This window comes from Pseudomonas sp. LBUM1664, assembly GCF_059695895.1.
The window spans coordinates 3,373,815-3,604,500 of sequence record NZ_CP166791.1 but is presented as its reverse complement, the minus strand read 5'-3'; the positions used below and the strand labels follow the sequence as shown (position 1 = coordinate 3,604,500).

The following is a 230,686-nucleotide window of genomic DNA, read 5'->3' as shown; positions in this document are numbered from 1 at the left end:
TTCACGCTTGGCTCAAGTGGACAGGGCTGGAGAAGACCCGCTGGCTGAATGACCAAAGTACCCCCGTGCTGGATCATGGCACCTATCGCCAGGCCATGAAGCAGGGACTATTTGAGCGTAAGCCGATGTTCACGCAAGTGTCACCAACGGGCGTGATCTGGGCCGATGGGCAGCACACTGAAGTGGACAGTCTGGTTTTCGCGACTGGATTTCGTCCGAACCTTGGTTTTCTGGCAGGTCTACACAGGGAGGCCAAGGCAAGCCTGGCTCAGCGCAACGGCCAGGCGGCGCACGTACCGGGGTTGTATTTTGTGGGGTTGCCGAAACAGCGCAATTTTGCTTCGGCCACCCTCAGAGGCGTTGGGCCAGATGCTGCTCACATCATCCCCAGTTTGATGCGCTTTATTGGTGATGTTTAGCAGTCGGTGTTCGCTTAATGCCGAGTAACAAGGTTGTCTGATCGGTAGGCTGCGATACAAGCCGACAGGCAGCCTTCGAAAAAAACAATTCGCTGGACGGCACTCATGCTCAAACCTGTTCTCTGTGCGTCAGCGCGCGCAGGTTGTGGATGCCCACCGGCTCCTGCTTGAGCAGCGGCACCAACGCATAACGGCGGGCGTGCACATTGGCTACGGCCGCAATCTCGCGGCGCTCGTTGGCGGCGCGTTGCAGCAGCAGTGGGGAATGGGTGGTGGCTGCGGCGATGCTGTTGTTGATGATCCAGGCCCAGGGTTCGATGCCGGCACGGCGCAGATCGTCCTGCAAACTGGCCGCCTCCAGCACCGGTGTGGTTTCAGCCAGGGTTACCAGCAGCACCTTGGTCTGCTTGGGATCCTGCAGCTGCATCATAGGCGTGGTGAAATGCACGCCTTTGTCGATCATCTGCCGGGCGATATCCCGGTGATAGGCGCCGGTGGCGTCGAGCAGCAGCAGGGTGTGACCAGTCGGTGCGGTATCCATCACCACGAACTGCTTGCCGCCTTCGCGGATGATCCGCGAGAAGGCCTGGAATACGGCGATCTCTTCGGTGCAGGGCGAGCGTAGATCCTCTTCGAGCATGGCCCGGCCCTGGGCATCGAGCTGGGCACCCTTGCTCTGCAGCACCTGCTGACGGTAGCGCTCGGTCTCGGCGTGGGGGTCGATGCGACTGACCCGCAGGTTGTCCAGTGCTTCACTCAGGGTTTCGCTCAGATGCGCCGCTGGATCCGAAGTGGTGAGGTGCACCGGCAGCCCACGTTGTGCAAGTTCGACCGCCACGGCCGCGGCCAGGGTGGTTTTACCCACACCGCCTTTGCCCATCACCATGACCAGGCCATGGCCATCGGCGGCAATTTCATCGACCATCGCTGCGAGCGTTGGCGCATCCAATGCTGGTGGCAATTCTTGGGTGGTAGCGGCGATCCGCGGCTCGTCGCTGTCGAGCAGGTGCTGCAGCGCGTCGAGTCCGACCAGGTTGAATGCCTTGAGCGCGATCTGGTCGCGGGGCAGCGCCATCAGTCCGGCAGGAAGCGCCGCTACGGCCGCCTGCTCACGGGCGAAAATCGCCGCAGCCAAATCATCCTCTGCCGCTTCGGCGGCAGGCAGCACGCCGTTGATCACCAAGTACTGTTGGCGCAAGCCAATTGCGGCCAGTTCCTCATGGGTACGCGCGGCCTCGCGCAAGGTCGATGCCTGTGCGCGGGCGACCAGTACCAGGCGGGTACGCAGCGGGTCGGCCAGGGCATCGACCGCGGCCTGGTACTGGCTGCGCTGCTTTTCCAGGCCGGCCAGCGGGCCGAGACAGGAGGCATCGCCCTTGCCGTCTTCGAGGAAGCCACTCCATGCGCCGGGCAGTTGCAGCAGGCGAATAGTGTGCCCGGTGGGCGCGGTGTCAAAGATGATGTGCTGGTAAGCCAGGGTCAGCGCCGAATCGGTCAGCAGTGCGGTGAACTCGTCGAATGCGGCGATTTCCGTGGTGCAGGCACCGGAAAGCTGTTCCTCGATGCTCTTCACTACGGCCTCGGACAACACGCCGCGCACCGGGCCAACGATGCGGTCGCGATACAGCTGAGCGGCCGCCTGCGGGTCGATTTCCAGTGCCGACAAGTTCACCACCGCAGGAATCGGAGTGATCTGATTGCCGATGCTGACGCCGAATACCTGGCCGACATTGGAGGCAGGATCGGTACTCACCAGCAGCACGGACCTGCCCTCGGCGGCGAGCCGCACGGCGGTGGCGCAGGCAATCGAGGTTTTGCCCACACCGCCCTTGCCAGTAAAGAACAGAAACCGCGGCGCTTGGTCGAGAAAATGCATGGGAGGCTCTCCTGGGCTCAGCAGCAGCAGCGGCCGCCGGAGCAGCATGTGTCCTGTGGTTTGACTTCGCCGGACTCGGCAACGCCCAGCCATCGGGCCAGTTCGAAACGACTCGGATAGCGCCCCGCCAGGGCCACTTCGCCATCGAGCAAAAGCAATGGCAGCGCCTCCTGGCCGGAGCGTTGCAGAAAGGCATTGACCGTGGCGTTCTCGGCAAACATCAGCGGCTGCTGGGCCAAATTGAAACGCTCGATCTTGGCGCCCTGGTGCCGCGCCCATTCCACGTCAGCCGCAAAGGTGACCAGCGCCTGGTCGACTTCGACGCCGCACACGCCGGTGCTGCAGCAAAGGGCGGAATCAAAGATCTCAAGGGTTTTCATTTTAACTCTCCGACGATTGTTAAAACGTTATCCAGAGCAGTACAGCACAACGCTTGCATGCTCGACTTGACTCAGGTCAGCGCTGGAAGCGGCCCCTGCTGCACCGTCAGTAGTCCCGCCAGGGTCAGCTGCGGTTTACTTTTTAGGTGTGCTCAGATAGTCCTTGAGTGCCTTTTCGTCGCCCGATTTCACTGTCATCCCATCAAACCCTGGCTTGTCGTATTGACCCGCGAAGCTGACGCTTGCAAAAAGACTGGTCCGCAGGGCAGCGGTGATCGTCAGTTTTTTTCATTTTTCTGGCTCTTGGTTGGATCGGAGCAGAGGCTATCCCTGGATGGGTGACAGATTTATTACGTAATCCATATATGCTGATTACTAAATGTTTCTGGCGCCGTCATATGCCAATCTTCCAATTTTTCCCTGTTTTATGGCGTTCTCTATCGCCATTCGACTTAATCCATTGCTTTTTCGAATAAAGAAATCGGTCGATACTTTACCTTGCATCTGAAAAATCATATATTCGAACTCCCATATATGAGCTGAAGCTGCATCATGACTAGCAAAGCCCGCGTTCTCTTCGTCTGTACCGCCAATGCTGCACGCTCACAGCTGGCGCAAGCGTTGCTCAGGCACACGGATCCGGAGCATTTCGAGGCGTTCAGTGCCGGCACTGCTCCGACAGGGGTCGACCCTCGTACCTTCGAGGCGTTGTCGCATCTTGGGATCAACACTGAAGGGTTGCGTAGCAAGTCGATCGATGAGTTTCGTGGCGAGCGCTTCGATTACGTCATCACTTTGTGTGATAAAGCTGCTTTGGAATGCCAGTCGCTCCCCGGCGCTGGCGAGGCATTGGCCTGGAGCTGTGAAGACCCGGCCTCCAGCACCAAGCCCGAAGCGTTCCGTCATGCGCTTCACGAAATTCATGACCGCATCAAGATGTTTGTCTTGGTGAAAACCAAACACTGAGAACTGAAATGGCTGACCATCTGACCCCAACCACTGTCTTCAAATGCCTGGCTGATGACAATCGTGTGCGCATGATGTTGCTCATTACCCGAGAGGGAGAGTTGTGTGTCTGCGAGCTGACCTGCGCATTGAATGAGAGTCAGCCGAAAGTCTCCAGGCACCTGGCGCAGTTGCGCACTTGCGGTTTGCTGTCGGACCGTCGGCAGGGTCAGTGGGTCTACTATCGACTGCACCCGAACCTTCCCGACTGGGTGCATCAGGTACTGACGGTGGTACTCGAAACCAACAAGCATTGGCTAAGCCCTGATGCCAAGCGCCTTGATGAAATGGGGGGGCGCCCTGAACGGGCAGCCGCTTGCTGCGAAAGCAAAATCGCATGACTTCTCCTTCGACTACTACGAGACCGTCCGATGAAAATCCTGTTTCTCTGCACCGCCAATAGCTGCCGCAGCATCCTTTGTGAGGCCATCTTCAATCACTTGGCACCGCAAGGCATGAAAGCCTACAGCGCTGGCAGTCAGCCGAAGGGAGAGGTGCATCCGCTCAGTATCAATACGCTGGAAAAAGCAGGCATTTGCACCGAAGGCCTGTTCAGCAAATCCAGTGACGCTCACGAAAATTTGGCGCCCGACTATGTGATTACGGTGTGTGATAAAGCCGCCGGCGAAGCCTGCCCGGTATTTTTCGGTCCCGCTGTAAAAGGGCACTGGGGGTTGGCCGATCCTTCGCAATACCACGGGACTCAGGAAGAGATCGAGGCGGCTTTTGAAGCCACCGTGGAGCAGATCAGAACCCGCATTGAAGCCTTCCTGGCATTACCGCTTGGCCAACTGAGTGCCGAACAGCTCAAGGCAGAGCTAGCCCTGATTGGCACGCTGTAACCACTGGAGTAATGATCATGAGTAAAAGCCGCCTTTCCTTTCTGGACCGTTACCTGACGCTGTGGATTTTTCTCGCCATGGCCTTGGGTATCGGTTTGGGTAGCCTGTTCGAAGGCTGGCCGCAGTGGCTCAACAGTCTTTCTGTGGGGGCAACCAACATCCCTATTGCTATCGGGCTGATCGTGATGATGTATCCGCCGCTGGCCAAGGTTCGTTATGAGGAACTGCCGGAAGTCTTCAAGGACAAGCGCATTCTCGTTTTGTCTTTGGTCCAGAACTGGGTCATCGGCCCGGTGTTGATGTTCGCGTTGGCGATCATCTTCCTGCGGGACCAGCCGGAATACATGACGGGCCTGATCTTGATCGGCTTGGCCCGTTGCATCGCGATGGTGCTGGTCTGGAATCAGATCGCCGGTGGCAACAATCAGTACGTCGCCGGGCTGGTGGCGTTCAACAGCATCTTCCAGATCCTGTTTTTCAGCGTGTATGCCTGGGTCTTCCTTGGGTTGTTGCCACCGCTGTTCGGGCTGGAAGGCAGTGTGATTGAGACCAGCTTTGTCAGCATCGCCGAGTCGGTGCTGATCTACCTGGGCGTTCCGTTCCTTGCAGGCTTGCTGACCCGCAAGATCCTCATCGACCGTAAAGGCGAAGCCTGGTTCCGGGAGCGCTTCATTCCGAAGATCAGCCCGCTGACGCTGGTGGCGCTGCTGTTGACCATCGTGGCCATGTTCAGCCTTAAGGGTGACGTGGTGCTGCAATTGCCGCTGGATGTGTTGCGTATCGCGATCCCACTGACAATCTACTTCGTGGTGATGTTTTTCATCAGCTTCTGGATGGGCAAATTGCTCAAGGCTGACTACCCGCGCACCACCGCACTGGCGTTCACTGCCGCGAGCAACAACTTCGAACTGGCGATTGCCGTGGCCATTGCCACCTTTGGCCTGGCTTCCCCGGTCGCTTTTGCCACGGTGATTGGCCCATTGGTGGAAGTGCCGGTACTGATTTCCCTGGTCGGTGTTGCTCTTTGGTTGAAGCGCCGCTGGTTCGATGACTCCAAGAGCGCCGTTGCGCAGGACAAAGACTATGTTTGATGAGCGCATCCCACAACTCGATGCCGAATTGATCGATCTCCCATCGACAGACAAACTCGGTATCGAAAAGACCTCCATCCATAAGCCGCGCATTCTGCTGCTGTACGGATCGACTCGTGAGCGCTCCTTCAGTCGCCTGCTGGTAGAAGAAGCTGCTCGACTGCTGGAACACCTTGGCGCCGAGGCGCGGATTTTCAATCCGTCAGGTTTACCGCTGCCGGACGACGCGCCGGCCGATCATCCTCGGGTTCAGGAACTTCGCGAGCTGATGCTGTGGTCCGAGGGGCAGGTCTGGTGCTCCCCGGAACGTCACGGTTCCATGAGCGCGGTCTTCAAGGCGCAGATCGACTGGGTACCCCTGGCAATGGGCGCGGTACGTCCAACCCAGGGCAAAACCCTCGCCGTCATGCAGGTGTGCGGTGGCTCGCAGTCGTTCAACGTGGTCAATCAGCTGCGAGTGCTGGGGCGCTGGATGCGCATGTTCACCATCCCCAACCAATCGTCCGTGCCGAAGGCCTATATTGAATTCGACGATAACGACCGGATGAAACCTTCACCGTTCTACGACCGTGTCGTTGATGTGATGGAAGAGTTGGTGAAATTCACGTTGTTGCTTCGCGACCGTCAGGACTATCTGGTTGATCGTTATTCCGAGCGCAAGGAGTCGGCGCAAGAACTTATGAAACGAGTCAATCAGCGTTCCATCTGAAGGTTCTTTCTCTTGCAACAACACCCATCATCCGAACGCCTACTGAGAACAGACACGGAGTACAACATGACGATCAAAATTGGTATCAATGGCTTTGGCCGGATCGGTCGCCTCGCTCTGCGAGCGGCCTGGAGCTGGCCGGAGTTCGAATTCGTGCAGATCAACGATCCGGCAGGCGATGCGGCGACGCATGCGCATTTGCTGAACTTCGACTCGGTGCATGGCCGTTGGAGTTACCAGGCCGACTCCGAGGGCGACAGCATTGTCATCGACGGCAAACGAGTCAAGGTAACGGCCAACAAGGCGATCGTCGACACCGATTGGTCGGGCTGCGATCTGGTGATTGAAGCCAGCGGCAAGATGAAGACTGTCGCCGCACTTCAGGCTTACCTCGACCAAGGTGTGAAGCGAGTGGTGGTCAGCGCCCCGATGAAGGAAAAAGGCGCGTTGAACGTCGTGATGGGCGTCAACCATCAGCTGTTTAAACCGGCAGAACATCCCATCGTCACGGCGGCGTCGTGCACCACCAACTGCCTGGCACCCGTGGTGAAAGTCATCCACGAAAAGCTCGGTATTCGCCACGGTTCGATCACCACCATTCACGACCTGACCAACACCCAGAGCATTCTCGATCAACCCCATAAGGATCTGCGCCGTGCGCGTGCGTCAGGCATGAGTCTGATTCCAACCAGTACTGGCTCGGCCACCGCCATCGCGGAAATTTTCCCTGAGCTGCGTGGGCGCCTGAATGGTCACGCCGTGCGCGTACCGCTGGCCAACGCTTCGCTGACGGATTGTGTCTTCGAGGTCGAGCGAGCCACCACCGTCGAAGAAGTGAACCAGTTCCTCAAGGACGCCTCCGAGAATGAGCTTAAAGACATCCTCGGTTTCGAAGAACGCCCATTGGTGTCCATCGATTACCGAACCGACCCGCGCTCATCGATCATTGACGCGTTATCGACCATGGTCATCAATGGTACCCAGGTCAAACTCTATGCCTGGTACGACAATGAATGGGGTTACGCAAACCGCACCGTCGAACTGGCCAAAATGGTTGGTCTGGCCATCTGAGGAGCGGTCATGAAAGCGTTGTCAGCCCTCGCTCCGCAAGTGCGGCAGTACCTGCTCGTGACGGGCAATTACTGGGCCTTCACCCTCACCGACGGCGCTTTGCGCATGTTGGTGGTGCTGCACTTTCACGCATTGGGCTACAGCCCGCTGCAAATTGCAGCGCTGTTTCTGTTCTACGAACTCTTTGGCGTGATCACCAACCTGGTGGGCGGCTATCTTGGCGCCCGGCTGGGTTTGAACAGGACCATGAACATCGGTTTGGGCATCCAGGTCGCGGCGCTGCTGATGCTGACGGTTCCGGTCGCTTGGCTGACCGTCCCGTGGGTGATGGGCGCCCAGGCGCTGTCCGGGATTGCCAAGGACCTGAACAAGATGAGCGCCAAGAGCTCCATCAAACTTCTGGTGCCCGATGGGCAGCAAGGCAAGCTCTACCAGTGGGTGGCGATCCTCACCGGCTCGAAAAATGCGCTCAAGGGGGTTGGCTTCTTCCTCGGTGGAGCCTTGCTGGCGCTGATCGGTTTTAAAGGTGCGTTGCTGGCCATGGCCGGTGTGCTGGCGCTGGTCTGGATCAGTAGCCTGATCCTGCTGAAAAAGGACTTGGGCAAGGCCAATGCCAAGCCCAAGTTTCGCGACATCCTGTCCAAGAGCCGGGCGATCAACATTTTGTCGGCCGCGCGGATGTTTCTGTTCGGTGCCCGCGATGTCTGGTTCGTGGTGGCCTTGCCGGTTTACCTGAGCAGCGTTTTTGGTTGGGACTTCTGGAAGGTGGGCGGCTTCCTCGCAGCCTGGGTGATTGGCTACGGCATCGTGCAGTCCTTCGCGCCCAACATCACCGGCAAAAAAAGGGGGCGCGTACCGGATGGTCGCGTGGCGTTTCTGTGGGCACTTGCCTTGGCGGGTCTGCCCGCGGCAATTGCGCTCGGGATGAACAGCGGATTGTCACAACAGGCGGTGCTGCTAGGCGGACTGATGGTCTTCGGCGCGCTGTTCGCCGTGAATTCGTCGCTGCACAGCTACCTGATCGTGTCCTATGCCAAGGAAGATGGCGTATCACTGGACGTGGGGTTTTACTACATGTCGAACGCCATGGGGCGGTTGATCGGGACGGTGCTCTCTGGCTGGGTGTATCAGGTGTACGGGCTGCAGGCGTGCTTGTGGATCTCGAGCGCATTTGTGCTGCTCGCCGCGCTTATTTCAGTGGCGTTGCCTCGTCATGCCACTCACTGACATTGGGAGCGCGATGGTTTGAGGCGTTCACCCCGATAACAAAAACAGCTTTAGCTGCCCGTTTTTTGGCGTCAAAACATAATTTCGTCGTGCGGTATTAAGCCCGCCTCGTATTAGCCGATACCCCTGTAGGTGCGGTTATTTCCGGATCGCCGAGGGTACGTCATGTTTGATAAAAAGTTAAAAAAAGAACTGACGGCTAGGACAGCCGAATTGGCAACATACAAAGGATTAGTCGGCGCTCTGGAGCGGTCGATGGCCGTGGTCGAGTTCAGTCCGGATGGCAAGGTACTGCGCGCCAACGAAAACTTCTTGAAAACCATGGGATACCGTGCCGATCAGTTGGCCGGCTTGTCTCATCGAGATTTCTGTTCCTCCGCGCTGACGGGCAGTGCTCAATACCGCGAATTCTGGAACCAGTTGCGAAGCGGAAAATTCGTTTCCGGTACTTTTCAACGACGCGGCGGGCAGGGTCAGAACGTATGGCTGGAGGCCAGTTATAACCCTGTGGCGGACGAGCGTGGTCAAGTCGTCAAAGTGGTCAAGTACGCACTCGACGTTACTGCCCGGGTCGTGAGTGAGGCAGAAACACAAGGCAAGCTGTCAGCACTTGATCGTGCAATGGCGGTGATTGAGTTCGATTTGGGCGGCAACGTCTTGACCGCCAACGACAACTTCCTAAGCGTTATGAATTACTCGCTGGCCGAACTGAAGGGCAAACACCACCGAATGTTTTGCGAGCCAAGCCTGGTCAGCAGTGCGGAGTACAGCGATTTCTGGCGTCGCCTCAACGCAGGTGAGTTTTTCAGCGGTCAATTCAAGCGTATTGGCAAGCACGGTAGGGTCGTTTGGCTGGAGGCGAGCTACAACCCCGTCTACGACGCCGAAGGCAAGTTGAGCAAGATCGTGAAATTTGCCAGTGACATCAGTGAGCGGGTAGAGAAATTCGAAGAAGATTCACGTGGCGCTTCTCGTGCATACCACATCTCCGCCGAGACCGAGAAAGTCGCAGAGCAGGGCGCACAGGTTATCCAGCAGACGGCCAAGGAAATGCGCCTGATTGCTGACAATATCGGTGTATCCGGGCGTTTGGTTGGGCAGTTGGGTGCTCGCTCGGAAGAAATCACGGCGATCGTCAATACCATTCGCGGGATCGCCGATCAGACCAATTTGCTTGCGCTTAACGCGGCAATTGAAGCGGCGCGGGCTGGCGACCAGGGGAGGGGGTTTGCGGTTGTCGCCGACGAGGTTCGGCAACTGGCTGGCCGTACAAGCCGTTCGACGTCTGAGATTGCCGAGATGATTGGCATGATCCTTTCAGAAACCCGTGACGCTGTCGCGAGTATGAATGTGACCCATGAAGGCGCGCTACGGGGCGTCACCCTGGCAGACCAGGCCGGCTTGGTTATCATGCAGGTCAGAGCCGGGACGACGGATGCACTCGAAGCGGTGAGCATGTTCGCGTCCAAGCTCGATGAGTCTGAAGTCATCCCCAAAACGGCTGTCGGCTGGGTCGGCTGATGTAAGCTCAATCCTTATGCTTGACCGGGTGCAAGGTCTGGCCGGCCCCTACTTTTTCAGGGTCGGCCGCCAGATTCTTGCGCGCCTTCAATCCCTTGTGGGAGCCGAGCCGTTACCCTTTAGGTCGATCTATTTGACCCATTCAAGCAATACGGCGCGCAGTTCAGGTGGTCGCACCGGCTTGGCCAAAACCGAGATATTCAGGCTTTGCAGTGACTGGCGTATCCGCTCGATCTCATGCCCGGTAATGACCAGCGCAGGGACTTCCCAGCCACGCTGCTCGCGTATTGACGCGATGCACTCGGAGCCCGAGACCTTTGTGCCCAGGTCGAAGTCGGCGATGATGATGTCGCAGTCACTGGAAAGCCCTTCTCCATCGCTGTGGGTTTCTACCGCGCAACCCCATTTTTCCAGCAGCGCCGAGGTTGCCATCAAGACGTTCGCGTCGTCTTCTACCAAGCACACCCGCAACCCGCTCAGGCGGCTGTAGGCGGTTGCCACCTTGGGTGCCGTGGCCCTTGGTGCCGCTTGCTCCAGGCCGCTGATTGCCACCTTGGTGCCCTGTCCGACCCTGGAGTGGATGTGAATATCGACATCGAGCATCTGGCTGATGCGCTTGACGATGGACAGTCCGAGGCCCAGCCCTTCGACATCCTTGTCACGTACGTGGCGCACCCGGTAAAACTCCTTGAACACCTCGGGTAAATGCTCGGCGGCGATGCCGCGCCCCTTGTCGTAGATCACCACGGCCAGGCCCTTGTCCTGGCGACGCACGCCGATCAACACCGGTTGGCCCGGCGCATATTTGAGCGCATTGGACACCAGGTTCTGAACCATGGTGGTCAGCAATCCAGGATTGACGTTTACCCAGTAAGGACAGGCGCGCAAGCGCAACTCGACCCCCGCCCAGCGCGCCGCCTCGGTGTTCTGCTTGACGACGTCCTGTAGCAACGCGCCCAGATGCACGGGTTCGGATTGCGGTTCAAGCTGCCCGTTATCGAGCGTGTAGATGTCCAGGATCGAACGAAACAGCTGTGAAACGATATGCAGCGAGCGGTCGATGTTATCGACCAGGCGCAACTCTTCCAGGCCCAGCTTGGCATCGCGCAGGCAGGCGGTGAACAGGCCGATGGAATGGATCGGTTGGCGCAGGTCATGACTGGCCTGGGCCAGGAAGCGTGACTTCTCCTGATTGGCCAGGATCGCCTCCTCGGAGGCAATGCGCGTGCGTTTAAGCAGGATGTGCGCATAGGCCGGCACCACAATAGTGGTCACGATCAGCATGAGGAACATGTAAGGCTGGGTCTGCCAGAACGAATTGAGACAGAAAATCAGCACTAAGGTCGACAATGCGATGACGGTCGCCAGCGCCAGGTATCGGGAGCCGAAGCGCATGCCATTGCCCAACGTGACCCAGAGCAGCGCCGCGTAGATCGGTAATGCGCCTTCGCCCCCCACGACCATGGCAAAAGCGATTCCGGTGTAGTCATGGAGCATGGCGAACAGGCGTCGCCAGAAGAAGTGCCCCGGCTTGCGCTTGATGATCAGGCGAAAGAAGACCGATACAACGATGAACGTCGAGATATAGATGATGATAGGCACGTAGGCCGCGGCCTTATCGGGGTGGAGGCTGGCCAGGATGACGATGTACACCAATGCGCAGGCGCTGACGATCAGGCGTAACGTGGCTTGGTCGAGTTCGCTGTTCTTGTCCACAGACTTTCAACCTCATCAATCCCGGGTAGGTATTGGGCGCGACGCATTGGCCAAAAACGGGTTATCCGTTAAAAAATAGCGCCTGGCGCATCCGTACTATTCAGCACTTTATCCAGGTCGATAGATTCTGTGGAGGGCATCACTACCTTGGGCATGGGAGAGTCGAACTGATGGACAGCACCCGGGGATGTGCCGTGATGGGCGGTACCTGGAAAGGGTGATTGAAGTTCTGCGTGGGCACACTACTGTGTTCCCGCCTGGCGGCTCGGCTTGCCCACGTGTCGTGGCTGAATATAACGTCAGTGGACAAGCCGAACGGGTCGGTTATCTGCGGTTTTAATAGACCCGGTAATACTTGACCACATCGTCTACGAAATAAACTATCAGCACGGTCCCCTCGGTTTTGTTCTGGGCCGTTTTTGTGCCCGTGACGCTACTGACGTCATCGGCCACGCCCTGCGCTTTCGATACTTGTGCCGAGGTGTCATACATCTTCAGGCTCGTCTCGGTCGAGACATATTTATGAGCCAGCTTCATGTACTTATCGAGGCCTTCTTCACGTTTGTCGTACGTCCAGTTCGACTCGTTGCTGGTGCTTGTCGAGTCAAGCTCTTCGCTCGTGGGCGCGCCAAACAATTGAGATACTTGGCTTTTTGTGGTCTTGCCCGGAATGATCGCTTGCTTCAGATAAGCGATCTCGTACTTTTTGGCGCCTGGGTTCAAGGAGTTCATCAAGTCGCCCGTATTGGCGCAGCCGCTGAAGAACCCAGCCAACATGCACAGGGCCAATCCATTTCTAAGTGCTTTTCCATATTTGAAGGACATAGAGACTTACCTTGAGTTTGTTTTCAGGACCGTTCCATTCTTCGACCGAACAAGCGGCGAAGCTGGCCCAGCGTTGCGTACACCATTCGATCTGTTTAACCCATCGGGTTCGCAAGCCACAGAACATCCCTACGCGCGGTTATTTGCCCGGCGTACAGTTCATTGTTGGATCAATAGTGTTGGCTGCTTGCGTCAGCCTTTTGTGGAGCGTCCATAGCGTAGGGCGCCAAGGCGGGCTGACGCTATAGTACAAGTGTGCTATGGCTTTGGTGAGGGTGGGAAAGCTGAATGTTCCTGTGATGTTGGGGCCGATATACGGTTTAGGTATTATTTTTTTCTGGCCATCCGCTACTGACTGGAAAGTTGGAAAATTGAGCCGCGGCAGCGGCACGAGTAGGAACATCCAGGGCTTTGAGCAAGCTGGAAACGTGGATGCGAACAGTGAAGGGGGAAATGCCAAGTTCTTTGGCTATTTCTTTGTTGGTTTTGCCTGCGGCGATGAGGGCAAGCACTTGTCGTTGGCGGGCTGTCAATTGGGAAAGCGCGTCTGACTCGTTCAGGATCGAATGTTCCGAGTGGTATTTAACAACCACTTCGCCTTCACGAATCGCCATGATGGCTTCGGCAATACCTGCGGGGTCGACATTCTTTCCGATGAAACCGTCAGCGCCCAGTGACATGACCTGGGAAATAATATCGATGTCATCAATCATTGAAACCACAATGATCGAGGTGCGTTTGAACTCGTTGCGTAATTGGCCTATTACTTGCAATGACTTGATGCCGGGAAAGCGCAAATCGAGAATCAGCGAATCAATCTCCACGCCAGACCGCGCGAGCACCAGCATGTCGTCAAGGTTACCCGCTTGTTCTATCGTGGCATTGGGCAGAAGTCGTTCAATGGTTCTTAGCATGCCCTCGCGAAACAACGGATGGTCATCGGCCACTATTACTCTGCACGTCATGCTCAAGATCTCCTGATCTTCAAGTCCGCGCATCGTAACCTAAACGTACTGCTGTGTTTCAGGGCTGAGACAATCTTTCATGTTGGGATAACACAATGAATATGACAGAAAAAAACAGCGAGCTCGATCAAGCGACATTGAGATTGACGGTCAGTACCTGCGCCTCACTCTATATCGTTGTGGTGGCTTGTCTTCCCTCCAGTGACTTCGCGACTTATGTACCTATCATGTGGTACATGGCCTTTTTCATCAGCGTCGCGGTTCCACTGCGTATGGCAATCAAGCGCTGGCCAGGGCACTTTTTCTGGCGTCGGCTCTTTGCTATGACGCACGACTACTCGGGTATCGCTTTCGCCATGGTCGTGGGTGGGGAGGGCGCGCTACCGGTATACGCCGCCTTGCTTTGGGTAACGTTGGGTAACGGTATGCGCTTCGGCTCGCGCTATCTGGCTGCCGCGACGCTGATCGCGCTGGCGATGCTGGTGATGATTTTCCTGCTCACGCCGTTCTGGCGTGGCCAGCCCTACATGTTCCTGATGTTGATTGTGACCACCATCGTGGTTCCTGCTTACGCGCATATCTTGTTGACGCGCACCCGCATCGCTTCGGAAGAGGCAATTGCCGCAAATCAGGAAAAATCCCGGTTCCTGGCCCAGGCCAGCCATGACTTGCGCCAGCCCATCCACTCAATCGGGCTGTTCACTGCCTGCTTGCGCGATGCCCGACTGGGTACGGAAGAGTTACGCCTGGTCGACAACATTGATCGCTCGCTGCATATCGTTTCACAGCTGTTTCGTTCGATCCTGGACATCTACACGCTCGATAACGGGCAGCTTGAACCGCAATCCGAACCCGTGCATCTGGGCGCGTTGCTACAGGACGTCGTCAAACAAAACACCGAGGCGGCGCGCTGGGCGGGGGTCGAACTGCGTCTGCGGCCTTGTCGGCACTGGGTTAATGTCAATGCCGGCCTGTTGGCCACCATGGTGCAGAATCTGGTCTCCAATACGCTCAAGTACGCTTCAGGCCAACCGGTATTGATCGGCGTGCGTCCAAGAGGAAGCGGCCTGGCCATCGTCGTGTATGACAAGGGCCGTGGCATCGCCGCCGAGCATTTACCCGAGGTGTTCAAAGAGTTTTACCGTGTGCGCCACGTACGCGACAAGGACGTTGAAGGCCTGGGGCTCGGACTGTCCATCGTCAAGCGCATCAGTCATCTGATCAGTTTGGATATCCAGTTGCACTCCAGGCTCGGCAAGGGCACTCGTGCCATGATCCAAGGGTTGGAAATGGTGGCGCCAAGGGCCGTGGTGGACAGGCCAGCGCCCACGCAAAATCGTTTGCATGGGTTACGGGTGTGTCTGGTCGAGGATGACGCCAACGTGCTGATGGCGACGTCTGCGCTATTGGAAAGATGGGGGTGCCAGGTCGAAACCCACAGCGATGGAGTGGGCGTGACCAGCGAATGCGACATCATCATTGCCGACTTCGACCTGGGTACGAAGGTCTCGGGCTCCGAATGCATTGCAGCGATTCGCGAACAGCGTGGCTGGGAAGTGCCCGCGATGATCATGACCGGTCATGAGATCGAAAGAATTCGCCACGCGCTCAATCATATGAATATTTCAATCCTGGCGAAGCCCGTGCGGCCTCCGGAGTTGCGGGCGACCTTGCTCGACCTGACCAAGAACTTCGCCAAACAGGCCTACTAATCTGTGGGTTGACGATCAATCATGCCAGCATGAGTCATCGACGACTCATCACGTAGCGAGGGAGCAAATTCGATGGTTTCGCAATGGAACGGGCAGGTAGCGTTGGTCAGCGGGGCGGGCAGTGAGCGAGGGATTGGTCTCGCGATTGCGAAACATCTGGGCAGCCAGGGCGTGAAATTGATCGTCACGGCCAGCAGCGCTCGCATCCTTGACCGAGTGGCTGAGCTGCGTGCGGCAGGATTTGAGGTAGAAGGACGTGCCGCAGACCTCACGGATGAGGGGCAAGTTCTGGCGCTTGTCGCCTGGGCTGAATCGGTATGGGGACGGATCGATATTCTCGTAAACAATGCCGGCCTGACCGCTCAGGGCCAGCCGGAACCCTCGGACGATTTGGCGGACATGAGTGTTGAAACCTGGAATCTCTCTATCGCCCGGAACCTGACCACGGCCTTTCTGCTGACGCGCGGCGTTTTGCCGGGGATGCGCAGCCGGCGTTACGGCCGTATCGTTCACGTCAGCTCCACCACGGGTACGCGAGTCGGCAATCCGGGCGAAGCCGCTTACGCAGCGGCCAAAGCGGGTATGGTGGGGATGAACAAGAGCCTGGCCCTTGAGGTCGCCCGCGATGGGATTACCGTGAATACGGTGGCGCCGGGATGGATTGCGACCGGTTCGAGCACGCCTGAAGAGCTCAATGCAGCGAAGTACGTTCCCGTTGGTCGGGCGGGCCGTGCGCAAGAGGTCGCTGCAGCCGTTACTTTCCTGGCATCACCCGAGTCGAGCTACATTACTGGGGAGTTGCTAGTGATCGATGGTGGCAATTGCCTCTTGGAGAATAAGGCGCCTGGCGGTCGTTAGAGTGCCATGGATACTCGCCAGAAAATGCTTGAGCCTGCCTGGATGTGCGAACCAAAGGTTACGAGACGCTGAGTTTTTATGAACTCGCAATGCGAATCGGGATCAAGACTCCAGCATTGTAGTTTTATGAAAAGTATCCGTAGCTACATTTAAAAGGATTTATCCGAGCTGGGATTGCCGACTCAGGAGAATAATTCTGGGTCGATGGACAGCAAGGGCGTTTCAGCCGGGCGGATTGAGGATTAAGTCATGTCAAACATTGAAGAGCTTCCCAGGGAAACCCTGGCGCCGAGCGAGTACGAAAGTTTAATTTCGATAGGAACAAGTGCGCTTGATGCCATTCCTGGTGCGGTTTACCTCTGCGATCGCGAGGGTTGGCTTGTCAGGTACAACAGTGAAGCGGCCGAGCTGTGGGGAAGAACGCCAGTACTGGGGCAGAACGGAGACCGTTTCTGCGGCTCGCATCGGATTTTTTTGACGGACGGTACGCCGCTGGCTTTTGACGACTGCCCGACGGCCTTGGCGCTCAACGCAGGCGTCGCGGCGCGCAATCAAGAAGTGATCATCCAGCGTCCGGATGGGTCACGGTTCGTGGCGCTGATGAATATCCGGGCCCTTAGAGATCGGCGGGGGGCCATTGAAGGCGCGATCAATTGTTTCCAGGACGTCTCGGCGCACCACGCCATGGCCGAGGAACTTCGGCGCAAGAGTGCCGACCTGGAAGACTTCTTCGAAAATAGCGCCGTGGGCCTTCACATTGTGAGTGGCGAGGGCGTTATCCTGCGTGCCAATAAGGCTGAGCTGTCCTTCTTGGGCTACTCGGCGCACGAATATATTGGCCGCCACATTACGGAGTTTCATGTGGATGCGCCGGTTATTGGCGACATCCTCAATAAACTGGGCAGCGGCGATTGTCTGCAAAGCTATCCGGCGCGTTTAAAGGCCAAAGACGGTTCGATCAAGCATGTCACGATCACGTCCAATGGGCGTTTTGAAGACGGTAAGCTCTTCAACACGCGCTGCTTCACGGTCGATGTGACCTGTGTCCATACGGCTGAGACAGCGCGCCAAGAGAGCGACGACAGGCTTTCGGCTACGTACGAGGCGGCCACGGTAGGTATTGCCGAGGTCGGCATCGACGGTCGTCTGCTGCGTGTGAATGACGCCATTTGCAACATGTTGGGCCGGTCCCGCGAACAGCTTCTGGCAATGAATTTTTCGGACTATACCCACCCGGACAGCGCCGAGCAGGACGCTGTGTTGTACGCGCGCCAGGTTGCCGGCGAACTGGATAAGTATGTGCTTCGCAAGCGCGCTTTCAAGCCTGATGGCGAGATTGTCTATCTGGACATGCACAGTTCGTCTGTGCGAGACCCTAGTGGCGGGTTCCGCTATGGCGTGCGAGTGATTCAGGACGTCACGCTGGCGCAGCGGATGGAGAGCCAGATTCGCGAAAGCGAGCGGCATATGCGCAATCTTCTCGAGGCGCTGCCGGCTGCGGTTTATACGACCGACGCTGAAGGCCGCATCACGTTCTTCAATCGGGCGGCTGTCGAGTTGTCGGGTCGAACGCCTCAATTAGGCGATATGTGGTGTGTGACCTGGAAGCTGTTTAACACCGACGACAGCCCGCTTCCCCACGAAGAATGCCCAATGGCGCAGGCCTTGAAGGAAAACCGGCCGATTAGAGGTGTCGAGGCTGTCGCAGAGCGGCCCGACGGTAGCCGTGTGCCGTTCACTGCCTGTCCCACACCGCTCCATGACGCCGATGGTCAGTTGGTGGGCGCGATCAATATGCTTGTAGACATCACCGAGCGAAAGCAGGCGGAGGACAGGCAGAAAACCTTGATTGACGAACTCAATCATCGGGTCAAGAACACCTTGGCCACTGTGCAATCCTTGGCCGCCCAAACGGCGCGCAATGCAGAGGACGCGAAAGACGGTTACCAACGTTTCGAATCAAGGCTTCTGGCGTTGTCTCGGGCCCACGATCTTCTGACGAGGCGGCATTGGGGGCATACCCCCCTGGACGCCCTTGCCCATGAAGTGCTGATGCCGGTATTTGGGCACGAACCTGGGCGGATCTTGATCGAGGGTGTGCCTATCGACGTCAGTACCCGAGTAGCGCTCAATCTCACGATGACCCTCAATGAACTGGCGATCAACGCGCTTAAATACGGCGCAATGTCAGTCGAGACAGGGACGCTTTCAGTGACCTGGACCGTGCAACCGCAATCGAACGGAGCGTTGCTGACCCTGGACTGGCGCGAGCAAGGTGGACCGCCGGTGTCTGAGCCGCAACGCGAAGGGCTGGGCTCTCGGCTGATGAAGCGCTGCATCGAGCGCGACCTGGGTGGCAAATTTGACCTTGGCTTCGCCCCGGAGGGCGCCTTCTGCCGCTTCGCGTTTTTTATCCGAGCGAGCGAGGCATGACCCCATTTGTTGGAATCAGGGTGCTCGTTGTCGAGGACGAAGGCGCGATTGCCATGATGATTGAGGAAATGCTGGAGGAGCTCGGATGCCAAGTGGTGGCATCAGTGGCCCAGCTCGCCGCAGCGCGTGAAATGGCCAGTGTGGTGGAGGTCGACCTGGCCATTCTGGACGTCAACCTGGCCGGCGAGCGTGTTTTCCCGGTTGCCGACATTCTGCGCGCTCGCGCCATTCCATTTCTATTCAGCACTGGGTACGGCGCCAGCGGGTTGCCGAGTGAATTTGCCCAATGCCCTGTGCTGCATAAACCGTTTTTGCAAAGCGCTTTGCAGCAAAAAATGGCGCTTGCCCTGACGCGTTGACATTCAGCTGTGGACGGCCTTCTACCTCGCTCTGGAGATTCTCGCGCCAGTGTCTCTGGGCGCGGCCATTCCATTTTATGAAACAGTGGATTGCAGTTTGTGCTTATTCCTCCTTAGTCGCTTTGGGAAGAACATAGCCCCACCTGCAATGCACTCCTCTGCAAGAGGCGTAGCGCAGCCCCCTAACCGTAGCGCACTGGCACAGACTGCAATGCCGCGAGCGCGAGGAGCAGCTGATGGACGTAGCCTCGAAACCACAACCCTCGCCCTGGCATGAAGGCGAGCTGGCGTTGCAGCGCTCCGTCGGGGCGGTGGACATGATGGCCAGCGTCGGCCAGCGGCAAATGTCACGGACGTGGATGCCGGACCAGCACCGTGAGTTCTATGCCCAACTGCCCTTTGTGGTATTGGGTGCGGTGGATCGCCAAGGAGACGTGTGGGCGACCCTGCGCACGGGGCAGCCCGGCTTCATGAGTTCGCCCGACCCGCAAACCTTGCACATCAACCTCGAGCCGCAGCCGAGCGACCCGGCTCAGGAGGGCATGGGCGAGGGGGATGCCATCGGTATGTTGGGTATCGAGCTGCACACCCGTCGACGTAACCGCATGAATGGCAATGTGCGCCGTCTGCTCGACCATGGGCTCGAGATTTCGGTTCGTCAGGCCTACGGCAATTGCCCGCGCTACATCAATCTGCGCCAGTACACCTTTGTCGAAGAGCGGGCCGCCGCGGCCCTCCAATTGGCCCCGACAGACCCGCTGATACGTCGCTTGATCACACAGGCCGATTCGTTTTATGTCGCAACCTATGTGGAGCGCGATGACGAGCGGCAGGTCGATGCATCCCACCGTGGCGGCAAGCCCGGTTTCGTGCGCATGGATGAAGACGGGACGCTGACCATTCCGGATTTTTCCGGAAACCTGTTCTTCAACACGCTGGGCAACATCCTGCTGAATCCGCGTGCAGGACTTGTGTTTATCGACTTTCAGACTGGCGACCTTCTGCAAATGAGCGGTTCGGCGCAGGTGCTGCTGGACGCCCCCGAGATTGCCGCGTTCCAAGGCGCTGAACGACTATTGCGCTTCACGCCGCAGCGCATCGTTTACCGCCAGGCAGCGGTCCCGTTGCGCTGGAAGAAGCAGAACGAGGGTGACTCGCCCAATTCATGGATGACCGGGAGTTGGGAGCAAGTCGCTGAACGCCTGCAGGCCGAAGTTCTGCGTACCCACTGGCGGCCGCTGCGGGTCACTCGCGTGGTGGATGAGAGTCACAACATTCGCTCTTTCTATCTGCAAGCGACCGATGGGGCTGGTTTACCCAGGTTTGAAGCCGGACAGCACTTGCCCGTGCGGGTTTTGCTGCAAGGACAGAAAGCGCCGGTGATTCGGACCTATAGCGTATCCAGCGCGCCGTCGGATGATTTCCTGCGCATTAGCGTCAAGCGCGAGGGTTCGGTGTCTTCGCACCTGCATGATCAGATCCAGGTGGCGGACGAAATTGAAGCGCGTGCGCCTCAAGGGCATTTCACGGTTCAGGCCACCGAGCGGCGTCCGTTGGTACTCCTGGCGGCGGGTGTTGGCATTACCCCGCTGTTATCGATGTTGCGGGAGGTGGTTTATCAGGGGCTGCGCATCAATCGCCTGCGTCCGGTCTGGCTGGTACAAAGCGCGCGTGTGGTGGCCGATCTGGCATTTCGTGAGGAAATCGACGCGCTGGTGGCTCGCGCCGGGGACAAGGTGCGGGTACTGCGCATGGTCAGCCAACCGTCCACCGAGGCGGGTGCGGGCAAAGGTTACGACACCACGGGCCGGATCGATGTGGAGCTGCTCAAGAAACTGCTTCCACTCAACGACTACGATTACTACTTGTGTGGGCCGGGCAGTTTTACCCAAGCGCTGTATGACGGCCTGCGGGGGCTGCGCATTCCTGACGAGCGCATTCATGCGGAAACCTTCGGCCCGTCCACGCTGGTCCGTGATATCGAAGTCAGCGTGCCAGCGGCGCAGCAAGTGCCTGCGGCGAGCGAGGCGGTGAAAGTCTTGTTCGCCACCTCGGCCAAGGAAGCACGCTGGGAGCCGGGCAGTGGAACCCTGCTCGAACTGGCCGAGGCGCGCGGCCTGAGTCCGGAGTTCAGCTGCCGCGGCGGCTCTTGTGGCACCTGTAAAACCCGCTTGAGCCGTGGCCAGGTGCATTACCTGAATGCGCCGGCGCAGCCGTTGGCCGAAGATGAGGTACTGATCTGTTGCGCAGTGCCCGCGCAGGGCAGTGAGCCGCTGGTGCTGGAGGTTTAAGGGGTTGGCAGATCAGGGGGCATCCAGTCAGGCCGGATGCAGCCGCTGACTATTACGCGTGCTCTCGCTGACTCGGGCACTGAGGCTTCGTTTGTGCTAAATGTTCTGATCGGTCGACGCCAGCTTGCTGGCAGCCAATTTCTCTAAACGCTACTTAAGGGAATGATCATGAGCCTCCACGGCCATTACGATCCGCAGAACATCTTTGCACTAATCATTCGCGGCGACGCGCCGTCGTACAAGATTTATGAAGACACCGATGTATTGGCCTTTCTGGATATTTTTCCTCAATCTCGCGGCCACGTCCTTGTGATTCCCAAGGCGTCCCAGGCTCGAAATATTCTTGATGTCGAGCCCGCTGTCCTTGGGGCGATGATGTCTGCCGTGCAGCGGCTCACTCGCGTCCTCGTGGATGAGTTGCAGCCGGACGGTGTGCAGGTCGCGCAGTTCAATGGTGCTGCGGCCGGGCAAACGGTCTACCACATTCATGTGCACATCATCCCTCGTTGGGAGGGCGAAGAGCCGGGCGCACATGGACGGGGGAAAACCGATCCCGAGGCGCTCAAAATTCTGCAGGCACGCTTGGTTGAGCGAGTCGGTTCAATGGACTAACACTGACAGGAGCACCCAACCTCGTGGCTAATTAAGGACAGTGGCGGTGATTGATCGAGTTTCAGCGTCAACGGCGCAAGCCGGGTTGGGCATCAGCCTGCAGACCCGGCTCATAGCCTTTGTCGTGGCCGTAACGTTCTTCATGGAGAACCTGGATGCCACGGTCATTGCCCAGGATGGCTTCGGATTTTGATGTCAGCCTGGCCGACATGAACCTCGGGATCACCGCCTACCTGCTGGGCATAGCCGTCTTGGGGCTGTTGGGTCTGGTCGATGTCTTGCGACTGCCCAGCAATGCCGGCGAGAGCGTCCTGAAAAAGAGCTGAGGGGTCAATTGGTTTCAGACATGGCCCATCACTAACGTAGCGCGCGTGCCTGTCGGGAGGCGATTTTCCAGCCTGACTTGCCCCCCCAACCGATCGGCGATGGCTTTTACGATGGCCAGTCCCAATCCGGCACCTTGATCATTTCCGCGGCTGTAAAAGCGCTCGAGGAGCCGATTGGACTCCGATTCGTCGATTCCCGGGCCTTCGTCTTCGACAGATAGCTCATAGTGATTGCTGTTTTTGGCCAGGCGCACCGTAATCAGTCCCTGAGCAGGGGAGAAGTTGGCGGCGTTGGTCACCAAGTTGTTCACGGCAATGTGGATGTCTGCCGGGTCCACCCTGACCGGTTCGATTTCGTCGCTGGCATCGAACACCAGTTCAAGCCCTTTGCTCAAAAGCCAAGGGGTCAGCTGAACCAGGCTTTCTCGGACAGTGGCGGTCAGATCGATGAGTGGCGTTATGTGCGCCCCGGTTTTCGGTTCGATACGCGCCATGGTCAGCAATTGGTTGACCAGTCGGCTGGCACGGTCAACGCCGGCGATCAGGTGTTCAAGTGATTCGCGTCGTTCATGTTCGGTGCCGGCTTCCAGCAGATTTTGCGCGTGCACCCGCAGCACGGCCAGAGGGGTACGCATTTCGTGGGCTGCGTCGGCGATGAAGCGCCGTTCGCGTTCGAGTACGTCCTGGATTTGCGCAAGCATGCGGTTGAGCGCCGCCTGCATCGGTTCCAGTTCGCTGGGCAGGGGTGTCAGTTGCAGTGGCTCCAGCGAGCCACTGTGGCGCGCGCGTAGGGTCGATGCCATATCCGCCAACGGTTTGAGCCCCCAGCCGATGGCCAGCCAGACCATTGTCGCCAGAATCAGGCTGCCCAGCACGTTCGGCCACAGGGTATGGCGCACGATGCGATCGACCAGGTCCGCCCGTACGTCATCACGCTCACCGACCCAAATGTTCAGGCCGTTTTGTTTGTCTTTGAGAACGAAGGCTCGCCAGTGACGGTTGTTCAAATCCACCACGTCACTGAAACCAGGTTGGTCCGGCGGTGCTCTGAAGGAGGGGGCGCTGGCGGTATGCACCATCACTTCGCCCTGGGTATTCCACACCTGGAAGGCGATTTTGCTTTCGTAAGGATGGCCGTCACCCCGCGGCATTGCTTCGCCCAATGCGGTGTTGAACGCCCGATACAGATCGGCGTGTTCCTTGCTCGCCAGCGGCATATGCATCACGCCCTGCAGCAGACGGGCATTCTGTGCCAGTTGTGCGTCATAAACCTCGGCGATTTCATGATTGCTGTCGTGCAGGTTGAGCACGCTGATCACTGCCAGCCCAGCGAGCATCAGGCCGATGATCAGGGTCAGTGTGCGGCGGCGAATCGAGGTCATCGACTTTCCTCCACCAGATACCCCACACCGCGAACGGTGCGGATCAGGTCGGTGGAGAACTTCTTGCGCAGGTGATGGATGTGCACCTCAAGAGTGTTGCTTTCGGCTTCTTCGTTCCAGCCGTACAGCAGTTGCATGAGCTGATCACGGGTCATGACACGACCTGGGGGCGAGAGCAATTCGTGCAGCAATTGATATTCCTTGGGCGTCAGCACCACAGGCTTACCCAGATAACTGACCTGTTGGGTGCCGGGGTTGAGGCTGATACCAGCGTGTTCGATCAGCATTTGTGCGCGTCCGGCACTGCGCCGCAGCAGGGCGCGCAAGCGGGCCTTGAGTTCGGCCAGGTCGAACGGTTTGATCAGGTAGTCGTCGGCACCGGCGTCCAGCCCCGCGATGCGGTCTTCGGTCGCATCGCGGGCAGTGAGGATCAACACCGGCAGGTTGGAGCCGCTATCGCGCAGGCGGCGCAGTACTTCGAGCCCGTCCATGCGCGGCAGACCGAGATCGAGCACGGCCAGGTCAAAGGTTTCGCTGAGCAGGGCGTGCAAGGCGCTCTTGCCGTCCTTGAGCCAGTCGACGGTATAACCTTCGCGCCCCAGGGCCTGATGAATGCCTTCGCCAAGCGCCACATCGTCCTCGATCAGTAATAAACGCACACGGGCTCCTGTCAGTTGAGTTTCTTGTTCACGTCAATCAATAGTGCCTCGATTTCCTTGCGCCTTCCGGCGTCGGCCAGCTCACGCCCGGGACGTGGCGCGGCGCTCAGGGCTTTTTGCAACGCGCCCTGGGCTTCAGCGTAGCGCTTCTGACGGTAAAGGTGATCACCCCAGAAGTACAGGCTGTCGATACCGTCGGGGTTAAGTTGCAACGCTTGCTTGAGCAGTTGTTCGGCTTTGTCGGCATCCCCGAAACCGATCGGCCAGCCGGGCACCCGGTCATACAGCGCCGCAAGGCTGGTGTAGGCCGAACCTTGCAGGGCTTTGGGGTCGAGGGTCATGGCTTTTTCCAGGTCGGTCCTGGCGTCTTTGACTTTGCTCAAGGCGCCAAGTCCGCCCTGGGCTCCGGCCCAGCTGCTGGTGACGATGCCCGACCAGATCCAGGCTTCGGCCAGGTTCGGGCGTTCACGGGTGAAGGTTGAGGCTTGCGCCGCCAATTGCTCGAAGGCTGCCTCGCGTTGTTTTTCCGGCGTTTCATATTGAATGTGCGCCCAGCTTTGCTGGATGCCGATCAGGCGTTGCTGGTCAACCGTGTCCAGCGCCCAGGCACTTTGACCCAAGGCGACTAGCAGCACGCCGGCGAGAAGTTTTTTCATGGTTTTTGGTGCTCGTTTTCAGGTTTTTGACTCAGGCGGCGGATCAGCGGCAGTTGCTTGCGCAGCCCCCGGTCCACCAGATTGGGCAACAGGCTGTTGAGGCGCACGAAGAAGCGCTCCGGCCAACCGAGGTAGAGATCGCGACGGTCACCGGCAATGGCGTGGATCACCGCGCTGGCCACGGCTTGCGGATCATCGACGTTGGCTTTGAGTGCATCGTTCAGCGCCTGGGCAGCGGGGCTATTCATCGTGGTACGAGTCGCGCGGGGGGCGACGTAGAGGACGCCGACCCGCGTGTCGGCCAGTTCCCGGCGCAGGGCTTCGGAGAAACCGCGCAGGGCAAACTTGCTGGCGCAATAGCTGGCATAACCGGGATAGCCAATGGAGCCATAGGTCGAACCGACGTTGACCACCATGGCACTGTCGGCCTGCTTGAGCAGCGGCAGCAGCAGTTTGGTCAGGCAGATTGGCGCACTGATATTCACGGCCAGCATCGCGTTGATGTCGCTGTCATCAAGGTGTTCAAGCATGGCGAAGTGGTTGACGCCGGCCGCGTTGATCAACAGGTTGATGCCGTCCAGGCCGGTGGCGGCGGCCAGAATCTTGCGCCGGTCGCTGGGGAGCGTCAGGTCGGCGGCCACCCAGTACAGATTCTGGGGATAGCGCTCAAGCAACGGCAACAGTGATTCCTGATGCCGCGCCACCGCCAACACCCGGGCCCCAGCGGCGCACAGTGCACTGGCGATGGCCTGACCGATACCACCGCTGGCGCCGGTCAATACCACACGGGCGTCACGCAGCTGCATGTTGAACCTCCGAGCCCCGCGGTAAACCACGGAACATGTCGGTATAGAGTTGGTACACCACTTTCGAGGCATGGATCACCGCTGCCTGATCCGCCGGGTCATCGAGTGTGTTCATCAGGCCGCGGTAGGTCTGCATGTGCTCGATGTCCAGCGATCCATGGGAGCTCAAGTAGCTGAAGGCGCTTTCTGGCAGCGCCAGGTGTTCGCGGATGCTGCCCGCCGCGTGGGTGGCCAGGGCGACGCTGGTGCCTTCCAGCACATTGACCATGCCGAACAGCCCCACCGGGTTGCCCCGGGCAATCAGGTCGTACAGAAAGCTGACCATCAGTTCGATTGGCAACGAGGGCTGGCCGTTACGCACGGCATCGCGGTCACCGCCGCAGGCAACGATATCGTCGAGGATCCACTGCTCGTGACCGTATTCTTCGTCGATGTACTCGCACACCGCTTTACGCAGCCATTCGAGGTGGCTTGGCAGGCGTGTGCCGCAGGCCATCATCAGCGGCACGGTGTGGCGCACGTGGTAATAAGCCTGGGCGAGAAACGCCCGGTAACTCTCCAGGCTGACCTTGCCTTCGAGGGCGTCACGGATGATCGGCAAGTTGAACAGCGCGTGGCGTTCTTCTTTGGTGGCTTCTTGCAGGGCGTCGAAAAACATCATGATGCGAATTCCTCGGAATGGTCGGATGCAGTCAGTTGCGTGTGGTACATCGCGACGATGGCGTCGCGTCGCGGGCGGCCATTGGCGGTCAGCAGGCCGTTGGCGGCGGTGAGCGGTTGCGGCAGGCGTGTCCAGAGATGCACCTGGGCATAATCGGGTAAGTTTTCGTTGGCCTCAGCCACGGCGGCGGCCAGTTCTGCGTCGGTGCAGTCCGGTCGATGGGGCCACAACAGCGCGTGATTGCGAGGCAGCGCTTCGCCGTAGACAAACGCCTGGGCGATGTGCCGACGCTGGGTCAGTTCGGCCTCGACCCATTCCGGGTTGACGTTGCGTCCGAAACTGGTGACGAACTGGTGTTTCTTGCGGCCTTTGAGGTAAAGAAAACCTTCGGAGTCAAACTCGCCGAGGTCACCGCTGGGCCACCATTGTTCGGTATAGGGGGTATCCCCGAGGTAGCCGAGCAGGGTCGAACCTTTGATCAGCACTTCGCCGTCGTCGGCCAGTCGTATCTGGATGTGGGGCAGGGGCTGGCCGACGCTGCCCGGGCGCCTGGCGTCGGGCCGATTGAGGCACACCACCGAGGCGCATTCGGACAAACCATAACCTTCGTAGACCGGTAGACCGACGCGTTGGGCGCGGTGCAGCAAGCTCTCCGAGACCCGCGCGCCTCCCACGGCGGCAAAGCGCAATTTTTGTGTGACGAAGGCTTTCTGTTCAGCAGCGCTGACCAGTATCTGCAGTAGCTGTGGCACCAGAATCAGGCTTTCGGGCGCACGGCTGGCCAAACACGCGAGCAGCCGGGGTATGTCGACCCCGCTGGCGCCAAGGATGCCCAGGGCTTTCTGGCTCGGTACGCTCAGCGTGGCGCCGGCATACAGCGCGGCATAGCAACCGAGGTTTTCCAACAGGATCGCCAGCGGCAGCAGAGCCAGGTGATGCTGCGGGTCGGCGGGTTTGCTGGCCTCATTCAGCTCCCGTGCGACTTGCAGCAGGCTTTCGGCACTCAGGCATACCCCTTTGGGGGTTCCGGTGGTGCCTGAGGTAAAGGTCAGTTTGGCGGTGCCGGCGGGCATCCGATTCGGACCGGTGAACGTGCGGCGCCAGAACTCGCCGCTTTTTTCATAGCCGGCGGCGAGCAACTCGGTTTCCAGCTCCGGCTCGGCGATGACCCGTTGCGCCTGGCTTTGCTCCAGGCAGTGGGCACGTTGGGCCGGGCTGAAGAAGGGGGGCAAGGTCACGCAGGCCAGGCCTTCGAACAATGCAGCCAGATCCCAGAGCATCGCTTCGACACCGTTGTCTAGCGCCAACGCGATGACTGACGCCTGTTCATCTCGTAGACGTTGCTGGCGGTACACCACCTCGGCGTACAGCGTGGCGTAATCAAGTTTCAGGTGATCGCCCCACAGGGCGATGCGACGGGTGTGACGCTCGGCATGGCTACGCAGGATTTGCCGGAAACGCGCCAGTTCAGGCGACATGGCTGATGCCCTCAATGGATGACGGTAAACCCAGCCGGGCAAACAGGCCGATGTTGCGCAAATGGATGAAACCAGCGCGGATGTTGCCTACGTGTACCCAGGGTTTACTCTCGTAGTAGCTTCCCCAACTGTGGCGCTCGTCACCCAGCCGCGCCGGGTCGGCGGCGCACAGGGTCACCGGTTTCAGACCGAGTCGGTGGAAGCTGTTGACCAAACCGATGTTGCCGGTGAACGCCACCCATTCCAGGCCGCCCATGGCCAATAAATAAGTGATGGCGACGATGCTCATTCGCGCGCTGCCGGTGTCGCTGGCGGCCAGATTGCCCACCTCGACAATGCCGGCGCGATCCACCGGGTGCTCAGCGGCGGCGCCGATCAAGGGTTCGATCGGCTCGTCCAGGTAGCGCTCCAGGAACAAGGGTTCGTCGCAAGCCATACGCACCCCGGCCACGGCGCACAGCTCGTTGTCGGCATTGCTCAGGCCAAACAGCTGCGGCATGAAATGACGGATGTCGGCCCCGTGGGCCTTGCGAAAGCGTTGTTGGATGAACGCTTCGAACGTCGGCCGCTGCGCGTCACCCGACAAGGCTGTCGAGAGGGTCATCGGCGGCGTGTCAGCTTGGCCGAAGTGCAGGGGCAGGGGGATGTTCCAGTTGACAACGGGCATGGGCAGAACGCCTCCCTCAATAGGTTTGGGAGGAGTATCCGAGCCATTTCTTAACGAAGTCTGAAGGTGAAAAAAGGGTAATTGACCGTCGGCCTTCAGACTGTCTTAAGACTTTATTGGCAGGTTGGCGGCGTCGATTCGCGGTAGCCGAATCGGGGCTGCCAAATGAGTTGGCAGTCGCTCAGACATTCACGAGGCGCACTATGACCCGCGAGATTGCCGTAAACCGTTATGGAAAATTATCAATTACCTTGCACTGGTTGATGCTGACACTGTTCGTCGGCGTGTATGCCTGCATCGAGATCAAAGGCCTGCTGCCCCGTGGCAGCAGTGTACGCAGCCTGTTCCTTGGCTTGCACGGGCTGTTCGGGCTGAGCATTTTTGCGCTGGTTTGGGTCCGCCTGTTGGGGCGCCTGACACCGCGCCCGCCGATCACACCCGTACCACCGACCTGGCAGACCGGCGTTTCGCACCTGATGCACCTGGCGCTGTACGGCCTGATGATCGCGACGCCAGTGCTGGCCTGGCTGATGCTGGCGGCCGGCGGTAAACCGGTGCCGTACTTCGGCTTCTTCCTGCCCGCACCCGTGGCGGTGGACCCAGACCTGGCCAAGCAGCTCAAGTACTGGCACGAACTGCTCGGCAGCAGCGGCTATTGGTTGATCGGCCTGCACGCGGCGGCTGGTTTGTACCATCATTATTGGGTGGGGGACGATACCCTTGCTCGGATGTTGCCGGGGCGAAATCGGTCTTGAATGCAGGTGGCAGTGAGCGTCCGCTAATGGCATAGCGGTAGTTCCCAGACAGTGGGTTAACCATTTAGTTGGGAAGTGGCTGCGCCAGAAACTCGGTGACCAGCGATGTAATCTGTTGATGGATCAATTCACGTGGGCGAGCGCCGTCGCTATCCCCGCAAATGATGCCATCGCCTGGCGAGTTCTCTTCGATCAACGCCGCCGCGCCGGGTTTGCACTGCGCCATAAAACTGAAATGGCTGGCATCGCTGATCTCGACGTAGCGTGTCGACGCTGGGGGCAGCCGTTTGGCCAAGTTTGCGGACTCCATCTGCGCGGGAAGCTCTTCAGACCGCGCGCCTGCCGCGATCACCAGTGTCGGGACCGGGAGCGCCGCAAGGCTCGCATCGGTCAGCCCGCGTGACAGGCCTAGGTCCAATGAAACAATGGCGGTGACGCGTTTGTCGCTCAAGTCAGCGCCCATCCGGGCCTTCGATTCCGGGGTGCCTTCGGGGTTGATCAGTTGGTAAACGGTGCAACTGGCCAACTGCGGGTGGGCGTTGCAGTCCTGGGCAAAACGGTTGGGATCGAAACGTGCACCGGCGATTTCCAGGACGGTCCAGCCGCCAAGTGAATGGCCCACTGCTGTAATTCGACGCTTTGCGACCACGCCAAATTGTTCCGGCTGGGCCATGACCGCGTCGATGGCACGGCTGAGGTCGGCGGGCCGCCGCCATAACTGCGCCGCGGCTTGAGGGCTACGGTCCTGGCTGGTAGTACCGGGGTGGTTGACCGCCGCCACGATGTAACCCTTATGGGCCAGTGCACTGGCCAGCCACGTCTGGTTTCGCCAATTTCCCCCGAAACCGTGGGAGAGCACCACCAATGGATGCTCGCCGGCAGCCGGTGGCGCGTTGCGGACGGCCAGGGCACTGACAAACACCGGGTTGTCGGCGATCAACTGCGGTGTGGAGGTGCTTGCACTGGGATACCAGACCACCATCTCCAACGGGCGGTCATTATGCGGGTCTGGCAGCGTAGAAGCCTGGAAGCCGATAGGGGTATCGTCAGCGAGTGCGCGGGTGATCAGGCAGATTAGAAGCAGTGCGCCGAGAGCTGTTTTCAATGTAGTTATCTTCCTTGATTAGATGGGCTCATCAGCTTAACTCACGGGGGCTCGCCAGGCGGAACGAATGCGTTTGGCTGCTTGCGGTTTGTTGCGATAGGTGGCTATCGGCCCAGAGTGTGTAAAAACGTTTTTCAGCGAGATTGGCGCCCAAATCAGGGTTGAAAGTCGCGCATATACGCAAAATCCAGGTCTGCCAACCAGCCGATAAACTTCAGATTTCACATAGAAGCGCAGACTTCAATTTTGACTAAGCGTTTTTACACACTCTGGACCAGAAGCGAACCTTCAGCTTTCGTCTAAAACATGTGCCAGAGCGCCTAAACCACGCATCCTGACAGTCAGATCGGAAGAATTAAACCTGCCGCCCTCACACGAATGTGGAGCGTCGCCCAACTCAGCGGTTTTTCAGCATCCTGCTAGGGCAAAGTGTTGCGCTTGGCGAAGATGCTTGCCATTTGTGCCGCGTTCTCGGTTCCCCAGGTGCACAGCGGGATGATTGCGTCAGCCAGGCTGCGACCGAGCAGGGTCAGCGTGTAGTCCACGCGCGGGGCACTTCTTTGTAGTCGGTCCGCGTCAGACATCGCTTGCCTATCGCAAGTAACTTGTGTTTTGCAAGTAATGAAACTAGCATCGTTTGCACGTTGAGCGCGACGACAGGACCGTTCGGCGCAGCCCCGGCCGGGGACATGGTCATCCTGGCAGTTCCCCGGGTTGGGGTAGACGGTGGATCAGAGATCAGATCAGCATTGGATCGTCACTCGCACGCCGCGCGCTCGCCGAATACCCAGCCGTAAAGGAGATCCCCATGTACGACACATCCAAGTTATCCGAGTTGCTCCGGTTCGCACGCGTCGATGCAGGCTCCACCGTCATCGACGTTTACCCAGGCGACGGCGACTGGACCCGTCTGCTCTCCGACACCGTGGGACCCGAAGGACGGGTCTACAGCTTTGTGCCGGCCGAAGTCGCCCACTTCAAGAACGATCCGCTCGGCAGCATGCAGACGCTCGCGAAGGAGCCGGGCCGGGAGAATGTCGAAGCCGTCTCCGCTGATCTCGTCGCGATGCCGCAGGCCACGCAACCCGCGGATGTCCTGTGGCTGCACCTGTTCTACCACGATCTCCACACCGCGCTGATGCAGGCCAGGGGCGCCACGGCCGCCGACTTCAATCGAGCCGTCTATGAGCAGCTGAAGCCTGGTGGGTCCTACGTCATCGTCGACCACGCCGCCGCCATCGGGGCGGGCACGAGCGATGCCCAGTCGCTGCATCGGATTGAGCCCGCATCCGTTCGCGAGGAGGTGGAAGCGGCCGGCTTCGTACTGGACGCGGAAAGCACCCTGCTCGCGAACAAGGACGATCCGCACTCGATCAAGGTGTTCGATCCCGCCATCAAGGGCGAGACCGATCGCTTCGCCTATCGGTTCGTGAAGCCCTGACAGGTCACGACGCCGTCTTCATGTCCGTCAGTCAAGTGGGACGAAGGAAGGTAGGTAGTAGCGTTCTGGCCTCCCCGTTGAGCTTTCGAAGGCCGGACGCACAGCTGCGAGGACGCCGAGCAAGACGCTATTCAACCGGTATGGCAGATGGCGCTGGCGACCCACGTCAGCAAAAAGCCGGGCTGGCGATCATCGCTACTTTGGTCCACATGCCGGGAATGCCGTGGAGTTCAGGTCGTGGCTTTGGGCGCATGGCCGGTTCCTCACCAAAGAAGCTCAGCATGCCTATTTCAGCTCGTGATTTCTGTCAGTGCCAGTCGACCGGGTGGCTCGGACAAGACCATTCTGGTCGCGAGGTTTCTGACCTCGTTTTTGCTTGCCGTCTGGTTCATTCCTTAATCTCGGGAAAGATGCACCCGCCATTGCGGACCAGCGCCTTCACTTCCTCGCTCACCTGCACGGGGTTTTGACTTAATCGAGCAACAAACTCCTCGCGGCGCCGCACGTACGATTTCGAATCATGCTTCGCGCTCCAGAGCACAATGCTGATCACAATAGGAATGAGGTCCAGGCCCTTCTCGGTCAAAGTGTAAAAGTCCTTGCGCCTGTCGTCGGGGCTAGGCGCCTTCGAGAGAACGCCTTGCTCCTCAAGAAAGGCAAGTCGAGAAGCAAGAACATTGGTCGCGATTCCCTCTTCCGATTTCAGGAAATCGCCATACGTCTTCTTTCCAACAAAAACGATGTCGCGAATGATCAAGAGCGACCACCGGTCGCCGAAGATCTCCACGCCGTAGTTCACCGCGCAATGGGATCGAAAGTCTTCTTTAAAAGTTGTCTTCATGGCTGGATCTTAGCATCGCTTGCATGTCGCAAGTAAAACCCTGTGGATCACTTGTTTTTTGCAAGTAAAGCGATCAGCATGGGTCGTACATTGAGTGAGTTCGCCGGATCGCACCAGCAGCCTAAGAATGATCAACCCCATACCTGCAAGGAAACTGCGCATGAGCACTATCAGCATTATCGGCTCAGGTGACATGGCCGCAGCGATCGGCGGCCTTACCGCCAAGGCCGGATACACCGTCGAGTTGATGAGTCGCGAAGCCGCCAAGGCGCGGGCGTTGGCCGAGCAGGTCGGAGCCGGCGCGACGACAGGAACGTTCGGCGCTGCGCCGGCTGGGGATATTGTCATCCTGGCGGTTCCCTACTCCGCCGTTCTCGACGTGGTGAAGCAATACGGCGAAGCACTGGCAGGCAAGCTTCTTGTTGACATCACCAACCCCGTCGCCCCCGACTTCACGAGCTTTGTGACCCCTGAGGACAGTTTCGGCGCACAGGAGATCGCCAAAGTCGCCCCTGCCGGCGCAGAAGTCGTCAAGGCGTTCAACACCCACTTCTCCCACGTCCTGGCCGACGGTCCGGTCGAGGGCCACCCGCTGGACGTGTTCATCGCCGGGGACGGCGCGCAGGCGAAGGTACGCGTCTCGGCGTTCATCAAAAGCCTCGGACTGCGCCCGATGGATACTGGGCCGCTGCTTATGGCTCGAACGCTGGAGCACGTCTGCCTGCTGTCGCTGGGCCTCATGACCCACTCGGTCAAAAACACCAATTTCGCGATCGGCGTCAGCCTTCCTGGCTGATCGCACGCGCACCAGCACGTCTCGTATCACACTGCTCAGAAGGGCCAATAACATGCTCGTTTTCGTCACTGGCGGCACCGGTCACGTCGGTTCGTACGTCATCCCCGACCTCATCGCAGCCGGCCACGAGGTCGTCGCTCTGGCAAGGTCAGACGCGTCCGCGGCAGCGGCGTATGCGCTCGGCGCCAAGGTGCGTCGTGGAGATCTTGCCGACCTCGAAGGGCTCAAGGCGGCGGCGGTCGAGTCCGACGGCGTCATCCACCTCGGATACAGGGCCGAACTGCTTCCGTCCGGCGGGATCGCCGCCTTAGTCGAATCGGAACTCGCGACCGTCCTCGCGTTCGGCGAGGCGCTGGCGGGCACGGATAAGCCACTGGTCGTTGCAGGCAGTATCGGCACGCCCATGAACGTGGGCAGAGCGGCGCCTATCGGCGCACCGGTCAGTCTGGGCCGACCGGCGACCGAGGATGATCCCGCTCTACCTAGCGGCCCGATCGATTCAGGCACTCTGTTGGCACGCAATATCGTGGAAATCGCCGTCATGGGCCTCGCCGAGCGAGGTGTTAGAGCGTCGGTCGTGCGGATTCCCACTCTCTTACACAGTGCGACCGGTCGCCTGCAGCTGATCATGCTCGCGAAAACAAAGGGTTTCGCCGGCTATCCGGGTGACGGCAAGAACCGGTGGCCCGCCGTGCATGTCCGCGATCTTGCCTCTCTGTTCCGCCTGGCGCTCGAGAAGGGGGCCGCAGGCAAAACCTGGCACGCAATCGGCGACGAGGGAATCTCGTTCCGCGAGATCGCCGAGGCTATAGCAGCTCGCCTGGGAATACCCGCCGTGAGCATCCCCGCGGACGAACTGATGCTGCCGGGCTACTTTGGGTTCCTGGCGGCAGTGGCCACGCTAGACCTCCCCGCGTCGAACGCCATCACCCGCCGGGCTCTTGGCTGGGACCCCGTTCAGCCCGGTCTGATCGAGGACCTAGACAACGGCCATTACTTTCCGCCGACTGACTTGAGCTGACGGCGGGGCGCTGGATCGCAAATGCGTCCGGCACAGTCCCCTTAGCACCTTTTCCCGCACCCCATCACCCACGAGGAGCACGCATATGCACGTTTTTGTTACCGGCGGCACCGGCCATTCCGGTCCGTACATCATCTCCGATCTTATCGCCGCCGGCCATGAGGTCACTGCCCTGGCTCGGTCCGACACGGCCGCGGCGCAGGCTGCTGCGCTCGGCGCCAAGGTACGTCGCGGCAATCTCGAGGATCTCGACGGGCTCAAGGAGGCGGCCGCAGCCTCGGACGGCGTCATTCACCTCGCGCACCGGCAGGACCTGATTCCAACCGGCGGGATCAACGCCGTTGCGGCCGCGGAGCTTGAGATCATGCTCGCCTATGGCGAAGCACTGGCCGGAAGCGGAAAGCCGTTGGTCGCGTCTGGAAGCGTCGGCTCGCCCGGGTGGGAGGGCCTGGGCCGGCCGGCCACCGAGGAGGATCCGCCCCTTCCCGGCGGCGATCCGTACAAGAATACCCTGCGGGTTCGGAACATCGTGGAAACCACGGTGATCGGTCTCGCCGAAAAGGGCATACGGTCTTCGATCGTGCGGATCCCTGAGATCATGCACAGCTCCACCGATAACGCCGGCTTCCTTGCGCTGTTGATCGGGCTGGCCAAGGAAAAGGGTGTTGTCGGCTACCCCGGAGACGGTGCCAACCGTTGGGGGGCCGTGCACGCCCGTGACCTCGCCACCGTGTTTCGCCTGGCGCTGGAGAAAGGCGCCGCGGGCAGAAGCTGGCATGCAATCGCCGACGTGGCTGTCCCGTACCGCCAGATCGCCGAAGCCATTGCCAGCCGGTTGAATCTGCCGGCCGTGTCTATTCCCGCGGACGTGCTGATGCTGCCTGGCTACTTCGGGTTCCTTGCGAATCTGGTCACGCTGGACACCCCGACATCGAACGCCATCACGCGCCGGGTTCTTGGCTGGGAACCGACCCAGCCCGGACTCTTCGCAGATCTTGATAACGGTCATTACTTCCCGGCCGACTGATGAGGTGACGGCACACCGCCGGGTCGTACTGCGCCCGGCGGGTGGCCAAGCCGCGACGGCGTAACCCGTCCAGAAAAGATGGAAAATACCTGATTTCAGAACGGAGACTGCACATGAGCACTATCAGCATCATCGGTTCGGGAGGCATGGCCACGGCGGTCGCCGGCCGTATCGCCAAGGCCGGATACACCGTCGAGGTGGTCAGCCGCGATCCCGCCAAGGCGCAGGCGCTTGCCGACAAGCTCGCATCCGGAGCGATCACAGGGACTTACGGCGCCACTCCGGCGGGCGACATCGTCATTCTCGCCGTGCCGTACACCAGTGCGGTGGCGGTACTGGCCGACTTTGGGAAAGCGCTCGACGGTAAGGTGATCATCGATATCACCAACCCGGTTGCTCTCGATCTCTCGGGCCTCGTTACCCCCCACGGCAGTTCCGGTGCGCAGGAGATCGCCAAGGGCGCCCCGGCCAGCGCGCATGTCGTCAAGGCGTTCAATACCCTCTTCGGCCAAGTACTTGCCAAGGATGAACGCCTCGACGCGTTCATCGCGGCGGACGATGCTCACGCCAAGGCGCGCGTCTCGACCTTCCTCGAGAGTCTCGGGCTGCGTCCGTTGGATGTCGGCGGCCTGCAGATGGCCCAGACGCTCGAGTGGCTCGGTCTGATGATGATCGGCCTGGCTAAAAACGGCGCCGGCACCTGGGACATCGCCATGAATGTCGATATCGGCTGAATCACCGACACCACGTCCTCACCAGCAGGCCCACAACGTGTCCGATTAGATCGGACACGATCCTAGGCAAAGGAAATGGAGAGATTTCGATGAGCACACAAGAGAATGTCCAGACTGTGAAGAATTTTTTTGCAGCCATGGGCCGCGGCGATAAGCCAGGTCTGCTGGCGTTGTCTGCCGAAGATATCGAGTGGATCATTCCGGGCGAGGACTGGCCTCTGGCCGGCACGCACCGCGGGCACCAGGGCTTGGCGGATTTGCTTCAGAAGGCTTGCGAAATGGAAACTTCATTCCCGCAGCCCCCCGAATTTGTAGCGCAGGGAGACCGGGTTCTGATGGTCGGGTTCGCCACGGGGAAAGTTAAGGCCACGAACAGGACGTTCGAGGACCATTTTGTCTTCGCCATGACTGTTCGGAATGGCAAAGTGACAAACATCCGCGAATATATCGACACGCAAGCACTGGCACGGTCCTCCGAGATGGCGTGAGCTGTTGGCGCTGATTGAAAATTGACCCAGGGCGGATTGCTGATTTTTGTCCCAGCAATTGTGGATAAGCTTAGCAGTAGTGTCCTAGTTGAAGACGCATCGGGCCCCACCGCATGCAGGCATGCGGCAGGGCATTTATGGTGCGCGGTGAGCCGGGCGAGAACATTTAAGATGTGATCGTCGCTCAGACTTCCCGACTCAAGCACCAGCTCTAGGGTATGCAACCAACCAGAATGCGCGACTGGCGCACAGCTTCATGTGGGAGACCTGGATGCGTCGAAACAGGCCACCGATCAGCAGCCCTTCTTCGCTCCAGTCAAATTGAAAGGCTTCACCGAGCGAAAACATCAGCGGTACAAAAGCGCGCAAACGCGCACTAGAATCGCAATGAATCGCCCCTGATTTTCAGTCATTTGAACGGCAGCTATTGGCCGATAGCTCCCCATCACTGCTAATACTGTAGGTAGCCTACAATCGGTTGTGAATGACCAATCCGTGGGGGAAGGGGCGACTTATTCACCCCAAGTCGCTTTCAGAACACGTTGAGTCGCCTGGGTGCAATCGCCAACCCCCCGGAGTGGCAAGCTGTAAAGATGCCCCGGACCAGGTGCGCCAAGACACCCGGCCGGAGAGCAAGGATGGCGATCGGATTAACCACGCTCCGTGACGTGGCCCGGCGCCGCAGCCAAGACTCCGGACGGCTGCCGCTATGCGGCGGTGGCGTTCGAGATGCCGAGGTATGTTTATGCCTGATGAGACGCTTCACCTGCCCTTGATTCACAGCGTGTTGGCGCGCGAAAAAGACCCCCCCGGTGCCTTGCTGCCGATCCTCCACGCCATCCAGGAAGGCTGCGGGTACATCCCCGACGCCGCCGTCCCTCACATCGCCCATGCCCTCAACCTGAGTCAGGCTGAAGTGCGCGGGGTGATCAGCTTTTACCACGATTTTCGTACCACGCCGCCCGCACGCCATACCTTGCGCCTGTGTCGGGCCGAGTCATGCCAGAGCATGGGGGCTGAACGCTTGGCTGCGCAGCTGCGTGAGCAACTGGCGCTGGACGACCACGGCACCAGCGCCGATGGGAGCATCAGCCTGCGGCCGGTCTATTGCTTGGGCGCCTGCGCCTGCTCGCCAGCCCTGGAGCTGGACGGTGAGCTGCATGCGCGGCTCACCCCCGAACGCCTGCGCCAACTGGTGAATGGCTGCATGGAGGATGGCGCATGCTGACGATCTACATTCCCCGCGATTCGGTGGCCCGTGCCGTGGGCGCGGACAAGGTGGCTGTGGCGCTGGCGCGTGAGGCCGAACGTCGGCAACTGCCGCTGGAGCTGCGCCGCACCAGTTCCCGTGGCCTCTATTGGCTGGAGCCGCTGGTGGAGCTTGAAGGCGCCGATGGCCGGCTTGGCTTCGGCCCCATCACGCCGGAAGATGTACCGAGCCTGCTTGACGCCTTGGCAGGTGATTCTGGCAGCCATCCATTGGCCCTGGGGCCGGTGGAAGAAATCCCTTATCTCAAGAGCCAGCAGCGCCTGCTGTTCGCCCGCGCCGGCATCACCCAGCCGCTGTCGCTGGACGACTATCGCGCTCAGGGCGGTTTCCTGGGCCTGGCTCGGGCCCTCCAGATGGAGGGTGCAGAAGTGGTGGCCAGCGTTCTTGATTCTGGCCTGCGGGGCCGGGGTGGCGCGGCGTTCCCGGCGGGCATCAAGTGGCGCACCGTGCGCGATGCCGTGGGTGTACAGAAATACGTGGTTTGTAACGCCGATGAGGGCGACTCCGGCACCTTCGCCGACCGCATGCTGATGGAAGGCGACCCGTTCCTGCTGATCGAAGGCATGATCATCGCCGGCATCGCGGTGGGCGCCACGATGGGCTACATCTATGTGCGCTCGGAATACCCGGACGCCATCAGCACCCTGAACGACGCCCTGCGTATCGCCCGTGAGGCCGGTTATTTGGGCGCGAACGTGGGCGGTAGCGGCCGCGCCTTTGACCTGGAGGTTCGGGTGGGGGCGGGCGCGTACATTTGCGGCGAGGAAACGGCACTGCTCGAATCCCTCGAAGGCAAGCGCGGCACGGTTCGCGCCAAACCGCCGCTGCCGGCGCTGCAAGGTCTGTTCGGATTGCCGACGCTGGTTCACAACGTGGTGACGCTGGCCTCGGTACCGGTGATTTTGGAGAAAGGGGCGCAGTTCTACCGTGACTTCGGCATGGGGCGGTCCCTGGGCACGATGCCGTTCCAACTGGCCGGCAACGTCCGTCACGGCGGCCTGGTGGAGCGCGCCTTCGGCCTGAGCCTGCGCGAACTGGTGGAAGGTTATGGCGGCGGCACCGCCAGCGGCCGGCCGCTGAAGGCCGCACAAGTGGGTGGGCCTCTGGGGGCCTGGGTGCCACCCGCGCAGTTCGATACGCCGCTGGACTACGAAGCGTTCGCGGCCATGGGCGCGATGCTCGGCCACGGTGGCGTGGTGGTTGCCGATGACAGCCTGGACATGGCCCACATGGCCCGTTTCGCCTTGCAGTTCTGCGCCGAGGAATCCTGCGGCAAATGCACGCCGTGCAGGATTGGCTCTACCCGTGGGGTGGAAGTGGTGGACCGCCTGATCGCCAGCACCGATGCCGGCGCCCGCGAGGAACAGGCCCTGCTGCTCAAGGACCTCTGCGAGACCCTGCAATACGGCTCGCTCTGTGCCCTGGGGGGAATGACTTCCTACCCCGTCGCCAGCGCCCTCAAGTATTTCCCCGCCGACTTCGGTCTGGCGACCACGGAGGCCGACCAATGATCAACATCTTTGATCCCAGCAGTGATATCGACTTCGGCACCCCGGCACGGGAAAGCGACGTGCAGGTCAGCCTGACCATCGACGGCCGCGAAATCAGCGTCGCCTCGGGCACCTCGGTGATGCGCGCCGCGGCGTTGCTCGGCACCACCATTCCCAAGCTCTGTGCCACCGACAGCCTGGAGGCGTTCGGCTCCTGCCGCATGTGCCTGGTGGAAATCGACGGCATGCGCGGCTATCCGGCCTCCTGCACCACGCCGGTGACCGAGGGCATGGTGGTGCGTACCCAGACCTCCAAACTCGCCGATTTGCGGCGCAATGTGATGGAGCTGTACATCTCCGACCACCCGCTGGATTGCCTGACCTGCGCGGCCAACGGCAATTGCGAGTTGCAGACGGTGGCGGGGCAGGTGGGCCTGCGTGAAGTGCGTTACGGCTATGAGGGCGCCAACCACCTGGCTGAAGCCAAGGACGTCTCCAACCCCTATTTTGAGTACGACCCGAGCAAGTGCATCGTCTGCAACCGTTGCGTGCGAGCCTGCGAGGAAATCCAGGGCACCTTCGCCCTGACGATCACCGGACGCGGCTTCGATTCCCGGGTGACGGCGGCCGGCGGTGATAATTTCCTCGACTCCGAGTGCGTGTCCTGCGGTGCCTGCGTGCAGGCCTGCCCGACGGCCACCCTGATCGACAAGAGCGTGGTGCAGATCGGCCAGCCGGAGCGCAGCGTCGTCACCACCTGCGCCTACTGCGGGGTGGGTTGCTCCTTGCGCGCCGAGATGAAAGGCGAGCAGCTGGTGCGCATGGTCCCGGACAAAAACGGCCAGGCCAACCACGGCCACTCCTGCGTCAAGGGGCGCTTCGCCTGGGGCTACGCGACCCACCCGGACCGCATCACCAAGCCGATGATCCGCAAGCACATCAGCGACCCGTGGCAAGAAGTCAGCTGGGAAGAAGCGGTGACCTATGCGGCCAGCGAGCTGCGCCGCATCCAGCTGAAGTACGGGCGCGACTCCATCGGCGGCATCACCTCCAGCCGCTGCACCAACGAAGAGACTTACCTGGTGCAGAAGCTGGTGCGCACAGCCTTCGGCAACAACAACGTCGACACTTGTGCCCGCGTCTGCCATTCGCCCACCGGTTACGGCCTCAAGCAGACCCTGGGCGAATCCGCCGGCACCCAGAATTTCGACTCGGTGATGAAAGCCGACGTCATCCTGGTGATGGGCGCCAACCCCACCGATGCTCACCCGGTATTTGGCTCCCAGCTCAAGCGCCGTCTGCGCCAGGGTGCACGGCTGATCGTCATCGATCCACGGCGCATCGACCTGGTGGATTCGCCCCATGCCCGCGCGGAACTGCATTTGCAGCTGCGTCCAGGCACCAACGTGGCGATGCTCAACGCGCTGGCCCATGTGATTGTCACTGAAGGACTGGTCGATCAGCGTTTCGTCGAGGAACGCTGCGAAGCGGCGGACTTCGCCCGTTGGCATGACTTCGTCAGCCTGCCGGAGAACGCCCCCGAGGTCCTGGGCCCGGTTTGCGGCGTGCCCGTCGAGCAGATCCGCGCCGCTGCACGGCTCTACGCCACCGGTGGCAACGCTGCCATCTACTACGGGCTCGGGGTTACCGAGCACAGCCAGGGCAGCACCTCGGTGATGGGCATTGCCAACCTGGCGATGGTCACCGGCAACATCGGCCGCGAGGGTGTCGGGGTGAACCCGCTGCGCGGGCAGAACAATGTCCAGGGCTCCTGCGACATGGGTTCGTTCCCCCACGAGCTGCCGGGTTACCGGCACATTTCCAATGAGGCAGTGCGCGCCCAGTTCGAGCAGGCCTGGAACGTGACCCTGCAACCGGATCCGGGTCTGCGCATTCCCAATATGTTCGAGGCGGCCCTGGACGGTACTTTCAAAGCCCTTTACTGCCAGGGTGAGGACATCGCCCAGAGCGACCCCAATACCCAGCACGTGACCGCCGCGCTGTCGGCCATGGAATGTGTGGTGGTGCAGGACATCTTTCTCAACGAGACGGCCAAGTTTGCCCATGTGTTCCTGCCGGGCAGCTCCTTCCTTGAAAAGGACGGCACCTTCACTAACGCCGAGCGCCGTATCTCGCGGGTACGCAAGGTGATGGAGCCCCTGGCCGGCAAGGCCGATTGGGAGGCCACCATCGCCCTGGCCGACGCCCTGGGCTACAAGATGCACTACAGTCACCCATCGCAAATCATGGATGAGATCGCCTGCCTGACGCCCACCTTCACCCGCGTCAGCTACGCCGAACTGGAGCGCCACGGCAGCCTGCAGTGGCCCTGCAACGATGCCGCACCGGACGGCACGCCGACCATGCACATCGACCAGTTCGTGCGCGGCAAGGGTCGCTTCATGCTCACTGGCTACGTGCCCACCGAGGAGAAGGTCAACAACCGCTACCCGCTGCTGCTGACCACCGGGCGTATCCTCAGCCAGTACAACGTCGGTGCCCAGACCCGGCGCACCGACAACGTCGCCTGGCACGAGGAGGACCGCCTGGAGATCCACCCGACCGACGCCGAGAACCGCGGTATCGCCGAGGGCGACTGGGTTGGCATCGGCAGCCGAGCCGGGCAGACGGTGCTCCGGGCGAAAGTGACCGAACGGGTCGCGCCAGGCGTGGTTTACACCACTTTCCACTTCCCTGAATCGGGCGCCAACGTGATCACCACCGACAACTCAGACTGGGCCACCAACTGCCCGGAATACAAGGTAACGGCGGTAGAGGTCGTGCGGGTCAGCCAGCCCTCGGAATGGCAGAAGCGCTATCAGGCGTTCAGTGATGAGCAGGGGCGCCTGCTGAGGGAACGTCGACATGCCGAGAAAGCCGAGGTGCGTCGATGAGCACCGAAAGCCTGATCAAAATGGCCAACCAGATTGCCCAGTTCTTCGCCAGCGAACCGGACAAAGTGCAGGCGGTGAGTAGCGTGCGCCAGCACCTGAAAAGTTTCTGGACCCCGGCCATGCGTCGCGAGTTGATGGCCTGGCAGACGAAACAGCCCAGCGCCGTCTTGCACCCTCTGGTGCTGGCGGCGCTGACGGAATCGGAAGGAGGGACCTAGCGTTCTCTGGAAGGCACGGGGATTTATCTGTGGGAGAACGCGGACCCTTGTGGCGAGGGGATTTATCCCCGCTCGGCTGTGTAGCAGTCGTAAACCGGCTAGCGCGATTCACCTGTTGCACCGCAGCGTCTGGTTGTGGGGCTGCTTCGCAACCCAGCGGGAGCAAGCTCCCTCGCCACGGTTCGGTCAGGTCTCGGATTGATGAGCCGTCCAGTGCTTCATCTCTTCAGCAATGAAGTGGTTCACCAGGTCGCTGTACATTTTTTCGATTGCATCCGGGCTCAGGCCCTCGGCCTCGGCCCACCCGCGACGTGTCGCCAGCATGGCCTTGAAACGTTCCGGAGCACGCACCGAAGTCGCCGAAGTCTTGAACTTCGAGGCGGCCAGCACGTACTGAAAACGCTTGCCCAACAGCGTGATAACGGTCTTATCAAGGGCATCGATTTCGCGTCGGATGTCCTCCATGTTTGCGCATTCCGAGGGTTGCAACTGATTGTAGACTTCCATGTAGATCACTCCGTGTGTTGAATATGATCGGCCCAACCCGGGCCGATCTGCTGATGTCAGTTAGAAACTCCAATCCTTGGCGTGAACGACTCGGCAGAAGGGGCCCGCCAGGGTTGCGTTGTGATGCGCGACGATAACATCCGCCTTCAACACGGGTGTGTCGGAGCAGGTATGACCATCGGCGATCAGCACGGCATCGAATCCCAGATCCCGAGCGGCGCGGCAAGTGCTGTCGACACAATACTGGGTCTTCATTCCGGTGATAACCACACCCTCAGCGCCACAAGCCTTCAATCGCTCGGCCAAATCTGTCATGGCAAAAGCATTGGGGCGGCTTTTTTCGAAGATCACTTCGTTGCCTTCCAGCCGCAGTTCCTGCACCAGTTGCGTCAATGGATTTCCAGATTCGATGGGCGAGCCGGGCGGACCTATGTGGCGAGCCAGAAAAATGGTTGCGCCGGCCTCCCGAGCCTTGATCAACAGGCCATTTAAAGTGTTTAGCAACGCTTCACCCGCCCAGGGTTTTTCCGGACCATGAAACGACCCAACCTGCATATCGAGAATCAACAGAGCATGCATAGTGTCTTCCTTGCGTTTGAGCCAGCGACGCAAGGGCAAAAGAAAAGGCCCTTACCATCGCTGGCGGGCCTTTGAGATTCGTGTGTTATTGACTCACAGCACCTCGCACGACCCGTCTTGGGTGGTCGTGGTTGTGGTGGTCGAGGCTATCTGGGGACTCTTCATAGGGCTGACAGTATCTGTAATCCGCCTGATTTGACAAGAGGGTAGTGGACTTGCCATATCCAACTGACGATGAAGCAAGGGCTCTAAGGGTCCAGGCTGTTTCATCGGATGCTTACGGTTTTAAGGCTGATACCTCGAGCAACAAAGACTTCACGGGCAGCCGTTATGCCGTTCAGTGCACTTGGGAATCCGGCGTATACCGTCATCTGCAAGATGACATCAATCACAGCCTCCGGTTTACAGCCTACATTCAGCGCGCCGCCAATATGAACCTTGAGCTGTGGTTGTGCATTGCCCAATGCGGTTAAAGCCGCAACGGTAGCCAGTTCACGAGTACAGTAGTCGAGCCCGGGACGCGCGAAAACATCACCGTATGCAAAGCTCAATATCCAATCGGCAAGCTCTGGCGCCATGTCCTGCAACGAGTCAACGACGGCCTGACCCGGACCTCCAGTAATCTGCGTCAGAGCCGCCTCTCCACGCTCTCGACGGTCAGTCTCCTCCAAGGGGGCCGCTACGCTTGTGACGCTTGCTCCAATCAAAGCGGCAGACAGTAAGCGGATGATACGGGGGACTTTACGGATCATGGTCGTTCACCTCCTTCTCGAGTTGCTGATAGATAAGGATCTTTTTATCCAAAACCTCCAGGGATTGGCTCAACAGGCCTATCCGCAGTTCCACGTCCTTGCGATGCAATTCAAGTAATCCTCGTCTTTGCGCCAGGGTTGAGTCTCCTTGTCGGCGCAGTTCGGCATAACGAAGCATTTGCTGGATCGGCATTCCTGTCGCTTTCAACCGGAGCAGAAATTCTGCCCAAAGCAGGTCCTTTTCTGCGAAAACCCTATGGCCATTACCCCTTCGTCCAACGGAGTCAAATAGCCCTATCCGTTCGTAGTACCTGATTGTGTGTGGGCTCAAATCAAGTCGATTAGCCACCTGTGAGATCGTCAAGTTTTTGCTCATAAGCTCACCGTAAATGTTTGAGTGCACTCTAAGTCAAGCAAATTGAAAGGGCGGATTGTGTCTGCCAGAACGAGCTGTTTCCCCAGCCATGTTGACACCCCGCGCGGCTGCGCAGCAGTCGTAAACCGGTCGGCGCGGGTTACCTGTTGCACCGCAGTGCCTGGTTTTGGGGGTTGCTTCGCAACCCAGCGGGGATAAATCCCCTCGCCACAAGGGGGTGTTTAGCCTCCGAGCCCGCGCTGTTCGATCACACCAAACACATCCGCCACATCCTGCACCAGGATCCGGGCGACGTTGGTGATGGTATTGAGGTCGCTCGTCGCTGAATCCCGCAGGCTGGAGCAGGCCATCAAGGTCAGGTAATCGAGCGTGGCGTGCAGACGTTCGCTGACGCAGGCGTGGAGCTCGGGCAGTGGGGCGTGGGTGTCGATCAGCAGGACGGGGTGGGTGGTGGCGGTTTGGGTGAGCGGGGTAAAGCGTTTATCTTGTTGGTTCAGGGGCATAGTTACTTTCCTCGTATCAAAGAAAAAGCTACTACGATTCGCTGCGAAACGAATAGGTGGCAGCTGTGCGCGGGTTCGCAGACCGAGGATACGAGCAACCCGGCAGATCCGAAGATCTCCCACACACAGCCACCATAAAATGACGTCGGACGCCAAAAAGGCGCCCATTGTTACTTTTAGACGTGTAGTTACTACCCGTATCTGTAGGACGCACACGGCCCTCTGTGGCGAGGGAGCTTGCTCCCGCTCGGTGGCGCAGCCACCGTAAAACCGGCACGTGCGGTATACCTGGCGAAACGAGGTGGCTGGTTTGGGGCCGCTTCGCTGCCCAGCGGGAGCAAGCTCCCTCGCCACGGAAGGTAAATTCCTACGAGATTTTCGGAAGGCCAGGTCACCTCCACTGAGCATCTACAGAGGGTACTCACATTCCTTGTGGCGACATAACCACTAGCGCCGCCCAGCCCGCGTACTCACATCCACCCAAACCGCCAGCACCAGAATGCTGCCTTTGACAATCATCTGCCAGTAGCTGTCGACGTCGAGCATGGACATGCCGTTGTCCAGGCTGGTGATGACCAGCGCGCCGAGGAGGGCGCCGTAAACGGTGCCAGAGCCACCGCGCATGGAGGTGCCGCCGATGAAGCAGGCGGCGATGGCGTCGAGTTCGCCCATGTTACCGGCCGAGGGTGAGCCCGCGGCCAGGCGCGCGGTGTTGACCATGCCGGCGAGGGCGCACATCACGCCCATGATGCCGAAGATCCACAGCTTCACCGCCTGCACGTTGATGCCAGACAGGCGCGTGGCTTCCATGTTGCTGCCCACGGAATAGACGCGTCGTCCGAATACGGTTTGGCTGGTCACGTAGCTGAACACGCCAAGCAGAATCAGCAGGAGCAGCACCGGAACCGGGATGCCATCGTAGCTGTTGAGGGTGTAGACGAACCCAGCCAGCACCGCGCCGATCAATGCCACGCGCAGCACGTCACGAACCAGTGAGTGGGCCGCCAGGCCATGGAGGGCCCGATTGCGGCGCTGCTTCCAGGTCAGGAACAGCGTCAAGGCGAACAGCAGCACGCCCAGGCCCGTCCCAACCGCGTGGGGCAAATAACCCTGGCCGACGTAGACCAGCTCCGGTGATACCGGGGCAATGGTGGTGCCGCCGGTGATCCCCAGCAGAATGCCGCGGAACGCCAGCATGCCTCCCAGGCCGACAATGAACGACGGAATGCGCAGGTAGGCCGTCATGTAGCCGTTGCCCAAACCAATCACCAACCCGCACAAAGCCACCAGGCTCAGGTTTGCCAACAGCGGTATGTGATAAACCACGTCGAGAATCGCCGCCAAGCCACCCAGCAAGCCAAGCAATGAGCCCACCGACAAATCGATCTCGCCGCTGATGATCACCAGCACCATGCCGCAGGCGAGAATCCCGGTGATGGACATCTGCCGCAGCAGGTTGGAGAGGTTGCGCGGGGTCAAAAACCCGCCGTCGGTTTGCCAGCTGAAGAACAACCAGATAACCGCCACGGCGATCACCAGTGCGAGCATTTTGTAGCGGGTGAAGAGTTGTTTGACCTGATTCATCTACGCGGATTTCCGATCATTATTGTTATGGTCATCGGGATGGCTGAGCGCGGCGGCGAGCACCTGTTCCTGGGTGAGTTCGTGGTTGATGAAGTCGCCGCGCAGCTGGCCTTCGCCGATCACCAACACGCGGTCGGAAACGCCCAGCACTTCGGCCAGCTCCGAGGACACCATGATGATCGACACGCCTTCAGCGGCCAGCGCCCCCATCAGCTTGTAGATCTCATACTTGGCGCCGACATCCACACCTCGGGTGGGCTCGTCGAGAATCAGCACGCGGGGTTTGGTCATGAGCATCTTCGCCAGCACGGCTTTTTGCTGATTGCCGCCGGAGAGGCTGGTGATCGGCAGGAACGGACTCGCGGTCTTGAGGTGCATGCGCGAGATTTCCTTGTCGATGCTGCCCAGTTCGGCTTCGGCATTGATGCGGGTCATTTTCGAGTAGTTGTCCAGGACGGCCAGGGTGATGTTCTGGCCCACACCCAGGTCCGGAATAATGCCTTGGCGCTTGCGGTCTTCAGGCACCATGCACAGGCCAGCGCGGATTGACTTGAGCGGCGTGCGCGTGTCGATCGGTTGGCCCTCCAGCCATACTTCACCTTCGTGGCGGCCGGGGTAGGCGCCGAACAGCGCCGACACCAGTTCCGTGCGACCGGCGCCGACCAGCCCGGCAATGCCGAGGATTTCCCCGCGCTTGAGGACGAACGAAATGTCGTCGACCCGTTTGCGCTTGGGGTTGTCGACGTCGTAGCAGGTGACGTGGCGCGCCTCGAAAATTACCTCGCCAATGTCATGGGGTTCGGTGGGGTAGAGATTGCTCATTTCCCGTCCGACCATCTGGGTGATGATCTTCGGGATGTCCATGTCCGCCATGGCGGTCGTGGCGATGTGTTTGCCATCGCGGATCACCGAAATGGTGTCGCACACGGCGGCCACTTCATCGAGCTTGTGGGAGATATAGACGCACGCAACGCCCTTGGCCTTGAGGTCGCGGATGATGTCCAGCAGCACCTCGATTTCCGAACGGGTCAGGGCCGATGAGGGCTCATCGAGAATCAGCAGGCGCGCTTGTTTGTTCAACGCCTTGGCGATTTCCACCAGTTGCTGGTAACCACCGCCGTACTGTGAAACCGGCAGCGAGACGTTCATGTTCGGCACTTTGAGTTCACGCATCAGGGCTTCGGCACGGTGGATCATCGCCGGGTAGTTCATGCGCCCGCCGGGCAGCGTCAGTTCGTGGCCCATGAAGATGTTTTCGGCCACCGACAGGTCGGGGACCAGGGTCAGTTCCTGGTGAATGATGACGATCCCGGCGGCTTCGGTTTCGCTGATCGATTGCGCCTTGAGCGGCTGACCGTCCCAGAGAATTTCGCCGTCCCAGGTGCCGTAGGGGTAGACCGCCGACAGGACTTTCATCAGCGTGGATTTACCGGCGCCGTTCTCGCCGCACAGGCCGACGCATTCACCAGCCTTGACCTTGATGTCGATACCATTCAGGGCTTTGACACCGCCGAAGGTTTTGACGATGCCGTTCATTTGCAGCAGGTAGTCGGACATGACGAGGGCTCGCGAAAAAGGGCTCACGCAAAAGCAGGTGGGGACAGCCGTGGGGCCAGGCATCCTCTGATGCCAGAGTTAAGCAAAGTCCCACAGGTCTCCCAGGGTTGCACTCAGGTCACTGTCCTTCAATCTGCGCTTTGGTATAAAACCCGTCCTTCACCAACAGGTCGATGTTGTCCTTGGTCAACGGGGTCGGGGTGAGCAGGATGGTGTCGACTTTTTTGCTGCCATTGTCGTATTGCGAGCTGAAAGTGGGCTTCTCGTTACGTGCCAGTTGCACCGAGAGCTTGGCAGCTTGCGAGGCGATCAGTTTCAGCGGCTTGTAGACGGTCATGGTCTGGGTGCCATCGATTACCCGCTTGACCGCCGCCAGGTCTGCGTCCTGACCCGAGATCGGCACCTTGCCAGCCATTTTCTGCGCGGCCAGTGCCTGGATGGCGCCGCCTGCGGTGGCGTCGTTGGAGGCGACAATGCCATCGATTTTGTTGTTGTTCCGGGTCAGGGCATTTTCAACAATGCTCAGTGCTTCAGTGGGGTTCCATTCCTTCACCCACTGTTGGCCGACAATCTTGATATCACCCCTGTCGATGGCCGGTTGCAGCACTTTCATCTGACCTTCGCGCAGGACCTTGGCGTTGTTGTCCGTGGGGGCGCCACCGAGCAAAAAGTAGTTGCCTTTGGGCGCCGCCTGCAGCACGCCGTTGGCCTGCATTTCGCCAACCTTTTCGTTATCGAAGGAAATGTAGGCATCTATATCGGCGTTCAGGATCAGCCGGTCATAGGACACCACCTTGATCCCGGCCTTCTTGGCTTCGGCGACGGCGTTGGTCAGCACGGTGGCGTTGAACGGCACGATAACGATCACATCGACGCCACGGGAGATGAGGTTTTCGATCTGCGAAATCTGCTTCTGCTCGTTGGCATCGGCCGACTGCACGAAGACTTTGGCGTCCATTTTTTCCGCTGCCGCGACGAAGTAATCACGGTCGCGTGACCAGCGTTCCAGACGCAGGTCATCGATGGAAAAGCCAATTTTCGGGTGGGCTGCGTCGGCCATGACCGGAAGCGACAGCAGGGCCAAGGCGCCGGCGAGTAACGTGCGTTTTACGTTTTTCATAGTGGTGCGTCCTTTTATTGTTGTTTGAAAGACACTTCCTGACGATGAGCATGATGCCGGTAGAACTGTAGAGAGTCGCAGGGCGCCGCGGGCGGAGATTTGTCGCGAGAATGTAACAGCCTCGCTGCGCCTGTTGTCAGGGGTAGATGAACCGGTTGACCACGTTTTCGAGCATCTCCTGACGACCGCTGACGGCCTGCGGGTTCAGTTCGTTGGCGAAGGCATGTTCGGCCAGTGACGCGAGGCTGAACTCGCCCGCCAGCACCGCCTGACCCAACGGTTGCTGCCAGCCGGCGTAGCGTTGATCCTTGAGTTGCTGGAGTTTGTCGTTCTGCACCATGGCCGCTGCACGCTCCAGGGCCAGCGCGAGAACGTCCATTGCACCAACGTGGCCATGGAACAGATCGACGTCGTCCAGGCTCTGGCGCCGGACCTTGGAATCGAAGTTGAACCCGCCACTGGTGAAACCACCAGCCTTGAGGATTTCGTAAGTGGCCAGGGTCATCTCTTCGACGCTGTTGGGGAACTGGTCGGTGTCCCAGCCGTTCTGCGGATCGCCGCGGTTGGCGTCGATGCTGCCGAAGATCCCCAACGAGACGGCCGTCGCGATCTCATGATGGAAGCTGTGCCCGGCCAGGGTCGCGTGGTTGGCCTCAATGTTGACCTTGATCTCGTTTTCCAGGCCGAACTGGTGCAGGAAGCCGAAGACCGTGGCGCTGTCGTAATCGTATTGGTGCTTGGTCGGCTCCTGTGGCTTGGGTTCGATCAGCAGGTGGCCTTTGAAACCGATCTTGTGCTTGTGCTCGACCACCATGCGCATGAAGCGGCCCAGTTGTTCGCGTTCGCGTTTCAAGTCGGTGTTGAGCAGGGTTTCGTAACCTTCACGACCGCCCCACAGCACGTAGTTGGCTCCTTTGAGACGTTGGGTGGCGTTCATGGCGCTGAACACTTGGGCGGCGGCGCAGGCGAACACTTGTGGGTCCGGGTTGCTGGCGGCGCCTGCGGCAAAGCGCGGGTTGCTGAAGCAGTTGGCGGTGCCCCACAGCAGCTTGATCCCGGTTTGTTCCTGATGGCGCTCCAGGTGGTCGATCATCTGTGCGAAATGGTTGCGGTACTCCTTCAGCGAGTTGCCTTGCGGGGCAACATCGGTGTCGTGAAAGCAGTAGTAGTCGATGCCCAGTTTGGAGAAGAACTCGAAGGCCGCTTCGGCCTTGCCGATGGCCAGCTCCATCGGGTCCCCGGCGCGCTGCCACGGGCGCTTGAAGGTGCCGGCGCCGAACACATCGGACCCCGGCCAGACGAAGCTGTGCCAGTAGCAGACAGCCATGCGCAGGTGCTCGCGCATGGGTTTGCCGAGGACGAGCTTGTCGGCATCGTAGTGGCGGAAGGCAAGGGGCGAGTCGCTGTCGGGCCCTTCGTAGCGAATCTTGTCGACACCGGGGAAGTACGGCATTTGTCATTTCCTTTTTATTCTTGGCGGTGTCTCGATACTAACGCCGGCCCTGTGGGTGCTGATTATGAAAATCACCAAGGTGGAGTACGATTTTGAGTATTGAGATTCGTCGTTTGGGCGCCTAGTCTGTGTTCACTGGCTTAGGGTAAAACCAATGAAAACCGTACCGCCCGTCCACCGCATTGCGCTGTTGTTCAATGGCAGCAAGATCTACGACCGCGGCATCATCAGCGGCATCGGCAATTACTTGAGCAGCACCCGTGCGTCCTGGGACTTGTTCCTTGAAGAGGATTTTCTCTGCCGGTTGAAAGGCATCGAGCGCTGGCAGGGCGACGGGATCATTGCCGACTTCGACGATCCGCTGATCGGTGAGGCGCTGGCCGGGATCAAGTTGCCAGTCGTGGCAGTGGGCGGTTCTTATCAGGATGAGCGCGCCTATCCCAAGGGCATTCCCTATGTTGCCACCGACAATGACGCGTTGATGAAGTTGGCGTACGAGCACCTGATCGAAGCCGGATTGACGCGTTTTGCCTGCTTCAGTCTGCCTGAGGCACAGGCCAATCGCTGGGCCCAGGAGCGGGAAAAAGCCTTTCGTCGGTTGCTGCAGCGCGATGGCTTGCACGTGGAGGTCTATCGCGGCATGGGCACCAGCGCGCCGCTCTGGGACAGCGCCGTCGAACAGCAGATTGCCTGGCTGCAAAGCCTGCCCAAACCCATTGGCATCATCGCCGTCAGCGATGCGCGCGCCCGGCAGTTGCTGCAAGCCTGCCTGACTGCCGGGATCGCCGTGCCGGAGCAGGTGGCGTTGATCGGCATCGACAACGACCCGCTGACCCGCAGCCTGACGAGGGTGCCACTGAGTTCGGTGATTCAAGGCACCGAAACCATGGGCCGGACCGCCGCGCGCCTGCTCCATCATATGTTGCACGGCATGCCGTCCACGGGCACGCATATTCTGATACCCCCCGACGCGATCAATGTGCAGGTCTCAAGCCTGCATCAACCGTTGGGCAATCCCTACGTCATGCAAGCAATGCTCTTCATCCGACAGTACGCCTGCCAGGGCATCAAGACCGCGCAGGTGGCGGCGTATGTGGGCGTGTCGCGCTCATCGTTGGAGTCGCACTTTCGCAAGGCGCGGGGCTGCAGCGTGCACGACGAGATCCTGCGCTTCAAACTGGCCGCCGCCGCCAACGGACTGGAAAATACCGATTCGGCCATTGCCGACATCGCCCAGAATTGCGGCTTCAAATCGGCGCAGTACCTGCACACGGTGTTTCGCCGTGAGTTTGGCTGTACGCCGCGGGAGTATCAGCAGGGGGCTCATGCTGCGACTCATTGAGCGGATACTCAAGGTTGGACACTGCTTGGGCGGGCATTCAATATAACGGAAATTACAGAGGGCCTGGATGGCTTCCGGCAACTGATAACTGAAGGGTTGCTTTTGGCGCTTCAAGCATTTCTTTGGCGGCCACTTATGTTATTCGCTTTCATGGAGGATTCTGACTGATGGCACGTGTGGGCTTGATTCTGACACCCGGTTTTGCGGACTGGGAATACGCTTTCATTGCAGGAACTGCATCCCCGTTCTACGGGATAGACGTTAGGTTCTTCACCTCTGCTACGGGGCAGTTCCGTTCGCAGGGTGGACTGGCTGTAACTGTGGAGAGCAGCTTGCAACAATGCCTGGACTGGAAGCAGGACGTTGTTGTCGTCATCGGTGGCATGATCTGGGAGCGTGCAGATGCACCGGATATTCGGGACTTTCTTCAGACGAGTCGTTCAAGGGGTGCGGCAATTGCCGGTATCTGCGGGGGGACGCTGGCACTTGCGAGGGCCGGGCTTCTCGACACGGTTGCTCATACCTCGAACAGCGCTGACTTCTTACAACAGAATGTCGTAGGTTATGGAGGGGCTACGCTTTATCAAAACAGTCAAGTAGCGGTGGTTGCCGACCGCATCATAACTGCTCCAGGCCCTGCACCCGTTAGCTTTACCTGCGCAGTATTTGAAGCGGCCGGGCTATCTTCAGAGACCATTTCGCAGTTCAGGTCGTTGTTGGCCGCAGAACACGGGTGACCGCTTCTTCCTACAAACACAGCCACACTTGCGTTTCAACGTCTAGGTTTGCCGAGTTTCGTTAACAAGACTAGAGACGCTCGTCCTGGCCCGAAAGGATGGCGCCAGATTTTCTGGTGTGGTCATCTGCCCGAAAAATACAGAAAACCTGGTACGCAGTGAATGCCGTAGCCAGGTGATAGGTCTGATTCGCTTCTCGACATTGCGAGGTCAGCAGAGTCACCTTAATGAAGTCGTTTCAGAGCAGGCAAAATCCAAGGTTTTCACACGCTGTCTACCATTAAATTAAAGTTGATGGAGAAAATCAGCGCGGCCGAAAAACAGATAAACACAATCCCCCCAATTCTATTGACGATCAGAAAGCCTCTGCCAAGAGACATTTTTTGTCGTGCGGAGGTGGCGATATACCCATAGGTGAAGTGAATCAAGAACACCAGTACGCAAAACGTGGAGGCCAACAATGTAAATTGAGGAACGAACGGTTGGTCTGCCTTTATGAATTGCGGAAAAAGCGCCATAAAGAAAACGATTGGCTTGGGGTTAAGCATCGAAATTAAAAAACCCTGCCTGAAACGGGCCGCCACACTGGGGGTGTTATCAGAGTGTGTTATTTCATTGAGGTTGTTTTGAAGTTTCGGCTTGGATCGCAGCATTTTCAAACCAAGGTAGATCAGGTAAGCCGCACCCAAGAGTTTCACGACGTTCATCATCCAGGGCGAGCTGGAAATGATCGCTCCCACGCTGCTTGCCGCAATAATAGAGATCCCGCCCATGCCGAGGGTCACTCCAAGGATTCCAGGTAGCGCGTTCTTCAGGCCATAGGTGAGTGAGTTTGTTAATGTTAATAGCACCCCAGGCCCCGGGCTGGCGATTGTCAAACATGATATGGCCACGTAAAAAAGATACTCTTCCATTGTCTGTCTCCACGCAAAACAAAAAGAAGGGCCTCAGCCCTTCTGATGATTCAAATTGTTTTCGAAATTTTTAACGAGCGGTACTCTTGTCCTTCAAAGAACGGGCTGTCAACAAGCAATTCGCCATGTTCCTTTGCGACTTCCAAGTGAAAGCGCGTCGGACCCGAATATTTGAAATGCTCGCGGGGTATTTCAAGGTCATGAGCACGACGATAGTCATAGGTGCTGGTGTCGCAGAAGAAGCGCATGACAAACGCTGCGCGCGAGTCTACGGGGCCTTCCTCCAGCATGATGCTTCGGTGAATCACATTCTTGTCGAAAATGAGCGCATCACCCACTTCGAAGGCGTCCTCGACGGCAAAATGATCCAGTAGCTTTTTAATCGCCGGGTCATTCAAAGGACCATCACGAAGGTGCACGAACTCATCAATGGTGGTTTCCTCGCCCCGCGCAATACGTTCCGACAGAAGCTGGAAAATCGAAGGATCGACGTGTTCATACATGAACGCACCCGATACGGCGTCTTTGGGGACATACGCCATACCGCCTCGTTGCCCTTTGGGGTCGATATTGACCAAGGGCGCCCAGATGGTGCAGCCATAGTCTTGCGCTTGGTGATAGCCGAAACTTTGCGTACCGATGTGCCAAGGGAAGCCCTTGTTTTTCATCTTTTCAAGTTCGAAGGAAAGTGCCTGGGCAAAAAACATGGTTTTACCGGTCAGCGCTTCCATGACCTGTTTGAAATGGTCATCTTGAATGACGCTGGCAATCATCGGATCACCATCATACATATCAAATGCCAAGCGGCTAAAGCCGCTCTGGTACTTATCCGTTGGCGCGGAGATGCGATCGCCAATGGTGGTTGTCAAGTAACCGGTTATATCCCTGTTGTAAAAGCCTTTCAAAAAAAGAAAGCCCTGCCTGCGGAACTTCATCACCTGATCTTCGGTTACTTGAAAATTTTCATTGATCATTTACAGCTCCATGTTTTATGAGGTGATGCGTTTTGTGGCGTGAGACATTTTCGTCTGCTGTTAAATCCGGCTGGTTTTTCATGCCCCAGGCGACGCGCACTGCCAAGTGCCCGTTGTAGAGGCGGGGTATGAAATTAGAGCGGGGATTTTATTGGCCGAATTCTAAGGTGTCTGAATGGCGGCAATTAGCATATGAGATGTCATTCCTTTTACGGGTACAGCTCCCTTAATGAGAAGGTCCTCTTCTCACTTAGGGAAGCCTAATGTGCTGAAGATATTTTGTAAACATTTTCTTGAATGTGAAATTCGCCATAGACCAGCGAAACAATCTGCACACACGCTAGGGCAAGAGTATTATGACGGCCACCGTTTTTCCGATACCAACGTTCGAGCCGGTAAAATACCGTGAATCGTTCTTCCAAGGAGATACCCATGGTATCAGGGCAATGTCTTTGCGGGGCTGTACGCTTTTCCCTAGGGGTTGAACCACGATTGTTTTATCGCTGCCATTGCACCCTATGCCGCAAGCAAACCGGGGTCGGCTATAACCTCGCCACGCTGGTCAAGGCTCGCGACTTTCGATGGGAAGAAGGGCAGGGTGCGATCACTCGTTGGTGCAAACCCAGCGGGTACAGAAATGACTTTTGCTCGCGATGTGGTTCGACCGTGCCAAATGCTCTTCGTGAGACGCCTTACTTCTGGATTCCGCTTGGACTTCTTGATGTCGAGCTGAGCATGGAGTGTGTGGGAGATTTCTGCACCGATGACGCTATGTCATGGGATGAACAGCGCTCGGAAAAAACTCATCGCGCAGCCCCAGATTCACTTGAGTTTCTTCTGCATGAACTCGGGGTCAACAATGATTGACTCGGGAGCTTGAACGGACCTCCTTATCGACCCACTAATGGATAGTGCTTGATACGACACGCATACTCGTTGCCATCGCCTTTGCATACGCCATCCAAATACCGGTAGTTGACCTGTACCGATTGTCCTTTCTTGGGCCACTGTCGGCGTGGGAGCGTGGCTTGGTAGTCAGTGGTTTCTGGCGTGAAGGTGACAGACGCTCCAACCGCTGGGCACTCTACCGTGGTCGATGCCGGGCTTACTTTCAGGACCCGGGCCTGTAGCTGCGGATACGGTTGTCTCAATACCTCAACGATACGGAGTTCCATACGGCAAGTTTGCCACGTCGCTGCTTTTGCGGGCTCGCACAGTACCAAGAGGGTCAACACAAAAAGAGCGCAGCACGTCGTATGATTTTTCATTGTTGCCCTTGCCTGGAATATTGACGTTCAAGGCATTGTCAGCCTTGGGCTCATCGAACGGTCAACCTGGCTGAGTCGCAGGCTCGTTGGCCGCTCAATCCGATACGGGGTCATGACAGCAGACACACATCTTATTGCCGTCAAGGTCTCGAAAGTATGCGCCGTAATAGTTGGCGTGGTAGTGCGGTCGTAAACCTGGCTCTCCCTCACACATTGCGCCCAGTGCCAATGCTGTTGCGTGGGCGCTTCTGACGGCATCTCGATTTGGCGCAAGTAGCGCCACCATATTCCCGTTGCCGGGTGCGCTTGCATTGCCGTCAAATGGCTTTCCTATCACGAAGATTGGGCGAGGTGAGGTATCAGAAACCCAGCCGGCCCACCCTTTGCTCGCGTCGCAAAATTTCAATGTGAGGCCTAAGCCGTCCATCAACTTTGAATAGAAAGCAAAGGCTCGATCGAAATCATCTATACCTAAAAAAACGTGAGAGATCATGGCGGCTACCACTGCAGTTGGAGGCGAATGAGTCTGGCGGGAAACGGTTGCTCGCGAAAGGGTATTGGTTCTCCCGAATGATCCAGTTACGTGGCATCGACGAATGACTTCACATGAGTAGCAAAGTCATCTTGTACCGGTTGGAACCCGCAGCGAAGGTAAAACGCGGCTCCCGCTGGGGTATCCGTGGACAGGCGTACAACACGGAACTGCTGGGCGGCATATTCCAAAAGGTGTTGCACCAGAACTTTACCGACATTCTGGCCCCGTGATGTTCGCGCGACGTACACCCTGCGCAGCCGGCCAATATCCGACCCGGCATGGGGATCATGCGTAAGACCGCCGATGGCAATCAGTTGCCCGTTGCGCAAGGCGCCAAGAAGGCATTCCCCAGGTTGATCGAATCGATTAGTCCCGTTTGTCCACTCTGCAACCAACCGCGTCAGGAACCTGAAGCCTTCTGTAACGGCCTGCGCTTCCAGTACCAGGACCTGCGGAGCAAGCGCTGATATGTGTCGTATCGTCATTTCGCCTGTTGATGTAACCACTGGATATCCCCGTGTTTTGGCACCTTGGTGACTCATCTGCGCAAAACGCTCTTGCAACCACTCTATAAAGATATGCACTTCGCAGCTAGCCACATAGAGGGTCCTTCACCCTGGCTCTGTACTGAAAACTGTGTGGTGGGCATCCGCATAAAGAAGGGGCGCCACTTGAGTGGCGCCCCTTCTTTAAAGAATGAACATGAGCCTGACGGTCACTCCATTCACTCCTGCTTCGATCCCCCACCAATCTGCCAGACATACGGCGGCTCGGTGCCATTGATTTCCCAGTCACCGATGATGCGTTCCTTATAGATCAGCGGGTTGTGCGAAGCGGCGGTGCGGGCGTTGCGCCAATGGCGATCGAGGGCTTTGCTGGTGCTGGTGGCCGAGGCGCCGAGTGCGTTGAACAGGTCGCTGGTGGCGCGCAGTATGAGGTCAGCGATGACCACCTGGGCCTGGGCGGATTCCAGTTCGGCGGCGATGTTGGCGGTGTGTTCGGTCTCGGCGTCATGGCCAAAGCGGCTTTCATAGGCGCGTTGCGAGGCGCCCGCCGCGCGCAGGGTGGTGGCTTCGGCAGCGTAGACCTGGGCCGAGGCCTTGCCGACAACCTGCTGCACCTGCACGTCCTGGTTCACCTGGCGGGCATTGCCGGTGCTGAAAATTCGCGTGCGTTTGTTCACCTGCTCCGTGATATCGCGAACCGCGGCGCGGCCGGAGCCGGTCAGCACCGCCAGCAAGACCAGTTGATAAAACGCGGTCTGGTATTTGAAGCGGGTGGCGAAGTCGATGAGGTTTTGCGCCTCGACCAGTGCATTTTCGAACACCGACGTACCGCTGCCGGTGGTGCGTTGGCCAAAGCCGTCCCAATCGTCGCTTTGCTTGACACCCGGCTGGTGCACGTTGACGGCGGCGATCACATCGCTGCCGTTGTCGTCACGCTGGGCATACAGGTCGATCCAGTCAGCGAAAATACTGCCGGTGCTGTAGTACTTGGTGCCGTTGACGACCCATTGCTCGCCTTGACGGGACACGCGGGTGCCGACTTCGCCGATTTTCACGGCGCCGACTTCGGTCCAGGCATTGCCCACCAGATCGCCCTCGACGAAGCGTTTGAACCACGTGTCCTGCGCGCTGCTGGCATGGGCATTGAGGCGATCTTCGACAAAGGCGAAGTGCCCGCGCAGAGCCTGGGGCAGGTTGGAATCGGCTTCAGCCAGTTCGATCAGCAATTGCAGCAACTGCGGTAACGAGGCCCCGGCGCCACCGTATTCGACGGGGACGCGCACGGCGCCAAAGCCTGCTTCCTTCAGCCATTTCACTGGTTCAAAGGGCAGGCTGCGGGTCTGTTCACGTTCCAGTGCGCCGGCCTGGATGCGCGCGAAAATCGGCCGAAACCGTTCGGCCAAGACCTGATAGTCGGTGCCGGTGGAAAGAATAGGTGGCAAGTGTTGTTGGTGTGCGGTCATGGCAGTGTTCCTTCTAATGACGATAGGGCGGGCAGGGGCGACGACCTGCCGGTGCAGGCTGTCATTGCACGGTCCATGCCCAACGTCGAACGCCCGTAAAACCTGGGCTTTCGGCGGGTATGTGAGCCAAAGGGCTGTCGTCCTGCGGGCAATGTGTTGCGCGACTGTGTGCTGGGCAACAGTCGCCGCGATGGGCAACGACAGCCCAGGTGTTGGCCAGGCAACAGTGGATCAACAGCTTGTTTGTCGGACGACAGTACAGAGATCTGGTTGATCAATTAACTAATTGATTTTTAATGGAATAGATAGGTGGCACGGTTGCTGCTCTAGACCTTGTGCAGACGCTGAGGTGGCGTCTACTGGCATGAGGTAAGCGATGAGCAAGCAATTTAAAGTGGTGGCGGTGTCAGGCAGCGTGCAGCAACCCTCGCGCACCCTGGTCCTGCTCAAGGCACTGGTGGAAAGGCTCGGGCAACAATTGCCGATCGAGGTGCACTTGATCGAGTTGGCCGAGGTCGGTCCGCAGTTCGCCGGAGTGTTGCGTCGCGAAGCATTGCCCGCTGCCGTGCAAGAGCACCTGCACGCCATTGAGACCGCCGACTTGCTGATCACCGCAAGCCCCGTCTACCGGGCGTCGTACACCGGCCTGTTCAAGCATCTGTTCGATTTCGTTCATCACGAAGCCCTTAAAAACGTACCGGTGCTGTTGGCTGCTACGGGGGGCTCCGATCGTCATGCGTTGATCATCGATCACCAGTTGCGGCCACTGTTCGGGTTTTTCCAGGCCCTCAGTCTGCCGGTGGGAGTCTATGCCAGCGAAACCGATTTCACCCATTACCGAATTTCCAGCGCGCAGGTGCTGGAACGCATTGAGCGCGCTGTCGAGTCGGCGCTGCTGAGCCTTGCCCCGGATACCCGGCGCAACGCCAGCGCCGCTTGATCAATCGCTTCATTTCAACGAGCTGTGGAGTACATGCAATGAGCCAGGACACGATCAAATTTGCTTACTGGGTGCCTAACGTCAGCGGAGGGCTGGTGGTCAGCAAGATCGAGCAGCGCACCGACTGGGGGATCGACTACAACCGCAAACTTGCCCAAATTGCTGAGGACGCCGGCTTCGACTACGCCTTGTCTCAAGTGCGCTTTACCGCCGGTTACGGTGCCGAATACCAGCACGAATCAGTGGCCTTCAGTCACGCCTTGCTGGCGGCCACCACGCGCCTGAAAGTCATTGCGGCGGTGTTGCCAGGGCCATGGACGCCTTCGGTACTGGCCAAGCAGATTGCAACCATCGATCACCTGACCGGCGGCCGTGTTGCCGTCAACATAGTCTCAGGGTGGTTCAAGGGCGAATTCACCGCCATTGGCGAGCCGTGGCTGGAGCACGATGAGCGCTATCGCCGTTCCGAAGAGTTCATCACCGCGCTCAAGGGCATCTGGACCACCGACAACTTTACGTTCCGCGGTGACTTCTACCGTTTCCACGACTACACCCTCAAGCCAAAACCCTTGCAGCAGCACCCGGAAATCTTCCAGGGCGGTAGCTCCCGTGCCGCCCGGGACATGGCGGCACGCGTATCCGACTGGTACTTCACCAACGGCAACACGGTTGAAGGGATCAAGGCGCAGGTCGATGACATCCAGGCGAAAGCCGCAGCGAACAACCACAAGGTCAAGGTTGGGGTAAACGCTTTCGTTATCGCTCGCGATACCGAGGAAGAGGCGCGTGCGGTCCTCGCCCAGATCATCGACCAGGCCGACCCCGAAGCCGTCAATGCCTTCGGCGATGCGGCGAAGCAGGCCGGCAAATCCAGCCCGGAAGGCGAGGGTAATTGGGCCAAGTCCAGCTTCGAAGACCTGGTGCAGTACAACGATGGTTTCAAGACCAACCTGATTGGCACTCCCCGGCAAATCGCCGAACGCATCGTGGCGCTCAAGGCCGTGGGTGTGGATCTGGTGCTCGCAGGCTTTTTGCACTTTCAGGAGGAAGTCGAGTATTTCGGCCGTAAGGTCTTGCCGCTGGTGCGTGAGTTGGAGCAACGCAAAGTGGCGGCCAGAACGGCGGCGGTCGCTTAGGCGCAGGAGGGAACATGGTCACGTCCACCGACACACCGCAGGAGGTTCCGGCCAGCTTGCCCCAATGGCTGCAGCACCAGGCGCAGTGGCATGGCACGGGCATCGCTCTGCGCCATAAACACCTGGGCGTCTGGCAAGTGCGAACCTGGCGACAGGTGGCCGACGAGGTCTACAGCCTGGCGAATGCCTTGCAGGCCCGTGGCTTTTCGGTGGGCGCGACCCTGACGATCATCAGCCGCCCCAGGCCGCAAGCGCTGCTGGCCGCCTTGGCTGCGCAGTGGCTGGGGGGCGTCGCGAGCCTGTTCGATCCACTGGACGCGTCGACCACGCAGACGCAACTGCTCGCCGAGCTGCAGCCGAATTTCGTTCTGGCCGAAGGGCAGGAGGAAATTCTTCGCTTGAGCGCTGCACGGGTGGTTCCTCGCGTACTGATTTATGTCGACAGGCGCGGCCTGTCAGATTCAATCCCGTTCGATCAGGTTCTGGACTACTCAGCATTGCTTGCCCAGCGACCGGCCCATACGCCTGCGCTGCAAGTGCGAGCGCAGCAAACGGCATTTGTCTTTTATCGCCGGGGCACGCAGGCCATCGAGCAACAAGGCATCAGCCACGCCGAGTTGTTGCAGGAAGGCCGGCGGTTGGTGCAACGGGAAGGGCTCGGGCGGCAGGAAGAAGCGCTGGCCGCGCGGGCGTTCGCGTCTGGCGGCCAAGCCCGCTACCTGCTGGCGCCTTGGCTGATTGCCGGTTTCCGGCTGAACTTTCCGGAGAACCTGGCGACCCGTGATCGCGACCGTCGTGAGCTGGGGCCGACGCTGGTGGCCGGGACCCGCGAGACGTACGAGCGTTTGCATGGCTATGTGCTGGAGCGTTTGCCAGAACCGGGCAGTTGGTCGCGCAGGCTGGTGGATTGGGCCTTGGCAACGCGTCCGGGCCTGTTGCAACGGCATCTGGGTTATTGGTTGGTTCGGCGACCTTTGCGCGACGTCCTGGGGTTTTCTCGCACCCGTGCGCCGTTGCTGGTCGGCGAGGCATTGCCGCCTCAGACCCAGGCGTTCTTCGAGGCTTTGGATATCAAGGTTCGCCATTGGGGCGATTTGGCGCAGTGGAACGCCCCGACGCTTCCCGTGAAGCGCATCACCGATGATTGGATCGAGCGTCATTCGCAACTGGCCTGAGAGGAGGCGACCCATGACACAGACGGCCGCCACGCATTTGCTGGAGCTGGACAACATTTCCTTGTCATTCAAAGGCGTCAAAGCGGTGACCGACATCAGCTTTCGTGTCGCCACCGGTGAAATCTGCGCCCTGATCGGCCCTAACGGTGCCGGCAAGAGTTCGCTGTTGAATGTCATCAGCGGCGTGTACCAGGCCCAGGAGGGTCGCATACGTTTTGACAAGCAAGAGCGGCGCAGGATGCGTGCGCACGATGTTGCGGTGCGTGGCATCGCCCGGACGTTCCAGAACATCGCTTTGTTCAAGGGCATGAGCGTGCTGGGCAATGTGCTCACGGGACGCAACCTCAAGCGCCGCAGCAGTTGGATCGAACAGGCACTGCGTATCGGTCGGGCTCGCGTCGAGGATGATAGCCAGCGCGAAGCGGCCGAGCTTGTCATCGAGTTCTTGCACTTACAGCCCTGGCGCGACGTGCTGGTCGGCAAGTTGCCCTATGGCTTGCAGAAACGGGTGGAGCTTGCCCGCGCCCTGGCGGCGGAGCCGCGGCTGTTATTGCTGGACGAACCCATGGCCGGAATGAATGCCGACGAGAAGCAGCAGATGAGCCGCTTTATCGTCGACATCAATCGTGAGCTGGGCACCACCGTGGTGTTGATCGAGCACGATATCGGCGTCGTCATGGACATCAGCGACCACGTGGTGGTGCTGGATTACGGCCGCAAGGTCGGCGACGGCTCGCCCGAAGACGTACGGCAGAACCCTGAGGTCATTTCGGCCTACCTGGGCACTCGTCACTGACACTGAATATTCGACACTTTCCCGTTGGGGAGGGCAGGCAAGTTGCGCCCGCAGAGCAGGAACAGGCATGGAATTTTTCTTTGAAGTATTGATTGGCGGGCTGTTGGCGGGGGTGATGTACGCCTTGGTGGCCATCGGTTTTGTACTGATCTACAAGGCCTCCGGTGTGTTCAATTTTGCCCAGGGCTCGATGGTGCTGTTCTCGGCGCTGACCTTCGTCAGCCTGCTGGAGCGCGGTGTGCCGTTCTGGCTGGCGTTTGTCATCAGCCTGGCGGCCATGGTGCTGATCGCCGTGGCGGTGGAGCGCGTGGTGCTGCGCCCGCTGGTCAACCGCTCGCCGATCACGCTGTTCATGGCCACCCTCGGGCTCTCCTACGTCATTGAGGGTTTTGCCCAGGCGCTATGGGGCGCGCAGGTGCACGGCTTGGAGCTTGGCATCAGTGACGAGCCGCTGGAGTTGGGCGGGATGCTGCTGTCGCAGTTCGACATTTTTGCCGCGCTGACGGCCGCTGTGTTGGTGCTGCTGTTGTCCTGGCTGTTCAACAAGACCCGGTTGGGGCTGGCGTTGCGGGCGGTGGCCGATGATCCGCTGGCGGCGTTGGCCGTGGGGATCCGGTTGCAGCGGGTCTGGGTGGTGGTGTGGGCGGTGGCGGGGGGCGTCGGGCTGGTCGCCGGCCTGCTCTGGGGCGCTCGCCTGGGCGTGCAGTTCTCACTTTCGCTGGTGGTGCTCAAGGCGTTGCCGGTGTTGATCATTGGCGGCTTCACCTCGATCAGCGGGGCGATTGTTGGTGGGTTGATCATCGGCGCATCGGAAAAGTTGGCAGAGGTTTACCTCGGGCCCTTCATCGGCAGCGGTATCGAGAACTGGTTTCCTTACGTGCTGGCGCTGCTGTTTTTGCTGGCGCGTCCGGCGGGGCTGTTTGGCGAGCGCGCAATCGAGCGGGTCTAGTGGGTTAGGGGAGAAGCGACATGTTTTATCGAGAAGCGGGCCAGTTCAACACGCACTATGCCCAGGATCGCCGTGTTTTCGCCTTGCGCCAGGATCGCCTCGGGCTTGGCGCGCTGTTGCTGGTTGCGTTCGTTGTGGTGCCTTGGCTGGGCAATGACTACTGGCTCAGCGCGATTCTGATTCCGTTTCTGGTGCTGTCTCTGGCTGGGTTGGGGCTCAACTTGCTCACCGGCTATGCCGGGCAGCTGTCTCTCGGTTCTGCGGCGTTCATGGCGGTGGGGGCTTTTGCCACCTACAACCTCGAAGTGCGTGTCGCGGCTTTGCCGCTGTTGCTCAGCATCGCGTTGGGCGGGTTGACGGCGGGGCTGGTGGCGGTGCTGTTCGGCCTGCCAAGCCTGCGCATCAAAGGCTTCTATCTGCTGGTCTCGACCCTGGCGGCACAGTTCTTTGTGACCTGGGCGTTGACCCGCTTCAGTTGGTTTTCCAATAACAGCGCCTCGGGCGTGATCAGTGCCCCGCGCCTGGAAGTATTTGCGGTGAACCTGGACGCGCCAGCCGGGCGGTATCTATTGACCCTGACGGTGGTCGTGGCGCTGTTCTGGCTGGGCAAGAACCTGGTGCGCAGCGAGTTGGGGCGCAACTGGATGGCGGTGCGCGACATGGACACGGCCGCGGCGGTCATCGGTATCCCCTTGGCGAAAACCAAGCTGCTGGCCTTCGCCATCAGCGGTTTTTTCCTCGGCGTGGCCGGTGCTCTCTGGGCCTTCGCCTACCTGGGCACGGTGGAGCCCCACGGTTTCGATCTCAATCGATCCTTTCAGATCCTGTTCATCATCATTATCGGCGGCCTCGGCAGTCTGCTGGGCAACTTTCTCGGGGCGGCTTTTATCGTTCTGTTCCCGGTGTTGCTCTCCAATCTGGTGTCTTTGCTGCCCGGTGGGCTGATTGACGCCGGCCAGGTGGAGAACCTGCAGAAGATGATATTCGGCGCCCTGATCATCCTGTTTCTGATCAAAGAACCCGAGGGCCTTGCGCGCCTCTGGCAGACATTTCGCGAGCGTGCACGGCTGTGGCCGCTGCGCTACTGAGCGATGCGCGAAGCGCGGGTTTGCAGTTCCATTCTGTTGGCTTATCACCGGTCTCATCCTAAGGAAAATCCATGTTCAAACGATCATTCGCCAGCAGCCTGGCGTTGGCTATCAGCCTCACCGCCGCGGCCTTTACCGTCCAGGCGGACAACGAACAATACTTCCCGCTGCAAAGCTATCGCGTCGGCCCCTATGCGGCCGGCGGGACCGGTTTTTTCGGTGGCTTCATCGACTACCTCAAGTACGTCAACGCCAACGGCGGCGTGAACGGCGTCAAGCTGACCTGGAGCGAGTGCGAAACCGAATACGTGGTGGAAAAAGGCGTCGAGTGCTACGAGCGTTTGAAGAACGGTTTGAACGGTGCGCCGGCGGCGGCGACCAACCCGTTGTCGGTGGGTATTGCCTACGCCACGCTGGAGCGTTCGACCGCCGACAAATTGCCGCTGATCACCATCAACCACGGGCGCACGGACTCCACCGATGGCAGCGTGTTTCCATATGTCTTCCCGTTGCAGCTGAACCCGTATTCCGAGGTGTCGGCGATCATCAATTACATCGGTCAGCGGGCTGGCGGGCTGGACAAACTCAAGGGCTTGAAGATCGTTACCCTGTATCACGGCTCGCCCTATGGCAAGGAAACCAATGAGGTCCTGCAAACCCTGGCTGACAAATACGGCTTTGCGCTGACGCTGCTGGAGGTGCCACATCCAGGCAATGAGCAGCAGTCGCAATGGCTGAATATCCGCCGGGAAAAGCCCGACTGGGTGATCTTGCGCGGTTGGGGCGTGATGAACCCGGTGGCGCTGAAAACCGCGCAGAAAGTCGGTTTTCCGGCCGACCACATCATCGGCAATATCTGGAGCAACTCCGAGGATGATGCTGCGCCGGCCGGTGCTGCGGCCAAGGGATTCATCGCCATCACCACGCACCCCTCGGGCACCGATTTTCCGGTTCTGCAGGGGATCAAGCAGCAAGTGGTCGATGCCGGTCACGGCGACCTGGCCGATCCCAAGCGTTTTGGCACCGTGTATTACAACCTCGGCGTGGTCAACGGCATCCTCAATGTCGAAGCCTTGCGCATTGCGCAGCAGAAGTTTGGCCAGAAACCCCTGACCGGCGAACAGGTGCGCTGGGGTTTCGAGAATCTCAAGCTCGATGACGCCCGGCTCAAGCAACTGGGGGCGTTGGGGCTGGTGCAGCCGTTGCAATTGTCTTGCTCGGACCATGAAGGCGGCGGTGCGGTGCGCTTCCAGCAATGGGATGGCACGAAGTGGAACCTGATCAGTGATTGGGTACAGGCCGACCGCGCCTTGTTGCGGCCGATCATCGAGGCTTCCTCGCACCAGTACGCCCGGGAAAAAGGCATTACCCCGCGTGATTGCAGCAAGGAATCCTGAGGCATCGCGGCGACCTGGATGCGTGCATCCGGTCGCCTCTTGAAGAGGTTGAATAGCATGACGACGAACGTGCCGATCCTGCAGATCGACGATATTGAAGTCCTGTACGAGCAGACCATCCTGGCGGTACGCAGCGTGTCGCTGAAGGTGGCGAAAGGGCAGGTGGTGGTGTTGCTGGGCGCCAACGGTGCGGGAAAAAGCACCACATTGAAGGCTGTCTCCAACCTGGTGCGCGCCGAGCGGGGCGAAGTGGTGCGGGGGCGGATTGTTTATCGAGGCCGGGAGGTGACCCACAGTGCTCCCCACACCCTGGCGGCGAACGGATTGGTGCAAGTGCTGGAAGGCCGGCATTGCTTTGCTCACTTGACCGTGGAGGAAAACCTGCTGACCGGCGCCCTTGCCCGTCAGGCTCCGCGGCGTCAGTTGGTGGCCGATCTGGAGTGGGTCTACGCGCATTTCCCGCGCCTGAAATTGCGGCGCAAGAGCCTGGCCGGCTACACCTCGGGTGGCGAACAGCAGATGATCGCGATCGGACGGGCCCTGATGGCCAAGCCGCAACTGGTATTGCTGGACGAACCGTCAATGGGGTTGGCACCGCAGATCGTCGAGGAAATCTTCGAAATCATCCACCAACTCAATCGGCGCGATGGCGTCAGTTTTCTGATCGCCGAGCAGAACATCAACATCGCCCTGCGCTATGCCCAGTACGGCTACGTGTTGGAAAGCGGGCGTGTGGTCAGTGAGGGCACTGCCGAGCAACTGGCGGCCCGCGGCGATCTCCAGGACTTTTACCTGGGCGCAAAGCGGCCCTCCCTTGAAGGCGAACTCAGGTTGACAGGTTGATCACCCGGCCGTCCTGCGTGTTCAGCGTCGAGCGGCGTTTGTTGACCACCAGCTCGCCGATCCTGATCAGCAGCGTGCGGGTGACGTTGCGGCTCAGGCCCAACAGGCTGGCCGTGTGGACCTGGTTGCAGTTGGCGTAGCGATACGTGGTCCGCAGCAGCGCGGCTTCGACCTTCTCATGCAGGTCGCCATGCTCTTGCTCCAGCAGTTTTTCGAAGGCCTTTTGCAATAAATCCTCGGCACTTTGAGGTGCGCACTCTTGCGCACTGTCCTGGCGCTCGATGCGAAAGTTAGACAGGTGCAGGTCCTGCACGCCAATCACCTTGTTGCGGCAAATCAGCAGCGTGTGATGAATGACGTTTTCCAGTTCGCGGATATTGCCCGGCCAGGAGTAGTCGAGCAGCTTGCGCTGCGCCTGGGCGTCCAGCGTGACCTCGCCGTGACCCAGCCTGCGGCTGTACTCGGCGATGAAGTGGCGTATCAGCGGGAGGATGTCGCCGGGGCGTTCGCGCAGGGGCTTGAGCACCAGGCTGACCACATTCAGGCGGTAATACAGATCCTCGCGAAAGTGTCCGGCGTTGATGGCTTTCTCCAGTTGTACGTTGGTCGCCGCCAGCACCCGCACATTGATCTTGATGCTCTTGCGCGAGCCCAGGCGCACCACTTCACGCTCCTGTAGCACCCTGAGCAGCTTGACCTGAATCGGCAGCGGTAAATCACCGATTTCATCCAGGAACAGCGTGCCGCCGTCGGCCTCCTCGAACCAGCCGGCCTTGGCCGTCAACGCGCCCGTGAAGGCGCCTTTTTCATGCCCGAACAACTCGGCCTCCACCAGCGTCTCGGAAAACGCCCCGCAGTTCACCGCAATGAACGGCTTGTTGCGGCGGGCGCTGAGGTTGTGCACGTGCCGGGCCACCAGTTCTTTGCCGGTACCGGTCTGGCCGATGATCAACACACTGGCGTCACTGGGCGCCACTTGTTGCAAATGGGCCAGCAGGGCCTGCGAAGTCGGGTCTTCAAAGACCTGAGCCGTGGCGCGAATCGAGGTGGCGAGGCCGGGAGAGGGGGGAAGCGTGAGGAGCTGCATGACGGTGGCCCGTTAGTGAGTTCGCAATGACTGGAAATGTCCAGGGGCGAAAAACTGGATGTGGGGGTGAATGCCAACGTTTCTTGGTGGCAACACCGTGCAAGCCATTCGGCTTAGGGCTTAATCTAAATGATCTAAAAATAACAAAACAAATAACTTTAGGTTATTAGCTTAGGGCTTTGGCTGACAATGATGAAAACGTCGTGCCCCGTCAGTCTGTAACGCGAAAAACACAAACTTGGAGCCGGCACTAACCAAAGGATATGCGGTCAGTACATGGCGCCTGTAGCGTCGATAATCGCCCCCGGTAGGGGCGCGTCAGCTACATTTATGCGATTGCGCGAATGTATTCGCGCAAAAAACTCGCGATGGATTGCGTCAGGATCGGCTATTTCTTTTGCGGGTTGACACACTATGGGTTCGTTACTCGATCCGCGTCATGATATTGATGCCGCCTTGCTCAGCTATCGCCGCGTGTTTTGGTCGCTGGCGCTGTTCAGCGGCGTGATCAATCTGTTGGTGTTGGTGCCATCGCTCTACATGATGCAGGTTTATGATCGGGTCCTGACCAGCCGCAACGAAACCACACTGTTCATGCTCACCTTGATCGCCCTGGGACTGTTCATGTTCAGTGGCCTGATCGAGTGGGTACGCGGCCAAGTGATGATTCGCATGAGCGCCGGTCTGGATGACGCCCTGGGCGAGCGCATTTTCGACGCAGCCTTCGCCCGCAGCCTGCGCGAGCACAATGCCAACCCGGCGCAGGTGCTCAGCGACTTGGCCACGCTTCGACAGTTGATCACCGGCCAGGGCCTGATTGCCTTGCTCGATGCGCCGTGGTTGCCGATTTTCCTGCTGGTGGCGTTTATCTTTCATCCCTGGTTCGGGGTGCTGACGCTGGTGCTTGCCTTGGTGCTGGTCGGCTTGGCGCTGTGGGGCGAACTGGCGACACGGGCGCGTCTGGGGGAGGCCAATCGACTGGGTGTGCAGTCGGCTATCTATGTAAACAGCACGTTACACAATGCCGAAGTCATCCAGGCCCTGGGCATGCTCGGGCCGTTGCGCCAGCGCTGGAGTCTGCTGCAACAACGCATCATTGCCGCTCAGGCCCATGCTAGCGATCGTAGCGCCCGTATCACGTCGACGACCCGTTTTGTGCGCATCTCCGGACAATCGCTGGCCCTGGGCCTGGGGGCGTTGCTGGTGCTCGAAGGCCAACTGTCGGCAGGCATGATGATTGCGATGTCGCTGCTGCTGGGCCGTGCCTTGGCGCCCGTGGAGATCGCCATCGGCTCGTGGAAGCAGTTCAACTCCGGCGGCCAGAGTTACCAGCGCCTGAGCCAGCTCCTTACCCAGCACCCGCGTGATCGCCTGCGCATGCCGTTGCCACCGCCCACCGGTGCGGTGCGCCTGGAACAGTTGTATGTCGGCCCGCCCGGTGCCTCGCAACCGATTCTGCGGGGCATCAATTTCAGCCTGGCCAAAGGTGATGTGCTCGCGGTTGTCGGTCCCAGCGCCAGTGGTAAATCGACGCTGGCCAGAGCGCTGGTCGGGGTGTGGCCGGCCATGGGTGGATCGGTGCGTCTGGACGACGCCGAGATCAGCCAATGGTCCCACGACGCCTTGGGCCCGCACCTCGGATACTTGCCGCAGGACATCGAGCTGTTCGACGGCAGCGTTGCCGACAACATCGCCCGCTTCGGCGAGCAGGACGCCGACAAGATCATCGCCGCCAGCCGTCACGCTGGCATTCACGAGATGATCCTGCGGTTCCCCAAGGGTTACGACACGCCGCTGGGCCCTGGCGGGCTTGGCTTGTCCGGTGGGCAGAAACAACGCCTCGGCCTGGCCCGTGCGCTGTATGGACGCCCGTCGCTGATCGTGCTCGACGAGCCCAACTCCAACCTCGACGAAGCCGGCGAGCTGGCGTTGGTGCAGGCCATCAGTGTTCTCAAGGCCGCCGGCAGCACCGTGGTGCTGATCACCCACCGGCCCAATGTGCTGGCGGTCGTCGATCACATCCTGGTGCTCAAGGACGGTACCCAACAAGCGTTCGGCCCACGGGACCGGGTACTCAAGGCATTGATGCCGGGGCCTAGAACGGCCGCCGTCAGAGAGGCCGGTGAAGATGCGTGATCTGAAGCCAGGTGCACACGTGTACAGCGAGCAGGGGCTGAGCGTGCGCAGTGCCAGTACGCTGCCCAGCGCCAGTACCGACGCCGTTGGTGCCGCGCGCTATGGTGTGGGTTTCCTGGTCGTGGCACTGGGCGGTTTTTTGCTCTGGGCCTGCCTGGCGCCGCTCGATCAGGGTGTCGTGGGCAGCGGCACTGTCGTGGTGGCGGGCGAGCGCAAGGCTGTGCAGTCATTGGTCGGCGGGGTAGTGGAAAAGCTGCTGGTCAGCGATGGCGATCGAGTCACCCAGGGCCAGTTGCTGGTGCAGCTCAATACGGTACAGGCGCAGTCGCAGTTGGATGTGACCCTCGGCAAGTTGCTCAATGATCGCAGCGTCGAGGCGCGGTTGATTGCCGAGCGCTTGGGCATCGCCGAAATCCGCTGGCCTGCCGAACTGCTGGAGCACGCCGACGAGCCGCGGGTCAAGGCGGCCATGGCATTGCAGAGCCAGTTGTTTTTTACCCGTCGCGCGGAGTTGGGCAGCCGCTTGCAGATCATCGATCACGAAGCCGCGGCGTTGCAGCAGCAATTGCTCGGCTACGAAGGGGTCAAGCGTAACTACGACACGCAGATGCGCTTCCAGCAACAGGAGCTCGAGGGGCTACGGGACTTGGCGCGTGAAGGCTACGTCCCGCGCAACAAACTCTTCGAGGCCGAGCGCAACGCGGCTCAACTGGCGGGGCAGATTGCCTCTGGCGTGGGTGATGTCGGCAGGACCCGCCAGGCGATCAACGAAAGCCGGCTCAAGGCCCTGCAGGCGCAACAGGAATTCCGCCGCGATGCCGAAACCCAGCTCAGCGAGGTCTCTGCCGAGGCTGCCAGCTATGCCGATCAGATCCGAGCCTTGCAGTTCGAAGTCAACAACGGTGCGATCCGTGCGCCGGTGGCCGGGCAGGTCATGGACTTGAGCATTCATACGGTCGGGGGCGTCGCGCAGGCAGGCCAAACCCTGATGCAGGTGGTGCCGCTGGATGCGCCGATGGCGATCACCGCGCGTTTCGAGCCGCTGATGGCCAATAAATTGCGGCCGGGGTTGCCGGTGCATGTGCATTTCACCGCACTGCAACGGGTGGATACGCCCACGGTCACCGGCACGGTGACGACGGTGTCGGCGGACCAGTTGATCAATGAACAGACGCACCAGCCATACTTCTCCGCCAAGGTCGAGATTCCCGCCGACACCGTTGCCTCGCTGCAGACCGCCGGCTTGCTGGTGCGCCCTGGCATGCTCGCCGATGTCACGGTGGTGACGGGCGAACGCACCTTGATGAATTACCTGATGAAACCTTTGCGCGAACGCTTGCTTGCTGCCTTTAAAGAGGAATGAGCATGACCGTCCCTTTTCGTTACCGCTATCGCTCAGGTGTGCTGCTGGGCCTGTGCACCAGTTGGGCCGCGATCAATCCCGCGTGGGCCGCTGAGGAAGGACTGAGCCTGACCGCCGCGTACGACGCCTCACGCCTCAACGACCCGACAGTGCAATCGGCTGCCCATGCTTTTGAGGCATCACGACATGAAGAGGCGATTGGTCGCGGTGGTCTCTACCCACAAGTGTCGCTGACCTCGCGTTACGGCCGCGGCGGGCGTACCGATGGCGGCGACGACAGTGGCTACGTCAACAGCAACGATTATCAGGCGAACAACGTCACCCTGGCGGCGCAACAACCCCTCTACGACAAGGGGCGCTGGGCCGCGTATCAGGAGGGCAAGGCCCGGGGACAATTGGGTAATCAGCTATTCGACGTTGCCGGCCAGACCCTGTACGACCGGGTTGCCAAAGGGTATTTCGACGTGGCCCGGGCCGAGAACGAGATCAAGTTGATCGCCCAGCAAAAGGCTGCCATCAACGGCTTGGTCACGCAGAGCAAAAGGCTTTATCAAGGCGGCCAGGGTGCGATCACCGATATCGATGAAGCCCAGGCGCGGCTTGATCTGGTCGAAGCGCAGGAGGCCGAAGCCCAGGCCCGTCGTGTGGCGGCGTTGCGGGCGTTGTCCGGTCGCGCCAGTGTGCCCATCGATGACATACAGCCGATGCGCGAGGAATTGGCCGCCGGAAGCCCGATTCCGCCAGAGCAGGATTTACCCTATTGGACGGCCATCGCCCGTGAGGCCAGCCCCGAACTGGCGGCCCGGCTGGCTGCGGTGAAAGTAGCCGAGGCGCAGGCCGACAGCCAGCGCGCCGGGCATTATCCGACGTTGTCGCTGACCACTCAGTTGACCCGCCGGGAAACCCGCCAGTACCAGGAACTCGACCCGCGCCAGGATACCTATTACGTGGGCATGCAGCTGGATATTCCGTTGTATCGCGGCGGTGCGGTACGTGCCTCGGTGGCCAAGGCCGAAGCGCAACTGGCCGGTGCCCAGTCCGACTACGATGTGCAGCGTCAACAATTGGCCGAGGATATCGAAACAGATTATCTGGGTGTCGTGGCCGGGTTTTCCAAGAGCAAGGCGATGCAGCGGGCGGTAGAGTCCAATCAGCGGGCGCTGACATCGACGGAAAAAGGCTTCCAGGGCGGCGTGCGTTCCACCGTGGATATTCTCGATGCTCAGCAGCGGGTATTCCAGGCGCGTCGAGACCTGCTCAACACCAAGCTCGACATGCTGCAAAGTTACGTGAGCCTGCACACCCACACCGGTCAGATGAACCGCTCGATCCTGGAGCAGGTGCAAAGCCTGTTTTGAACAGCCTGGGGTCGTCCATAGCCGCATTTCCTGTGGGAGCGAGCAGGCTCGCTCCCACATTTGTTCTGTGGCTGTCTTGGAATTTTCGGGTACTTCAAATTACTTGGGAGTCATTCGGATTGGGACCCACCCTCGCCACAAAGTGCTTCCATACCCCACGGGTATGCGCTCGTCAGAACGCCATTCAAGCCGTAAAGTCGCTGGCGTGCAGCTCCTTGACGCCCACCAGCTCGAATTCGAACTCGGGGGTGGCGTCGGCATTGACACTGCCGTAGAGGATGCCGTCGGCAAAGCGCAGTTGGCCGGTGGCGTTGGTGCTGTCGAAGGCATTGCTGCCGATGAACGTGAAGGCGTCGACATTGGCGGTGAGCGGGTTAGCGTCCAGCGCGGTGAAGTCCAGTTGATCACCCTCGCTGCTCTTGAAACCGCTGATCACATCGCGCAGCGCACCGACGTCCATGTCCGCCAGCGCACCGAACACATACGTGTCTGCGCCAGTGCCGCCGGTGAGGCTGTCGGTGCCTTCACCGCCAATCAGCCGATCATCCCCCGAACCGCCCACCAGCGTGTCGTTGCCGGCACCGCCGTTCAGAACGTTCGCGCCGCTGTTCCCCGACAGACTGTCGGCGTAGGCGCTTCCCGTCAGGTTCTCGATGAATTTCAAGGTGTCGAGCCCGGAACCCACAGTGTTCTGCTGCGCAGACGTCGAGAGGTTCACGGTAACCCCGGCCAAGGCACGCTCAAAGGACACCGTGTCATTGCCATCGCGCCCGTCCAGCACGTTGTTGCCGGCACCGGCGAACAGCGTGTTATCCAGCGCATTGCCCGTGCCATTGGCGGCGTCGGAAGCGTCGATGTACAGGTTCTCAACGTTGCTGCCGAGGGTATAGGCCGCCAGGCTGCTGTGTACGCTGTCGATCCCCCCAGGTACCGCATTGCTGTTGGTCTCGATCACGGTATCGGCGGAATTGTCGACATAGTAGGTGTCGTTGCCATCACCACCGCTCATGCTGTCGTTCCCGGCGGCGGCATCAAGCACGTTGTTGGCGGCATTGCCGGTGATGAAGTTGCGCCGCTCATTGCCGGTGCCGTCGATGTCCGACACGCCGGTGAGCACCAGATTCTCGAGATTGGCGCCCAGGGTCCAGCTGACCGAGGCCTGCACCGTGTCGATCTGTGAGGTCGAGGTGTTGGTCTCCACCACGCTGTCGAACGCATTATCGACCACATAGATGTCGTTGCCATCGCCACCGGTCATGGTATCGGCGCCCAGGTCGCCATCGAGCGTGTCGTTGCCCGAACTGCCTACCAGGGTGTCCCCGTCACTGGTACCGGAAATGTGCCCGCCTTCGTTCTGAGCGTTATCGTAAATGTCCTGCACGCTGTTGTTGTCATCCGGATTGCCCTGGAAGCCAAGGTCATCGGCGATGTAATCGGCCAGGCGCTGGCCGACGATCTCCGCCGATTCCTCGTGCAGGTGCCAGACATCGTCGGGGTACACCAGCGGATCGACCTCATAGCGCAAGGGCAGGTCGGTGTAGTCCACCGCCAGCTTGACGTCGTCGCGCTCGGCGGCGATGGCTTCCTGAGCCGCGCGGACATAGCCGACACCCTCGACAATGGAGGCAATCTTTTCTTCCGAATAGCCACGGGCACGCGCCGAGTCCTCCTCGTAGTGACCCGTCTCCATCATGTACACGCTGAAATTGCCAAATTGGGCGTGCAGGTAGTCAAACACCGCCAGCGTTGCAGCCTTGTAGGCGGCCGCTGCGGCTTGTTTGTCGGTGGCACGGCCGATCTCCTGGGCGGCTTCTTCACCCTGGCCCCAAATGATCCCCATGGTGACGTTATCGATGGATTTGAGTTCGGTGAGCTGGTCCTGCATTAACGCCACGGCGCGTAACAGTGCGGGCCCGGGTTGGTTGGTATCAGTCAGCCACCAGCACAGGTCGAGTTCTTCGGCGCTCATGGTCGACAGGCCGTTGACCGTGCTGCCGCCCACCGCGATGTCGATGCCATTGCCGTCGGCATCGGTGAACTGGCTGCGTACGTCATAGGTGGTGTAGCGGTCCAGGTCATTGACCAGCATCGACGTGCCGGACTGGTTGTCGTCCTCGGTCATGCGCAGCAGGCGCGCGTTGGATTGGCCGAGGGTTGGCAGGTAGAGGATGTCCTGCTGGGCGCGCTCGCCGAACACGAAGTCATCGGCGGTCAGTGTGTTGAGGTAGTTGCCGTTGAGGGCGATTTCGAAGCGATTGCCATCGGCGTCGGCTTCGCTGGATTTTATGTAGGTCTTGTCGCCGGCCGCGTTCAGGGTCACGTACAGCGTGCCATTGCTGCCATCGCCGAGGCCGGTAAAACCCAGGGCCGAAACATCGATCTTGTCGACGCCCTCAGTGAAGTCATAGATCGTGTCCGTGGCCGTTACACCGCCCGTGTCGTAGTCGCGGTAGCTGTCGAGCACGTCGGTGTAGCGGAAGGTGTCGGCACCGTCGCCACCGTACAACGAATCGCGTCCGGTGCCGCCGTCGACGATGTCCGTGCCTGCGTCGGCCTTGATCGTATCGTTGCCGTCCAGGCCGAGAATCAGGTCTTCGCCCGCCGTTCCGTTTAGGGTTTCGGCACTGCTGGTCCCGGTGATGGTGTTGGCGGGCGTATCGGCCACTGCCAGGGCGAAGCTGTCGCTGACCGACGCGCCTGAAGGATCGGTGGCCTTGAGCAGCACGTTGTAGTTGCCTGACGCGGTGCTGGTCGGGGTGCCGGTGAAGGTCAGGGTGGTGGCATTGAACGTCAGCCAGGCGGGCAGGGCGCTGCCATCGGCGAGGGTCGCGGTGTAGGTCAATACATCCTGGTTGGCGTCGGTGAAACTGTCGGAGGTCACGGTGTAGCTGAACGGCGTGCTTTCGGTGGCGTTCTGGTCGATGAGCGCGATGGCTAAGACCGGCGCAACGTTGCTGGGCGTGTTCTGGTCGGCGAACACAAAATGACTGGCCGTCAGGCTGCTGACCAGGTTGCCCGCCAGCGACACCTCGAAGCGGTTGCCGTTGGCGTCGACGGTGAGGTCCTTGAGGTAGGTGCGGTTGGTCGAGGAACTGTAGGTCACTTGCAGCGTGCCATTCAGGCCATTGCCCAAGCCCGTGTAGCCGAGCGCTGACACATCGATCTTGTCGGCGACCACGTCGAAATCGAGGATCTGGTCACTGGCGCTGGTGGAGCTGGTACGGTAGCTGTCGAGCTTTGAGGTGAAGCGGAACACATCGGCGCCCGCGCCGCCGGTGAGTTTGTCCACCCCGGTGCCGCCCACCAAAATGTCGTTGCCAGCGCCGCCATTAATCGTGTCGTTACCGGCGCCACCGAACAGTTGTTCGTTCGCCGCGGTGCCGGTCAGCGTGTCGTTGTTGGGGGTGCCATTGATCACAATGTCCGCGGGCACGTCCTGTACCGCGAGGGTAAAGGTGTCGCTGACGGTGGCGTTGCTGCCATCGGTCGCGGTGACCTGTATGGCATAGGTGCCCGACGCCGTGTCGCTTGGCGTGCCGCTGAACGCACGGGTGGCGGCGTCGAAGGTCAGCCAACTGGGCAAGGCGCTGCCATCGGTCAGTGTGGCGGTGTAGCTGAGGCTGTCGTTATCGGGGTCGGTGAAGCTGGTGGCCGGTATTACATAGCTGAATGCGGTGTTTTCGGTCGCGCTTTGGTCCAGTAGGGCCGTGGCCAGCACTGGCGCCTGGTTAGTCGTTGACGAGGTGGCGAAGACAAAATTGGCGCTGGTCAGGGTGTTGAGGTAATTGCCGTCCAGCGCCACTTCGAAGCGGTTGCCACTGGCGTCGGCAGTCAGGGATTTGATGTAGGTCTTGGTGCCGGCACTGTTGAGCACCACGTACACGGTGTCGTTCTTGCCGTCGCCCAGGCCGGTGAAGCCCATGGCTGAGAGGTCGATCTTGTCGGCGGTGACATCGAAGTCGGTGATCAGGTCGCCGAGGTTGGCGCCGCCGGTGTTGTAATTGCGGTAGCTGTCCAGGCGATTGGAGAACACAAAAGTGTCTGCGCCTGCACCGCCGGTGAGGGTGTCCATGCCGGCGCCGCCATCGAGCTTGTCGTCGCCCGCGCCACCACTGAGGCTGTCGTTGCCCTCCAGGCCAAGCAGGGTGTCGGCCGAATCGCTACCCAGCAGCGAGTCGCTGCCGCTGGTGCCGGTGACCACGCGATTGAAGATGAAGTTGCTGGCCGTCAGGGTACTGGTCAGATTGCCCGAGAGAATCAGCTCGAAGCGATTGCCGCTGGCGTCGGCGTCATAGTCCTTGATGTAGGTGCGGTCACTGCTGGCGCTGTAGCTGACCTGCAGGGTGCCGCCATGACCATTGCCCAGGCCGGTAAAGCCGAGGCCGGCGAGGTCGATCTTGTCCTGGGTGACGTCGAAATCGGTAACGGTGTCATCGAAGCTGGTGGTGGTGTTGCGGTAACTGTCGGACTGGCTGGTGAAGCGGAACGTATCGGCGCCCGAGCCCCCGGTGAGTTTGTCGATGCCAGCGCCGCCTACCAGGATGTCGTCTCCGGCACCGCCATTGATGGTGTCCTTTCCGGCCCCGCCGTAGAAAATCTCGTTGGCACTGCTGCCCAGCAAGGTGTCGTTGCCGTCGGTACCTTGCACGGTAGTCACTGGCACTGTGGCGCTGACGTAGCTGCCGTCGCCATAGATCAGCGTGGCGCCCTTGCTGGTATGACTGATGGTGTTGGCGATGATGGCGTTGCGATCGGTGCCGTCTTCATTGCGTTCGGCAACGCCGTAGGTCGACAGGTCGCTGCCGCTGATAGTGTTGCCCTGGATCGTGTTATCGCTGCCGTTGAAGTACTTGCCGGACACGCCCTGGGTGTCGTCGTAGGACTGGATGATGATTTCCGGTACGGCGCCGCCCAGGGAATTGTTGTTGAGCGTGTTGTCGACGACCTCGACGTGGTTGCTGCCGTAGATGCGTATTCCCGCGCTGGCGTTGTCGTGAATATCGACGTCGCTGACGGTCACCTCGCTGGACATCTTGATCAGCACACCTTCGGCGCCGTTGCCATACACCTCGCCACCGGTGATGGTGATGTTGCTCGGGGAAGCAATGTCCTCGCTGCCACGCTGCACCACGATGCCATTGCCGCCGTTGTCGTAGGAGACGTTATTGGTCATGGTGAAGTCGTGGGTGCTGGTGACGATGTTGAAACCGTGGCGGTCGTTGTCGTAGGCGACGTTGTTTTCGAAGGTGCTGTCGCTGAGGAAATCGGCAACGAAGCCGTCCAGGCCGTTGCCATGGGACACGCAGTTCTTGATGACCATGTTGACGGTCTGCTCGTGCGGGTCGAAGCCGTACCCGGAGCAATCCTTGATCTCGACGTTGTCGAGGGTGACGTTGGAGTCGTAGCCTTCTTCGCCGGGAATGTAGCCGTTGAACCAGCCGTCGATCTTGCCCGTGGTATTGTCGCGGTTGCCGTCGATGGTGAGGTTGCTGACACCGAAATCGTGTGTTTCCTCGCCATAGGCCGAGCGGATGACGCCCGTGATCTTGGTGTCGGAGCCATCAGCTACCTTGACGGTGGTTTCGCCCGTGCCGTCGCCGTACAGGTAGACGTTGCTTTTAAGCATCACGCAGCCGTCCGACGGTTCCTCGCCCCCCGAAACGATATAAGTGCCGGTCGGCATGTACACCTGCCCACCACCCGCAGCGGCCGCCGCATCAATCGCACTTTGTATCGCCGCGGTGTCGTCGGTGATGCCGTCTCCTTTGGCGCCAAAATCTTGTACGTTAAAAATCATGAGCTTATCTCCGTATCGGGCTGAAACCACGGTAGATGCCAATATTCCATCGGCGGCCACCGTGTTATGACCCTGCGGAGCGAAAAAGTTGTGACCGAACATCGGTGAAGTGTCAAAAAACCGAACAAACCGATCAGTGGTTGTGTGGGTTATCGGCGATGGTAACGTTATGTTGACGCTTTCTTGGGGGGTAAGCGATGACCCCCTGTGGGAGCGGGCTGGCATTGGGACCTGTGGCTTTCTTGATTGGCATCAAACCACCGGCACCGCCCACGCGGTAGCCTCGAATAAACCGTCGCCCGGTGAAGAGGGCGGCCGAGGGGGCTCATGAGTTATCCGCTGTTTTTGACGTTGCACCTGTTTGCCGCGCTGGTGTTCATCGGCACGGTGTTTTTCGAGGTGCTGTTTCTCGAGAGCATCCGCAAACAATTACCGGCCAAAGTCATGGTGCTGCTGGAACAGGGCATCAGCCGACGTGCCCGACAGCTGATGCCCTGGGTGCTGCTGGTGTTGTTCGGCGCGGGCGGTGCCATGGTCTGGCTGCGGTATTGGCCACTGCTGTCGTCGCCGCTGCAGTCATCGTTCGGTTTGCTGCTGGGGCTGAAAATTCTGCTGGCGGGCAGCGTGCTCGGGCATTTCCTCTGGGCCATGTGGCTGTTCAAAAGCGCACGCATGAACGCCCGTTACGTTCACATCATCCATACCAGTGTGTTCCTGCATATGGTGGCCATTGTGCTGCTGGCCAAGGGCATGTTCTACGTGACCTGGTAAGGGGCTGCGGCGTGGTTTCAAGGCGCTTGATACAGGTCAAGGTGGTCTGGCGGGTTACGTCAGACACTGTCGCTGCGCTGCCACTCGGAGATTGTCATGTTTGACCTGTTTCATACCCTCGGCGAGCGGCCCTCGGGACGTGCCCCTGCGGTGGCTGATTTCGATTGCCCGATCGGCACGCGAAAATTCCACGGTGGCATCGGCTCCCTCGATCTGCTCCGGGGGTTGCGCAGCAGCCGCCAGAAACGACGGCCCTTGTCTTTGGCGGTGCATCTGCCTTCGCGTTTGAGACTGGCGTCGTGTTCGCCCCTTGCCAGCGTCTGCCGGTGCGGGGAGATCGAGGGGTATCTGCAACGCCTGACGTATGAGATGGGGCTGGTCAGTTGCCACTTGGGCGCAGAGCGGCGGGTCGTGCAGTTTTGCCTGACCGGCGGCACACCGGTGATTACTCATTTGCAGTGGCTGATGAGCGACTTGCGCAAGCGCTTCGACTTTTGCGAATACGACAGCGGCGATCACAGCATCGAGGTGGACCTGCACCACACCGACTGGTCAACCATGGGGCTGATTCGTGACCAGGGGTTCACCCATGTCAGCATCGGCGTTCCAGACATCGGTACCGACAGCGATTTGTCGGTCGATTGCTATCAGAACCCGGCGCCGATTCATTCGCTGATCGATGCGGCGCGGACCTTTGGCTTTCGTTCGATCAACATTGACCTCGGCTACGGCCATGCCTGGCAGACGCCCCACAGTTTCGCCCTGAAGCTGGCCACGCTGATCGAACTGGAGCCGGACCGGTTTCACGTGTTCGACTATGCCCGTGCGCCTTATCGCTATCGTTCGAAAAATACCGGGGTGACCGGAGCCTTTTGCAGCCAGGCCGACAAGGACGCCATGCGTCGGATCTGCTGCGAGCAATTGATCGGCGCGGGTTATCACTACATCGGCCTGGGGCAGTTCGTCAGGGCCGACGATGATCTGGCGGTCGCCCAGGAGCATGGACGCCTGCACCGCAATTGCCAGGGCTTTACCCCTCACGGTTGCTGCGATCACGTGGGTTTCGGCTTGTCGGCCATCACTCAGATCGAGCATCTGTACGTGCAAAACACCGATGACCTGCTTCAGTACTGCCAGCTATTGGACGCCGGGCAGCTGCCTGTGTGCCGCGGCTGGCGCTGTGAGGCGCAGGACCAGATCAGGGCGACCGTTACCGAGCAGCTTTCCTGTGACCTGGAGCTGGACATCCCGGCCATCGAAGCGCGTTTCGGACTGGTTTTTCGCGAGTATTTCGCGTCCATCTGGCCGCTGCTGGAGGCGTTGCACGACAAGGGATTGATCGAATTGTCGAACCGTTTCATCGGCATCCTGCCGGCCGGGCTTCTGAATGTGGATGCGATCTGCAACCTGTTTGATCCAGACCAGGATGACGCCAGACCTTTTGATAAGTTGAGTCCATCATGAATGCTGCATCCGCTTTCAATCGTGCCCTGGTGGAAAAATACGACCGCCCGGGGCCGCGCTACACCTCGTACCCCACGGCCCCGCAGTTTCACCAGGCGTTTGCCATGGATGAATACCGCCAGGCTGCCCAGCGCAGTAACCAGGCCCCGGTGCCCAAGCCGTTGTCGGTGTACATTCATATCCCGTTCTGCCAAAGCCTCTGCTATTACTGCGCATGCAATAAAATCATCACGCGCAAGACCCATCGCGCCGCTGAATACCTGACGTACCTCAAGCGCGAAATCGCGCTTCAGGCCGCCCTGTTCGACCGCTCGCGCAAACTGACCCAACTGCATCTTGGCGGAGGCACGCCGACCTACTTGACCCATGAGCAGTTGGCCGAATTGATGGCCTGCCTGCACGAGTCGTTCGACATGGACGACAGCGACGAGCATGAGTTTTCCATTGAGGTCGACCCCCGCACCGTCGGTGCCGAACAGGTCCAGGGTTTGCGCCAGCTGGGGTTCAATCGTCTGAGCTTCGGCGTCCAGGATTTCGATGCCCAGGTGCAGCTAGCCGTCAATCGGGTGCAAAGCGAAGCGCAGATCGCCGCGCTGGTGGCGGCCGCTCGCCTGGCACGCTTCAAGTCCGTTAGCGTCGACTTGATCTATGGCCTGCCGCTGCAAACCATCGCCAGTTTCGATGTCACCTTGAGCAAAATCATCGCCCTGCGTCCTGACCGGATTGCTGCCTACAGTTATGCGCATCTGCCGCAACGGGTACGGGCGCAACGGATGATCCGGCCTGAAGACATGCCACCGCCTGCGCGCAAGCTGGAGCTGCTCGAGCTGACCATCAATCGCCTGACCGAGGCCGGTTATGTCTACATCGGCATGGACCATTTCGCCTTGCCGGACGATGAACTGGTACGTGCCCGTGCCCAGGGCACGCTGCAGCGCAATTTCCAGGGCTATTCCACCCACGCCGACTGCGATTTGATTGGTCTGGGAGTGTCCTCGATCGGCAAGGTCGGCGACAGCTACAACCAGAACGTCAAGGAGCTTTCCCAGTACTACGCCCGCCTGGATCAAGGCCTGCTGCCGGTGCAGCGCGGCTATCGCCTGAGCGACGACGATCGGTTGCGGCGCGAGGTCATCAGCGAACTGATGTGCCATGGGCGGATCGATTTTGATCGAGTCGAAGCCGGTCACGGTATTCGTTTTACCGAGTACTTTGCCGATGCACTGACCCGACTCCAGGAACAGGTGCACGACGGACTGCTGGAGTTCCACCCCGGCGCGCTGGTGCTGTTGCCCCAGGGGCAATTAATGATGCGCAGCGTGGCCATGGCCTTCGACGCGTACTTGGGGGCGGATCAGACAGTCCAGTATTCGCGTACGGTTTGACTCGACAAGGCCGTGGCGAAGGAACGGCATGCATTCTGCTGAATGCCGCCGCGAGCCGAGCAAGCGTGACCCGCGTTTATCGCGTAGCGGCCTCGCCGCATACGTCGCCGATCATCTCGACGATCACGACGCGGTTGACTTCATGGGCCCCGTAGCGGCCGCGGACAGCGCAGGGCGCTTGTGATCCGGTGGCGCTGTCTTCTCCGCCGTCGCGACCAAACTCCGCCTGGTCGAGAAGCGTCTCGAAAGAAAGATCGAGGTTTGCCGTCGGAATGGAGACCTTGAGGGCGCGAGGATAGTTGTTGCCGCTGCCCGCGCTCTTCCAGATACGCTCATAGGTTACGTCAGCCACGTGGTTGGCCTGCACGCCCTGTTCGTCGATGATTGTCGCGAAAGCATAGCGCTTGCCTTCCGGATCCGTGATGTCCCAAAGCGAGATCGCCGATTTGGCGTCCGGATCGAGGGTCATACCCAGCCAGAGCCAGGCCAAGGACGAAATCGTTCCGCCGGTGGCGGTCTGCGCAGTTTCCGCCGTAGAGTGGGCCGACCATTGGCGGTCGAACCACGCGGTCGCGCCGGAGATTTCGAAGACCTCATCCTTCAGGCGGATCGTACCCGAAATGTCCATATTGGGCCACGAATACTGATAGGTGTTGCCGAGAATGGGGAGAAGGCCGATCGTGCCGTTGTAAAGGGTCTGCGCGCGCGGACGCATAACCACATCGACGGCGCCGTCTGCAGTCTCGAGCCGCAAAGTGAGACTCGTCGAATCTCCCTCCAGCGTTCCGAACGACGACGTTACACGGCAGCGATCCGCAGCGGCGCCGATTTCGTCCTTGGCCGGTTCTTCGACGGCGTGCGGCAGCCAAATGCCGAGGGTGGCGTCCATCAGCAGGAATTCGGCGGTGACAAGCTCCCCGCCTGATCGCGCAAGGACCATCTGATGCCATTCGAAGCCAATTTCACGCTCGCCAGCGCGGAAATTGCAGATGACATACCAGGAATCTCCGAAATTCCCGGGCTTCGCCGGAAGATCCCTGCTGGCATCGACCAGCAGAGGAACACCTAGGTTTTCGGCGTTGGTCTTGCGTGTCATGATATGTACCTTTTTCGAGTTCGAGCGATCAGTCGCCCATTAATCGTACTGTGGTGTACGATTAAGAGAGGCTTGCATAGAGGTGGCATGAGAGTCAAGACAGAAGCGCGTCGCAACGCGATCATCATGGTGGCCTGGGAGATTTTTCGGAACGACGGTTATGAGCGGGCGACGATGTCGGCAATCGCCGCGCGGCTAGGAGGGTCTAAGGGCACGCTGTATGGCTATTTCAGCTCAAAGGAGGAGCTATTGTTCGCTGCGGTCAATCATGTTCTTACGGCGCCTGGCGAAGCGGCGTTCGAGAAGTTGGAGTCGTCGGATCCCCTTCCAGCGCGCCTGACCGACTTTGCCAGAGACTATATCGCCCTGCGCGCGCATCGGGACATAATCGCGATGGATCGCATCCTGATCGCCGAAGCCGGCCGCTCGAACGTAGGGCAGGCAATGCGCGACCGTCTACTCCTTCCCCAGTGGCGCCGGTTCGCGAACTACCTGCGCAAAGAGGCTGAAAAGGGCTGTCTGGAATTTGAAGACGCCGATGAAGCAGCATCGGACTTCCGAGCCTTGCTCACCGCCCCGCTGATGGAGCTTTGCCTTTACGGCGATCAAACACACGATTCGATGGAATTCACCTTCATTGCGGAAAGGAGTGTGCGCACTTTTTTAAGGGCATATTCGGCACGCAAAGTTTGAGACGTGCATATCATGCCACCGCTCTGACCTCAGTTTCGCGACGCGTCCAGTGAGAGTCGATGGGACGCCCATGCCGCCACGGCCTTTACATCGACATTCAGCAATTTGCCCGACCCCGACCACCGATGAACACCACCAAGGCATCGCGGGGGATGTCGACGTCGACGTTCTTGAGGTTGTGTTCGCGGGCTCTACCGGAGAATGGAACCTGAGTCACAGCGCTGACAATTATGCGACCGGGTTCATCCGTTCTCGTGCAAAAAAAATTTACTCCGAACCAAAGAGATGAGAAAAGCTTCCCAATTTCCCATGGATACGGACCCTTTATGCCTCGATCAAAACTGTTCGCTACTCTGTTTGTCGCGCTGCTGGCCGGCGCGGCGCTGTGGTACATGTGGATGATTACCAGCGCCAAGCTGGAATGGGGTGGCGGCAGTCCTGATCAGCAGCCAGTTGGCGCCGTGAAGGATATCCGGCTGCGGGCGATGACCCAATATTGCACGGGCGTTGTCACGACCCCGCAGGGAACCTGGCTGGTAGGGCGCCTGGAGGGCGACGCCAAACAGCTGGAACCTTCTGCCGATGTGGTGGATCTGGATGCCGTGGTTTATGGCAAGCCGGTTGAGGGCAAGGATGATGAACCGCAAGAGTCTGGCGCCTTTTCCGGTTTCCTTCCTCGTGACGACAAGGAAACCTCCTTCATTTCCCGCCTGGACGCCCAGGGTCAATTTCAACTGCTCGCCCATGTCAGCGGCGCTGCCTGCCTGGTTGCCAGTCCGGACGGGGCCAGTGTGTTCCTGCTCACGGGCCTGGACCGGCCCGAAGTTCCAACCGCTGATGGCATCAGCCAGACCGTGGTCCTTCGCAGCGACGATCAAGGCAAGCGCTGGAGCTGGTTGGCCAAAGGGTGGTTTCCCCAAGCCGATCAGTTGGCCTGGAACCTGGCACCCTATTTCCATGGGGTGGATGAAGTCTGGGCCTGGGGCCGGCCGAGCGCAGCCGACGACGACAGCGGCGAAGATACTCCGGGCGCCATTTCCACCGGGGTCTTTTACTCTGCCGATCGCGGTGTGACCAGCACGCCGATTTTCGCGCCCGAGTCGTTGCTGGTGTCTGCCGAGTACCTGCACGACAAGCGCCCCGACATTACTGAATGGCGCACAAGCGCAGGTGAATACGGGGAAATCCAGACGAATGTCCTGCAACTGGATGCACAGCGTGCGTTTATCTGGGTGTCCCAACGCTTTTGGGGGAGCAACCCCGACGGCGTTAGCGACAACATCGCTTTCAACGTAACCACACGGGCCCGTCTGCAGCGTAAGGCCGGGCAGTGGCAGGTCGTGGACGTCCAGCGTGACGACAACCTGTTTGTCGGCAAGCTGGTGCAGAACGACGCCGGAAGGGTGATTGGCCTTGTCGACCAGGGCGATCGCGGGCAGGACGTCGTCGTTGAACTGGACACCGCCGCGCTGACCTGGCGCACGCTGAGCGAACTGCCCAGCGTGTTCGCCCCGTTGGCATCGGACACCCGGTTGCGCGGCGGGAATTTCTGGGTGGGGCACGACAGCCTGTTGGTCAACACCACCAGCGAACATCATCCACCGCGGTGGCTCTACTGGTGGTCGGATGCGAACATCTCCGCGGATGGGGTGTTTTACTCCAAGGATTGGGGCCACTCCTGGCAACGCCTCGCCATCGATGGTTACCTGGGCATCGTTGGTTTTCAAGCGAAGCAGGATCGGGTGATCTGGGCCAAAGGCAATTGGTACGACAACCAAGACGTGGGCGTTTATTCCTACGGTTTGCGCTGAGGACACAGACTGCCTTTGTGGCGAGGGCGCTTGCTCCCGCAGGGTTGCGCAGCAGCCCTAAACCAGCCACTGCGGTGTTTCAGGCCGGGTAAGTTTTTCCAAGTTGATTTCAATCAAGGGCCGAGGAGGGGGGCGGTCTTTACCATGATCGCCAAGATCCTGTCTTTAAGCCCTGGCATCCATGACCTCTCCCTTTGTGATGCTGCACCCATCCCGCTTCTGGCTCTATGCACTGTCCGTTCTGCTGCTTTTGTTCGCGGGTATTGCCCAGGCCAAGGACTACGGTCAGATCCAGCAACAGCGCATCCACCATGTCTTGAGTCAGACCGACTCGATCTCCGAGCCCAACGGGCCTTTCAAAGTGCGCACACTGTCCGCCGCCGGCAAGGTCCTGGGCTATGTCTTCCAAAGCCTGGACGTGGTGGACATTCCGGCCTACTCAGGCAAGCCGATCAATGTCCAAGTGATCCTCGATCCTGGCGGTGTGATCCTCGATGCCTACGTGCTTGAACACCACGAACCGATTCTGCTGATCGGCATCGCCGAAGAAAAACTCCACGCTTTCAGTGCGCGCTACAGCGGCATCAAGGTCAACCAACGGGTGGTGGTGGGGCATTCCAGCGATCCGAATGCGGTGACGGTCGATGCAATCGCCGGGGCCACCGTGACGGCGATGGTGGTCAACGAAGTGATCATGCGCGCCGCCCACGACGTCGCGGTGGCCCTGGGCCTGGTCAAAGGTGACGCCGGTTTGGCCGTGGCGCCGGCCCGTGTGCGTGAGGAGGTCTACGAGCCCGCCGACTGGAAGACCTTGACGGGCAACGGCGCGGTACGGCGCCTGCACCTGACCCGAGGCCAGGTGGATGCTTCCTTCAAGGGAACCGAAGCCGAGCAGGTCGAAGTCGCCAGCGCCGAGCAAGCAGACGATACCTTCATCGACCTGTACGTCACTCACCTCAACCCGCCAACTATCGGCCGCAATCTGCTGGGTGACGGGCCATACCGCACGCTGATGGCCGAGCTCAAGCCGGGCGAGCAGGCCATCGCCGTGATGGGCAGCGGACGCTATTCCTTCAAGGGATCGGGTTATGTGCGCGGCGGTATTTTCGATCGAGTGCTGTTGCGCCAGTTCGGCGACACCATCAGCTTCCGCGACCTGGATTTCCAGCGCCTGGATGACGTGGCCGCCGACGACATGCCGGCGTTCGATGAAATGGCGGTTTTCATCATCCGTGCCTCCCACCGTTTCGACCCCGGCTCGCCCTGGAGTCTGGAACTGCTGGTGCGTCGTCAGACCGGGCCGGTCAGCGGCACTTTCAGCAGTTTCGAGCTGGCCTATCAATTGCCCGAGCCATACCTGGAACGGCCATTGCCCACGCCCGAACAACTGGCGGCGGCCGAAGAAGCCAGCCGGCCGATGTGGTTGACCCTCTGGTACCAGAAAAGCGTCGAGATCACAGTGCTTGGGGTGGCCCTGTTGGTGCTCACGGCCATCCTGTTCCTGCAAGATGCGCTGGCCCGACGGCCGAAGCTGTTGCATTGGGTGCGCCGGGGTTACCTGGTGTTCACCGTGGTGTTTCTCGGCGGCTATGGGCTGGCGCAGTTGTCGGTGGTCAATGTGTTGACCTTCGTCCACGCGTTGTTCGAAGGTTTTCGCTGGGAACTGTTCCTTACCGATCCGCTGATTTTCATCCTGTGGGTGTTCACCGCCGCCAGCATTCTGCTCTGGGGGCGAGGGGTGTTCTGCGGCTGGCTGTGCCCGTTCGGCGCGCTGCAGGAGCTGATCAACGAACTGGCGCGCAAGTTTAAGGTGCCGCAATACGAGCTGCCGTTCGCCGTCCACGAGCGCCTGTGGGCGATCAAATACATCATCTTGCTGGTGCTGTTCGGCGTCTCGCTGGAGTCGATGTCCAGCGCCGAGCGGCTGGCCGAAATAGAACCCTTCAAGACCGCCATCACCCTCAAGTTCGACCGCCAGTGGTGGTTTGTGGCGTATGCGGCAGGCCTGCTGGTGGTCAACCTGTTCACCCGCAAAGTCTATTGCCGCTACATCTGCCCGCTGGGAGCGGCCCTGGCGATGCCGACCCGCTTGCGCCTGTTCGACTGGCTCAAGCGCCGTAAGGAATGTGGCAACCCCTGCCAGCTGTGCGCCAAGGAATGTGAGATCCAGGCGATCCATCCCGACGGCCGGATAAACGCCAACGAATGCCATTACTGCCTCGACTGCCAGATGACCTGGCACAACGAAAACAAATGCCCGCCGCTGATCAATAAACGCAAAAAGCGTGGCAAGGCGAGCGCGACAGATCCGCAACTGATTCCCGTGATGCAGGTGCCACCGGCGCCACCGGCGCCTTGAGGCACCTGAACATCCTGCCCTCGACCGTTTCATTCTTCATGGAGCACACAGCATGAGCGACAAAAAAAACGAAACTTCTGACGTGGCGCAAGAGCCCAGGGGCGTCAGCCGGCGCAGTTTTCTCGGCACCGGTGCGGTCACCGGCGCCGTGCTGGCCGGCGCCACGGCGTTGGGCGCCGGGACGTTCACCCGGGAGTCCTGGGCTGCGGCGGCCAAGGAGGCCAAATCCAAGACCCACGTCGGCCCCGGCGAGCTGGACGAATACTATGGTTTCTGGAGTGGCGGCCACCAGGGCGAGGTGAGAGTGCTGGGCGTGCCGTCCATGCGCGAGCTGATGCGTATCCCGGTGTTCAACGTCGACTCGGCCACCGGTTGGGGCCTGACCAACGAAAGCAAGCGCATCCTGGGGGACAGCGCCAAGTACCAGAACGGCGACTGCCATCACCCACACATTTCCATGACTGACGGCAAATACGACGGCAAATACCTGTTCATCAACGACAAGGCCAATTCCCGGGTCGCACGCATTCGCCTGGACATCATGAAGTGCGACAAGATTCTCACCGTGCCTAACGTACAGGCGATCCATGGCCTGCGGCTGCAAAAGGTGCCGTACACCAAGTACGTATTTGCCAACGCCGAGTTCGTGATTCCGCATCCCAACGACGGTCGCACCTTCGATCTGCAGGACAAAAACAGCTTCACGATGTTCAACGCCATCGATGCCGAGAAAATGGAAATGGCGTTTCAGGTGATTGTCGACGGCAACCTGGATAACTCCGACGCCGACTACACCGGCAAGTACGCCGCCAGCACCTGCTACAACTCCGAGAAGGCCTACGACCTGGGCGGCATGATGCGCAACGAGCGCGATTGGGTGGTGGTGTTCAACATTGCGCGTATCGAAGCGGCGATCAAGGCCGGTAAGTTCATCACCCTGGACGGCTCCAAGGTGCCGGTGGTCGACGGTCGTAAAACCGATGGCAAGGACTCCGAATTCACCCGCTACATCCCGGTGCCGAAGAACCCACACGGCCTCAATACCTCGCCGGACGGCAAATATTTCATCGCCAATGGCAAGCTGTCGCCCACCGTCTCGATGATTGCCATCGACCGCCTGGATGACCTGTTCGCCGACCGCTACAAAGACCCCCGCGAAGTGATCGTCGCCGAGCCAGAACTGGGCCTGGGACCGCTGCATACCACCTTCGACGGGCGCGGCAATGCCTACACCACCTTGTTCATCGACAGCCAGGTGGTGAAGTGGAACATGGACGAGGCCATCCGCGCCTACAAGGGCGATAAGGTCAACTACATCAAGCAGAAACTCGACGTGCAGTACCAACCCGGCCACAACCACGCGTCCCTGACTGAAACCAGTGAGGCGGACGGCAAGTGGCTGGTGGTGTTGTGCAAGTTCTCCAAAGACCGCTTCCTGCCCACCGGCCCTCTGCACCCGGAGAACGATCAACTGATCGATATTTCCGGCGAAGAAATGAAGCTGGTGCACGACGGCCCGGCCTTCGCCGAACCCCACGATTGCATCCTCGCGCGGCGGGACCAGATCAAGACCCAGAAAATCTGGAGTCGCAGCGATCCCTTTTTCGCCGGCACCGTGGAGTTGGCCAAGAAGGACGGCATCAACCTGGAAACCGACAACAAGGTCATCCGCGACGGTAACAAAGTGCGGGTGTACATGACCTCGATGGCGCCGGCCTACGGCCTGACGGAGTTCACCGTCAAGCAAGGCAACGAAGTGACGGTGACGATCACCAACATCGACCAGATCGAGGACGTCACCCATGGCTTCGTCATGACCAACCATGGCGCCAGCATGGAAATCAGCCCGCAACAGACGTCATCCATCACCTTCATCGCCGATAAGGCCGGCTTGCATTGGTACTACTGCAGCTGGTTCTGCCACGCCCTGCACATGGAAATGGTTGGGCGCATGCTGGTGGAAAAGGCCTGAGTCGGCTCATCAAGGAGACAGCTTCAATGACCGGGAACACGCAGCAACCTACGGGCCACGCTCGCCAACCGGTCATTGCGCTGGTGCTTTATTTGCTATCGGGCGGAGCGTTCGCTGCGCTGCAGCCGATCACCGATTTACCTTTGCAGGCCGAGGGCGAGCACCAGTGGCGCCTGCCTGCGGGCCAATACCGGGGCTCGTTCAGCGTCGATCAACCGATGACCCTCACGTGTGCGCCGGACGCCGTATTCCAGGGGCAGGGCGAGGGCAATGCGTTGATCATTCGCGCCCCGAACGTTCAGATCCAGGGCTGTACATTCCTGGATTGGGGCCACGACCTGACAGCCATGAACGCCGCCGTGTTCATCCAGCCTGTGGCTCAGGGCGCCGTGGTCCGCTCAAACCGGATGCAGGGCCAGGGCTTTGGTATCTGGGTCGATGGCACGCGCGACGTCAGTTTGATCGACAACCGCATTCAGGGTGACCCGAACCTGCGCTCCCAGGACCGCGGCAATGGCATCCATCTGTATGCCGTGCATGGCGCCCGGGTCATCGGCAACCACGTGCGTGAAACCCGTGACGGCATCTACATCGACACCTCCAGCGGCAATCTGCTCCAGGGCAACACCCTGGAGGACCTGCGCTATGGCGTGCATTACATGTTTGCCAACGATAACCGCCTGCTGGACAACGTCACCCGGCGTACCCGCACCGGTTATGCCCTGATGCAAAGCCGCCAACTGACGGTGATCGGCAACCGCTCCGAACAGGACCAGAACTACGGGATCCTGATGAACTACATCACCTATTCGACCCTGCGCGACAACTTCGTCACCGACGTGCGCGACGGGTCAACCGGCGACACCATGATCGCCGGCGCCGAGGGCAAGGCCCTGTTCATTTACAACTCATTGTTCAACCGCATCGAAGGCAATCATTTCGAACGCAGCGCGGTGGGCATTCACCTGACCGCCGGTTCGGAGGACAACCGCATCGCCGGCAATGCCTTCGTTCACAACCAGCGCCAGGTCAAATACGTCGCCACGCGGCTGCAGGAATGGTCGGTGGATGGGCGCGGCAATTACTGGAGCGATTACCTGGGCTGGGATCGCAACGGCGACGGGTTGGGGGATGTGGCCTATGAGCCCAATGACAACGTCGATCGCCTGCTGTGGCTGTACCCCCAGGTACGGCTGCTGATGAACAGTCCGGGTATCGAACTGCTGCGCTGGGTGCAGCGGGCGTTCCCGGTGATGAAATCCCCTGGGGTGATGGACAGCCATCCGCTGATGGAAACACCGGCCCATCCCCCGCAACGCAACCGTGCTCAGGAGGACGCGTCTTGAACGTCGTCGAGATCGAAGGCGTCAGCCAGCACTATGGCGATGCCGCTGTGTTACACGGGCTGAATCTGACCCTGGGCCAGGGCGAAGTGCTCGGCCTGTTCGGGCATAACGGTGCGGGCAAGACCACCACCATGAAGTTGATACTTGGTCTGCTGCGGGCCAGCGAAGGCCAGGTGCGTGTATTCGGCCGAGAACCCAGCGACCTGAGCGTACGCCGCATGCTCGGTTACTTGCCGGAGAACGTCATGTTTTACCCGCAGTTGAGCGGGCTGGAAACTTTGCGCCATTTCGCCCGGCTCAAAGGGGCTGAACCGGCACAGGTAGAGCGTTTGATCGAGGAAGTAGGGTTGGCGGAGGCGGCACGGCGGCGGGTGCGGACTTACTCCAAGGGCATGCGCCAACGCCTGGGCCTGGCGCAGGCGTTGCTCGGCCAGCCGCGACTGTTGCTGCTGGATGAACCGACCGTAGGCCTGGACCCCATTGCCACCCAGGATCTCTATCAACTGCTCGACCGCCTGCGTTGGCAGGGCACCAGCATCATTCTTTGCTCCCATGTGTTACCGGGCGTCGAGGCGCACATCAACCGCGCTGCGATCCTGACCCAGGGACGCCTGTTGGCCTTGGGGAGCCTGGCGCGACTGCGCGAAGACGCGGGGTTACCGACCCTGATCCGTGCCTCGGGGCTGTCCCGTGCCGGGCAATTGCAGCAACGCTGGCGCAGCGAAGGGCATGCCACCCAGGGCTGGGGCGCCGAAGGGCTGCAAGTGTCTGCGCCGGACGGCAGCAAGCTCGCTTTGTTGCGCCAGTTGCTGGCCCAGGACAACCCGACGGATGTCGAGATCAAGCCTCCGTCCCTGGAGGATCTGTACCGTCATTACATGGTCCGCGCGGCGGCCGAGGAGGTCAGCCAATGAACCCGATCTGGAACATGGCCCGCAAAGAGTTCAGCGACGGCCTACGCAACCGCTGGTTGTTGGCGATCAGTCTGTTATTCGCGGTGCTGTCCATCGGCATTGCCTGGCTCGGCGCGGCAGCGTCCGGCCAACTGGGCTTTACCTCGGTGCCGGCGACGGTGGCGAGCCTGTCCAGTCTGGCGACCTTCCTGATGCCCTTGATCGCCTTGCTGTTGGCCTATGACGCGATTGTCGGCGAGGACGAAAGCGGCACTTTGTTGCTGTTGCTGACCTATCCGTTGGGGCGCGGCCAGTTGCTGCTGGGCAAGTTTGTCGGCCATGGCCTGATCCTGACCCTGGCGACGCTGATCGGCTTCGGTTGCGCGATGCTCGCCATCGCCCTGTTGGTGGACGATGTCGAACTGAGCCTGCTGCTCTGGGCCTTTGGCCGCTTCATGCTGTCCAGCACGCTGCTGGGTTGGGTTTTTCTGGGGCTGGCTTATGTGCTGAGCAGTCTTTCGGCAGAAAAATCCACCGCCGCGGGACTGGCGTTGGGGGTGTGGTTTTTCTTCGTGCTGGTGTTCGACCTGGCGTTGCTGGCGCTGCTGGTGCTGAGCGAGGGCCGGTTCAGCCCGGATCTATTGCCCTGGCTGCTGCTGTTCAATCCTACCGATGTGTATCGGCTGATCAATCTGTCGGGGTTCGACTCCGCGTCCAGCGGCGCCGCCGTGCTGACGCTGGGCAGCGATCTGCCGGTGTCGGGGTTTTTGCTCTGGCTGTGCCTGGGGCTATGGATGGTATTGCCGTTATGGCTGGCTTATCGGTTGTTCAATCGCCGGTGCCCGTGAGTTTCTGATCTTGATAAAGGGAGCATGCAACGATGAACAGGGTGTACTTCAAGGCGAGCCGCCTTTTGGCTGGGGTGTTGATGTGCCTGGCGCTGGTGGCTTGCGACAAGGCTGAGTCGCCACCGGCTACTGAGGCGGCGCTGGCGTTCCACCCCAGTGACGAGTGCCATGTGTGCGGCATGGTGATCAACGATTTCCCCGGGCCCAAGGGCGCGGCGGTTGGTGCGGGCGGCGTCAAGAAATTCTGCTCGCCGGCGGAAATGCTCGGCTGGTGGCTGCAGCCGGAAAACCATCGGGCCGACGTGAAACTGTACGTCCACGACATGGGTCGCAGCCATTGGGATAAGCCGGACGATGCTCATTTGATCGACGCCCGGACCGCCTATTTCGTGATCGGTTCGGGCCTTAAAGGCGCCATGGGCGTCGTGCTGGCCTCGTTCTCCGATGCCCAGGCAGCAGAAAAACTCGCCAGCGATACCGGCGGCCGGGTGCTGCGCTTGGAAGACATCGACCAGAAGTTGCTGGGCCAGGCAACAGCCATGTCACCGATGAGTCATTGATTTTCAGCGGTGCCAGGTTGATTGGGTTCAACCCTTTTTGGGGCTGCTTTGCAGCCCAGCGGGGCGGTGCGACGTTTCGCTGAATCCCCTCGCCACCACAGACTGCTTCTGTGGCGAGGGAGCTTGCTCCCGCTGGGCTGCGCAGCGGCCCCAAGCAGTTTGACTGCAACGAAAATGTTGAATGTACCGACGTCATCGCGAGCAGGCTCGCTCCCACAGGGTTTTCATCTGTCTGCAGGCCCCTCTCCATCTATCAGTGGGACGTACCCTCGGCAAACTCAATCTTGTTGCCGACGTTGTACTTGCCCGAAGGCTTGTTCATGGGCAGGCGTTTGATTTCTTTGAGGGTGTTGCTGTCGTAGATGATCAACGCGCCGTCAGTAGCCCAGATGCTCAGCAGCAGGTAGCGGCCGTCACGGGTGAATTCGACGTGGGCGGCGGTTTTTCCGGGCATGGGGCGCAGGGTGTGGGCGATTTCCAGGGTCTGTTTGTCAATCAGGTGGATGGCGTCGTTGTCCGGGCCGAAGAACACGTCGGTCCAGGCGTAGCGGGAGTTGGCGTGGCTGCGCAGGAAGAAGCCCGGTCCCAGGGTGGGTATTTGCTTGATGACTTTCCAGGTGCTGAAATCGATCACCGAAACCAGCCCTTTGCTGATATTGGGCGTCGCGAACACCCAATGGCCATCGCGCTTCCAATAGGTGCCCGAGCCCAGGTGAGGCATGCCCGGCAGGGCAATGTCGGTAACAACCCGGCCATTGTCGAGGTCGATCACCTGGCCACCCTGGGCCTTGCGCGAGGTGGCGAGCAACTGGCGATAATCAGGCGAGAAGGAAAAATCATCCAGGTAATCCTGGACCTCAATCCGCCTCGGCACGAAGTCCGGGTTCGGGCCGGTGGACAGTTCCCAAACCTCCTTCACATCCTTCAACGCAACAATAAAACTGTTGCGCGGCGGGGCGGTATAGACCGCGCTGACCCGCGACGCCTGGCCATCGAGCCCCACCGTTGCAACGGTCTTGACCAGTGACAGGTCCCGGGCATCCAGCACCACAAGGCTGCCGGGCAGGTAGTTGCCCACCAGCACCCAGCGGCCGTCCTTGCTCACCGCCAGGTTGCGGGTATTGAGCCCGGCCCGCACTTCGGCGATCAGCTTGAGGTTGTGCAGGTCATACAGGCTGATCCAACCGTCCCGGGACGCCAGGTAGACAAAGCGTCCGTCGGGAGAGAACTTCGGCCCGCCATGCACCGCAAAGTGCGAGGCGAAGCGTGCCAGCACCTCAAAGCGATCCCCGTCGACGATGTCGACGTGATGATCGCCGGCTTCCACCACCACGAACAGGTTCAGCGGGTCGGCTTTGTGCTGGGGTGTGTTGGGCAGGGTCGCGACGTCCGCCAGCAAGCGATGGCTGTGGCGAATGTCGTCCTCGTTCCAGGTTGGCGCGACGGCGGGTGGGCGCTGGAGGTACTGCGCCAGACCATCGATTTGCGCAGGGTCCAGCAACGTGCCGAACGCTGCCATCTGGCTGGCCGGACGACCTTGTTCGATCACTTGTCGGATTTCGTCGGGTTTGATCCGGCTCAGGCTCTGGGGCAACAACGCAGGTCCCGCGCCGCCGATGCGATTCACCCCGTGACACTGTTGGCAGTGCTGCTGGTAGTTGCGCTCGGCCAGCTCCAGATCCGCGTCGGTCGTAACGGCGCCATGGGCCGCACCGATCCATAGCAATGGCGTCAGCCACCAGCGCGTCACAGCGCCACCTTCGAGAGGTCAGGTCGGGCTTGTGCGATGGGCTGAAGACGCGCCGGATGGTGCAGCGGCTGATGGGCAAACAACCCGACGACCTTGCCAATCACCGTCAGTGTCGGCAGGCCTTCGGAACACCCCATGGCCATGGTGGGTAATTGCTGGAGAGTGCCGCGAAGCACCTGCTGGTCAGGACGCGTGCCGTTGCTGATCAACGCCGCCGGGGTGTCGGGCGCCAGGCCCGCTTCCATCAGGCGCGCGGCAATGGTGCCCAGGTTCGACAACCCCATGTAGAACACGAGGGTCTGGCTGTCATCCGCCAGGCTTTGCCACGGCAGGTTCAAATCACCTTCGCGTTGCAGGTGGCCGGTGATGAACCGACAGGAGTTGACCAGGTCTCGATGGGTCAGCGGAATGCCGGCGTAGGCACTGCAACCGGCCGCGGCAGTGATCCCGGGCACCACCTGGCAATCGATACCGCGAGCCAATAAGTATTCAAGCTCTTCGGCACCGCGGCCGAAGATGAACGGGTCGCCGCCCTTGAGCCGGACGACCCGTTGGCCCTGGTCCGCAAGGTCGGCCAGCAACTCGTTGATCTGCGCCTGGGGCAGGCTGTGACAGCCGGCGGCCTTGCCGACGTAATGCCGGGCACACGGCAGTGGGATGAGGCTCAGCAGTTGCGGGCTGATCAAGCGGTCGTAAACCACCGCGTCGGCCTGCATCAACAGGCTCCAGGCGCGTAGCGTCAGCAGGCTCGGGTCACCGGGACCGGCGCCGACCAGGGCAACTTCACCCGGTCTGAAGGGCGATTGCAGGGCGGCGGGCAAAACGATGGGGGCAGGCATGGGACTTCCTTGGTTCGGCATCAGGTTCGCCATTGGGTTATCGGGCGCAGGGCATCGCAACGCTCGGGATAGCGTGCAAACCAATTTCTTCATCGCTGAGGTGACAGCCGGGGTCTTGGCCCCACAGGTCACCGTCGGCCCAGGCACGCGTGCGGGTATTGCCGTTGCAGATCTTTAGCCAGCGGCATTGCCCGCAGCGACCGCCCACGGTTCGCGGATGCTCGCGCAGTTTCAGCAGGAGAGCGTCGGGTCGGTCGAGCCAGAGTGTTTTGAACGGTGTCTGGCGCACGTTGCCCACCGAGTGCTGCCACCAGTAAGTGTCGGGATGGACCTCGCCGGTGTTGTCGATATTGGCAATGCCGCTGCCCGAAGCATTGCCGCCCCAGGCCCGCAGCATCTGCTCCAGTGCGGCGTAGTGCTGGGGCAGGCGCCGGGCGACCCATTGCAGCAACAGGATCGCATCGGCGTCGTTGTTGCCGCTGACGAAATCACTGTCGCAACCGCGCTCGATGTCGCTCCAGGCCCGCTCGAAGATCAACGTCATGGCCTCGCGGCTCATCTGTTGCTGGGCGTCGAGCGTGCGACTGCGTTTGCCCCGACCGCTGTAGTTGAGGTGCGACAGGTAGAATTTCTGCACGTCGTATTCAGTCATCAAGTCCAGTAACTGCGGCAGCTGAGCATGATTGTGCTGGGTGAGGGTGGTGCGCAAACCGACCCGGATCCCTTGCTCGCGGCAGAGCTGGATGGCCGCCATGGAGCTGGCGAAACTGCCTTTGAGCTGACGGAAGGCGTCGTGGGTCGCTTCCAGGCCATCGATGCTGATGCCCACGTAATCGAAGTGCGCCGCGACAATCTGCTTGATATTGGTTGAGTCGATCAGCGTGCCGTTGGTGGACAGCGCCAGGAAAAAACCTTTGCCCCGGGCATAGTCGCTGAGCTGGAACAGATCCTCGCGCAGCAACGGTTCGCCGCCGGACAGGATCAACACGCGCACACCGGCGTCATGCAGGTCGTCGATGACGTTGAGCGCCGCGGTGGTGTCCAGCTCATCGCGAAACTGGCTGTCGGCCGAGGTGGCGTAGCAATGCTTGCAGGTGAGGTTGCAACGCCGGAGCAGGTTCCAGATCACGACTGGCGGGCGGTTGCTGCCCGGTGGCGCGGTGCGTGGAGCGGGGCATTGGCCGGCCAGGGCACGCAGGTAGTGGCTGATCCTCAACATAAACGCTCCTTTGATCGACGTGAGGGCTCAGCGCGAGCTTGGTGACAGGCGCAGGCCGGTTTTTTTCAGGATGCGGCTGCTCACCAGCATGTCGTCGGCGGCACAGGCGTCGCCCAGCAGGTAGCGCAGGTGTTCGCGGTAGCTGTCGATTTCCTCGCGGCTGCGGCCATGGACCATGGCGAACAGGTTGTAGCGCCAGCCAGGCCTGCGCGGGCGGCGGTAGCAGTGGCTGACGAAGGGCTGCGCACCCAACAGGGCACCGAGGCGCGGCATGTCGGCGTCGGACACATCCCAGACTGTCATGCCGTTGTGGCGATAGCCCAGGCGATAGTGGTTGGGGACGGCGGCGATGCGGCGAATGGCGCCTTCGGCTTGCAAGCGCTTGAGCAGGTCGAGGGTCGACTCCACGCTCAGCCCCAGTTGTTCCGCAAGCCAGGCCCAGGGATCTTCGAGCAAGGGCAGGCCGGCCTGGGTCAGCTCGACCAGGCGCAGCGCCAGGGGCGTTTCCTCCAACCGTGGCAGCGCTTGCAGCGACGGCTCAGAGCGGGAAATACAGGCCGACATGGTAGGTCTCCTCTTTGGGCAGGTTCAGCGGCACCAGGCCGGTCATGTGTTCGATGCGCAGCAGGGTGTCGGTGATGGCCTCTTCGCTGGCGCAGGCGAGCACAAACCACATGTTCCAGGTGTGCTCGCGACGGTAGTTGTGGGCCACCTCGGGCATGGCCCCGAGCAGTTCGGCGATGCTGTCGAAACGCGCTTCGGGCACCGCCAGCGCCGCCAGGGTGAACGCGCCGCCCAGGCGATCGATGTCGAACATCGGGCCAAAGCGGGTGAGTACGCCGTCGTTGAGCAGCTCGTGCAGCCGATCCAGCAGTTCGGTACTGCTGCTGTCCAGTTCCTGGGCCAATACCTGCCAGGGGTGCCGCACCAACGGCAGGCCCAGTTGCAGGCGGTTGATCAGGCGTCGGTCCAGGTCATCCATCGATAGAGGCTCCGGCCGGTGGTGCGAATCGTCCGCCGCATTGCTTGAACAAATGGCTACTGAACAGCAACTGGTGGGGCAGGTCGCTCAGCAAATGCTGCTCCAGCAGCGCCTGGACCTGGGCTTCGACCCGGTCGCGCTGGCGACCGTGGATCATGCAGAACAGGTTGTATTGCCACTGGGGCAAGCGCCGTGGTCGTTGGTAGCAAAGGCTGATTCCCGGCGCTTGTCCGAGGCGGCGACCGACTTCATCGATCAATGCATCCGGCACATCCAGCACCAGCATGGCGTTGGCGGCGAAGCCCAATGCGCGATGGTTGACCACCAGGCCGACGCGGCGAAACAGGCCCTGTTCGTGCCATTGCTGCATCTGTTCGAGTACCTGTTGTTCGCTGGCATCGATCTGCTCGGCCAGGGCCTGGAAGGGGCGTGATGTCAGGGGCAAGCCGGTCTCCAGGTGACGGCGCAGGGCCAGTGACTGTTGCTCGCTCAAGGCGTTGTTCATGAGGTGGCCTCCAGGGCGAAGCCCAGGTCGATGCGGTAGGCGGTCAGCATGGGCAGGTCCAGCGGCGTGAGGCCGGTATCGTTTTCCAGCTCCTGGAGAATTTTTTCCAGGTGGGCACGGTTGGGGCCGGTCAGCACGAACCACAAGTTGTAGCGATGTTCCCGGGCGTAGTTGTGATTGACCTCCGGGTATTGGCTGACGCGTGCCGCGACCTGTTGCAAGCGGTCCTGGGGCACCGCCAGGGCGGCGAGGGTGCTGGCGCCGGCGCGGGTGTGTTCGAACACCGGGCCGATCCTCGACAAGGTACCGGCCAGTTGCAGGTGTTGCAGGCATTCGAGCACCTGGGCCTCGGTGCAACCCAAGGCCTCGGCCATGGCCCGATAGGGTTCGGCGCACAATGGCATGCCATGCTGGAATTGATCGATCAGGCGGCGGGCGAGTGGGCTCGGTGTCATGCTCAATACCCCGGTTTGTGCGCGCGGCTGCTGAAGAAAATACCGCTGGGGCTGAGGGCCGGCAGCGTGCCCAGACGTTCGAGCCGGTACGGGTTCCAGACCTGCACCTCACCGCCATCCCGGGAGGACAGCCACAGCTGGTCACCCCGTGCGGTGAACTCCATGTGGAGCACGGCAGGCCCAGGTCGCAGATCCGCGACGATGGCGTGGGTCTGGGTGTCGATGACCTGCACACGGTCGTTGTCCGGGTAAGCGAAGTTGACCCACAGCTGACGGCCGTCGGGTCGCGCCGTGACAAACACCGGCTGACCGGCCACGGCGATGGCATCGACCTGCTGCCAGTCATGCGCATCCATCACCAACACCTGGTGGTGTCCGACGGCGGGCACGAAGGCCTGTTGATCGGCCATGGCCCAGCCTTCCAGATGGGGCATTTTGTACACCGGGAGCCTGGCCTCGCCGCGCCCGTAATGCCCCAGCACCCGTTTCACCCCGCGCTCCGGGTGCCAGAGGTCGAGTTGCGCCATACCGTCCTCGCCGAACAATCCGGCCATGTAATAGCGCCCGTCCGGAGTGATCAGCGCGTCATAGGGTTGCTGGCCGATGGCGGTGAAGCGTTCGATGCGTGGCGTGAGACCCTGGCTGAAGTCGGCGGTCCAGATTTCCCCCGTGTCGAACAGGCTGAACACGAAGCGTTGGCCCGGTGCATCCACCAGTCCCACCACCCGTGAGCGTTTCTGGCCGTCAGGCAAGGGTGTGGCAGGAATGTCGGCGACTTGTTCCAAGGTCCGGGCATCGAACACCTTGACGCCGCCGGGCTCGTAGTTGGAGACGGCGATCAGTTGGCCATCCTGGCTGATCGCGCCGCCGATGCTGTTGCCACCCTGAATGATGCGACGGTCGATGCGGGCGGTTAGCAAGTCAACCTTGCTCAAGCCGCCATCACGGCCGAACACATAGGCATAGCGCTGGTCCCGGGAGAACACCACCGAGGCATGGGACAGATCGCCCAGCCCGTCGACGCGGGCGAGGGCAGTGTGGGTGTCGCTTTCGATGATTTGCACACTGCCGGTGGCGCGCTCCACGATCACACCCAGGTCGCCGCTGCCGCGCAGCGGTGTCTGAGCGCAAGACGAGAGCAACAACGCGACGGCGGTGAGGGACAGCAGAGAACGGATCATGAGGCGGGTTTTCCTTGAAGGAGCCGGTCCACCAGCCAGCGAATGTCGTCGGGGCCGAGCAGCGGTGCCCAACCGGGCATGGCGCTGCCGGGTCGTCCCAGGGTGACGGTGGCGATGAGGCTGTCGCGCGATTTTCCGGCCAGTGCTTCACGGGTCAGCGCCGGGCCCAGGCCGCCGGTCATGTAGAGGCCGTGGCAGGCGCCACAGTCCTGGTCCAGTAGGTGTTGCAGTTGCGCCTGGCGCTGGTCGTTGGGAGCGGCCAGCACACAGGCGGAGAAAGTGAAGAGCAGGGCGGTCATCAAGGTTGCAGCGCTGTGTCGTTCCATGACGTCCTCCTGAGCAAGAAGTGTGGCGAGGGCGCAAGCTCCCTCGCCACGGGTTTTGTGTTCGCCGCCTCCCTGGGCTTACTGGCTCAAGACCCACGCGGCAAGGATCTTGGCTTCTTCTTCGGTCACCGGGTTGGCCGGCATTGGCATCGGTCCCCAGTTTCCTTGCGTGCCTTCCTTGATGTGCTTGGCAAGCAGTTCTTGGGCCCCGGCAACGCCGGCGTTTTTCGCCGCCACGTCCTTGAGTGCGGGGCCTACCACCTTGGTATCAATGGAGTGGCAGGCTGCGCACGGTTTGCTCTTGAACAGCGTCGGGCCATCTTCGGCCAGCGCCGGTTGCAGGCTGGACACGGCGCTCAGGGCCAAGGCAATCAGAATAGGTTTCATGGTTTTTCCTCTTATTGATGGGGCTCAATAGATGTCGTGTTGGGTGTTGTAGACGTTGAATTTCCCGGTGGGGGTGATCAGGCGTTTGTCCTTGATCACGTTCTTGAGCTTGAGGGTCTTGTCATCGATCACCACCAACGCCGACTCGTCTTCCTGACCACTCCAGACCGAGAACCAGACTTCATCGCCGGCCTTGTTGTATTCCGGTTGCACCACGCGCATGGCGCCTTTCTTGATGCCCGCGTACTCGGCAATCGGCAGCACGGTGTAACCGGCGTCGAGCTTGTCGATGTTGAACACCGCCACTGATTGACTGAGCTTGGCGTCGGGGCTGAGGGTGGTGTCGACATACAGATGGCGGGACGCGGGGTGAGTCTTGATGAACAGCGAACCGCCCCCCTGACCCTGCAGTGAGCCGACTTGTTTCCAGGCGTATTGCGGGTGGTTGACCGGGTCGGTGCCGATCAGCGAAACCCCTGCATCACCCAGGTGGCTGGTGGCCCAGACCGGTCCGTAGAGCGGGTGGTTGAAGTTGGCGCCGCGCCCTGGATGCGGGATTTTTCCGACATCCACCAGGGCCGTGAGCTTGCGCTCCTTGGAGTCGATCACTGCGACTTTGTTGGAGTTGTTGGCGGCCGTCAGGAAGTAGCGATGGCTGCTGTCCCAACCACCGTCATGCAGGAACGGCGCGGCGTCGATGCTGGTGATGGTGAGGTTCTTGATGTCCTGGTAGTTGACCAGCATCACCTTGCCGGTTTCCTTGACGTTGACGATGAACTCCGGCCATTCGTGGGAAGCGATGATGGCCGCCACCCGCGGTTCGGGATGGTATTGCTGCGTGTCGACGGTCATGCCGCGGGTCGAGACGATCTGCTTGGGCTCCAGGGTTTCGCCGTCCATGATGGTGAACTGCGGCGGCCAGTAGGAGCCGGCGATGGTGTACTTGTCTTCGTAGCCCTTGAACTTGGAGGTTTCCACCGAGCGGGCTTCGATACCCACCTTGATTTCTGCAACCTTGGTCGGCTCTTTCGGCCACAAGTCGATCATGTCGATCTTGGCGTCCCGGCCGATCACCAGCAGGTAACGCCCCGACGCCGAGATCCGCGAAATGTGTACCGCGTAACCGGTGTCGATCAGCTTGACGATCTTCTTGCTGTCGCCGTCGATCAGGGCGATCTTGCCATCGTCGCGCAGGGTCACCGAAAACAGGTTCTGCAGGTTGAGTGAGTTGAGCTGTTTGCTCGGCCGGTCTTCGGGCTTGACCAGCACCTTCCAGGTTTTAAGGGTTTCGGCCATGCCCCATTCCGGAGGCGTGGGCGGGGTGTGTTGGATGAACTTGGCCATCACCGTGATCTGGTCTTTGGTCAGGGCATTGGAGGTGCCCCAGTTCGGCATGCCGGCGGCTGAGCCGTAAGTGATCAATGCCTCCAGGTAGGCCTGGCCGCGAGCCTGGGTAATGTCGGGTGTCAGCGGTTTACCGGTGGCGCCCTTGCGAAGTACCCCGTGGCAACCGGCGCAGCGCTGGAAGTAGATCTCCTTGGCCGCGTCGAAGTCGGCCTGGCTCAGGTCCGGTGCGCCTTCGCTCTTGACCACACGGGCGTGGTCCGGCGCAGGGGTTTGGTCGGCGAGGGCGTGGGGTGCGGCCAGCGCCGTACACAGCGCCGCGACCCTCATGGCCCACGATTTTTTGTGGCTGATCAGCATTCCATCTCTCCTCAGGCGTGCCCCGTGTGATGTGCCGTAACTGGCGTTCGGCGCACAGGTTCTTGATGCGATGCAAGGCTATGCCCAGGCCGGTGGTTGGTCGCTTGACGGCGATCAAGTTTGCCCGCCGCAGCCCTTGCCAGGTTGTCGCAGGGGCCCGTAGCGTGACCTGCAATCGCGCTCTCTGATCAGGTCCTGTCATGAACCCTATTCACACGTTGCAGCACCCGGACGAACCCTTTTATCAACCCCAGGACAACGAACAGGTGATGTTCGAGCAGGCCTGGCGTCACGGCATGCCGGTGCTGATCAAAGGCCCGACCGGCTGCGGCAAGACCCGTTTCGTCCAGCACATGGCCCACCGTCTGAAACTGCCGCTGTACACCGTCGCGTGCCACGATGACCTGAGCGCTGCCGATTTGGTGGGTCGCCACCTGATCGGTGCCCAGGGCACCTGGTGGCAGGACGGGCCATTGACCCGGGCAGTGCGCGAGGGCGGCATCTGTTACCTGGACGAGGTGGTCGAAGCGCGCCAGGACACGGCGGTGGTGCTGCACCCATTGGCCGATGATCGTCGGCAGTTGTATCTGGAGCGCACCGGCGAGGTGCTCCAGGCACCGCCGTCTTTCATGCTGGTGGTGTCGTACAACCCGGGTTACCAGAACCTGCTCAAAGGTATGAAACCCAGCACTCGCCAACGCTTTGTAGCAATGCGCTTCGGCTATCCCGCTGTTGCGGATGAAGAGCGCATCGTGGCCCGTGAGGCCGGCGTGGATATGGCCCTGGCGGCCCAGATAGTGCGGCTGGGGCAGGCGCTGCGCCGGCTTGACCAGCATGACCTGGAGGAGGTGGCCTCCACGCGGCTGCTGATTTTCGCCGCACGGATGATTGGCGCCGGCATGGACCCGCGCCAAGCGTGCCTGGCGTGCCTGGCCGAGCCGTTGAGCGATGATCCCCAGACGGTGGCTGCCTTGATGGATGTGGTTGATGTTCACTTCGGCTGAAACCGCGACCATCCCCGGCCGACGTTTGCCGGGGGACTTGGCGATGTGGTTTTTCATCCTCGCCGAGCTGTCGGTGTTTGCGCTGTTGATCCTGGCGTTCGCCGTCGCCCAGGCGTTGCAGCCGCAATTGTTCAGCGAAGGCCGGCAGCTGCTGGACCGTTCCACGGGGCTGGCGATGACCCTCAGCCTGCTGACCGCCGGGTTGTTTGCCGCGCTGGCCCAGGAGCAAGTCCGGCAAGACCGGCCTCGCCGAGGCGCGGTGTTTTTGTGGGGGGCGCTGCTGCTTGCCTGCGGCTATGTGGGGCTCAAACTCACTGAGTACGCTCATCTTCTGGCCAATGGCCTGGGCATGGAGCACAACACCTTCTTCACCCTGTACTGGATCCTCACGGCCTTCCATTTCCTGCATGTGCTGCTGGGCATGCTGATACTCGGTTGGCTGGCCGAGGGCTGCCGGCGACGTCACTACGGTTCACGGCGCAATAGCGGGCTGGAATCCGGCGTGCTGTATTGGCACATGGTGGATCTGGTCTGGGTGCTGCTGTTTCCGTTGGTCTACATCCTCGATTGAGATGAGGTGTTCATGTCGACTTCCCGTGTGTTGATCGTCTGCTGGATGGCATTGGCAGTGCTGAGCACCTGCACCGTGGCCCTGGGCCAGGCCGCTGCCACTGAGTTGATATCCATCGCCATTCTGACGGTCGCGGTCACCAAGGCCTGGCTGATCGCCGACGGCTTCATGGAACTGCGCCATGCCCCGCGCCTGTGGCGTCGTTTGATACTGAGTTGGGCGGTGGTGTTGGCGGCCCTTATCGCAACGACAATGTTCTTAGCCGGTTAACCCTGCAAAAGCCCCCCCACAAATCACCGGCGAACACCTTTGTGGCGAGGGAGCTTGCTCCCGCTGGGCTGCGTAGCGGCCCCAACAGCAACAACCTCTATCAGCCTGCCACATCGCGTCAGCAGGTTTAAGGGCCGCTTCGCGCCCCAGCGGGAGCAAGCTCCCTCGCCACGGGGCTGTGGTGTTGTTTTGGAACAACCCACCAAAACCATCGGAGATTCTTGATCGCCATCAAGCGGTTTCAGACCCCCGGCTTCCTAGAATGGTCACGCCAAGCAATGAGGAAGTGACCATGTCAGATACCTTCACCAAAGGCATGGCCAGGAATATTTACTTCGGGGGAAGCGTGTTCTTTTTCCTGATATTCCTGGCCCTGACCTACCACACGGAACAGACCTTTCCAGCGCGCAGCAACCAGGCGCAATTGACCGAATCGGTGATACGCGGCAAGGGCGTCTGGGAGCGCAACAACTGCATCGGCTGCCATACCCTGCTGGGCGAGGGCGCGTACTTTGCGCCGGAGCTGGGCAATGTGTTCAACCGGCGCGGCGGCGAGGAAGCCTTCAAGCCGTTCCTGCACGCCTGGATGAAAATGCAGCCCTTGGGCGTACCCGGCCGTCGAGCCATGCCGCAGTTCAACTTGAGCGAGCAGGAAGTCGACGACATCGCCGAGTTCCTCAAGTGGAGTTCAAAAATCAACACCAATGGCTGGCCGCCAAACAAGGAGGGCTGAGAGATGAGCATGGCTAATCCGCATCTGAAATTCGCCTCGCAGGCCGTCGCCAAACCCTACTTCGCGTTTGCCCTGATGCTGTTTCTGGGGCAAGTGCTGTTCGGTTTGATCATGGGGCTGCAATACGTGGTCGGCGACTTCCTGTTCCCGCTGATTCCCTTCAACGTGGCCCGCATGGTCCACACCAACCTGCTGATCGTCTGGCTGTTGTTCGGCTTCATGGGCGCGGCCTATTACCTGATACCGGAGGAGGCTGACCGCGAGCTGCACAGCCCGAAATTGGCCATTGTGCTGTTCTGGGTGTTCGCCGCCGCCGGGGTGCTGACGATTCTGGGTTACCTCTCGGTGCCTTATGCGACGCTGGCGAAAATCACCGGCAACGACCTGCTGCCGACCATGGGCCGGGAGTTTCTTGAGCAACCGACCATTACCAAAATGGGCATCGTGGTGGTGTGCCTGGGTTTCCTCTACAACATCGGCATGACCCTGCTCAAGGGTCGCAAGACCACCGTCAGCATGGTGATGATGACCGGGCTGATCGGCCTGGCGGTGTTCTTCCTGTTCTCCTTCTACAACCCGGAAAACCTCGCTCGCGACAAGTTCTACTGGTGGTGGGTGGTGCATCTTTGGGTCGAAGGTGTCTGGGAACTGATCATGGGTTCGATGCTCGCCTTTGTACTGATCAAGATCACCGGCGTGGACCGGGAAGTGGTAGAAAAGTGGCTCTACGTGATCATCGCCATGGCGCTGATTACCGGGATCATCGGCACCGGTCACCACTTCTTCTGGATCGGTGCGCCCGAGGTCTGGCTGTGGGTCGGCTCGATCTTCTCGGCGATGGAACCGCTGCCGTTCCTGGCGATGGTCGTGTTCGCCTTCAGCATGGTGAAAAATCGGCGCCGGCAACACCCGAACCGCGCCGCCACGTTGTGGGCCAAGGGCACTACGGTGACAGCGTTCTTCGGTGCGGGCGTCTGGGGGTTCCTGCACACCCTGGCACCGGTCAACTACTACACCCACGGTTCGCAACTGACTGCGGCCCACGGTCACCTGGCCTTCTACGGTGCCTACGCGATGATCGTGATGACGCTGATCAGCTACGCCATGCCGCGCTTGCGTGGACTGGGTGAGGCGGCGGATGAGCGTTCGCAGAAGCTGGAGATCTGGGGCTTCTGGTTGATGACCCTGTCGATGGTGATGATCACCTTGTTCCTCACGGCGGCCGGCGTCGTCCAGGTGTGGTTGCAACGCTGGGCGGTGGATGGCAGCGCCTTGCCATTCATGGCCACGGTGGATCATTTGAGCGTGCTGTTCTGGGCACGTCTGGTCAGCGGCGTCGGGTTCCTGGTGGGGTTGCTCTGCTACCTGTTCAGCTTCCGCCAGCGTGGTCGTGCGGCTTTGCGTGCGCCAGCGGCGGTGGTGCCTTCGTGAATCATCACCGCTGAACCTGTGGCAAGGGCGCTTGTTGTGGCGAGGGAGCAAGCTCCCTCGCCACAACAGCGGTGCGAGCCAGTCCCTTCACTGCAACGGGTCGATAGGAGAGTAACCATGGCATTCACCCTTGAGCTGGAAGAGTGGGTCGGCAGTGTCTGGCACCGTTTCATCACCCGGCGCGCCAGTGCGGATTTTCCCGAAGCACGGGTGGAGTTGGTCGACCGGCAACGATCCTTGCACGTGCTGTTTCGCGCCACCGGCGGTACCCGTCACCAGGGTGTGGAAGCCGTCAGCGACCGCGATCTGTTGCTGCGCCGCAACCTGTTGCAGCAGATCGCCGGCACCTGCAAACAAGTGCCCTTGGCCTGTTGCGATGACAACAACCTGCGGTTGCCGGCAAGCCTGGCGGCGTTCCCCGATGTGGGGTTGAACGAAGAGTTGTATCGCTGGCTCGCCTTGCTGGCCGCGCAGTCGGGGCCGATGAAGCACTGGGGACGGGACAACCAGCGCTGGACCCAAGCAGTGCTGCAGCGCTACCCGGCGCTGCGCCCTCGTTACCGGCGGTTGGTGGACGCGCATCTGTCCTTGCGCCCGGATCCGGCCACGCTGAACCCGGCCGAAGCCGCCCTGGAGCGTGCACTGTGCCAGGCCCTGCGCGAGCCAGGCAGTGTCGAGCATTTTCCACGCAGTGAACGGGCGGCCTGGCCGTTGCCGTTGTGGCTGTATCCGCCCCAGCACCTGGGCAACCCCCAGGCGGCCAACCTTGAAGACTCCGAGCAATACCTGGCGACGCCGCCGGGTGAGCAGAAGGGCGGTCGCAAACGCGCCGAGCGCATCGACGAAACCACCCGTGACGGTGGGTTGCTGATCGTGCGCCTGGAGAACCTGTTCAGTTGGACCGAGCATGTTGACCTGGATCGCTGGTCGGACGACAGCGAAGACCCGGACGCGGCGCGCGTCGCCGAAGACTTGGACCAATTGACCCTGTCGCGCACCCGGTTGCGCAAGGGCGGCGGCCTGAAATTGCACCTGGATCTGCCGCCGGCCGACGTCGATGACATCCCGCTGGGCGAGGGCATCCTGTTGCCGGAGTGGGACTACCGCAAGCAACGGCTCCAGGACGACTTCGTCAGCGTGCAGACCTTCACCCCTCGGGATTGCGAACCACAGCCCTTACCGTTGCGCCTGCGATCTTCGGCCCAGCGTTTGCGTCGCCAGTTCGAGCATTTGCGTAATGATCGGCAATGGCTGCGTCAGCAAACCCAGGGCTCGGAGCTGGACCTACAGGCCTGGTTGGATTTTCACGTCGAGCGCCAGCACGGCCAATGCAGCGAACGCGGCCTGTTCATGGAGCAGCGCCAGACTCGCCGCGACCTGGCCTGCCTGCTGTTGGCCGATCTGTCGATGTCCACCGACGCCCACCTCAACGACGAACACCGGGTGATCGACGTGATCCGCGACAGCCTGTTGCTGTTCGGTGAAACCTTGTCGGTGCTGGGAGACGATTTCGCGCTATACGGGTTTTCTTCCCTGCGGCGCCAGCAGGTGCGCATGCACGAACTCAAGGCGTTCGACCAGCGTTATGACGACCACACTCGGGGTCGAATCCAGGGGCTCAAACCTGGTTATTACACGCGCATGGGCGCCGCCATTCGCCAGGCCACGCAACGGCTGGAGGGCTGCAAGCGGCGGCGCAAATTGTTGTTGCTGTTGAGTGACGGCAAGCCCAATGACCTGGACCTTTATGAAGGACGCTACGGTGTGGAAGACACCCGTCAGGCGGTATTGGAAGCCCGGCGCCAGGGGCTGACGCCGTTCTGCATCACCATTGATCGCGAAGCGGGGGATTACCTGCCGTACATGTTCGGGGCCAACGGCTACACCCTGATTCGTCAGCCTGAACAACTGCCGTTGCGTCTGCCGCAGCTGTACCGGCAACTGACTCAGGACTGAGGATTCAGACGATGCTGCGGGGCAACCAGAAAAACATGACGAGGCAAAAAACCGTCAGCCCGGCACAGAACCAGGTGAAGCGCCGCAGCCGACGTTCGCCGGCCAACGCAGCCTCTGCAGGCAAGGGCATGCCGCATTGGCGACACTCGGTTTCATCGGTGGGGTTGGCTTGCTGGCAATACAGGCAGGTGGGCTGTGCGCTCATTCGAATTGCTCCAGGCGCAGGCGATCGAGAATGGCGATCTGGCGACCGTCCTGAGTGATGATTTTTTCGTCGATCAGGCGCCGGATAATCCGCGAGAAGGTTTCCGGCTGGATCGACAGGTGCCCGGCAATCAACTGCTTGGCCATCGGCAGTTCGAACTGGCTGTCCACGGTTTGCAGGCGCACCAGTTGCGTCAGCAGGTAGCGCACCACCCGGTGGGTGGCGTTTTTCAGCGACAGGGTTTCAATCTCGTTGACCCGCTGGTGCAGGCGTACGCAGAGCTTGCCGAGCAGGGCGAAGGTCAGCCGGCTGTTGCTTTGCAAAAGGCGCATGTACGTGGCGTTGGACAGGCGATACAGCTGAGTAGGGCCCACGGCTTCTGCGGACGCGACGTAATTGGGCGTGTCCATCAACATCATGGCTTCGGCGAAGGTCTGGCGCTCGCCGATCACCTCGAACACTTTCTCCTGGCCGTCTGGGGTCAACCGGTAAATCTTCACGGCCCCGGCAATCACGAAGTAAAACGCCTGCGCCGGTTCACCCTGGCGGAACAGCGGGTCGCCCTTATCGATGTTCAGCAGTTGGCTGGAGCTCATCAACTCGTCGAGCTGTTCTTCGTTCAGGGGTTCGAACAGGTGATGGCTGCGCAGAATCTGATGATGGACGCTGTGGAGCACCATGGGATGGATCCTTGTGGTGGCAGAAAAAATCGGATTCAGACGAGGCTCAGGGACAGGCCGCTGGCCAACGCGACGACGCAGGACAGCACGACAAACCAAGTCAGTGGCAGAGCGACGTGTTTCATGGAATACCCCGGGCAAATGTCTATGCCCTGCCTGAGCAAGAGGCGGGCCATGCCTCTGGGCGCTGTTTTGCGGGGCGATTGTCCGGGTCGGGTATAAATGACCATGATAAAAAAGGGTAAAAAACACCACCAAATGGTGTTTTTTACCCTATGGTTCTCAGAGGACATTACACATTGGGATGCAGCGCCCCGCAGGGGCGGGCGCCTGGCGTTGAATCCCTGTTCGGCAAGCCCCTTGCAAGTGTCTGTTCGAGACGAACGACTGCCGATGAACTGGCTTGACCTGAGACAAGGCCCGTCAGCGTTGATAGCCGATCATTCGAACCCTGATTGTTGACCCTCATCGGTGGGCCAGTCCCGTGGTGAGGTTAAGGAGTGGTGTATGCAAGTGCTTGACCGTCGCAAGGCCATGGCCATTTTGCCGTTGTGGCGCCTGGCGTTCCGGCCGTTTTTCCTGGCCGGGTGTGTGCTTGCGCTGCTGGCCATCCCGCTGTGGCTGGCGGTGTTCACCGGGCGGTTGTCCGCCTGGCAACCGGCCGGCGGCTGGTTGGCCTGGCACCGTCATGAGCTGTTGTTCGGCTTTGGCCTGGCGATCATCGCCGGCTTCTTGCTGACGGCGGTGCAGACCTGGACAGGAACCCCGGGGCTCAGTGGCAAGCGATTGGCGGCGCTGGCGTTGTTATGGCTGGGCGCACGGCTGGCCTGGTTGACCGATGCACCTTGGCCATTACTGACGTTGCTGGAGCTGGGTTTCGCCCTGGCGGTCGCCACGTTGATGGGCGTGACGTTGTGGCGCGTGCGGCAGAAGCGCAACTACCCGATTGTGTTGGTATTGCTGTTGTTGGCCGCAGCCGATGCGTTGTCCATGTACGGCCTGGTGCAGCACAACGAAGGTTTGCAGCGCCAAAGCGTGCTCACTGGCCTGTGGCTGGTGGCAGCGATGATGGGGCTGATCGGCGGGCGAGTGATTCCGTTCTTTACCCAGCGCGGGCTCGGCCGGGTAGAAGGCGTTGCCCCTTGGCCGTGGCTCGATCGACTGTTGCTGGTGGGTTCGGCGTTGGTAGCGCTGTTGTATGCCTTTGGCCCGGCGCTGTCGGCCACTGCCTGGATCGGTCTGTTGTTCGCCGCGCTGACGGTGGGGCACGGGATTCGACTGGTGCGTTGGCATGATCGGGATTTGTGGCGGGTGCCGCTGCTGTGGTCGTTGCACCTGGCCTACGGCTGGTTGGCGCTGTCCTGCCTGGGCATGGCGCTGTGGCATTTCGGTGTTCCGGTGAGTCCGAGCCTGGCGGTGCACAGCTTGACCATCGGTGCCATGGCCGGGCTGATTCTGGCGATGATCGCCCGCGTCAGCCTGGGCCATACCGGGCGCGCCCTTGAGCCGCCAGCGGGCATGACCCTGGCCTTTATTCTGTTGAACCTGGCGTGCCTGAGCCGTGTGGTACTGGTGCTGGTGTTTCCGTTGGCTGCACTGTGGCTGGCGGGGCTGTGCTGGACGCTGGCATTCGGGCTCTACGCTTGGCGTTATGGCCCGATGCTTTTGCAGGCGCGGGTGGATGGGCATCCGGGATGAGCCAACGGCGTGGAGGTGATCGATGATGTATGGGGTCTTGCTGGTCGTGCACTTGTTGGCGGCCATCGCCTTTATCGGCACGCTGTTTTTCGAGGTCTGCATCTGGCATGCCGCCCGCCGGCAACTGGCTCAAGGCGCCAGGGACGCCGCCGACCAAGCGATCGCCAAGCGCTCGCGGCACGTGCTGCATGGTGTGGTGCTGTTGTTGTACGGCGCCGGTATTAGCCTGGCCTGGCAGCACCGTGGCGCATTGAGTCAGCCATGGAACAACAGCTTTGGCCTGCTGCTGAGCCTGAAAATCCTCCTGGCGATGAGCATCATCGGGCACTATTTACTGCTGGCGTACTGGCTCAAGGGCGGCAGGCTGAGCCCGGCCCGGGCCTGTTGGCTGCGCCGCAGCATCCTGGGGCACATGCTGTTGATCGTGGTGCTGGCCAAGGCGATGTTCTATTGGCAGTTTTAAGAACACAGCAAGACCTGTGGGAAGTGAATGCAAGATGGGGGAACACCGCCAGTCCCTGTGGGAGCGAGCCTGCTCGCGATTGCGATGTAACAGCCAACGCTGTGCTGACTGATCCGACGCTATCGCGAGCAGGCTCGCTCCCACAGGGGCAGTGCAGGTTTGACTGTCAATGGGCAGGTTTTATCGCATTGACAAACAACACATTGTTTTCCAGATGGATGTGCTGCATCAGGTCGTCACGAAATTCCATGAGCCCGCGATACAGGGCGCGCCAGGTGTTGCAGGCGTCAGCGGGTGGGGTGATCTGGTCAGTCAGGGCAAGCATGGTTTCCAGGGCTTCACCGTGCTGGTTGTGTTCGTAACGCAGCACCTGGATTGGTGCCGAGGCCCGTTCGCCCAGGCCCTGTTGCAGCATCGGGAACAGTACCTGTTCTTCTTTGAGCATGTGGCCTTCGAGCTCCTGATACATGTCCTGCAAGTGATCGGCCAGGCCGTTGGGGCAACTGGCCCGCGCGCCATGCACCAGCTCGACGCGACGGGCCAGGCGGATCAGTTCCGGCAGCTGTTCGCGATGGCGGGCGTGGTAGCGGTCCAGGATGTGGGCGATCAATTGCGCCTGGGGTTCGTCGCGCCAGTCATGATCCAGTTCTCCGGCGGCTTGCAGCGTGCTGAGGGCATCGGCGATCAACAGCGGGTTCAGGCCTTTGCTCAGCGCTGCTTCGCGCAGGGTCTTTTGCCCGCCGCAACAGAAGTCGAGGCTGTAATGATGGAAGGTACGGGTGGCACCGGGAATGTCACAGGCCAGTTGGCCCAGGCTTTTTTCCAGCAGATCGAGGCTCATCATGTTTCCTTGGGTTGAATCCCGGGAGGGACAGATGACCAGGCATTGCAGTCGACGTGCCAGATGCAATTTATTGAAAATTAACCATTAAATTTTTGGCGGGGTGATTATCACCCTGGCTGCAAAGGGTCAAACGAACCCTGGAGGGTAATCACTACCATGCTGCGTGAAAGCCTGGCTGCCGACCTGATCGTCGAGCTGCCCAATGCCGTGCGATTGCAGCGCCTGGTGCAGACCCTGCGCGAATACTTCAACAGTGGCGCCGTGGGTTTGTTGCGTCTGGACGATGACAGTCTCAGGCCCGTGGCAACGGTAGGCCTGGTCCACGAGGCGCTGGGCCGGCGGTTCGTGATTGCCCAGCACCCACGCCTGGCGGCGATCATGGCTTCGCGCGAACCTACCTGGTTCGAGCCCGACAGCCGCTTGCCGGATCCCTATGACGGTTTGCTCGATAATCATGTCGGCGAGCCGCTGCCGGTGCACGACTGCATGGGCGTGAGCCTGTACGTGGAAGGACGGCTCTGGGGCGCGATCACCCTGGATGCACTGCACGCCGGCACCTTCGACAGCCGCGCTCGAGAAGAACTCAAGCGCTGTACGTTGCAGATCGAGGCCGCGGTGCGAGTGACCCGGCTCGAACAGGAAAACCGCAGCCTGCGGGCTTCGCGCAGTGACCAGACAGACCTGCGGCTGCCGGCCGAAGAAGGTGAAATCCTCGGGCGCAGTGAGGGGCTGCAGCAGTTGCTCAACGAGTTGGATGTGCTGGCCGACTCCGAACTGCCGGTGCTGTTGCTGGGGGAAACCGGGGTGGGCAAGGAGTTGTTCGCCCGGCGCCTGCATCGCCTGTCCCGGCGCGGCCACAAACCGCTGGTTCAGGTCAATTGCGCGGCGTTGCCGGAGTCCCTGGCCGAAAGCGAATTGTTCGGCCACGTCAAAGGCGCGTTTTCCGGGGCAACGACTGACCGCGCCGGGCGTTTCGATGCGGCCAACGGTGGCACGCTGTTTCTCGATGAGGTGGGTGAGTTGCCATTGAGCGTGCAGGCCAAGTTACTGCGCACCCTGCAAAACGGCGAGATCCAGCGCCTGGGAGCGGACAAACCGCTGCACGTCGATGTGCGGATCATCGCCGCCACTAACCGGCATTTGCCCGACAGTATTCGCGACGGCCTGTTTCGCGCCGACCTGTATCACCGGCTCTCGGTCTATCCCGTGCCGATCCCGCCGCTGCGTGAGCGGGGTCACGATGTGTTGATGTTGGCCGGGCATTTCCTTGAACTGAACCGCACGCGACTGGGCTTGCGCGGGTTGCGCCTGTCCCCGGCTGCCGAACAGGCGCTGCTGGCGTACACCTGGCCGGGCAATGTGCGGGAGCTGGAGCATGTGATAAGCCGCGCCGCGTTGAAGCAACTGAGCCGGGGCGCCAGTCGCAGCTTGATCATGACCTTGGAACCGCAGGTGCTGGACCTGGACGTCAATGCCAGTGCATCCACGGCCCAGGCGATGCTTGAAGCGCCTCTGGACGCGACCGATGCACCGTTCCAACCCTTGAGCGAAGCCGTCGATGGCTGCCAGCGGCAGGCCATTCTCAGGGCCCTGGAACGCTGCGGGCAAAACTGGGCCGGCGCGGCGCGGCTGTTGGACGTTGACCCGAGCAACCTGCATAAACTGGCGCGGCGGTTGGGGCTTAAGTAACCATTTATCTGTTAAACCGAGCCGTCTTCATCGCGAGCAGGCTCGCGAAGAGGCCGTCACATTCAACGCAAAAGCCTGTATTGACAACGATCAAGGCCCTCCAGCGCCATAAAACCCACACTGGACAAAATCCATAGTGGAGATCACCGTCATGCCGCTTTCCCTGGCAAAAATGCGTCGCCAGTACACCCGCGATGGGCTGGATGAAGCCCAGGCGCCAAACGACCCGCTGGTGTTGTTCGGGCTCTGGATGCAGCAGGCTCGCGACACCGAAAGCCCTCCGGTGGAAGCCAACAGCATGGCCCTGGCGACTGTGGACGCGCAGGGCCGGCCGCATTGTCGAGTGCTGTTGCTCAAGGGCTTCGGCGAGGATGGCTTCTCGTTTTTCGGCAACTACGACAGCGGCAAGGGACAGGACCTGGCGGTTAATCCCTGGGCGGCCATGACCTTTTTCTGGCCGGGCCTGGAGCGGCAAGTGCGTATTGAAGGGCCAGTCCACACGCTTGACCCAGCGCTGTCGGATGCCTATTTCCTTTCCCGCTCCGTGGCCAGTCGACTGGGGGCCTGGGCCTCGCCGCAAAGCCGTCCACTGGATGATCGGGCCGCGCTTGAGACCTTGCTGGCGCAAACCGAACAACGCTTCGCCAATCAGCCAGTGCTACGCCCTGAGCATTGGGGTGGCTACTGCCTGCGGCCTGAACGGCTGGAGTTCTGGCAGGGCCGAGCTGACCGTCTGCATGATCGTCTCGACTACCGCTTGCAAGAAGGCGTGTGGCAACGCAGCCGCCTGGCACCCTGAACACCGAGGGAGGTACCTCCATGGAGGAATAGGCCCGGCCTCGATTGCGGTTCAGGCTGGGCCATCTTTTCTGATAGGACGGCTGACCATGGCCCATCTGACGCAACGGCTCTTTCAACCGCTCAATATTGCGGTGCTCACCATCAGCGATACCCGCAGTTTCGAGACCGATACCTCCGGCCAGACCCTCGCCGATCTGCTGCAAACGGCTGGCCATGTGTTGATCGACCGAGGGCTGGTGAAGGACGATATCTACCAGATCCGCGCCCAAGTCTCGCAGTGGATCGCCGACCCCGAAGTGCAGGTGGTGCTGATGACGGGCGGCACCGGTTTCACCCCACGCGATAACACGCCCCAAGCAGTGCTGCCGTTGCTGGACAAACAGGTCGATGGTTTTGGTGAGTTGTTCCGCCAGGTGTCGCTGGCGGAAATTGGTATGTCCAGCCTGCAATCCCGGGCGCTGGCCGGCATGAGCAACGGCGTGCTGGTGTGCTGTTTGCCGGGTTCGCCGGGGGCTTGCCGGACCGGTTGGGAACAGATCCTGGTCGGGCAACTGGACAGCCGCACTGGCCCGTGCAATTTCACCCCTCATCTCAAGCCACAGGCTGGCATCGCCCCGACAGCCTGCGAGACACGCGCGTGAGCGGCCGGGTCTGCGACAGTGGTGTGCTGATGCCGGTGGACGAGGCGATCCATCATTTGCTCGAACAGGCGCCGCCACCACCGCCCGTGCAACGGATCGCCTTGGGCCAGGCTCTGGCGCGGGTGCTGGCCACTGACATCCTTTGCCCTATGAACCTGCCCGCTTGGGACAACAGCGCGATGGACGGCTACGCCCTGCGGGCCGCTGACCTGCCGACTACTGGCGGGTATCTGGCGTTGACCGGGCGGATCGCCGCGGGCGATGGCCCGGGCGAGCCGTTGCAGGAAGGACAGGTGGTGCGGATCTTCACTGGCGCGCCGTTGCCGCCGGGAGCCGACACGGTGGTACCCCAGGAAATCTGCCGGGTGGAGGATGAGCGCGTCTGGTTACCGCCAGCCCATTGTGGTAATCACGTGCGCAAGGAAGGCGAGGAGCTGCGTCGAGGGGATCGTTTGCTCAAGGCCGGCACGCGCCTGCGCGCCCCGGAGCTTGGGTTGCTGGCCGGTGCCGGAATCGCCCGGGTGGAGGTCTATCGCCCCTTGCAGGTAGGCCTGTTGAGCAGTGGCGATGAGTTACGCGAACCGGGCGAGTCACTGGCGCCGGGACAGATCTACAACAGCAATCGTCATAGCCTCGCCGCGTTGTTGCGTGGTTGGGGTGTCGAGGTGCATGACTTTGGCGTCATGCCCGATCAACTGCTGGCCAGCCGACAAACACTGAGCCTGGCCGCCGCCGAATGCGACGTGCTGTTGACCTCCGGCGGTGTGTCGGTGGGTGAAGAAGACCATCTCAAGCACGCCATCGAAGCCTTGGGCAGTATTGACCTCTGGCGCCTGGCGATCCAGCCGGGCAAACCCCTGGCCTTTGGTGATGTGGCGGGCAAGCCTTGGATCGGCCTGCCGGGCAACCCTTCGGCGGCGCTGGTAACGGCATTGATCGTCGTGCGGCCGTTCCTGTTCCGGGCCCAAGGCATGGGTGACGTGCTGCCTGTGCCGTTGCAGCTGCCGGCCGGGTTCGACTGGTTGAAGCGCAATAAGCGCCGGCAATACCTGCGGGCCAAATTGATTCCGGACGCCAACGGCCACCTGTGTGTGGAACTGCACCCTCAGCAAAGTTCGGCCATGTTGAGCGCCGCTTGCTGGGCTGACGGCTTGGCGGTGGTGGAGTGTGAGGCACAGGTGCACAAACACGACAGGGTGATGTACCTGCCGTTCGCGAACCTGATGCATTGACGGCAATTGATTGCCGTCAAGGTCGCCGCCAACGGGCTGGTTAGACTGGCGGCGCCCTTAGTTTTCTCACGAGGATGCCCCATGCAACTGGTTTGCCCGGCAGGGAATCTGCCTGCCCTCAAAGCGGCGGTGCGCCAAGGCGCCGATGCCGTCTATGTTGGCTTTCGCGATGACACCAATGCCCGGCATTTCGCCGGGCTGAACATGGACGACAAGCAATTCGATGGCGCTGTCGCGCATATCCGTCAGCATCAACGCAAGCTCTACGTGGCGGTCAACACGTACCCGCAGCCCAAGGGTTGGGAGCGCTGGCAGCGGGCGGTGGATCGCGCCGCCGACTTCGGCGTGGATGCGCTGATCGCCGCCGACCCCGGCGTGCTCAGCTATGCCAGCCAGCGGCATCCCCAACTGGCGCTGCACCTTTCGGTACAGGGCTCGGCGACCCACGCGGCGGCCCTGGCGTTTTACGCTGAGCGCTACGGCATCCGCCGCGCTGTGCTGCCGCGGGTGCTGTCCCTGGCTCAGGTGCGGCAGGTGGCGGCGGGCAGCCCGGTGCCGATCGAGGTCTTTGGTTTTGGCAGCTTGTGCATCATGGCCGAGGGCCGTTGCCACTTGTCTTCCTACATCACCGGCGAGTCGCCGAACCTGTGTGGCGTCTGCTCGCCCGCCAAGGCGGTGCGCTGGAGCGAGGATGCCCAAGGCTTGAGTGCACGCTTGAGCGAGGTGCTGATTGACCGCTACACCCCTGAAGAACCGGCCGGTTATCCAACGCTCTGCAAGGGCCGCTTCCTGGTCGGTGGCAAGCGCTTCCATGCACTGGAAGAACCCACCAGCCTCGACACCCTGGACCTGCTGCCAGAACTTGCGGCCATCGGCGTCGAAGCCGTGAAAATCGAAGGTCGCCAGCGCAGCCCGGCCTATGTCGAACAAGTGACCCGGGTCTGGCGCGCCGCGCTGGATGCACACCAGGCCGCGCCACAGCGGTTCCGCGTGCGGGAAGAATGGCGCCAGGTGTTGGCCGGTTTGTCCGAAGGCAGCCAGACCACTCTGGGTGCCTACCATCGATCATGGCAATGAGGGAGGCCAGATGAAGCTCAGCCTGGGATCGGTCCTGTTTTACTGGGACAAAGCGCAATTGGGGAATTTCTATGCCCAGATGTCGGCATTGCCGCTGGACGTGATTTACCTGGGGGAAACCGTGTGTTCGAAACGCCGGGCATTCTCACTGGATCAATGGCTGGGCCTGGGGCGCGAGTTACAAGCGTGCAGCCAGGCCCAGATAGTGTTGTCGAGCCTGACGCTGATTGAAGCGGCTTCAGAGCTTTCCACGTTGCGACGCCTGTGTGACAACGGCCAATTGCTGGTGGAAGCCAACGACATGGGCGCGGTGCAGTTCCTGGCCGAACGCAAACTGCCTTTCGTCGGCGGTCCGGCGCTGAACCTGTACAACGGCCACGCCCTGGCGCAGTTGCAGGGCAGTGGCATGATCCGCTGGGTACCGCCCGTGGAGTGCTCGGCAGCGTTGATCGCCGATGTGCTGGAGCAGGTGCGGGAAATGGGTCGCGAGGTGCCCGAGGTGGAGATCTTTGCCTACGGCCATCTGCCCTTGGCTTACTCGGCGCGCTGTTTTACCGCCCGCGCCGAAAACCGGCCCAAGGACGATTGTCAGTTCTGTTGCATCAACTACCCCGACGGTCTGGCGCTGAGCAGTCAGGAGGGCCAACAGTTGTTTACCCTCAACGGTATCCAGACGATGTCGGGCGAGGTGACGAATCTGTTGGCCGATTACACCGCGCTTACGGCCTGTGGCGCGGATTTGCTGCGCCTGAGCCCGCGTGCCCAGGGCATGGCCGAGGTGGTTGGTGCCTTCGACAGGGTTCGCCAGGGCGAGGCGCCGCCGGTGTTCGTAGAAGGTTGCAACGGTTATTGGCACGGCCATGCCGGCATGTTGAAAGTAGAGGAGGCGGGGTTGTGCTGATTCCTAGGAAATGGCTGCTCAAAGGCGCCGACCGCTTGCTGCCGCTCGTGGGCAAGGTGCCTTTTGTCGTGCAGCGGCTGGCGTTGCAGCAGGCGCTCAATCGTTGCCTGGCCGAACCGCTGCGCGATGGCGGGTTCGATGTGTTGCTCGGTCGCTGGTTGTGCCTGCGGGTGCCAGACCTGAAGTTGTGCTGGTACCTGACGCTGGCGCGCGATGGCCTGCGCATCGCCGAGCGGGCCGAAGCCCAGGTCACCATCAGTGGCAACTGGCGCGAGTTCCTGTTGCTGGCCAGCCGTCAGGAAGACCCTGACACGTTGTTTTTCCGTCGACGGTTAGTCATCGAGGGCGACACCGAACTGGGGCTGGCGCTGAAAAACCTGATCGACAGCCTCGACCCGGACGTATTGCCGCCCTGGTTGTGGCGCAATCTGGAGCGGGCGGGTAAGGGGCTGGCGGCGGGGCAATGAAAGCCTCACTGCCTAAACACAAAACCTTGTGGCGAGGGAGCTTGCTCCCGCTGGGGTCGAAGCCCCTCAAAATTCGTCACTGCGGTTCGTCAGGTTGATTTCATTTGGCTTTTTTTTGGGGCTGCTGCGCAGCCTAGCGGGAGCAAGCTCCCTCGCCACGGGGGCGTGCGAAGGTTGGACTATTGCTGGTAATCCGCCAGCTGCTCCTCGGCCAGGATGCGAATGTTGCGCCGTTCCATGGCGATCAGGCCGCCGTCCACCAACCGGTGAAGAATGCGCGAGAAGGTTTCTGGCTGGATCCCCAGCTTGGAGGCCACCAGGCGTTTGGACACTTGCAGCACCACTTGGCCGTCGCGCGGGTCGCGCTCCTGGAGCAGAAAGTTGATGACCCGCCGGCTGGCACTGGCCAGGGTTAGGTTGTCGATGTCCTTGAGGCGCTGGTGCAAGTGGACACTCATGCTCGCCAGAATCGCCAGGCAGACCTTTGGCTGGTCTTCCAGGGCGTTGCGGTAATGGGTTCCTTCAATACTCACCAGCACGCTGTCCTTGAGCGCCGAAGCGCTCACTGGGTAGCAACGGGCCTGGCTGAACAGCAGTGCTTCGGCGAAGGTCTGTCCGGGCTGGATGATTTCCACCAGGTTTTCCTGGCCCTCACCGGTGACCCGGAACAGCTTGATCTGGCCACTGATCAGCAGGAAAAACCGTTTGGCCGGGTCGCCCTGGTGCATGAGCGTGCAGTTGCAGTCCAGGCGCTTGAGGACGGCCAGGTTGCACACGTCTTCGAAGACGCGCTCCGGCAAATGGCTGAACAGGTGGTGACGACGCAACAGTAAAACGATGGAAGGGTGGGTCAGCATGGCGTACCTCCGCGTGCGGTCATGGTAGAGCCCAAGGCGCCGCCGGCCTATGCCTCGGCAGGCCTACCTCTGAAGAGGGATGGGGTCGTCAGAAAACACAAATCCTCTGTGGGAGCGGGCTTGCTCGCGAAGGCGGCGTGTCAGTCGACATCGATGCTGACTGATCGACTGCTTTCGCGAGCAAGCCCGCTCCCACAGGGTTATGTGTTGGCTGGTCTAGCCCGCCCCGCGCAAATGCTCCATCGCCCATACGGCCGCTTCGACTCGCGAGCGCAGGCCGAGTTTGTGCAGCAGGTTTTTGACGTGAACCTTGACCGTGCCTTCGGTAATGCCCAGTTTGTGCCCGATGACTTTGTTGCTGTGGCCACCGGCGATGGTCTTGAGCACCTGGCGTTCGCGCTCGGTCAGTTCCACTTCGGTCTGGCGGGGCGCCGAGCGCAGGGCCTGGGCCATGACGCGGGTCAGGCCGGGGCTGATCACCAGTGCGCCGTTGAGGGCGTCGCGGATGTACTGGATCAGCAATTCAGGCTCCATGTCCTTGAGCAAATAACCGTTGGCGTCCAGGCGCAGGGCATCGCGGATGTCGTCCTCGGCATCGGATACGGTGAACAGCAGCACCTTGCCGGTGTAGTGCATGGCGCGTAGCCGGCGCAGGGTTTCGATGCCGTTCATCTGCGGCATGTTGTTGTCCAGCAGCACCAGGTCGGGCTTGAGCGGTTCGATCAGCGTCAGGGCTTCTTCGCCGTGGCTGGCTTCGCCAACGATCTGCAAGTCGTCTTCGAGTTCAAGCATCTGGCGGATCCCACGACGCATCATCGGATGGTCGTCTACCAGCAGGAGAGTGTGGCGCAGGGGGGCGTTCATGTTGCGAGGCCTTCGGTGTGTTGGCCCAGGAATTCCGGTTGGAAATGCACCTGGATACGGGTGCCCTGGGGTGTTCGGGAGAGAATCTGGAGCTGACCACGCAGGCTGCGGGCCCGCTCGTTCATGATGTTCAGGCCATGGTGCTCGCGCTGGTCCACCTCGCCGCTGAAACCGCGGCCATCGTCTTCGATCGACAGCCGCACGGTCTCGCCTTCCTGGCGCAGTTCGAGCCAGGCGTTCTCGGCATGGGCATGGCGCAGGCAGTTGGACAGGGCCTCGCGGGTGATCTGCAGGATGTGGATCTGCTCGCTGGCCGATAGCTCGAAGGCCAGGGTGTCGATGAGCAGGTGCACCTGGAAGTCGCCACGGTTGGAGAACTCTTCAGCGGTGTCCTTGAGTTCCTCGACCAGGCCGTCGTCGTGGATCTGCAAGCGGAAGGTGGTCAGCAACTCGCGCAACTGGCGATAGGCATTGTTCAGCCCTTCACGCAGCTCGCCAGTGACGGTTTCCAGGGTCTGCACCGGTTCGCCTCGACGCATCAGGGTCTGCATGCGGCTGACTTGCAGCTTCATGTACGACAAGGCCTGGGCCAGGGAGTCATGCAGTTCCCGGGCAATGATCGTGCGCTCATCGAGCAGCAGCAGGCGATGGTCCTGTTCGCGTTGGCGCTTGAGTGACAGCGAAGTACCAATCAGGTTTGCCAGGGCCTGGATCAGTGCGGTTTCCCAGCGCTGTGCCTCGTGGCCGTCGACAAAATGTGCCTTGAGTTCGCCCAACTCGTTGCCCTGGTTACTGATGCTGAAGGTCTGCGGCCGGGCGGTGTGATGTTTCTGGCAGGTGGCGCAATCGCTGCTGGCGCACACCTCACGGCTGGCGGCGCCATGCAGGGCCAGCAGTTGCCGGGCCGGTGCCTGCAATTGTCCTTGCAGGCACAGCGTCAAGCGCAGGCCTGGCAGGCGCTGCTGAAAACGTCGAATCAACTCATCCAGACCTTCGGCATTGGCCTGTCGCGTGGCCAGGCTGCTACTGCTCTGGTACAGCAATTCCAGGGCGGCATTGGCCTGTTGCAGGTTCAGGGTCTTTTGCTGGACCTGGTTTTCCAAGGTGCGGTGAGATTGCTCGATGGTCTCGGCCATGGTGTTGAAGCTCGTCGCCAACTGGCCCAGCTCATCCTCGGACTGATGATTGACCCGCACCTGAAACTCGCCCCGGCGAAAGCGCTGGGTGGCGTCGACCAGTTCCTGCAAAGGCATGACCACGCCGTACTGCAACTCATACAGGCCGATCAACAGGATGATCATGGTGCTGAACAGAGCCACGCCCTGGATCGTCTGTTGCCAGCCTTGTTTGTGCTCGCTCTGGCGTTGCAGCAGGGTGACGAACTGGTCCAACTGCTCAACGAAGGAGCTGGCGCTGGCCTGGAAAAACACCGAGTCGCCGCGCTCGATGGCGGGACGCAAGGTTTGGTTCCAGCGTTGCACAAGGTTCTGGTAGCTCTGGTGCAGGGAAGTCGTCGGCCCATCTTCCAGCACGGCGCGCAGGGCGGGGCTGTCGAGGCGTTGTTGCAGGCTGTCGATGATCGCAGGGATGTCGTCGGTAGCACCGGCCGCCAGTTTCCAGCTCAGGTGGTAGGTCTCCATGCGCACCGAGCCTGCGGTGTTGATGGCTGCGGCGTCGCCCTGGCTGAACCAGGCGATCAACCCGGCGCTCAGGGAGCTGGCCAGGGCCAGGATGGCAATGAGGATCACCGCCAGCCCGGCGCGAGCGGGCAGGGAACTGCGCAGCCAACCCATCATCGAGGCTGGCCCTGAAAGAAAATCTGAAGCCCGAACATGGGTGCACCCTGGATCGAGGGGGGGGGTTGCAGCCGATCCCGGGCGCACTACCTCCAAAGAGTTGTCGGCCGCTCCGTTTCCGTAAAAGCTTCGGCTGACTTGTTCAAGATATTGATAAATAAAGGGTTTAATCATTATCAGGGTCTACCTCCTTGGAGGTAGACGGGCCAAGCATAGGCCAGTACCCCCACGGAGCTCGTTGACCCAGGTCAAGTTTTTGCGGGGTTCGCATCACTAGGCTGCGCTCATCGAACTGACGGAGTGCATCGTAATGCGAGCGCAAGTGCAACAAGGGCTGGTACTAGGGATGAGTACCTTGGCCTTCACCGTGTGCTTCATGGTCTGGATGATGTTTGCCGTGCTGGGCGTTCCGATCAAGGAAATGCTGGCCCTCAACGAAACCCAATTCGGCCTGCTGGCCGCCACGCCGGTGCTGACCGGTTCGCTGGTGCGTTTGCCCCTGGGGCTTCTGACCGACCGCTTTGGCGGACGGATCGTGTTCTTCCTGCTGATGCTGTCCTGCGTGTTGCCGCTGTACATGATCACCCTGGCGACTGCTTTCTGGCAGTTCCTGGTGCTGGGTCTGTTCGTCGGCCTGGCTGGCGGTTCGTTCTCGGTGGGCATTGCCTACGTTGCCAAGTGGTTCGACAAGCAGAACCAGGGTTTTGCCATGGGCGTCTTCGGCGCCGGCAATGCGGGGGCGGCGGTGACCAAGTTCCTCGCTCCGGCGTTGATCGCCTTCGGCTCCTGGCACCTGGTGCCGAAAGTGTTCAGCGCCATCCTGTTTATCACTGCGCTGCTGTTCTGGTTTCTCACCAGCGAGAAAAAGGAACACAGCGGCACTGGCGGCGCGACGTTGCGCGAGCAATTGAAGACCCTGAAAGAACCGGCCGTGTGGCGCTACTGCCAGTACTACTCGATCGTGTTCGGCGGCTACGTGGCCCTGGCCCTGTGGATGACCAAATACTACGTGCAGGAGTACGGCTTCAGCCTGCAAAGCGCAGCGCTGCTGGCGGCGTGTTTCTCCCTGCCCGGCGGCGTGCTGCGGGCCGTCGGCGGCTGGATGTCCGACCGCTGGGGCGCCCAGAGCGTGACCTGGTGGGTGTTGTGGGTCAGCTGGATCTGCCTGTTCCTGCTGTCCTACCCCCAGACTCAACTGCAAGTACAGACCGTCAACGGCATCGTCGATTTCCACATCGGCCTCAGCACCACGCTGTTCACCGTGCTGCTGTTCGTGATGGGCATCGCCTTCGCGTTCGGCAAGGCCTCGGTCTTCAAATACATCGCCAACGACTACCCGAAAAACATGGGCGCGGTGTCCGGCATCGTCGGCCTGGCTGGCGGCTTGGGCGGGTTCGTGCTGCCGATCATGTTTGGCGCCCTGGTGGACCTCACCGGCGTGCGCTCGTCCTGCTTCATGTTGATGTACGGCGTGGTCTGGGTCTCCCTCATCTGGATGTACTTCAGCGAAATGCGCAAGCGCCCGCTGCTGGGTAAACAGCCGCCCGCCACCCAATCCCCGTTTTCCAGCATTGCCCAAGGAGAAGAACATGTCCGTTCTGCAAACGCCTGAAAAGGGCCCGGTCATTCATGACTGGCGCCCGGAAGACCCCGCGTTCTGGGGCAGCAGCGGCAAACTGACCGCACGCCGCAACCTGTGGATTTCCATCCCGGCGCTGTTGTTGGCCTTCTCGGTGTGGATGGTCTGGAGCACGGTGATCGTGCGCCTGAACGCCATTGGTTTCAGTTTCACCACCGATCAACTGTTCTGGCTGGCTGCATTGCCTGGGCTGTCGGGTGCCACCTTGCGCGTCTTCTATTCGTTCATGGTGCCGATCTTTGGCGGTCGTCGCTGGACCGCCCTGAGCACCGCGTCGCTGCTGGTGCCTGCGCTGTGGATGGGCTTCGCCGTGCAGGACCCGGCCACACCCTACAACGTGTTCGTACTGATCGCGTTGCTCTGCGGTTTTGGCGGCGGCAACTTTGCCTCGAGCATGTCCAACATCAGTTTCTTCTACCCCAAGTCCCAGCAGGGCACCGCCCTGGGCCTGAACGCCGGGCTGGGTAACCTGGGTGTGTCGGTGATGCAGTTCAGCGTGCCGCTGGTGATCTCCTTCGGTGTGTTCGGCTTCATGGGCGGCCAGCCGCAGGTACTGGCCGACGGCAGCTCGTTGTGGCTGCAGAACGCCGGTTTCATCTGGGTGCCGTTCATCCTGGCCGTGACCCTGATTGCCTGGTTCGGCATGAATGACCTATCCAGTGCCCGAGCCTCGTTCAGCGAGCAGGCAGTGATCTTCAAGCGCAAGCACAACTGGCTGATGTGCTGGTTGTACCTGGCAACCTTCGGCTCGTTCATCGGCTTCTCCGCCGCCTTTCCACTGCTGATCAAAACCTCGTTCCCGGAAGTCATCGCCCTGAAATTCGCTTTCCTCGGCCCGCTGGTCGGTGCCCTGGTGCGGCCACTGGGCGGCTGGCTGGCGGACAAGCTCGGTGGCGCGAAGGTCACCTTGTGGAACTTCGTATTGATGATCGCGATGGTGTTCGGCGTCCTTCACTTCCTGCCTCAAGGCGGCCAGGGCGGCAACTTCTACGGCTTCCTGGGCATGTTCATGTTGCTGTTCATCACCACCGGCGTGGGCAACGGTTCGACCTTCCGCATGATCCCGGTGATCTTCCGCACCCTGCATGAAAAAGCCAGCCTGGGCAAAAAGCCTGAACAGCGTGAGCAAGCGCTCAAGAACGCCGGCAAGGAGTCGGCCGCGGTGCTGGGTTTCAGCTCGGCCATGGGCGCCTTCGGGGCGTTCTTCATCCCCAAATCCTTTGGCACTTCGATGGCCCTGACCGGCGGCCCGGAGATGGCCTTCTACATGTTCGTCGGCTTTTACCTGAGCTGCATCGTGGTGACTTGGTGGTGGTACGCCCGCAAAGGCGCCGCGACACCTTGCTAAGCCGAACCTAAACCTGCGTGGGCGGGGCGCAGACCCCGCGGAGCAAGCCTGAGAGGAACACACCGTGAGTCATTTATTGGATCAACTGCGGTTTTTCAACCGCAAGCAAGGCGAGTTTTCAGACGGTCATGGCGAGACCCGCAAGGAGTCCCGCGATTGGGAGAACGTCTACCGCTCCCGCTGGCAGTACGACAAGATCGTGCGTTCCACCCACGGGGTGAACTGCACCGGCTCGTGTTCATGGAAAATCTACGTCAAGAACGGCCTGATCACCTGGGAAACCCAGCAGACCGACTACCCGCGCACCCGTAACGACCTGCCCAACCACGAGCCACGCGGCTGCCCTCGGGGCGCCAGCTACAGCTGGTACATCTACAGCGCCAACCGACTCAAATACCCGAAGATCCGCAAGCCGTTGCTCAAACTGTGGCGCGAAGCCCGGCAGACCCTGCCACCGGTAGAAGCCTGGGCCAGTATCGTCGAGGACAAGGCTAAGGCTGACTCCTATAAGAGCAAGCGTGGCATGGGCGGCTTCATCCGCTCCAACTGGGAAGAAGTCAACGAGATCATTGCCGCGGCCAACGTCTACACCATCAAGGAACACGGCCCGGATCGGGTGGTAGGGTTCTCGCCGATCCCGGCGATGTCGATGGTCAGTTATGCCGCCGGCTCGCGTTACCTGTCACTGATCGGCGGCGTGTGCCTGAGCTTCTACGACTGGTACTGCGACTTGCCGCCAGCCTCGCCAATGGTCTGGGGCGAGCAAACCGACGTGCCGGAATCGGCCGACTGGTACAACTCCAACTACATCATTGCCTGGGGCTCCAACGTCCCGCAGACCCGTACCCCCGACGCGCACTTCTTCACCGAGGTGCGCTACAAGGGCACCAAGACTGTGGCGATCACCCCGGACTATTCGGAAGTCGCCAAGCTCACCGACCTGTGGCTCAACCCCAAGCAGGGCACCGACGCCGCGCTGGCCCAGGCATTCAACCATGTGATCTTCAAAGAATTTCACCTGGACAAACCCAGCGCCTACTTCACCGAATACGCCAAGCGCTACACCGATCTGCCAGTACTGGTGATGCTCAAGCCGATGCTCGGCGTGGCGCCGGGTTCCGGTTACCAGCCTGATCGCTTCCTGCGCGCCAGTGACCTGACCGACAACCTCGGCCAGGACAACAACCCGGAATGGAAAACCATCGCCCTGGACGCCAACGGCGAACTGGTTTCACCCCAAGGCTCCATCGGCTATCGCTGGGGCGAGAAGGGCAAGTGGAACATCCTCGCCCGTGAAGGCGGCGAGGGTCGTGAGATCGACCTCAAGTTGAGCCTGATCGGCGGCGACGTCGCCGAGGTGGCCTTTCCGTATTTTGCCGGCGAAGCCCAGGAGTACTTCCAGCATGTGGCCGGTGACGCGGTGCAGTACCGCCGGGTGCCGGTGCACAGTGTGGTGCTGGCTGACGGCAGCGTGGCGAAAGTGGCCACGGTGTTCGACCTGTCGGCCGCCAACCTGGCCATCGACCGTGGCCTGGGTGGCGCCAACGTCGCCAAGGACTATGACGACGCTTCGGTCCCTGGCACTCCGGCCTGGCAGGAGCAGATCACTGGTGTGAGCCGCGAGAAGGCGATTCAGATCGCCCGTGAGTTCGCCGACAACGCCGACAAGACCCGTGGACGCTCGATGATCATCGTCGGCGCGGCGATGAACCACTGGTACCACATGGACATGAACTACCGTGGGCTGATCAACATGCTCATGCTCTGCGGTTGTGTCGGTCAGACCGGCGGCGGCTGGGCCCACTACGTTGGCCAGGAAAAACTGCGTCCGCAATGCGGCTGGCTGCCCCTGGCCTTCGGCCTGGACTGGAACCGTCCGCCACGGCAGATGAACGGCACCAGCTTCTTCTACGGCCACAGCTCCCAATGGCGCCACGAGAAGATGAGCATGCACGACGTGCTCTCGCCCCTGGCGGACAAATCGCAATTCCCCGAGCACGCCCTGGACTACAACATCCGTGCCGAACGGGCCGGCTGGCTGCCGAGCGCGCCGCAACTCAACACCAACCCGCTGCACATCTGCCGCGATGCCGCCGCCGCGGGCCTGGAACCCAAGGATTACGTGGTCAAGTCGTTGCAGGACGGCTCCCTGCGCTTTGCCTGTGAACAGCCGGACAGCCCGGTGAACTTCCCGCGCAACATGTTCATCTGGCGCTCCAACCTGCTGGGCTCCTCGGGCAAGGGCCACGAGTACATGCTCAAGTACCTGTTGGGCACCAAGAACGGCGTGATGAACGAAGACATCGGTCAGGTCGGCGACTGCAAACCGACCGAGGCCGAATGGGTGGACGAGGGCGCCATCGGCAAGCTCGACCTGGTGACAACCCTGGACTTCCGCATGTCCTCGACCTGCGTGTATTCCGACATCGTCTTGCCGACCGCTACCTGGTACGAAAAAGACGACATGAACACCTCGGACATGCACCCGTTCATTCACCCATTGTCGGCTGCCATCGATCCGGCCTGGGAGTCGCGTTCGGACTGGGAAATCTACAAAGGCATCGCCAAGGCGTTTTCCGCCATGTCGGTCGGGCACCTGGGTGTCGAGAAAGACCTGGTCACCGTGCCGTTGATGCATGACAGCGTCGGCGAGCTGGCCCAACCGTTTGGCGGCACCGACTGGAAAAGCGCTGGTGTGGCGCCGCAGCCGGGCAAAAACGCGCCGAACCTGCACGTGGTGGAGCGTGACTACCCGAATATTTACAAGCAGTTCACGTCCCTGGGCCCGATGCTGGAAAAACTCGGCAACGGTGGCAAGGGCATCAACTGGAACACCGACGAGGAAGTGAAATTCCTCGGCGAACTCAACCACTCTGAAGTCGAAGCGGGCATCAGCCAGGGCCGGCCAAAGATTGACAGTGCCATCGACGCCGCCGAAGTGATTCTGTCCCTGGCCCCGGAAACCAACGGCCATGTAGCGGTCAAGGCGTGGGCGGCGCTGTCGGAATTCACCGGCATCGATCACAGCCACCTGGCCTTGTCCAAGGCCCACGAGGCCATTCGTTTCCGCGACATCCAGGCCCAGCCGCGCAAGATCATTTCCAGCCCGACCTGGTCCGGCCTGGAAGACGATCACGTGAGCTACAACGCCGGCTACACCAACGTTCATGAGTCGATCCCATGGCGCACCATCACCGGTCGCCAGCAGTTCTACCAGGATCACCCGTGGATGCAGGCGTTCGGCGAGCAGCTGATGAGTTATCGGCCGCCGGTCAACACCCGCACCATCGAGGGCGTGAAGGGCAAGCGCAGCAACGGCGAGACCGAGATCGTCCTGAACTGGATCACTCCGCATCAGAAATGGGGCATCCACAGCACCTACAGCGACAACCTGCTGATGCTCACCTTGAGCCGTGGCGGGCCGATTGTCTGGCTCTCGGAAATCGACGCCAAGCGCGCCGGCATCGAGGACAACGACTGGATCGAATGCTTCAACGTCAACGGCGCGCTGACCGCCCGGGCGGTGGTCAGCCAGCGGGTCAAGGAAGGCATGGTGATGATGTACCACGCCCAGGAACGGATCGTGAACGTGCCCGGCTCGGAAACCACCAAGACCCGCGGCGGCCACCACAACTCGGTGACCCGCGTCGTGCTCAAGCCTACCCACATGATCGGTGGCTACGCGCAGCAGGCTTACGGCTTCAACTATTACGGCACGGTCGGTTGCAACCGCGACGAGTTTGTCGTGGTGCGCAAGATGGCCAAGGTCGACTGGCTCGACGGTTCCAGCGGCGATGACCTGCCGCGTCCCCTGCCGACTGAGCTGGATTGAGGAGATTGATATGAAAATTCGTTCACAGATCGGCATGGTCCTGAACCTGGACAAGTGCATCGGTTGCCACACCTGTTCGATCACCTGCAAGAACGTCTGGACCAGCCGCGAAGGCATGGAATACGCCTGGTTCAACAACGTCGAATCCAAGCCCGGCATCGGCTACCCCAAGGAATGGGAAAACCAGGACAAGTGGAAGGGCGGCTGGGTCCGCAATGCCGACGGTTCGATCAACCCACGCATCGGCGGCAAATTCCGCGTGCTGGCCAACATCTTCGCCAACCCGGACTTGCCCGGCCTGGATGACTACTACGAGCCGTTCGACTTCGATTATCAGCACCTGCACACCGCGCCCCTGGGCGAGCACCAGCCCACCGCGCGGCCGCGTTCGCTGGTGACCGGTAAACGTATGGAGAAAATCGAGTGGGGCCCGAACTGGGAGGAAATCCTTGGTACCGAATTCGCCAAGCGGCGCAAGGACAAGAACTTCGACCAGATCCAGGCAGACATCTACGGTGAGTACGAAAACACCTTCATGATGTACCTGCCGCGCCTGTGCGAGCACTGCCTGAACCCGGCGTGCGCGGCGTCCTGCCCGAGCGGGGCGATCTACAAGCGTGAAGAAGACGGCATCGTCCTGATCGACCAGGAAAAATGCCGGGGCTGGCGCATGTGCATCAGCGGTTGCCCGTACAAGAAGATCTATTTCAACTGGAAGAGCGGCAAGTCGGAAAAATGCATCTTCTGCTACCCGCGCATCGAAGCCGGCATGCCGACGGTCTGCGCTGAAACCTGCGTTGGGCGGATCCGTTACCTCGGTGTGCTGCTGTATGACGCCGACCGCATCAGCGAAGTGGCGAGCACCGCCAATGAGCAGGACCTGTACGAGAAACAGCTGGAGATTTTCCTCGACCCGAACGACCCAGCGGTGATTCGCCAGGCCCTGGCCGATGGCGTGCCGCAGTCGGTGATCGATTCGGCGCAACGCTCGCCGGTCTACAAAATGGCCGTGGACTGGAAACTCGCGCTGCCGCTGCACCCTGAATACCGCACCTTGCCGATGGTCTGGTACGTGCCGCCGCTGTCGCCGATCCAGAACGCCGCAGCGGCCGGCACCGTGGGCATGAACGGAGTGATCCCGGACGTCGACAGCCTGCGAATTCCGCTGCGTTACCTGGCCAACATGCTCACCGCCGGCGATGAAAAGCCGGTCAAGCGCGCGCTCAAACGCCTGCTGGCGATGCGTGCCTACAAGCGCTCCGAACAGGTGGACGGCGTGCAGGACCTGCAAGTGCTGGCCGACGTCGGCCTGAGCGTGAACCAGGTGGAGGAAATGTACCGCTACCTGGCGATCGCCAACTACGAAGACCGTTTTGTCGTGCCAAGCGCCCACCGTGAAGACGCGATGAGCGATGCGTTCGCTGAACGCTCCGGCTGTGGCTTCAGCTTCGGCAGCGGCTGCAGCGGCAGTTCCGACACGAACATGTTCGGCGCCAAGAAGGCCAACCGCCGTGACGTGATCAAAACCGTCCAGTTGTGGGAGGAGTGAGCATGCGCATTCTCAAGGTGATTTCGTTGCTGCTCGACTATCCGACCGAGACCCTGGTGGCCGGTCGCGACGAGCTGGAACAGGCGATTCTCCAGGCTCGGGAAATCAGTCCCAATCAGCGCGCCGCGCTGTTCGAACTGTTGGAGCTGATCTGCGGCAAAGACCTGATGGACGGCCAGGAGCACTACGGTGCGCTGTTCGGCCGGGGGCGGGCGTTGTCGCTGCTGCTGTTCGAACATGTCCATGGCGAATCCCGCGACCGTGGCCAAGCCATGGTGGACATGATGGCCCAATACGAAGAGGCCGGCTTCGCCATCGGCGTCAAGGAGCTGCCCGATTACATCCCGCTGTACCTGGAATTTCTCTCCACCCGCGAGGACATCGAGGCTCGCGAAGGTCTGGCCGATGTGGCGCACCTGCTGGCGTTGCTGGCGGCGCGCCTGGAAGAACGTGAAAGCGCCTATGCCAGTTGCTTCAGGGCTTTGCTGCAAATCGCCGGGGCCGAACCTCAGGAGGCGGTGGCCGAACTGCGTGAGCAGGTGAAGGCCGAGCCGCGGGACGACTCCCTCGAAGCCCTGGACAAGATCTGGGAAGAGGAAGCGGTGGATTTCATGAAGGCCGAACAGCAGGACCGTTGCAGTTCACTGCCGAGCGGGCCGGGCAAGGCCCGTGACGAAAGCGCGGTGCCGTTGCACTGGGTGGATTTTCAGCATGAAGGGCGGGCCGCTGTGCCAGCCGGGGAGGTGGGCAATGTCTAAGTGGGATCTGTTGTTATTCGGGGTGTACCCCTATGTCGCCTTGGCGATTTGCCTGATCGGCAGTTGGGCACGGTTCGACCTGTCCCAGTACACCTGGAAGGCCGGTTCCAGTCAGATGCTCAGCAACCGCGGCATGCGGGTGGCGAGCAATCTGTTCCATGTCGGCGTGCTGTTCGTGCTGGCCGGGCACTTCGTCGGCCTGCTCACGCCGTCGGCGGTCTATCACCATGTGCTGAGCACCGAGAACAAGCAGTTGCTGGCGATGGTTTCCGGTGGCTTCTTCGGCGTACTGGGCCTGATCGGCCTGCTGATGCTGCTCAACCGGCGCCTGACCGATCCACGGGTGCGCGCCACTTCCAGTACCTCGGACATCCTGGTGTTGGTGGTGCTGCTGGTGCAACTGGTGCTGGGGCTGATGACCATCGTGGCGTCCACCGCGCACATGGATGGCTCAGTGATGGTGATGCTGGCCGACTGGGCCCAGAACACCGTGCTGTTGCGTCCGGTGGAAGCGGCCACGTCGATGGCACCGGTGGGGTTGGTCTACAAGCTCCACGTGTTTCTGGGCTTGACCTTGTTCGTACTGTTCCCGTTCACCCGTCTCGTCCACATCGTCAGCGCGCCGGTCTGGTACCTGGGACGTCGTTATCAAATCGTTCGGCAGAAGTTTTAAGGAGACGATCATGGCTAGTGGATGCGGATGTGGCGGCGGTAACGGAGGCAGTGGCGGTTGCGGTTCATCGGCAAAAGCGGCGCCTGTGGCTACGCCGGCTGCCGATGTCGAGCCCGCGGGTGCGGTGCAGTTCACGCCGGCCCAGACCGGGCCGGTGGCAGAGGATGAAGCCCCGGCGCAGTTGATTGCCAGCAGTGAGCAGGAGTGGCCGATCATCAGCGTCAACGGGGTGTCGATCACCCCGCAGGCGATGGCGTTGGAGCTGCAATACCACCCGGCTGACAGCCGCGAGGATGCGGTCTACCAGGCCGCCCGGGCCCTGGTGATCCGTGAATTGCTCCAGCAACGCATTGCCGAGTTGGGCCTGACGTTGCAGGTCGGCGCCGGTGAAAACGAAGAGGAAGCGGCCACACGGCTGCTCCTCGAGCGCGAGGTGCAGGTGCCGCAATGTGACGAGGCGACCTGCCTGCGTTATTACGAAAGCAATCGGGCGCGCTTTCACAGCGCACCGTTGCTGGCGGTGCGGCACATCCTGCTCGAATGCGCGCCGGACGATGCCGAGGCCCGCAGCCTGGCCCACGTCCAGGCCGAGTTGCTGTTGGAGCGGCTGGACCAGTTCCCGGGCAGCTTCGCCGAGCTTGCGCAGCAGCATTCGGCCTGTCCGTCCAAGGCACAGGGCGGGTCGCTGGGGCAGATCAGCAAGGGCCAGACCGTGCCCGAACTGGAGCGTCAATTGTTCGCCTTGCCGGCGGGCCTGGTCACCAAGCCGCTGGAAAGTCGTTATGGCTGGCACGTGATCAGCATCGACCAGCGAGTCGAAGGCCAGCCGCTGCCCTATGAGGCGGTGGCGACGGCGATTCGCACCCAGTTGCAGCAGGGTGTGTGGCAAAAAGCGCTGGTGCAATACCTGCAAACCCTGATCGGTGCGGCGGACATTCGCGGTATTCATCTTCAGGGTGCCGACTCGCCGCTGGTGCAGTGAGCACCGGGTCAATCAGGGGACATTCATGAACGCCGTGTTGCAGGACGGGTTTGGGCGCCAGATCGATTATTTGCGGATGTCGGTGACCGATCGTTGTGATTTTCGCTGTGTGTATTGCATGGCGAAAAACATGACCTTTCTGCCGCGTCAGCAAGTGTTGACCCTGGAAGAGTTACATCGACTGGCGCGGTTGTTCGTTGGCCTGGGGGTGAAGAAAATCCGCCTGACCGGTGGCGAACCACTGATTCGTCCGGGCATCGTCGGGTTGTGTCGAGATATCGCGGCATTGCCCGGCCTGCGGGAACTGGTGATGACCAGCAACGGTTCGCAGCTGGGGCGACTGGCCCGGCCGCTGGCCGAGGCGGGGGTCAAACGCATGAACATCAGCCTCGACAGCCTGGACGGGGAGCGCTTTCGGGCGATCACCCGTAACGGCGATCTGGATCAGGTACTGGCCGGCATTGAGGCGGCGACTGGGGCGGGGTTCGAGCGGATTAAGCTCAACTGCGTGGTGATGAAAGGGCGCAACTTCGATGAAGTCCCGGCGTTGGTGCAGTACGCCATCGAGCATCGCATCGACATCAGCTTCATCGAGGAGATGCCCTTGGGGGAGGTCGGGCGTTCCCGGGGTGAGTCGTTCTGTTCCAGCGATGAGGTACGGGCTGTGATCGCCAGCCATCATCGGCTGCTCGACAGCACCGAGAACAGCGGCGGCCCGGCGCGCTATGTGCGCCTGGAGCGTCATCCCGATACCCGGATCGGCTTCATTTCTCCCAACACCCACAATTTTTGCGCCAGTTGCAACCGAGTGCGCATGACCGTTGAAGGACGCTTGCTGCTGTGCCTTGGGCAAGAGGACTCCCTGGACCTGCGTGGTTTGCTGCGGCGCTATCCGTTGGACGACCAACCGGTGATCCAGGCGGTGCAACACGCCCTGCGCGGCAAACCCCTGCGCCACGACTTCAACCCCGGTGGGGAGGTGCAGATTGTGCGGTTCATGAACATGAGTGGTGGGTGAGCCCTGTGGCGAGGGAGCTTGCTCGCGATGACGGCAGCAGGGTCAACATCACTGCCTACTGAACCACCCTCGATTCTTGATATCGATCAATTGCAACCCAGTCTTTTGGTCGTACTCTCCACTGCATATTGTGTTTAAAAAATTAAAAATCCCTATATGTAGTGTCTGGAGCCAAAATGCAGAGCACGTTGATCTCAGTAGGCTGTAACCGCTTGCACAAGCGCGATGGCAGTGTGGTCGCCTTTGATGCGGACAAGATCCGTCAGGCGCTGATCGCCGCTGGCAAGGCCACTGGCGAATACGCCGAGGCCGAGGCCGAGGGGTTGTTGGAAGCGGTGCTGGCCCGACTGGAAGGCCAAACGCGGTTGAATGTCGAGCAGATCCAGGACCGTGTCGAACGGGTGCTGATGGACGCCGGTTTCTTCCTCTCCATGCGCGCCTACATCGTTTACCGCGAGCAGCATGGACGCCTGCGCCGGGATCGCCGGACGCTGGTGGAAGTCGCGACGTCGATGAATGAGTACCTGGACCGTGAAGACTGGCGTGTGCAAGCCAACGCCAACCAGGGCTACTCCCTCGGCGGGTTGATATTGAACGTATCGGGCAAAGTCACCGCCAACTATTGGCTCGACGAGGTCTACAGCCAGGCCATCGGCCAGGCGCACCGCGAAGCCGATTTGCATGTCCACGACCTCGACATGCTCGCCGGCTACTGTGCCGGCTGGTCCCTGCGCACGCTGCTGCACGAAGGCCTCAACGGTGTGCCGGGACGGGTCGAGGCCGGGCCGCCCAAGCACTTGAGCAGTGCCCTGGGGCAGATGGTGAATTTCTTGGGTACCCTGCAAAATGAATGGGCCGGGGCCCAGGCGTTCAGCTCGTTCGACACCTACCTGGCGCCTTACGTGCGCAAGGACAAACTCAGCTACGACGAGGTCCGCCAGTCGCTGCAGGAGTTCATCTATAACCTCAACGTCCCGTCACGCTGGGGCACGCAAACACCCTTTACCAACCTCACGTTTGATTGGGTCTGCCCGCAGGATCTGCGCGAACAGATCCCGGTGATCGGTGGTGAAGAGATGCCGTTCGCCTATGGCGACCTGCAAGTGGAGATGGAGCTGCTCAACCGCGCCTATATCGAGGTAATGCAGGCCGGCGATGCGAAAGGACGGGTGTTCACCTTCCCAATCCCGACCTACAACATCACCCATGACTTCCCGTGGGACAGCGAGAACGCCGACCGGCTGTTCGAAATGACCGCCCGCTACGGCTTGCCGTATTTCCAGAACTTCCTCAACTCAGACATGCAACCCAACCAGGTCCGGTCGATGTGCTGCCGCTTGCAGCTGGACGTACGTGAGTTGCTCAAGCGTGGCGGCGGGTTGTTCGGTTCGGCGGAACAGACCGGCTCCCTGGGCGTGGTGACGATCAATTGCGCACGCCTGGGCTACCTGTACAAGGGCGACACCAGCGCTTTGCTGCAACGCCTCGATGCCTTGATGGAACTGGCAAAGGAGAGCCTGGAGGTCAAGCGCAAAGTCATTCAGCACCACATGGATGCCGGTTTGTACCCGTACACCAAGCGCTACCTGGGCACCTTGCGTAATCACTTCTCCACCATCGGCGTGAACGGCCTGCACGAAATGCTGCGCAATTTCACCGACGACCAGCAAGGCCTGCACACCGAGCAAGGCCGGGCATTCGCCCTGAGGCTACTGGATCATGTGCGCGCCACGCTGCTGCGTTTCCAGGAAGAAACCGGCCACCTCTACAACCTGGAAGCCACGCCCGCCGAAGGCACCACCTACCGCTTCGCCAAGGAAGACCTCAAGCGCTATCCCGATATCCTGCAGGCCGGCAGCCCGGTTGCACCGTATTACACCAACTCTTCGCAACTGCCGGTGGGGTTCACTGACGATCCGTTCGAAGCTTTGGAACTGCAAGACGAACTGCAATGCAAATACACCGGCGGCACCGTGCTGCACTTGTACATGGCCGAGCAGATTTCCTCGACCCAGGCTTGCAAGCAATTGGTACGCAAGGCCCTGGGGCGTTTCCGGCTGCCGTACCTGACGATCACACCCACCTTTTCCATCTGTCCGGTGCACGGCTACCTGGCCGGCGAACACGAGTTCTGCCCCAAATGCGACGAGGCCTTGCTGCTGCAACAGCAGCGTGCTGGCACCGTTCACTGATCCGAACCATTGACCGCTAGGAGCTTCACCATGAATGCATCGCACACTCTCCTACAAGCCCCACAAGCCAATCTCCCGCAGGCGCAGCGTCAACGTTGCGAAGTCTGGACCCGAGTGATGGGTTATCACCGTCCGGTGGCCGCCTTCAACCCAGGCAAACAGTCCGAGCATCGTGAACGGGTGCATTTCACTGAAAGCGCGGCCGGGCGTCCATGAGTCGAGTGCTACGGGTCGGGGGCATGGTGCCCCTGACCACCCTTGATTACCCGGGCCAATTGGCTTGCGTACTGTTTTGCCAGGGGTGCGCCTGGCGTTGTCGTTACTGCCATAACCCGCAACTAATCCCGCCGCGCGGCGGCGAAGAGGTGGATTGGTGTCGGGTGTTGGCGTTTCTGCAACGCCGCCAGGATCTGCTCGATGCCGTGGTGTTCAGTGGCGGCGAGCCGACCTTGCAGGACGGCCTGGCCTCGGCCATGGAAGAAGTGCGGCAGATGGGTTTTCGCATCGGCTTGCACAGCGCCGGTATCAAGCCGGCGGCCTTCGCCAAAGTGGTCGGGCAAGCCGACTGGGTTGGTTTCGACATCAAGGCGTTGCCCGAAGATGCCTTGGACGTGACCCGGGTCGAAGGCAGCGGCGCCGCCAACTGGCGCAGCCTCGATTATCTGCTGGCCAGCGGCGTGGATTATGAATGCCGCACCACGGTGCATTGGCATCTGTTCAACCCCGAACGGCTGTTGACCTTGGCGCGGCGCCTGAACGAGCAGGGCGTCACGCGGTTTGCCGTGCAACTGGTGCGCACCGAACGGATGCTCGACCCTCATCTTTCCAGCGTCTCGGCAAACGCCTTGCAGCCTGAGCTGTGGGCCGCCCTGCGCGAACTGTTCCCCTCGTTCGTGTTACGCAGCTGACCGATTGCAGGGATGAACGACCGACAGCGGCTCGGAATAACCGGGCCACTTTTTTTAAGGTTTTCAAATGCGCTGCCAGTCGGCAGGTAGTTGAACAGGGACCATTTGATATGACCAGACTCACCACTGCCCAACGTATCGTGATCGGTTTTGCCATCGCGCCACTGGCCTTGATCGCCTTGGCGTTGTACGCCTTGAACGACCTGGCGATGTTGCGCGACCAGGCCGTACAGATCGTTAAACAGGATTGGCCGAAGATCGACCCGATCATGGTGATTGCCACGGGTGTGCGCGATAACGCCAGGAACACCCGGGACCTGTTGATCGACAGGAATAATGCCCAGGTGCAGCAATCCATCGACGCCACTCGGCAACGCATCACCCAGGCCTTCGCGACGCTGGAGCCGCTGTTCGATCAGCCCGAAGGCAAGGCCGCGTACGCGGCGTTGAAGAAGAACCGCGAGGCGTACGTGGCGGCTTTCGTTCAAGTGCAGGCGTTGATCCGCCAGGGCGCGACGGACGAAGCGATGGCGCAACTCAAACAAGGCGTGATTCCGGCAGAGCTTGAGGTGTACAGAGGCCTGGACGGGCTGATGGCGATGCAGGGCAAACTCTTTGTCGAGCGTGAACGCCTGGCCCAGGCGCGCTACAGCGACGCGCGACGCAACATGTTGGGGTTGGTGCTGGCTTGCCTGGCCCTGGTGAGTACTGTTGCCGTGCTGGTGACCCGCAGCGTGACCCGTCCGCTGGGGGGTGAGCCCGATGACGCGGCACGGGTGCTGAGTCATATCGCCCAAGGCGACCTGACGATTCGGGTGCCCGTGGGCGTCGGCGCAAACGACAGCGTGATGAGCAACATGCACGACATGCAGCAGAGCCTCAATACCATGGTCCGGCACATTGCGGCGTCGGTGGACCGGGTGGCCAGTTCCTCCGAAGAACTGAGCGCGGTGAGCAGTCAGACCAACAGTACCCTGCAGTTGCAAGGGCTGGAAATTGAACAGGCTGCGGCGGCCGTGAACCAGATGACAGCGGCGGTGGATGAGGTGGCGCGCAATGCCGTGAGCACCAGCGAAGCCTCGCGAGTCTCCGAGCAGACCGCCCAGCGCGGCCGTGAGCAGGTTCAGGAAACGGTTGCTTCCATCTGCGCATTGGCGGATGGCGTGACGGATACCTCGGGGCGAATTCAGCAGTTGGCCGGGCGAGTCCAGGACATCAGTTCGGTGCTGGACGTGATCCGCAGCATTGCCGATCAAACCAACCTGCTGGCCTTGAACGCCGCCATCGAAGCGGCCCGGGCCGGCGATGCCGGGCGTGGCTTTGCGGTGGTGGCCGACGAAGTCCGGGCGTTGGCCCATCGCACCCAGGACTCGACCCGGGAGATCGAAAACATGATCGGCAACATCCGCCAGGACAGCGGGCATGCCGTGACCGCGATGCAAAACAACAGCGAACTGGTGCAGGCCACCCTGCAAGTGGCGCAGCGTTCCGGCGATGCCCTGGATGAAATCGCCCGCTCGATCTCGCAGATCAACGAACGCAACCTGATGATCGCCAGCGCCACGGAGCAGCAGGCCCTGGTGGCCCGAGAGGTGGACCGCAACCTGATTGGCATTCGCAACCTGTCCGAGCAGGTGTTGCTGGGGGCCCGGAATACGGACACGGCCGGCCAGGACCTGGCGCAGATGGCGGGTTCGCTGCATGAGACGGTGGCGCGGTTCAAGGTGTAGCCGACGCCCTGTGGGAGCGAGCCTGCTCGCGATGCGGAGGGTCAGTTTGCAGTGATGCCGGATGTGCCGACGCCATCGCGAGCAGGCTCGCTCCCACAAGGGTTGTGTGTCAAATCCGGATGTTCACCACCCCCAGAATTGCAACCACCAGCCATATCCCACCAGGCTGCTGGCTGATACCAGGCATGCCATGCCGAGCAGTCGCTGAATGGGCGAGGCAGCTGTATGCGCCAGGCGTCTCCAACCGAGCCACAGGCTCCAAGCCATCGCCGCCACTAACAACCCGGCACGGGCCGGCTGTACCCATTCGAGCAACAACCCTTCATAGCGCAACAGCTTCACGGTGGTGGCCGACAAGCCGAGGAACAGTCCTGCACCGCCAAGGGGCGTCAGAGTGATGGCTAAGGACCGATATTGCGCAGCATCGCCTGAGAATCTCGCCGCCAGGCGCAGGAGTAGCTTCAATGAAGTGCCCAGCAGTAAGGCGCTCATGCCCAGATAGACGACGATGCAAAAGCCATCGAGCCAACTGAAGCTGTCATTGAGCTGTGGATAGTGCGTCAGCAGCCACCAGGGCGCGTTGTCCTGTAAGGGCCAGAGCAGATCGTGTGCCACCAGCCATTGGGCCAGGCCCTGCTTCAGGGCAATGAACCAGGGGCTGACGGTCCACTGAAAGGCACCCATGGCCAGGCCAATGACGCCGAACAACAGCAAGCGCACGTCCCAGGGTGAGAGCGTGGTTGCGGTTGACTGAAGGATTTCCTGATTGCTGGAGCGGGCGATCAGGCGCACCGCATCGCGCTGGCCGCTGCAGCGACCACAAGCGTGGCAGTCGGCAGCGCCACGCAGGCGACGGATGTCCAGCAGCGGTGCGCAGTTGGGGGGAGGGCGACGCGGTGCAGGGTTTTCCAACCAACGTTGTTCGTCGACCTGAAAGTGTACCGGTGCCAAACGGGCAAGAAGGGCAAAGACGCCACTGACCGGGCACAGGTAACGGCACCACACCCGCTTGCCTCGGGCGAACAGCAGGCCAACGATCACCGCTGCAACGGTCGAGCCGCCGAGAATCAGCAGCGCAGCCTGGGCATAGTCGTAGACGCTGATCAACTGGCCGTAGATCGTGGTCAGGCAGAACGCCAAGGTCGGCCAGCCGGCCCAGCGCAGGGTTCGCGGCACCCCCAGGCCCTTGCCGTATTGGCTGGCCCATTCGCTCAAGGCGCCTTCAGGGCACAGCACGCCACACCAGAGCCGACCGAACACCACGATCGAGAGCAACACGAAGGGCCACCACAGGCCCCAGAACAGAAACTGCGCCAGCAGCGTGAGGTTGTCGAACAGTCGCGTCTGACCGCTCGGCAATGGCGACAGGGCCGGCACCACCAGCAGCACCGCGTAGAACAGCACCACTGCCCATTGCACGGCACGAATGGTTGCGCCGTGGCGCCGCATGCCGTCGCCCAGGCGCTGGAGCCAGGGGTTTAGGTCGGGCATGGCAGTTTTTCCGACTTGGGTGGCCGCAGCCATCGAGCGACCACCAGCCAATAGCCAAGCCACACCAGTAGCATCATCGCGCTGGGACTGGCTCGGTATCCGGCGAAATCAGCCAGGAAACCACCCAAGCCATGGCCGTCATCCAATACCGCGCTGCTGTCCCAGAGCGCGTCGCCAATGGCGCGATACACCGGTTCGGGCCAGTCCATCGCGAGCAATTGTCCGCCGACCCGCTCGATGCCGCTGACCAGCAGCGCCGCTCCCAACAACAGCAGGATCGCTTCGCTGATGGCAAAAAAGCGCGGCCATGAGATAAATCGGCGACTGCTGTGCAGCAGGGCGATGGTCAGCAGCGACAGCACCAGGCCGGCCGCTGCACCCACGGCAAACAAGCCCAGTTGCGAGCCCTGCAGACGGGCACCGGCGCCATACAGGAAGACCACGGTTTCGCTGCCTTCGCGGCTGACCGCCAGCATCGCCAGCACCAACAGTCCCAGGCCACCCTGGCGGCTCAGGCGATGGTCGGCGTGGCGCGTCAGGTCATGCTTCAGCGTCCCGGCGTTTCGGTGCATCCAGGTGACCATCTGCACGATCAGCAGGCTCGCGATCAGTGCCAATGAAGCCTGGAACCATTCGTTGGCGGCGCCGCTCATGGCCTCGCCAGCCAGCAGAATCAGCCCGGCCAGCACAGCTGAAAGCAGCAAGCCCAGCGCAGCGCCGCCCCATACGTACCGGAGCAGTTGGCTGGCCTGTTGCTGACGGCCGACCCAGGCCTGCAGAATACCGATCACCAACAGCGCCTCGACGCTTTCGCGCCAGACAATAAACATCGATTGAGTCATGCAACGCCTCCTGCTGGCGGTTACTTGGCGAGAATGCCGCCCTCGGGCAGTTGCGGATTGAATTCGTCGAAAAACGGATAGTGCCCGGGGCGCAGCGGGTGGATCACGACAAAGGTGGTGACGCCGGGCGACAGGACTTTTTCGACCCGCAGGGGCGTGCTTTCGAATTCCGCAGGGCCCTGGCCGACATTTTTCAGTACGATCTTGAAGCGCTGCCCGGCCGGGACCTCCAGCAGCGGCGGGGTGAAATGCCCGTCGCGTATGCTCAGCTCGTAAGTTGGCAGTTGGGCATGGGCGATTGAAGGCAACATCAAGCCGGCCAGCATCAACCAAGGCAGACGCCGATGGCTGGCGGTATGCAGGCCGCAGGTTGGGCGGTTCATCCTCAGTACCCGCCTTTTTTACCAATCCCGGCGTAAACGAATTCGTAGTGCAATTCACAGCGCTCGAACCACGGCGCCACGCCGGTTTCCTTGTCGGTGTGACGCCCGAGGGAGCCATGGCCACTGGGCGGCAGGACGGTAAAGGTCAGTTGGTATTGACCAGGGCCGAGCAGCTTCACGTTGTCGCCATAGTGCGGCCCGTCATTGGCGACCATGGCATGGAAGTCACCTTTGAGTTCGGTGTCGCTGCCCTGTTTTTTCAGTTGGAACGACACGTTGAGGTACGGCACGAAGCTGCCTTCCTGGAAGCCCTGCTGGTTGTCGGCCGTGGCGCGGATATCGGCTTCCAGGTGAACGTCGGAATCGGCGGTGGCGCGCATCATGCCGGCCGGGGCCATTTCGATCGGTTGCAGATACACCGCGCCTACCTCCAGCCCTGGGCACAGTTGCGGTTCGCCGATGGGGTATTCCTTGGCCTGGGCCAAGGGTGCGAGAAACAACAGCGTGAGAGACAGAGGAGCAAGCGTGCGCATGATGACTTCCTGGATGGCTAAAAGATGGCCGAGTCTAGGAAGACTTGCTGCGAATAGTAATGATTATTGTCAATTTTCAGGGCGATTCTGCGAGCGGTGTGCAGACGTTCATAGGGTTCTTGATCAAAATCAAGAGTGCCTTGAGCCCGGCGCGGTAGGGTGCAAATACACCCATCGGTTATGCGGGGTCGTCATGGCAAAGCCCTTTCCTCTAAGTCCCAAACATCCCGAGCGTATCTGCTGGGGCTGCGACCGCTACTGCCCGGCGAACGCCTTGGCGTGCGGTAACGGTGCTGATCGAACGATGCACCCGGCCGAGATGATCGGGGAGGATTGGTACCTGCATGGCGACTGGGGATTGGAGCTGACTGACATTACCGACAAGGCTGCGCAGGATAGCGGCCGCGCTTGAATCCGTGGCGAGGGAGCTTGCTCCCTCGCCACAATGATCAAACAAATCTTAAATGCGCTGTTTACCTTGGGGCAATCAGAGCTTGGGCATCTGCCCAATCCGCCCCATCATCTCGGTCACGATTTGCAGATCCAGCAGAAACTGCTCGACAGTCTTGAATTCGTTGTCGTTGTGACCGGTGTATTTGACGTCGGGCATGGCCAGGCCGAACTGCACGCCATTGGGCAACTCATGGACCGAGGTGGCGCCGGCGGAGGTGCCGTATTTGTGTTCCATGCCCAGGTTTTCGCTGGCCACGGCCAGCAACGCCTTGACCCATTCACCCTCAGGGTTGCGGTACATCGGCTCGTCGAGCGAGTAATCGAAGGCCACTGCAACGTGGGACTTCTTGCTCCAGGCGGTGAGCTTGTCGGCAATTTCGCTCTTGAGCGTTTCTGTGGGCTTGCCCACCGGCACGCGCAGATTGACGGCGAGCTTGAAGGCCTTCTCGTCCAGGCCGACATAGGTCAGGGACGCGGTCAGCGGGCCCATGAAGGCATCGGAAAAACCAATCCCCAATTGGCTACCCAGATAATCCAGGCCCCAGTTGTCAGCAGCGTAGCGGGCGGCGTCGGTGATGTGGTTGTGCTTGAGCGCGACCTTGCCGTCGAGGCTGTTGATGAAGACCAGCATCCTCGCCACGGGGTTGACGCCTGACTCGGGCTCGGACGAGTGGGCGGAAACACCGGTAAAGGTCAACAGGACGTCTTTGCCAACGACCTTGGTGGACACCTCGAAATTGCCGCCATTGCGCTTGGCATAGTCAGTACCGGCTTTCAGGAGGCTGGCAGCCAATGCGGCGGGTTTGTCGCCCACGAAGGTGGCGACCGACGTCGACGGAATCTGGTTGGTGGCCAGGCCGCCCGTCATCGCGGTGATTTCGGCACCCTTGCCTTGTGCGTTACGCCGGGCAAAATTTGCCATGACGGTGCCATAGCCTTTCTCGGCAATCACAACGGGGTAGCCGCCATCCAGCGCCAGGTTGTAGTTGGGTGTCGGGTTGCGTTCGAAGTAATAGGGGATGGCGTCACCGGTGGTTTCCTCGGTGGTGTCGACCAGCAGCTTGAAGTTCCTGGCCAGTGGCAGCTTCTCTTCCTTGATGATTTTCATGGCATAGAGCGCCACCACGATGCCGTTCTTATCGTCCTCGGTGCCTCTGCCGTACATGCGGTCGCCCACCAGGGTGACCTTGAACGGATCGAGTTGGGTGCCGTCTTTGAGCACCCAGTTTTCCGGCGTCACGGGCACCACATCGGCATGGGCGTGAATGCCCACCACTTCCTCGCCGCTGCCTTGGAGTGAAATCTCATAGACGCGGTTATCGATATTGCGGAAGTTCAGGTTGAACGCCTCGGCCAGGCTTTTGATCTTGTCGGCGATCTTGAGGAATTCGGGGTTCTCATGCTGGGCAACGCCATCCTTGCGAAAAGTCGGGATTGCCACCAGCTCTTTCAGGGTCTCGGTGGCCGCGTTGCCGTACTTCACCCGTGCATAGATGCCCAGCAGGCGATGGATTTCATTCTGCTGTTCAGCCGAAAGGGGCTTGTTGTCCAGGAAGGTGCTGATGGCCGGGCCAAGGTCGGCGGTCTTGGCCAGGTCGCTCTTGGCCACGCCGCCCAGAAACTGCCTGAAATCGGTTACCGATGTGTCAGCGAACGTCTTGACGAGTGCCGAGCTCTGTTGCGCGGTGACGTTAGCGTTTGCCGGCATGGCGAATGACGCAAGGCTGGACAGCATCAGGGTCGTCACGGCCAGGTGTTTGAGCGAGAAGTCCATTGCTGGGGCATTCCTTTGCAGGCAGTTGGGGAGAAGTGTCTGGTTGATTAAACAATCACTTGCAACCTAACACCGCGAGAGTGGCGGGGGAGCCCTTTAGCCAATCTGTCGCACAGAAATGCAAAAACGGCGCAGAAACGAAAAACGATGTGGGAGCGGGCCCGCTCCCACAGGCCGTGACTCAATGAGGCGCGCGAGCAATCGTCTTGAGCAGGTCTTCGGGGCTGATGTGACCCACGATCGGCTCGGCCCTGCTACCCGGCAGTGGCAGGTCAAGGATGTGCCCCTTGATCTTGCCGACCACATGCATTTCGCAGGGTTTGCAGTCGAACTTCAGCGTCAGTACTTCATCACCGTGTATCAGCTGCATCGGGGCCACCTTGGTGCGCACCCCGGTGACGCCTTTGGCCTGTTTGGGACAGAGGTTGAACGAGAAGCGCAGGCAGTGCTTGGTGATCATCACCGGCACTTCACCGGTTTCCTCGTGGGCTTCGAACGCCGCGTCGATCAGTTTGACGCCGTGGCGGTGATAGAAGTCCCGGGCCTTCTGGTTGTACACATTGGCAAGGAACGACAGGTGCGACTCAGGGTACACCGGCGGCGGAGTGGTCTCGGCTTTACGGCCCCCTCGCGGGTGGGCGTGGATGCGGGCCGCGGTCAGGGCTTCGATGACTTCGCGACGCAACGCCTTGAGCTGCGAGTTGGGGATGAAGAACGCCAGGGGCGCATCCAGCTCGATATTGGTAGCGTGATATTCGGTGGTGCCCAGTTGGCCGAGCAGGTCGTGCAGTTGCTCCAAGGCCTGTTCCGGTTTGTTGGCCAGGCCGAACGGCCCGTCCAGGGTAACGCTGGCGCTGATGCCTTCCTCGCTGGTGGCGGTCAGCTCCAGGCGCTCTTCGCGCAGACGGGCGACCCAGCCCAGGCCCACCCGGCGTTCGGAAGAGGTCTTTAGCAGCGCCTGCTGCCAGTTATGGTCCAGGTTACGGCTCAACGGGTGGTTGGGACGCAGCTGGTGCAGGCCTGTCGGCATTTCGTTGGGTTCGACGCGATAACGATAACGCTTCTGGCCGTCTTCTTCGAACTCGCCCTTGGGCTCGGCGATGTTGGCCCGAAAGCCGACCACTTCACGCTTGACCAATACGTTGAGACCGTCGCCGTTGGACAACGGATCAGAGGTCACGACTTGCAGGTCGCGCTTGCCGACTTTCTCCACCACGCCCACCGGCACGCCGGTAAAGGTCGGTGAGTCGAAGGCGCCGATGTCGATCTTGCGGTCGCTGACGAAGTAATCGGTGCTGCCGCGGTGGAAGGTCTTTTCCGGGTCGGGCACGAAGAAGTGCGCGGTGCGACCGCTTGAAGCGCGGGCCAGGTCCGGACGGTCTTCGAGGACATCGTCCAGGCGCTGGCGGTAGTAGGCGGTGATGTTCTTCACATACCCCATGTCCTTGTAGCGCCCTTCGATCTTGAACGAGCGCACGCCGGCCTCGACCAGGGCGCGAATGTTGGCGCTCTGGTTGTTGTCCTTCATCGACAACAGGTGTTTTTCGTAGGCAACCACCCGACCCTGGTCGTCTTTGAGGGTGTAGGGCAGGCGACAGGCCTGGGAGCAGTCGCCACGGTTGGCGCTGCGGCCGTTCTGTGCGTGGGAAATGTTGCACTGGCCGGAAAAGGCCACGCACAGCGCGCCGTGGATGAAAAACTCGATGGCCGCATCGGTCTCATCGGCGATGGCGCGGATTTCCTGGAGATTCAACTCCCGGGCCAGCACCAGTTGCGAGAAACCGGCCTGATCGAGGAACTTCGCCCGTGCCAGGGTGCGAATGTCGGTCTGGGTGCTGGCGTGCAGCTCGATTGGCGGGATGTCCAGCTCCATCACCCCCAGGTCCTGGACGATCAACGCATCGACGCCCGCATCGTACAGTTGGTGGATCAGCTGCCGGGCCGGCTCCAGCTCGTTGTCGTGCAGGATCGTGTTGATCGTGGTGAACACCCGGGCGTGATAGCGATGGGCGAATTCCACCAGCCGGGCGATATCGCCGACCTCGTTGCAGGCGTTGTGACGTGCGCCGAAACTCGGGCCACCGATGTACACGGCGTCGGCGCCATGCAGGATGGCCTCGCGGGCGATGGTCACGTCGCGGGCGGGGCTGAGCAATTCCAGATGATGTTTGGGCAAGGACATGTTTTTTTAATCAGGCTGGTCACGGTCGAAGCGACCATTGTAGCCGTCAGGCGCCTGGCCGGCACCTGTGGACTTGGGTTTACGCGGTGTGGACCGATGCGCGGCTATCGCCAGGGGATCATTGCGGCGACGCGCCGGCGCTGCACCAACGGTTTCGCCCGGTATTTTTTGCCAGATACAAAAAGGCGTCAGCGGTCTTTATCAGCATGGCAGGGGTTATGTCCTCGGTGCTCGGCTGGCTGGTGGTGATGCCGGCGCTGATCGTGACCATTCCCAATGGATGCTCGCCGTGTTCGATGTTCAGGGCCCGGATGGATTCGAGGATCTGTTGCGCGACCTTGGCGGCACCTGCGCTGTCTGTGTTGGGCAGCAACACGGTGAACTCTTCGCCGCCGTACCTGACGGCCAGGTCACCCGGTCTTCGGATCGATTGCTGGATCGCACCTGCAATCGCGCGCAGGCAGTCGTCCCCGGCGGCGTGTCCGTATTTGTCGTTGAAGCGCTTGAAGTAATCGACGTCGAGCATGATCAACGCCAGGGAGGAACCCTGGCGCTTGGCCAAGCGAAGCTCATCGGCCAAAGCAATGTCCAGCCGCCTGCGGTTGCCCAGCCCGGTAAGGCTGTCAGTCAGCGCCATGTCGCGCATGGACTGGTGTGCGCTACGAATCTGCTTCTCCATGGTCATTCTGTAGCGCAGTTGACTCAACACGATGAGCCCGAAGCCGATGAGTATCGCGATCAGGAAAACCAGCACAACGCCGCTCTTGAGCAGGTCGCGACGCCAGGGGGCGATGATGGATTCCCGGGATAGCCCGGCTTCCACCACCAACGGATAAGTGGTCAAGGCCCGGTAACCGTAAAGGCGCTCGGTGTCGTCGACGACAGCCCTGGCCTCTGCGACGCCCTGGTTCGACGTCGGCAAATAGTTCTTGAAGATCACGCTATTGATCAGGCTCTTGCCGATCACCGAGGCGACGAAGGGCCGTCGAACCAGGATGGTGCCATTTCGCATGGCCAGGACCAGAGCGCCCTTGTCGTCGATTTTGAAATCGCCGTAGTAGTCCACGAAATAGCTGACCTTGACCGTGCCAAGCAGCACGCCAGCGAACGAGCCGTCAGGATTGTTCAGGCGACGGGAAATGGGAATGATCAGATCATGGGTGGATCGACTCCTGATCACTTCACCGATTCGTACGTTTCGATCTTCGTGGGTACGGTGATACTGGAAGTAATCGCGGTCGGCGTTGTTCACAGGTTCCGGCGTCACTTCCTTGTCCGTCACCACCCACTGCCCGTCGGAGCCATAGATAAACAGCCCGTGCAATTGCGGCATGATGGCCGACTGCTGCACCAGCAGCTTATGGATACGCGGGATGTCGATGTTCTGGAGTCCGTCACCTTCCACGCGTTCGCTGAGCACGGACGTCAGCACATCCACCTGCCGGATGGTGTCTTCGGCGTGCTGAGCCGTCGCCCGTGCCAGGTTTGTCACCGAATCGTGGGCAGACGCAAAGGCGGCGCGATAGTCACGCCATGTCCGCCAGCCTTCAACGGCCACGAATGCCACAATCACCACCAGCATGAAGCTCACGGTGAGCCGCAACGCAGCTCCGGCCCGCGTAGCATGGGGGGAAAAGGCTTCATCAGCGCTTTCAATTTTTAGCTCTGGCCGTTTGCGTCCGAGCATCAACATTTCCTTCTACAACGGGTCTGCGCACTATTGATGCGCAGCCTATCTTATTCGATATCAGCACGTTAGCTAGTCGTGAAAAGGTAGACATGAGCAGCGCTATTCATTGGCAGCTATCAAGCGATAAAGTAAGGACAAAATGCTCGTTTTTGGTGCCTGATGCCTGTCAGTCAAGTCAATAACCCTATGGAACCTGTGGCGAGAAGCCCATGAAAGTTGGCGTCATTTCCGATACTCACGGTCTGCTCCGTCCTGAAGCGCTTGCAGCGCTGCAAGGGTGTGAGCGGATCATCCACGCCGGTGACATCGGCAGCCCCGAGATCCTGGATCAGCTGGCATCCGTCGCCCCGCTGCACGTCGTGCGGGGCAATAACGACCTGGGTGCCGATTGGGCAGGGCAGCTTGTCGACTGCCTGCAGTTTGACCTCTGCGGTTGGCAGGTTTTGCTGGTGCATGACATCGCCGATGTGCAGGCCTCGCCGGACCCCGGCGTAAAGCTGGTCATCACCGGTCACTCCCACAAGCCGAACATCGAGTGGCGCGGCGAACGGCTCTACCTCAACCCGGGCAGCGCCGGCCGGAGGCGCTTCAAGCTACCGGTGACGCTGGCGTTGCTTGAGGTGAGTGCAGGCGCGATTGAACCGCGGATTGTTCAGTTATTGGAGTGACAGACGCGTCTTACCTAAGGACTGATCAGGGTAGAGAATTGAACCGCCAGTCAGAAAGTGCCATCATTTAGCCTCTATCGCTTGAACAAAATGACAGGGACGACATGAACATCGAAAATCTGAAGCGCTTTCTGAACGCAGGGACCACGTTTTCCTTCGGCGAATCAGCCACGCCCCATACGGCCAACGACTTTTGGGAATGGGCATTTTCAAACATGAACGTGCCCGTATTGCGTGGCGTGCTGATCGAATATCTGGTGGCAAAGAAGTTGATTGCACACTGCGACAGCATTGTCGGCGATACGGTGAGGGCGTTGACCACCTATACCCCCCGAGACGGGGATCTGACCCACAGCATCAAGAAACATTACCAAGTGCAACCCCACGGTGACGTGTTCGACCTGCAACTGACCTGGGGCGTAACCTTGGAAATCAAGAGCACGGCGTCACCGGATACCTGGCGGCTGAACAAGACGTGCCGGTGGAACATCATCGAAGACAAAAACCTCAAGGAAGCGATTTTCCCTGCTCAGTTTTACATCCTGGCGCAAATGGGCCCGAAGATTAACTTCAGCGACAGCGCCCTGGACCTGGGGGACGTCGTTTTCCATGTGCGTACCGGTGAAGAGCTGGACGCCCTGACGGCCAACCAACAATCGCTGGGGTTCACCAAGTTCGTCGGCGAGGAGAACAAGCGTCGCAGTTGCCGGTATGACCAACTGCCCGCCGTGTTGTTTGAGTTACAGACACAGCGCCTGGCTCGTATCCAAAAGAAACTGCGTCCGGGCTGGAAACTCGTCCCGCGTGAACAAGAGGACGATTTCCTGCCGTTGGCCGTGGAGCAGGCAGGCAACGTGGAGGCCTGGTGGTATTGGCCGGTTGAGGTAGAGGGCAAATGGACTGCTGTGCCGATGGAGCCGATCCCGTCACCCTGGCTGCCGGACGTGACACCTGACTGGCGGGATTGGGAGGCCGCAGGCTTCTCTTTTGTTCCAGAGATCGTCGCGCCGGTGGTGGAGCCTGAAGAGGTGATTGTTTAAAAGCGAACCCTTGTGGTTGCGACAAGGGCTCTGCAATCCATCTCAGGGCTTATTGGTCTTGAACCTCAGCCAGCGTCGGATAATCGGTATATCCGCGCTCGTCGCCCTGGTAAAAGGTCGATGCATCAGGGGTGTTGAGCGCCAGCCCGTGTTTGAAGCGCTCCACCAGGTCCGGGTTGGCGAGGAACGGTGTGCCGAAGGCGACAAGGTCTGCATCGCCGCGACTGATGGCGGTGGCCGCGCGTTCTGCGCTGTAGCCGCCGTTGGCGATGTATGGCCCGCCAAAGCGGCGCTTGAGCTCCAGGAAATTGACCGCGCCTTCGCCCAGCTCCACGATGTGCAGGTAAGCCAGCCCGTAGCGGCTGAGCATTCTGGCGGTGTGGTCGAAAATCGCCTGGGGGTTGCTGTCGCTCATCGAGAAGTAGCTGAAGATCGGCGACAGGCGGACGCCAACGCGGCTGGCGCCGAAGACTTCGATCACCGACTCGACCACCTCCTTGAGCAAGCGTGCGCGATTTTCGACTGAGCCGCCGTAGGCGTCGGTACGTTTGTTGGTGCCGTCACGCAGGAACTGGTCGATCAGGTAGCCATTGGCGCCATGAATTTCCACGCCGTCGAACCCGGCCCGCTTCGCGTTGGCGGCGGCCTGACGGAAGTCGGCGACCACGCCCGGAATTTCATCGAGCTCCAATGCCCGTGGCAGTTCATAGGGCTTGAGGCCTTCGGGGGTGTAGATCTCGCCGTCGGCCTTGATCGCCGAGGGCGCCACCGGCAGGGCGCCGTCCAGTTGTACCAGCGAATGGGAGAGCCGACCCACGTGCCACAACTGCAAGAATATCTGCCCGCCCTCGGCGTGAACCGCGTCGGTCACTTGTTGCCAACCGGCGATTTGTTCGCTGCTAAAGATCCCTGGCGTTCTCAGGTAACCCTTGCCCTGCGCCGAAACCTGGGAGCCTTCGCTGACAATCAGGCCGGCGCCGGCCCGCTGACGGTAGTACTCGGCCATGAGGGGCGTGGCCACGTCACCCGCCCCGGCGCGGCTGCGGGTCATCGGTGCCATGATCATGCGGTTTTTCAAGGACAGTTTGCCGACCTGAACACGGGACAGCAGAAGATCGAGACCAATGTTGCTCATGATTCACCTCTTGAGAGATCGAGAAACACGAAGGGCTCGCAGCGTTGGCCCAGGTCCCCAGGGCTCATGAGCCGGGTGATTGGCCCGTGGCTGCTGCCGTACGTGCGGTGGACGATGGCGCGCGGTGGCGCGGCGACGATGGGGGTCATGGTGTACCTCGGATTCTTGAGCGTCAGGGCTTTGATGGGAGAAGGATAAGAGCCAGCCAATGGATTGATTAGCCGATACAATCGGATTGAACTCATCCAAAAAACGAAGGAATGGCGAGGCTATGTTGGATTTGAACGACGTTGCGCTGTTTGTCCAGGTGGTGCGCAGCGGCAGTTTTGCCCAAGCGGCCAGGCGGCTGGGCATGCCATCCAATACCGTGAGCCGGCGAGTCCAGCAGTTGGAGGCGCAGCTCGGATCACGACTTCTGCAACGCTCCACCCGCAAACTCACGCTGACCCAGGTAGGGCAGGGGTTCTATGAGCGTTGCGTGAACGCGGTGGACGGTCTGATGGATGCCGGCCAGGAGCTGATGATGGGCAACGAGGAGCCCAGCGGCTTGGTGCGCATTGCGGCGATGGCGGATTTCTTCGACTTCTTTCCAATGGAGTGGGTGGCCGACTTCCTTGCCGCGCATCCGCGGGTGCAGTTCGATTTTGTGCTCAGTGATGCCCGTGTCGACTTGATTGCCGACCGCATCGATGTCGCTTTCCGCGGCGGTCCGTTGCAGGACTCAGGGTATGTCGGTCGCCAACTCCTGGCTTCCGGCGGCGATGGCATGGTTGCCAGTCCCGCCTATATCGCCGCCCGTGGCGTGCCGGCTTCGCTGCAGGATCTGGTTCACCACCATAGCGTGAGTTTCGGCCATCCCAGCGGCCTGACCCATTGGCGGTTCGTCGGCCCGGACGGCGTCGAGGAAGAAGTGCAGGTCTGCAGCCGATTCAACGCCAACACCGCCCAGGCGCTGCGCAGGGCGACCGTCGCGGGCCTGGGCATCGCCGTGCTGCCGCAGACGCTGAGCCAATTGGATCTTGAAGCCGGAAGGCTGGTGCGTGTGCTGCCGCAATATCAGCGCACCGGCTTTGGCCTGAATGTGCTTTACCCGAGCCGACGCCAGTTGCCATTGGCGGTCTCGGCGTTTATTGGGCTGGTGATGGAGAAACTTGAGCTCAAGGCGTTTCCGGCTCATTTGAAGTAGATCAGCCGTGCGATTGAGCGCCATCCGTTCCTTCCGTTTTTTTGTCTTGACTGACTTTTGCGTTTTTCATTGCGGTGGCTAGGCTCACTTGGCGTGTTCTGAAGGGCTCTGGCAACTCTGGAAGAGTTCAGCAATGGCCCGAGGTCAACCCGATCAAGACAGGGATAATCTTATGCCGGTTGTTTTGCATCAGTTCACCGTGGCCATGGGCGGCGTCATGAATCCAGGTTATCTCGAAGCGCTGGAGCTCGCCCGACAATGTGCTACCCATGCCCATACACAGGCTATACCGGGTGCCGGTATAGCCCACGGCTCCTGTTGGGCCGCATTGGCGACGGTGTCCAATCCAGGGGCTGGTTTTCCCTTGGGCCAGGCAGTAGGGGGCGGGGCCGCTTTGCCTTATGGCGTGGTGTTTGGAAATTCACGCTTTGCAATTGTCGGAGCGTTCGCTGCGGTACCCGGCGCGCCTGCGGTCGGGTTTTCCGGCCATGCGGAGCGCAACGCTCTGGTGGTGGCGGGCGGCAACGGTCTAATGCCTTATGGCTTGGTGGCACCGAACGCTGGAGATTGGGTGATGTACGTTCAGTTGCATCCCTGCCAGTACTGTTTGCCATGGTTGCAGGGGGCAGGGGGCGGCGGACTACTCAACCCTTATGCTGTGCAGATCGCCGGTGCCCAGAACCTTCACGTCTGGTATCGCTGGGCACACGATGTCCCCGGGTGTGCAGCCAAGGACGCCTGGAACCTCCTTCCTCTGGCGACCCAGCTTGCGCAGATCAACACCTGGTAAACAGGCTCTGCGGGCATGCCAATCCGTTAAGGACCAAACGATGAAACTCCCCAGGTTTCTTGGCTTGGCTGACTGGCATTAGGCCCTGCGTTTGCTTTTTACGGGCAGTTTTTTCCTTTCCAACAACGATAAAAACCCTCGTTTCGCTAATCCCCGCCTGCCAACACAATCACCTCGTCATCGCCTATCGATAGCTGCAACCGCAGAACAAAAAATCAGAGCCTGAGGCGGCGCCATGCCTGCCTGAACCAAACCCACTGCCGGAAGTGCCCAGACATGTCCGTTGAAACAGTACGCATAGATACGCTTGTTATAGGTGCCGGTCAGGCCGGCGTGGCCACGAGTGAGCATTTGAGCAGGCAAGGGGTGCCTCATCTTGTGGTGGAGCGCAACCGAATTGCCGAGGCCTGGCGCACGGCACGATGGGATTCGCTGGTTGCCAACGGCCCGGTCTGGCATGACCGCTTTCCAGGCCTGGAATTTGAGGGGCTCAAGCCTGATGCCTTTGCCTCGAAAGACCAGGTGGCCGATTATTTCGAAGCCTATGCCAAACAGTTCAACGCGCCGATCCGCACCGGTGTCGAGGTCAGGAGTGTCGAGCGCAATGTCGCTCGCCCGGGTTTCACCATTGAAACCTGCGAGGGCCTGATCGAGGCCATTCACGTGGTGGTCGCCACCGGGCCGTTCCAACGGCCGGTGATCCCGCCGATCGCGCCTGATATATCGACGGTCACCCAGATTCACTCCGCCGAGTATCGCAATCCACAGCAACTGCCCGAGGGCGCGGTGCTGGTGGTGGGCGCCGGGTCGTCGGGGGTGCAGATCGCCGATGAATTGCAGCGCGCCGGCAAGCAGGTTTACCTCTCTGTGGGGGCCCATGATCGTCCTCCCCGGGCTTATCGCAACCGCGACTTCTGCTGGTGGCTGGGGGTACTTGGCGAATGGGATGCAGAGGCCGTCCAGCCCGGCAAGGAACACGTGACTATCGCCGTAAGCGGTGCTCGAGGCGGTCACACGGTGGATTTTCGCAGGCTGGCCCATGAGGGCATCACGCTGGTCGGCCTGACGAAATCGTTCAACGGTAGCGTGGTGAACTTTGAATCGAACCTGGCCGAAAACATTGCCCGAGGCGATGAAAACTACCTGGCGCTGCTCGATGCCGCCGACGCCTACATTGCCCGTAACGGCCTGGACCTGCCAGTTGAACCCAACGCTCGCGACCTGCTGCCTGATCCGCACTGCCTGACTCATCCACTCCTGGAACTGGACTTGGTCGACGCGGGCGTGACCACCGTTATCTGGGCCACGGGCTACTCGGTGGATTACAGCTGGCTGAAGGTCGACGCGCTCAACGCTCATGGCAAGCCCCGGCATCAGCGCGGTGTTTCCAGCGAGCCGGGTTTGTATTTCGTCGGCCTGCCATGGCTGTCGCGGCGGGGCTCGGCGTTCATCTGGGGCGTCTGGCACGACGCACGGCACATCGCCGACCACATCGTGAAGCAGCGCACGTACCTGGCTTATCGGGATGCTGTCCAGCGCCAGGACCAAGACGCTCGGGCGCAAGCATCCGATAGCGATTCGCAACGTTCGAAAACCAGCCTCAGGGGGGGCCGTTGATGCCTACTCACACCCGTATCCGCATGTTCAATACCAAAGACACCTACCCGAACCAGACGTTGGACAACGACCTGTGCCAGGCCGTGCGTGCCGGCAATACCGTCTATGTGCGGGGTCAGGTCGGGACCGATTTCGATGGCCAACTGGTGGGTCTGGGCGATCCCCGCGCCCAGGCCGAGCAGGCCATGCGCAACGTCAAGCAATTGCTGGAGGAGGCCGGGAGTGACCTGAGCCATATCGTCAAGACCACCACCTACCTGATTGACCCACGCTACCGCGAGCCGGTGTATCAGGAGGTCGGCAAGTGGCTCAAGGGTGTGTTCCCGATTTCCACCGGGCTGGTGGTCAGCGCCCTTGGCCAGCCGCAGTGGCTGATGGAAATCGACGTGATCGCGGTGATCCCCGAATAAGGAGTTGACCATGACCTTTTCCATCGTCGGGCGCTGCGCCGAAACCGGCCAGTTGGGTATTGCCATCAGTTCTTCGAGCATTGCCGTAGGCGCCCGTTGCCCCTGGTTACGGGCCGGCGTTGGCGCGGTGTCGAGCCAGAACATCACGCTGCCAGCCCTTGGTCCACAGATCCTCGATGAACTGGCCGGCGGCCTGGTGGCGCAAAAAGCCATGGACTGCGCCCTGGCTCGCAATGGTTATAGCGAATACCGCCAGGTGGCGGTGGTCGACGCTCATGGACATACGGCGATTTTCAGTGGCAGCCACACCCTGGGCATCCACAACACGCTGGCCGGTGAACAGTGCGTGGCGGCTGGCAATCTGTTGGCAAACGGTGAGGTGATCAACGCCATGGTTACGGCGTTCGAACGCAGCGAGGGCTGTCTCGCGGCACGCCTGATGAGTGCGTTGCAAGCCGGCCAGGATGCGGGCGGCGAAGCCGGAGCGGTGCACTCGGCAGCGCTGTCGGTGGTGGATGACTTGACGTGGCCCGTCGTCGATTTGCGGGTGGACTGGGCCGAGGAAAACCCCATTGGCGAACTGAAAAAACTCTGGGTTGCCTATCAGCCGCAATTGCAGGATTACCTGACCCGCGCCCTGAACCCGACCCTGGCTCCCAGCTATGGCGTGCCGGGTGATGAGTGAGCTGCGTAGCCGCGCACTGCTTGCCCGGCTGGTGGGTTTTGCCACGGTCAGCCGCGAGTCGAACCTGGCGCTGATCGAGTTCGTGCGCGGTTATCTGCAAGACCTGGGTGTGGATTGCGAACTGATCTATAACCCCGAGCGGACCAAGGCCAACCTGTTGGCGAGCATCGGTCCGGCGGTGCCGGGCGGCGTTGTGTTGTCCGGTCACACCGACGTGGTGCCGGTGGATGGACAGGCCTGGTCGGTCGCACCGTTTTGCCTGAGCGAGGCGGGAGGCAAGCTGTTCGGGCGCGGCACGGCGGACATGAAAGGCTATCTGGCCTCGGTGCTGGCGGCAGTGCCGATGTTCCTGGCCAGCCCGCTTCACCGACCGGTGCACCTGGCCTTCTCTTATGACGAAGAAGTCGGCTGCCTGGGCGTGCGCAGTCTGCTGGAAGTGCTGCCCCAGCGCATTCCTCAACCGGGCCTATGTTTGATTGGCGAACCCACCGAGCTGCAACCGGTGCTGGGCCACAAGGGCAAGTTGGCGATGCGTTGTCATGTCAAAGGGGCGGCCTGCCATTCGGCCTACGCGCCTTACGGGGTAAACGCCATCGAGCAGGCAGCGCGCCTGATTGGCCGGTTGGGGGAGATCGGCGCAGACCTGGCTGGACCGTCGCGGCATGACTCGCGCTTCGACCCGGCATTCTCGACAGTGCAGGTCGGGGTGATTCAGGGCGGGACGGCGTTGAACATCGTCCCGGCCGATTGCCGTTTTGACTTCGAAGTGCGGGCTTTGCCGGATTTCGCCCCGCAGGTGGTGGCCCTGCAATTGCAAGACTACGCCGAACAGACGCTGCTGCCGGCAATGCGGGCAGTGCAGTCCGATTCCACGATCCGTTTTGAACAGCTATCCACCTACCCGGGCCTGGCGACCTCGCCGGACAGTGCTGCGGCGCGGTTGGTTGCCCGGCTCTGCGCTAGCAATGTCTTTAGCACCGTGGCTTTCGGCACCGAAGGTGGTTTGTTTCATCAGGCTGGCATCCCGACGGTGGTCTGCGGCCCCGGCAGCATGGAACAAGGGCACAAGCCCGACGAATACGTGAGCGTCGAACAGATGGCGGCTTGTGACCGTTTGATGGACCGCCTGGCGAGTTACCTGCGCGAGCCCACCGATCCATGACCGCAAGGAACCCAAGGTGAACGATTTCAATGACGGAAGAATCCTGGCGGCACACCGGCGCCGGATGACCATGGCCCCGGTGCGGGTGACCCGCCATGCCGACATCAACGAACTGGTCGACAAGACCCGTATAGCTGTAGACCGCGCCGCCCGCGCTTACGGTCGCTTTTGAGTCCCGTCGTCGGCTCGTGCGGGCGAGTCGGCATTTTCGAGGAACCGCTACATGTCCAGATCCTTGCGTTGCAATATTGCGTGTGCCCTGGCGTTGCTGAGTACCAGCGTCCTGGCCGCGCCACAGAGCTTGACCGTGATTTCATTTGGCGGTGCCACCAAGCAGGCCCAGGACAAGGCCTACTTCCAACCCTTCAACGCTAGCGGTGCGGGAAGCATCGTGGCTGGCGAATACAACGGTGAGTTATCGAAGATCAAGGCGATGGTCGCGGCCGGGCACACCAGTTGGGACGTGGTCGAGGTGGAAAGCCCCGAGCTGATGCGTGGTTGTGAGGAAGGCCTGTTTGAAAAACTCGACCTGGCGGGGCTTGGCGATCCGGCGAATTTTGTACCGGGTGCACTCACTGAATGTGGCGTGGCCACCTATGTCTGGTCGATGGTCCTGGCCTATGACCAGAGCAAACTCGCCAAGGCGCCCAAGTCCTGGGCGGACTTCTGGAACGTCGCTGAATACCCAGGCAAGCGCGGTTTGCGCAAGGGCGCCAAGTACACTCTGGAGATCGCCTTGTTGGCCGACGGGGTCAAGCCGCAAGAGTTGTACAAGGTGCTGAACACGCCGCAAGGTGTGTCCCGGGCATTCGCCAAGCTGGACCAGATCAAGCCGAATATTCAGTGGTGGGAGGCCGGTGCCCAACCGCCGCAATGGCTGGTAGCAGGTGACGTGTCAATGAGCGCCGCCTACAACGGCCGCATTGCCGCGGCGCAAAAAGAAGGCATGAAACTGAGCATCGTCTGGCCGCAAAGCCTGTATGACCCGGAGTACTGGGCAGTGGTCAAGGGCACGCCGAACAAGGCCTTGGCCGAGCAGTTCATTGCCTTCGCCAGCCAGCCACAGACGCAGAAGGTGTTCTCGGAAAACATCCCTTACGGACCGGTGCATCGCAAGACGCTGGCTTTGTTGCCGGCGGCGGTACAAGCGCAATTGCCCACCGCCGAGGCCAACCTGGCCGAAGCCCAAGCCGTGGACGCCGAGTTCTGGGTCGACCATGGCGAGGAGCTGGAACAACGCTTCAATGCCTGGGCCGCTAAATAGAGGACCGTGGTCAGGTGGGCCGGGCGATTTCGCCTGGCCCACCTGGGCTTATGTCAGCCATTGTCTGAATTGCTCTTTGCAGTAATCCACGAACAATTGCGCCGGTTTAGTGAGGTGCGCGCGCTTGAGCCAGCCCGCCACCAGCGCCGAACCTGTCACGTCCTCGGCGATGTTGACGCACACCACTTGCTGTCCATCGTAGGTGCAGGTGGAATGCGGTCGAGTCACCAGCACCGCAAAGCCGAACTCCTGGCCAACCATGCCCCGCACCATCTCGATGGACGGCGAGCTGAATACAATATTCGGCGTCAGGCCCAATTCCTCGAAGATGCTCACGAAATAGGTCCGGCTGGGCTGCACATCCAGCAGGATCATTGGTTCCAGCGCCAGGTCGCGCAGTGACACCTGGGCCTGACCGGCAAAGCGATGCCCTGCCGGCAACAACGCATAAGGCCGCTGGGGTGCTGTCAGTGCTTCGGTCTCGATGGTGCTGTCCAGGTCGTGCTCGTAGAAAATCGCCAGGTCGAAACGGCCCCCCGTCAAACCCTGCACCAATTCTTGTTGCTCGCCGTCCTGCACGCGGATTTCCACCCCTGGGAAGCGTTGGCGAAAACCGGCGATCAGGCGCGGCAGGTAGAGCGGGGCGACGGTTTCAAAGCAGCCGATGTCGATCTGCCCGCTGACCACATCGTTATCGGCCAGCGCGTTTTGCTCGAACTCCCGAGCCATGCGCAGCAGCTCCTGGGCCTTGCGATAGAAGCGAGCGCCGCCAGGGGTCAACGACACGCCCTGGGCATGATGGCGGATGAGCAACTGCACGCCGAAACTGTCTTCCAACCCTTTGACCGCCGTGGCGATCGATGGCTGAGCGATGTACAACTTGCGGGACGCTTCAGCGACACTGCCACATTCGACGGTGGTGACGAAGTATTTCAGCTGACGCAGGGAATAGGACGCCACGGCACACCTCGATCCGGATGGTTTTGCCTACCTTACCGTGCGCCGCTCGCGTTGGGGGGCGCGCCTTGATACGGATTTTGTTGGGTACTGGCGATATTCAGGCTGGCTTCGCGTGCTATCGATATGCCATATAGGTATTTAAATAATATTTTTTATAGCCTTAAAGTCGGGTCTTCGATTTCATCCATTTACTGGGAGGTTCCGATGGTTAAGGTGTTCAAGCGTTCTGCGCTCACGGTGTGGTGTGTTTCCCTGGCAGCAACGGCGTTGCTCAGTCCCACGGCACGGGCGGAGGGCAAGATCAGCATTGCCCAGCAATTCGGTATCGGTTACCTGATCCTCGACGTCGTGCGAGACCAGCAACTCATCGAGAAGCATGGCAAGGCCGAGGGCCTCGACATCGAGGTGGATTGGAACAGTATTTCCGGCGCAACGGCCATGAACGAGGCGTTGCTGACCGGCGCCTTGGACGTGGTGTCGGCCGGTGTTCCGCCGATGCTGACGATCTGGGACCGGACCCGGGGCAAGCAGAACGTCAAGGCCATCGCCTCGCTGGGGTCGATGCCCAACTATTTGCTGACCAATAACCCGAACGTGAAGAGCCTCAAGGACTTCACCGACAAGGACCGGATCGCCGTGCCGGCGGCGGGTGTCGGGTTCCAATCGCGCACGTTGCAGATTGAAACGGCCAAGGTGTTCGGGAATGATCACTTCAAAAAGTTCGACGACATCTCCGTCAGCCTCCCGCACCCGGACGCGACGGCAGCGTTGATTGCTGGCCAATCAGAGATCAATTCGCATTTCTCCAGCCCACCGTTTCAGTACCAGGCGCTGCAGAATCCCAATGTGCACAAGGTCCTCAGCTCCTATGACGTGCTGGGCGGGCCGGCGACGTTCAACGTGCTCTACACCACGGAAAAATTCCACGACGAAAATCCGAAAACCTATAAGGCTTTCTACGACGCTCTAGTGGAGGCGCAAAGCATCATCAAAGCCGATAAACCGGCCGCCGCCCAGACCTACATCCGTGTAGAGCAGTCCAAGTTGCCATTGTCGCTGGTCGAGAAAATCGTGACCGATCCCGAAATCGACTTCACCGTTGTGCCGCAACGCACCTACATCTATGCCGAAAAACTGCACGAACTGGGCGTGCTGAAGAACAAGGCCGACAGCTGGAAGGACTATTTCTTTGAGCAGGCTCATACAGGTGCCGGCAGCTGAGTACGGGCGGATTATCCGTTTTTGGCACAATTGAATAGCCTGCCTGCAAGGTGCAATGGCCGCGGCTTTGCTTCTTGCAGCAGCCTACCCGCGCCACTAAGCTGCCGACTCGCCCATCCAAACAGTGTGAACATGGCCAGCCCCAGACCTTCATTGACCCTGACCCTGCTGCAAGCCCGCGAAGCGGCCATGGCTTTTTTTCGCCCGGCGCTGAACCAGCATGACCTCACGGAACAGCAATGGCGGGTGATCCGCATCCTGCATCAGCAAGGCGAATTGGAAAGCCACCAGCTCGCGCATCAGGCTTGCATCCTGAAACCCAGCATGACCGGCGTGCTCAGCCGCCTGGAGCGTGATGGCCTGGTGCGTCGGCAGAAGTCCAGCCAGGACCAGCGTCGGGTTTTCGTGGGTCTGACCGAGCGCGGTGAGCAGTGCTTTGTGTCCATGAGCGAGGGCATGGAAAGCAACTATCGGCGGATCGAAGAACAGTTTGGCGAGGAAAAAATGCAACAACTGCTAGCGCTGCTCAATGAGCTGAAAAACATCAAGCCTTGAGCCGTGCCCGGGGACCTGTTAACCGCCCGATGTGCCCAGTGCTTCGTGCAACTGCTCCACCAACTCAGGCGTCATGTAATGCGGTCCGTCGAACAGGTAGAGCGGGTACCCATCATAGGCCGCTAGTTGTGGTGTGAGCTCGGCCGCCGTGGCTGAGCGGAAGCCGCCGCCGTATTGGGGGCGGAAGGCTTCGACGATGATCCGTACACGCGCCTTGCCAAGACGCTCACGCAAGGCGTCGGCGTAGCTGCGGGCGACTGGGGCGGTGCGGGCGTAGACGCCGACGCCATCCTGGAAAAACACGCCGATATCGTCCGGCAGCCATTGTTTGAGCCAATCGGCTGTGGCGGCAGGGCCGATGTTGGCGCCGTCATAGACGCTGATCCACAATGGGCGCGGCAGTTTGGCCAGCAAGGCGGGCAATTCCGTGGCGCGAGACCAACTGGGATCGACTTCGGCAGGGAAGTACCACCCGGTGACATGCAGTGGCGTTGGCAACTTGGCAATGCGTTCCGACACCGCAGCCAGTTGCTCGATGTTGTCCCGTGAGCGAGTTTCACTGAAATAGCCGGCCAGCCCGAGGATGACATCCTGGGCCCAAGGCGCCTTGGCGATGCGCGCCCAGTCCGGCAGCACCGGTACGCTGGTCAGCCCGGTACCGGACACGAAGGCCTGATCGTCCACTACCGTCCATTGCACCAGCAGCTCGTGCACCCCGAGTTTTTCCCAGCTACCGTTGATGCCGACGGTCTGGTTGTCCGGCTGCCAGACGATGCCGACGATGTCCGGCGCGACGTTGGTGGTCACTGTGTAGTACGTCCCTGTACCTACGACGATGGCCGCACCAAGCAACAGCGCTGCGATGGTCGTGCGATTGAAGACATTGGCGAAGCTTTTCAAACAAGCCCCTTCTTGATGCAGTGTAGCCGTGGCTCGGCCAGGCAAGCCGTTTTTTGCTCCCATGCATCAAACATCAGATCAACGTCCTCAATAGGAATAGGTCAGGCGAGCGAACACGCCTTTGGCGCGGTCTTCGCCGAACACCTTGACCCGGTACTGCAGGGAGAAGTCCACATAAGATCGTGGTGCGTTGTAGGTATCTTCGCGAAACCAATAGCGCACGTTGTTCCCCACCCCCAGCCCACCGGCTTTGCCGGACGAGTAGTCACCGTCGGTGCTGCTGTTCATCTGGGAATCGTAGTCGACTGCCGCCACGATATGGGGGAAGGTTACCCAGCGCGAACCGGTGCCACCAATGGCGTAGCTGCGGCCGACTTGCCATTCGCTGTTGAAATAATTACGTGAGTCGTTGAGGTAACGACCGACTTCGGCGTACAGCTGCGAGGTCCACCAGCTGGGTACATCGACTCGCAGGTCCGTACCGATGCTTGAGCCATAGCCCAGGCGCACCAGCCAGTCGCCATCGACATTGGACGAGCCCAGGGGGAAGGTGCGTTCAAGGGCGGCCATGATGTTCACGGAACTGAAGGGTTTGATCCGTACGCCGAGCGCGCCTTGCAAGGCGTCCAGGCCAGTGTCCGAATCGCTGTTCTTGCTCCACAGGGTGTCGGTGATGCGCCCGTAGAGTTCGACAAAACGAGCGTTGCGATACCCCAGCGGGCGCCAGGACAGCTCGGTGCTGTTTTGCAGCTGGTCGTTGCTTTCGTTGCCGCTGCTACTGGTGCCCGGAGCGGCGCTCAAGCCACTGGAACTGTTGCCGCGATAGCTGGTGCTGCTGGTCAGGCCCCAGGTGCGCGAGATGTCGCCCACGGTGCGACGGGTATCGAACAACTGTTGTGCGGACATCGGCAGCTCACCGGCTTTTTGCGCATCGATGACTCGCTTGAAATACGCTACCGATTCGTCGTCTTCATTGACCCGCATGGCGTTGTAGGCGGCGTCCAGGGCTGCCGCCGGCGCAAGTCCAGTGGTGGCGTCGGCCTTGCGGAACGCATCGTGAGCCGCCTCTTCGTCGCCGGCCTGCATCGAGAGGTAGGCGACCTGCAGATCACTGACCGATGTCAGCTCGCCGGTGTTGCGCGATTCTTGCAGACGTTCCCGAGCAGTGCGGCGCTGGCCGATGGCGGCATACAAGCCGGCTTCTTCGTAGGCCGGCAGGCTGCCCAGCGCCAGGGCGCGGGTAAAATCGTCCCGCGCACCGGCATCATCCCCGGATTGCTGGCGCAAGCGTCCACGCATGACCAGCAGCCGGGCGTCGTCGCCATGGGCTTGCAGGCCTTCGCTGGCCGCCGCGATGGCTTGTGGCAGGCGCTTCTGATCCGTCAGGGCGCTGACCAGCAGGTGCCGATAGGCCGGGTTTTGCGGTGCGCGGGCAATAGCCTGGTTCGTCAGGGCGACTGCCGTTGCTGGGTCTTTGCGGGCGAGGGCGGCATAGGCCTGGGAGGCGAGGGCGGTGCCGGCGTCGTGCGAGCTACCCGGCCAGATGGCGCAGGTCAGGCCGAAGGTGCTTTCCTGGCAGTCCAGCGCCGGTGGCGCAAACTGCGCCAATGTGTTCAAACTTTTGCTTTTTTGTCGTTGCGCGATGCGCACGGCGTCACGTCGACGGGCCACTTCATCACTGTTGTCGTTGCCCAAGGCCTGTAATTGGCCCAGCGCTTGTTGAGGCTCGCCGCGAGCCAGCGCGGCGTCGGCGGCAAATAACCGGATGTCACGGACTTCGCTTGCCGGCACGCCATCGAGGGCCAACGCACGGTTCAGATCGGCCTGGGCCGCCTGCGTCTTGCCCTGACGATCCCGGGCGTAACTGCGCAGAATCCACGGGGCGGTTTTACTGTCGTCCAACGCCAACGCGTCGGAAGCCGCCTGCTCGGCGCCGGCATAATCCTTGGCCGCGAGCAGGGCACTGATAAGCAACTGCTGGTTGGCGGTGATTTCCGGAGCCCAGGCCACGGCTTTGCGGGCCTGGCCCACGGCCAGAGCTGCGTTGCCTTGCTCCAGGGCGCGGTAGCCCTGGACCGCCAGCGGCACTGCCAGTTGGCGGCGAATGGCTTTGCGCCGCATCAACAGCGTGTTGTCGTTGGCCAAGACCCTGAGCGCATCGCTGGTGGCTTGGTCGGCTTCTTCCAGGTGTTGCTGACGCTGCAAGGCGTCAATCAGCAACAACCGATATTCCCGGCGACGGGGCGCCTGGGCGATGGCCTTGCGTGCCGATTGCGCGGCCAGGCCGAACTGTTCGCGGTCGTAGGCCTTGAACGCCTGGTTCGCGGCCACGAAGCCCGGCGCCGCAGGGGCGGCGGATGACTTAGCGGTCCGCGGCTGGTCGCGCAGTTTCTTGTCACGCTCGGCCAAGGCAATCAATGTGTTCAGGCGTGTCACGTCGGCGCGCAGGCGCAGGGCCTCGCGCGCCTTGGCGATGGCCAGGTCGTAGTCCTTGCGCTCGTAGGCGCTGTAGGCTTCGTTGGCGGCGGTGTAGGCCGGACCGGACAAAGGCAGTGGCAATGTCTCGGCAAGCGCAAATGCAGGTATCAGGCTCAGCCCCACGGCCAGAAGGGTCAAAAGGGGGCGGTTCATGCCGGAAGCTCCGTTGGATAGAGGCTGTGCTGGCGTGCCACCACCTGTTCGATAGTGGCCCGGGGCAGCACGCCGCTGTCGACCAGGTAATCGCCGATTCGGCCGTGGTGCTGCGGCTGGTAGTGCAACATGGCGCGGCTGAACTGATCGCGATCAAGCAAGCCCATTTCGATCAACAGGTCACCCAGCAGCGGTGCACTGGCGTTCGGTACGGCGTGCCCTTTGCTCGCTGGCAATTGGCGCAACAGGGCGAGAATTTCACTTTCCCTGGCGATCAGTTGCACGGGCTCGCTACCCAATTCGTCGCTGATCTGTTGCAGGCCTTCGTCGGAAAGGGGGTTGGCAACGGCGATCTGTTCACGGCCTTCGTCATTGCGACCCAACGGAATGACTCGCCAGCGCAACGCAAACTCGCCGTCCAGGGATGACGTTGAATCAGCGGTTTTTCCGGCCACGTCGAAAACCCGGGGCAAGTCATTCTGGAACGCGATGGCTTCGGCCAAGGTTTCATCGTCCAGCCAGCCGTTATTGAGCAAAATGCGCCCCAGCGGCACATTGCGCGACTTCTGTTCGTGCAGAGCGTTTTGCAGGTGGGTATCGGTAATGGCCTGCCACGACAGCAACACGCTGCCCAAGCGGCGCGGTGCGATGGCAACCAGGTCAGTGGAGGGGAAGTCGTGCATGGTCTTGTCCCAGACCAGCTTGCGATTCATCACCTTGCCCACCAGGAACATGCGCCAGGCCCTGGAGGCGGCCATGAAGTTGACGAAGTTGCCTACCAGCATGCGCGGGATGGACAGCAACCCATGCTGCCAGCCGTATAGCACGGTGGTGAAGTAATAACGGTGCAGAATTCGCCAGGTCAGGGCAATGCCGTTGGCCAGCAACAGGTATTTGATCAGGCCGTTGGTTTCAAAGGGCGTTGGAAAATTGACATTCCACAAGCCGCTGTTGCGCAGGATGATCAAGGCCAGAAATTGCACCAGGATCGCGTAGGCGATGATGCTCACGAACGCCGTCACCACGCCCTTGCGGTCGCGAAACAGCAAGTATCGGTTGGCCAGCGAACCGTTCCAGCCCATCTGCTCCCAGCCTTGCAGGCCGATGCCCAGCGTCCAGCGGGCTTTCTGCCGAAACGCCGTACGGAACGTGTCGGGGAAAAACTCGCGCACGCACAGCGGCATCGTCAGGGTCGATTCGTAGGGCTTGCGGAACCAGGATTTGCGCAACACTCGAAACTGCACTGGAAAACGCACGAAGATCGCATTCATGCCGACCTTGGCCAGTCGCGCGCCGACGTCGTAGTCTTCAGTGAGGCTGTCGGTGTTGAACGGCTGGTTTTCGGTTTCACCGGCCAGCACCCGCAGGGCACGATGGGAAAAACAGGTACCGACGCCAGCCGAGGGCACGGTGTCGGTCATGCTTTCACGCACCACCAGGTCCTTGCCGTGCCATTCGGCAAACTCGTCCATGTAGACACCAGCCACCCATTCGTACCAGTTGCGCTCCAGCGACACCACCGGCAACTGGATCATGTCCTTGCGCGGCAACAGGTAGTTGAACAGACGCAATTCCAGCGGATGCAGCACGTCTTCGCTATCGTGCAACACGACGCCGGCGAAGGTCATGCCGTGGGTTTTCTCATGTAGGAAAATCGCCTGGATCACCCAGTTCAAGCAGTCGGCCTTGCAGGTCGGCCCGGCATGGGGCACTTCCACGCGATGCAGTTGTTTATAGCGCCGACGCATCCGCTCGACTTCGTCGATGGTGCGCTGGTCGTTGATATAGGTGCCGACGAAGACCACGTAGTTCTGATAGTCGAGCGTCGAAACCATGTTCTCGATCATCGGCGCGATGACATCGTATTCCAGCCAGGCCGGCACCATGATCGCCAAGGGCTGTTCGTCCCGGGCCAACAGTTGTTCGACGGTCAGCGGCCGGTATTTGCGGTCCACGGTGAACTTGCGGTACAGGCGGCGAGACCAGTACCACATGTCAATGATCAGATCGTCCAGGCTGGAGATCAGGATCAGTACTGCGACCACGATGGTCGCGGCCTCCAGGTAGTTGTAGTAATGGGCCAGCCAATAGGGCCAATAAAGCGACGTCATCGAAGGTTACCGTTACTGGCGATTGCGACGGGCGATACGGCCAGCCAGCATCAAGAGAAGGAACAGGACAATGGCGCCTGGAATCAGCCACAGCGCCGAAGGTTTACGCCAGGCGTCCAGCCCCTTGGGTTCTTCCCGGCCGATCAACTGGCTGCCGTTGGGGTCCTGGGTATCGAGGATCGCCACGGCACCGCCGTCGCCCAGAATCGCCACGTCGCCGCGGGTCAGCACAATCGGCTTGGCCAGGCTTGGCGGCTGGCTGCCCAGGGCCCGATAGACCAGGCCGTACTGACCCGAGGTCTGCACCACTTGTAATGAGGCCAATTGGTTGAGGGTCTGCACATCCAGCATCAGCTGGTCTTTATGGTTGATGCGCAGGCGACCCTGATCATCGACCTGGACCGATTCCTTGCTGTCCTTGAGTGGCAGTTCGAAGGCCAGGAATGCTTTATCCGGGCTGATGACGGCTTTCGGATCAGCACTGACTTTCAACTGCGCGCGCAGCGGTGATACACCGGCCGCATCGGCAACCAAGATCACCCGGGTCAGGCTGTCGGCCGGATGGTCGAGGTATGCCTGAGGGACGAGGACCTGGGTGTCCACGGCGAAGCGCGCCGCCACGCCGGAAAAGTCGTCGTCCAGCGAGGTTTTTTCCAGCACGATATGGCTGGTTGGCAGGACCGACACCGGGAAGGCCTGCGGTGTTTCCAGGCAGCGGTCGCTGACCGGCTGACGTTGGAACGAGACGCGCAATACGTTCTTCGAACCCAGGGCGTAGGAGGGGATATGGGCCTGGATACGTTGTGATTCGCCATCGGTGGTCAGTTGCTGGGCACCGATCAGGAAATCATTGAAAAACAGCGAGGCCACGGGCGCAGTGTCCGAAGCACCGGGTGCCGCGGCTACATCCACCACCGCCGTGACGGGCAGGCGGCCGTCATAAGCCACGCTGCCGAGGGGGAACGAGGTGCTCCAGTCGAATCGGGACGCCACGTCGAAGGTGCCGGGGGCTGCGCCCAATCGCGACAGGGCCACGCGCCCATCGTCGCTCAACGGCGTCTGTGCTTCGCTCACGGTCAATTGGCGGCTTCGTGCCAGTTTGTTCCACGCCGAACCGAGCAACGACAACGCTTTTCCGGTGGCATCCGGGGCGATCATCAGTACCGGACGAGTACCCAGCAGTGCCAGGCGCACATTGTCGGTGCCGGCGCTCGCCAGGGCTGTATTGACGTGCTGCTCACGCCATTGGGTCAGTGCGCTGGCCGCCGTCGTGTCGACGCCCTGGACCTCGCTCTGCAAAGCGTCCAGGGATTGGTTGATGGCCTTGAGCAGTTGTGAGTCGTTGATTGCCAGGTCGGCCTGTACGTTCGGGGTCTGACCCAACATCAACAGTGCGCCGATTTCGGCTGGGTTGGCCAGCGTGTGCTGCCCCTTTCCATTGAGGCTGGCGAAGGCTGGAATGCTTAACAGCTCGGCCGGGATGCGCAGGCCGCTCAGGTCCACGCTGTCCTGCACGGCAGGGAAGGGCAGGATGCGACTGTGTTTGCCGACCCGTTCCAAGGCCACGCCCAATCGCCAGGCAGCATCGTAGCTGCCGGCAGACAACGAGCCCGGCGCGACCAGGATGCCGGGTTCGCTGGGCAGTGCCGTCCAGGCGGCGCCGACATCCCGCAGCTGGCTGGCGTCGTAGCTGTAGTTCAGGCGCGTGCCCGGCTGGATGCGAAGCACGTTGCCGATGACACGGTCGTCTTCGCACAACGGCCGCGAGACCACCGAGGACCAGGCAATGCCCAGGCGCACCAGACCGTTGTCACGCGGGGCCTTGTCGACACCCAGCGTGGCGCTGGCATCACCTTGCGCCTCGCTAAGCCCTTCGGCACGCACTGGATAGCCATCGAGCGACAGCAGCATGGTGTTGCGGCCACCTTCGCCATTGAGATAACTGGCGTCCAGTTGCAGCGTAGCGTCATTGAGGGTCACGCCGGCGGGCACCGGTAAATACAGTTCACGTCGAGCGTCGCTGGCACCGAGAAGAATCGGCGCATTGATGCCCAGCTCGCTCAAGCGGATCTCACGCTGCTGGCGGGTATCGGCATTGAGTCGCTGGATTGCCTGAGTGAGCGGGCTATCCGCAGCCAAGGCAAAGGTCGGCATGAGCGCGAGCAGGCTCAGGCCGCAGGCAAGGGCGCTGAGCGCACCCGTATGGTTGGCAACAGAAGGCTTCATTCAGGCAAATCTCGATCTGATAATGGGGTGAGTAGCAGTTACAAGGTGAAGTCGGTGAGCAACTCGCGTGGCTCGGGTGACGGTGGGTGCGCCAGCGCCTGCTGCGAATGCACGGGGTGCACGACGAAGTCGTCGACCGCGCGCCCCATCAGGACATCAACGATGCGCTGGCTGGCCTTGCCGTCGCCGTAGGGGTTGGCTGCCTGTGACGCGCGGCGCCACAAGGCGTCATCGTCGAACAGTGAATCCACACCGGCGATGATCGATTCTGGAGAGGTGCCGACCAGCCGCACCGTACCCGCCGCCACGGCTTCGGGGCGTTCGGTGACGTCGCGCATCACCAGCACCGGTTTGCCCAGGGACGGCGCTTCTTCCTGCACACCACCGGAGTCGGTGAGGATGACATGGGCGTGCTGCATCAGACGCACGAAGGCCAGGTAATCCAGAGGCTTGATCAGGTGTACGTTGGGCAGGTCACCCAGTTGTTCGGTCACCGGGCCCAGCACATTGGGATTGAGGTGCACCGGGTAGACGATCTGGATATCAGGACGCTGGGCCAGGTGACGCAAGGCCTTGCAGATGTCCAGGAAACCCTCGCCGAAGTTTTCCCGGCGGTGACCGGTCACCAGCAGCAGCTTGCGTCCGGTTTCCAGGAACGGGAACTGTTGGTCCAGTTCGTCACGCAGACGCGCATCCAGATCGATGCGCCGGGCGGTCATTTGCAGCGCGTCGATGACCGTGTTGCCGGTGACCACGCAGCGGCCTTGCAGGCGTTCGTCCAGCAGGTTGTCGCGTGATTGCTCGGTGGGGGCAAACAGCAAGTCGGCACTGAGGTCGATGCACCGACGGTTCATTTCTTCCGGCCATGGACTGTAGATGTCACCGGTGCGCAACCCGGCTTCGACGTGGCCCACGGGGATGCGCCGATGGAAGGCCGCCATCGAAGCCACCATGGCTGAGGTGGTATCGCCATGGACCAGCACCCGATCCGGCCGTATCTGTTCCAGCACCGGATCGATGGCGCCGTATAACGCGGCGGTCAGGGAGTTGAGTGTCTGGTGGGGCGTCATCACGTCGAGGGTGAAATCGGCCGTAAGATCGAATAGATCCAGCACCTGCTTGAGCATGCTTTGATGCTGGCCGGTGACACAGATCAGCGACTCAATGCCAGGTTCGGCTGCGAGAGCCTTGACCAAGGGCGCCATCTTGATGGCTTCTGGACGGGTACCGAAGATCGAAAGGATCTTGATCCGTGAATCATTACTTGCGATGACGCCCTTCCTCGCGCAGTTTTCTGCGCCACACAACAGCCCACAGCCCGCCCAAGCGCGACCACGCGATTGAACAAGCAAGCGATTTGAGTTTTAGGTTGTAACCAACTGCCAAGCAGGTGCATGACGTACACAGGAAGTGACGCAGAGGTACCTTGCAGTTCGGGTTCGGCAAATTAATAACATCAAAGATCGTTGTCGCAAAGTTTTATATGAAAAGTTTTAACAATAATTTTTTAGAGAGGTTCTTAGAGCGATGACGAACGGTCTTCCTGTAAGGTTTTTAAATGTATAACTTATTGATTATTAAGTAATTTATGCGATTTTCTTTTTTGCTTGCAGGGGTGATATGGTGAGTTGGATCCATTGTTGGTTTTTTGACACCAAATGTCGGGCAAACGTAAAACTGGGTTGTCATTCCAATGGCGCCTGCATGTTGTCGCAACATTGCAAGTCGCTTAGTTCAATGAACTCAACTAGTTGAGTGGTAAATCTTATAATGTGAAGAAAGTTCAATTAATTTAAAAATGTACGGGCTTGTATCGTAAATTTAATTGTTGGGCGCTCAACAAAGCAGTGTCGTTTCCTCTCATTAAGAAAGTTTCGACGAAGGCCAGCTTAAGACATCGCAGGTGCAGGCAAGCGCCGACCGCTTGCTTAGCCGTAATCGCATCCTTTGTGCTGTGCTCTTGTTTGGGTGATTGGCCTAGCGTCACCGACGTGGCGGCTGGATGCCGGCGCTCCAATGGCAACCGGCTGAAGGTGACGGGTGCAAGGTACGTGCGGCGCAGGAACTGAGCCGGCGGTGCCAGGGCCTGATCCGAAATCAGGCCCTGAATAGATCAAATGGGAGCGCGATTATTGGCTGTCAGCAACCGTCATTGAGCGCCCGGAACCGCCAGCCACTGCCCGATCACCTTCTGGTAAGTGCCGTTCGCCTTGCTCAGATGCAACCACTGATCGACGTACATTTTCCAGGTGGTGTCGTCCCGTGGCAGCAGGTACGCCTTCTCGCCATATTGCAGGTAGCGACTTGGGTTGACGGCGCACAGGCCGGGTTTGAGTTTCTGCTGGTAGAGCGCTTCCGACGCATCGGTAATCATCACGTCGGCTTTCTTGTCCAACAGTTCCTGGAAGATCGTCACGTTGTCGTGGAAATTGAGCTGGCCCTTGGGCAGGAAGGCGCGCACGAATGCTTCGTTGGTGCCGCCGGCAGGTTCTACCAGGCGCACCGAAGGCTGGTTTATCTGTTCGAGGGTCTGGTAGCGCTCCTGGTCTTCGCAACGTACCAGCGCGATCTTGCCATCCACATCCAGGGTGGTGCTGAAGTAGGCCTTCTTCTGACGCTCCAGCGTCACCGAGATCCCGCCCATGCCGATGTCGCATTGGCCCGCCAACATGTCCGGCATCAGGGTTTTCCAGGTGGTCTGTACCCATTGCACCTTGACGCCCAGGCTGGCGGCCAGCGAACGCGCCATCTCGATGTCGATCCCTTCGTATTCACCTGTTTCGGCTTTGTAGGTATAGGGCTTGTAGTCGCCGGTGGTGCACACCTTCAGTTCGCCTCGTTGCAGCACTTGGTCCAGATGCGAGGAGGCAGGCTCGGCCAGGGCGCTGCCGCAGAGCACCAGCAGGCCACAGAACGTCATCGTGCTTGTTATGTTTTTCATAGGGATGGGACGTCTCGCAAGGGAAGGGGAGAAGACGGGCCAGTGTAGTAAAAGTGTTCGCAAACTGTCACTGGAGACAGTGGCGAAACAGATTCGTCAGGCACCAGGGGCACAACGGGTGCGGCGCTATCCCACCGTCCTAAGCGTGTCCGTCAAACTTCGCAGGTTTCGTTCGTTCAGCTCTGTCATCATGAGTGATTGCAGACCTTGATCGGCGAGAAGCCAGTTCGGATGGACGGATCAGTCGTCAGAATTACCCTTGTGTTGATGGTCCCCGGGATCCTGCTGGTCTTCGGGGTCGCTTTCGTTTGCGCGTGGTTTATCGAGAAAAAGCGTAACTACCTGCTGCTCCTGGCCGGTGGCTGCGGCCTATTCGCGTGTGGCGCGACATCACAGATTTTCGGTTGGCCGCCTGGGACAGGCCCCAATGCCGTTGTGTCCGGTGCGCTGTATACCTCGGCGGTCCTGGCGGTGGCCGAAGGCGTTTTGCTGCGCTCGCAGAAACGACTCGGCTGGCGGTTGGACTTCGCAGTGGTGTGCCTCATTACCCTGGCACTGGCTTGGTTCTTTTATATCCAACGTAGCCTGCTTGTGCGCATCTACATCCAGAATTTCGGTTATGGCGTGATTCTGCTTGTGGCTGCGATCAAGCTGAGATCGCTGGCACGCGGTCGATACGTCGACAAGGCGCTGTTCTGGGTGTTGCTGGCCTTCGCGTTGCATTTCTTTCCGCGAACCTTGTTGACCGTCGGGCTTTCGGCTCCTGCCGATCGGGCGGCTTTCGCTGACTCAGTGTTCTGGCAGACACTCCAGTTGTCCCTGGCCGTGCTCGGCGTGGGGCTCGCCCTGGTGATTCTCGCCGCCGCCATTGCCGATGTGATTGATGATTTGCGGCGCGAGCGCGATTTTGACCCGTTGACCGGCGTCTTGAACCGGCGAGGTTTCGAGGAACAGGTGTCGATGCAGTTGATAAAGAACCGACGTGGCACGCCGTCGCTTGCCCTGTGCGATATCGACAAGTTCAAGAGCATCAACGACACCTATGGCCATGACGTGGGCGATAACGTCCTGCGCGAGGTTGGGCAGTTGCTGCGTGCCGGCGCGCGTAAACGGGACATCGTCGGCCGGCTCGGCGGGGAAGAGTTTGCCGTGTTCCTGCCCGACACTGATGCCTGGGAAGCTTATGAGTGCGCGGAACGCTTGAGAATGGCCATCGAGAACGGTGGTTCTGCCACGCTGGATGCTGTCGGGCCGATCACCGTGAGCTTTGGGGTGGGCAGTCTCGAGCCCAAGGAGACCTGGTCGGGTCTCTACAAGCGGGTAGACACCCGGCTTTACCAGGCGAAGCGAACCGGGCGCAACCGGACGGTGGCGGATGACCTGCCACATCGGCTCGATAGGCAGACCGAGGTTGAATCTTGAACCTCGAGCGGGAGCGAGCTCCCTCGCCATCGTCGGCATACTGACCACCACTATCGCGAGCAGGCTCGCTCCCACAGGTCCGATGGCGTACTCAAATGTTAGGTACACCCCAGATCCAGTGTGGGAGCGAGCCTGCTCGCGAAAGCGGTGTGTCAGTCACTGACATGCCGGATGTGCCGCCCAATCGCGAGCAAGCTCGCTGCCACATGGGGTATGCGGTGAGTGTTACTGATCGACGATCCCGAAGCTTGCCAGATAAGCGCAGAACATATCGGCCATGGCCTGCGCGTACGTTTTAATCTGCGCGGGCGAGCGAGGCGTTGCCGAAAACTGTTTGCCCACCGTACTGAGTGTCGTGGTGATCAAGTCGCCTGCCAGTGCCCGTTGCGCCGCCGATGCTGCGGGCAGCACCTCCTGTATAAAAAACTCCATAGTCTGTTCCGCAGAAGCCCTGGCCTCTTGCGCCTCGGGGGCGTCGCGGTAGAGCGGTGCGGCGTCGTTGAGTGCTACACGGATCAGCGCCTCGTCGCATTCTGATTGGATAAAAGCATGCACGAGGGTGCGCAGCCGTTCGAAGGGCGATTTGCCGTTGTCCTGCAGGATGAGGCGCAACAGGTCGCACGTCTGTCGCCATTCATCACTTTGCAACCGGAAAAGGATCGCCGCTTTGTTCGGGAAGTATTGATACACCGAACCGACGCTCACACCGGCCCTCTCGGCCACACGCGCCACCGTGAATCGTGACGCGCCTTGCGTCGCCAAAACCTGAACAGCGGCTTGCAGAACTGCCGCGACGAGTTCGGCCGAGCGCGCCTGCCTGGGCTGTTTTCTTGAGGAAATCTGTGGGCTTGGGCGATCGGACATGAAGGGACAAACCTCGAAGGGGAAATGCGAATAGAAAACGCGACGAAGTGTTCGTATTCTGAATGCGACGAATTGATCGCATTCTAGCGATCCCCCAAGCGGCATTCAACTTTCTACGGAACCTCCCATGAGCATGCTGATTTTTCACGCACTGGCCCAGCGCCGGAGCCTGCCTTGCGTTTCGGCGCAGCGCTCCGAAGCCTGGAGCGCATCACCTCATCCATTTTTCGGTACGACTTCTTCTGGTGCACTCATATGACTCACCAATACGCTCACGCTTCTTCAGCGGCCCAGGTGGGCTCTGGCGGCAATCCGGTGTTAAAGCTGCTTCCACTGACCCTGACAGTGTTCATTGGCTTCCTGACGATTGGCATGCAACTGCCCGTCTTGCCCTTGCATCTGCACGACACTTTGGGCATGGGGACGCTCGTGATAGGTCTGGTCGTTGGCGCGCAGTTCGCCGCGTCGCTGCTTTCACGTTCCTGGGCCGGTAACTTCGCGGATATGCGCGGCACCAAGCGCGCAGTCATTGCCGGTCTGCTGACGGCTGCCTGTTCCGGCCTGGTTTACCTGGCTTCCTTGGCATTCGTCGATGCGCCTGTGGTTTCAGTCTGGCTGGTGCTTTTGGGGCGAGTCATCCTGGCGATGGGCGAAAGCCTGATCGTCACGGGTGCGCTGGGGTGGGGCATTGGTTTGGTCGGGCCGCAGCATGCGGGCAAGGTCATGGCCTGGAATGGTATCGCCATGTATGGCGCCTTGGCATTTGGGGCGCCAGCTGGCGTGTTCATGAATGCGACGTGGGGATTCACGGGCATTGCCGTGACCACGATCTTCATCCCGTTGCTGGCATTGCTGGTCGTTGCAAATCTCGGGGCTATCGCCCCCACGGCGACTCGGCGCACACCTTTTTACAAAGTGCTGGGTAGCGTATGGGCCCCCGGCATGGGACTGGCGTTTTCCAGTGTCGGGTTCGGGGTCGTCACCGCCTTCATCGCACTGTTGTTCGCGAGCAGGGACTGGGGTAATTCCTCGCTGGCGTTCACTGCGTTCGGCCTGGCGTTCGTTGGTGCTCGCCTCTTGTTTGGGCATCTTCCGGACAAGCTTGGCGGTGCGCAGGTGGCCTTGGTTTGTGTGGTCATCGAGGCTGTCGGGCTGTTGCTGATCTGGGGGGCCGACACAGCTCTCGTCGTTTACTTGGGTACCGCATTGACCGGGTTCGGTTATTCGCTCGTCTTCCCAGGCTTCGGGGTGGAAGCGGTGCGGCGTGCTCCGGCGCAAACCCGCAGCCTCGCCATGGGCGCTTACGTTGCGTTTCTTGATATTTCCCTGGGCATCACCAGCCCGCTGGCCGGCGCGTTGGCGAGTGCCTGGGGCGTCGGCGCTGTTTACCTTGCCGGGGCCGTGACTGTCGCATTTTCCTTTGGGGTGGCGTTGATGCTGCTGATGAGACCGGCTAACGGGAAACAGGCGGTACAAGTTCAAGACAAATCTTGAACCGCTCGCCCTGCGCTGGCCTAACGGCCCTGAACTGGGCTGCGAACCTGTCAGTTGCCTTGGGCCTGCTCACTCATCAATTGCACGAGCAACCGCACTGGCTCGGTCAGGCTTTGCCGGCTGCGGTGTACGAGGCCGATGTCACGATGGAGGGTGTGTGAGCCCAGGTCCAGGACCCGGACCCCGGCACATCGCGGCGTACGATCAAACGGTAGGTCTCCTGCACCAGGGTCGTCCAACGCAGGTCGCTTTGAAGTGAGAAGGGCGGGCGGATGGGCTAGGCTTGTGTCTCTCACCTGAAAACAACCGGAGCCCTGATGAGCCTCTCTCCCTTTCACTTGGCAATTCCTGTGTATGACCTCGCTACCGCCCGTGCTTTCTACGGTGAGGTATTTGGGCTGCAAGAAGGTCGCTCCAGTGCGCAATGGGTCGATTTCAACTTCTTCGGTCATCAGTTGGTGATCCATGAACATCCAAAAACCGCGTCCCAGGAAAGCGTCCATAGCAACGCGGTTGACGGCCATGACGTTCCGGTTCCGCACTTTGGCGTGGTACTGGGCTGGGAAGAGTGGGAAGCACTGGCGCAGCGCCTGAAGTCTTTTGGCACTGAGTTTGTGATCGAGCCCTATGTCCGCTTCAAGGGCCAGGTGGGCGAGCAGGCGACGATGTTCTTGTTCGACCCGTGTGGCAATGCGCTGGAGTTCAAGGCGTTCAAGGATATGGGGCAGTTGTTTGCGAAATAAGGAGCTGTTCGGCTCTATGCCCTAGTGCGAAATGATCCCGTGGTCGATCGCGTATTTCACCAGCGCCGCCGGTTTGTCGATGTTGAGCTTGCGGCGGATGCTCAGGCGGTGGGTTTCGACGGTGCGCACACTGATATCCAGTTCGCGGGCCATTTCCTTATTGTTCAGCCCCTGGACCATTTTGCACAGCACCTGACTCTCGCGCGGCGTCAGATCGTTATCGGTGTTTTGGTCGGTGGCGAGCCGCTGGGCGATCTCGGCGCTGTAGAACGTACCGCCGCTGATGATCGCTTCGATGGCTGCGATGATTTCCCGTGAGGGGGCATTCTTGAGCACGTAGCCGCTGGCGCCGGAACGCACGGACTCGCTCACGTACTCATAATTGTCGTACATGCTGAGGATGAGAATCTTGAGGCTGGGGTATTGCTTGCCCAGCAGCCGGGTGAGTTCAAGTCCGTTCATGTCCTTGAGGCTGATGTCCATCAGCAGCAGGTCCGGTTGGCTGCGACCGACCATCTCGATCGCTTGCGCGCCGTTCTCGGCTTCACCTACCACGTCCAGTTGGGGCATGACGGACAGCAGGGCTCTGATGCCGTCGCGGACCAGAGAATGGTCGTCGACCAGCGCGACGCGGATCACGGGAGGCAGGTTCATCGGCAGGTGCTCTTGTTGGAGTGGGCGCGCATCAGCTTTCTGTTGCCGACAGGTTCATGGGCAGCAGGATGTCCAGTTCGCTTCGTCCCGGCACCGACGTCAGTTCCAGCCGCCCGCCGAAATGCTCGACCCGTTCACGGATATTACGCAGGCCGATGCCGGCATGGCCACGTTCGACTTGGGGAACGTTGAATCCCATCCCGTCATCCACCACCGTCAGGCGCAAGGATTGGCTGGAGCCGAACAAGGTGATGGCGACGCTTTTCGCCCCGGCGTGCCGCTCGATATTGGTCAGGGCTTCCTGGGCAATGCGGAACAGCGAGACGGGGGCTCCATTTTCCAGGCGGCAGTCGAATTCGTTGCTTCTGTAACTCACCTCCAGCCCGCTGCGCTGTTGGAACTCGGCCGCGAGCTGACCGATGGCGGCGGGCAGGCCCAGGGTGTCGAGCAGGGAGGAGCGCAGGTCATGGGAGATGCTGCGGATCTCGCCAATGGCCTCTCCCAACCTATCTGTCGCGGTTTTCAGGATGCCCAGGCCATTTTCCTGTCCATTTTCGAGCACATGACTGGCCAGTTCGAACTGGAATTTTATCGACACCAGCAGTTGGCTGATGCCGTCGTGAAGTTCGCGCGAGACCCGTGAGCGCTCTTCCTCTTGCAGGCTGACGATTCGCTGGTTCAGCCGTTGCAGCTTTTTATCGGCCAGGCGATGTTCGCTGACGTTGAGGGTCATGCCGCCGGCAAACACTAGCAGAACCGCCACCAATGCGATGGCGGCGATAGCCTGCATGGTGGTGTGGATGCCCTGGGCCACTTCATCGCGGGCTTGCTGGGTGGCGCGCTCGACGTCCTCCAGGTAAATCCCGGTACCGAGCATCCAACCCCATCGATCAAGCATCACGACATAGGCCAGTTTGTCGGTCACCTGGCCGGAGGAGGGCTTGTTCCAGGCATAACGCTGGAAGCCCTCGCCAGATTCGGCACTTTTGATCAGCGCCTGGATGACGGGCAAACCGTGTGGGTCTTTCATGTCCCAGAGGTACTGCCCCACCAGTTCCGACTGACGTGCGTGCATCAGGCTGCGGCCCTGACGGTCGTAGACGAAAAAATAGCCGTTGATGCCGAAGCTGAGCTTGCGCAGCTCCTCCAGTACCTGCTGTTGCGCGCGCGCGTCGCCCAGGCCGTCGTTATACAGCGGGGCGATCAGGCTTTGCGCCATCTCGACATAGTTTTTCAACTCGGCGCGTTTGCTGGCCAGGATGCTGTCTTCGATCAATTGCGCCTGTTGATCACCCAACTGGCGGTTGAGCGAGATCACCAAGGCGCAGATCACGGCGATCGCCAGGACCAGCGGCAAAATCCCGAGGGCGACGATTTTGTGTTTGAGCAGCATGTGTACTCCTGTCCGGGCGGTACGGGATGGAGGCGAATGGTCGGCATCATAACTCTGTGGGAGCAAGCTTTGCTCCCACAGTAGTTGTCCTGCATTGGGTTTCCATGGGCTCTCATAGAGGGATCCAGAAAGAGCCTACGTAGAACTACGTAGATAACCCGTACGTAGTACTGCGGATTTATTTGTTGACGCCATACACGGATATTGGGCCGGCTCCGAATAGCCGGGGCACACTATAAAAACAATCGCCGCAATCCACTGGATATCGGCAGGAGACACGCAATGACAACCCGTCTGGTTAAACACCTCGCCTGGTTTGCCGTGGCTGTTCTGGGAGCTTGTGCGTTGAGTGTCGTGGCCTTGCGCCGCGGCGAACCGATCAACGCCCTCTGGATCGTCGTCGCAGCCGTGGCCATCTACCTGGTCGCCTACCGCTACTACAGCCTCTTCATCGCCAACAACGTGATGCAACTCGATGCGCGCCGGGCCACCCCCGCCGTGCTCAACAACGATGGCCTGGACTATGTCCCGACCAACAAACACATTCTGTTCGGCCACCACTTCGCGGCCATTGCCGGTGCGGGGCCGCTGGTCGGGCCGGTGTTGGCGGCGCAGATGGGCTACCTGCCCGGCACGCTCTGGCTGATCGCCGGTGTGGTACTGGCCGGTGCGGTGCAGGACTTCATGGTCCTGTTCCTGTCCACCCGCCGCAACGGTCGCTCCCTGGGCGACATGGTCCGTGAAGAAATGGGCCGCATCCCCGGGACCATTGCGCTGTTCGGCTGCTTCCTGATCATGATCATCATCCTCGCGGTGCTGGCGCTGATCGTGGTCAAGGCCCTGGCCGAGAGCCCGTGGGGCATCTTCACGGTGATGGCGACCATCCCGATTGCGATGTTCATGGGCATTTACATGCGCTACATCCGCCCGGGCCGCATCGGTGAAATCTCGCTCATCGGCGTGCTGTTGCTGCTGGGCTCGATCTGGCTGGGCGGGCAGATTGCCGCCGACCCGGTCTGGGCCAAAGCCTTCAGCTTCACCGGGATCCAGATCACCTGGATGCTGATCGGCTATGGCTTTGTCGCCGCGGTGCTGCCGGTGTGGCTGATCCTGGCGCCACGGGACTACCTGTCGACCTTCCTCAAGATCGGCACCATCATCGCCCTGGCCATCGGCATCCTGGTGACCATGCCCGAGCTGAAAATGCCGGCGCTGACCCAGTTCACCGACGGTACGGGACCTGTGTGGAAGGGCGGGCTGTTCCCGTTCCTGTTCATCACCATCGCCTGCGGCGCGGTCTCGGGGTTCCATGCGCTGATCTCGTCGGGCACCACGCCCAAGCTCTTGGATAACGAAACCAACGCCCGCTACATCGGTTACGGCGGCATGCTGATGGAGTCCTTCGTGGCGATCATGGCCATGGTCGCCGCGTCGGTGATCGAGCCAGGCGTGTACTTCGCCATGAACAGCCCGGCGGCCATCGTCGGCGGTGACGTGGTGGCCGTGGCGCAGACTGTCAGCAGCTGGGGCTTTGCAATCACCCCCGAGGCGCTGCAAGCGGTGGCCAAGGACATCGGCGAAACCACCGTCCTGGCCCGTGCCGGCGGTGCGCCGACCCTGGCGGTCGGGATCGCGCAGATCCTGCACTCGGTGCTGCCGGGTGAGAACACCATGGCGTTCTGGTACCACTTCGCGATCCTCTTCGAGGCGCTGTTCATCCTCACTGCGGTGGACGCCGGCACCCGTGCCGGGCGGTTCATGCTGCAGGACTTGTTGGGCTCGTTCGTGCCGTCGCTCAAACGCACCGAATCCTGGCCGGCGAACCTGATCGCCACCGCCGGTTGTGTGGCGCTGTGGGGCTATCTGCTGTATCAGGGCGTGATCGATCCGCTGGGCGGCATCAACACCTTGTGGCCGCTGTTCGGCATCTCCAACCAGATGCTGGCCGGTATCGCCCTGATGCTCAGCACCGTGGTGCTGATCAAGATGAAGCGCCAGCGCTACATCTGGGTCACGCTGCTGCCGGCGGCCTGGCTGCTGATCTGCACCACCACGGCGGGCCTGATCAAGCTGTTCGACGCCAACCCGGCGATCGGCTTCCTGGCCCTGGCGCGCAAATACAACGATGCCCTGGCCGCCGGCCAGATCCTGGCTCCGGCCAAGAACATCGAGCAGATGCAGCACGTGGTGTTCAACGCCTACACCAACGCAACGCTGACGGTGTTGTTCCTGTTCGTGGTCTTCAGCATCCTGTTCTACGCGCTCAAGGTCGGCATCGCCGCCTGGGGCACGAAGGAACGCACGGATAAAGAAGCGCCATTCCAGGCCTTGCCGGACGCCTGAATCGAGGATTGCAACGATGTTCAATGACTTGAGTCGCCTCGGTAAATACCTCGGTCAGGCCGCGCGCCTGATGGTCGGCATGCCCGACTACGACAATTACGTCGAGCACATGCAAACCAAACACCCGGACAAACCGCTGATGGACTACGAGGCGTTCTTTCGGGAACGCCAGGAGGCCCGTTACGGCGGCAAGGGTGGGCCCAAGTGTTGTTGAAGCACCTGGGTTGAGGTAATCCCCTGTGGGAGCGAGCCTGCTCGCGAAGGCGTTGGGTCAGTGGCATTGATGTTGACTGACACACCGCCTTCGCGAGCAAGCCCGCTCCCACAGTTTTTTTTGGCGGGCCTCAGGATCTGCATACGCCACAGATCCCCTGTGGAAGCGACTCCGGAGCGCTTATTCAGAACATCGAAAACGCATAACTGGCAATCAACCGGGTTTCATCGATATCGCGCCCGTCATCGCTGCGATAGGTTGCATTGCGCACGCGAAGGGATAAGCCCTTGAGGCGCTCCTGGAAGGCGTAGCTGACGTCGATGTCCCGTTCCCATTCCTTTTCGGTGCCGACTTTTTCCAGGCCGGTGCCGCGGATGTAGGCGGTGAAAAACGTCAGCCCGGGGAGGCCCAGCGGTGCAAAGTCATAGCCGTAGCGCAGTTGCCAGCTGCGTTCGCCCGCGCTGCCGAAGTCGTGGTATTGCACATAGTTGGGCAGGTACGGGTTGTTGATATAGGGGAAACCCGTGGCGCCTTTCATCACCTGATAGGTCGCCATCACGCTGTGACCGTTGTTGAAGGTGTAGCCCAGGGCGGCGGAATAGGCGCGGTTGTCGACCTCGCCGGCCTTCGCCGCACCCACTTCGTTGCTGGCGAACGCCCGAAGATCGGTGGTCAGGCTGCCTTGCCCCAGTTTTGTGGTGTGGATCAAACCGAGGAATTGCTGGCGATACACATCCTCCAGCTCGCCGTAGTAATAGCTGCCGCTCAGGCCCGGTGTGAACTGATAACTGCCGCCGCCGTAGCGAAAGTGATCGCCGATGCCGTTTGCCGAATAGCGTCCGTCCTTGGTAGCGAGGCTGATATCGCGCCGGTCGGTGGAGTCCGGGGCGGTGGTCTTGTCGAATTGGGCGAGGTTCACCGTCAGGCGTTCAACCTCGCCGGAGCTGACCTGCAAGCCCTGAAACGTCTGAGGAAACAACCGGCTGCCATTGAATTGCAGTACCGGTACCTTGGGCAAGGCGATGCCGTAGCGCAGGTTGGTTTTCGACAACCTGACCTTGGCCGCCAATCCACCCTTGGAATATTCATCTGCCGCTTCGCCTGAGGCCCGGCGCGGCAGCAGGCCACTGCCGCTGCGATCGGGGCTCGAGTCGAGCTGGTAGCCGGCGTAGCCAATGGCGTCCAGGCCCAGCCCGACAGTGCCCTGGGTGAAGCCCGACTCGTAATTGAGCAGAAATCCCTGGGCCCACTCATCGCGCTTGGACACGCCCGTGCCATCGCGAAAATCGCCGTTGTAATAGAAATTGCGCGCTTCGATGCGCAACTTGCCGTCATCGATAAAGCCTTCAGCCTTCGAAGGCAGGCTCCAGCACAGTGTTGGCGCGAGCAGGGTGACCCACAGTGTACGGTTCATCATTTACACCTCTTTTTATTGTTTTTTGGGCGCAACCGTCCGCTGCCCGGCATTGGCCGGACAGGAACAGTGTTATCAGAAGGAGGAGGGGGTTAAGGCTTGGTGCCCAGTTGCAGGGCCAGCTTGTCGCGGTCCAGCTCTTTTTCCCAGGCAGACACCACCAGCGCCGCAACGCCGTTGCCCACCAGATTGGTCATCGCCAGGCCTGTGCCCATGAAACGGTGGATACCCAGGATCAGCACCATGCCGGCCACCGGTACGATCGGCAGCACCATGAGGGTACTGGTCAACATCACGAACGCTGCACCGGACACGCCACTGGCCCCTTTGGACGTGAGCATTGCCACGATCACCAGGGTCAGCTGTTGCGTCAGGCTCAATTCGATGTTCAGCGCCTGGGCGATGAACAGCACCGCCATGGTCAGGTAGATGTTGGTGCCGTCGAGGTTGAAGGAGTAGCCGGTGGGAATCACCAGGCCTACCACCGGTTTGGAGCAACCCAGGCGTTCCATCTTGTCCATGATCTGCGGCAGTACCACTTCTGAGGAGCTGGTCCCCAGCACCACCAGCAGTTCTTCCTTGATGTAGGCGATAAAGCGCAGGATGCTGAAACCGCACAGCCGCGCCACCGCACCCAACACCACCACCACGAACAGGATGCACAGCAGGTAGAAGCTGCCGATCAGTTTGAGCAGCGGCAACAGTGAGCCGACGCCGTAGGTGCCAACGGTAAATGCGATGGCCCCGAACGCGCCGATGGCCGAGAGCTTGGCGATGATGTGCACGATGCGAAAGAACACACCGGACAGGCCTTCGATGATGTCGTAGACCGGCTTGCCTTTCTCACCCATGGCCGACAGCGCGCAACCGAACAGCACCGACACCAGCAAGATGCACAGCACGTTGCCCTCGGCGAACGCCTGGACAAAGGTCGAGGGAATGATGTTCATCAGGAAGTCGACCATGTGCATGTGCTTGGCCTTTTCCGCGAACCCGGTCACCGCCGAGGCGTCGAGGCTGTTGACGTCAACGTTGAAGCCGCCGCCGGGGTTGAACAGATGCCCGCCGATCAGCCCGATGATCAGTGAGATCGTCGAGATGATCTCGAAGTACAGCAGTGCCTTGCCACCGACGCGCCCCACTTTCTTCAGGTCGCGCATACCGGCGATGCCGCTGACCACGGTGCAGAACACCACTGGGCCGATGATCATTTTGATCAGTTTGATAAAGGCATCGCCCAGGGGCTTGAGGTCGGCGGCGAAGGAGGGCCAGTAATGGCCGACGATCACCCCGACGATGATGCCCAACAGGACCTGGAAATACATGGCCCGGTAAAACGGTTGCTTGGCCTTGATGCCAGCGGCGGCAGACATTTTGGGCTCGGCCGGCACAGATACAGGATTCATAGGTTTACTCGCCATTTTATTGTTGGAGGTTGGCAAAGGGGGTGGCGATCAGCGCCCGTACAGTCGCAACGGATTTTCGACCAGCAGCTTCTGGCGCAGTGACGGGTCGGGGCAGAAGTCGAACATCAAGTCCACCAGGCCGCCGTCGTTGGGCATGTCCTTGCTGATGTTCGGATGTGGCCAGTCGGTGCCCCAGAGCACGCGGTCGGGGGCGGTCAGAATCAGGCGTTCGGCGAACGGGATGGCATCGTCGAACGGCTTGCGGCCCAACGAGACCCGTTCGCCGCCACAGACTTTGACCCAGGCCAGGGGATTTTCCATGAGTTGCAGCAGGGCCTTGAACGACGACTGTTGGAGACCGTCCTGGGCCTTGACCCGGCCCATGTGGTCGATGATGAACGGCACGGGGATGTGGGCCAGGCGATCGGCGTAGGTGAGAATGTCCTGGGCGTCCAGGTGCAAGACCACATGCCAGCCTAAGGGCGCCAGGCGCTCGATGGTGCGGTCGAACACGTCCAGGTCCGGTGCGCCACCCAGGTGCGCGACGAAGTTGAAACGCACCCCACGCACGCCTCCGGCGTCCAACTCGGCCAACTGCTCGTCGGTTTCGCTGCCGTCGACGATGGCGACGCCGCGATAACGGCCTTCACCCCGGGCAATCGCGTCGAGCATGGCGCGGTTGTCACTGCCGTGGCAGCTGGCCTGGACGATCACGCCCCGGCTGAGGCCCAAGTGATCATGCAGTGAGCGCAAGCCTTCGAACGGTGCATCGGGCGGGGTGTAGCTGCGGTCTTCGGCATAAGGGAAAAGGGCGGCGGGGCCGAACACATGGCAGTGGGCATCCCAGGCTCCGGCCGGCAGTGCGTGCTTGGGCGGGGTCGGGTTCGGGTCCGGGGCAAGGCAACTTTTCATCAGGTGTCCTTCGGCGTTCATTGTTATTGGAAGCGTTGCCGGATGGTGGCTTTTGCTACGCCAACGAACAACAGAGCCTGGGTTCTAGCTGCTATGCAGATTTTGCATGGCTGGGCTCAAGGTATGCAGATTTCCCTGACCATCGCCAAGGTCTGCGTTGCCAACCGGGACAACGGGCGCTGTTCGCTGGTGGCAATGAACAGGTGGGTGGGGATCGACGGTTCGACGATCTGGGCGGCTTTCAAGCCGTTGGGCAAGTGGCTGCGCGCGCTCAGGGCCGAACGGAACAGCACGCCATAGCCCATGTCCAGTTCGATCAGCTCCAGCAACGAGGGGATGCTGTCGATCTCCAGGCAGACATCCAGGGTGACGGCATGGCGCGCGGCCTGGGTTTCGATCAGGCGTCGCAGGGAATGGGGCTCGCTGGGGATGATCAGCGGGTAGTTGCCCAAGTCCGACATGGCCACGGTTTCGGGCAGGGGCGAGTTGGCGGCACCGATCAGCATCAACGGTTCGCTGTGGATGTGCGCGTAATGCAGCTGGGCGCTGTGGGCAGGGTTGAACACCAGGGCGAAGTCCAGGCGGCCCAGCAGCAGCCACTCGCGCATGGAATGGCTCAAACCTTCCTTGATGCCCAGGGCGCAGCCGGGAAAGCGTTCGCGAAAGGTGCTCACGAGGGCCACGGTATGGCGCCGGGAGATACTCGGCGGCAGGCCGATAACCACTTTGCCGGTCAGGGTGTCGCGCTGTTCGCGCAACTCTTCCCGAGCGACTTGCACCTGGCGCAGGATGCCCTTGCCATGGTCGAACAGGCGCTGACCGGAAGCCGTTAGCAACACGCCATGGCCATGACGCAGTAACAGGTGTTCCTGCAATTCGACTTCCAACTGCCGCACCTGGCGACTGACCACAGACTGGGAAATGTTCAGCACTGCCGCAGCCTTGGTGAAACTGCCGAACTCGGCGACACGCACGAAACATTCGAGTTGCTTGAGATCCATTGGGTCGCCCCGGGAGAAAAGGCCATTCTAGCGTGATGCGCAATAGTGGCGAGTGGGCTTGCTGTAGTGAGCGAATAAGCTCCCCGCCACAGGGGCATTTTCCCCGGCTGTTGGGTGATTGTGCACCTGGGCGCCATCAAAACGCCGTCATTTGACCGACGTTTTTGCCTGGAATTAAAAAAGAGGCTTCGGTCTGTTTATTTCCTTCTGTAAACTCCTCCCGCTGCGACAATCGGGCACGGCCACGTCAGGCTCGATTACGACCGTTTTGCAGTGTCCCTCACCCAGCTGAAGCCAAGACCTACAAGAAGTCAGCGCCGGAGAGACATAAAAAGTGAGGCCGATGTATTGCTCGGCCCCTGTAGGCCCATCCTCCAGTTCATCTCGACACTCGCCACGCTGGCATTACCGGCCATGGGGGTGATCTATGATTAATCAGGACTGGTGGACGGAATGGCGTTCTATCCTAGGGATACACACATGTTGAAGAAAACACACACGGCGCTGCTGGGCCTGGCGATGGCGATGGGTCTTGCGACCACGCACGCCGCCGAGGCAAAAAAAGTGGATGTCTTGCTCATTGGTGGGGGCATTATGAGCTCGACACTCGGCGTTTGGCTCAATGAGCTGGAGCCGGGTTGGACCATGGAAATGGTCGAGCGCCTGGACGGTGTTGCCGAAGAGAGCTCCAACGGCTGGAACAACGCCGGTACCGGCCACTCCGCGCTGGCCGAGCTGAACTACACGCCGGAAGACAAGAACGGCAAGGTCGACATCTCCAAGGCCATCGAGATCAACGAAGCGTTCCAGATCTCCCGTCAGTTCTGGTCCTGGCAGGTCAAGAACGGTGTGCTGAAGAACCCACGTTCGTTCATCAACTCCACGCCGCACATGAGCTTCCTGTGGGGCGACGAGAACATCGCGTTCCTGAAGAAGCGCTACGAAGCCCTTCAGGCCAGCCCGTTGTTCGCCGGCATGCAGTATTCCGAAGACCGCGAGCAGATCAGCAAGTGGGTTCCGCTGATGATGCAAGGGCGTGATCCGAGCCAGAAAGTCGCGGCCACCTGGAGTCCTCTGGGCACCGACGTGAACTTCGGCGAAATCACTCGTCAGTTCGCCGCTTACCTGCAAACCAAGCCGAACTTCTCCCTCAAGCTGTCCAGCGAAGTGGAAGAGATCACCCGCAACGAAGACGGCACCTGGCGTGTGTCGTACAAGAACCTGAAGGACGGTACCGAAACCGAGACCGATGCCAAGTTCGTGTTCATCGGCGCTGGCGGCGGTGCCTTGCACCTGCTGCAGAAGTCCGATATCCCGGAAGCCCGCGAATACGCAGGTTTCCCGGTGGGTGGCTCGTTCCTGGTCACCGAAAACCCGACCGTCGCCCAGTTGCACCTGGCGAAGGCATACGGCAAGGCTTCGGTTGGCGCACCGCCAATGTCGGTTCCGCACCTGGACACCCGCGTGCTCGATGGCAAGCGTGTCATCCTGTTTGGCCCGTTCGCAACCTTCTCCACCAAGTTCCTGAAGAACGGTTCGTACTTTGACCTGCTGACCAGCACCACGACCCACAACGTGTGGCCAATGACCAAGGTCGGGATCGAACAGTACCCACTGGTCGAGTACCTGGCCGGCCAGCTGATGCTGTCGGACGAAGATCGCTTCAACGCCCTCAAGGAATACTTCCCTGAGGCTAAGCAGGAAGACTGGCGCCTGTGGCAGGCCGGTCAGCGCGTGCAGATCATCAAGCGTGACGAAGAGAAGGGCGGCGTGCTGAAACTCGGCACCGAAGTGGTCGCTTCCCAGGACGGCAGCATCGCCGGCCTGCTGGGTGCCTCGCCAGGCGCCTCGACCGCCGCGCCCATCATGCTGACCGTGCTTGAGAAGGTCTTCAAGGACAAGGTCGCCAGCCCGGCCTGGCAGGAAAAACTGCACCAGATCGTGCCAAGCTACGGTACCAAGCTCAACGGTAGCCCTGAGCGTGTGGCTCAGGAGTGGGCTTACACCAGCGACGTCCTGCAACTGGACCCGCCGCCGGTGATCGGCAAGCCAGGCGCCACCGCGGCACCGGCCAAACCGGCCGATGCGCACGAAGGCAACCCAGCGGCTGATATGGCGCTGTAAACCGGACACTGTCTGGTGATGTACAAAAAAACGCCGCTCATTGAGCGGCGTTTTTTTTCGTGCCTTTTTCCCGCACTATTGAGGGTAAGAACAGTTTTTGGGATCAGGTGAGCTGTTATGCATTTTTCCGAGACGTTATCAGCGATTGATAACATTGAGCATTGCTTTGGCTCGACTGTGGCAGGTGGGATGCCTGCTGATACATTACGGCTGCAACAAAAACATTCTAATAAGGTGGTTGAGGTGTGTGTCGACGACGTCACGGGGTCGATCACCGGTGATGCCGTTTTTACCAAGTCTTCCCGACCTGTTTCTATCATCACCGCAGACTGCCTGCCTGTTCTGGTGAGTTCTGTCTCTGAACCCTTCGTTGCTGCGATCCATGGAGGTTGGAGAGGTTTGTCGGAGGGTATTATAAAAAATGCCTTCGATGCCTTTTCCCTTGCCGGCATCGACAAAGGTAGCCTGAGAGTGGCCCTGGGTCCTTGCATCATGGACTGCTGCTATGAGGTACCTTTTCAGATGACGGGTGACCTGGAAAATATCCACGGCAAGATGTGGCCTGTGGATCAACCTCCATGGTCTTTTCGTCGGCCCGCTCATCATGTGAGTTCTGCCGTGGCGACTCATGGAGAAGCCTGGCTCAGTCTTTCTAGGTATTGTACTTATCTCTTGATCGCTGAAGGGCTACACCCTCGGCAGATAGAAGACTGCGCGATGTGCACTTACTGTTCAAATCTCGGGTTTGGAAGTTATAGACGGCGCCAGCACCAGTCAGAACCAAAGACTTTTCAATATTCGTGGATCCGTTCGTTGCCCCTGAGCAACTGATAACGATGGCACATCCAACATTTGCGCTGAGGTTGGATAATTTGGGGCCGCTTCGCGACCCAGCGGGGATAAATCCCCTCGCCACAGGCCGGTGGTTATTGGGTACCGAACATTGCCGTCCAATAGATCCCCGCATCGCTTTTCGGGTCTACCGCATACCCGGCGCCCAGCTCACGGAACTGCGGGTTCATCAGGTTGGCGCAGTGCCCCGGGCTTGCCAGCCAGCCGTCCACCACTTTTAGGGCCGTGTCCTGCCCGGCGGCGATGTTTTCGCCGATCAACTGGCCGAGGTAGCCGGCCAGTTCCGCTCGGTCGCCCGGCATGCGGCCATCGCGGTCCTTGTGGTCGAAGAAATTGTTGTTGGCCATGGCCCGGGTGTGGGTGACAGCAGCCAGGGCCAGGGTGGCGTTCCAGGCCAGTGGCGTGGTGGCGGCGAAGGCTTCGGTGCCGCAGCGGCGTGGCTGGGCACGGGCGCTGTTGATCAGCTTGAGCAGTTTCTGGCCTTCGGCTTGCCAGTCCCCCAGGCGCGCCGACAGCAGAGGGCGCGCCAGCACGATGCGCCATTCGCGATCCAGGCGGCTGACGCCGATGTCAACGAACTGCGGGTCCAGCACCACTTGGCAAAAGCTTTCCTGTATCGCCTTCATCGCCGCTTGTGCGTCCCGTGGCCCGGACAAACTGATGGCCTGCACATTGACCATTGGATAGGCCGCCCGCGCCAGCGCCTGCTGCAGGTCACCGATGCCATTGGTCGACAGGATCAGCCGTGTGTCCATTGCCAGCGGCGGCAACTCCAGCGAGGCCTGGCCCGCGCAGCTTTGGGACTGGCTGCGGTAAAGGTTGATGGTCTCGACCAGTTGCGTCTCTTCGGTGGCCAGGGCACCGGCGGCGAACGCCAGCCCCAGCGACAGCACAGCAAGACGCATGACGGATAAAATGGCACGCATGTAAATCTCCCTTGAGCGGACGGCGCCTATGATGCGCAATTTTTGCCCCGCTGGGGCAACGGTATTCACGCTCTTTTGAATCCCTTTGAGCGGTGCCGTTTGGTACCGTTCGGATAATCCTCAAGTAGTGGGATCAATTTTCAGGCGAATAAGTCCATTTCCGTCGTTTCAAGGCAATAAAACTGCAACAGGAACGCTTTTTAGGAGCCCATCAGCTCATCCAGTTCCCTCCATCGACGTTATAAGTCTGCGCCACCACATACTCACTCTCGGCCGAGGCCAGGAAAATCGCCATGCCTGTGAGGTCGTCTGCGGTGCCCATCCGGCCATAAGGTACCTGTTGGCCGACCTGGCGCTTCTTTTCCCCCAGCGGCAGGTTTTCATGGCGGGCGAACAGCGCATCCACCCCGTCCCAGTGTTCGCCATCCACCACGCCGGGAGCGATGGCGTTGACGTTGATGCGATGCTTGATCAAATCCAGCCCGGCAGACTGAGTCAGGCTGATCACCGCCGCCTTGGTGGCGCAATAAACCGCCACCAACGCCTCGCCCCGCCGGCCGGCCTGGCTCGCCATGTTGATGATTTTGCCGCCATGACCCTGGCCAATCATCTGCCGGGCCGCAGCCTGTAGCGTAAACAGGGTGCCGGCGACGTTGATGGAAAACAGGCGCTCGTAGCTCTGACGCGTGATTTGCACGATGGGCGCCAGATCGAACAGCGCCGCGTTATTGATCAGGATATCCAGCTTACCCGCCCGGGCCACAACCGCATCGATGGCCTGGTCGATTGAAGTCTGGTCGGTCACGTCCATTTCTACCGCGTAGGCGCCTTCACCCAGTTCGGTGGCGGTTGCTTGGGCCCGCTCAAGGTCGATATCGGCAATCGCCACCGTCGCCCCTTCGTTGATGTAGGCCTGGGCAAACGTCCTGCCGATACCGCGGGCGGCCCCGGTCACCAGCGCACTTTTTCCTTCCAGTCGTTTCATGGGGTGTCCTGCCTTAAATAATAAAAAATCAGCAGAGGAGTGCACACATCCTCTGGCCACAAAAAAACGCTGCCAACGGTGACTTCTTGGGACATCGGTGAGGGCGGTGGTAAACGTCGAGCCGACCCAGTGACTGATGACAAACCGATTACAGCAGCGCCCAGGAAGCTGGACAAACGCTGGGCGGATTGTACGGTGATACTTTTTTAACACTCGCAAGCGCCGCTATAGCGGGTTAAAAAAGTATCAGTGGGTGGGCAGGCCAAGGCTGGCGAACCGGGGTACACCCAGCGTAAGGTGCTCGCCTATAACGATAAAGAGGCGCGCCATGCCTGATCACCGAACGCCTTTGTTCGAGCAGCGACCGGCTGAACTGGAAATCATCCTACCTGAGCCCGAGCACAGTTTTCGCTGGTACGAGCACGATTATCCGTACCCGATGGCGCGTTGGAACCACCACCCCGAATTTGAAATCCACCTCATTCGCCAGGGCAGCGGCAAATTGCTGGTGGGCGACTACATCGGCCCGTTCGGCCCCGGCCATGTGGCGATGATCGGTCCGCACTTGCCCCACGACTGGATGGGCGACCTGGAGCCGGAGGAGCATTTGACCGGGCGAGACGTGGTGCTGCAGTTCGACGGTGCAACCTTGCTGACCCTGCGCCAGACTCTGCCCGAACTGGGGGATTTACACACGCTGTTCGAACGGGCTCGGCGTGGTTTGGCTTTCAGCGGCGGCACCGCCGCAAAAGCTGCGAACCTGCTGGAGGCCATCGGGGCGGCCCAAGGGCTGGGCCGGCTGGCGCTGTTTCTGCAATTGCTCGACACCCTCAGCCGAGCCCCTGAAAATGAGGCGTTGTGCCTGGCGAGCCCTTGCTACGCGCCAACCCTGGATGCCCGCAGCTGCGAGCGTATTCACAAAGCGTTCGAGTATCTGCAGGCTGAACTCACCGGCGATCTGCGCCTGTCAGTGATCGCTCGGCAATTGGAGATGAGCGAGCCCGGCTTCTCACGTTTCTTCAAACGCATCACCGGGCATGGGTTTATCGACCTGATGCGCAAACTGCGGGTTCAACGAGCGTGCCGGTTGCTGTTGCACAGTGAAATGCCGGTGACCGATATCTGTTTTGAAGTGGGTTACAACAACCTGTCCAACTTCAACCGGCATTTCCGCATCGAGATGAACCAGACGCCCAGTGAATATCGTCGGGGCGCTTAACATCCTCGCTACATGGAGCATCGAGTCGCCCGGGCCAGCGAGCAGGGCCGCAGATCTCACCGCGCCATCACCGTCACCACCACGTGTAAAACAAACCCCGGTCCATAACACGGTCGTCCTTCTGAATCCTCAATCCGCCAGATAGACGCCACCGTACAAGTCTCGTGAGGTGCGGCAAACGATACGCTGATGCGCACCGGTTGCCCGGGCAGGGTCTCGGCGATGGGGATTTCCCGATGCAGGCTGTTGAGGTGCGCGTCCATGATCACCTCCAGGGATGATCCGCCAGGAGGGCGGCGGGCGATCACGTATTCGCCGTCGACGCGTACCAGTTTGCGGCCACGCCAGGGGCGCGATCCCAGGTTTTGGATCTCCCAGGTTTTTTCAAAGACCTCTCCTGGCAGCACCACGGTGTGGTCGGGGGTTGTGACATCGGCGTTGAACACCGCTACATCACTTGGGTCATTGAAGCCCGTTGACCGATTGGTACTGGTCAGTGACGAAGCGGTGGGTGGCGCTCCAGCCAGGTCAGCGAAATAGCGAAACAGCAGCAAGGGTGATACTTGAAGCACCTTGGCCAGTTTGACCAGGATGCGCACCGAAGGATCCTTGGAGTTGCCGTCGGCCAGGCCATACAGGTAGGTCCTGGAGATACCCGCTTCCTTGGCCAGGGTTGTCATGGTCTTGCCCAGTTCTCGGCTGCGTCGCACAACCAGTGATTTGAGGGTGTCCCGCGTTCTTATGCTCATAGTGGAGGTTGGTATCCATTTTAAGATAGCCATCTTCAACGTGTGCGCTAAAAAAGACAAATTGCCCGTCACAACGAGCCTGTTGCCATTAAGACTTAATGCCTGCCGGCGAAGTTATCAGGGACGGCGGAGAAAACGCATCCAACGTCGTAGTTGTTTGCATGCCTGCGCATGAAGCGGTTGTTGCGTTGCTTCCACCTACCTACGGAGATCCCCCATGAATCAGATTAAAAGCTGCTGTGAATCCATTGCTCGCTCGGGGTTTGGCACCTTGCAAATCCCGGATGCCTTGCTGCGAAGTTACAGAAAAATTCTCGATGGGTATTCATCCGTTCCTGCCGCAACCAAAGCTTCGTTCAGTTTTGCCTCGGACACGGATGGGTTTTTCCCATTTGGTGCAGAGTACTCACAGGTCGAAGACCAACCGGATATGTGCGAGCGCTTCTGTTATTGGTCGGCACACCAGGCCAAGCACCATGGACACGAGTTTCTGCGCAGTGAGTTTTTCGCGGCGATAAATGACTATGAAACACAGATTAATGAATTGGCCCAGCAATTGATGGATGGCATCTGCGATGAGTTTGGGGTGCCGCCCCTTGCGCCATTGCGTGCTGCGTCATATTTGCAACGTTGTGTATACGGCACGCAGGCTCCCCAGGTTCAACGCCAGTTTGCCCAGGACCCCCATGAGGACGGGCATATGCTGTCGTTCATCAAGCCGAACCGCGATGGGTTGGTGCTTGTCCGGGGGCGGTCTCTAGAGCCAGTGCGCTTACTGGATAACGAAATGGCTGTACTAGCCGGTTCGTTACTGACTGAGCTGTCGGACTGCTCCATCCCGGCGGCCTACCATGCCGTCCTTACTCCCCAACACCCCGTAGCTCGTTGATCTACTTCGTCAACCCGAGTACCGAGCAGAGGCTGATGGGTTTCTATCGCCGGCAGCCGATCAACCTGAACGGGGTCGCCAATGCCCGGCCTACCAGCTTCGGCAATCACCCCCTTCAACTTGCTTGAATAATAAGTGCCCAAACACGCCATGACCCTTTACTTCAACACGCTGTACCTTGAAGGCCTGTTATTGGGTATTGGTTTGTTCGCCGCACCCGGCCCCAAAGACACCCTGGTGATTCGCCAGGGTGTCAGTCGCGGTCCTGTCTGGGGGGTAGTGGCCATCTGTGTATTGGCCGATATCGTATTAATCGCCCTCGGTGTCAGCGGTTTGGGATCCCTGTTGAGCAGTCGCCCCGGTCTGGTGCCGTTGATGTTGCTGGGCGGGGCGCTGTATCTGCTGTGGTTCGGCGGGCAACGATTGCTAGCCTGTATTCGCGATCAATCCATGCCTGAGGTCTTGAATGCCGGTGGTCGCACGCGGGGGCTGTTGCTGAACGCGCTCATGCTCGGTTTTGCCAATCCATATGCCTGGCTGGATACCGTGGTGTTGATTGGCTCCATCGGTGCCGCCAAACCTCTGGACCAGCAAACTTTTTTTGCCTCGGAGGCGATGACGGCGTCTTTGCTCTGGTTTGTCGTTCTGGCCCTAGGTAGCCAGCGGTTGACGGTGTTGTTCCGCTCCAACCAGGTCTGGCGGCTGCTGGATGCCGGGGTCGCACTGTTAATGGTCTACCTGGCCTATATGTTGGTCGGGGACTTTCTGGCGTTGCAAGCTACTTAGGCACCCGCCTGAGCTTTGCCTTGATGAAAAGTCCTTTTATAACCCCCGATAGTCCGTCTCATCCCTGTCTGCGTTCTCATGAACGACAACCCGGGACGCCCTTCGGCGCACATGAAGATGCGCTTGTGGCGAGGTTTGCATGGCAGTGCATCTCAGGACATTGTTCGTAGGGGCCCATGCCCCGTCCAGCGTTTGAACGCTCGGCGAAAATTGTGAGCGTCGCTGAACCCGACCTCGTAGGCCACTTCATCGAGTGTCAGGCGTGAGTTGTTCAATAAGGACAGCGCGCGGTGCTTGCGCAGATCGTCCAGTATGGCCTGGTAGGACACGCCGTATTCCGCCAGCCGACGACGCAAGGTCCGATCGCTCATGCACAGTTGCGAGGCGACGGATGACAGGCTTATGGTCGTGCTTAGGTCACGGCGCAGGATTCGTTCAATGGACTCGATGAGCTCATTCTCGCTGGATTGGCGTTGTGTACTCATTTCAAGCAACTCCAGTACTTGCCTATTGCTCAGCGAATCATGTTTGGCGATGGCATTGCCCAAGGTGGCGCTCAACATGGCATCGCCAACCAGGCCCATTGAAACGATGGTTTCATCGGCGTTCATGTCTGCCAGGCTGCGCAGCAAACTCGCCGGCAAGTCGGCTTTGGCGTAGCGAGACGATGCGGTAGGTTATTTGCCAAGCATCAGTCGGGTCACCAGGCGCGCTAGCTGCCCGTAGGGGGCCGAGACTTTGTCGACGATGTTCAAGCGGCTCACCTTGAACACGCCTCGGGCGTGGGACAGGCGAACAAACCCTTCATACCCGTGATAGGCACCGGTCCCGCTGTCGCCTACACCACCAAAGGGCAGATCATCCTGGGTGGCGTGCAACATCGTGCCGTTGATCGTTACGCCGCCGGAACGCGTCTGCTCCAGCACCCGATCAACGAACGCGGCGTTGTGCGAAAAGCAATACAGGGCCAGCGGTTTAGGGCGAGCGTTGATAAAATCGATGGCCTGGTCGAGGTTGTCGTAGGCAATGATTGGCAGTAACGGCCCGAAAATTTCTTCGCGCATCACGTCTGCGTCGAGCGGTACATCAGTGAGGAGGGTGGGCGGAATCTTGCGTTCATCGGTCTTGCTGAGCGAGCCGTGCTGCCAGATCCTGGCGCCAGACGCACGGGCCTGGTCGATCATTTTCAACAGGCGTTCGTAGTGACGCGAAGAGATGATGGTGGTGTAGTCCGGGTTCCCTTCAATCGTCGGGTACAGCGTTTTCGCAGCGTCCACCCACTCAGCCGCGAACGTGTCGACGAGGTGACGCGGGATCATCACATAGTCAGGTGCTACACAGGTTTGACCCGCGTTGAAGAGTTTGCCGATGGCCACCAGACGTGCAACTTTCTTCAAAGGGAAATCAGCACCAATCACCACCGGCGATTTACCCCCCAGTTCAAGTGTCACCGGGGTCAGGTTGCGCGCAGCGGCAGCCATGACCTGACGCCCGATATTCGTCGAGCCGGTGAACAGGAGGTGATCGAAGGGCAGTTCACTGAAGCGACCGGCCAGGGCCGCATCGCCCGTCACTACCGTGACTTGCTCGGCAGGGAAGGTCTCTCCGATCAGTCGCTTGAGCAGTTGCGCAGTGCGCGGCGTCAGTTCCGACGGTTTGATCATGACTCTGTTGCCAGCCGCCAGGGCTTCTACAAGCGGTGCCAATGTCAGCGTCAGCGGGTAATTCCACGGTGCCAGAATGCCCACGACGCCAAGCGGTTGATACATGACTTTGGCACTTGCCGGCTTGAATGCCACGCCGACCTTGCGTGTGCTGGGGCGCATCCAGGCTTTGAGGTGAGAGCGAATATGCTTGATGCCGTTGACGATGGGCATCAGCTCGCTGAGTTTGGTTTCGGAAAATGAACGATTGCCGAAGTCTGCACAGACCGCTTCCAGGAGCAGGTCCTGATTGGCTTTGACCAGGTGCAATACGGCATTCAAGTCTGCGATGCGTTGTTTATAGGTGGGTGCGCCGTTCGTGCGAACGGCTTGCTGCTGCGCTTTAAATAGTGGCGTGAGTTCGTCGGTGTGAATGAGCGAAGGAGGCGTTATGCGTGCTGGATGATTCATGGGTTGTTGTCCCTTTGGCGCTGTGCCCTGAGGAGATGACTTGGCAGATGTGAGAATCGATACCGTCAGAAAAAATGTTTACCTTCGCCACGATAAGTGGGAACACGATTCATCACTTGCCCGTTGCGGATAAGCAGAAGTTCATTGAATCGCTCGCAGAGTTCGCCGGCCTTGGCATGACGGAACAGGACGGGGTCACCGATGTTCAACGGACGTGTCAGGGTGTGGCGCAATGGGGTTTGCACCTCGCCGGCAGCCTCGTTGTCGATCAGCCTGCAACCGGTGGGCAACCAGGGTTGGGGCAAACGGTCTTTGCCGGCTGGCCCGGAAGCGATGTAGCCGCCGCCGGAACAAACCATCACGCCCGGATCCTGGATGCGCGTGACGGTCAGGGCAAACCCGGCGGCAGGCAGCAGTTCAAAATCGCGGTAGTGGTCGAATAGCATGGGTGCATAAAGCCCGGAACCTGCGGCCAACTCGGTGACCGAGGCGTCGTCACGGGTGCTCTCGAAACTACCCGTTCCACCGCCATTCACAAATCGCAGCGTATGCCCCGCGCCCAGCAACGCTTTCACGACCTGCTGGCGTCGCCTGTTAACCTCTCGAATGGATCTTCGCTTGAGGCAACGGATGACGGCATTCTTCAAGGCTTGCCCCGGCACATTGTCCATCAGGCCGGCGATCTGCCCTTCGTATCCCATGAGCCCTTCAAGCACGACGCCCTGGCGTGCGGCAATGTGATCAGCCAACTTCAGCGCACTGGCGACATCCTTGATGGGGGAGCGGTGTACGCCAAAATAAAGACCGGGAAAATCCGACGACATGTCCAGATCGATGGACAGCGGGATGACGACGCCTTCTGCCATACCTATTTCATTAATCGCCATGACTTGCGACAGATGATCGACCATCAAGGTGATTGATCGGCCCTGGCGAAGTTGATGGGCGACGTTTCGAATGTCCCTCCCATCGACCGTGGGGTAAGCCACGACAATGTCGTCAAATCCCTGGCCAGCCAGCCAGGCGGCTTCTGCTGCGGAGTAACACAGCAAGCCCTTCATAAATGGCCCGGCAGCCATAATCGTGCGAATCATCTCCACGCAGCGCACCGACTTGGTGACCAGCCGCACAGGCAGTTGACCCGCACGCAATCCCATTCGGTGCAGGTTCATCAATAAATGGTCCAGATCAATGAAGGCGGCAGGCAAATGTTGGGCGGCCAAGACTCCACAGTAATAGTTGTAATCGCGGACGGAGTCTTTCAGGGCGGGTTTTGCGTCTGAGCTCATGAGCTTTCCGATGGGATCAACGGGTGAAGGATTGGCGCAACTTGTCTCGTACGATCAAGCGTAAAGGACGCCAACGGGCTCAAAAAGGGCAGGCAGGAACCATCAGGGGGTCTTAAGAGGACAGCATCAGACATTTGCTGCCGAATAACCCGTCCTCCCGCACCAGCAGTTTGACGGCGTCTGCAGGTGGGGAGTGGGACGAATTGAAGGTGAGGGGGGCAGGTGAGAACTGCCGGTCATCCGGCCGCATCGACGGGGCCGATCCGGTCCAGATGACTGACTATCATCGCCGCCACCATGGCGCAGACTTCCTTGGGGTCCAAGGTCTCGTCAAATAACAGCTCAACTGTCGCGTGGATCATCTCTACGGCAACTCTGGCGACGGTTGAAAGGGTGTGCGGATCAGCCAACGGAAAGGACGCCGTCATGATTTGTGCTTGGGCGCTGGCAACTCGACGGTGGGAGTCGAGCCTGACGTGTTCCAAGGCTGGGACCGCCCGTAGCGCCTTGAGAATCCACATCCCCCCCAAGGTCGCCTGTGTCACCCGATAGGTATCCAGAATCAGGTCGGCGAGTGCCTGCTCCAACTGATCTGGGGTGCCGGTCAACAGGTCTTGCGTGATCCAGTGACCGATTCTTTCGTTCTGCTTTTCTAGCAAACGCTCGCCCAGCACGCTCAGCAAGGCGTACTTGTTGGGGAAGTAGCGATACAGCGCCGGCGGGGTGAGGCCTGCGCGCTCACACACCAGGTTCGTCGACAGGCGCTCTATTCCTACGTCACAGAGGGTTTCAGCCGTCGCCGCGAGAATTCGCTCATAGGTTTCGGTGGCCCGCTGCTGCGCGGGGAGTTTTTTGCGTTCCGGTGCCTCTGCGCTGGCAGCGGCAGGAGACGGCAGGGTTTTTAGCTTAGCCATGGGTGCCCTTTACGAAAAAAAATGAAAGCAAGGATAGCAGGGTAAAAAAATAGTTGATTCGCCCCATAATGATAGTTATAACTATCGTGTAGCGATGACTATCATATCCGATAGGTCGTTTGTGTGACGGTCTTTCTAACTTTCTAAAACAAAAAATAGGGGTACGGCTATGAACGCACGGCAATTGCTCTTCCTCTCTCTGGTTTTGATGTGCTCCACCAGAAGCTTTGCAGGGACTGGCCCGCTGGACGCCAAAGGACTATGGCTCACCGCAGAAAAGGATGCGGTCATCAAGCTCGACGATTGTGCGACGAAGGTTGGCGCAATCTGTGGACAGATCGTTTGGGTAAAGGACGCCGCATCAGTCACGAGTGATTGCGGTGTCCAGATCATGCAATTGAATCGTTATGAACAGGACGCCTGGCGCGATGGGTGGGTCTACGACCCTCGCGATCATAAAAAATATAAAGGCATCGTTCGAGTCAAGGAAGGTTATCTCAACGTAAGGGCTTTCGTCGGTGCCGAGATTCTGGGCAGGACAGAGCAATTCGAACATATCGACACACTGCCTCCTACACCGGTTTGCAAATTGTAAACCTGACCTTCTTGGTGGGAGAACATCATGCGTGCAACGATTATCCATCACTCGATGGCGGCCTTGCTGCTGTCCATCGTAACCCCCTCGCTGGTTCTGGCGGACGAATTTGCCAGCTATGCAGTGGATGTCACGGCAAAGATCAGTTCCGACATTCGGACTCGCGGCGTATCCGACTCGTTGAATCGACCGGGCGCCAAAGTCACCGTTCAGATCGCTCATGAAAGCGGCTTGGTGGCGCTCGCAGAATTCACAACAGTGAGCAAAAAGCAGTTCCTGGAGGGCGACGGCGCCGGGGTACTGCTCGCGGGCGGCTATCGCTTCGGCGACCCAGATGCCTGGCACTTCGGCCTGGGGCTGGCGAGCGAAATGTTTCCCGGCGCCCAGTTCAGGGCCCCAAATAAATTCGACTCTGACACCTCCACGCTGACAGACGAGCGCACCACAAACTACAACAGCCAGTTCGCGGTGTTGGAAATGGGCTACGGCGCACTGGAAGGGCGGGTCGCCCGGGTGCTTTCAAAAACCTATCGCGGCGCCAATACCGGAGGCGTCTGCGGGACGCTGTTGCAGTACCGCGAAGACCCGACAAAAGGGCTGGAGTGTTATGCCAAGGGCGATCGCAACTCCCGCGGCAGCATGCTCTATGACCTGGACTACAAATACGAGCTGGGTATTAACACCACGTTGAAACTGCACGCCGGTTACCAACAGATCGAGAACTTCTCCGAAGCGAACTTTGCCGATTACAGCGTGGGCCTGGTGCATCGCTGGTTGGGCTTTGACTGGGGGGTTGATTGGGTGACCGCCAAGACCCGGGCTCGCGAGTTGTACCTGGCCGACGATGATGGACACACGCGGGCGACGGACGACGACAGTTGGGTCTTTTCGGTTTCCCGTCTATTCTGAGTATCTCTTTATGACCTCGCTATTCTTTTCTCAGGAGCCTGAAACGGCGACTGGGCTGGAGCAACTCGTCCTTGCGGTCGATCTCGGGACGTCTGGCTGCAAGTGCGCGCTGGTTTCTCTTGACGGAGAAATACGTGCATGGGCCTTCCACAGTGTGCCCTTGCATGTCAGTGGCTTGAGTGCCGAGCAGGAGCCGCAGGATTGGTGGAATGCTTTCATGCGCGGCGCCACTGAATTGCTCGGCAGCGATAGGGTCAGGCGCCGACAGGTGATTGCCGTGTGCTGCTCGACCCAAAGCGAGGGGACGGTCTGCGTTGATCGGGATGGGGTGGCCATTGGTCGAGCGATGCTGTGGCTGGACAAGCGCGGGGCTGCGGCAGTCAAGCGTCGTATGGGTGGGGGGCGGTTCAGTCTGTCCGGTTATGACCCTCTCAAGCTCTGGCGTTCATTGCGCTTGACCGGCGGGGTCGCGTCATTGTCCGGCATGGATTCGGCCGGACACATGGCGTATGTCCTTGACCATGAGCCGCTGCGATATGAACAAACCCACAAGTTCCTGAATGTGCTCGACTACATGAACTTGCGGTTGTCCGGTCGGTTTTGCGCCACGGGTGATTCGATACTGACGTCCTGGATCACGGATAACCGCGACCCTCATCGCATTCGTTATGACGACAGCCTGGTACGGGCCCTCGGTGTTGACGCAGGCAAACTGCCGGAGCTGGTGAGCTCGACCGAAGTCATCGGTCATCTGCTTCCCGAACTGGCCGATGCGCTGGGGCTTTCTCGAGAGACCCAAGTGGTGGCTGGTGCGGTAGACACTTCTGCCGTGGCAGTAGGGGCCGCGGTGAGTGATTACGCCTCGCACCTGTATTTGGGAACATCCTCCTGGGTGGGCGCTCATGTGCCGTTCAAGAAGTCCAGTGTCCGCCACCACATTGCGGCCGTGCCGAGCGCCGTCAACGGCCGGTACCTGGCCTTGGCCATGCAGTCGGCCGCCGGGGCAAACCTTTCGTTTCTACGAGACAAGGTGTTGTATCACCCGGACGAGTTGCTCAGCGACGAGCAACAACCGGATGTGTATGCCTTGCTGGACCGTATTGCGGCAAGGGTACCGCCAGGCGCGCGAGGGCTGATTTACACGCCCTGGCTGTGTGGCGAACGGTCCCCGGTCGGTGACCCGAGCCTGCGTGCAGGTTTGTTCAATCTGAAACTCGAGCATTCACGAGAAGACATCATTCGTGCATTCATGGAAGGCGTCGCCCTCAACACTCGATGGATGCTGGAGCCTTTCTCGCGTTTCCTCGGCCGATCGAACGAGGTCATCGTGGCCACGGGCGGTGGCGCCCAATCGGATGTGTGGTGCCAGATCATGGCCGATGTCACCGGCCATGTGATCCAGCAACCCGACAACCCCATCCAGACCAACGCCCGTGGTGCTGCGTTCATCGCCGCGGTCGCCCTTGGGAAGTTGCAGTTCCAAGACCTGCCCACCTTGCAACGGTCCCATCGGCTGTACGAGCCCTCGCGCAACACGCGAGCACTTTATGACGATCGTTTCGCCACGTTCAAGGAAGTGCGCAAGCGGCTTGCTCCGCTTTATCGCCGCTTGAACCCATCGCAGGAGACTGCCTCATGAGCAATGTTCAACAGAGAATTGTCGACTTATCGCGTCATCTGTCACGGCGCGGTTTTTTCGCCGCCACCGGTGGAAATCTGGCATTGCGCATTGACGCGCTGCATATCGCCGTCACGCCGTCGGCCACCGATTATTTCAGCATGCGCCCTGAAGACGTCTGCGTGCTGCGGCTCAAGGACCTGGTACAAATATCGGGTGAGCGTGCGCCCTCTGTCGAAAGCGGCCTGCATGCCAAGATTTTGCGCAATCGCCCGGATGTGAATTGCAGCATCCATACCCATCAACCGCTGGCCAGTGCCTGCACGCTGCTGGGTAAACCGTTGGAAGTCGGTTACCCGCAGCTATGGAAATCACTGGGCCAGCGTATCCCACTGGTGGGCTATGCCCCTTCAGGGACCCGTTGGTTGGCGAGCAAGCTGGAGCGGGCCATACGCCGCGAATACAACGCCTACCTGATGCGCAACCACGGTGTGCTTTGTTGTGGTCCGGACATCGATACGACGTTAGGTCGCCTGGAAGACCTCGAGACGCTTTGCCGCAATCATCTGGTGGACCAGATCAATGCGCATGCACGAGACCGACCTGAATCGCAAAGGGCTGTGGCGCGTTTGATCGACGCTTTGGCCGTGGCCTCATCTCACGCTGTCAGCAGCCCACAGAATCTTTCAGAGACTCAATCATGAACGAACCTCTTCATTCTTCGACCCTGTCCCAGATGAATTCGCCAGCCGTTTCAGAGTGGCCCGATGTCGACACCTTGTATCGGCGTTTCGATGAGCTGGTCAAACAACCCATCCGCCCGTTGAAACGGGAGGCGTTAAGCAAGGTCATGGGCTATTTCGATGAGCGCTGCCAAGGCTCCAAGCGTCTCTCGGAGGCGGCGAAAAAAGTCATACCGGGTGGTGTGCAGCACAACCTGGCGTTCAATCATCCGTTCCCACTCGCGATCTCCCAGGCCAAAGGCGCTTACCTGACGGATGTCGATGGCAACCGTTATATCGACTTTCTGCAGGCCGGTGGGCCGACCCTGTTGGGCTCCAATCACCCGGCCATCCGCGAACAGGTCAACCGGATTCTCGATGAATGCGGGCCAGTCACCGGTTTGCTGCATGAATATGAGGTCAAGTTGGCCGAGCTGGTCTGCGAACTCATGCCTGGGGTGGACATGGTGCGTTTACTGGGCTCCGGTACCGAGGCGGTGATGGCCGCTGTTCGCCTGGCTCGCGCGTATACCCGCAAGAAATGGGTGATCAAGATCGGTGGTGCGTACCACGGCTGGAGTGACCAGCTTGTCTACGGGATGCGCTTGCCCGGCACCGGCCGGATGGAGGCGGTGGGCATTCCGCGTGGCGTCACGGCGCATACCCAGGAGAGCCCGCCCAATAATCTGGACGCGTTGCGTCGCAGGTTGCAGATCAACCGACTGCGCGGTGGCACCGCTGCCGTGATGGTCGAACCCTTCGGGCCTGAAAGTGGAACCCGTCCAGTCCATCCAGACTTCAATCGACAGTTACGCAAACTGTGTGACGAGTTCGGCGCGCTGTTGATTTTCGATGAAGTGGTGACCGGTTTCCGTGCCGGGTTGGGCGGGGCGCAGGCGTACTTCAACGTCATGCCGGATATCACCGTGCTGGGTAAGTGCCTGACCGGCGGTTATCCGATGGCAGGTGCAATTGGCGGGCGCAGGGATGTCATGCAATTGCTTGCGGGCGGTATCGGCACCTCCGCGCGGCGTGCCTTTGTCGGCGGGACACTGTCGGCCAACCCGCTGTCGTGCGTGGCAGGTTATTACGCCTTGCTGGAGGCCCGGCGTCTGGACGCACCAGCAGTGGCCGGGCGTGCCGGCGACCGGATCCGTAAAGGCCTTGAGGAAATCATAAACCGCCGTGGCTTGCCGTATGTGGCTTACAACATGGGCTCCATCGTGCACTTGCAAACATCGGGTGTATTGCTGCTCGACACCAGCAATCCGCTGAAGCTGCTACGGGCCCGTAACGAAGCGAAAACCCGCAAGCACATGATGGAGGAAATGGGGGCTGCCTATACGGCCCATGGCCTGATCACCCTCGCGGGGAGCCGGATTTACACGAGCCTGGCCGATACCGACGAGGTCATCGACGAGGCGCTCGAGCGATTCGACGCCGTTTTCCAACTGGTGTGAGGAGCGCGTGATGCGAGACGTACTTCGACAACAATGGCTGGACTTGCGGCAACGGCTGAGCACCCAGGTCAATCTGCATTCCAGCCTGTCCTTGCGGTTACCAGGCGAGGCGGGGATGTGGCTGGGGACTCTGGATAGCGCTGAGCCGCTCAGGGTCGACTGGGCCGTAGCATCCCAGGACGACAGGCAGACCCATGTGACTATTTACCAAGCACGTCACGATGTGGGCGCGATTCTTGTAGGGGGTGGTGCGTTCGGCAATTGCCTGGCCGATTTCGGCGGTGTCATGCCGATCCTGTTTGATGAGCAGGCACGGCACATCGGGCACATGGGCCCGCCAGCCGGCAAGGAGCAGGAGCTGCCCAAAGCGCTTGAGCGCGGCGCGAATGCGGTATTTATACGCGGCGTGCCGGTGTGCCTGGGCACCACCGGCACCAGGATGGCACTTAACGCCGAACTGTTTGAAAAGTGTGCCAAGGCTTATACCCTGGCGAAGGCTTCGGGTGCGCAGCTCACCCGGTTGCCGTGGTGGGTGGCTTTCATCGCCAATGGTCGCTTGATCAAAGACGAGAAACGAGCAGCTCAGTGCTTTGCCAGCGGGCAACTGCCGCCGGAAAGTCGTGGGTACTGAAAAATTCCAAGAGGCATAAAGCTCATGCACATGACGTCTGCTGTTTCTCGTAAGCACCTTGGCGCTGCGCTGACATTGGGTTCAGTCGCCGTATTGATGGTGGGATTGCAACCTTTGTTGTTGGGTGAATTGCTGGCAGAGAACCGTCTTTCGTTGGAAGGGGTCGGGCTGGTGGCGATGGGAGAGATCGTCGCGTTGGGGCTCGGGGTGATCCTGGGCGACCTGTTGCGATCGGTGATCAACCTGCGGTTTCTCACGATAGTTGCCGCCTTGTCCGCCGCGGGGCTGGATTGGGTGACGGCAACCACCTGGGGAGATACCGAACTCATGGTGGTACGTGCCCTGGCCGGATTGGCCGAGGGGTTATTGTTGTGGGGGGCTGTCAGTCTGATTGTCCGAGGGCCGGCACCGGACCGTGTGTCAGGGGTATTCATGGTCGTCCAGACCCTGGCCCAGGGTACCATCGCTGCGATCCTCGCCTTTTGGGTTCTGCCACGGGAAAGCGTTGCCGGGGGCTTCATTTTTCTGGCGTTGGTGTCTGCATCCGCAGTGCTTTTGGTCCGTTGGCAACCCTCCCGTTTGGCTGCCCTGGCTGATATGGAACAGGCGCCTGGCTTCACTTGGGAAGTGCGGCACGGCTTGCTGCTGGCCCTTGTGTTTATGCAGCTTTCAGCTATCGGTGCGCTCTGGGCTTACCTGGAACCGTTGGGCAAGTACGCCGGCCTGGATGCGCAGAGTGCTCAGTTATTGGTCTCGGGCACGTTATTCATGCAGGTGCTGGGTGGTTGTCTCGGCATCCTGCTGGTGCGCAGGGTTTGCGATTATAAAATGCTCGGCGTTGCCGCCATTTTGTTGGGCGCCATTGCAATGGCCATGGACCTGCCAGCCGGCCAAAGCACCAAAGTGTTTTTGATGCTCTGCGGTTTTTTTGGCCTGGTTTACCTGATGCTCACGCCGTTTCAGGTACGCATTGCTCTGCAGCTTGATCCGTCAGGACGGGTGGCCGCACTGGTCCCGGGTATGCAACTGTTGGGTTGCGCCTTTGGGCCATTGGTCGCCTCGCAATGGGTGGCGGGTGACTATGTCCAGCCTGTCGTCTTTGTCAGCACCATTTTCTCGCTGGTGGCTCTTGCTCTATTGGGCTTGCTACGCCGATGGCCTGTTCCCCGGCATGTCAGTTTTGAAGGGAAGGTGGTACTGATCGTCGGCGCTTCTTCCGGGATGGGGCGTGGTCTGGCCCTGCGCTTGGCGAAGGAAGGGGCTCAAGTGGTCGCGACCGCCCGACGTCAGGAACAGCTCGACGAGCTTTCGCGTGAAATCATCGGGCTGGGTGGCAAGTGCCTGGTGCACGCCGCCGATGCGCTGGACGAGAAGGCTGCCGCCGGCCTGGTCACCGAGGTCGTGGCGCGCTATGGCCGCCTCGATGTGGTGGTGCTCAACGCCGGTGGCGCACCGGCACTGGACATGCGTCAGATGCAGGCTTCGCAAATCACCGCGTATATGCGCTCAAACTACGATGTGGCCGTCAATTACCTGTTTCCTGTCCTTGAGCAGATGAGTCTGCAGCGTCACGGATTGGTGGTTCATACCAATTCACTGGCGGGCTTTTTGGGGGTTCCTCTCCAAGGTCCGTACAGCGCTGCCAAGGGAGCACTGCGCTTGCTGATAGACACCTGCCGCATCGAGTTCGGTGACAGAGGCATCCGTTTTCTCTCGATTTATCCAGGCTTTGTGGCTACTGCCCATACCGCAAACGATGGTATGCCGGCCCCGATGGAGATATCCGAAGCGAAGGCCGTTGCGCATATGTTGTATGCCATGCGTAGCAAGCGCTGGGACTATTTGTTCCCTTGGACATGGAGGTGGCTGATCCGGCTTTCGAGGATTCTGCCCAAGTCTGTAACACTGTGGATACTGCGCCGGGAGTTGGCGGGGACGCACTGAGCTTTAACGCTGTTGCATCAGGGTTTCAGCGCATTGACCAGACGTACCATGGCCGTTTCGATTTCATAAGCGGTCAGGGACGAATAGCCCAATAACCATCCTTGTTTCTTCTCATCGCCGGCGTACAGCCGGCTAAGGCCGGGCAGCTGAACGCCCGCAGCGGCGGCTTGGCGCAGGGTCTTTTCCTCCGACCAACCATCGGCCAGCAAGCAGGGAATTTGCAGTCCGCCTTGGGGGCGTGCGGCCGTCACAATGCCGTCCAGGTGCTTGTCGATGGCATCGAGCATGACTGCACGGCGTCCGGCGTAGAGTTTGCGCATGGCTCGGACGTGGGAGTTGTAGTGGCCGTCTTCCATGAAGCGCGCGAGGGTCAGTTGAAGGACCTGTGGTGTGTGGCCATCCATGATGCTGCGCGCGTAGGTGAAGGCTTTGACCAGCTCGAAAGGCACCACCATGTAGCCCATCCGCAACCCCGGATAGAGCGTCTTGCTGAAGGTGCCGAGGTAGATCGTGCGCTGGTATTTGTCCAGTCCCTGCACGCACGCGGTCGGCAGCCCGTCGTAGTGGAACTCGCTGTCGTAGTCGTCCTCGATGATCCACTTGCCGTGCTCGGTTGCCCAGTTGATCAGCTCGAGTCGGCGTTCCAGCGCTAAGGTCGCCCCGGTGGGGTATTGATGAGAGGGCGTGACATAAACGCAATTGGCGCCGCTGCGGTCTGCCTGCAGCAGGTCCGTACGTATGCCCAGTGCATCGACGTCAATGGGCATGACCTTGGCCTCCGCCGTTTCAAAGGCTTTCTTGGCGCCGTAGTAGCCCGGGTTTTCCAGCAAGATCGGTTTGCCGGCGTCCACTAGCAACTGGGCGCACAGGAACAGGGCTTGGCGAGTACTGCTCAACACCAGGATCTGGTCGGGGGAGCATTTGGCTCCGCGTTCGAGGTTCAAGTAGGTGGCGATCGCCTTGCGCAGCGGCTCGGCACCTTGCGGGTCGCCATGCAGCAGGACGTTGCCCCGATAGTCCTTCATGACCTGGCGTTGCAGGCGCTCCCAGACATCGGTGGGGAAGGTGCGGGTTTCCGGCAGACCTGTGGCAAAAGCCTTGATCACCTGTTGATCGCAAACGCCACCACTGTCGAAAATCATCCGGCCGCGCCGGCTCAAGCCCGATCCTGGCGCGGCCTCGCTGCGCTTGGTGTCTTGCATTTTCATGCGCCGGCGCGCTGCCCCGCGCAATTGGGGACCTACCGTCTCGCAGACATAGCTGCCCGAACCTTCGCGCCGCACGATGAATCCATCACGCTGCAATTGCACATAGGCGTTCTCGACTGTGTCGCGGGCAACGCCGAGCGTCTTGGCCAGAACCCGGGTCGCCGGCAGCCTCAGGCCAGGATCAAGGGAACCTTCGAGGATCAGTGCACGCAGTGCACGTTGAATTCGTTGGTGCAGATCCAGCCGCTGAAACTCGGCATCGTTGAGCCGCATTTTCAGCGTCTCGAACTCGAAGGTTTTTGTCATGCGGTCTGCCCTGTATGGATAAATTGGCCTGAAAAGGCAGACCATTCTATCCGTAGACTCTGTCCATCGCTATTGCCTTTGTGCTCGGCGATCTATCGCTTGGTGGGCAACTTTGAGCAGGGCTGGATTAAGGTATGGCAAGGTCACACAACTTCAGCGCAGGGCCAACCGCGCTGCCGCTTGAAGTGCTTCGGCAAGCGCACGAAGAGTTTTTCGACTTCGCTGGCACCGGCATGTCGGTGATGGAAATCAGCCATCGCTCAGAGGTGTTCATGGAACTTGCCTATCAGGCCGAACAAGACCTGCGGGCGATTCTGCAGGTGCCCAGCCAGTACAAAGTGCTGTTCGTGCAGGGCGGCGCCTCGCTGCAGTTTGCCCAGGTGCCGATGAACCTGTTGGGCAACAAAGGAACTGCGGACTATCTGCATACCGGGCTCTGGTCGGGCAAGGCCATCCAGGCTGCTCAGCGCTACTGCGACGTTCGTATCGCTGCCAGCAGCAAGGCTTCTGGCTTTGATCGCATCCCCGCCGTGACGGACTGGAACCTCAACCCGAACGCCGCCTACCTGCACTACACGGAGAACGAAACGGTGCACGGCGTGCAATTCGCCGGTGCGCCATGCGTGTCGGTTCCTCTGGTCTGCGACGCCTGCTCAAGCCTGCTCTCCAAACCCATTGATGTGGCCAAACACGGCCTTATCTATGCCGCCGCGCAAAAGAACATGGGGCCGGCGGGCCTTACCATCGTGATCATTGACGCCGCGCTACTCGATGCCGCACTGGAGGTCACCCCCGACATTCTCAATTACGCGCACATCGCCAACGCGGAATCGATGCTCAATACGCCGGCAACCTTCCCCTGGTACCTCACCGGTTTGACACTCAAGTGGATTCAACGCTGCGGTGGTATCGAGAAGATCCACCAGACCAACCAGGCCAAGGCCGAGCTGCTGTATCGCACGATTGACGACAGCGACGGGTTCTATCGCAACAGTGTGCAAGCGCCGTTTCGCTCGATCAACAACGTGCCGTTCGTGCTCGCCGATACCGCGGTTGAAAAGGACTTCTTGCGCCTGGCCGATCAGTCCGGATTCAAAGGCCTCAGGGGCCATGCCTCGGTTGGTGGCGTCAGGGCCAGCATCTATAACGCGGTCACGCTGCTGGCGGTCGACGCATTGACCGATTTCATGAAGGACTTCGCTCGCGTGCATGGCTAGGCAAGGACCGCCGCAGGCCCGTCAAGTGGTCTGGTTTCATGCGCAAAAGTGTATGGGCAAAACAGGCCATTTCAGCGCTATAAATCACTTTCCAGTCGAGGCCAAGTACCTCGCTTTGCAAGGAGCAAAGTAAAGCCATGCCTTCTTCAACATCCAAGTCATCTGTTCGCCTCAGCGATCTCATTCATCCGATTGTCGCCGGTCTGATCTCGGTCATTGTCAACTATGGCGGCACCTTCATTCTGGTCTTCCAGGCAGCCAAGGTAGCTGGGCTGAGCCCTGAGTTGACAGCTTCGTGGGTGTGGTCCGTATCGATTGGCGTGGGTGTTACCGGGCTGTTCCTCAGCTGGGTTTCTCGCGAGCCGATCATCACCGCCTGGTCGACACCCGCGGCGGCATTCCTGGTCGTCGCCCTGGCCACCACGCCCTATGCCGAGGCGGTGGGCGCGTACATGATCTCGGCCGCTGCCTTCGTGCTGCTGGGCTTGTCCGGCTACTTCGAAAAAGTCATCCGACTGATCCCGCCGGGTGTGGCCGCAGGGCTGCTGGCCGGTATCCTGCTGCAGTTTGGCATCGGTGCTTTTGGCGGCATGAGCATTGACCCGATGCTGGTCGGGTTGCTGATTGTTGCCTACATCCTGCTCAAACGTTTTACCGCACGTTACGCGGTGGTGGGCATTATGGCATTGGGGCTGGCCTTCCTGCTGATTCAGGGACGTTTCGATTTGTCGGGGCTGGGGCTGCAACTCGCGGCACCAGTGTTCACCCTGCCTGAGTTCTCGCTCAATGCTTTGCTCAGTGTCGCGCTGCCGCTGTTTCTGATCACCCTGACCGGTCAGTACATGCCTGGCATGCTGGTACTGCGCAACGATGGATTCAGCACCAGTGCCAATCCGATCGTGACCCTCACCGGGTTGGGTTCCTTGCTCATGGCGCCCTTTGGTTCCCACGCGTTCAACATCGCGGCGATTACAGCAGCCATCTGCACCGGCAAGGAGGCCCATGAAGAACCCTCCAAGCGCTGGATCGCCGGCATTGCTGCGGGCGTCTTCTACATCCTCGTAGGGGTCTTCGGCGTGACCCTCGCTGGGGTGTTCATGGCCTTCCCGGCAGCCTTCATCACTACTCTGGCCGGGCTCGCCCTGCTGGGCACCATCGGCGGCAGCCTGGCCAGTGCCATGGTCGACGCCAAATCCCGCGAAGCCTCGCTGATTACCTTCCTGGCTGCTGCCGCCAACATCACTTTGTTCGGGATCGGTGGGGCGTTCTGGGGACTGCTGATTGGTCTGGTGGCGTACGCCGTACTCAACGGCCGTTTGCCGCGTCGCGAGCCGGTCTTCAATCCTGCTGCCGAGCCTGTCACCCGTAAAGGAGCTGCCAACTGATGCAAGCCCGTATTGAAGAGGTCACCGCAGTCGACACCCTGACCCTGTACGAGTGCCACGGCCGCTACCCGCAGGCCCATAGCGTCGAGGACTTTCGCCGTAATCTGGCTGCAGTGCAGCGGCGCATCGCCAGCGCCTGCCAGCGTGTCGGTCGTGATCCAGCGAGCGTGCGTCTGCTGCCGGTAAGCAAAACCTTTGACGAAGCACATCTGCGCCTGGCCTACGCCGCAGGCTGCCGGCTACTGGGCGAGAACAAGGTGCAGGAGGCGCAGCGTAAATGGGAAGCCATGGCTGACCTGGCCGACCTGCAATGGTCGGTCATCGGCCATCTGCAAACCAACAAGGCCAAGCAGGTGGCTCGTTTTGCCTCCGAATTCCAGGCACTGGACAGCCTGCGTGTGGCCGAGGCACTGGACCGTCGCCTGCAAATCGAAGGTCGGCAGCTGGATGTGTTTGTCCAGGTCAATACCTCCGGTGAGATCAGCAAGTACGGCCTGACACCCGAAGAGGTCGGCAGTTTTTTTCGTGCCTTGCCTGCGTTCTCTGCGCTGCGTGTGCGAGGCCTGATGACGCTGGCACTGTTCTCTGCCGACGTCGCCCGTGTCCGCCCTTGTTTCGTGCTGCTGCGCGAACTGCGCGAGCGCCTGCGCCAAGACGCACCGGCCGGTGTCGGGCTGGAGGAGCTGTCCATGGGCATGTCCGGTGATTTCGAAATCGCTATCGAAGAAGGGGCGACCGTGGTGCGTGTCGGTCAGGCCATCTTCGGCGCACGCGCCATGCCGGACGCCTATTACTGGCCTACGGCGGATGCCAACCCCGTGGCTGGCGCGAATCGGCTTTTGTCGTAGCAGGCACTGCAACAAGTTCATTTCCCAATCCACAGGATCCACTCATCATGTACGACTCATCCCTGACCCTCGAAGAATTCGACGCCGAACTGTGCGAGGCAATTCATAGCGAAGAACAGCGCCAGGAAGACCACGTCGAGCTGATCGCTTCCGAGAACTATGCCAGCCCATGGGTGATGGCGATTCAGAACTCGGTATTCACCAATAAGTACGCCGAAGGTTACCCGGGCAAGCGCTACTACAGCGGCTGCGAGTATGTCGATGTGGCTGAGCGCCTGGCCATCGAACGGGTCAAGGTGCTGTTCGATTGCGATTACGCCAACGTCCAGCCACATGCCGGCGCCCAGGCCAACGCCGCAGTGTTTCTGGCGCTGATCAGCCCTGGCGACACGGTGATGGGCATGAATCTGGCCCAGGGTGGTCACCTGACCCACGGCAGTCCCTCCAACTTCTCCGGCCGCCATTACACGATCGTTCCCTATGGTCTTGACCCGCAGACGGGGTTGATCAACTACGACGAGATGGAACGCATCGCTCTGGAAACTCGACCGAAGATGCTGATCGGTGGTTTTTCCGCCTACTCCCGGTACATGGACTGGGCGCGCATGCGGGTTATCGCCGACAAGATCGGGGCGATTTTTTGGGTCGACATGGCCCATGTCGCCGGCTTGGTGGCGGCTGGCGAGTATCCGAACCCATTGCCCCACGCCCACGTGGTCACCAGCACCACCCACAAGACGTTGCGCGGCCCGCGTGGCGGTTTAATCCTGTCCAAGGGGCAGGACGATACGTTTTACAAGAAGCTCGACTCGGCGGTTTTTCCGGGCGTCCAAGGCGGCCCGTTGATGCACCAGATCGCCGCCAAGGCCGTCGCCTTCAAGGAAGCGCTGGCGCCCGCGTTCAAGACCTATCAGAAGCAGATTGTGATCAACGCCCGGGCCATGGTCGCCGTGTTGCAGCAGCGCGGTTACAAAATTGTCTCCGGGGGGACTGACAACCACATGATGTTGATCGACCTGTCGGACAAGCCTTACACCGGCAAGGATGCCGACGCAGCCCTGAGTAATGCCTACATAACGGCCAACAAAAATTCGGTGCCCAATGACCCACGTTCGCCGTTCGTGACATCGGGGCTGCGAATCGGTACCCCGGCCGTGACCACTCGTGGGTTCGGCGTACCAGAATGCGAGCAACTGGCAGGTTGGCTTTGTGACGTGCTGGACGCACTGGAATCCGGCGGCAGTGAGCAAGTTGCGCAGCATGTGCGTGAGCAGGTGGTAGCGCTGTGCCGGCGCCATCCTGTCTATCGGTAAAAACACCACTTGCTTGCACAGCGCTTGAACTCAGGCTGAGACTCCCCGCTGATGCTTCTTCAGGCGATAGGCGAACTGCGCCCGGCTCAGCCCCAATGACCGTGCCGCCGCGGCCAGATTGCCGCTGCTCAGTTGCAGTGCCTCGTTGATCAGCCGTGATTCGAGGCCGTCGATGGAGAAGTCCGATTCCAACTGGCTGAGCGATTGGAGCAAGGCCGGTTTTTCCGGGCTACCGGCGGTGGCGAGAGCCATCGGCGAGAGGCCGCCGTTGTAATCCACTGAATAGGCATCCACCGGCAATTGCTCATTGCGAAACAAATGCACCAGGTCGATGGCCTGGCCTTCTTCGCTGGCAATCAGGCCGCGTTCGATGAGGTTCTGCAACTCCCGCACGTTACCCGGAAAGTCATAACGCAGCAGGACCTTCAAGGCACGCATGGTCAGGCCCATGGGCGTGCGGCCGTATTCCTGGCAAAAGCGTGTGAGAAAGGCATTGGTCAGCAGTGGAATGTCGTCGCGACGCTCACGCAGGGGCGGCAGGGCAATGGGGTAGACGTTGAGGCGGTAGAACAAGTCTTCGCGCAACTCGCCCTGGGCCACGGCTTTGCGCAGGTCGATGTTGGTGGCAGCCACCACCCGCACATCGACCTTGATGCCATGGCCGCCACCGACCCGCTCAATTTCCCGCTCCTGCAAGGCACGCAGCAATTTACTTTGCCCGGCCAGGCTCAGGCAGGTGATCTCGTCGAGAAACAGCGTGCCGCCGTGGGCCCGTTCGAAGCGGCCGGGACGCGAATGGGTGGCGCCGGTGAAGGCGCCGCGCTCAACGCCAAACAGCTCGGCTTCGATCAGATTGTCTGGTATGGCCGCGCAGTTGAGGGCGATGAACGGGCCATCACGTCGGCGACTCAATTGGTGCAACTGGCGGGCGAACAGCTCCTTGCCCACACCGGATTCGCCGCTGACCAGCACGGTAGCAGGGGTCAGCGCCACTCGTTGCAAGGCTTGGGTCGCCGCGTTGAATGCGGCGCTGGCGCCGATCAGTGGCTGCTTGCTGTCAGGCAGCAGGACGCTCCCGGCAACGGGATCGGGCCTGGCGCCGGAGCGTGCGGCGACCGTCGGCTGTGAGGCGTTGAGGTAATTCAGGTCCTGCTCGATGTCGCCCCATTGTTCGGCGGTCTTGCCGATCACCCGGCAGCGCTCGTGCCCCATGCCTCGGCATTCCACTTCGCGGAAGATCACCAGTTGCCCGAACAGGCCGCTGACGAAACCGATGGCGTAACCCAGCTCGGTCCAGCACACCGGATCCTGCCCGGTGCCGTAGGCCGCGACATGCTCGTCGGCCTCACAGGAGTGATGCCAGAGAAACTCTCCTTCATAGAACCCCGAGTCGGAATCGAACTTGAAATGCAGCGGCTCGACCTTGGTCATGCCTTCGAGGGTGTGCAAATGCGTGCCCGCGCGAAACACCACCGCGGCATTGGCCTGGGGCCAGCGCTCGCGAATCAGCCGGGCGTCCCGGGCACCGGAGGAGTAACCGGTGCGGGTGAGCATGCCACGCGCCTGCTCCAGGCCCTGGCGCTCGATGATCTCGCGGCGCAACACACCAAAGGACGAGCTGTGCAGCAGCAACATGCGTTGGTCGTTGAGCCAGATACGCCCATCGTCAGGGGAGAAAAACAGGCAGTCGGTGAGTTCGGCCGGCGTCGGCGAGCTGCTGTCGGTCAGTTCATTGCTGTCGCCCCGCGGATGGAAATGCTCGGTGGCAATCCGGTGATCCGGCAACTGACAGTGGGGATTATTCATTGTTATGCCCCTGATGGCGGGTGATCGAAATGATCATCTGGCTAGATAGTTATTAAGCATAACTTTATCAATTGAACAAGTGGCGGCGGGCCTCAGATAGGGGCGCAGGTTCGTCCTGAACCGTTGGGTCAGAGGCAGGACATTGATCCAGAGCCTTGCGCTGTTTTTTATGAGCATCGGCGCACGAAACCGGCACAACGCTTGCTCAAGCACTTGCACGGCGTTTGCGCCGGCGCCTTTGAGGCGCTGCAAACGATGACAAAAACAAAGAGCCGGGAGTTTGAAATGTCTGCGTCCAAAAGCCACCTGTTGCCTCAGGTGATCGAATCCGAATGTGTATTCAACGGTGACTGGGTGCCTGCCTCGGGCCCGCTCTTGCCTATCATTGAGCCGGCCACCGGTGAGGTGCTGATGCGCAGCGCCACAGCCGACCCTGCCGACATCGCCAAGGCCAGCCGCGACGCTGCCTTGGCGCAGCCGGCCTGGGCGGCACTCGGCCCCCGGGAACGCGCCGCCATTTTTCGCAAGGCGGCCGACGTGGCCGAGCAGTCTTTCGAGGAGCTGGCGCTGTACGTTGCCCGGGAAACCGGTGCGGCCTTGTTCAAGGGCCAGCACGAAGTGCGCGAGGCGATTGTGCTGCTGCATCAGGCCGCCGGCCTGTTGTCCCAACCCCACGGGCTCGTGTTGCCTAGCGAAGCTGGGCGCTTGTCTTATGCCCGGCGTCAGCCCCATGGCGTGGTCGGCGTGATCTCGCCATTCAACTTCCCTCTGGTGTTGTCCATGCGCTCCGTGGCGCCGGCCTTGGCAGCGGGCAACGCGGTGGTGCTCAAGCCGGATCCGCAGACTCCGGTCAGCGGTGGTTTCCTGATTGCCCGGTTGTTCGAAGCAGCGGGCCTGCCCAAGGGGTTGCTGCAGGTGTTGCCCGGCGCGGCGGATGCCGGTGAGGCGCTGTGCCGCGACCCTAACGTGCGGATGATTGCTTTCACCGGCTCCACCGGCGCCGGTCGCAAAGTCGCTGAAGTGGCCGGGCGAAATCTGAAGAAAGTCGCGCTGGAGCTGGGCGGCAAGAACTCATTGATTATTCTTGAAGACGCCGACCTGGACCTCGCCGCCAGAAACGCAGCCTGGGGCGCCTGGCTGCATCAGGGGCAGATTTGCATGGCCACCGGCTTGATTCTGGCCCATGAATCCATCGCCGAAGCCTTGACCCGTAAACTGGTGGACAAGGCCCGTGCCTTGACCGTAGGCAACGCTGCTCGGGGCGAAGCAGCGCTGGGACCGTTGATCAACCAGCGGCAGTTGCAACGTGTGCACGACATCGTCAGCGATACCTTGCGCGCCGGTGCACGACTGGAGACAGGAGCAGAGTACGATCGGCTGTTCTATCAACCGACCGTGCTCAGTGGCGTGAAACCGGGCATGCGTGCCTTCGAGGAGGAAGTCTTCGGGCCCGTTGCGACGGTCGTCAGTTTCGCCAGCGATGAAGAGGCCATCGAGCTGGCCAACCGCACCGAATACGGTTTGTCAGCGGCGATCATTTCGCCCTCGGTCGGCCGGGCCATGGCCATCGGTGAACGGCTTGAGTGCGGCATGTTGCACATCAACGACCAAACCGTCGCCGATGAGTGCGTCAACCCCTTCGGCGGACGTGGCGCCTCGGGCAATGGCGGCAGTGTCGGCGGCCCGGCGGACTGGGACGAATACACTCAGTGGCAGTGGGTGACGGTGAAAAACACCGCGCCGGTCTATCCGTTCTGACTGCGTTTTATCGATATGCCTATACAACAATAAGAGGGCTTGAACATGAACCTGCACAACAAAACCCTGGTCGTCACGGGCGTGGCCTCCGGCATCGGCGCGGAGCTGGCGCGCCTGGCGCGTTTCCAGGGGGCTCGGGTGATAGGGGTCGATCGGCATGAACCGCAACTGACCGTGGACGGCTTTTTCCAGGCGGACCTGGGGGATCCCGAAAGTATTGATGCCCTGGTGGCGCGCCTGCCGAAGCAGATCGATGGGCTGTGCAACGTGGCCGGCGTGCCAGGGACTGCGCCGGTGCAAGTCGTGGCCAAGGTCAATTACCTGGGCCTGCGGCGTCTCACCGAGTCCTTGCTGCCGCGTATCGCGCCGGGGGGCAGCATCGTCAATGTCGCCTCGATTCTTGGCGCCCAGTGGCCGGAGCGGCTGGCGCTACACAAAGCCCTGGCGGACGCCGAGAGCTACGGGGCAGGGCAGCGGTGGCTCGCGGCTCATCCAGTGGAACAAGCGACCTGTTATCAATACTTCAAGGAAGCGCTGATCGTCTGGACTTACCAGAAGTCGCAACAGTGGTTCGCCGAGCATTCGGTGCGGGTCAACTGCGTTGCGCCGGGACCGGTGTTCACGCCGATTCTCGGGGATTTTGTCAGCATGCTCGGCGAGGAAAGGGTGGCGCAGGACAGTCATCGCATGAAGCGTCCGGCACTGGCCGATGAGGTGGCGGCGGTGATTGCCTTCCTCTGCTCCGATGCCGCGCGCTGGGTCAACGGAGTCAACCTGCCGGTGGATGGCGGGCTGGCGGCGACCTACATCTAAACACCGCGGTGATGTAACCCGGCACTGTGCGTGCGGTGTCGGGCCTCCAATAAAAACAAAAATACAGGACTCACAAGATGCTCAAGCCTATCTTGCGGATGGCTGCTGCCCCGATTCTGGCCGCGCTGTCGCCCCTCGTTCATGCGTATGACCTGCCCGGCGTCAATCTGGGCCTCACCAGTTTCTACGACGGCTCTCCCGCGCCGGCTGGTCCTGGCTGGTATCTGGAGGAGTACCTCACGTACTCCAAGGCCAATCGTTTCAACGACGCCTACGGCGATAAATTGTCTTTGCCCAAGCAAACCCTGGAAGTGTTCGCGCCGACCACCCAGATCATCTACGTCGGCCAACCGCGGGCCAACGGCGCGATGCCGGGTTTTACGCTGATCAACACAGCCCTGGCTCATGTGGATGTGGACGACGGGCTGAACAACGCGGCCCTGAGCTCAAGGGAAGGTTTTGGCGACCTGACCTTGGGTGCCTTCCTGCAACTGCCGACCTTGACCCGCGCCGATGGCAGCCCTTTGCTGACCCAACGCGTCGAAGTGGATGTGTCGATGCCGGTGGGCGCCTACAACCGCAACCGCTCGATCAACCCGGGCAGCAACTTCTGGTCGTTCAACCCGTACTACGCCGCCACCTATTGGTTCACGCCCAAATGGTCGGCGAGCGGGCGCTTCATGTACCTGTGGAACGGCAAGAACGACGACCCCTCGGCCAGCTTCGGCGATGTCTCCGATACCCAGGCTGGCCAGGCCCTGCACGCGAACCTGACGGTGCAGTACGCCCTGACCGAGCGACTGAGCGCGGGGCTCAACGGCTACTGGCTCAAACAATTCACCGATACCCAAGTCGACGGGCACGATGTAAGCGGGCGCCGGGAAAAAGTCTGGGCGATTGGGCCAGGACTGGTGTATGCCTTTCGCAAGGAGGATGTGTTATCGGTCAATGCCTACTTTGAGCAGGATGCCGAGAATCGCACCGAGGGGGATAAGCTGGTGTTGAACTGGTTGCATAAGTTCTAACGCCGAACACCCTTTGTGGCGAGGGAGCTTGCGCCCTCGCCACAAAGGTTTGCGTTTAAATTCGAAAGGGGCTTAACGCACCACTTGCGCCTGACCCACCGACACTGCACGAGCCATCACGCTGATCGCTGCCACGGCTGCAATCAACAGCCCTGGCGATGTCGCCAGCAGCACGCCGGTGGTTCCCGCGCCGGCGGCCAGGATTTGTCCGGCGGCCAATGGCCCAGCCACCGAACCCAGGCGACCGATGGCGACCGCCGCGCCGACACCCGTCGCACGGACGGCCGTAGGGTAGGAGGGCGGTGCCAAGGCGTAGAGCACCAACTGCGCCGCCATGACGAACAACCCGGCGGCAAAACCGGCGATGGTCATTGGCACGATGCCGACCGACAACCCAACCCCGGCCAGGGCGCTCAGCAACCCGGCATAGACAAACAGCACCACCTTGATGCCGTTGCAGCGGTCCAGCAGCACACCGCCGATCAACGAACCGAGAGCTCCGCCAATGTTGAACAGCATCTGCACCAGACCTGCCTGGGGTTTGCTGAAACCTTGTTCCAGCAGCAACGACGGTAGCCAGTTGAGCAACATGTACATCACCGTCAGGGTGAAAAAGTAACTCAGCCAAAGTGCCAGGGTGGTACGGCCCCGACCTTCACCGAACAACGCTTGACCGCTTGAAGTGCGCGCCTCTGCGCCAACCTCTCGCGCCTGGCGAAAGGCGCTGGACTCAGGGAGCCACAGCAACATCAGCGGCACCACCAGCAACGGTGCCAGGCCTCCGATGAAAAACGTCATTTGCCAGTGCTCGCCAAACAGCATCGCGACCACGGCGGCCATCGCGCCACCCAACGGAACACCGGCGTACATCACACTGATGGCGGTGCCGCGTCGTTGCTCGCCCACGGCCTCGGCACACAGCGCGATGAGGTTGGGCAGGGCGGCGCCCAGACCCAGACCGGTCATGAAACGCACCAGCAGCAGGCTGGAAAAATGCTCGACATAGGCGGTGCTGAGGGAAAACACGCCGAACAGCAGGACGGCGGCGATGAGGATCTTCTTGCGGCCGATGCGATCAGCGATCCAGCCACCGAAAAAAGCACCTGGCAGCAGCCCGATGATCCCGGCGCTGAATACCCAACCCATCATTTTCGGGTCCAGGGCAAACGTCTGCCGCAAGCCGGCGGCCGCAGTGCCGGCTGATTGCAGGTCGAAACCTTCGATCAACGCAACGATAAAACACAAGGCGATGGTCAGCGTCGCACGACGCGCCGGACTGTTCATGGCAAATCCTCTTATTGTTTTTGTCGGAGAGCGCCGGCTGCGGCAGGAAACCGGCAGGCGCAATTAAGATTAACAAAGCTAACTAAAAAATGAATCGCGTCGATTGATTGGCTAAAACTGGTGATATCGCTAATTAAATCAATTAGTTAGTTATTGGTGACATAGAAATTGGTAAATTAGTTAATTATATTAATGTTCGATTATCGGTCATTTTGGATTGACGAAGCGCCCACACCGTTTCCATTCTCTGCTCGCAGAGCCCGTCCATCCATGGCCGGGTCCGGTTCAAAACAACAACAATAAGTGGACTTCGAACATGCCAAATCTTGCTCGGGACGCCCTTGCGGCGGTCTCTATGTCACGTCTTGCTCATCTGCTGGCCTGGTCCGGGTTGAGCCTATGTTCCACCGCGTCGTTAGCCGAGGGGTTCATTGAAGACAGCCACGGCACGCTGACCCTGCGCAACTACTACATGGACCGCGATTACAAGGACGACGGCGCCAAAACCGCGGCCCGGGAGTGGGCGCAGGGGGTGATCATGAACGTGGAGTCGGGGTTTACCCAGGGCACCGTCGGTTTTGGCCTGGACGCCCGAGGCTTGATGGGCATCAAGCTCGACTCCTCGCCAGATCGCAGTGGCACCGAATTGTTGCCGGTGTCGAGCAGCGACAGCCGTGCGGCGGATGAGTATTCGCGCCTGGCCCTGACCGGTAAGCTGCGTGTCGGCCAGACCACGGTGAAGACGGGTGACGTGTCGATCTTCCTGCCGTTTGCTTTCGCCAGCCCGTCGCGGCTGTTGCCGCAAACCTTTCGCGGTACGACACTCAGTTCCAAAGACATCGATGGGTTGACGTTGAACACCGGTTACATCGACCGCATCAACCGGCGCGATTCCACCGATTACCAGCCGATGACCATCGCCTCGCCCAACCGCCGTTTCAACAGCGCGGCAACCTCCTCTCACATGGCGTATGCGGGGGGCGACTACCAGGTCAACAAAGACCTCAGCCTGCGGGCCTACCATGCCGAAGTGGCGGACCTGTACCAGCAGAACACCCTGGCGTTGCTGCATAACCTGCCCTTGGGCGAGGGTGTGTTGACCACCGACCTGCGCAGCTTTTTCAGTGACGAGGACGGTGCTGCCAAGGCCGGCAAGGTGGATAACCGCAATGTCTCGGCGTTGTTTGGTTATCGCTTGGGCGGCCATCGGGTGAGCCTGGGCTACATGCATTCCAGCGGCGATACGGCTACGCCTTATGTGTCCGGCACCGAGTTGATGGGCATGAGCGAAATGACCATGAGCTCGGATTTTCTCAACGCACGGGAGCGTACCTGGCAAGCGATCCATGACTATGACTTTGCCGCAGTCGGCGTGCCCGGCCTGAGGAGCCGACTGCGTTATGTGCGCGGTGATCACATTGAACTGGCCGCCTTCAATGCCGACGACCGCAAGGAGCGTGAGTTCCAGATGGAACTGGGGTATGTGGTGCAGAGCGGTCCTCTGAAAAACGTCGGGCTGCTGGCGCGCAAGTCGATCTATCGCAACAACTTCCCAAGTGGCGCGGCGTTTCGCGATGAGAACCAGACCCGGTTCCTGGTGACGTACAGCGTGCCGATTTGGTGAGGCACTGACGGGCAATAAGGAGTTCTTGTGGTGAGGTCGCAAGCTCCCTCACCACAAGGGGTTCTCTATTGCTGGTAAACCTTCTTCAGTAACCGCAGCAATTGCTCACGCTCAGAACCCGAGAGCGCTGCGGTGGAGTCAAGGTCGCTCTGTGCGGCGATTTGCTGGAGCTCCTTGAGCAGGGTTTCGCCAGTCTTGCTCAGGAATATCCCATAGGAGCGCTTGTCTGGCTTGCACCGCACCCGCACGGCCAGCGCGCGGCTTTCCAGTTTGTTCAGCAGTGGCACTACTTGCGGCGGTTCGATCGTCAGGGCCTTGGCCAGGTCGGCCTGCATCAGGCCAGGGTTCTGGTCGATGATCGCCAGGGCCGAGAATTGCGCGGGCCGCAAATCGTGGATGGCGAGCCGGCCGATCAGGTTCTGGAACAGCTTCAATTGGGCGCGGCGCAGGGCGTAACCGATCAGGTCATCCAACGCAGAGTCCAGTGGCGCCTGCGCGTCGGTACCATCGGCCAGGGGCTCAGCGGGTTCGGCAAGCGTGGAAGACTTGGTCATCGAAGTGAGCATCCTCAAGGTGAGTGATTAACAACGCTATCCAGTTTGCCGAGGTTGCGGCGCGATGGCTACGCTCAATCATACATTCGTTGATCTGAGGTCACGTTCCAGGCGCCGGGAAATACAGATAAATCGATTAATAGTTAATTGACATAACTAATTTTCAGGTTTAGTTTTTGAATCATCTTCAGTCAAGAACAAGAGTGCACACGCCATGAGCAATTACGAAGGTCGCTGGAAAACGGTCAAAGTCGATATCGAGGAAGGCATCGCCTGGGTCACCCTTAATCGCCCGGAAAAACGCAACGCCATGAGCCCGACGCTCAACCGCGAGATGATCGACGTGCTGGAGACCCTCGAACAGGATCCAGCGGCCGGCGTACTGGTGCTGACCGGGGCCGGTGATGCCTGGACCGCCGGCATGGACCTCAAGGAATATTTCCGCGAGGTGGATGCCGGCCCGGAAATCCTCCAGGAAAAAATCCGCCGCGAAGCCTCGCAATGGCAGTGGAAACTGCTGCGCATGTACGCCAAACCCACCATCGCCATGGTCAACGGCTGGTGTTTCGGTGGTGGTTTCAGCCCGCTGGTGGCTTGCGACCTGGCGATCTGCGCCGACGAAGCGACCTTCGGCCTCTCGGAAATCAACTGGGGCATCCCGCCCGGCAACCTCGTCAGCAAAGCCATGGCTGACACCGTGGGTCATCGCCAGTCGCTGTACTACATCATGACCGGCAAGACCTTCGGCGGGCAGAAAGCCGCCGAAATGGGCCTGGTCAACGAAAGCGTGCCCCTGGCGCAACTGCGTGAAGTCACGGTGGAGCTGGCGCGCAACCTGCTGGAGAAAAACCCGGTGGTGCTGCGGGCAGCCAAGCATGGGTTCAAACGCTGCCGCGAGCTGACCTGGGAGCAGAACGAGGATTACCTGTACGCCAAGCTCGATCAGTCGCGCTTGCTCGACACCGAGGGCGGTCGCGAACAGGGGATGAAACAGTTCCTGGACGACAAGAGCATCAAGCCGGGTCTGCAAACCTACAAGCGCTGAGACAACCGCGCGGCGGGCGCCCATCACGCGCCTGCAGGCTGTTCGTCCAAGGCCCTCGGCGCTACTGTGAACGTGTTCCCTATAAAGACAATAAAGAGGAATCACCATGCTGGACGTGCCCCTGTTGATTGGCGGCCAGTCGTGCCCCGCCCGTGACGGTCGGACCTTCGAGCGCTGCAACCCGGTGACCGGCGAAGTGGTGTCTCGAGTGGCTGCCGCCACGCTGGAAGATGCCGACGCCGCCGTGGCCGCCGCGCAAGCCGCGTTTCCCGCCTGGGCGGCGCTGGCACCCAACGAACGACGCACTCGTCTGCTGCGTGCGGCCGAGCAGTTGCAGGCCCGCAGCGGCGAGTTCATCGCTGCAGCCGGCGAGACCGGCGCCATGGCCAACTGGTACGGCTTCAATGTGCATCTGGCGGCGAACATGCTGCGCGAAGCTGCATCCATGACCACCCAGATCAACGGCGAAATCATTCCTTCGGACGTGCCCGGCAGTTTCGCCATGGCCTTGCGTCAGCCTTGCGGCGTGGTGCTGGGTATTGCGCCGTGGAACGCCCCGGTAATCCTCGCGACCCGAGCTATCGCCATGCCCTTGGCTTGCGGCAATACGGTGGTGCTCAAGGCATCCGAAATCAGCCCGGCCGTGCACCGGCTGATCGGCCAGGTGTTGCAGGACGCCGGGCTCGGCGACGGGGTGGTCAATGTCATTTGCAATGCACCGGCGGATGCGCCGGCCATTGTCGAACGGCTGATCGCCAACCCAGCGGTGCGCCGCGTCAATTTCACCGGTTCGACCCACGTCGGGCGCATCGTTGGCGAGCTGTCGGCACGTCACCTCAAGCCAGCCTTGCTGGAGCTGGGTGGCAAGGCACCGTTGCTGGTGCTGGACGACGCTGACTTGGATGCCGCAGTCGAAGCGGCTGCCTTTGGGGCGTATTTCAACCAGGGCCAGATTTGTATGTCCACCGAGCGGCTGATCGTCGATGCCCGCGTGGCCGATGCCTTTATTTCTCGACTGACCGCCAAGATCGCCACCTTGCGTGCCGGTGATCCCGCTGCCGGTGACTCGGTGCTGGGCTCGCTGGTCGATGTCAGTGCCGGCCAGCGCATCAAGGGGATGATCGATGACGCCTTGGCCAAAGGCGCGACGCTGGTGACGGGCGGGCAACTGCAGGGCAGCATTTTGCAGCCGACTTTGCTCGATGGCGTCACCGCGGACATGCGTTTGTACCGCGAAGAGTCCTTCGGCCCGGTGGCGGTATTGCTGCGCGGTGAGGGTGATGAAGAGTTGTTGCGCCTGGCCAACGATTCCGAGTTCGGCCTGTCGGCGGCCATTTTCAGCCGCGACACCGCACGTGCGCTGGCCCTGGCGCAGCGGGTCGAGTCGGGCATCTGTCACATCAACGGCCCGACCGTGCACGACGAGGCGCAGATGCCTTTCGGCGGGGTCAAGTCCAGCGGTTACGGCAGTTTTGGCGGCAAGGCGTCGATCGAGCATTTCACTCAGTTGCGCTGGGTGACGTTGCAGAACGGACCCCGGCATTACCCGATCTGAAATCCGTTGCATCGCGGGCGGCTGAGCCTCGAAAGCCGCCGCCCCGGTGCAGGCCAGACATAACAATTACAAGGCCGCAGCCAAGCGCTGCCACGCTCCGTTCGCTTCGCGCGACCCGAGTGTGCCTTGGTGGAGGAAATGTACGTGAGTTCCGAGTTCAGATCGTCCTCCTGGCCAGGCCCCGGGCGTTATCGCCAAGTGTCGATTGGTCATCCCGCCGTTGAAGTCCGGGAAGAGCAGGGCATCCTGCACATGCGTTCCCTGGAACCCTTGGCGCCAATCCCGGCGCGTTTGCTCGATCGCCTGGTGCATTGGGCCCAGGTGCGCCCGCAACACACCTTTATCGCTGCCCGTGAGGCCGGTGGTGACTGGCGTCACGTCAGCTATGCCCAGATGCTCGAAAGCGTCCGGGCCATCGCCCAAAGCCTGCTGGGTTATGGCTTGTCGGCCGAAAAGCCTTTGGCGCTGCTGTCGGGCAACGACATCGAGCACCTGCAAATGGCCCTCGGCGCGATGTACGCCGGTATCCCGTATTGCCCGGTATCACCGGCCTATTCGTTACTGTCCCAGGATTTCGCCAAGCTACGGCACGTCTGTAATCTGTTGCAGCCAGGGTTGGTGTTTGTCAGTGAAGCCGCACCGTTTGAACGGGCGATCAACGCTGTTTTGCCAGCGGACATTCCCTTGATCACGGTGCGCGGCGAAATGGCGGGCCGCTCAAGGATCAGCTTTGCCAGCCTGCTGGCACAACCCGGCGGCGTCGAGGCCGAGCGTGCCTTTGGCGCGACCGGGCCGGACAGCATCGCCAAATTTCTCTTCACGTCAGGTTCCACCAAACTGCCCAAGGCTGTGATCACGACCCAGCGCATGCTCTGCGCCAACCAGCAGATGCTGTTACAGACCTTTCCGGTGTTCGGCGAAGCACCGCCGGTGCTGGTGGACTGGTTGCCGTGGAACCACACGTTCGGTGGCAGCCATAATGTCGGCATCGTGCTGTACAACGGTGGCACGTTCTACCTGGACGACGGCAAACCCACGGCCCAGGGCTTTGCCGAAACCTTGCGCAACCTCAAGGACATTTCGCCTACCGCCTACCTGACCGTGCCCAAGGGTTGGGAGGAACTGGTCAGCGCCCTGGAGCAGGACGGCGAGTTGCGCGAGCGCTTTTTCAAGCGCATCAGCCTGTTCTTTTTTGCCGCGGCAGGCCTGTCTCAAAGCACTTGGGACCGGCTCGACAAGGTGGCCGAGCAGCATTGCGGCGAACGCATCCGGATGATGGCCGGTCTGGGCATGACCGAGGCGGCGCCGTCCTGCACCTTCACCACCGGGCCGTTGTCCATGGCCGGTTACATTGGCCTGCCGGCACCCGGATGTGAAGTACGGCTGGTACCGGTGGATGGTAAGTTCGAAGGGCGTTTCCGCGGGCCGCACATCATGCCCGGCTACTGGCGTTCACCGCAGCAGACCGCTGAGGTGTTCGACGATGCCGGTTTCTACTGCTCGGGCGATGCGATCAAACTGGCCGACCCTGCCAACCCGCAACTGGGGTTGATGTTCGACGGGCGGATTGCCGAGGATTTCAAACTGTCCTCCGGGGTGTTCGTCAGCGTCGGGCCGCTGCGCAACCGGGCGGTGCTGGAAGGCACGCCTTACGTTCAAGACCTGGTGATCACGGCGCCGGATCGCGAGTGCCTGGGCGCGTTGGTGTTCCCACGGCTTGCTGAATGCCGACGCCTGTCGGGTCTGGCATCGGGTACCAGCGACGCCCAGGTGCTCGCCAGCCCACCGGTACGCCAGTGGTTCGCCGACTGGCTGCAACGCCTGAACCGCGAAGCCAGCGGCAACGCCAGCCGCGTGGAGTGGATCGCGCTGCTGGATGAACCGGCGTCGATCGATCGCGGCGAAATCACCGACAAAGGCTCGATCAACCAGCGGGCGGTATTGCAGTGGCGGGCGGCAAAAGTCCAGGCGTTGTATCGCGGCGAGGATGCTTCCATCCTGCGGGCGAACTAGTCGGCAAGATACAAGCACTGTGGGAGCGAGCCTGCTCGCGATAGCGTCGGGACAGTCGACATTGATGTTGGCTGATCCACCGCAATCGCGAGCAGGCTAGCTCCCACAGTTTTTTCATCTTCAGGTTCTTCTCTGGTCAGCTTGCCCCGCCGTGACACGCCGCCCCAAGCCTTCTACTATGGCGGTTCTCTTTTCTCTGGAATTCACCTGGATGAGTAAGCCCGGCCAAACGGTGTTGGTTGCGCTGCGCAGAATGATCGCCTCGGGCGAGCTGGCGGCCGGTGAGCGCCTGATGGAAATTCCGACGGCCGAATTGTTCGGCGTTTCGCGCATGCCGGTGCGCATGGCGTTCCGTACCCTGGAGCAGGAAGGGCTGCTGGTGCGCTTTGGGGGGCGGGGGTTTCAGGTGCGTTCGGTCAGTGCCGAGGAGATCGCCGGGGCCGTGGAGGTGCGGGGTGTGCTGGAAGGCCTGGCCGCACGGCAGACGGCCGAGCATGGCTTGTCCGAAGAGGGCCGCGCGATACTCGAACAGTGCCTGGTGCAAGGCGACGCACTGTTCGCCAAGGGCTATGTGACCGAGGATGATCTGGAGGTCTATCACGATCTCAACATGCGCTTTCATCAGGTGATCGTCGAAGGCAGCCATAACCCGGCGATCGCCGATGCCCTGGCCCGCAACGATCATTTGCCATTCGCCTCAGTCACCGCCCTGGCGGTGGATCGCCAGAACATGGCCGGCGAGTATCGCCGCTTCAACTACGCCCACATGCAGCACCATTCCGTGCTCGACGCGTTGCTCAATCGCCAGAGCGCCCGTGCCGAGGCGATCATGCGCGAGCATGCCAATGCGACCTTGCGTTACGCCGAGGTGTTCGGCTCGACGCTGGTCGATGAGCGGATGAAGGTGATCCTTCGTTCGGAATGAGCGCACAAATATACCTGTGGGAGCAAGCTTTGCTCCCACAGGGCTCTCCTGCGGGTTTTGGGTTGTTCGCAGGTTAGATATCCAACACCAACAACGGCGTCTTCGACCTGGAACAACAAGGCGTGAACTGGTCGTTGCAAGCCTGTTCAGCCTCGGTCAGAAACATGTCCCGATGCTCTGGCACGCCCTCCAATACGCGGGTCAGGCAAGTGCCGCACACGCCTTGCTCACAAGAGATCGGAATCTCGATGCCATGACTCTCCAGCACTTGCACCACGCTTCGGTCGGCGGGAACCTCGAACACTTGGCCGCTGCGGGCGAGCTTCACCGAGAAACGACCATCGGCGCTGGTGTCGGTGGGGGCGGCGGCGAAGTACTCGCGGTGCAGGCGGGTTTCCTGCCAGCCCTGGGCCTTGGCGGTGTCGAGAACATGCTGCATGAAACCGCCGGGGCCGCATACGTAGAGGTGCAAGTCATCGCTGGGCGCGGCCAGCACCCGAGTGGCATCCAGCACGGTTTCGGGTTCTTCATCGAAATGCAGGAATACCCTGTCGGCATAAGGTGACTGGCGCAAACGCTCGACAAAGGCTGCCCGGTCCCGGGACCTGGCGCAGTAATGCAGTTCGAACGCCGCGCCGCTCTGTGCCAGGTGCTCGGCCATGCACAGGATCGGCGTGATGCCGATGCCTCCGGCAAACAACAGGCTGCGCCGGGCCTCTGGGGCGAGGGGGAACAGGTTGCGCGGCTCACTGACGTGCAACCGCGCACCGGGCTGGATCAGTTCATGCAGGCTGCGCGAACCACCTCGCGAGGCCGAGTCCTTGAGCACGCCGATGAGGTAGCGATGCCGTTCCTCGGGGTGGTTGCACAGCGAGTACTGGCGAATCAGGCCGTCGGGCAAGTGCACATCGATATGGGCCCCGGCGGTGAACGCTGGCAAGGGTTGGCCATCGACACTCGTCAGCGCGTAGCTGCAGATGTCCAGGGCTTCGTCGCACCGTGCAACGACTTGAACTTCAATCATGGCCGTTGCTCCGCGTGTTGCGGCTGATGGGTGCTGGCAATCAAACCAGCTTGCGGATCACGCTCCCGGGCAATCCAGCGGTCCAGTACCCGACGCGACTGCACGCCGCCGGCATCGATATTGAGCTTGAGCAGGTTGCGTTGCGGATGGTCCAGCAGGTTGCGCTGCTGGCGTTCGAGCATCTCCAGGTCTTCGCTGAAAATCTTCCCCTGGCCTTCGCGAATGCTTGCGGTCAGTGCCTCATCCTGCGGCTGGAAGTGCCGCGCCATGCCCCAGAAGTACCAGATAGAGGTCTCTGTCTCTGGTGTGATGAAATCCACCACGATGCTCGACGCCTTGAACTGTGGCGCAGCGTGATAACCGCCGTTGTCGGCATGGGCCACGCCGACTTCGATCAGCACATGGCTGGGCGGGGTGAAACGGCAGATCTGCCAGCGGTCCACCAGCACGTCGTCGGCCAGGTTGTTACCACGCAGGGCCATACGCCAGAACGGTGGGGCCATGATGTTTTCCATGTGTCGGGCGGTGATCACTTCATCCCCTTCGACGGTGGTCACGGGCGGTGCTTCGTCAATTTCCTTCTGGCCGATGCTGGACGCGTGCACGTAGGTTTCGTGGGTCAGGTCCATCAGGTTGTCGATCATCAAGCGGTAGTCGCACTGGATATGGAACAGGCCGCCGCCGTACGCCCACTCGTCACTTTCCGCCCATTCCAGATGCTGGATCAGTGCCGGGTCGGCCAACGCCTGATCACCGGGCCATACCCAGACAAACCCGTAGCGCTCATGTACCGCAAAGGTCTTGTTGCAAGGAAAACCCCGGACCCGTTGTCCCGGCATCTCGACGGTCTTGCCGTCGCAGCCCATCACCAGGCCGTGATAGCCGCACACCAGGTTGCCGTTTTCGACGTAACCCAAAGAGAGCGGGGCACCACGATGAGGGCAGAAGTCCTCGACGGCCGCGACCTTGCCCTCATGCCCACGGTAAAAAACCATTTTCTCACCGCAGATCTGTCGACCCAGCGGCTTGTCGGCGATTTCATCGGGGGTGCAGGCAACGTACCAGGCATTTTTGGGGTACATGAAAGATCTCCAGGCTGGTTTTGTTTTTTATTTATGGATCCATTAAGTCTCTTATCTAATTTAGTTGTCAACGTTTTAGCCATGAAAAAAGATGAAATGCAAGTTTATGGATCCACTGGCTTGGCGAGCGATCGTTCCCACGCTCTGCGTGGAAATTCATCCCGGGACGCTCCGCGTCCCTGCAGAGCCGAATACGGAGCGTCCCTAGAGGCATTACCACGCGCGAGCGTGTGAACGATCATCGGGTC

General features: G+C 60.5%; 204 protein-coding genes and 5 pseudogenes (1 of these 209 running past the window's edge). 122 read left to right on the top strand and 87 right to left on the bottom strand.

Annotated elements, in window-relative coordinates; genetic code table 11:
• Positions 1-419 carry the end of a flavin-containing monooxygenase gene (locus tag ACA047_RS16705; protein WP_497351101.1) on the top strand. Its footprint begins 634 nt before the window's first position, so the window shows 419 of its 1,053 coding nt (coding positions 635-1,053); its start codon lies off the left edge, out of view; it ends in the stop codon at positions 417-419.
• 109 nt (positions 420-528) lie between these two features.
• Here the strand turns inward: ACA047_RS16705 and arsA are convergent, their stop codons facing one another.
• Positions 529-2,295: an arsenical pump-driving ATPase gene (gene arsA, locus ACA047_RS16700; protein WP_497351099.1), complete on the bottom strand. Its 1,767-nt coding sequence runs from the start codon at positions 2,293-2,295 to the stop codon at positions 529-531.
• Between the two features lie 17 nt (positions 2,296-2,312).
• The gene (gene arsD / locus ACA047_RS16695) at positions 2,313-2,675 is read right to left on the bottom strand and encodes an arsenite efflux transporter metallochaperone ArsD (RefSeq protein WP_497351097.1); all 363 of its coding nucleotides are present in this window, start codon (positions 2,673-2,675) and stop codon (positions 2,313-2,315) included.
• Between the two features lie 552 nt (positions 2,676-3,227).
• On the opposite strand from arsD, the gene ACA047_RS16690 reads away from it, so the two are divergent.
• The 9 genes and pseudogenes from ACA047_RS16690 (at position 3,228) to ACA047_RS16650 (ending at position 10,141) form a co-directional block, all read left to right on the top strand.
• Entirely contained in the window at positions 3,228-3,641 is a 414-nt protein-coding gene (locus tag ACA047_RS16690; RefSeq protein WP_497351095.1) for an arsenate reductase ArsC, read from the top strand.
• An 8-nt stretch (positions 3,642-3,649) separates the two neighbouring features.
• A complete protein-coding gene (locus ACA047_RS16685) occupies positions 3,650-4,021 on the top strand; it encodes a metalloregulator ArsR/SmtB family transcription factor (protein ID WP_497351093.1) in 372 nt (123 codons plus the stop codon).
• Positions 4,022-4,051: 30 nt separating this feature from the next.
• On the top strand, positions 4,052-4,522 hold the full coding sequence (locus ACA047_RS16680; RefSeq protein WP_497351091.1) for an arsenate reductase ArsC: 471 nt from the start codon (positions 4,052-4,054) through the stop codon (positions 4,520-4,522).
• A gap of 17 nt (positions 4,523-4,539) precedes the next feature.
• On the top strand, positions 4,540-5,613 hold the full coding sequence (arsB, locus tag ACA047_RS16675) for an ACR3 family arsenite efflux transporter (RefSeq protein WP_497351089.1): 1,074 nt from the start codon (positions 4,540-4,542) through the stop codon (positions 5,611-5,613).
• A complete protein-coding gene (gene arsH / locus ACA047_RS16670) occupies positions 5,606-6,322 on the top strand; it encodes an arsenical resistance protein ArsH (protein WP_497351087.1) in 717 nt (238 codons plus the stop codon). The genes arsB and arsH overlap by 8 nt, the downstream gene beginning before the upstream one ends.
• 66 nt (positions 6,323-6,388) lie before the next feature.
• Positions 6,389-7,393 (top strand): ArsJ-associated glyceraldehyde-3-phosphate dehydrogenase, encoded by a 1,005-nt coding sequence (locus ACA047_RS16665; RefSeq protein WP_497351085.1) that lies wholly within the window; start codon positions 6,389-6,391, stop codon positions 7,391-7,393.
• A gap of 9 nt (positions 7,394-7,402) precedes the next feature.
• Positions 7,403-8,620, top strand: a complete 1,218-nt coding sequence (arsJ, locus tag ACA047_RS16660; RefSeq protein WP_497351083.1) for an organoarsenical effux MFS transporter ArsJ — start codon at positions 7,403-7,405, stop codon at positions 8,618-8,620.
• Positions 8,621-8,785: 165 nt separating this feature from the next.
• Positions 8,786-9,553 (top strand): annotated as a pseudogene (locus ACA047_RS16655) (PAS domain-containing protein); the annotation flags it as partial.
• The gene (locus ACA047_RS16650; protein ID WP_497360396.1) at positions 9,527-10,141 is read left to right on the top strand and encodes a methyl-accepting chemotaxis protein; all 615 of its coding nucleotides are present in this window, start codon (positions 9,527-9,529) and stop codon (positions 10,139-10,141) included. The pseudogene ACA047_RS16655 and the gene ACA047_RS16650, both read left to right, overlap by 27 nt.
• Before the next feature lie 129 nt (positions 10,142-10,270).
• On the opposite strand, the gene ACA047_RS16645 is transcribed toward ACA047_RS16650, so the two are convergent.
• The 3 genes from ACA047_RS16645 to ACA047_RS16635 all read right to left on the bottom strand — a co-directional run bounded on the left by ACA047_RS16645 (position 10,271) and on the right by ACA047_RS16635 (position 13,647).
• Positions 10,271-11,857: an ATP-binding response regulator gene (locus ACA047_RS16645; protein WP_497351081.1), complete on the bottom strand. Its 1,587-nt coding sequence runs from the start codon at positions 11,855-11,857 to the stop codon at positions 10,271-10,273.
• A gap of 336 nt (positions 11,858-12,193) precedes the next feature.
• Entirely contained in the window at positions 12,194-12,682 is a 489-nt protein-coding gene (locus ACA047_RS16640) for a hypothetical protein (protein ID WP_497351079.1), read from the bottom strand.
• A 320-nt stretch (positions 12,683-13,002) separates the two neighbouring features.
• A complete protein-coding gene (locus ACA047_RS16635; RefSeq protein ID WP_497351077.1) occupies positions 13,003-13,647 on the bottom strand; it encodes a LuxR C-terminal-related transcriptional regulator in 645 nt (214 codons plus the stop codon).
• Between the two features lie 101 nt (positions 13,648-13,748).
• Here ACA047_RS16635 and ACA047_RS16630 point away from each other — a divergent pair, with 101 nt between their 5' ends.
• From ACA047_RS16630 to ACA047_RS16600, 7 genes and pseudogenes are all read left to right on the top strand, one after another.
• Entirely contained in the window at positions 13,749-15,359 is a 1,611-nt protein-coding gene (locus ACA047_RS16630; protein ID WP_497360394.1) for an ATP-binding response regulator, read from the top strand.
• 72 nt (positions 15,360-15,431) lie between these two features.
• Entirely contained in the window at positions 15,432-16,217 is a 786-nt protein-coding gene (locus ACA047_RS16625; RefSeq protein WP_497351075.1) for an SDR family NAD(P)-dependent oxidoreductase, read from the top strand.
• 249 nt (positions 16,218-16,466) lie between these two features.
• Complete coding sequence (locus ACA047_RS16620) at positions 16,467-18,650, top strand: PAS domain-containing sensor histidine kinase (protein ID WP_497351073.1); 2,184 nt, start codon at positions 16,467-16,469, stop codon at positions 18,648-18,650.
• A complete protein-coding gene (locus ACA047_RS16615) occupies positions 18,647-19,009 on the top strand; it encodes a response regulator (RefSeq protein WP_497351071.1) in 363 nt (120 codons plus the stop codon). Before ACA047_RS16620 ends, ACA047_RS16615 begins: the two co-directional genes overlap by 4 nt.
• A 236-nt stretch (positions 19,010-19,245) precedes the next feature.
• A complete protein-coding gene (locus ACA047_RS16610; protein ID WP_497351069.1) occupies positions 19,246-21,300 on the top strand; it encodes a 2Fe-2S iron-sulfur cluster-binding protein in 2,055 nt (684 codons plus the stop codon).
• A gap of 168 nt (positions 21,301-21,468) precedes the next feature.
• A complete protein-coding gene (locus tag ACA047_RS16605; protein WP_497351067.1) occupies positions 21,469-21,912 on the top strand; it encodes an HIT family protein in 444 nt (147 codons plus the stop codon).
• Between the two features lie 85 nt (positions 21,913-21,997).
• A pseudogene (locus ACA047_RS16600) lies at positions 21,998-22,163 on the top strand (MFS transporter); the annotation flags it as partial.
• Positions 22,164-22,252: 89 nt separating this feature from the next.
• Here the strand turns inward: ACA047_RS16600 and ACA047_RS16595 are convergent.
• The 7 genes from ACA047_RS16595 to ACA047_RS16565 are packed head-to-tail and all read right to left on the bottom strand — an operon-like array spanning position 22,253 to position 28,547.
• A complete protein-coding gene (locus ACA047_RS16595) occupies positions 22,253-23,620 on the bottom strand; it encodes a sensor histidine kinase (protein WP_497351065.1) in 1,368 nt (455 codons plus the stop codon).
• The gene (locus ACA047_RS16590; RefSeq protein ID WP_497351063.1) at positions 23,617-24,279 is read right to left on the bottom strand and encodes a response regulator; all 663 of its coding nucleotides are present in this window, start codon (positions 24,277-24,279) and stop codon (positions 23,617-23,619) included. Before ACA047_RS16590 ends, ACA047_RS16595 begins: the two co-directional genes overlap by 4 nt.
• An 11-nt stretch (positions 24,280-24,290) precedes the next feature.
• Positions 24,291-24,935 carry a tetratricopeptide repeat protein gene (locus tag ACA047_RS16585; protein ID WP_497351061.1) on the bottom strand — a complete coding sequence of 215 codons (645 nt, stop codon included), beginning with the start codon at positions 24,933-24,935 and terminating at the stop codon, positions 24,291-24,293.
• Positions 24,932-25,741: an SDR family oxidoreductase gene (locus ACA047_RS16580; RefSeq protein ID WP_497351059.1), complete on the bottom strand. Its 810-nt coding sequence runs from the start codon at positions 25,739-25,741 to the stop codon at positions 24,932-24,934. Before ACA047_RS16580 ends, ACA047_RS16585 begins: the two co-directional genes overlap by 4 nt.
• Positions 25,728-26,402 (bottom strand): iron-containing redox enzyme family protein, encoded by a 675-nt coding sequence (locus tag ACA047_RS16575; RefSeq protein WP_497351057.1) that lies wholly within the window; start codon positions 26,400-26,402, stop codon positions 25,728-25,730. Before ACA047_RS16575 ends, ACA047_RS16580 begins: the two co-directional genes overlap by 14 nt.
• Positions 26,399-27,880: an AMP-binding protein gene (locus ACA047_RS16570; RefSeq protein WP_497351055.1), complete on the bottom strand. Its 1,482-nt coding sequence runs from the start codon at positions 27,878-27,880 to the stop codon at positions 26,399-26,401. The genes ACA047_RS16575 and ACA047_RS16570 overlap by 4 nt, the downstream gene beginning before the upstream one ends.
• Positions 27,870-28,547, bottom strand: a complete 678-nt coding sequence (locus ACA047_RS16565) for a thermostable hemolysin (protein WP_497351053.1) — start codon at positions 28,545-28,547, stop codon at positions 27,870-27,872. Before ACA047_RS16565 ends, ACA047_RS16570 begins: the two co-directional genes overlap by 11 nt.
• Positions 28,548-28,750: 203 nt before the next feature.
• On the opposite strand from ACA047_RS16565, the gene ACA047_RS16560 reads away from it, so the two are divergent.
• A complete protein-coding gene (locus tag ACA047_RS16560; protein ID WP_497351051.1) occupies positions 28,751-29,302 on the top strand; it encodes a cytochrome b in 552 nt (183 codons plus the stop codon).
• A gap of 64 nt (positions 29,303-29,366) precedes the next feature.
• On the opposite strand, the gene ACA047_RS16555 is transcribed toward ACA047_RS16560, so the two are convergent.
• Both ACA047_RS16555 and ACA047_RS16550 read right to left on the bottom strand, forming a co-directional pair.
• A complete protein-coding gene (locus tag ACA047_RS16555; RefSeq protein ID WP_497351049.1) occupies positions 29,367-30,407 on the bottom strand; it encodes an alpha/beta hydrolase family protein in 1,041 nt (346 codons plus the stop codon).
• Positions 30,408-30,826: 419 nt separating this feature from the next.
• Entirely contained in the window at positions 30,827-30,952 is a 126-nt protein-coding gene (locus ACA047_RS16550) for a hypothetical protein (protein WP_497351047.1), read from the bottom strand.
• Positions 30,953-31,215: 263 nt separating this feature from the next.
• Between ACA047_RS16550 and ACA047_RS16545 the strand changes: the two genes are divergently transcribed.
• The gene (locus tag ACA047_RS16545) at positions 31,216-31,848 is read left to right on the top strand and encodes a class I SAM-dependent methyltransferase (RefSeq protein ID WP_497351045.1); all 633 of its coding nucleotides are present in this window, start codon (positions 31,216-31,218) and stop codon (positions 31,846-31,848) included.
• A 388-nt stretch (positions 31,849-32,236) separates the two neighbouring features.
• On the opposite strand, the gene ACA047_RS16540 is transcribed toward ACA047_RS16545, so the two are convergent.
• Positions 32,237-32,689 (bottom strand): winged helix-turn-helix transcriptional regulator, encoded by a 453-nt coding sequence (locus ACA047_RS16540; protein WP_497351043.1) that lies wholly within the window; start codon positions 32,687-32,689, stop codon positions 32,237-32,239.
• Between the two features lie 160 nt (positions 32,690-32,849).
• Here ACA047_RS16540 and ACA047_RS16535 point away from each other — a divergent pair, with 160 nt between their 5' ends.
• The 5 genes from ACA047_RS16535 (at position 32,850) to ACA047_RS16515 (ending at position 36,755) form a co-directional block, all read left to right on the top strand.
• Positions 32,850-33,485 (top strand): NADPH-dependent F420 reductase, encoded by a 636-nt coding sequence (locus ACA047_RS16535; RefSeq protein ID WP_497351041.1) that lies wholly within the window; start codon positions 32,850-32,852, stop codon positions 33,483-33,485.
• A gap of 52 nt (positions 33,486-33,537) precedes the next feature.
• Positions 33,538-34,506, top strand: coding sequence for an SDR family oxidoreductase (locus ACA047_RS16530; protein ID WP_497351039.1), 969 nt, complete (start codon positions 33,538-33,540; stop codon positions 34,504-34,506).
• Positions 34,507-34,591: 85 nt separating this feature from the next.
• A complete protein-coding gene (locus ACA047_RS16525; RefSeq protein WP_497351037.1) occupies positions 34,592-35,533 on the top strand; it encodes an SDR family oxidoreductase in 942 nt (313 codons plus the stop codon).
• Positions 35,534-35,646: 113 nt separating this feature from the next.
• Positions 35,647-36,267: an NADPH-dependent F420 reductase gene (locus tag ACA047_RS16520; protein WP_497351035.1), complete on the top strand. Its 621-nt coding sequence runs from the start codon at positions 35,647-35,649 to the stop codon at positions 36,265-36,267.
• An 89-nt stretch (positions 36,268-36,356) separates the two neighbouring features.
• The gene (locus ACA047_RS16515; RefSeq protein WP_497351033.1) at positions 36,357-36,755 is read left to right on the top strand and encodes a nuclear transport factor 2 family protein; all 399 of its coding nucleotides are present in this window, start codon (positions 36,357-36,359) and stop codon (positions 36,753-36,755) included.
• A gap of 204 nt (positions 36,756-36,959) precedes the next feature.
• Here the strand turns inward: ACA047_RS16515 and ACA047_RS16510 are convergent.
• Positions 36,960-37,124 (bottom strand): annotated as a pseudogene (locus ACA047_RS16510) (IS21 family transposase); the annotation flags it as partial.
• A gap of 376 nt (positions 37,125-37,500) precedes the next feature.
• Between ACA047_RS16510 and ACA047_RS16505 the strand changes: the two are divergent.
• Genes ACA047_RS16505 through ACA047_RS16490 form a run of 4 tightly spaced genes read left to right on the top strand, consistent with a single transcriptional unit; the run spans position 37,501 to position 42,627 of the window.
• Positions 37,501-37,983: a formate dehydrogenase subunit gamma gene (locus ACA047_RS16505; protein ID WP_497351031.1), complete on the top strand. Its 483-nt coding sequence runs from the start codon at positions 37,501-37,503 to the stop codon at positions 37,981-37,983.
• On the top strand, positions 37,977-39,536 hold the full coding sequence (locus tag ACA047_RS16500; RefSeq protein ID WP_497351029.1) for a formate dehydrogenase beta subunit: 1,560 nt from the start codon (positions 37,977-37,979) through the stop codon (positions 39,534-39,536). Before ACA047_RS16505 ends, ACA047_RS16500 begins: the two co-directional genes overlap by 7 nt.
• Entirely contained in the window at positions 39,533-42,409 is a 2,877-nt protein-coding gene (fdhF, locus tag ACA047_RS16495; protein ID WP_497351028.1) for a formate dehydrogenase subunit alpha, read from the top strand. The genes ACA047_RS16500 and fdhF overlap by 4 nt, the downstream gene beginning before the upstream one ends.
• Positions 42,406-42,627: a formate dehydrogenase subunit delta gene (locus ACA047_RS16490; RefSeq protein ID WP_497351026.1), complete on the top strand. Its 222-nt coding sequence runs from the start codon at positions 42,406-42,408 to the stop codon at positions 42,625-42,627. Before fdhF ends, ACA047_RS16490 begins: the two co-directional genes overlap by 4 nt.
• Positions 42,628-42,813: 186 nt before the next feature.
• Here the strand turns inward: ACA047_RS16490 and ACA047_RS16485 are convergent, their stop codons facing one another.
• From ACA047_RS16485 to xylA, 9 genes are all read right to left on the bottom strand, one after another.
• Positions 42,814-43,134, bottom strand: coding sequence for an isochorismate lyase (locus ACA047_RS16485; protein WP_497351024.1), 321 nt, complete (start codon positions 43,132-43,134; stop codon positions 42,814-42,816).
• 60 nt (positions 43,135-43,194) lie between these two features.
• On the bottom strand, positions 43,195-43,713 hold the full coding sequence (locus tag ACA047_RS16480; protein ID WP_497360392.1) for an isochorismatase family protein: 519 nt from the start codon (positions 43,711-43,713) through the stop codon (positions 43,195-43,197).
• A 266-nt stretch (positions 43,714-43,979) separates the two neighbouring features.
• Positions 43,980-44,384, bottom strand: coding sequence for a carboxymuconolactone decarboxylase family protein (locus ACA047_RS16475; protein WP_497360390.1), 405 nt, complete (start codon positions 44,382-44,384; stop codon positions 43,980-43,982).
• 70 nt (positions 44,385-44,454) lie between these two features.
• Positions 44,455-44,841: a MerR family transcriptional regulator gene (locus tag ACA047_RS16470; protein ID WP_497351022.1), complete on the bottom strand. Its 387-nt coding sequence runs from the start codon at positions 44,839-44,841 to the stop codon at positions 44,455-44,457.
• 221 nt (positions 44,842-45,062) lie between these two features.
• Positions 45,063-45,344, bottom strand: coding sequence for a fructose-bisphosphate aldolase (locus tag ACA047_RS16465; RefSeq protein ID WP_497351020.1), 282 nt, complete (start codon positions 45,342-45,344; stop codon positions 45,063-45,065).
• A gap of 447 nt (positions 45,345-45,791) precedes the next feature.
• Positions 45,792-46,928 (bottom strand): sugar ABC transporter permease, encoded by a 1,137-nt coding sequence (locus ACA047_RS16460; RefSeq protein WP_497351018.1) that lies wholly within the window; start codon positions 46,926-46,928, stop codon positions 45,792-45,794.
• Positions 46,929-48,485 carry a D-xylose ABC transporter ATP-binding protein gene (gene xylG / locus ACA047_RS16455; RefSeq protein ID WP_497351016.1) on the bottom strand — a complete coding sequence of 519 codons (1,557 nt, stop codon included), beginning with the start codon at positions 48,483-48,485 and terminating at the stop codon, positions 46,929-46,931. It abuts the gene before it with no gap.
• A 118-nt stretch (positions 48,486-48,603) separates the two neighbouring features.
• Positions 48,604-49,605 carry a D-xylose ABC transporter substrate-binding protein gene (xylF, locus tag ACA047_RS16450; protein WP_497351014.1) on the bottom strand — a complete coding sequence of 334 codons (1,002 nt, stop codon included), beginning with the start codon at positions 49,603-49,605 and terminating at the stop codon, positions 48,604-48,606.
• 136 nt (positions 49,606-49,741) lie between these two features.
• A complete protein-coding gene (gene xylA, locus ACA047_RS16445; RefSeq protein ID WP_497351012.1) occupies positions 49,742-51,058 on the bottom strand; it encodes a xylose isomerase in 1,317 nt (438 codons plus the stop codon).
• A gap of 154 nt (positions 51,059-51,212) precedes the next feature.
• On the opposite strand from xylA, the gene ACA047_RS16440 reads away from it, so the two are divergent.
• Both ACA047_RS16440 and ACA047_RS16435 read left to right on the top strand, forming a co-directional pair.
• Positions 51,213-52,400 carry a XylR family transcriptional regulator gene (locus ACA047_RS16440; RefSeq protein ID WP_497351010.1) on the top strand — a complete coding sequence of 396 codons (1,188 nt, stop codon included), beginning with the start codon at positions 51,213-51,215 and terminating at the stop codon, positions 52,398-52,400.
• A 167-nt stretch (positions 52,401-52,567) separates the two neighbouring features.
• A complete protein-coding gene (locus ACA047_RS16435) occupies positions 52,568-53,137 on the top strand; it encodes a DJ-1/PfpI family protein (protein WP_497351008.1) in 570 nt (189 codons plus the stop codon).
• A 263-nt stretch (positions 53,138-53,400) separates the two neighbouring features.
• Here ACA047_RS16435 and ACA047_RS16430 read toward each other — a convergent pair whose 3' ends face one another.
• Together ACA047_RS16430 and ACA047_RS16425 are read right to left on the bottom strand one after the other, a co-directional pair.
• On the bottom strand, positions 53,401-54,051 hold the full coding sequence (locus ACA047_RS16430) for a LysE family translocator (protein ID WP_497351006.1): 651 nt from the start codon (positions 54,049-54,051) through the stop codon (positions 53,401-53,403).
• A 50-nt stretch (positions 54,052-54,101) separates the two neighbouring features.
• Positions 54,102-55,025, bottom strand: a complete 924-nt coding sequence (locus tag ACA047_RS16425) for a phytanoyl-CoA dioxygenase family protein (RefSeq protein WP_497351004.1) — start codon at positions 55,023-55,025, stop codon at positions 54,102-54,104.
• 432 nt (positions 55,026-55,457) lie between these two features.
• On the opposite strand from ACA047_RS16425, the gene ACA047_RS16420 reads away from it, so the two are divergent.
• Positions 55,458-55,892, top strand: a complete 435-nt coding sequence (locus ACA047_RS16420; protein ID WP_497351002.1) for a GFA family protein — start codon at positions 55,458-55,460, stop codon at positions 55,890-55,892.
• Positions 55,893-56,387: 495 nt separating this feature from the next.
• On the opposite strand, the gene ACA047_RS16415 is transcribed toward ACA047_RS16420, so the two are convergent.
• The 3 genes from ACA047_RS16415 to ACA047_RS16405 all read right to left on the bottom strand — a co-directional run bounded on the left by ACA047_RS16415 (position 56,388) and on the right by ACA047_RS16405 (position 58,797).
• Complete coding sequence (locus ACA047_RS16415; protein ID WP_497351000.1) at positions 56,388-56,786, bottom strand: VOC family protein; 399 nt, start codon at positions 56,784-56,786, stop codon at positions 56,388-56,390.
• Between the two features lie 86 nt (positions 56,787-56,872).
• Positions 56,873-57,334 carry a GNAT family N-acetyltransferase gene (locus ACA047_RS16410; protein WP_497360388.1) on the bottom strand — a complete coding sequence of 154 codons (462 nt, stop codon included), beginning with the start codon at positions 57,332-57,334 and terminating at the stop codon, positions 56,873-56,875.
• Between the two features lie 218 nt (positions 57,335-57,552).
• Positions 57,553-58,797, bottom strand: coding sequence for an acyl-CoA dehydrogenase family protein (locus ACA047_RS16405; protein ID WP_497350998.1), 1,245 nt, complete (start codon positions 58,795-58,797; stop codon positions 57,553-57,555).
• A gap of 376 nt (positions 58,798-59,173) precedes the next feature.
• On the opposite strand from ACA047_RS16405, the gene msuE reads away from it, so the two are divergent.
• From msuE to ACA047_RS16365, 8 genes are all read left to right on the top strand, one after another.
• Positions 59,174-59,737: an FMN reductase gene (gene msuE, locus ACA047_RS16400; RefSeq protein WP_497350996.1), complete on the top strand. Its 564-nt coding sequence runs from the start codon at positions 59,174-59,176 to the stop codon at positions 59,735-59,737.
• A gap of 38 nt (positions 59,738-59,775) precedes the next feature.
• Positions 59,776-60,873, top strand: coding sequence for a dimethylsulfone monooxygenase SfnG (gene sfnG / locus ACA047_RS16395; RefSeq protein WP_497350994.1), 1,098 nt, complete (start codon positions 59,776-59,778; stop codon positions 60,871-60,873).
• Between the two features lie 14 nt (positions 60,874-60,887).
• Positions 60,888-62,048: an AMP-binding protein gene (locus ACA047_RS16390; RefSeq protein WP_497350992.1), complete on the top strand. Its 1,161-nt coding sequence runs from the start codon at positions 60,888-60,890 to the stop codon at positions 62,046-62,048.
• 13 nt (positions 62,049-62,061) lie between these two features.
• On the top strand, positions 62,062-62,844 hold the full coding sequence (locus tag ACA047_RS16385) for an ABC transporter ATP-binding protein (RefSeq protein ID WP_497350990.1): 783 nt from the start codon (positions 62,062-62,064) through the stop codon (positions 62,842-62,844).
• Positions 62,845-62,911: 67 nt separating this feature from the next.
• Positions 62,912-63,793, top strand: coding sequence for a branched-chain amino acid ABC transporter permease (locus tag ACA047_RS16380; RefSeq protein WP_497350988.1), 882 nt, complete (start codon positions 62,912-62,914; stop codon positions 63,791-63,793).
• Between the two features lie 20 nt (positions 63,794-63,813).
• Positions 63,814-64,881, top strand: coding sequence for a branched-chain amino acid ABC transporter permease (locus tag ACA047_RS16375; RefSeq protein WP_497350986.1), 1,068 nt, complete (start codon positions 63,814-63,816; stop codon positions 64,879-64,881).
• A 71-nt stretch (positions 64,882-64,952) separates the two neighbouring features.
• The gene (locus tag ACA047_RS16370) at positions 64,953-66,278 is read left to right on the top strand and encodes an ABC transporter substrate-binding protein (RefSeq protein WP_497350984.1); all 1,326 of its coding nucleotides are present in this window, start codon (positions 64,953-64,955) and stop codon (positions 66,276-66,278) included.
• Between the two features lie 57 nt (positions 66,279-66,335).
• A complete protein-coding gene (locus ACA047_RS16365) occupies positions 66,336-67,121 on the top strand; it encodes an ABC transporter ATP-binding protein (RefSeq protein ID WP_497350982.1) in 786 nt (261 codons plus the stop codon).
• On the opposite strand, the gene ACA047_RS16360 is transcribed toward ACA047_RS16365, so the two are convergent.
• Positions 67,105-68,208 carry a sigma-54 interaction domain-containing protein gene (locus ACA047_RS16360; protein ID WP_497350980.1) on the bottom strand — a complete coding sequence of 368 codons (1,104 nt, stop codon included), beginning with the start codon at positions 68,206-68,208 and terminating at the stop codon, positions 67,105-67,107. The two genes, ACA047_RS16365 and ACA047_RS16360, sit on opposite strands and share 17 nt — an antisense overlap.
• A gap of 414 nt (positions 68,209-68,622) precedes the next feature.
• Between ACA047_RS16360 and ACA047_RS16355 the strand changes: the two genes are divergently transcribed.
• From ACA047_RS16355 to ACA047_RS16345, 3 genes are read left to right on the top strand one after another with little or no spacing between them, the layout of a single operon-like run.
• The gene (locus ACA047_RS16355) at positions 68,623-70,344 is read left to right on the top strand and encodes a type I secretion system permease/ATPase (RefSeq protein WP_497350978.1); all 1,722 of its coding nucleotides are present in this window, start codon (positions 68,623-68,625) and stop codon (positions 70,342-70,344) included.
• Positions 70,337-71,707: an HlyD family type I secretion periplasmic adaptor subunit gene (locus ACA047_RS16350; RefSeq protein WP_497350976.1), complete on the top strand. Its 1,371-nt coding sequence runs from the start codon at positions 70,337-70,339 to the stop codon at positions 71,705-71,707. Before ACA047_RS16355 ends, ACA047_RS16350 begins: the two co-directional genes overlap by 8 nt.
• A gap of 2 nt (positions 71,708-71,709) precedes the next feature.
• Positions 71,710-73,065 (top strand): TolC family outer membrane protein, encoded by a 1,356-nt coding sequence (locus ACA047_RS16345; RefSeq protein WP_497350974.1) that lies wholly within the window; start codon positions 71,710-71,712, stop codon positions 73,063-73,065.
• 184 nt (positions 73,066-73,249) lie between these two features.
• On the opposite strand, the gene ACA047_RS16340 is transcribed toward ACA047_RS16345, so the two are convergent.
• Positions 73,250-78,862 carry a putative Ig domain-containing protein gene (locus ACA047_RS16340; protein WP_497350972.1) on the bottom strand — a complete coding sequence of 1,871 codons (5,613 nt, stop codon included), beginning with the start codon at positions 78,860-78,862 and terminating at the stop codon, positions 73,250-73,252.
• Between the two features lie 327 nt (positions 78,863-79,189).
• Here ACA047_RS16340 and ACA047_RS16335 point away from each other — a divergent pair, with 327 nt between their 5' ends.
• The 3 genes from ACA047_RS16335 (at position 79,190) to hemN (ending at position 82,482) form a co-directional block, all read left to right on the top strand.
• Positions 79,190-79,633 (top strand): CopD family copper resistance protein, encoded by a 444-nt coding sequence (locus ACA047_RS16335; protein WP_497350970.1) that lies wholly within the window; start codon positions 79,190-79,192, stop codon positions 79,631-79,633.
• A 96-nt stretch (positions 79,634-79,729) separates the two neighbouring features.
• Entirely contained in the window at positions 79,730-81,097 is a 1,368-nt protein-coding gene (locus tag ACA047_RS16330; protein WP_497350968.1) for an oxygen-independent coproporphyrinogen III oxidase, read from the top strand.
• Positions 81,094-82,482, top strand: a complete 1,389-nt coding sequence (gene hemN / locus ACA047_RS16325) for an oxygen-independent coproporphyrinogen III oxidase (protein ID WP_497350966.1) — start codon at positions 81,094-81,096, stop codon at positions 82,480-82,482. The genes ACA047_RS16330 and hemN overlap by 4 nt, the downstream gene beginning before the upstream one ends.
• A 76-nt stretch (positions 82,483-82,558) precedes the next feature.
• Here the strand turns inward: hemN and ACA047_RS16320 are convergent, their stop codons facing one another.
• Positions 82,559-83,578: a lipocalin-like domain-containing protein gene (locus ACA047_RS16320; protein ID WP_497350964.1), complete on the bottom strand. Its 1,020-nt coding sequence runs from the start codon at positions 83,576-83,578 to the stop codon at positions 82,559-82,561.
• Positions 83,579-83,665: 87 nt separating this feature from the next.
• On the opposite strand from ACA047_RS16320, the gene ACA047_RS16315 reads away from it, so the two are divergent.
• From ACA047_RS16315 to ACA047_RS16280, 8 genes are all read left to right on the top strand, one after another.
• On the top strand, positions 83,666-84,271 hold the full coding sequence (locus tag ACA047_RS16315; protein WP_497350962.1) for a TetR/AcrR family transcriptional regulator: 606 nt from the start codon (positions 83,666-83,668) through the stop codon (positions 84,269-84,271).
• Between the two features lie 326 nt (positions 84,272-84,597).
• On the top strand, positions 84,598-86,082 hold the full coding sequence (locus ACA047_RS16310; protein ID WP_497350960.1) for a hypothetical protein: 1,485 nt from the start codon (positions 84,598-84,600) through the stop codon (positions 86,080-86,082).
• Positions 86,083-86,263: 181 nt separating this feature from the next.
• Positions 86,264-88,441, top strand: coding sequence for a transcriptional regulator NosR (gene nosR / locus ACA047_RS16305; protein WP_497350958.1), 2,178 nt, complete (start codon positions 86,264-86,266; stop codon positions 88,439-88,441).
• Positions 88,442-88,493: 52 nt separating this feature from the next.
• Entirely contained in the window at positions 88,494-90,413 is a 1,920-nt protein-coding gene (nosZ, locus tag ACA047_RS16300) for a TAT-dependent nitrous-oxide reductase (RefSeq protein WP_497350956.1), read from the top strand.
• A 26-nt stretch (positions 90,414-90,439) separates the two neighbouring features.
• Positions 90,440-91,759 carry a nitrous oxide reductase family maturation protein NosD gene (locus ACA047_RS16295; protein ID WP_497350954.1) on the top strand — a complete coding sequence of 440 codons (1,320 nt, stop codon included), beginning with the start codon at positions 90,440-90,442 and terminating at the stop codon, positions 91,757-91,759.
• Positions 91,756-92,673 (top strand): ABC transporter ATP-binding protein, encoded by a 918-nt coding sequence (locus ACA047_RS16290; protein ID WP_497350952.1) that lies wholly within the window; start codon positions 91,756-91,758, stop codon positions 92,671-92,673. The genes ACA047_RS16295 and ACA047_RS16290 overlap by 4 nt, the downstream gene beginning before the upstream one ends.
• Positions 92,670-93,500: an ABC transporter permease gene (locus tag ACA047_RS16285; RefSeq protein WP_497350950.1), complete on the top strand. Its 831-nt coding sequence runs from the start codon at positions 92,670-92,672 to the stop codon at positions 93,498-93,500. Before ACA047_RS16290 ends, ACA047_RS16285 begins: the two co-directional genes overlap by 4 nt.
• Positions 93,501-93,532: 32 nt before the next feature.
• On the top strand, positions 93,533-94,060 hold the full coding sequence (locus ACA047_RS16280; RefSeq protein WP_497350948.1) for a nitrous oxide reductase accessory protein NosL: 528 nt from the start codon (positions 93,533-93,535) through the stop codon (positions 94,058-94,060).
• Between the two features lie 253 nt (positions 94,061-94,313).
• Here ACA047_RS16280 and ACA047_RS16275 read toward each other — a convergent pair whose 3' ends face one another.
• From ACA047_RS16275 to nirS, 11 genes are all read right to left on the bottom strand, one after another.
• Complete coding sequence (locus ACA047_RS16275; protein ID WP_497350946.1) at positions 94,314-95,810, bottom strand: cytochrome D1 domain-containing protein; 1,497 nt, start codon at positions 95,808-95,810, stop codon at positions 94,314-94,316.
• Positions 95,807-96,649, bottom strand: a complete 843-nt coding sequence (gene cobA, locus ACA047_RS16270; protein WP_497350944.1) for a uroporphyrinogen-III C-methyltransferase — start codon at positions 96,647-96,649, stop codon at positions 95,807-95,809. Before cobA ends, ACA047_RS16275 begins: the two co-directional genes overlap by 4 nt.
• Before the next feature lie 37 nt (positions 96,650-96,686).
• Positions 96,687-97,868, bottom strand: a complete 1,182-nt coding sequence (gene nirJ, locus ACA047_RS16265) for a heme d1 biosynthesis radical SAM protein NirJ (RefSeq protein ID WP_497350942.1) — start codon at positions 97,866-97,868, stop codon at positions 96,687-96,689.
• Between the two features lie 27 nt (positions 97,869-97,895).
• Positions 97,896-98,432 (bottom strand): siroheme decarboxylase subunit beta, encoded by a 537-nt coding sequence (ahbB, locus tag ACA047_RS16260; RefSeq protein WP_497350940.1) that lies wholly within the window; start codon positions 98,430-98,432, stop codon positions 97,896-97,898.
• The gene (locus ACA047_RS16255) at positions 98,407-98,850 is read right to left on the bottom strand and encodes an Lrp/AsnC family transcriptional regulator (protein WP_497350938.1); all 444 of its coding nucleotides are present in this window, start codon (positions 98,848-98,850) and stop codon (positions 98,407-98,409) included. The genes ahbB (ACA047_RS16260) and ACA047_RS16255 overlap by 26 nt, the downstream gene beginning before the upstream one ends.
• The gene (gene ahbB, locus ACA047_RS16250) at positions 98,843-99,355 is read right to left on the bottom strand and encodes a siroheme decarboxylase subunit beta (protein WP_497350936.1); all 513 of its coding nucleotides are present in this window, start codon (positions 99,353-99,355) and stop codon (positions 98,843-98,845) included. The genes ACA047_RS16255 and ahbB (ACA047_RS16250) overlap by 8 nt, the downstream gene beginning before the upstream one ends.
• Complete coding sequence (locus ACA047_RS16245) at positions 99,352-99,810, bottom strand: Lrp/AsnC family transcriptional regulator (protein WP_497350934.1); 459 nt, start codon at positions 99,808-99,810, stop codon at positions 99,352-99,354. Before ACA047_RS16245 ends, ahbB (ACA047_RS16250) begins: the two co-directional genes overlap by 4 nt.
• Positions 99,811-99,812: 2 nt before the next feature.
• Positions 99,813-100,991, bottom strand: a complete 1,179-nt coding sequence (locus ACA047_RS16240; RefSeq protein ID WP_497350932.1) for a cytochrome D1 domain-containing protein — start codon at positions 100,989-100,991, stop codon at positions 99,813-99,815.
• On the bottom strand, positions 100,988-101,317 hold the full coding sequence (locus ACA047_RS16235; protein WP_497350930.1) for a c-type cytochrome: 330 nt from the start codon (positions 101,315-101,317) through the stop codon (positions 100,988-100,990). The genes ACA047_RS16240 and ACA047_RS16235 overlap by 4 nt, the downstream gene beginning before the upstream one ends.
• A gap of 78 nt (positions 101,318-101,395) precedes the next feature.
• On the bottom strand, positions 101,396-101,704 hold the full coding sequence (locus tag ACA047_RS16230; RefSeq protein ID WP_497350928.1) for a c-type cytochrome: 309 nt from the start codon (positions 101,702-101,704) through the stop codon (positions 101,396-101,398).
• A gap of 24 nt (positions 101,705-101,728) precedes the next feature.
• Entirely contained in the window at positions 101,729-103,408 is a 1,680-nt protein-coding gene (nirS, locus tag ACA047_RS16225; RefSeq protein ID WP_497350926.1) for a nitrite reductase, read from the bottom strand.
• Positions 103,409-103,677: 269 nt separating this feature from the next.
• Here nirS and ACA047_RS16220 point away from each other — a divergent pair, with 269 nt between their 5' ends.
• The 6 genes from ACA047_RS16220 to ACA047_RS16195 all read left to right on the top strand — a co-directional run bounded on the left by ACA047_RS16220 (position 103,678) and on the right by ACA047_RS16195 (position 109,373).
• The gene (locus tag ACA047_RS16220; protein WP_497360386.1) at positions 103,678-104,412 is read left to right on the top strand and encodes a CbbQ/NirQ/NorQ/GpvN family protein; all 735 of its coding nucleotides are present in this window, start codon (positions 103,678-103,680) and stop codon (positions 104,410-104,412) included.
• On the top strand, positions 104,396-104,983 hold the full coding sequence (locus ACA047_RS16215) for a cytochrome c oxidase subunit 3 family protein (RefSeq protein WP_497350924.1): 588 nt from the start codon (positions 104,396-104,398) through the stop codon (positions 104,981-104,983). Before ACA047_RS16220 ends, ACA047_RS16215 begins: the two co-directional genes overlap by 17 nt.
• Before the next feature lie 12 nt (positions 104,984-104,995).
• Positions 104,996-105,253, top strand: coding sequence for a cytochrome C oxidase subunit IV family protein (locus tag ACA047_RS16210; RefSeq protein WP_497350922.1), 258 nt, complete (start codon positions 104,996-104,998; stop codon positions 105,251-105,253).
• Between the two features lie 292 nt (positions 105,254-105,545).
• Positions 105,546-105,986, top strand: a complete 441-nt coding sequence (locus ACA047_RS16205; RefSeq protein ID WP_497350920.1) for a c-type cytochrome — start codon at positions 105,546-105,548, stop codon at positions 105,984-105,986.
• A 3-nt stretch (positions 105,987-105,989) separates the two neighbouring features.
• On the top strand, positions 105,990-107,417 hold the full coding sequence (locus ACA047_RS16200) for a cbb3-type cytochrome c oxidase subunit I (protein ID WP_497350918.1): 1,428 nt from the start codon (positions 105,990-105,992) through the stop codon (positions 107,415-107,417).
• 117 nt (positions 107,418-107,534) lie between these two features.
• Entirely contained in the window at positions 107,535-109,373 is a 1,839-nt protein-coding gene (locus ACA047_RS16195) for a nitric oxide reductase activation protein NorD (RefSeq protein ID WP_497350916.1), read from the top strand.
• Positions 109,374-109,377: 4 nt separating this feature from the next.
• Here ACA047_RS16195 and ACA047_RS16190 read toward each other — a convergent pair whose 3' ends face one another.
• On the bottom strand, positions 109,378-109,578 hold the full coding sequence (locus ACA047_RS16190; RefSeq protein WP_497350914.1) for a protein DnrP: 201 nt from the start codon (positions 109,576-109,578) through the stop codon (positions 109,378-109,380).
• A complete protein-coding gene (locus ACA047_RS16185) occupies positions 109,575-110,258 on the bottom strand; it encodes a Crp/Fnr family transcriptional regulator (protein WP_497350912.1) in 684 nt (227 codons plus the stop codon). Before ACA047_RS16185 ends, ACA047_RS16190 begins: the two co-directional genes overlap by 4 nt.
• 507 nt (positions 110,259-110,765) lie before the next feature.
• On the opposite strand from ACA047_RS16185, the gene ACA047_RS16180 reads away from it, so the two are divergent.
• Together ACA047_RS16180 and ACA047_RS16175 are read left to right on the top strand one after the other, a co-directional pair.
• On the top strand, positions 110,766-111,956 hold the full coding sequence (locus tag ACA047_RS16180) for an NnrS family protein (RefSeq protein ID WP_497350910.1): 1,191 nt from the start codon (positions 110,766-110,768) through the stop codon (positions 111,954-111,956).
• A 22-nt stretch (positions 111,957-111,978) separates the two neighbouring features.
• Positions 111,979-112,419, top strand: coding sequence for a hypothetical protein (locus tag ACA047_RS16175; RefSeq protein WP_497350908.1), 441 nt, complete (start codon positions 111,979-111,981; stop codon positions 112,417-112,419).
• A gap of 166 nt (positions 112,420-112,585) precedes the next feature.
• Here ACA047_RS16175 and ytfE read toward each other — a convergent pair whose 3' ends face one another.
• Complete coding sequence (gene ytfE / locus ACA047_RS16170; RefSeq protein WP_497350906.1) at positions 112,586-113,260, bottom strand: iron-sulfur cluster repair protein YtfE; 675 nt, start codon at positions 113,258-113,260, stop codon at positions 112,586-112,588.
• A 159-nt stretch (positions 113,261-113,419) separates the two neighbouring features.
• On the opposite strand from ytfE, the gene norR reads away from it, so the two are divergent.
• From norR to ubiT, 7 genes are all read left to right on the top strand, one after another.
• On the top strand, positions 113,420-114,952 hold the full coding sequence (gene norR / locus ACA047_RS16165; protein ID WP_497350904.1) for a nitric oxide reductase transcriptional regulator NorR: 1,533 nt from the start codon (positions 113,420-113,422) through the stop codon (positions 114,950-114,952).
• Positions 114,953-115,103: 151 nt separating this feature from the next.
• Positions 115,104-115,751, top strand: coding sequence for a pyridoxamine 5'-phosphate oxidase (gene pdxH / locus ACA047_RS16160; protein ID WP_497350902.1), 648 nt, complete (start codon positions 115,104-115,106; stop codon positions 115,749-115,751).
• Between the two features lie 88 nt (positions 115,752-115,839).
• Entirely contained in the window at positions 115,840-116,394 is a 555-nt protein-coding gene (gene moaB, locus ACA047_RS16155; protein WP_497350900.1) for a molybdenum cofactor biosynthesis protein B, read from the top strand.
• Positions 116,391-117,626 carry a molybdopterin molybdotransferase MoeA gene (locus tag ACA047_RS16150; RefSeq protein WP_497350898.1) on the top strand — a complete coding sequence of 412 codons (1,236 nt, stop codon included), beginning with the start codon at positions 116,391-116,393 and terminating at the stop codon, positions 117,624-117,626. Before moaB ends, ACA047_RS16150 begins: the two co-directional genes overlap by 4 nt.
• 81 nt (positions 117,627-117,707) lie before the next feature.
• On the top strand, positions 117,708-118,703 hold the full coding sequence (gene ubiU / locus ACA047_RS16145) for a ubiquinone anaerobic biosynthesis protein UbiU (protein ID WP_497350896.1): 996 nt from the start codon (positions 117,708-117,710) through the stop codon (positions 118,701-118,703).
• 10 nt (positions 118,704-118,713) lie between these two features.
• Positions 118,714-119,604: a U32 family peptidase gene (locus ACA047_RS16140; protein WP_497350894.1), complete on the top strand. Its 891-nt coding sequence runs from the start codon at positions 118,714-118,716 to the stop codon at positions 119,602-119,604.
• Entirely contained in the window at positions 119,598-120,071 is a 474-nt protein-coding gene (ubiT, locus tag ACA047_RS16135; protein WP_497350892.1) for a ubiquinone anaerobic biosynthesis accessory factor UbiT, read from the top strand. Before ACA047_RS16140 ends, ubiT begins: the two co-directional genes overlap by 7 nt.
• Positions 120,072-120,250: 179 nt before the next feature.
• On the opposite strand, the gene ACA047_RS16130 is transcribed toward ubiT, so the two are convergent.
• The 3 genes from ACA047_RS16130 to ACA047_RS16120 form a co-directional block, all read right to left on the bottom strand.
• Positions 120,251-120,928, bottom strand: coding sequence for a Crp/Fnr family transcriptional regulator (locus ACA047_RS16130; RefSeq protein WP_497350890.1), 678 nt, complete (start codon positions 120,926-120,928; stop codon positions 120,251-120,253).
• 216 nt (positions 120,929-121,144) lie between these two features.
• A complete protein-coding gene (gene narL, locus ACA047_RS16125; RefSeq protein ID WP_497350888.1) occupies positions 121,145-121,792 on the bottom strand; it encodes a two-component system response regulator NarL in 648 nt (215 codons plus the stop codon).
• A complete protein-coding gene (locus ACA047_RS16120) occupies positions 121,789-123,588 on the bottom strand; it encodes a HAMP domain-containing protein (protein ID WP_497350886.1) in 1,800 nt (599 codons plus the stop codon). The genes narL and ACA047_RS16120 overlap by 4 nt, the downstream gene beginning before the upstream one ends.
• A gap of 310 nt (positions 123,589-123,898) precedes the next feature.
• On the opposite strand from ACA047_RS16120, the gene ACA047_RS16115 reads away from it, so the two are divergent.
• From ACA047_RS16115 to ACA047_RS16060, 12 genes are all read left to right on the top strand, one after another.
• The gene (locus ACA047_RS16115; protein WP_497350884.1) at positions 123,899-125,200 is read left to right on the top strand and encodes an MFS transporter; all 1,302 of its coding nucleotides are present in this window, start codon (positions 123,899-123,901) and stop codon (positions 125,198-125,200) included.
• A complete protein-coding gene (locus ACA047_RS16110) occupies positions 125,178-126,575 on the top strand; it encodes a NarK family nitrate/nitrite MFS transporter (RefSeq protein WP_497350882.1) in 1,398 nt (465 codons plus the stop codon). Before ACA047_RS16115 ends, ACA047_RS16110 begins: the two co-directional genes overlap by 23 nt.
• A 64-nt stretch (positions 126,576-126,639) precedes the next feature.
• The gene (locus ACA047_RS16105; protein ID WP_497350880.1) at positions 126,640-130,407 is read left to right on the top strand and encodes a nitrate reductase subunit alpha; all 3,768 of its coding nucleotides are present in this window, start codon (positions 126,640-126,642) and stop codon (positions 130,405-130,407) included.
• 10 nt (positions 130,408-130,417) lie between these two features.
• Positions 130,418-131,956: a nitrate reductase subunit beta gene (gene narH, locus ACA047_RS16100; RefSeq protein ID WP_497350878.1), complete on the top strand. Its 1,539-nt coding sequence runs from the start codon at positions 130,418-130,420 to the stop codon at positions 131,954-131,956.
• Positions 131,957-131,958: 2 nt separating this feature from the next.
• On the top strand, positions 131,959-132,714 hold the full coding sequence (gene narJ / locus ACA047_RS16095) for a nitrate reductase molybdenum cofactor assembly chaperone (RefSeq protein WP_497350876.1): 756 nt from the start codon (positions 131,959-131,961) through the stop codon (positions 132,712-132,714).
• A complete protein-coding gene (narI, locus tag ACA047_RS16090; protein ID WP_497350874.1) occupies positions 132,707-133,387 on the top strand; it encodes a respiratory nitrate reductase subunit gamma in 681 nt (226 codons plus the stop codon). Before narJ ends, narI begins: the two co-directional genes overlap by 8 nt.
• A gap of 10 nt (positions 133,388-133,397) precedes the next feature.
• On the top strand, positions 133,398-134,369 hold the full coding sequence (locus tag ACA047_RS16085; RefSeq protein ID WP_497350872.1) for a peptidylprolyl isomerase: 972 nt from the start codon (positions 133,398-133,400) through the stop codon (positions 134,367-134,369).
• A gap of 25 nt (positions 134,370-134,394) precedes the next feature.
• A complete protein-coding gene (gene moaA / locus ACA047_RS16080; RefSeq protein ID WP_497350870.1) occupies positions 134,395-135,387 on the top strand; it encodes a GTP 3',8-cyclase MoaA in 993 nt (330 codons plus the stop codon).
• Positions 135,388-135,563: 176 nt separating this feature from the next.
• Positions 135,564-137,579 carry a ribonucleoside triphosphate reductase gene (locus tag ACA047_RS16075; RefSeq protein ID WP_497350868.1) on the top strand — a complete coding sequence of 672 codons (2,016 nt, stop codon included), beginning with the start codon at positions 135,564-135,566 and terminating at the stop codon, positions 137,577-137,579.
• Between the two features lie 30 nt (positions 137,580-137,609).
• On the top strand, positions 137,610-137,795 hold the full coding sequence (nrdD, locus tag ACA047_RS16070; RefSeq protein WP_497350866.1) for an anaerobic ribonucleoside-triphosphate reductase: 186 nt from the start codon (positions 137,610-137,612) through the stop codon (positions 137,793-137,795).
• A complete protein-coding gene (locus ACA047_RS16065; protein ID WP_497350864.1) occupies positions 137,792-138,487 on the top strand; it encodes an anaerobic ribonucleoside-triphosphate reductase activating protein in 696 nt (231 codons plus the stop codon). Before nrdD ends, ACA047_RS16065 begins: the two co-directional genes overlap by 4 nt.
• A 110-nt stretch (positions 138,488-138,597) precedes the next feature.
• The gene (locus ACA047_RS16060; RefSeq protein WP_497350862.1) at positions 138,598-140,217 is read left to right on the top strand and encodes a methyl-accepting chemotaxis protein; all 1,620 of its coding nucleotides are present in this window, start codon (positions 138,598-138,600) and stop codon (positions 140,215-140,217) included.
• Between the two features lie 123 nt (positions 140,218-140,340).
• Here ACA047_RS16060 and ACA047_RS16055 read toward each other — a convergent pair whose 3' ends face one another.
• From ACA047_RS16055 to ACA047_RS16040, 4 genes are read right to left on the bottom strand one after another with little or no spacing between them, the layout of a single operon-like run.
• Positions 140,341-141,708: a 4Fe-4S binding protein gene (locus ACA047_RS16055; RefSeq protein WP_497350860.1), complete on the bottom strand. Its 1,368-nt coding sequence runs from the start codon at positions 141,706-141,708 to the stop codon at positions 140,341-140,343.
• Complete coding sequence (locus ACA047_RS16050) at positions 141,696-142,550, bottom strand: FTR1 family iron permease (protein ID WP_497350858.1); 855 nt, start codon at positions 142,548-142,550, stop codon at positions 141,696-141,698. Before ACA047_RS16050 ends, ACA047_RS16055 begins: the two co-directional genes overlap by 13 nt.
• A gap of 20 nt (positions 142,551-142,570) precedes the next feature.
• Positions 142,571-142,876, bottom strand: a complete 306-nt coding sequence (locus tag ACA047_RS16045) for a cupredoxin domain-containing protein (RefSeq protein WP_497360384.1) — start codon at positions 142,874-142,876, stop codon at positions 142,571-142,573.
• A 59-nt stretch (positions 142,877-142,935) separates the two neighbouring features.
• Positions 142,936-143,466 carry an iron transporter gene (locus ACA047_RS16040; RefSeq protein WP_497350856.1) on the bottom strand — a complete coding sequence of 177 codons (531 nt, stop codon included), beginning with the start codon at positions 143,464-143,466 and terminating at the stop codon, positions 142,936-142,938.
• Between the two features lie 193 nt (positions 143,467-143,659).
• Between ACA047_RS16040 and ACA047_RS16035 the strand changes: the two genes are divergently transcribed.
• Entirely contained in the window at positions 143,660-143,878 is a 219-nt protein-coding gene (locus ACA047_RS16035; protein ID WP_497350854.1) for a DUF3079 domain-containing protein, read from the top strand.
• Positions 143,879-143,953: 75 nt separating this feature from the next.
• Here the strand turns inward: ACA047_RS16035 and ACA047_RS16030 are convergent, their stop codons facing one another.
• From ACA047_RS16030 to ACA047_RS16020, 3 genes are all read right to left on the bottom strand, one after another.
• Positions 143,954-145,693, bottom strand: a complete 1,740-nt coding sequence (locus ACA047_RS16030) for a dipeptidase (RefSeq protein WP_497350852.1) — start codon at positions 145,691-145,693, stop codon at positions 143,954-143,956.
• A 181-nt stretch (positions 145,694-145,874) separates the two neighbouring features.
• A complete protein-coding gene (locus ACA047_RS16025) occupies positions 145,875-147,875 on the bottom strand; it encodes a peptidase U32 family protein (protein WP_497350850.1) in 2,001 nt (666 codons plus the stop codon).
• 118 nt (positions 147,876-147,993) lie between these two features.
• Positions 147,994-149,562: a sensor domain-containing diguanylate cyclase gene (locus tag ACA047_RS16020; RefSeq protein ID WP_497350848.1), complete on the bottom strand. Its 1,569-nt coding sequence runs from the start codon at positions 149,560-149,562 to the stop codon at positions 147,994-147,996.
• A gap of 212 nt (positions 149,563-149,774) precedes the next feature.
• On the opposite strand from ACA047_RS16020, the gene ACA047_RS16015 reads away from it, so the two are divergent.
• Positions 149,775-150,233 carry a metallophosphoesterase family protein gene (locus ACA047_RS16015; protein ID WP_497350846.1) on the top strand — a complete coding sequence of 153 codons (459 nt, stop codon included), beginning with the start codon at positions 149,775-149,777 and terminating at the stop codon, positions 150,231-150,233.
• Between the two features lie 104 nt (positions 150,234-150,337).
• Complete coding sequence (locus ACA047_RS16010; protein WP_497350844.1) at positions 150,338-151,273, top strand: hypothetical protein; 936 nt, start codon at positions 150,338-150,340, stop codon at positions 151,271-151,273.
• A 49-nt stretch (positions 151,274-151,322) separates the two neighbouring features.
• Here ACA047_RS16010 and ACA047_RS16005 read toward each other — a convergent pair whose 3' ends face one another.
• Both ACA047_RS16005 and ACA047_RS16000 read right to left on the bottom strand, forming a co-directional pair.
• Positions 151,323-152,408, bottom strand: coding sequence for an alkene reductase (locus ACA047_RS16005; RefSeq protein WP_497350842.1), 1,086 nt, complete (start codon positions 152,406-152,408; stop codon positions 151,323-151,325).
• 17 nt (positions 152,409-152,425) lie between these two features.
• A pseudogene (locus tag ACA047_RS16000) lies at positions 152,426-152,557 on the bottom strand (pirin family protein); the annotation flags it as partial.
• A gap of 122 nt (positions 152,558-152,679) precedes the next feature.
• Between ACA047_RS16000 and ACA047_RS15995 the strand changes: the two are divergent.
• From ACA047_RS15995 to ACA047_RS15960, 8 genes are all read left to right on the top strand, one after another.
• Positions 152,680-153,594: a LysR family transcriptional regulator gene (locus ACA047_RS15995; protein WP_497350840.1), complete on the top strand. Its 915-nt coding sequence runs from the start codon at positions 152,680-152,682 to the stop codon at positions 153,592-153,594.
• A 172-nt stretch (positions 153,595-153,766) separates the two neighbouring features.
• On the top strand, positions 153,767-154,384 hold the full coding sequence (locus ACA047_RS15990; protein ID WP_497350838.1) for a hypothetical protein: 618 nt from the start codon (positions 153,767-153,769) through the stop codon (positions 154,382-154,384).
• Between the two features lie 276 nt (positions 154,385-154,660).
• Positions 154,661-156,001 carry a flavin-containing monooxygenase gene (locus ACA047_RS15985; RefSeq protein ID WP_497350836.1) on the top strand — a complete coding sequence of 447 codons (1,341 nt, stop codon included), beginning with the start codon at positions 154,661-154,663 and terminating at the stop codon, positions 155,999-156,001.
• On the top strand, positions 156,001-156,411 hold the full coding sequence (locus ACA047_RS15980; RefSeq protein ID WP_003182257.1) for a RidA family protein: 411 nt from the start codon (positions 156,001-156,003) through the stop codon (positions 156,409-156,411). Before ACA047_RS15985 ends, ACA047_RS15980 begins: the two co-directional genes overlap by 1 nt.
• A 10-nt stretch (positions 156,412-156,421) precedes the next feature.
• Entirely contained in the window at positions 156,422-157,096 is a 675-nt protein-coding gene (locus ACA047_RS15975; RefSeq protein ID WP_497350834.1) for a DUF1028 domain-containing protein, read from the top strand.
• Positions 157,089-158,258 (top strand): acetylornithine deacetylase, encoded by a 1,170-nt coding sequence (gene argE / locus ACA047_RS15970; RefSeq protein WP_497350832.1) that lies wholly within the window; start codon positions 157,089-157,091, stop codon positions 158,256-158,258. The genes ACA047_RS15975 and argE overlap by 8 nt, the downstream gene beginning before the upstream one ends.
• A gap of 16 nt (positions 158,259-158,274) precedes the next feature.
• Positions 158,275-158,430, top strand: a complete 156-nt coding sequence (locus ACA047_RS15965; protein WP_497350830.1) for a hypothetical protein — start codon at positions 158,275-158,277, stop codon at positions 158,428-158,430.
• A 51-nt stretch (positions 158,431-158,481) separates the two neighbouring features.
• Complete coding sequence (locus ACA047_RS15960; protein ID WP_497350828.1) at positions 158,482-159,522, top strand: gamma-aminobutyric acid-binding protein; 1,041 nt, start codon at positions 158,482-158,484, stop codon at positions 159,520-159,522.
• Between the two features lie 48 nt (positions 159,523-159,570).
• Here ACA047_RS15960 and ACA047_RS15955 read toward each other — a convergent pair whose 3' ends face one another.
• Positions 159,571-160,482 (bottom strand): LysR substrate-binding domain-containing protein, encoded by a 912-nt coding sequence (locus tag ACA047_RS15955; RefSeq protein WP_497350826.1) that lies wholly within the window; start codon positions 160,480-160,482, stop codon positions 159,571-159,573.
• A 204-nt stretch (positions 160,483-160,686) separates the two neighbouring features.
• On the opposite strand from ACA047_RS15955, the gene ACA047_RS15950 reads away from it, so the two are divergent.
• Together ACA047_RS15950 and hpaR are read left to right on the top strand one after the other, a co-directional pair.
• Positions 160,687-161,703, top strand: a complete 1,017-nt coding sequence (locus tag ACA047_RS15950) for an ABC transporter substrate-binding protein (RefSeq protein ID WP_497350824.1) — start codon at positions 160,687-160,689, stop codon at positions 161,701-161,703.
• A gap of 132 nt (positions 161,704-161,835) precedes the next feature.
• A complete protein-coding gene (hpaR, locus tag ACA047_RS15945) occupies positions 161,836-162,258 on the top strand; it encodes a homoprotocatechuate degradation operon regulator HpaR (RefSeq protein WP_497350822.1) in 423 nt (140 codons plus the stop codon).
• An 18-nt stretch (positions 162,259-162,276) separates the two neighbouring features.
• On the opposite strand, the gene ACA047_RS15940 is transcribed toward hpaR, so the two are convergent.
• The 6 genes from ACA047_RS15940 to ACA047_RS15915 form a co-directional block, all read right to left on the bottom strand.
• Positions 162,277-163,158 carry an alpha-amylase family protein gene (locus ACA047_RS15940; RefSeq protein ID WP_497350820.1) on the bottom strand — a complete coding sequence of 294 codons (882 nt, stop codon included), beginning with the start codon at positions 163,156-163,158 and terminating at the stop codon, positions 162,277-162,279.
• An 87-nt stretch (positions 163,159-163,245) separates the two neighbouring features.
• Positions 163,246-165,789: a bacteriophage N4 adsorption protein A gene (locus tag ACA047_RS15935; RefSeq protein ID WP_497350818.1), complete on the bottom strand. Its 2,544-nt coding sequence runs from the start codon at positions 165,787-165,789 to the stop codon at positions 163,246-163,248.
• Positions 165,786-167,900, bottom strand: coding sequence for a glycosyl transferase family protein (locus ACA047_RS15930; protein ID WP_497350816.1), 2,115 nt, complete (start codon positions 167,898-167,900; stop codon positions 165,786-165,788). The genes ACA047_RS15935 and ACA047_RS15930 overlap by 4 nt, the downstream gene beginning before the upstream one ends.
• A gap of 12 nt (positions 167,901-167,912) precedes the next feature.
• Positions 167,913-170,126 carry a hypothetical protein gene (locus ACA047_RS15925; protein WP_497350814.1) on the bottom strand — a complete coding sequence of 738 codons (2,214 nt, stop codon included), beginning with the start codon at positions 170,124-170,126 and terminating at the stop codon, positions 167,913-167,915.
• 38 nt (positions 170,127-170,164) lie between these two features.
• Positions 170,165-171,331 (bottom strand): non-hydrolyzing UDP-N-acetylglucosamine 2-epimerase, encoded by a 1,167-nt coding sequence (wecB, locus tag ACA047_RS15920; RefSeq protein WP_497350812.1) that lies wholly within the window; start codon positions 171,329-171,331, stop codon positions 170,165-170,167.
• Between the two features lie 944 nt (positions 171,332-172,275).
• Positions 172,276-173,067 carry a transporter substrate-binding domain-containing protein gene (locus ACA047_RS15915; RefSeq protein WP_497350810.1) on the bottom strand — a complete coding sequence of 264 codons (792 nt, stop codon included), beginning with the start codon at positions 173,065-173,067 and terminating at the stop codon, positions 172,276-172,278.
• Between the two features lie 198 nt (positions 173,068-173,265).
• Here ACA047_RS15915 and ACA047_RS15910 point away from each other — a divergent pair, with 198 nt between their 5' ends.
• Positions 173,266-174,489 (top strand): GGDEF domain-containing protein, encoded by a 1,224-nt coding sequence (locus ACA047_RS15910; RefSeq protein WP_497350808.1) that lies wholly within the window; start codon positions 173,266-173,268, stop codon positions 174,487-174,489.
• Positions 174,490-174,714: 225 nt separating this feature from the next.
• Here ACA047_RS15910 and ACA047_RS15905 read toward each other — a convergent pair whose 3' ends face one another.
• Positions 174,715-175,353 carry a TetR/AcrR family transcriptional regulator gene (locus tag ACA047_RS15905; protein ID WP_497350806.1) on the bottom strand — a complete coding sequence of 213 codons (639 nt, stop codon included), beginning with the start codon at positions 175,351-175,353 and terminating at the stop codon, positions 174,715-174,717.
• Positions 175,354-175,608: 255 nt separating this feature from the next.
• On the opposite strand from ACA047_RS15905, the gene ACA047_RS15900 reads away from it, so the two are divergent.
• Complete coding sequence (locus tag ACA047_RS15900; RefSeq protein WP_497350804.1) at positions 175,609-176,847, top strand: arabinose transporter; 1,239 nt, start codon at positions 175,609-175,611, stop codon at positions 176,845-176,847.
• 50 nt (positions 176,848-176,897) lie between these two features.
• Here the strand turns inward: ACA047_RS15900 and ACA047_RS15895 are convergent.
• Positions 176,898-177,121 (bottom strand): annotated as a pseudogene (locus tag ACA047_RS15895) (hypothetical protein); the annotation flags it as partial.
• A 43-nt stretch (positions 177,122-177,164) separates the two neighbouring features.
• Between ACA047_RS15895 and ACA047_RS15890 the strand changes: the two are divergent.
• Positions 177,165-177,590 (top strand): VOC family protein, encoded by a 426-nt coding sequence (locus ACA047_RS15890; protein ID WP_497350802.1) that lies wholly within the window; start codon positions 177,165-177,167, stop codon positions 177,588-177,590.
• 21 nt (positions 177,591-177,611) lie between these two features.
• On the opposite strand, the gene ACA047_RS15885 is transcribed toward ACA047_RS15890, so the two are convergent.
• Positions 177,612-178,244 carry a response regulator gene (locus ACA047_RS15885; RefSeq protein ID WP_497350800.1) on the bottom strand — a complete coding sequence of 211 codons (633 nt, stop codon included), beginning with the start codon at positions 178,242-178,244 and terminating at the stop codon, positions 177,612-177,614.
• 31 nt (positions 178,245-178,275) lie between these two features.
• On the bottom strand, positions 178,276-179,637 hold the full coding sequence (locus ACA047_RS15880) for a cache domain-containing protein (RefSeq protein WP_497350798.1): 1,362 nt from the start codon (positions 179,635-179,637) through the stop codon (positions 178,276-178,278).
• A gap of 282 nt (positions 179,638-179,919) precedes the next feature.
• Between ACA047_RS15880 and ACA047_RS15875 the strand changes: the two genes are divergently transcribed.
• Complete coding sequence (locus tag ACA047_RS15875) at positions 179,920-181,980, top strand: carbon starvation CstA family protein (RefSeq protein ID WP_497350796.1); 2,061 nt, start codon at positions 179,920-179,922, stop codon at positions 181,978-181,980.
• Between the two features lie 16 nt (positions 181,981-181,996).
• Entirely contained in the window at positions 181,997-182,194 is a 198-nt protein-coding gene (locus ACA047_RS15870; RefSeq protein WP_003201656.1) for a YbdD/YjiX family protein, read from the top strand.
• A gap of 184 nt (positions 182,195-182,378) precedes the next feature.
• Here ACA047_RS15870 and ACA047_RS15865 read toward each other — a convergent pair whose 3' ends face one another.
• From ACA047_RS15865 to ACA047_RS15850, 4 genes are all read right to left on the bottom strand, one after another.
• Complete coding sequence (locus tag ACA047_RS15865; RefSeq protein WP_497350793.1) at positions 182,379-183,611, bottom strand: OprD family porin; 1,233 nt, start codon at positions 183,609-183,611, stop codon at positions 182,379-182,381.
• A gap of 89 nt (positions 183,612-183,700) precedes the next feature.
• Positions 183,701-184,981 (bottom strand): dicarboxylate/amino acid:cation symporter, encoded by a 1,281-nt coding sequence (locus ACA047_RS15860; protein WP_497360382.1) that lies wholly within the window; start codon positions 184,979-184,981, stop codon positions 183,701-183,703.
• An 81-nt stretch (positions 184,982-185,062) separates the two neighbouring features.
• On the bottom strand, positions 185,063-185,926 hold the full coding sequence (locus ACA047_RS15855; protein WP_497350791.1) for an amidohydrolase family protein: 864 nt from the start codon (positions 185,924-185,926) through the stop codon (positions 185,063-185,065).
• 116 nt (positions 185,927-186,042) lie between these two features.
• On the bottom strand, positions 186,043-186,927 hold the full coding sequence (locus ACA047_RS15850) for a LysR family transcriptional regulator (RefSeq protein WP_497350789.1): 885 nt from the start codon (positions 186,925-186,927) through the stop codon (positions 186,043-186,045).
• Between the two features lie 480 nt (positions 186,928-187,407).
• Here ACA047_RS15850 and mqo point away from each other — a divergent pair, with 480 nt between their 5' ends.
• Together mqo and ACA047_RS15840 are read left to right on the top strand one after the other, a co-directional pair.
• The gene (mqo, locus tag ACA047_RS15845; RefSeq protein ID WP_497350787.1) at positions 187,408-189,051 is read left to right on the top strand and encodes a malate dehydrogenase (quinone); all 1,644 of its coding nucleotides are present in this window, start codon (positions 187,408-187,410) and stop codon (positions 189,049-189,051) included.
• A gap of 117 nt (positions 189,052-189,168) precedes the next feature.
• Positions 189,169-189,882 (top strand): purine nucleoside phosphorylase YfiH/LACC1 family protein, encoded by a 714-nt coding sequence (locus ACA047_RS15840; RefSeq protein ID WP_497350785.1) that lies wholly within the window; start codon positions 189,169-189,171, stop codon positions 189,880-189,882.
• A gap of 95 nt (positions 189,883-189,977) precedes the next feature.
• Here the strand turns inward: ACA047_RS15840 and ACA047_RS15835 are convergent, their stop codons facing one another.
• Together ACA047_RS15835 and ACA047_RS15830 are read right to left on the bottom strand one after the other, a co-directional pair.
• The gene (locus ACA047_RS15835; RefSeq protein ID WP_497350783.1) at positions 189,978-190,829 is read right to left on the bottom strand and encodes a CAP domain-containing protein; all 852 of its coding nucleotides are present in this window, start codon (positions 190,827-190,829) and stop codon (positions 189,978-189,980) included.
• A gap of 211 nt (positions 190,830-191,040) precedes the next feature.
• Positions 191,041-191,814 carry an L-iditol 2-dehydrogenase gene (locus ACA047_RS15830; RefSeq protein WP_497350781.1) on the bottom strand — a complete coding sequence of 258 codons (774 nt, stop codon included), beginning with the start codon at positions 191,812-191,814 and terminating at the stop codon, positions 191,041-191,043.
• A 328-nt stretch (positions 191,815-192,142) separates the two neighbouring features.
• Here ACA047_RS15830 and ACA047_RS15825 point away from each other — a divergent pair, with 328 nt between their 5' ends.
• Complete coding sequence (locus ACA047_RS15825) at positions 192,143-193,033, top strand: AraC family transcriptional regulator (protein ID WP_497350779.1); 891 nt, start codon at positions 192,143-192,145, stop codon at positions 193,031-193,033.
• Between the two features lie 56 nt (positions 193,034-193,089).
• Here the strand turns inward: ACA047_RS15825 and ACA047_RS15820 are convergent, their stop codons facing one another.
• Entirely contained in the window at positions 193,090-193,782 is a 693-nt protein-coding gene (locus ACA047_RS15820) for an NBR1-Ig-like domain-containing protein (protein ID WP_497350777.1), read from the bottom strand.
• A gap of 217 nt (positions 193,783-193,999) precedes the next feature.
• On the opposite strand from ACA047_RS15820, the gene ACA047_RS15815 reads away from it, so the two are divergent.
• Together ACA047_RS15815 and ACA047_RS15810 are read left to right on the top strand one after the other, a co-directional pair.
• Entirely contained in the window at positions 194,000-194,671 is a 672-nt protein-coding gene (locus ACA047_RS15815; RefSeq protein ID WP_497350775.1) for a 2OG-Fe(II) oxygenase family protein, read from the top strand.
• 135 nt (positions 194,672-194,806) lie between these two features.
• Positions 194,807-195,457 carry a LysE/ArgO family amino acid transporter gene (locus ACA047_RS15810; RefSeq protein ID WP_497350773.1) on the top strand — a complete coding sequence of 217 codons (651 nt, stop codon included), beginning with the start codon at positions 194,807-194,809 and terminating at the stop codon, positions 195,455-195,457.
• Positions 195,458-195,609: 152 nt separating this feature from the next.
• On the opposite strand, the gene ACA047_RS15805 is transcribed toward ACA047_RS15810, so the two are convergent.
• The 4 genes from ACA047_RS15805 to ACA047_RS15790 form a co-directional block, all read right to left on the bottom strand.
• A complete protein-coding gene (locus tag ACA047_RS15805; RefSeq protein ID WP_497350771.1) occupies positions 195,610-196,101 on the bottom strand; it encodes a helix-turn-helix transcriptional regulator in 492 nt (163 codons plus the stop codon).
• Between the two features lie 33 nt (positions 196,102-196,134).
• Positions 196,135-197,571 carry a coniferyl aldehyde dehydrogenase gene (locus ACA047_RS15800; protein WP_497350769.1) on the bottom strand — a complete coding sequence of 479 codons (1,437 nt, stop codon included), beginning with the start codon at positions 197,569-197,571 and terminating at the stop codon, positions 196,135-196,137.
• A gap of 65 nt (positions 197,572-197,636) precedes the next feature.
• Complete coding sequence (locus tag ACA047_RS15795) at positions 197,637-198,860, bottom strand: amino acid deaminase/aldolase (protein WP_497350767.1); 1,224 nt, start codon at positions 198,858-198,860, stop codon at positions 197,637-197,639.
• Positions 198,861-199,096: 236 nt separating this feature from the next.
• Entirely contained in the window at positions 199,097-199,774 is a 678-nt protein-coding gene (locus ACA047_RS15790; protein WP_497350765.1) for a TetR/AcrR family transcriptional regulator, read from the bottom strand.
• Positions 199,775-199,943: 169 nt separating this feature from the next.
• On the opposite strand from ACA047_RS15790, the gene ACA047_RS15785 reads away from it, so the two are divergent.
• The 7 genes from ACA047_RS15785 (at position 199,944) to ACA047_RS15755 (ending at position 207,653) form a co-directional block, all read left to right on the top strand.
• Positions 199,944-200,369 (top strand): DUF2147 domain-containing protein, encoded by a 426-nt coding sequence (locus tag ACA047_RS15785; RefSeq protein ID WP_497350763.1) that lies wholly within the window; start codon positions 199,944-199,946, stop codon positions 200,367-200,369.
• Between the two features lie 27 nt (positions 200,370-200,396).
• The gene (locus ACA047_RS15780) at positions 200,397-201,278 is read left to right on the top strand and encodes a TorF family putative porin (RefSeq protein WP_497350761.1); all 882 of its coding nucleotides are present in this window, start codon (positions 200,397-200,399) and stop codon (positions 201,276-201,278) included.
• Positions 201,279-201,288: 10 nt separating this feature from the next.
• Positions 201,289-202,917 (top strand): xylulokinase, encoded by a 1,629-nt coding sequence (locus ACA047_RS15775; RefSeq protein WP_497350759.1) that lies wholly within the window; start codon positions 201,289-201,291, stop codon positions 202,915-202,917.
• Positions 202,914-203,600, top strand: coding sequence for a class II aldolase/adducin family protein (locus ACA047_RS15770; protein ID WP_497350757.1), 687 nt, complete (start codon positions 202,914-202,916; stop codon positions 203,598-203,600). Before ACA047_RS15775 ends, ACA047_RS15770 begins: the two co-directional genes overlap by 4 nt.
• A complete protein-coding gene (locus tag ACA047_RS15765) occupies positions 203,597-205,078 on the top strand; it encodes an aspartate aminotransferase family protein (RefSeq protein WP_497350755.1) in 1,482 nt (493 codons plus the stop codon). The genes ACA047_RS15770 and ACA047_RS15765 overlap by 4 nt, the downstream gene beginning before the upstream one ends.
• Positions 205,079-205,088: 10 nt before the next feature.
• Positions 205,089-205,709 (top strand): hypothetical protein, encoded by a 621-nt coding sequence (locus tag ACA047_RS15760; protein ID WP_497350753.1) that lies wholly within the window; start codon positions 205,089-205,091, stop codon positions 205,707-205,709.
• A 117-nt stretch (positions 205,710-205,826) separates the two neighbouring features.
• A complete protein-coding gene (locus ACA047_RS15755; RefSeq protein ID WP_497350751.1) occupies positions 205,827-207,653 on the top strand; it encodes an SDR family NAD(P)-dependent oxidoreductase in 1,827 nt (608 codons plus the stop codon).
• Positions 207,654-207,670: 17 nt separating this feature from the next.
• Here the strand turns inward: ACA047_RS15755 and pdxR are convergent, their stop codons facing one another.
• The gene (pdxR, locus tag ACA047_RS15750) at positions 207,671-209,167 is read right to left on the bottom strand and encodes a MocR-like pyridoxine biosynthesis transcription factor PdxR (RefSeq protein ID WP_497350749.1); all 1,497 of its coding nucleotides are present in this window, start codon (positions 209,165-209,167) and stop codon (positions 207,671-207,673) included.
• 134 nt (positions 209,168-209,301) lie between these two features.
• Here pdxR and serC point away from each other — a divergent pair, with 134 nt between their 5' ends.
• From serC to glyA, 4 genes are all read left to right on the top strand, one after another.
• Positions 209,302-210,384: a 3-phosphoserine/phosphohydroxythreonine transaminase gene (serC, locus tag ACA047_RS15745; protein ID WP_497350747.1), complete on the top strand. Its 1,083-nt coding sequence runs from the start codon at positions 209,302-209,304 to the stop codon at positions 210,382-210,384.
• Between the two features lie 137 nt (positions 210,385-210,521).
• Positions 210,522-211,769 carry a benzoate/H(+) symporter BenE family transporter gene (locus ACA047_RS15740; protein ID WP_497350745.1) on the top strand — a complete coding sequence of 416 codons (1,248 nt, stop codon included), beginning with the start codon at positions 210,522-210,524 and terminating at the stop codon, positions 211,767-211,769.
• Complete coding sequence (locus tag ACA047_RS15735) at positions 211,769-212,617, top strand: YggS family pyridoxal phosphate-dependent enzyme (RefSeq protein WP_497350743.1); 849 nt, start codon at positions 211,769-211,771, stop codon at positions 212,615-212,617. Before ACA047_RS15740 ends, ACA047_RS15735 begins: the two co-directional genes overlap by 1 nt.
• Before the next feature lie 47 nt (positions 212,618-212,664).
• The gene (gene glyA, locus ACA047_RS15730) at positions 212,665-213,930 is read left to right on the top strand and encodes a serine hydroxymethyltransferase (protein ID WP_497350741.1); all 1,266 of its coding nucleotides are present in this window, start codon (positions 212,665-212,667) and stop codon (positions 213,928-213,930) included.
• A 30-nt stretch (positions 213,931-213,960) separates the two neighbouring features.
• On the opposite strand, the gene ACA047_RS15725 is transcribed toward glyA, so the two are convergent.
• Positions 213,961-215,736, bottom strand: a complete 1,776-nt coding sequence (locus ACA047_RS15725) for a sigma 54-interacting transcriptional regulator (RefSeq protein ID WP_497350739.1) — start codon at positions 215,734-215,736, stop codon at positions 213,961-213,963.
• 285 nt (positions 215,737-216,021) lie between these two features.
• Here ACA047_RS15725 and ACA047_RS15720 point away from each other — a divergent pair, with 285 nt between their 5' ends.
• The 3 genes from ACA047_RS15720 to ACA047_RS15710 all read left to right on the top strand — a co-directional run bounded on the left by ACA047_RS15720 (position 216,022) and on the right by ACA047_RS15710 (position 219,332).
• Entirely contained in the window at positions 216,022-217,494 is a 1,473-nt protein-coding gene (locus tag ACA047_RS15720; RefSeq protein WP_497350737.1) for a benzaldehyde dehydrogenase, read from the top strand.
• A 45-nt stretch (positions 217,495-217,539) separates the two neighbouring features.
• Positions 217,540-218,307 (top strand): coniferyl-alcohol dehydrogenase, encoded by a 768-nt coding sequence (locus ACA047_RS15715; protein WP_497350735.1) that lies wholly within the window; start codon positions 217,540-217,542, stop codon positions 218,305-218,307.
• A 77-nt stretch (positions 218,308-218,384) separates the two neighbouring features.
• Positions 218,385-219,332, top strand: coding sequence for a SphA family protein (locus ACA047_RS15710; RefSeq protein ID WP_497350733.1), 948 nt, complete (start codon positions 218,385-218,387; stop codon positions 219,330-219,332).
• Positions 219,333-219,404: 72 nt separating this feature from the next.
• Here the strand turns inward: ACA047_RS15710 and mhpT are convergent, their stop codons facing one another.
• Positions 219,405-220,616 carry a 3-(3-hydroxy-phenyl)propionate transporter MhpT gene (gene mhpT / locus ACA047_RS15705; protein ID WP_497350731.1) on the bottom strand — a complete coding sequence of 404 codons (1,212 nt, stop codon included), beginning with the start codon at positions 220,614-220,616 and terminating at the stop codon, positions 219,405-219,407.
• 316 nt (positions 220,617-220,932) lie between these two features.
• On the opposite strand from mhpT, the gene ACA047_RS15700 reads away from it, so the two are divergent.
• Positions 220,933-222,240, top strand: coding sequence for an OprD family porin (locus tag ACA047_RS15700; protein ID WP_497350729.1), 1,308 nt, complete (start codon positions 220,933-220,935; stop codon positions 222,238-222,240).
• A gap of 65 nt (positions 222,241-222,305) precedes the next feature.
• On the opposite strand, the gene ACA047_RS15695 is transcribed toward ACA047_RS15700, so the two are convergent.
• Complete coding sequence (locus ACA047_RS15695; protein WP_497350727.1) at positions 222,306-222,794, bottom strand: MarR family winged helix-turn-helix transcriptional regulator; 489 nt, start codon at positions 222,792-222,794, stop codon at positions 222,306-222,308.
• A 214-nt stretch (positions 222,795-223,008) separates the two neighbouring features.
• Here ACA047_RS15695 and ACA047_RS15690 point away from each other — a divergent pair, with 214 nt between their 5' ends.
• The 4 genes from ACA047_RS15690 (at position 223,009) to ACA047_RS15675 (ending at position 228,332) form a co-directional block, all read left to right on the top strand.
• The gene (locus tag ACA047_RS15690; protein ID WP_003202420.1) at positions 223,009-223,839 is read left to right on the top strand and encodes a p-hydroxycinnamoyl CoA hydratase/lyase; all 831 of its coding nucleotides are present in this window, start codon (positions 223,009-223,011) and stop codon (positions 223,837-223,839) included.
• A 106-nt stretch (positions 223,840-223,945) separates the two neighbouring features.
• The gene (locus tag ACA047_RS15685; protein ID WP_497350724.1) at positions 223,946-225,394 is read left to right on the top strand and encodes an aldehyde dehydrogenase; all 1,449 of its coding nucleotides are present in this window, start codon (positions 223,946-223,948) and stop codon (positions 225,392-225,394) included.
• A gap of 144 nt (positions 225,395-225,538) precedes the next feature.
• Complete coding sequence (locus ACA047_RS15680) at positions 225,539-227,407, top strand: feruloyl-CoA synthase (protein WP_497350722.1); 1,869 nt, start codon at positions 225,539-225,541, stop codon at positions 227,405-227,407.
• Positions 227,408-227,618: 211 nt separating this feature from the next.
• On the top strand, positions 227,619-228,332 hold the full coding sequence (locus ACA047_RS15675) for a GntR family transcriptional regulator (RefSeq protein ID WP_497350720.1): 714 nt from the start codon (positions 227,619-227,621) through the stop codon (positions 228,330-228,332).
• 73 nt (positions 228,333-228,405) lie between these two features.
• On the opposite strand, the gene ACA047_RS15670 is transcribed toward ACA047_RS15675, so the two are convergent.
• Positions 228,406-229,356 carry a PDR/VanB family oxidoreductase gene (locus ACA047_RS15670; RefSeq protein ID WP_497350718.1) on the bottom strand — a complete coding sequence of 317 codons (951 nt, stop codon included), beginning with the start codon at positions 229,354-229,356 and terminating at the stop codon, positions 228,406-228,408.
• Positions 229,353-230,438, bottom strand: a complete 1,086-nt coding sequence (locus tag ACA047_RS15665) for a Rieske 2Fe-2S domain-containing protein (RefSeq protein ID WP_497350716.1) — start codon at positions 230,436-230,438, stop codon at positions 229,353-229,355. Before ACA047_RS15665 ends, ACA047_RS15670 begins: the two co-directional genes overlap by 4 nt.
• Between the last annotated feature and the right edge of the window lie 248 nt (positions 230,439-230,686).

Coding starts and splice junctions, on each gene's coding strand:
- ACA047_RS16605 (WP_497351067.1), top strand. CDS start 21,469: ATGAGCCTCCACGGCCATTACGATCCGCAGAACATCTTTGCACTAATC.
- pdxR (WP_497350749.1), bottom strand. CDS start 209,167: ATGACAAAAACCTTCGAGTTCGAGACGCTGAAAATGCGGCTCAACGAT.
- ACA047_RS16630 (WP_497360394.1), top strand. CDS start 13,749: ATGACAGAAAAAAACAGCGAGCTCGATCAAGCGACATTGAGATTGACG.
- ACA047_RS15770 (WP_497350757.1), top strand. CDS start 202,914: ATGAGCAATGTTCAACAGAGAATTGTCGACTTATCGCGTCATCTGTCA.
- ACA047_RS16490 (WP_497351026.1), top strand. CDS start 42,406: ATGAGCACCGAAAGCCTGATCAAAATGGCCAACCAGATTGCCCAGTTC.
- ACA047_RS16505 (WP_497351031.1), top strand. CDS start 37,501: ATGCCTGATGAGACGCTTCACCTGCCCTTGATTCACAGCGTGTTGGCG.
- ACA047_RS16130 (WP_497350890.1), bottom strand. CDS start 120,928: ATGCTGACCCACCCTTCCATCGTTTTACTGTTGCGTCGTCACCACCTG.
- ACA047_RS15690 (WP_003202420.1), top strand. CDS start 223,009: ATGAGCAATTACGAAGGTCGCTGGAAAACGGTCAAAGTCGATATCGAG.
- ACA047_RS16140 (WP_497350894.1), top strand. CDS start 118,714: ATGAAGCTCAGCCTGGGATCGGTCCTGTTTTACTGGGACAAAGCGCAA.
- ACA047_RS16010 (WP_497350844.1), top strand. CDS start 150,338: ATGAACATCGAAAATCTGAAGCGCTTTCTGAACGCAGGGACCACGTTT.
- ACA047_RS15985 (WP_497350836.1), top strand. CDS start 154,661: ATGTCCGTTGAAACAGTACGCATAGATACGCTTGTTATAGGTGCCGGT.
- ACA047_RS15995 (WP_497350840.1), top strand. CDS start 152,680: ATGTTGGATTTGAACGACGTTGCGCTGTTTGTCCAGGTGGTGCGCAGC.
- ACA047_RS15760 (WP_497350753.1), top strand. CDS start 205,089: ATGCGAGACGTACTTCGACAACAATGGCTGGACTTGCGGCAACGGCTG.
- ACA047_RS16465 (WP_497351020.1), bottom strand. CDS start 45,344: ATGCCCCTGAACCAACAAGATAAACGCTTTACCCCGCTCACCCAAACC.
- ACA047_RS16585 (WP_497351061.1), bottom strand. CDS start 24,935: ATGAAAAAACTTCTCGCCGGCGTGCTGCTAGTCGCCTTGGGTCAAAGT.
- narI (WP_497350874.1), top strand. CDS start 132,707: ATGTCTAAGTGGGATCTGTTGTTATTCGGGGTGTACCCCTATGTCGCC.
- ACA047_RS16385 (WP_497350990.1), top strand. CDS start 62,062: ATGACACAGACGGCCGCCACGCATTTGCTGGAGCTGGACAACATTTCC.
- norR (WP_497350904.1), top strand. CDS start 113,420: ATGCTGCGTGAAAGCCTGGCTGCCGACCTGATCGTCGAGCTGCCCAAT.
- arsA (WP_497351099.1), bottom strand. CDS start 2,295: ATGCATTTTCTCGACCAAGCGCCGCGGTTTCTGTTCTTTACTGGCAAG.
- ACA047_RS16680 (WP_497351091.1), top strand. CDS start 4,052: ATGAAAATCCTGTTTCTCTGCACCGCCAATAGCTGCCGCAGCATCCTT.
- arsD (WP_497351097.1), bottom strand. CDS start 2,675: ATGAAAACCCTTGAGATCTTTGATTCCGCCCTTTGCTGCAGCACCGGC.
- ACA047_RS15790 (WP_497350765.1), bottom strand. CDS start 199,774: ATGGCTAAGCTAAAAACCCTGCCGTCTCCTGCCGCTGCCAGCGCAGAG.
- ACA047_RS15865 (WP_497350793.1), bottom strand. CDS start 183,611: ATGATGAACCGTACACTGTGGGTCACCCTGCTCGCGCCAACACTGTGC.
- ACA047_RS16480 (WP_497360392.1), bottom strand. CDS start 43,713: ATGCATGCTCTGTTGATTCTCGATATGCAGGTTGGGTCGTTTCATGGT.
- ACA047_RS15725 (WP_497350739.1), bottom strand. CDS start 215,736: ATGAATAATCCCCACTGTCAGTTGCCGGATCACCGGATTGCCACCGAG.
- ACA047_RS15990 (WP_497350838.1), top strand. CDS start 153,767: ATGCCGGTTGTTTTGCATCAGTTCACCGTGGCCATGGGCGGCGTCATG.
- ACA047_RS15870 (WP_003201656.1), top strand. CDS start 181,997: ATGTTCAATGACTTGAGTCGCCTCGGTAAATACCTCGGTCAGGCCGCG.
- argE (WP_497350832.1), top strand. CDS start 157,089: ATGAGTGAGCTGCGTAGCCGCGCACTGCTTGCCCGGCTGGTGGGTTTT.
- ACA047_RS15700 (WP_497350729.1), top strand. CDS start 220,933: ATGCCAAATCTTGCTCGGGACGCCCTTGCGGCGGTCTCTATGTCACGT.
- ACA047_RS16085 (WP_497350872.1), top strand. CDS start 133,398: ATGGCTAGTGGATGCGGATGTGGCGGCGGTAACGGAGGCAGTGGCGGT.
- ACA047_RS15915 (WP_497350810.1), bottom strand. CDS start 173,067: ATGAAAAACATAACAAGCACGATGACGTTCTGTGGCCTGCTGGTGCTC.
- sfnG (WP_497350994.1), top strand. CDS start 59,776: ATGAGCCAGGACACGATCAAATTTGCTTACTGGGTGCCTAACGTCAGC.
- ACA047_RS16285 (WP_497350950.1), top strand. CDS start 92,670: ATGAACCCGATCTGGAACATGGCCCGCAAAGAGTTCAGCGACGGCCTA.
- ACA047_RS16245 (WP_497350934.1), bottom strand. CDS start 99,810: ATGACACCGAGCCCACTCGCCCGCCGCCTGATCGATCAATTCCAGCAT.
- ACA047_RS16620 (WP_497351073.1), top strand. CDS start 16,467: ATGTCAAACATTGAAGAGCTTCCCAGGGAAACCCTGGCGCCGAGCGAG.
- ACA047_RS16560 (WP_497351051.1), top strand. CDS start 28,751: ATGACCCGCGAGATTGCCGTAAACCGTTATGGAAAATTATCAATTACC.
- nosZ (WP_497350956.1), top strand. CDS start 88,494: ATGAGCGACAAAAAAAACGAAACTTCTGACGTGGCGCAAGAGCCCAGG.
- ACA047_RS15785 (WP_497350763.1), top strand. CDS start 199,944: ATGAACGCACGGCAATTGCTCTTCCTCTCTCTGGTTTTGATGTGCTCC.
- ACA047_RS16205 (WP_497350920.1), top strand. CDS start 105,546: ATGTCAGATACCTTCACCAAAGGCATGGCCAGGAATATTTACTTCGGG.
- ACA047_RS15710 (WP_497350733.1), top strand. CDS start 218,385: ATGCTCAAGCCTATCTTGCGGATGGCTGCTGCCCCGATTCTGGCCGCG.
- ACA047_RS16545 (WP_497351045.1), top strand. CDS start 31,216: ATGTACGACACATCCAAGTTATCCGAGTTGCTCCGGTTCGCACGCGTC.
- ACA047_RS16370 (WP_497350984.1), top strand. CDS start 64,953: ATGTTCAAACGATCATTCGCCAGCAGCCTGGCGTTGGCTATCAGCCTC.
- ACA047_RS15675 (WP_497350720.1), top strand. CDS start 227,619: ATGAGTAAGCCCGGCCAAACGGTGTTGGTTGCGCTGCGCAGAATGATC.
- ACA047_RS16420 (WP_497351002.1), top strand. CDS start 55,458: ATGGTATCAGGGCAATGTCTTTGCGGGGCTGTACGCTTTTCCCTAGGG.
- ACA047_RS16405 (WP_497350998.1), bottom strand. CDS start 58,797: ATGACCGCACACCAACAACACTTGCCACCTATTCTTTCCACCGGCACC.
- ACA047_RS16690 (WP_497351095.1), top strand. CDS start 3,228: ATGACTAGCAAAGCCCGCGTTCTCTTCGTCTGTACCGCCAATGCTGCA.
- ACA047_RS15890 (WP_497350802.1), top strand. CDS start 177,165: ATGAGCCTCTCTCCCTTTCACTTGGCAATTCCTGTGTATGACCTCGCT.
- ACA047_RS16565 (WP_497351053.1), bottom strand. CDS start 28,547: ATGCCCGTTGTCAACTGGAACATCCCCCTGCCCCTGCACTTCGGCCAA.
- ACA047_RS16295 (WP_497350954.1), top strand. CDS start 90,440: ATGACCGGGAACACGCAGCAACCTACGGGCCACGCTCGCCAACCGGTC.
- ACA047_RS16175 (WP_497350908.1), top strand. CDS start 111,979: ATGATGTATGGGGTCTTGCTGGTCGTGCACTTGTTGGCGGCCATCGCC.
- ACA047_RS16255 (WP_497350938.1), bottom strand. CDS start 98,850: ATGGATGACCTGGACCGACGCCTGATCAACCGCCTGCAACTGGGCCTG.
- ACA047_RS16430 (WP_497351006.1), bottom strand. CDS start 54,051: ATGGAAGAGTATCTTTTTTACGTGGCCATATCATGTTTGACAATCGCC.
- msuE (WP_497350996.1), top strand. CDS start 59,174: ATGAGCAAGCAATTTAAAGTGGTGGCGGTGTCAGGCAGCGTGCAGCAA.
- ACA047_RS16220 (WP_497360386.1), top strand. CDS start 103,678: ATGTTCGAGCAGGCCTGGCGTCACGGCATGCCGGTGCTGATCAAAGGC.
- ACA047_RS15825 (WP_497350779.1), top strand. CDS start 192,143: ATGCCTGATCACCGAACGCCTTTGTTCGAGCAGCGACCGGCTGAACTG.
- ACA047_RS15855 (WP_497350791.1), bottom strand. CDS start 185,926: ATGAAAAGTTGCCTTGCCCCGGACCCGAACCCGACCCCGCCCAAGCAC.
- nirJ (WP_497350942.1), bottom strand. CDS start 97,868: ATGTTGAGGATCAGCCACTACCTGCGTGCCCTGGCCGGCCAATGCCCC.
- ACA047_RS15905 (WP_497350806.1), bottom strand. CDS start 175,353: ATGTCCGATCGCCCAAGCCCACAGATTTCCTCAAGAAAACAGCCCAGG.
- ACA047_RS16345 (WP_497350974.1), top strand. CDS start 71,710: ATGACCGTCCCTTTTCGTTACCGCTATCGCTCAGGTGTGCTGCTGGGC.
- ACA047_RS16180 (WP_497350910.1), top strand. CDS start 110,766: ATGCAAGTGCTTGACCGTCGCAAGGCCATGGCCATTTTGCCGTTGTGG.
- arsJ (WP_497351083.1), top strand. CDS start 7,403: ATGAAAGCGTTGTCAGCCCTCGCTCCGCAAGTGCGGCAGTACCTGCTC.
- ACA047_RS16235 (WP_497350930.1), bottom strand. CDS start 101,317: ATGGAACGACACAGCGCTGCAACCTTGATGACCGCCCTGCTCTTCACT.
- arsB (WP_497351089.1), top strand. CDS start 4,540: ATGAGTAAAAGCCGCCTTTCCTTTCTGGACCGTTACCTGACGCTGTGG.
- ACA047_RS16330 (WP_497350968.1), top strand. CDS start 79,730: ATGTTTGACCTGTTTCATACCCTCGGCGAGCGGCCCTCGGGACGTGCC.
- ACA047_RS16350 (WP_497350976.1), top strand. CDS start 70,337: ATGCGTGATCTGAAGCCAGGTGCACACGTGTACAGCGAGCAGGGGCTG.
- ACA047_RS16005 (WP_497350842.1), bottom strand. CDS start 152,408: ATGAGCAACATTGGTCTCGATCTTCTGCTGTCCCGTGTTCAGGTCGGC.
- ACA047_RS16610 (WP_497351069.1), top strand. CDS start 19,246: ATGGACGTAGCCTCGAAACCACAACCCTCGCCCTGGCATGAAGGCGAG.
- ACA047_RS16040 (WP_497350856.1), bottom strand. CDS start 143,466: ATGCGCACGCTTGCTCCTCTGTCTCTCACGCTGTTGTTTCTCGCACCC.
- ACA047_RS16380 (WP_497350988.1), top strand. CDS start 62,912: ATGGAATTTTTCTTTGAAGTATTGATTGGCGGGCTGTTGGCGGGGGTG.
- ACA047_RS16575 (WP_497351057.1), bottom strand. CDS start 26,402: ATGATGTTTTTCGACGCCCTGCAAGAAGCCACCAAAGAAGAACGCCAC.
- ACA047_RS16035 (WP_497350854.1), top strand. CDS start 143,660: ATGGCAAAGCCCTTTCCTCTAAGTCCCAAACATCCCGAGCGTATCTGC.
- ACA047_RS15780 (WP_497350761.1), top strand. CDS start 200,397: ATGCGTGCAACGATTATCCATCACTCGATGGCGGCCTTGCTGCTGTCC.
- ACA047_RS16435 (WP_497351008.1), top strand. CDS start 52,568: ATGGCACGTGTGGGCTTGATTCTGACACCCGGTTTTGCGGACTGGGAA.
- ACA047_RS15820 (WP_497350777.1), bottom strand. CDS start 193,782: ATGAGCATAAGAACGCGGGACACCCTCAAATCACTGGTTGTGCGACGC.
- ACA047_RS16500 (WP_497351029.1), top strand. CDS start 37,977: ATGCTGACGATCTACATTCCCCGCGATTCGGTGGCCCGTGCCGTGGGC.
- ACA047_RS16115 (WP_497350884.1), top strand. CDS start 123,899: ATGCGAGCGCAAGTGCAACAAGGGCTGGTACTAGGGATGAGTACCTTG.
- ACA047_RS16190 (WP_497350914.1), bottom strand. CDS start 109,578: ATGAGCGCACAGCCCACCTGCCTGTATTGCCAGCAAGCCAACCCCACC.
- ACA047_RS15835 (WP_497350783.1), bottom strand. CDS start 190,829: ATGCGTGCCATTTTATCCGTCATGCGTCTTGCTGTGCTGTCGCTGGGG.
- ACA047_RS16595 (WP_497351065.1), bottom strand. CDS start 23,620: ATGACCTCGATTCGCCGCCGCACACTGACCCTGATCATCGGCCTGATG.
- ACA047_RS16060 (WP_497350862.1), top strand. CDS start 138,598: ATGACCAGACTCACCACTGCCCAACGTATCGTGATCGGTTTTGCCATC.
- ACA047_RS16310 (WP_497350960.1), top strand. CDS start 84,598: ATGCCTCGATCAAAACTGTTCGCTACTCTGTTTGTCGCGCTGCTGGCC.
- ACA047_RS16335 (WP_497350970.1), top strand. CDS start 79,190: ATGAGTTATCCGCTGTTTTTGACGTTGCACCTGTTTGCCGCGCTGGTG.
- ACA047_RS15830 (WP_497350781.1), bottom strand. CDS start 191,814: ATGAAACGACTGGAAGGAAAAAGTGCGCTGGTGACCGGGGCCGCCCGC.
- ACA047_RS16515 (WP_497351033.1), top strand. CDS start 36,357: ATGAGCACACAAGAGAATGTCCAGACTGTGAAGAATTTTTTTGCAGCC.
- ACA047_RS16065 (WP_497350864.1), top strand. CDS start 137,792: ATGAGTCGAGTGCTACGGGTCGGGGGCATGGTGCCCCTGACCACCCTT.
- ACA047_RS15795 (WP_497350767.1), bottom strand. CDS start 198,860: ATGAGCTCAGACGCAAAACCCGCCCTGAAAGACTCCGTCCGCGATTAC.
- ACA047_RS15880 (WP_497350798.1), bottom strand. CDS start 179,637: ATGCTGCTCAAACACAAAATCGTCGCCCTCGGGATTTTGCCGCTGGTC.
- ACA047_RS16535 (WP_497351041.1), top strand. CDS start 32,850: ATGAGCACTATCAGCATTATCGGCTCAGGTGACATGGCCGCAGCGATC.
- glyA (WP_497350741.1), top strand. CDS start 212,665: ATGTACGACTCATCCCTGACCCTCGAAGAATTCGACGCCGAACTGTGC.
- ACA047_RS16230 (WP_497350928.1), bottom strand. CDS start 101,704: ATGAAACCTATTCTGATTGCCTTGGCCCTGAGCGCCGTGTCCAGCCTG.
- ACA047_RS16390 (WP_497350992.1), top strand. CDS start 60,888: ATGGTCACGTCCACCGACACACCGCAGGAGGTTCCGGCCAGCTTGCCC.
- ACA047_RS16185 (WP_497350912.1), bottom strand. CDS start 110,258: ATGGTGCTCCACAGCGTCCATCATCAGATTCTGCGCAGCCATCACCTG.
- ACA047_RS16665 (WP_497351085.1), top strand. CDS start 6,389: ATGACGATCAAAATTGGTATCAATGGCTTTGGCCGGATCGGTCGCCTC.
- ACA047_RS16615 (WP_497351071.1), top strand. CDS start 18,647: ATGACCCCATTTGTTGGAATCAGGGTGCTCGTTGTCGAGGACGAAGGC.
- ACA047_RS15950 (WP_497350824.1), top strand. CDS start 160,687: ATGGTTAAGGTGTTCAAGCGTTCTGCGCTCACGGTGTGGTGTGTTTCC.
- ACA047_RS16020 (WP_497350848.1), bottom strand. CDS start 149,562: ATGCTCGGACGCAAACGGCCAGAGCTAAAAATTGAAAGCGCTGATGAA.
- narH (WP_497350878.1), top strand. CDS start 130,418: ATGAAAATTCGTTCACAGATCGGCATGGTCCTGAACCTGGACAAGTGC.
- ACA047_RS15800 (WP_497350769.1), bottom strand. CDS start 197,571: ATGAATCATCCAGCACGCATAACGCCTCCTTCGCTCATTCACACCGAC.
- narJ (WP_497350876.1), top strand. CDS start 131,959: ATGCGCATTCTCAAGGTGATTTCGTTGCTGCTCGACTATCCGACCGAG.
- ACA047_RS15775 (WP_497350759.1), top strand. CDS start 201,289: ATGACCTCGCTATTCTTTTCTCAGGAGCCTGAAACGGCGACTGGGCTG.
- xylA (WP_497351012.1), bottom strand. CDS start 51,058: ATGCCGTACTTCCCCGGTGTCGACAAGATTCGCTACGAAGGGCCCGAC.
- ACA047_RS16365 (WP_497350982.1), top strand. CDS start 66,336: ATGACGACGAACGTGCCGATCCTGCAGATCGACGATATTGAAGTCCTG.
- ACA047_RS15875 (WP_497350796.1), top strand. CDS start 179,920: ATGACAACCCGTCTGGTTAAACACCTCGCCTGGTTTGCCGTGGCTGTT.
- ubiU (WP_497350896.1), top strand. CDS start 117,708: ATGCAACTGGTTTGCCCGGCAGGGAATCTGCCTGCCCTCAAAGCGGCG.
- ACA047_RS16540 (WP_497351043.1), bottom strand. CDS start 32,689: ATGAAGACAACTTTTAAAGAAGACTTTCGATCCCATTGCGCGGTGAAC.
- ACA047_RS16215 (WP_497350924.1), top strand. CDS start 104,396: ATGTTCACTTCGGCTGAAACCGCGACCATCCCCGGCCGACGTTTGCCG.
- ACA047_RS16320 (WP_497350964.1), bottom strand. CDS start 83,578: ATGACACGCAAGACCAACGCCGAAAACCTAGGTGTTCCTCTGCTGGTC.
- ACA047_RS15885 (WP_497350800.1), bottom strand. CDS start 178,244: ATGAACCTGCCTCCCGTGATCCGCGTCGCGCTGGTCGACGACCATTCT.
- ACA047_RS16360 (WP_497350980.1), bottom strand. CDS start 68,208: ATGCAGCTCCTCACGCTTCCCCCCTCTCCCGGCCTCGCCACCTCGATT.
- ACA047_RS16415 (WP_497351000.1), bottom strand. CDS start 56,786: ATGATCTCTCACGTTTTTTTAGGTATAGATGATTTCGATCGAGCCTTT.
- ACA047_RS15930 (WP_497350816.1), bottom strand. CDS start 167,900: ATGACGTCGCTTTATTGGCCCTATTGGCTGGCCCATTACTACAACTAC.
- ACA047_RS16525 (WP_497351037.1), top strand. CDS start 34,592: ATGCACGTTTTTGTTACCGGCGGCACCGGCCATTCCGGTCCGTACATC.
- ACA047_RS16240 (WP_497350932.1), bottom strand. CDS start 100,991: ATGATCCGTTCTCTGCTGTCCCTCACCGCCGTCGCGTTGTTGCTCTCG.
- ACA047_RS15815 (WP_497350775.1), top strand. CDS start 194,000: ATGAATCAGATTAAAAGCTGCTGTGAATCCATTGCTCGCTCGGGGTTT.
- ahbB (WP_497350940.1), bottom strand. CDS start 98,432: ATGTCGGCCTGTATTTCCCGCTCTGAGCCGTCGCTGCAAGCGCTGCCA.
- ACA047_RS16025 (WP_497350850.1), bottom strand. CDS start 147,875: ATGTCCTTGCCCAAACATCATCTGGAATTGCTCAGCCCCGCCCGCGAC.
- ACA047_RS16685 (WP_497351093.1), top strand. CDS start 3,650: ATGGCTGACCATCTGACCCCAACCACTGTCTTCAAATGCCTGGCTGAT.
- ACA047_RS16195 (WP_497350916.1), top strand. CDS start 107,535: ATGGCATTCACCCTTGAGCTGGAAGAGTGGGTCGGCAGTGTCTGGCAC.
- ACA047_RS16075 (WP_497350868.1), top strand. CDS start 135,564: ATGCAGAGCACGTTGATCTCAGTAGGCTGTAACCGCTTGCACAAGCGC.
- ACA047_RS15685 (WP_497350724.1), top strand. CDS start 223,946: ATGCTGGACGTGCCCCTGTTGATTGGCGGCCAGTCGTGCCCCGCCCGT.
- nosR (WP_497350958.1), top strand. CDS start 86,264: ATGACCTCTCCCTTTGTGATGCTGCACCCATCCCGCTTCTGGCTCTAT.
- nirS (WP_497350926.1), bottom strand. CDS start 103,408: ATGCTGATCAGCCACAAAAAATCGTGGGCCATGAGGGTCGCGGCGCTG.
- ACA047_RS16580 (WP_497351059.1), bottom strand. CDS start 25,741: ATGCAGCTGCGTGACGCCCGTGTGGTATTGACCGGCGCCAGCGGTGGT.
- ACA047_RS16280 (WP_497350948.1), top strand. CDS start 93,533: ATGAACAGGGTGTACTTCAAGGCGAGCCGCCTTTTGGCTGGGGTGTTG.
- ACA047_RS16110 (WP_497350882.1), top strand. CDS start 125,178: ATGTCCGTTCTGCAAACGCCTGAAAAGGGCCCGGTCATTCATGACTGG.
- ACA047_RS15975 (WP_497350834.1), top strand. CDS start 156,422: ATGACCTTTTCCATCGTCGGGCGCTGCGCCGAAACCGGCCAGTTGGGT.
- pdxH (WP_497350902.1), top strand. CDS start 115,104: ATGCCGCTTTCCCTGGCAAAAATGCGTCGCCAGTACACCCGCGATGGG.
- ACA047_RS16120 (WP_497350886.1), bottom strand. CDS start 123,588: ATGATGGGTTGGCTGCGCAGTTCCCTGCCCGCTCGCGCCGGGCTGGCG.
- ahbB (WP_497350936.1), bottom strand. CDS start 99,355: ATGAACAACGCCTTGAGCGAGCAACAGTCACTGGCCCTGCGCCGTCAC.
- fdhF (WP_497351028.1), top strand. CDS start 39,533: ATGATCAACATCTTTGATCCCAGCAGTGATATCGACTTCGGCACCCCG.
- mqo (WP_497350787.1), top strand. CDS start 187,408: ATGTTGAAGAAAACACACACGGCGCTGCTGGGCCTGGCGATGGCGATG.
- moaA (WP_497350870.1), top strand. CDS start 134,395: ATGAACGCCGTGTTGCAGGACGGGTTTGGGCGCCAGATCGATTATTTG.
- arsH (WP_497351087.1), top strand. CDS start 5,606: ATGTTTGATGAGCGCATCCCACAACTCGATGCCGAATTGATCGATCTC.
- ACA047_RS16045 (WP_497360384.1), bottom strand. CDS start 142,876: ATGCTGGCCGGCTTGATGTTGCCTTCAATCGCCCATGCCCAACTGCCA.
- ACA047_RS16200 (WP_497350918.1), top strand. CDS start 105,990: ATGAGCATGGCTAATCCGCATCTGAAATTCGCCTCGCAGGCCGTCGCC.
- hemN (WP_497350966.1), top strand. CDS start 81,094: ATGAATGCTGCATCCGCTTTCAATCGTGCCCTGGTGGAAAAATACGAC.
- ACA047_RS16460 (WP_497351018.1), bottom strand. CDS start 46,928: ATGAATCAGGTCAAACAACTCTTCACCCGCTACAAAATGCTCGCACTG.
- cobA (WP_497350944.1), bottom strand. CDS start 96,649: ATGCCTGCCCCCATCGTTTTGCCCGCCGCCCTGCAATCGCCCTTCAGA.
- ACA047_RS16050 (WP_497350858.1), bottom strand. CDS start 142,550: ATGACTCAATCGATGTTTATTGTCTGGCGCGAAAGCGTCGAGGCGCTG.
- ACA047_RS15715 (WP_497350735.1), top strand. CDS start 217,540: ATGAACCTGCACAACAAAACCCTGGTCGTCACGGGCGTGGCCTCCGGC.
- ACA047_RS16485 (WP_497351024.1), bottom strand. CDS start 43,134: ATGGAAGTCTACAATCAGTTGCAACCCTCGGAATGCGCAAACATGGAG.
- ACA047_RS15860 (WP_497360382.1), bottom strand. CDS start 184,981: ATGTCTGCCGCCGCTGGCATCAAGGCCAAGCAACCGTTTTACCGGGCC.
- ACA047_RS16055 (WP_497350860.1), bottom strand. CDS start 141,708: ATGCCCGACCTAAACCCCTGGCTCCAGCGCCTGGGCGACGGCATGCGG.
- nrdD (WP_497350866.1), top strand. CDS start 137,610: ATGAATGCATCGCACACTCTCCTACAAGCCCCACAAGCCAATCTCCCG.
- ACA047_RS15900 (WP_497350804.1), top strand. CDS start 175,609: ATGACTCACCAATACGCTCACGCTTCTTCAGCGGCCCAGGTGGGCTCT.
- ACA047_RS15765 (WP_497350755.1), top strand. CDS start 203,597: ATGAACGAACCTCTTCATTCTTCGACCCTGTCCCAGATGAATTCGCCA.
- ACA047_RS15735 (WP_497350743.1), top strand. CDS start 211,769: ATGCAAGCCCGTATTGAAGAGGTCACCGCAGTCGACACCCTGACCCTG.
- ACA047_RS16570 (WP_497351055.1), bottom strand. CDS start 27,880: ATGTCGCCTGAACTGGCGCGTTTCCGGCAAATCCTGCGTAGCCATGCC.
- mhpT (WP_497350731.1), bottom strand. CDS start 220,616: ATGAACAGTCCGGCGCGTCGTGCGACGCTGACCATCGCCTTGTGTTTT.
- ACA047_RS16440 (WP_497351010.1), top strand. CDS start 51,213: ATGAAAACCGTACCGCCCGTCCACCGCATTGCGCTGTTGTTCAATGGC.
- ACA047_RS16355 (WP_497350978.1), top strand. CDS start 68,623: ATGGGTTCGTTACTCGATCCGCGTCATGATATTGATGCCGCCTTGCTC.
- ACA047_RS16425 (WP_497351004.1), bottom strand. CDS start 55,025: ATGATCAATGAAAATTTTCAAGTAACCGAAGATCAGGTGATGAAGTTC.
- xylG (WP_497351016.1), bottom strand. CDS start 48,485: ATGTCCGACTACCTGCTGCAAATGAACGGCATCGTCAAAACCTTCGGC.
- ACA047_RS16015 (WP_497350846.1), top strand. CDS start 149,775: ATGAAAGTTGGCGTCATTTCCGATACTCACGGTCTGCTCCGTCCTGAA.
- ytfE (WP_497350906.1), bottom strand. CDS start 113,260: ATGAGCCTCGATCTGCTGGAAAAAAGCCTGGGCCAACTGGCCTGTGAC.
- ACA047_RS15720 (WP_497350737.1), top strand. CDS start 216,022: ATGTCTGCGTCCAAAAGCCACCTGTTGCCTCAGGTGATCGAATCCGAA.
- narL (WP_497350888.1), bottom strand. CDS start 121,792: ATGAACGCCCCCCTGCGCCACACTCTCCTGCTGGTAGACGACCATCCG.
- ACA047_RS15840 (WP_497350785.1), top strand. CDS start 189,169: ATGCATTTTTCCGAGACGTTATCAGCGATTGATAACATTGAGCATTGC.
- ACA047_RS16210 (WP_497350922.1), top strand. CDS start 104,996: ATGTCGACTTCCCGTGTGTTGATCGTCTGCTGGATGGCATTGGCAGTG.
- ACA047_RS16340 (WP_497350972.1), bottom strand. CDS start 78,862: ATGATTTTTAACGTACAAGATTTTGGCGCCAAAGGAGACGGCATCACC.
- ACA047_RS15980 (WP_003182257.1), top strand. CDS start 156,001: ATGCCTACTCACACCCGTATCCGCATGTTCAATACCAAAGACACCTAC.
- ACA047_RS15665 (WP_497350716.1), bottom strand. CDS start 230,438: ATGTACCCCAAAAATGCCTGGTACGTTGCCTGCACCCCCGATGAAATC.
- ACA047_RS15935 (WP_497350818.1), bottom strand. CDS start 165,789: ATGAACCGCCCCCTTTTGACCCTTCTGGCCGTGGGGCTGAGCCTGATA.
- ACA047_RS15960 (WP_497350828.1), top strand. CDS start 158,482: ATGTCCAGATCCTTGCGTTGCAATATTGCGTGTGCCCTGGCGTTGCTG.
- xylF (WP_497351014.1), bottom strand. CDS start 49,605: ATGAAAAACGTAAAACGCACGTTACTCGCCGGCGCCTTGGCCCTGCTG.
- ACA047_RS16470 (WP_497351022.1), bottom strand. CDS start 44,841: ATGAGCAAAAACTTGACGATCTCACAGGTGGCTAATCGACTTGATTTG.
- ACA047_RS15925 (WP_497350814.1), bottom strand. CDS start 170,126: ATGAAGCCTTCTGTTGCCAACCATACGGGTGCGCTCAGCGCCCTTGCC.
- ACA047_RS16030 (WP_497350852.1), bottom strand. CDS start 145,693: ATGGACTTCTCGCTCAAACACCTGGCCGTGACGACCCTGATGCTGTCC.
- wecB (WP_497350812.1), bottom strand. CDS start 171,331: ATGGCGCCCTTGGTCAAGGCTCTCGCAGCCGAACCTGGCATTGAGTCG.
- ACA047_RS16315 (WP_497350962.1), top strand. CDS start 83,666: ATGAGAGTCAAGACAGAAGCGCGTCGCAACGCGATCATCATGGTGGCC.
- moaB (WP_497350900.1), top strand. CDS start 115,840: ATGGCCCATCTGACGCAACGGCTCTTTCAACCGCTCAATATTGCGGTG.
- serC (WP_497350747.1), top strand. CDS start 209,302: ATGGCAAGGTCACACAACTTCAGCGCAGGGCCAACCGCGCTGCCGCTT.
- ACA047_RS15740 (WP_497350745.1), top strand. CDS start 210,522: ATGCCTTCTTCAACATCCAAGTCATCTGTTCGCCTCAGCGATCTCATT.
- ACA047_RS16635 (WP_497351077.1), bottom strand. CDS start 13,647: ATGACGTGCAGAGTAATAGTGGCCGATGACCATCCGTTGTTTCGCGAG.
- ACA047_RS16640 (WP_497351079.1), bottom strand. CDS start 12,682: ATGTCCTTCAAATATGGAAAAGCACTTAGAAATGGATTGGCCCTGTGC.
- ACA047_RS15850 (WP_497350789.1), bottom strand. CDS start 186,927: ATGGATCTCAAGCAACTCGAATGTTTCGTGCGTGTCGCCGAGTTCGGC.
- ACA047_RS15695 (WP_497350727.1), bottom strand. CDS start 222,794: ATGACCAAGTCTTCCACGCTTGCCGAACCCGCTGAGCCCCTGGCCGAT.
- ACA047_RS16375 (WP_497350986.1), top strand. CDS start 63,814: ATGTTTTATCGAGAAGCGGGCCAGTTCAACACGCACTATGCCCAGGAT.
- ACA047_RS15670 (WP_497350718.1), bottom strand. CDS start 229,356: ATGATTGAAGTTCAAGTCGTTGCACGGTGCGACGAAGCCCTGGACATC.
- ACA047_RS16625 (WP_497351075.1), top strand. CDS start 15,432: ATGGTTTCGCAATGGAACGGGCAGGTAGCGTTGGTCAGCGGGGCGGGC.
- hpaR (WP_497350822.1), top strand. CDS start 161,836: ATGGCCAGCCCCAGACCTTCATTGACCCTGACCCTGCTGCAAGCCCGC.
- ACA047_RS16520 (WP_497351035.1), top strand. CDS start 35,647: ATGAGCACTATCAGCATCATCGGTTCGGGAGGCATGGCCACGGCGGTC.
- ACA047_RS16530 (WP_497351039.1), top strand. CDS start 33,538: ATGCTCGTTTTCGTCACTGGCGGCACCGGTCACGTCGGTTCGTACGTC.